Here is a 193002-nt window from a genome sequence, read left to right as displayed (position 1 = left end):
TTGCACCAGAAGTAGCTAGTCTAACCCTCGGGAGGACGGTTACCACGGTGTGATTCATGACTGGGGTGAAGTCGTAACAAGGTAGCCGTAGGGGAACCTGCGGCTGGATCACCTCCTTAATCGACGACATCAGCTGCTCCATAAGTTCCCACACGAATTGCTTGATTCATTGAAGAAGACGATAGAAGCAGCTTTAAGCTCCAAGCTGATAGCTCCAAGCTAACAGTTGCGCGCTCGAAATTGGGTCTGTAGCTCAGTTGGTTAGAGCGCACCCCTGATAAGGGTGAGGTCGGCAGTTCGAATCTGCCCAGACCCACCAATTTTGTTATGGGGCCATAGCTCAGCTGGGAGAGCGCCTGCCTTGCACGCAGGAGGTCAGCGGTTCGATCCCGCTTGGCTCCACCATATAACTGCTTCTGAAAGCTTAGAAATGAGTATTCCATTGAGAATATTGATTTCTAGTCTTTTGATTAGATCGTTCTTTAAAAATTTGGGTATGTGATAGAAAGATAGACTGAACGTTACTTTCACTGGTAACGGATCAGGCTAAGGTAAAATTTGTGAGTTCTCTTAGTTGAGAAATTCGAATTTTCGGCGAATGTCGTCTTCACAGTATAACCAGATTGCTTGGGGTTATATGGTCAAGTGAAGAAGCGCATACGGTGGATGCCTTGGCAGTCAGAGGCGATGAAAGACGTGGTAGCCTGCGAAAAGCTTCGGGGAGTCGGCAAACAGACTTTGATCCGGAGATGTCTGAATGGGGGAACCCAGCCATCATAAGATGGTTATCTTGTACTGAATACATAGGTGCAAGAGGCGAACCAGGGGAACTGAAACATCTAAGTACCCTGAGGAAAAGAAATCAACCGAGATTCCCTTAGTAGTGGCGAGCGAACGGGGACTAGCCCTTAAGTGGCTTTGAGATTAGCGGAACGCTCTGGAAAGTGCGGCCATAGTGGGTGATAGCCCTGTACGCGAAAATCTCTTGGTCATGAAATCGAGTAGGACGGAGCACGAGAAACTTTGTCTGAATATGGGGGGACCATCCTCCAAGGCTAAATACTACTGACTGACCGATAGTGAACTAGTACCGTGAGGGAAAGGCGAAAAGAACCCCGGAGAGGGGAGTGAAATAGATCCTGAAACCGTATGCGTACAAGCAGTGGGAGCAGACTTTGTTCTGTGACTGCGTACCTTTTGTATAATGGGTCAGCGACTTATTTTCAGTGGCGAGCTTAACCGAATAGGGGAGGCGTAGCGAAAGCGAGTCTTAATAGGGCGTCTAGTCGCTGGGAATAGACCCGAAACCGGGCGATCTATCCATGGGCAGGTTGAAGGTTGGGTAACACTAACTGGAGGACCGAACCGACTACCGTTGAAAAGTTAGCGGATGACCTGTGGATCGGAGTGAAAGGCTAATCAAGCTCGGAGATAGCTGGTTCTCCTCGAAAGCTATTTAGGTAGCGCCTCATGTATCACTGTAGGGGGTAGAGCACTGTTTCGGCTAGGGGGTCATCCCGACTTACCAAACCGATGCAAACTCCGAATACCTACAAGTGCCGAGCATGGGAGACACACGGCGGGTGCTAACGTCCGTCGTGAAAAGGGAAACAACCCAGACCGTCAGCTAAGGTCCCAAAGTTATGGTTAAGTGGGAAACGATGTGGGAAGGCTTAGACAGCTAGGAGGTTGGCTTAGAAGCAGCCACCCTTTAAAGAAAGCGTAATAGCTCACTAGTCGAGTCGGCCTGCGCGGAAGATGTAACGGGGCTCAAACCATACACCGAAGCTACGGGTATCATCTTCGGATGATGCGGTAGAGGAGCGTTCTGTAAGCCTGTGAAGGTGAGTTGAGAAGCTTGCTGGAGGTATCAGAAGTGCGAATGCTGACATGAGTAACGACAATGGGTGTGAAAAACACCCACGCCGAAAGACCAAGGTTTCCTGCGCAACGTTAATCGACGCAGGGTTAGTCGGTCCCTAAGGCGAGGCTGAAAAGCGTAGTCGATGGAAAACAGGTTAATATTCCTGTACTTCTGGTTATTGCGATGGAGGGACGGAGAAGGCTAGGCCAGCTTGGCGTTGGTTGTCCAAGTTTAAGGTGGTAGGCTGAGATCTTAGGTAAATCCGGGATCTTAAGGCCGAGAGCTGATGACGAGTGTTCTTTTAGAACACGAAGTGGTTGATGCCATGCTTCCAAGAAAAGCTTCTAAGCTTCAGGTAACCAGGAACCGTACCCCAAACCGACACAGGTGGTTGGGTAGAGAATACCAAGGCGCTTGAGAGAACTCGGGTGAAGGAACTAGGCAAAATGGCACCGTAACTTCGGGAGAAGGTGCGCCGGTGAGGGTGAAGGACTTGCTCCGTAAGCTCATGCCGGTCGAAGATACCAGGCCGCTGCGACTGTTTATTAAAAACACAGCACTCTGCAAACACGAAAGTGGACGTATAGGGTGTGACGCCTGCCCGGTGCCGGAAGGTTAATTGATGGGGTTAGCTAACGCGAAGCTCTTGATCGAAGCCCCGGTAAACGGCGGCCGTAACTATAACGGTCCTAAGGTAGCGAAATTCCTTGTCGGGTAAGTTCCGACCTGCACGAATGGCGTAACGATGGCGGCGCTGTCTCCACCCGAGACTCAGTGAAATTGAAATCGCTGTGAAGATGCAGTGTATCCGCGGCTAGACGGAAAGACCCCGTGAACCTTTACTATAGCTTTGCACTGGACTTTGAATTTGCTTGTGTAGGATAGGTGGGAGGCTTTGAAGCGTGGACGCCAGTTCGCGTGGAGCCATCCTTGAAATACCACCCTGGCAACTTTGAGGTTCTAACTCAGGTCCGTTATCCGGATCGAGGACAGTGTATGGTGGGTAGTTTGACTGGGGCGGTCTCCTCCTAAAGAGTAACGGAGGAGTACGAAGGTGCGCTCAGACCGGTCGGAAATCGGTCGTAGAGTATAAAGGCAAAAGCGCGCTTGACTGCGAGACAGACACGTCGAGCAGGTACGAAAGTAGGTCTTAGTGATCCGGTGGTTCTGTATGGAAGGGCCATCGCTCAACGGATAAAAGGTACTCCGGGGATAACAGGCTGATACCGCCCAAGAGTTCATATCGACGGCGGTGTTTGGCACCTCGATGTCGGCTCATCACATCCTGGGGCTGAAGCCGGTCCCAAGGGTATGGCTGTTCGCCATTTAAAGTGGTACGCGAGCTGGGTTTAGAACGTCGTGAGACAGTTCGGTCCCTATCTGCCGTGGACGTTTGAGATTTGAGAGGGGCTGCTCCTAGTACGAGAGGACCGGAGTGGACGAACCTCTGGTGTTCCGGTTGTCACGCCAGTGGCATTGCCGGGTAGCTATGTTCGGGAAAGATAACCGCTGAAAGCATCTAAGCGGGAAACTTGCCTCAAGATGAGATCTCACTGGAACCTTGAGTTCCCTGAAGGGCCGTCGAAGACTACGACGTTGATAGGTTGGGTGTGTAAGCGCTGTGAGGCGTTGAGCTAACCAATACTAATTGCCCGTGAGGCTTGACCATATAACACCCAAGCAATTTGCATGCTTCAAGCTGAAAAGCGAGAGAGCACCAGATTGCGGTGTGTGAAGACGAAACGAACCGAAAGTTCGAAAGACTCACAAAGCACCAGCTGTCACATACCCAATTTGCTGAAGCGAGGCCATCTGGCCACGACTCGGTACCCGAATTTCTTGACGACCATAGAGCGTTGGAACCACCTGATCCCATCCCGAACTCAGCAGTGAAACGATGCATCGCCGATGGTAGTGTGGGGTTTCCCCATGTGAGAGTAGGTCATCGTCAAGATTAAATTCCGAAACCCCAATTGCGAAAGCAGTTGGGGTTTTGTTTTGCCTGTAGAAAAGTTTTTACTCGCGACAGCGAACAAATTTGCACAGTTATTTTCGAATCAGAACACTAGAATAGCCCCACCTTATTCGGAGCCAGAGCCTTTATGTCAGAGTCGGTTGACGCCCCCGGGCTGTCAGATTTACCGCTGGAAGACTTGGTGGCCTGTCACGAGTGCGATCTGCTGATGCGCAAGCCCACGCTTGCCCATGGCGAGAAAGCGCTCTGCCCACGCTGCGGTTACGAGTTGTATGCCCACCGCCATAACGTGGTGCAGCGCAGCCTTGCCTTGGTGATTGCAGCATTGCTGCTGTACATCCCGGCAAACTTTTTACCCATCATGCAACTCAATATCCTCGGACAGTCTTCGCAGGATACGGTCTGGAGTGGCGTGCTCGGCTTGTTCAATACGGATATGCAGGGCGTTTCCATCGTCGTATTCCTGTGCAGCATGGCCATTCCGCTGTTGAAGTTGCTGTGCCAGTTGTTCGTCTTGCTAACGATCCGCTTCGATATCGGTCGCAGTTACGGTTTGCTGCTTTACCGTATTTATCACCACCTCAAAGACTGGGGAATGCTCGAGGTCTACCTCATGGGCGTATTGGTAGCGATCGTCAAATTGGCGGACATGGCTGCTATCACCGTTGGCCTTGGCCTAGTGTGTTTCATCGGTTTGTTGTTGGTCCAAGTGTGGCTGGAAGTGGTGATGTCACCGCATCAGATCTGGCAGGCGTTATCAGGGGAAGATGCTCATGCGGGCGATTGATGCGGGCATTCTGGTCTGTACCGAATGTCATGAGTTGAACAGACAGGAAGCGGACGCCGACGAGCAAACCTGCACCCGCTGTGGTGCATGGGTCCATGCTCGCAGGCCGAACAGCCTCACCCGCACCTGGGCACTGCTGATCACGGCAGCGATTATCTATATTCCGGCTAATGTCTTGCCGATCATGACTGTCAGTTCTTTGGGGCAGGGGGATCCGAGCACCATCATGTCCGGCGTGATCCAGTTGGTGCAGCACGGCATGATTCCGATTGCTGCGGTGGTGTTTATCGCCAGTATTCTGGTGCCGACCTTCAAACTGGTCGGTATCGCGTTGCTACTGTTTTCAGTGCAACGACGTCAGCCGTTATCCGCTCGTCAGCGTATCTGGATGTACCGTTTCATCGAGTTCATTGGCCGCTGGTCGATGCTCGATATTTTCGTGATCGCCATTCTGGTGGCGGTCGTCAACTTCGGCCGGCTTGCCAGTGTCGAAGCCAATCTTGGCGCCATCGCCTTCGCCAGTGTGGTGATTCTGACGATGCTCGCCGCAGTAACTTTCGATCCCCGACTGATTTGGGATAACACGGAGTCGGACGACGACCATGACTGATTTGCCCGTAGCGAAAACCCGACCGGCTTCGAACTGGTCTGCCATTTGGGTACTGCCTCTGATCGCGCTGATCATCGGCGGCTGGCTCGGCTGGCGTGCATACTCCGAAACCGGGATCGAAATTCAGATCCGCTTCGAGAGTGGCGAAGGTATTCAGGCCAACAAGACCGAAGTCATGTACAAGGGCATGTCGGTCGGTAAGGTCAAGACGCTCAAGCTCGACGATGAGGGCAACTCCAAAGGCGTCATCGCCACCGTCGAGATGAATAAAGACGTTGAGCAATACCTCAAGACCAGCACGCGCTTCTGGCTGGTCAAACCGAGCGTGACGCTAGCCGGTATCACCGGCCTGGAAACCCTGGTTTCGGGTAACTACGTGGCCATCAGCCCCGGCGAAGGCGAGCCGACGCGCAAGTTCAAGGCGCTGGCCGAAGAGCCGCCGCTGTCTGATGCCAAGCCCGGTCTGCACCTGACCATCAAGGCGGATCGTCTCGGTTCTCTGGATCGTGGCAGCCCGGTGTTCTACAAACAGATCAAGGTTGGCCAGATCAAAAGCTACGTGCTTTCGGAAGATCAAAGCACCGTTGAGCTGAAAGTCTTCATTGAGCCGACCTACGCCAAACTGGTGCGCAAACACACGCGTTTCTGGAATGCCAGCGGCATCAGCATCGACGCCAACCTGTCCGGCGTGAAAGTGCGCAGCGAATCGCTGGCCAGCATCGTCGCCGGAGGTATCGCTTTCGCTACACCAGAGAATCGCAAAGACAGCCCGCCGACTGATCCGAGCCTGCCGTTCCGTCTGTATGAGGACTTCGACGCTGCCGCTGCCGGGATCCGCGTAAAGGTCAAACTCAGCGACTTCGAAGGACTGCAGGCCGGCCGCACACCGGTGATGTACAAAGGCATTCAAGTCGGCAACATGAAGGCGCTGAAGGTTGATCCTGACCTGAACAGTGCCACAGCCGAGCTCACTCTCGATCCATTGGCTGAGGACTATCTGGTCGATGGCACGCAGTTCTGGGTAGTTAAACCATCGATTTCTCTGGCTGGGATCACCGGTCTGGAAGCCTTGGTGAAAGGTAACTACATCGCCGTACGCCCGGGCGATAAAGGTGCGGCACCGAAACGCGAATTCGAGGCCCGGCCAAAGGCGCCGCCGCTGGATCTGCGCTCACCGGGCTTGCACCTGGTGCTGTTCACCGATGTCCTCGGCTCGATCGATGTCGGCAGTCCAATTCTGTACAAACAGGTCAAGGTCGGTTCGGTGCAGAGCTATCAGTTCTCCAAGACCAAGAAGCAATTGGTCATTGGCGTGCACATCGATAAGGAATACGAAAACCTGGTCAACGCCTCGACGCGCTTTTGGAATGTCAGTGGCATCACGTTGACCGGCGGACTGACCGGTGGCATTCAGGTCAAGAGTGAGTCGCTGCAGACCCTGATGGCCGGTGGTATCGCCTTCGAGACACCGCAAGCGAAGGCGCCGCTGCAGAAACGTATTCCGCGTTTCCGTCTGTTCGCCAACCATGATGAGGCAAATCAGAAAGGCGCGGTGGTTACGATCAAAGTCGATCGCGCTGATGGTCTGCGTAGTGGCACCCCGGTGCGCTTCAAGGGGCTGGATGTCGGCAAGATCGAAAGTGTCGACCTGACCGATGACTTGCAATCGGTCATCCTCACGGCTCGCATCACTGAAGTGTCGGACAAGATCGCGCGGGTTGGCAGCCAATTCTGGGTGGTAAAACCGGAGTTGGGCCTGATCAAGACCGAGAATCTGGAAACCCTGGTGACCGGGAAGTACATCGAAGTGCAACCGGCGGCGAAGAACCTCGGCCCGCAGAAGAACTTTGTGGCGCTAGCGAATGCGCCGGAGGTGACCAAACAAGAAGCCGGGCTGAGTCTGGTATTGAGCGCGGCCCGTCGTGGTTCGCTGAAGCCGGGCGTGCCGGTGACTTACCGTGAAATTACTGTGGGTAAAGTCACCGGTTATGAACTGGGGCAGACCGCTGATCGGGTGTTGGTACATATTCTGATCGAGCCTAAATATGCGCCGTTGGTGCGCAGCGGTAGCCGGTTCTGGAATACCAGCGGCGTCGGGTTTGATATCGGTTTGTTCAACGGGCTGACGGTGCGCACCGAGTCGCTGGAGACGGCGATTCAGGGCGGGATTGCTTTCGCCACGCCGGATGGTGAGCGCATGGGCAACCCGGCGCGGCCTGAGCAGACGTTCCCGTTGTTCGACAAGTTTGAGGATGAGTGGCTGACGTGGGCGCCGAAGATTTCGCTCGGTAAATAACCTGAAGTTGATGTGGCGTCTACAAAGACGCCTTCGCGAGCAAGTCGAATCGTCGCACCGTCGCTCCCACATTTGGAATGCGTTTCAATGTGGGAGCGAGCTTGCTCGCGAAGAGGCCTCAAAGCCCAGCACAAATCCCCAGCCATAAAAAAGGGCCGCGATCCAAACAGATCGCGGCCCTTTTTATTGCCTTCAGTTAACGCCGATCAAACCGCATCCAGCTCCGGCTCATCCGCTTCAACATTCAGCGTGGCCTTGACCACATCATGGCGACGGATGTACTTCCAGTCCGCCTCATCGATGTAGATCCCCGCCGGGCCGCTACCGCCTTCCAGGTCGATCGCGACACTGGCGCAGACCTGCGGCTTCACACTCGCCAGAATCGGCACGAAGCCCAGTTGCAGACTGGTTTCCAACAACGCGGCCTGGTTCTTCTCGTCGATGTCCGCCGCCTCGTCGAGGTAGTACGGCAGACGCACGCGACCGGCCTGGTCGCGATCCATCAAGTGCAGCAACAAGTACATGTTGGTCAGCGCCTTGATGGTCATGGTCGTACCGTTGGACGCCGCACCATCGATGTCGGTGTGAATCACCGGCTGGCCATTGACCTTGGTGATCTCGAACGCCAGTTCGAACAAGTCCTTGAGGCCGAGCTGGTTGTGGTTGGCCGCCACCAGCCGTGCCAGGTATTCCTTGGCCTCTTCGTTCTTGTTGTCCTGCTCGGCGCTCTGGCTCAGATCGAACACCGACAGGGTTTCGCCTTCTTCGTACTGACCGGCGCTGTGGATGATCTGGTCGATGTGCTTGAGGGCTTCCTTGTTCGGCGCGAGGACGATGCGGAAGCTCTGCAGGTTGGAGACCTGACGCTTGTTGATCTCGCGGTTGAACAGCGCCAGTTGATGCTCGAGGCTGTCGTAGTCGCTACGGATATTGCGCAGGGTCCGGGCGATGTCGGTGACTGCCGCACGACGGGCCTTGCCCAGCGTCAGCGCTTCATCGGTACGGTGCGCGTACGCGTTGATCAGCAACGACAGGCGGCGCTCCATGTCGTCTTCGCTGTCGAACTTGGCCACGCCTTTGAGGCGCACTTGCGCATACAGCGCTTCGATCTGGCCGTCAGCGCGGAGCAAGCCTTGCCAGCTGTCCTGATAGTCGTTGAGCAGCGGCAGCAGGTTGTCCATCGAATCGTCGACCGGATCCATGAACGGCGTACCGAACGGCAGATCCGCCGGCAGCAACTGACGACGACGCAGTGCATCGTCGAGGGTGCGTTGCTTGGCTTCCATGTCGGCGATCTGGCGGCCGACCAGTTGCAGCTTGGCCGACAGTTGCTGGACGCGCTCGGTGAAGGCATCGCTGGAACGCTTGAGTTCGTCCTGTGCACCTTCCATCTGCGCCAGTTGTTCGAGCTTGTCGCCTTCTTCTGCGCTCAGGGTCTGGGTGCGGCGGAAATCTTCCAAGGCTTTCTGTGCATCCAGTACTTGCTGGTACAACGCTTCGGTCTGGGTCTTGCTCGCAGCGCGGTCGGCGGCTACGGCTTGCTGGGTTTTCAGTTGCTTGAGTTCTTTTTCCAGACGCTCCTTCTGATCGCGCAAGGCTGCGCGGTCAGCCAAGGCTTGCAGCGCCGGTGGCTCGATGTGCGAGATGTCGATGGACAGGCCCGGCACTTCGAAGCGCTCGCCTTTGAAGCCATCAAGAATCAGCTCAACGGATTTGACCCACTCGCCATCGTCGTCGAGGGTAATGCCGTGTTCGCCCAGCGGCAGGCTGAACAGTGCGCTGTTGAACAGGCGCATCAGACGCTCTACGTCCTGTTGCGAGAATTCCTCGCGCAGACGGGCGTAGCTGTTGTTGTCGGCATGATCGAGTTGTTGCTTCACCGACTTCAGGCGTTTTTCCAGATCGCGCACGCGCTCTTCCAGATCTTCGGCGCTGAACTGACGGGATTGCGCCAAGGCGCCGGCCAATTCGTCGTGAGCGTCTTTGGCCGCGAGCAATTGTTGCTCGAGCACTTTGACGTCATCGACCAGCGCGAAGCGATTCTTCAGTACCGACAATTCGCCGAGCCAGCGCTGGATGCCGGAAATTTCCCGCTCCAGGCGCATCAGTTCCTGAGTGCCGCCGCGCTGATCGTTTTGCAGACTGTCCTGCTCGCCACGGTAGTGATCGGCCTGGATGGTCAGCTCTTCTTTGCGCGCACTGGCGTAGTCCGACCAGGTGCCGAGCAACGAGTCGAGCAGCGGCGACAGGCGATGCAGTTTGCCGCGCAGTATGTCGCGCTGTTTCACGCCGTTGGCCAAGGCCTCAACCAGCGGGCCGGCCGCGACCAGCGAGTTGTAGTCCTGTTCCATGCGCCGCACATCGCGGAAGGCTTCTTCACACGCGGCGATGTAATCGACGCTACCGGAACGCAGGCTGTGTTCGAAGGCATCGAGGAACAACTGCTTGAGCTTGGCCGCGGTGATTTCGCGCATGTGCAGCAGGTTGATAAACAACGCGCGGAAAGTCTTCAGGCTCTGTTCGCTGGTGGAGCGCAGCGGGATCAACGTCAGGTCGAGCGGGATCGACGTGTGACCGCCAACCAGCAAGCGACGCAGTTCGTCCGGCTTGAGTTCGTAGGCTTTCAGGCCTTCTTTCTCAAGGTTGCTGAACAGTTCTTTCTGACGCAGGCAGGTGTCGTTCTTCTGGTAATGCGCCAGATCGAGCTTGCCGGCGTAAGCAAAGAACTGGTGACCGAAACCACCGCCCGGGCCGCGCCCGACCACGCCGATCACGTGCGGGCCATGGGGCAGATTCACTTCGACGAGGATGTAACTGGTGTCGGACGCGAAGTAGAAGCGCCGCGATTGTTCGAGGCTGTACTTGCCGAAACTCATGTCCGACATGCGCGCCAGAATCGGGAACTGCAAGGCGTTGATCGACGCCGATTTACCGAGGTTGTTCGCGCCGTAAACCGACAACGGTTCTTCCAGCGGGAACAGGCCGAGGCTGTAACCGGCGGTGTTCAAAAGGGCAAAGCGGCGGATGCCGTAGCGTTCCTGGCTCATGCGTCGGACTCCTGTTCTTCGGCAATGGCGCGGGCCAGTGCGTCTTCTTCGCTCTCTTCTTCAAACTCTGAAAGATCGAGCGGGTCGTCGGTTTCGAGGAATTTGGCTTCTGCCGCTTCGTCGATCAGCACCGGGGCTGGCAGCGGCAATACGCTGTGCACGCTGGCCGCCAGATCGCGGTCCTGCTGCACCGACAGGCACACGTCGAGGAAACGGTGCATCGGCGGCAGGAAGCGATAAACGCCGTTTTCTTCGCTGGCAAAACCGAGTTGAGTCATGCGGCGCATGATCTTCTCTTCGAGTTCTTCAACGGTCTGCACTTCGGCCTGAATAAACAGGTCGCGGTATTTCTCCAGTAGCGATGGCAACTCTTCGCGGCCGAGGCTGCCGCCATCGAGCACGGCAATCGGGTCACGGCCCTGATCGGCCAGGTGTTCGACGAGGATGAAGGTGAACAGCGCCAGACGTTGCGCGGTCTTGTTCACCGCTGCGGCGGCCATGTCCGGCACGAAGTAGTAGAAACCACGGGTGTCGCAGACCAGTTCAAAGCCCAGCGCCTTGAACAGCGTGCGGTATTGATCCTGGAAGTTCGACAGTTGCGCGTACAGCTCCGGGTCGCGGCGGCTGACGTGGTAACCCTTGAACAGCTCGCGGAAGATCGGCGCGAGTTGCGACAGTTCGGAAAGATCAAGATGCATTGGGGATGCTCGCAGAATTCTCGGCGGCGTTATCGCTGGCCGAGAGCAGGGCGAAGGAGCGCAGGCTGACCTGATGCTCGTGAGTGTGGTATTCGCGGCGTTCCAGACGCTCGCGTTTGAAGCGTTTTTCCCGCGACAGGCGCGAGAACCAGTAGAGCAATTCGTCGGTGGCGCCGTCCGGTTCCTGCTCCAGCAGCCAGGTCATCAGATCCGGCATCGGCAGGGCTTCTTCGCAGCGGTCGACCATCTCGCGCACAGTGCGTGGCGCGCGTGGCGCTTCGCCTTTCTGCGTTTTGTGCGCCTTGGGGAAGCGCGCCGGTTTCGGCTCGAATCGCGCCAAGGCATACACGTAGGCTTCGACCTGACTGGCGCTGCCGAGAAAGGTGCTTTGCGGGCGGGTGAACAGCGGCATCGCCGCTTGCGGCACGGCGTCGATGCCTTTGCGCCGAATCGCTGCCAAGGCCAACGCGGCGCCACGGGTCACGGCGTTGTGCCGACGCGCTTCTTCACGCAGCGGCAGCAGCAGTTCGCGGGCATGACGCAAGGTCAGTTGCGCGCTGGTCTGCATTTCGAGGATGCGTGCGTGGGTGCGCAGCAGCATGTCGTCATCGACCAGATGGCCGAGGCGCTGCTGTTCGCTGAGCATTTTCAGCAGCACGGTTTCGACCTTGCGCACACCTTGTTCGAAGGCGCCGTCGGCGTTCACCAGATCGATCATCGGCTCGACGTATTCGTCCCACGTCGCCAGTACTTCAGCGTACCGCTGACGCAATGGAATCTGCCGATCGCTGGTCTTCGCGCGCTCGGCGACGGCGACCAGGGCCTGTTCGTCATTGTCGAGCTTCTTCAGCACGTCGCGTACACGCATGTCGAGCAGGCGCAGCTGGCGGGCGAGGTCGTGGCCATCGCGGACTTCGAACGCGTCCTGGATGTAACCGGCCAGACGTTCGAGGTGACGCAGATAGGCTTCGATTTCCAGGCACAGGCCCAAGCGGTGTTCACGGCGCAAGTAAGCGAGGAAATCGTGAATCTGCGCATTCAACTCGAAACGGTTCGGGCTTTTCGCCACGGGAATCAGGATATCGAGGCGAATCCACACGTCGAGCAGGCTGGTGATGTCCTGCGGTGTGCTGTCGAGTTGTTGGGCGGCCAGTTGCGCGCGCAGTTCGTTGAGGCTCAAAGTGCCTTGGTCGAAGTGCTCACACAGTGGCTCAAGCAGTGCCCAGTGTTCAGCGAGGGCGCGCAAGACGCGCTTGGGTTCGATCATCGGAATGCCCGGCTGGTTGGCAATGAAAAGCGGCGATTGTACTGCATCACGAAGGATGCGATTCACTCTCGGGACGGGCTGTCGCATTCTTTGTATAAAGAGCGTGGGTAAAGCGCCTCGTGAAAGAGTATCGATCTACAACGGGCGATCTTGAACGAAGGGCGGTAGAATCAGCGCACTTCAGTTATCCACAAGTGGCCGACCCTTGCTAATCGAGTCCCGCCGCCGCGCCTATTTGAACGCCATGCAGGTGGTCAACTGGCTGCCGCGCACCGAATTGCCTTTTGCCGCGCCTTCACGGCCCGAGCTGCTGGACATGCCCGAGCCCGAGGTAGAGGCGCCGGTGATGCTTGCGCCTGCGGTCGAAACGCCCGCGCAGCCTGCCGTTCGTCCGGCCGAACGGCCGAAGATCGAAGTGCCGCGTCCTTCGTTGGCCAGCACCCGGACCAACGCCAAACCGGTGGAAGAGGCCGACGACACGCCGGTTGTCGCCAAACCGGCGCCAGTGCCACCGCCACGTTTCGCCCTGCAATTACTTCGCGCCGGGCGCTGCCTGCTGCTGGTCGAGTTACCCACAGGCGAACCGTTCCAGAGCCGTGATCCGGCTTATTTGTTGCTCAAAGACATGCTGCGCGCCGCCGGTCTGCCGGATGCGCCGCAGATCGTCGGCGAGCCGGTGCGCTGGCCGTGGCTCAATCGCGGCACCATGGATCAGGGCCCGGACGCGGCGCGCGACTTCGTTCAAGGTTTCCTTTCGGTGCAAATGGAAGCCGCCCCGTGCGCCTGCCTGTGGCTGATCGGCCTGCCGGCGGTGCGTTTTGCCGGTGAAGCGGATGCCGAAGCATTCAATCGTGAATTGCAGATCGAAGGTCTTGGCTCGGCCTGGGCCATTCCCGGTCTGGAATTGTTAATGGAAGAGCCACAGCGCAAGGCCGCTGTGTGGCAAGCCATGCGTCGGCTGATGGCGCGCTGGAAAGAATCGAATGAGTGACGCTGTATCGTTTCGCCCGATGACCGAGGCGGATCTGGAAACCGTGCTGAAAATCGAGTACGCCGCGTACAGTCATCCGTGGACTCGCGGGATCTTTCTTGATGGGCTGGGCAAGTATCAGATCTGGCTGATGTTCGAGGGTGAGCAGCAGGTTGGCCACGGGGTGGTGCAGATCATTCTGGATGAGGCGCATCTGCTCAACATTACCGTCAAACCTGAGAATCAGGGGCGTGGGCTGGGCTTGACGTTGCTCGAGCACCTGATGTCGCGGGCGTATGCGGCTTCTGCGCGAGAATGTTTTCTGGAAGTGCGTGACAGCAATACGGGCGCGTTCAAGTTGTATGAACGTTATGGCTTCAATGAGATTGGCCGGCGCCGGGATTATTATCCGGCGGTGGGAGGGCGTGAAGACGCCGTGGTGATGGCCTGCACCCTGGTTGACTGATCGCCTTTAAAAGCTTCGCGAGCAGGCTCGCTCCCACAGTGGATTGGATTCGCACACAAATTCTGTGATCAAACCAAAAACCTGTGGGAGCGAGCTTGCTCGCGAAGGCGTCCTCTAAGGCACTGATGATCAGCGGTTACCATCCAGCGGATCGCGCCGCGCCAGTTCCTCCTCATCCAACCCATTGCCACCGCCAATGTCATCCTCATCGACAATGCTCAAATCCCAATCCGCCTGATTGCCTTCACCAGCTTCATCGGCATCCCGCGCGCCGTTTTCGTGAATCAGCGTTTCCGGGCTCATGTCATCGTCAGTTGGCTCATGATCGGCAACCGAAGCGCCAGTCATCCCCGCCTCACGCACGCGCTCATTGGGCATCAACTGCTCGCGTTCACGTTCGGGAATCTCATCACCGATTTTCGCGCTCGGTTCGTCTTCATCGAAATCCAGCTCATGCACCGAACCCATGCGGTCTTCGTTATCATCGATGGGCTCCGGTTGCACGGCATCGTAAGGGCGTCGTGAATCAGTCATGGCAATTCCTCATACTGTGGGCCTTACTAAGGTGGACTCACCGGGCACACGAGAATTCCAATGAAATCACTTGCGCTGGCGGCGTGACCCCGACGGGCGGTCGTCTGTCATACCAGCGCATCTTTCTTGAGGCCTTACAGCATGCACGACTTACAAGACCTGATTGATAACAACGAGCGTTGGGCTGACGCGATCACCAAGGAAGACCCGGATTTCTTCGCCAAGCTGGCGCGCCAGCAAACACCGGAATATCTGTGGATCGGCTGTTCGGATGCGCGCGTGCCGGCCAACGAAATCGTCGGCATGCTGCCGGGCGATCTATTCGTACACCGCAACGTCGCCAACGTCGTGCTGCACACCGACCTCAACTGCCTGTCGGTGATCCAGTACGCGGTCGACGTGCTCAAGGTCAAACACATCCTCGTCACTGGCCACTACGGCTGTGGCGGCGTACGCGCCTCGATGCAGGACCGCCAGTTCGGCCTGATCGATGGCTGGCTGCGTTCGATCCGCGATCTGTATTACGAAAAACGCGAAGAACTGGCCAAGTTGCCAACCGAAGAGGAGCAGGTTGATCGCATGTGCGAACTCAACGTGATCCAGCAAGTGGCCAACGTCGCCCACACGAGCATCATCCAGAACGCCTGGCATCGCGGGCAGAGCCTGTCGATCCACGGTTGCATCTACGGCATCAAGGACGGCCGCTGGAAAAGTCTGAACACCACCATCAGTGGCTTCGAACAACTGCCGCCGCAGTATCGTCTGCGTCCGGTCGGCGCGTTGTAATCCCCTTTCAGCGCACTTTTCAGCGCAATCCGGAACGCCGCCAGGACTGTAGAAAGTGCTGGCCTTCGAGGCTGGGTGGTTCGTCGTAACCGGTGATCCAGCCTCGGCAACGTACAGATCCGCAACCGCAGATGAACTGGTGCAGCAGTTTGTCTTCGGTGGCGGCGTAGTCCATGGTCAGCCGTTCCCCCCTGTGGATATCTTTCAGCGCCCACAGCCATAACTCGCTCATGTCGAGAAATACGTTGGGGTCGCAGGCGTGTTCGATCAAACCGCAAAAGCGCGGATCGTAGATATGGATGCCCGTCAGCAATTGTCGGGTCTGGCGGCAGCGATAAGGCAGCAATTGTCCGGAGACCCGGCACATCCGATGGGTGTGTATGAACTCGCGCCGCGCCGCAACCGCCATCGGGGCGCCGTACTCGTCATGGATGATTTGGAAATCGGCACTGGCGGGAAACCCCAGGCGCACGGGCAGGCCGGCAAAGGGATAGATGCCTTCAGTATCGCGTGATGCAGATTGCGCCATGGCATGGATATTCATAACGGTCCTTGTCGCAAGGCTTTTGCGACTTGCTTGGGTTGACGTCCTGTCAGTACAACAACGCTGCTTGGATCCAATCGTGTCCTATTAGGTATAGTTGGTCTACTGTCAGATCTGACAGGCGATTTAGACGCTTTCCCGCGTCAGCATTGGCTGACACGGGAATGTCTCAAGCAATTACAGGTGTGGCGCGGGAATGGCGGTGGCCGGCAGCGGCGCCTGCAGTTGCTTCAGTTGGGCCTTGATCGGGGTGGTCGCGCATTTGGCGACGGCTTGTTCCGGGGGCAGGTTGCGGATCGAGGTATAGAACAGCTCGCAAGTTTTGACTTTCTGCGTGACCTGCCATGTCTGCGTGCAACCGGTGAGGGTGGTCTGAGGATTGCTGCTCGGTTTGCTGCCCATCCCGGCCTGCCAGCAGGCGGCACTCAAATCCTGGCCCATGACTTTCAGGCCTGCGGCATCAGCCTTGGCCTGGGCATCGTCGCCGGTGTAGCTCTTCGGATCAGCGGCGTACCAGATGTAACTCGGGTGGTTCGAACCCAGCACCGGTACGTTCACGCCTTCGCTCGGGCTGATGGTCGCCAGCCCCAAGACATTCACGGTTGGCCCGTATTGCTGCTTGATCCAGTTACGCACCGGTGCGCCAAATGCAACCATCGGCAACGTCGTGCCGCTGGCGGTCTGGCTGAACTGTTTGACCAGTGTGGTCTGATAATCCTTGAAGTAGTCATACACGCCTTCCAGATCACTGCCGGCATTGGAGGGCGCGGCGATCGGGGCGATATCGATGATGGTCTGGAACGCTGGCGTCTGAGCGGCGGGAATGCCGTTATCGGTCAGCAGCGTGGCCCAGCGATCGGTGGTGTTCGAACGCAGATAATCTTGTGCCTGGGTTAGCGAGTAATCCGGCGGGAAGTGCAGCAACTCGACACTTTTACGGTTTTCCAGGGCCATGCCCAGTGGCAGGAACAAATACCAGCTATAGGCCCATTTGCCGTCGGCGTTGAGCTTGCTGGCACCGATGTAGGCCAGGTCCCCCGCATCCAGTAGCGCCGACAGCGGTTTGTCATAGTCCTTCGGTACGCCGGTGATTTCAGCGTAAAGCTGGCCGTTATCGGTTTTCACCAGCACCTTGGCATCGGCATAACCATCGCGTTGCACGCTCTGCGACAGGTAATGGGCGACGGTCTGTTCCAGCGTCCAGTTGCGGAAACAGATCACGTTGCAGTTGTTGGGGTAAGCGAAGAGGCGGGTGACGCGCTCCGTGCTGCCCAGTTTCAGATCGACATCGGCGTGGGCGGCCGCGCTCAGTGTGAGCGCGGCGAGCGTGAGTCCTGCGAGTTTGAACATGCTCAGATCCTTTTCAGCGTGAGTTCCCGGGGTGTCGGGGGCGGCTCATATTGGATCAGCTGTGTTGCACAGAAAAGCCGTCATTTGCAGTTTTTTGCAGCACGCCGCAGGACGCCCGTTCAGACCTGAAAATGCAGGGCGTTGGTCAGATCGCCCATGGTTTTTTGGCCCCGGGCAATCATCGCCTCGTCACGTTGTTTGAGGCCGTCGAGGGTCTCCAGCTGGAAGACGCGGGTGATCAGCCGCAGGATCGACGCCGTGTCGTAGATCGTGTGATCCACCGTGCCCTTGCGCGCAAACGGCGACACCACCAACGCCGGCACGCGTGACCCCGGGCCCCAGCGGTCACCCTTGGGCGGTGCGACGTGATCCCACCAGCCGCCGTTCTCGTCGACCGTGACGATCACCACCATGTTTTTCCACTGGGGACTCTCGCGTAGCACTTTCAACGCGCGCACGATGTGCCGATCCCCGGAGGCCACGTCGGCATAACCGGCGTGCATGTTCAGATTGCCCTGGGGTTTGTAGAAGCTCACCGCCGGCAACGTGCCTGCCTCGGCATCGGCGAAAAATTTGTTGCTGCTCGATTCATCACCCAGGCCGGCATCGCGCAGGCGCTTGTTACGCTCTTCGGGATTCTCCGGGCCTTGCTGTTTGAAGTAGTTGAACGGCTGATGGTGGTACTGAAAATTGGGGATTTTCGGGATACCGGCGGAATCCTTGTACTGCTCCAGCGTTGCCTGCCACGCACCGGCATACCACGCCCAATCGATGTTCTTTTTCGACAACTTGTCGCCGATATGCTCGTGGGTCTGCGGCACCATGACGTTGGGCAGATCCGCTTTCGAATACGCCGGGCGTTCCGGATCACGAATCCAGGTGGGCCAGTAGGGCGGGGCGAGGGTGTTGACGCCGAAGCCGTCCGGGGTCAGCGCACTCGGGCCAAACTGCGGCGGGCCACTCATGGCGCTGGCCGGCGATTGCGCCAGCGGCTTGAGGCGCGGATCGGCCGGATCATCGCTTTGCAGCGCGGCGATCTGCGACTTGGCCACCGAATTGGCGGCGTCCGGATAGAACGGCGCGGTGGCGCTGATCAGGTACTGGTGGTTGAGGAACGAGCCACCGAAGGCGCCCTGGAAGAAGTTGTCACACAGCACGAATTCCTGAGCGACGTCCCATAGACGCAGAGAATAACGGCTCTGCGCGTAGTGACCCATGGTCAAACCACCGGAGTCGGCCCAAGCAACGAAGCCGTCGTTCTTGCCGCCATTGATCTGCATCTGGTTTTGATAGAACACATGCCACAAATCGCGGGTCACCAGGCCGAATGGCAAGTCTTCAGCGTTCGGGCCTTTGAGGGCGAAGGGCGCGTTGGGCAGGTTTTCCTGAAACTGCGTGGCGCTGGGGTAGGTCACGCCATCGAGGGTTTGCGGTCCGATCTGCAGGACGCCACCCCAGACGGGCGGCAGGGTTTGCAGCAGCGCGCCGTCGCGGTCACGTTGTTGATAGTCGGTGGGCTTGAGCGCTGACAGAGGCTTTTCGACACCGGGGAAATCGCCGAACAGGTTATTGAAGCTGCGGTTCTCGGCGTAGATCACCACCACGGTTTTCACCTGATCGCGCAGGGCCTTGTCCAGCTCGGCGGGCGTCAGCGGGCGCTCGGCCGGTTTGCCCGGTTGATCACTGGCGCTGCCACAGCCGGCCAGTGTGGCACCGACACCGAGCACCGCGACGCCGCCAAGGAAGCGGCGGCGGCTGGTGTCGGTAGGTTGATTGGATTCAGGTGCGTCAGTGCCGTCTGTTTCGTCTTTCATCTGTCAGCCCGTTTTTGCTTAATTGTTTCAGTATGTTTCGGGCGGACGCTAACAAGGGAGTATGACGGTTGGGTGACAGAACGACTTGTCGTTGCGTTTTTAACCGGGCATGAGTTGGGTGAGCGAACAGCCGAGTTTGCTGGCCGCAGTTATGGCGGTCATGACCACCAGAAACAGCAATTGCAGCGGACTGAAGTGCGCCCAGTGCAGCGCGGTCAACCAAGGGTGGCGGGTGCTCAGATCCGGGTCGAGCGAACCGATACGGCGTTTGTGCACCAGGCCGATCAGGAGCGTGCCGATATAAGTGAGCGCCCCCAGCGGCCCAAGCATCAGCGAAAACAGCAGCACCATCACCCCTTGCGGTACGCCGTGGCGTATCACCAGCCAGCGCGTGTCAGGGTTCCATTTGCGCGGAATCAGCCCCTCGGTGAGCCACAGATCCGGCACGATCACGTGGGCCGTGAGCACCACCCACCAACTCAATGCAAAGCGAAAAAACCATACCGGTACGCAGGCAAAGATCATCGGAATGAAGATGAGATTGGCGGCATCCCTTTTCTCAATGCCCAGATAGAACAGGCACAGCGCCAAGGCAATGGCCGCCCATACCCGCACCCAGGTCTCGGCGGCGATGGGCCGCGGAAAGAACCGCCGCCAGTAAAAAACGTCGGCATAGGGCAAACGTGCGAGCAGCTCCGGGAAGCGCCATTTGAGGTTTTCCGACAGGTCGTGGCAGGCCTGCCATTCGTTCTGACCAAAACCGTCGATGATCTTCTTTTGCTGCATGGGCTTGAGCGGATTGATCAACAGATGCGCGGCCTGAACGTCGGCCGCCCACGTCCGGTCGCTTTCAGCCTTGGCCCGCAGGTTGTCGTAGAAGCTTTCCTGATTGCAGCGTTCGATCAACGTTTCCCAGAGCCAGTCCGGCTGCGGGTGCAGGCCTTTGTTGTGATCCCAGCCGAACAATTGGCCGATGCGGTCGAACAGCGGCACGCTCCACTCGCTGTCATTGAGCAAGTGCAGCAGGGTTTGCTGCCATTGTTCGCGGCGATCGAATACCTGCAGCCACGGTTGGGCGCTGTAGCGTGTGAGCAAGTTGAGGAATTCGCGCTCGCTGTGGCTTTCGAGTAGCGCTTGCAGGGCGTTTTGATAATCGGCCATCAGGCTTTCGGCGAGCAGGTCGCGCTGGTGATCACTCATCGGCAATTCTTGCCAAGGGCCCAGCCATCCCAGTTGCTCGACGGCCCAGTACAGCACCGGGCCACGCAGTTGCTGCTGTTCAACACATAGTTGCAGCAACAGCCTTTCGAACACTTCGGCGCAGCCTTGCTGTTGCGCCTGCTCCCAACGCTCGCCGAGATTTTCTGGCGACAGCCCCTCAAGCAGTTGCCGTGCTGCCTGCGCTTCAAGCGCATACGCCTCTGTGTCCGGGGCCGCCGTCAGTGGCTCTACAGGCAAAACATCATCCTGCGCTGGCGGCGCAAAAGGCTCGGGGGCTGCCGGGTTGACGGGCGGAAAGTCGAGATCGGCAAAACCCCACGCGGTGTTTTGCGGCTGGCTATGTTTGTTTGCCAGCGCAGCATCGAGTGCCAGTGCGGCAAAGGCGCTGGAAGCCGTGGCCACGGCGACATCTTCTTCGTCCGCAGGCTCGGCGTTTTCAAGGCGCCACCGGGCAATCGCCAGCGCTTGTTCGTAGGCTTCGCGCAAGCGCTGGAAACCTTCGGCATCCTCATCGGGGCGGAAGGTTTTCAGCAGCCGCGCATAGGCGCGCTTGATGTCGCGGGCTTCAGCGTCATCGTGCAGGTGCAGCACCGACCAGCAATCCATGGCCAAGCTCCTTATTGCCACGGGGTGCGATCAAGTTCGCTCAGGCGTCGGCTCAAGTCGGTGCGCACTTCGCGGATCTGGCGCTCGTCCTGGGAATCGAGCGCGATCTGGAATTGCTTGGCCCAATCGCCCATCAGATCACGCAGATCGCCCAGGCTTTCCTGATAGAGGCGCTCCAGACGTGCACTGAGCAGCGTGTTGACCTGCTGCTCGCGCGGATGAATCTTCAACTGTGCCAGGTTCGCCAGGCGTTGCTGGATTTCCTCGGGTGACAGCACGCCCGGGTTGTTCTCGATGACCAGCGAATGCTGTTGCCCGGTCAGGGGGATTTTCACCTGAGCTTCGAGCAGACCGTTGTTGTCGTAGGTGAAACGCACGTCGAGGGCAACTTCGCCGGCCTTGCGTTTCGGCACCTTGATGTCCAGCTCGCCGAGTGCCACGTTGTCTTTGACCAGACGGCTTTCGCCCTGAAAGATCCGCACGACCACGTGTTCCTGGTTGTCGTGCAGCGTGTACACGGTTTTCACCCGACTGACCGGCACGATGCTGTTGCGCTCGATGATCGGCAGGTAGTGGCCGCTCTCGTAGTTGCGACCGACCTGAGTGGAGGTCTCGATCCCCAGCGTGTAAGAGCAGACATCGGTCAACACCACTTCTTCCAGCGCTGCGGCGCGGGCCTTGAGTGCCGCTTGAATGGCCGCACCCTGGGCCACGACCTGATCCGGGTCGAGGGTGATCGACGGGAAGCGGCCAAACAGCCCGGCCGCGAGTTTGCGTACCAGCGGCATGCGCGTGGTGCCGCCGACCAACAGAATCTCGTCGAGGTCGCTGACGCGGATGCGCGCATCGCGCAGCGCCCGCTCAATCGGCGCGCGCAGGCGCTCGAGCAGCGGCGTGTATAGCGTCGCCAACTGTTGCTGGGTGATGGTTTGCGTCCACTGCCGCTCACCGAGTTGCAAGCGGAATTCGGCGCTGTCGTCCTGCCCCAGCGCCTTGCGCACACGCTCGGCCTCGCGACGCAGGGGCTGGATGACGCTACTGCGCTCGGGGAAGTCTGCGGCCGAACGGTGCTGGCTGATGAAGTGCTCAAGCAGCACCGTGTCGAAGTCTTCGCCGCCGAGAAAGTTGTCACCGGCGCTGGCGCGGACTTCCATCACGCCTTCGAACAGCTCCAGAATCGACACGTCAAACGTGCCGCCACCGAGGTCGAAAACCAGGAACGAAGTTTCCTTGTCCCGTTGGTGCAGTCCATAGGCGAGGGCGGCAGCGGTCGGTTCGTTGATCAGTTTCTCGACTTTCAACCCGGCCAGTTCGCCGGCAATCCTTGTGGCCTTGCGCTGGGCGTCACTGAAGTAGGCCGGGACGCTGATCACGGCTTCGGTGACGGTTTCGCCAAAAGCCCGTTCGACGTCTTCTTTCAGACTTTTGAGTACCAGCGCGGACAGCTCTTCCGGGCGGAACGCCTTGTCAGCCAGGTACGTTTGCGTGGCGCTGCCCATGTGGCGCTTGAACAGCGAAGCCGTCAGACGCGGGTGCGTGTGCAGACGCTCGCGCGCCGCCTGGCCGACCAGAATCCGGCCTTGATCATCGAGGCCGACAACGCTCGGTGTCAGGAACTGACCCAGGGCATTGGGCACCAACTCGGTGGCATCGCCACGCCAGACGGCAACAAGGCTGTTGGTGGTTCCCAGGTCAATCCCTACGATCATTGCAACGAACTCCCTTTGCGCTTGGTAAAAAAATGAAACATTTATGGGCGCGCAGAATATTACCGAGGGCGGGATGCGGTAAAGCAGGATGATGGCTCTGAGCCATTATTTGCGACAGGCAGCCCGACACGCGGCTGTTTCAGGAGCAAAGTGTGGGGCGCGGCCATCATGACTGCGCCCCGCTTGGGTTAAGGCATCACTGGCGGCGTATACGCCAGCGTCGTCCCCAACGCCCACAGCAACAGCAGCACCAGCGGCGTGTGCACCAGCAGTTGCACAAAGGAGAATCCGATCAGGTCCCGGGCTTTCAGCCCGAGCACGCCCAGCAACGGCAGCATGTAGAACGGGTTGATCAGATTCGGCAACGCTTCCGCCGCGTTGTAGATCTGCACCGCCCAGCCGAGGTGATATTGCAGGTCATTGGCAACTTGCATCACATACGGCGCCTCGATGATCCACTTGCCGCCACCGGACGGTATGAAGAAGCCGAGAATCGCCGAGTACACGCCCATCAACAGCGCATAGGTGTCGTGGGAGGCAATGCTGACGAAAAACGTCGAGATGTGGTGCGCCAGGGTTTGCGCATCCGCGCCTTTGACCGTGGTCATCAGCGCGGCAATCGAGCCGTACAGCGGGAACTGGATCAACACGCCGGTGGTGGTCGGCACCGCACGGGCCACGGCATCGAGGAAACTGCGCGGACGCCAGTGCAGCAATGCGCCGAGCATGATGAACAGAAAGTTGTAGGTGTTCAGTCCGGAAATCGCCGTGATCGGCGGTTTGGTCGAAAACTCATGGAACAGCCAGCCCGCCGCCAACAGCACCAGCACGATGATCAGCAGCGGACTGTGCTCCAGCCATTCCCCCGGTCGCGTGCGCGGTTGCAGCGGTGGCAGGTTGAAGGCCGGGTCGATGCCGCAGGCCTTGGCATCGCGCGCCGAGTTCGGCCCGGGGGCGGTGGCGTAGGCGATGATGATCGAGATCACGATCAACGCCAGCAGCATCACACCGGACTGCCAGAGGAAAATCGTTTCGGTGAACGGAATCACCCCGGTGATCGACAGGATCGACGGCGGCAGGCTGCCGGGGTTGGCTTGCAACTGCGCGGCCGACGACGACAGGCCCAATGCCCATACCGCGCCAAGGCCCAGATACGCCGCAGCACCGGCGGCGCGGTAATCCATTTTCAGATCGGTGCGGCGGGCGAGGGCGCGCACCAGCAGACCGCCGAATACCAGCGACAGGCCCCAGTTGAGCAGGGATGCGACCATCGATATCAATGCGACCCAGGCCACAGCGGATCGGCCGTTTTTCGGAATACGTGCCAACCGGTCAATCAATTTCACGGCGGGCGGCGAGCTGGCGACGACGTAACCGCCGATCACCACGAAGGCCATCTGCATGGTGAACGGAATCAGGCTCCAGAACCCGTCACCGAACGCCATCGCCGCAGCGGTGGGTTTGGCGCCCATGGCCAGTGTGGCCAGGGCGACGATGATCACGGCCAGTGCGGCGAATACCCAGGAATCGGGAAACCAGCGTTCGGCAAAGCTTGAACAGCGCAGGGCAAAGCGTGCGGAGCGGCTATCTTCGATATCAACGGCCACAGGGAGTACCTCGGATTTTTTATGGTTATTGTGGTCCGCGGGAACGCTCGCCGATCTCGACAACACAGAGATCCCTGTGGGAGCGAGCCTGCTCGCGAAGAGGTCGGCACATTCAACATTGAAGTTGGCTGGGCTGGCGCTTTCGCGAGCAGGCTCGCTCCCACATGGGGTTTACGGCGGTTGGCCGGGGTTGGCGTGGTCCCGCTGGACAGGCATTAACAGTAATTCAACTGCCGATGCTTTGTGAGCAGCTTTTGCAAAACCGGGACTATGGTCTAACGGGTTGTCCATCCGCCCATTTGCGTAGACCATGGGCGCCTTGGTTTTTGCCTGATCCAGAGTTCTTTGCCATGACTGCCCAATCCACGGCCAAACCTGCGCCGTTCAGCCGTTCCGACTACAAGACCTTAGGCCTTGCGGCCCTTGGCGGGGCGCTGGAAATCTACGATTTCATCATTTTCGTATTCTTCGCCCTGACCCTCAGCCAGTTGTTCTTCCCACCGGAAATGCCCGAGTGGCTGCGTCTGCTGCAAAGCTTCGGGATTTTCGTCACCGGTTATCTGGCGCGGCCCTTGGGCGGTATTCTGATGGCGCATTTCGCCGACAAACTCGGACGCAAGAAAGTCTTCAGCCTGAGCATCCTGATGATGGCGCTGCCGTGCCTGCTGATTGGGATCATGCCGACCTACGCGCAGATCGGTTACTTTGCACCGCTGCTGTTGCTGGCGCTGCGCATCCTGCAAGGTGCGGCGGTGGGCGGTGAGGTACCGAGCGCCTGGGTGTTCGTCGCCGAGCACGCGCCGACCGGCCATCGCGGTTACGCCCTGGGCTTTTTGCAGGCCGGGCTGACTTTCGGTTACCTGATTGGCGCGTTGACTGCGACGTTTCTCGCGCAACTGTTCACCCCGGCGGAAATCCTCGATTACGCCTGGCGCTATCCGTTCCTGCTCGGTGGCGTTTTCGGCGTGATCGGCGTGTACCTGCGTCGCTGGTTGAGCGAAACCCCGGTGTTCATGGCGATGGAAGCGCAGCGTGAGGCGCGGGTCGAACTGCCGTTGCGCACGGTACTGCGTGAGCATCGGTTGGCGATGCTGCCGGCAATGTTGCTGACCTGCGTGCTGACTTCGGCGGTGGTGGTGTTCGTCGTCATCACCCCGACCATGATGCAGAAAACCTTCGGCATGACCGCCAGCCATACCTTCGCTCTCAGTGCCTTGGGTATCGTGTTTCTCAATATCGGCTGCGTGATCGCCGGGTTGCTGGTCGACCGTCTCGGCGCCTGGCGCACCGTCATGCTGTATAGCCTGCTGCTGCCACTGGGCATCGGCGTGCTGTATGGCTGCCTGATCATGGGCGGTAACTGGGTAGGCCTGGCTTACGCGGTAGCCGGTCTGGCTTGCGGTGTTGTCGGCGCGGTGCCGTCGGTGATGGTCGGGTTGTTCCCGGCACGTATTCGCGTGTCAGGCATTTCCTTTACCTACAACATTGCCTACGCCATTTGGGCCAGTATCACACCGCTGTTGCTGATCGGTCTGATGCCGTGGAGCCCGTGGATCTGTGTGATGTTCTGCGCGGTGATGGGCGTGGTGGGCCTTCTGACGGCGGCGTATTTCGGTGCGCGGATGCCGCGTTCGGGACAGTGTCAGGTGGCCGGAACTGCGTGACTTTACCGTTCAGAACTATTTTTGACTGACGAGTCGCCAGCGCTCTTCAGAAAAGATTTTCAAGGCCGATGGTTAGGCTGCATCCCGCTTTCTATCCTGCCCATCGGTACTTCCCCATGTTCAACAAACGCCTGAAGCAAGAGCTGGCCGCTCTTCGTGAAGAACTCTCCAGCCTCGTGCAGGTGAAGGAAAGCCTGGAAAGCGAGATGCTGGTATTGAACCTTGAGCCTGACGGGCGCATTCAATCGGTCAATCAGAACTTCCTGGGCGAGATGCGCTACAAGAGTCAGGACCTGATCGGTCGGGCGATTGAAGACATCGTCCCGGCGCATGTGAAGACTGATGAATTCCACCAGCGCTTCAAAAACGCCATGACCCGTGGCGAGCATTTCGCCGGTGCCGTACGCCTGTTGCGTGGCAATGGTGAAGAAGCGTGGCTGCGTTCGATCGTGCAACCGGTGCGTTCTTCGGATGGGCGGATCAAGCACATTTCGCTGTTCGCCAGCGACCTGACCCGCACCATTGAAGCTTCCCGTGAGCATGAAAACCTGATCGGAGCACTGGTGCGTTCGACTGCGGTGATCGAGTTTGACCTCAACGGCAATGTGCTCAACGCCAACGATCGCTTCCTCAGCGGCATGGGTTACAGCCTGGCGCAGATCAAGGGCAAACATCACCGCTTGTTCTGCACTCCGGAGGAATACAACAGCGCCGAGTACCAGAACTTCTGGCGACGTTTGAACAACGGCGAGTTCGTCGCTGACCGCTTCAAGCGTGTCGACAGCCATGGTCGTACGGTGTGGCTGGAGGCGTCGTACAACCCTGTGGTCGATGCCAACGACAAACTCTACAAAGTGGTGAAGTTCGCCACGGTAATCACCGATCAGGTCAACCGCGAACAAGCAGTGGCCGACGCGGCGAGCATTGCCTACAGCACTTCGCAGCAAACCGACAGCACCGCGCAACGTGGCACCACCGTGGTCACCGAAGCGGTGAATGTGATGCGTGAACTGTCGCGGCACATGCAGGCTGCCGGTGAGGGCATCGAGGCATTGAACGAGCAGTCGCAGGTGATCGGCACCATCGTCAAAACCATCAGCGGCATTGCCGAACAGACCAACCTGCTGGCGCTCAATGCTGCCATTGAGGCGGCGCGCGCCGGTGAGCAGGGCCGTGGTTTTGCGGTGGTGGCCGACGAGGTGCGACAACTGGCCTCGCGCACCAGCCAGGCGACCGAAGAGATCGTCACCGTGGTGCGGCAGAACCAGGAAATGGCGCGCAACGCCGTGGCCCTGATGACCGACGGCAAGCTTCAGGCTGAACAAGGCCTGGCGCTGGCGGCAGAGGCGGGCACGGTGATTGTCGAGATTCAGGATGGTGCGCAGAAAGTCGTCAACGCAGTGGGCCAGTTCGCCAATCAACTCTCCCACTAATCTCCACTGATCCATTGTGGGAGCGAGCCTGCTCGCGAAGGCGTCAGTTCACTCAGCAGTGCTGTTGACTGACACACCGCTTTCGCGAGCAGGCTCGCTCCCACCGAATCTGTGTTTCTTCAGTGGCAGCGCTACAATCGGCTCCTTTTCCCCCGGAGCAGATCCCATGAGCGATTCCCACCGCCGCCCGGTGCCCCTGAACAAAGCCTACCGTTTGCTCAACCACGGGCCGACCGTTCTGGTCAGCGCCGCCTACGACGGCCAGCGCAATATCATGGCCGCCGCTTGGGCCATGCCGCTGGATTTCGAGCCGCCGAAAGTCGCCGTCGTCCTCGATAAATCCACCTGGACCCGCCAGTTGCTCGAAGCGTCCGGCACTTTCGTGCTCAACGTCCCGTGCGTCAATCAGGCTGACATCGTGCAAACCGTCGGCAATACGTCGGGTCTGGAAATCAGCCAGACCCTAGGGCAAGACAAGTTTCAGGCTTACGGCCTGCAAACCTTCGCCGGCGAACAAGTCGAAGCCCCGTTGCTCGACGGCTGCGTCGCCTGGTTGGAATGCCGTTTGCTCCCGGAGCCGCGCAACCACGAACAGTACGACCTGTTCCTCGCCGAAGTCATCGCCGCCCATGCCGATGAACGCGTGTTCAGCGACGGACGCTGGCATTTCGAAGGACACGATGGTTTGCGCACCTTGCACCACGTGGCGGGCGGGCATTTCCTGAAGATTGGTGATGCGGTGGATGGCAAGACGTTAGCGGTGTGAATGACGGCTGATGGCAAAATATTGCCGGATGTTGCAAGGTAGAAGGCATCGTCGAACCCAATCAGGCGCATACCCCCATGGATTTTTCCCTTTCGAGTTATCTGGCGCCGTTGCTGTCGTTGGCCCTGTTGTGGACCGTGGCGGTGGTCACCCCCGGCCCGAACTTCTTCAACATCGCGCAACTGGCGGTTAGCCGTTCCCGCCGCCACGGTGTCGTCGCGGCGCTCGGCGTGGCCAGCGGAACCGTGTTGTGGGGGCTGGCGGGTGGCCTGGGCATTCAGTCGCTGTTCAGCGCCGCACCAGCGCTGTACTTGAGCTTCAAGATTGCCGGCGGCTGCTACCTGATCTACCTCGGGCTCAAGCAGTTCAAGCGCAAGGCGCCGATCGTCGCGGGTACGCTGGATGGTTCGGAGCAGACGTTGCTCGGTGCTTATGGCCGCGGCTTTCTGGGCAACATGACCAATCCCAAGTCGGCACTGTTTGTCGCGACCATTTTCGCCACCGCCATGCCGGCTCACATCCCGCCACTGTTACTGGCGCTGGCGGTGCTGACCATGGCGACGTTGTCGTTCAGCTGGTATTGCTGCGTGGCGCTGTTCTTTGCCAGTCGGCGGATTGCCGGTGTATATGAGCGTTCGCGGCAATGGCTGGATCGCTTGGCCGGTGGTTGTTATTTGCTGTTTGGAACGCATCTGGTGGCGAATCGTTGAGCCATAGATCTGGGATGTGAAAGCTGTTTGGCCTGGTAGGCTTCGAAGGAAAACCAAGTTTATTCAGGGCAACGCCAGCAATTAAGAATCCGATGCCTTCACGGCATCGGATTTTTTATGCATTGCGAAAACTACGTGACCGGCTGAACGTTATCCAGCGCCTGATTCACCGCCAGCTCACTCAGCATGACGATTTGCGCGATGCCTAGCGCGGTCTTGCGGTGCGAGGTATCGAGCATGGCGGCGAAGTTGTTGAGCATCTCGGTGACCGAACCCAGGGTTTCGCTGGCATTTGCCAGCAGGGATTCGGTGTCGTACACCGGGTTGGCGAGGTACATGGGTTCAGCCACGCGGGCGGACGCCATGATGTGAGCGGCCGGCTTGAGGTAATGATCAAGGGCGCGGTCGGCGGCTTCGTGGAGCTTTTTGCTGTCGATGGAGGCGTAAGGAGAGGTTGGGTCGGTGTCTGTTTCGGGGGGGTTGGGTGTTGGTTTTTTCATGATGATTACCCTGTGTGACGGTTGTAGCTGGTCCATTCGATTTCCAGGCGAATGGGTGGCAGCTGTACGCAGGCTGGAAATCCGGGACAGAGTAACCCGGCAGACCCGAAGGTCTCCCGCGCACAGCCGCCATAACAGAGTGCACACCACAAGGGCGCGCAAGGATACGTTATGAATGGCGCTGGTGCGCACAACTGTCGTCGGATTTCCAGGCCCGGTCACTGAATTGGCAGCGACGTGCACAGCCTAGAGAGCGGACGTCCGACGGACAACCTGAAAACCTTGTGGGACGGTTCTGTATTTTCACGGCATTTTTAAACATTGAAACCTTGGTCGCCGAACAAACTACGCCCCTTACTTACTCGTTGTTCGCCCAATAAAAAGGCCTACCTCCCGGTAGGCCTTTTTATTCACTTCGTAGCCTCAATCCCCCAACGCTTCCCCTTCACGCCGTGGATCCGCGCCACCCTCCAACGACGCCTTCCCCTGCGCATCCTTGACCCGCACGATGGCCTGGGTGCCGCTGGTCATGTCGATTTCATTCACCGCATGCCCTTTGTCTTTCAGTACCTGAATCAGCGCCGGGCTGAACTGGCCTTGTTCCAGTTCGGTCGGGCCGTTGCGGCTGCCGAAGTTGGGCAGGCTGATGGCGCTTTGCGGGTCGAGGTTCCAGTCGAGCAGGCCGACGGTGGTTTTTGCCACGTATTCGATGATTTGCGAACCGCCGGGTGAGCCGACCGTGGCGACGAATTCGCCGCTGTTACGATCGAAGATCAGCGTTGGCGCCATCGACGAGCGCGGGCGTTTTAAGGGCTCAACGCGGTTGGCGACTTTTTGTCCGTTTTCTTCGGGGATGAACGAGAAGTCGGTCATCTGGTTGTTCAGCAAGAAGCCCTGAACCATCAAGTGCGAGCCGAACGCGGCCTCGATGGTGGTGGTCATCGACACGGCGCCGCCGAGGTCATCCACCGCGACCACTTGCGAGGTGGAGATGCGCAGCGGCGAGCGGTCCGGGGCGTAGGCCACTTGTACGCCCGGCGGTGTGCCCGGTTTGGCGCTGCCCATGCTGCGCTCGCCGATCAGGCTGGCGCGGCTGGCCAGATAGCCCGGATCGACCAGGCCTTTGACCGGCACTGGCACGAAGTCGGTGTCGGCGACGTATTGCGCGCGGTCGGCGTAGGCCAGACGTTCGGCTTCGGCGATCAGATGCACGGCTTGCGGTGCCGGTTCGATACCGGCGGGTTTGTCGGTCCTCACCGGTTTGAGCGGCGTCAGTGACAAGCGTGGATCGCGGGTTTCCAGCGCCTGCAATGTGCCGAGAATCTGCGCCACGGCGATCCCGCCCGACGACGGTGGCGGCATGCCGCAGACCTGCCAGCGCTTGTAATCGGTGCACAGCGGCGCACGTTCCTTGGCCTGATAGCGCTGCAGATCACTGAGCGACAGGCTGCCGGGGTTGGCGTGGCCCTGCACCTTGGCGACGATTTCTTCAGCAATCGGGCCTTTATACAACGCGTCCGCACCTTCGTTGGCGATGCGTTTTAGCACTGCGGCCAGCGCCGGGTTTTGCAGGCGCGTGCCGACGGCTTTGACGCTGCCATCAGCATTGAGGAAGTACTTGGCCATGTCCGGCGACTGGTGGATGACCGGATCTGATTCCAGCAGCGAGTGCAAACGCGCAGAGATCGCAAAGCCTTGCTCGGACAGTTTGATCGCCGGTTCAAACAGCTTCGCCCATGGCAGGCGACCGTGTTGTTTATGTGCCATCTCCAGTGCGCGCAACACGCCCGGCGTACCGACCGAACGACCGCCGATCTGCGCCTGCGGGAACGACATCGGTTGGCCATCGGCGCGCAAGAACAGCTTTTCGGTGGCACCGGCCGGTGCGGTTTCGCGACCGTCGTAGGTGCGCACCTGTTTACCGTCCCACAACACGATCATCGCACCGCCGCCGATCCCGGACGACTGCGGCTCCACCAGGGTCAACACCGCTTGCATCGCAATCGCCGCATCAATCGCCGAACCGCCCTGACGCAGCATCTCGCGCCCGGCTTCAGCGGCCAGTGGATTGGCAGCGGCGGCCATGTGCTTGCTGGCGTGACGGGTTTGCAGATCAGTGCGGTAACCGGAAGCGGCTTCCGGTGCCAGCGGCAAGGTCGAGGAGGGCGGGGCGTTGCAGGCGGTGAGGGTCAGGGCGCTAATGATCAGCGTCAGGGCAGGCAGGCGAAAGCGGCTCAAGGGCAAGGCTGAAAACACGCGGGCTCTCCGTCCGTGGATTAAAAGTCTCAGGGACTTTATCGACCGCCCGGTCGCGACGCAAACCGATGGGCATTTTTGTCTTTCTTTTCAGGGCGGATGTTCGCTAGGGTCAACCGCAAATCCGTTGAGCTGCACTGAGCACCTGTGGGAGCGAGCTTGCTCGCGAATGCGCAGTGTCAGTCGGCAGAAATGTTGAATGTACAACCGCTTTCGCGAGCAGGCTCGCTCCCACAATTACAAGATCAACAAGAGACCGATATGCACAGCGAGTTCCCCACCGAATCCAGCTACCGCGACCAACGCGAACGGTTCATCGCCGCCGCCAATGCCGCCGGCGCCACGCTCACCTCTTACGCACATCCACGCTGCGGGCCATTCGGCGAACCACTGAGCACCGACGTCGCCGTGCTCGGCGATCCGCAGGCCAAGCGTCGGCTGGTGGCGCTCAGCGGTACGCACGGCGTCGAGGGCTATTACGGCTCCGACAGTCAGATCGCATGGCTGAAAACCTTCGAACCCGGCTCACTGCCCAAGGATGTCGCGGTGGTGATGGTGCACCTGATCAACCCATGGGGCACGGCGTGGTTGCGCCGGGTCAACGAAGACAATATCGACCTCAACCGCAATCACCTCGATTTCACCGGGCCGCTACCGGATAACCGCGCGTACGCCGCACTGCATGAAGTCTACGCATGCGCCGATTTGCACGGCCCCGAGCGCCAACGCGCCGATGCCATACTCGATGCGCAAATCAACGAACACGGCTGGGCGGCAGTGATGTCGATTGTCGAGGGCGGTCAGCACAGCCATCCCGACGGACTGTTCTACGGCGGTCGTGCGCCGAGTTGGTCGAATCGCACGTTGCATCAGATCATCGACGCGCATCTGGCTGGCGCTGAAACCGTGATGTGTTTTGACCTGCACACCGGCGCTGGCGAATACGGCCATCCGATGTTGCTAACCATCACCCAGGCGCCTTACCCGGCACTTGCGCAGGCCCAAGCAATTTATGGCCCATGGCTTTACACCCTGCACACCGGCGCCGACACCTTGAGCGAAACCGGAGTGGCAGCGACCGCCACCGGCTACACCTCGCAGGCGTTGCTCAATGCTTTACCGGACGTGCAGTTGATGCCGTTCGTGATCGAGTGCGGGACGTATCCGGGGCCGGATGTGCATCGGCATTTGCGTGATGACCATTGGCTGCATCTGCATGGTGATCCGCTGGACGCGACGGGGCGGGGGATCAAAGTGAATCTGCTCGAGCAGTTCTATCCCGCTGATCCGGATTGGCGGGCGATGGTCGGGTTGCGCACTCGGCAGATCTGGGCGAAAGGGTTGTCGGCGCTGACAGGCTGAAAACCAGATGAGGGGAGAAATCCCCCATCACGAAATCGCACTTTTCTCGAGGCATAAAAAAACGGCCTACCTTTCGGTAAGCCGTTTTTAGTACTTGGTGGCTACACAGGGACTTGAACCCCGGACCCCAGCATTATGAATGCTATGCTCTAACCAACTGAGCTATGTAGCCAAGTGGCGCGCATTATTCCCCTGAAATGGAAAAGCGTCAAGCGTAAATTTAAAATATTTCTTCTTATTTTCAACCGCTTATCCTCCAGCCCGGAAAATCCGGGCCGGGCAGGGCATCAACGCAGCTGAAATCTCGCGGTATTGGCGCTCAAGGCATGGCTGCCCTGACTCAGGGTATCCGCCGCAAGGTTCACCGCGCGTGCACCTTCGAGCAGACGCACGGCCGCCTGATCGACCTGCTGGATATTGCCGCTGACTTCGTCGGCGGTACTCGCCTGTTCCTCAACCGCCGTGGCGATCTGCGCCAGGGTGTCGGTGACGCTTTGCACGGCGCTGGCGATTTCGCCCAAACGTTCACCGAGACCGGTGACCGACTCGGCATCGGCTTGCGCCTGGCCGCAAGCGGCTTCCATCAAACTCACGGCTTCGTTGACCGTCGCGCGCAGGCTGTCTACGGTGCCGGCGATCTGCGCGGTGGACGACTGTGTACGTTGCGACAGGCTGCGCACCTCATCGGCGACCACGGCAAAGCCGCGACCTTGTTCACCGGCGCGTGCGGCTTCAATAGCCGCGTTGAGCGCGAGCAGATTGGTCTGTTCGGCGACGCCGCGAATGGTGTCGACGACCAATTGAATCTGCTGACCTTGCTCGCTGACCCGACCGAGTGCCGCTGCGGTGTCGTTCAAGCGCTGATTGAGCTGCTGAATACTCGCCGTAGTGCGTTGGCTATCGCGGCTGCTGTCAGCGGCAATGCGCCGGGTGTGCTGAGCGCTGCCGGAGGCCTGTTCGCAACTTTGCGCCACGCCTTGCGATGTCGCGGCCAGTTGCGTGGCGGCTGCGGCGATCTGGCTGATCTGCAATTGCTGCGCCTCGACTTCGCTGAGGGCGCCACTGGAATGCTCGTTGAGGCTGCGCACCGCGCTGCTCAATTGCGAGGTCTCATGATCGACACCGAGCATGCTTGTGCGCAATTGCACCACGGCGACGTTGAGCGCGGTGCTGATCGCGGCCAGTTCATCACGGCCCACCACCGGCACTTGCAGGCTGAGGTTGCCATCGCGCAGGGCTTCGGCGAGCAGGGTGATACCGCTGGCGCTGCGGCGGATCGAGGCTTGCAGGCAGACGAACAAATACAGCGCCGCGAGCAGCAGGCAGCCGAAGATTGCTGCGACGATGATGAACTGACGGATCGCCGAGCTGTGGTAAGCGTCGAGTCGTTGATCAAGCGACACCAGCGATTGCTGACGCAGGGCGGCGAGGTTTCTCAGCAAGGCGTCGAGGCTGCGTTCGAAGTCCTCTGGTTTGAGATTGATGCTGCCGCCGAACACGCCGTCATCAAGGACCTTCAAGCCGCTGTCGAGGTGCTTGAGGCTGTCGTGGTATTGGCTGGCCCAGTTCTGCTGGTCTTTCGGTAAACGCGCCTCGAGCAGCGTGGCGGTTTTCACCAGTTGCTCGCGGGCATCGCCGATACGGCTGCGCAGGTCACGCAACTGCAAACGGCTTTGCAGAGTGAATTGGCCGGAGACGACCGAGGCTTGCCCGACGGCGGCGAGTCGGCCGACCCGTTCGATCAGATCCGGCGCGTGTTGCGTGGAAATTTGCGTCAGCAGATAGGTTTCCAGCCACGGTGCGAGGGTCAGGCGATTGTCCATGACGATCTGCTCGCGTAACGCTTGCAGGGCGCTGAGGGCGTTGGTGAAACGGTCGTAACCGTCCGGCCACCAACCGACTCCGCTGAGGCTTTTCGAATCCAGGCCGTTCAGTGCCGTTTGCAGCGCCTGATAGCGGGCAAGTGTTTCGCCCTCGGCGCCTTCGTTCTTTAGCGCATTGCCCAAATCCGTGGTGGCTTGCTGCACGGCCGGTTGTACCGCGTCAAATGCACCCATGGCGGCGAGGGTGGCCGGCGTCGGTTGCCGATTGGTTTCCGTGGCGCGCCAACGGGCGGCGCGGTCGCGTTGCGCGGCGAGCAGGTTGTCCAGCGCATCCAGCGCGAGCAACTGGCGCACGCCGGCACGTTCGCCGGAGATCAGATTGAGCTTGTCGCGATAGTCCTGGCCGATCATCAACAGGCTGCCGGCCAACGGCAGAATGAACAGCAGAAACAACAATTGGAATTTACCTGCGAAGCCAAACCGCCCCAGCAATTTGATCCCCGGTGAAAGGAAAGCCTGCATGCCCCGTGACTCCTCTGGACACCACGCACCAATGGCGTGCATGCGGTCGTTCGACGTTGATGTTGTGCCCTGCTAAAAGGCCTCGAAAGTTCACTCTCGCCCGCTCTGTAGGCCGGCTCTGTAGCGAAACTTCCCATTGTCGGTGCCCTTTGTAAGGGCGCCGTGTTCAAGGGATAGAGCAAGGCAAGATTCAGACCATGGCGTTGCGCTATCACCTTGCTGTCGACGACCAGTCAGTTAGTTAGCTGGCTAAGGGGATGGCGCTGGCGCACCGAAAAATGGCACATTGACGCACCTGCCTGCGTGCACCCATCTGCTGTCCGGAAACTTCCATGGCTATCAGCAACGTTCAGACCGCCGCTGCCTCGGCGCCCGCTGCTCCGCAAAGCAGCCCATTGGTGATGCGTATCATTGGCGCGGTGGCGCTGGCGCATTTGATCAACGACCTGATTCAGTCGGTCTTGCCGTCGATCTACCCGATGCTCAAGGCCAACTATGGGTTGAGCTTTACCCAGGTCGGGTTGATCACTTTGACCTTCCAGTTGACCGCCTCGCTGTTGCAGCCGTGGGTCGGTTATCACACCGACCGTCATCCGAAACCGTGGCTATTGCCGGCCGGTTCGATCTGCACGCTGATTGGCATCGTGATGATGTCGATGGTCGGCAGTTTTCCGTTGATTCTGCTGGCGGCGGCGCTGATCGGTATCGGTTCCTCGACGTTTCATCCCGAGGCCTCCCGGATTGCGCGGCTGGCTTCCGGTGGACGCTTTGGTCTGGCGCAATCGACCTTCCAGGTCGGCGGTAACGCCGGTTCGGCGTTTGGCCCGTTGCTGGCGGCAGCGATCATCATTCCGTTCGGCCAAGGCAACGTCGCGTGGTTCGGCTTGTTCGCGGTGTTTGCGTTGTTCGTGCTGTACCGCATCAGTCGCTGGTACGCCCATCACCTCAATCTGTTCAAGCTCAAGGCCGGCCAGGCAGCGACCCATGGACTGTCGAAGGGCAGGGTGACCAGTGCGTTGGTGGTGCTGGGGCTGTTGGTGTTCTCCAAGTATTTCTACATGGCCAGCCTGACCAGTTACTTCACCTTTTACCTGATCGAGAAGTTCGACTTGTCGGTGGCCAGTTCGCAACTGCACCTGTTCCTGTTTTTGGGCGCGGTGGCGGCGGGCACATTCTTCGGCGGGCCGATTGGCGACAAGATCGGCCGTAAGGCGGTGATCTGGTTCTCGATCCTTGGTGTGGCGCCGTTCACGCTGCTCATGCCTCACGTTGATCTGTTCTGGACCAGTGTTCTTAGCGTGGTGATTGGCTTCATTCTGGCGTCGGCGTTTTCGGCAATTGTGGTGTACGCGCAGGAACTGGTGCCGGGCAACGTCGGGATGATTGCCGGAATCTTTTTCGGGTTGATGTTCGGTTTCGGCGGGATTGGTGCGGCGTTGCTGGGGCATCTGGCGGATGTGCACGGGATTGAGTACGTGTATTTCCTGTGTTCGTTCCTGCCGTTGTTTGGCGTGTTGGCGATTTTCCTGCCGCGCACCAAAAAGGCCTGACGCCACACCATTCCCAATTGTGGGAGCGAGCCTGCTCGCGAATGCGGTGTGTTATCCGCAGAGATATGGCTGACACTCCCTCTTCGCGAGCAGGCTCGCTCCCACAGGGGAAATAGGTTCAGCAGTAAATTTCAGGCATAAAAAAGCCGCGTATCAAACGCGGCTTTTTCTTCGGTGTAACGCTTACACGTTGAAGCGGAAGTGCATCACGTCGCCATCTTTGACGATGTAATCCTTGCCTTCCAGACGCCATTTACCGGCTTCTTTGGTGCCGGCTTCGCCCTTGTACTGGATGAAGTCGTTGTAGGCGATCACTTCGGCGCGAATGAAGCCCTTCTCGAAGTCGGTGTGGATCACGCCAGCAGCCTGAGGTGCGGTGGCACCGACTTTGACGGTCCAGGCGCGGACTTCTTCGACACCGGCGGTGAAGTAGGTCTGCAGGTGCAGCATTTCGTAGCCGGCGCGGATCACTCGGTTCAGGCCAGGCTCTTCCAGGCCCAAGGCCTCGAGGAACATGTCTTTCTCTTCGCCGTCATCGAGCTCGGCGATTTCCGCTTCGATCTTGTTGCAGACCGGAACGACCATCGCGCCTTCTTCTTCGGCGATTGCGCGAACCACGTCCAGGTGCGGGTTGTTCTCGAAACCGTCTTCAGCGACGTTGGCGATGTACATGACCGGTTTGGTGGTCAGCAGGTGGAAGCCCTTGATCACTGCCTTTTCGTCAGCGCTCATGTTCTTCATCAGGCTGCGCGCAGGCTTGGCTTCGGTGAAGTGCGCGATCAGTTGCTCAAGCAGAGCCTTCTGAACCACAGCGTCCTTGTCACCACCCTTGGCGTTACGCGCAACTTTCTGCAGTTGCTTCTCGCAGCTGTCGAGGTCGGCGAAGATCAGTTCCAGGTCGATGATTTCGATGTCGCGTTTCGGGTCAACGCTGTTGGAAACGTGGATCACGTTTTCGTCTTCGAAGCAGCGCACCACGTGAGCGATCGCGTCGGTTTCGCGGATGTTGGCGAGGAACTTGTTGCCCAGGCCTTCACCTTTCGAGGCGCCGGCCACCAGGCCTGCGATGTCGACGAATTCCATGGTGGTCGGCAGGATGCGCTTCGGATTGACGATGGCCGCCAGGGCGTCCAGACGCGGATCCGGCATCGGCACGATGCCGCTGTTCGGCTCGATGGTGCAGAAGGGGAAGTTCTCGGCCGCGATACCGGATTTGGTCAGGGCGTTGAACAGGGTGGACTTGCCGACGTTAGGCAGGCCGACGATGCCGCAATTGAATCCCATGGTGTTTCCCCTCGGAGTAGAGTCAGGCCTTCTGGCTGTGCAGGTTTTTCATCGCGCGGTTCCATTCACCGGCGAGGATATCCGGCAGCACGCCGAGGGCAAAGTCGATGCTGGCATCGAGTTTTTCCTGTTCGGCGCGTGGCGCACGACCCAGGACGAAATTTGAAACCATACTGGCGACGCCCGGGTGGCCAATGCCAAGCCGCAGGCGGTAGAACGTATTCTGATTGCCCAGTTGCGCAATGATGTCGCGCAACCCGTTGTGACCGCCATGGCCGCCGCCCTGCTTGAGCTTGGCAACGCCCGGAGGCAAGTCGAGTTCGTCGTGCGCCACGAGGATTTCTTCAGGCTTGATGCGGAAGAAACCGGCGAGTGCCGCTACGGCCTGGCCGCTGCGGTTCATGTAGGTGGTGGGAATCAGCAGACGAACATCCTGACCCTGATGCGAATAGCGCCCGGTCAGGCCGAAATATTTGCGATCGGCCACAAGATTCACATTCTGTGCGTGGGCGATGCGCTCAACAAAAAGGGCCCCTGCGTTATGCCGGGTCTGGTCGTATTCGGCGCCTGGATTTCCCAGGCCAACGATCAGTTTGATGGCAGTCACGATAGGGGCCCTTCCTTAGAGTGGTGGGTAACATCGCCGTGATCAGGCAAAGCGGCGAAAGTGGACGAAAAATGCTCATTTACCATGGATGTAAACTCCGCGTTCTCGCCCGCTTTCTCGCTACGTTCCAGTCCGCGATGTTACTTGCTCACTCAGGCATGACAGAGTGAATTACTCTGCTGCGCCTTCTTCAGCTTCTGGAGCAACGCGTGGAGCGTGTACGTTTGCAACAGCTTTGTCGTCACCGTGAGCCAGTGCAACGAACTCAACGCCTTTAGGAGCTTTGAGATCGGACAGGTGGACGATTGCGCCGATTTCCAGAGCCGACAGGTCGACTTCGATGAACTCAGGCAGATCTTTCGGCAGGCAAGTTACTTCGATTTCGTTCAGGACGTGCGAGATCTCGCCGCCTTTCTTGGTCGGAGCTTCTTCACCAACAAAGTGCACAGGCACGATAGCGGTCAGTTTCTGGCCGGCTACGACGCGTACGAAGTCAGCGTGCATAACGTGACCCTTGGACGGGTGACGTTGCAGAGCTTTGATGATGACGTTCTGCTTTTTGCCGCCAACGTTCAGTTCGATAACGTGGCTGTAGGCAGCTTCGTTTTCGAGCAGTTTGGCAACTTCTTTAGCCAGCATGCTGATGGATTCAGGGGCTTTTTCGCCACCGTAAACTACAGCTGGAACCAGGCTAGCGATACGACGCAGGCGGCGGCTCGCACCTTTCCCCAGGTCGGAACGCACTTCAGCATTCAGAGTAAAATCGTTCATTTTGTATCTCCAAAATAGCCATGACCGAGTGGCGTTTGCGACCAGCGCCGAACACGGTATGGGCAAAAAAGCCCCGCCCCGGCAGGAATGCCGGGGCGGGGCGCTTTTCGTCAACGAGACATTTCGCGAAGGGCAGGGCCCTTAACGGAACATCGCGCTGATCGATTCTTCATTGCTGATGCGGCGAACCGCTTCGGCAACAACCGGTGCGATATCCAGTTGACGGATACGTGCACAGGCTTGTGCTGCAGCGGACAGCGGTATGGTGTTGGTCACCACCAGCTCGTCCAGCACGGAATTTTCGATATTCTCGATGGCCCGACCCGACAGCACAGGGTGTGTGCAGTAGGCAAAGACCTTGGCTGCGCCATGCTCTTTCAGGGCCTTGGCCGCGTGGCACAGAGTGCCGGCGGTATCGACCATGTCATCGACCAGAATGCAGGTACGCCCTTCGACATCACCGATGATATGCATCACTTCAGAGTGATTGGCTTTCTCACGGCGTTTGTCGATGATCCCGAGATCCACGCCCAGGGATTTGGCAACGGCACGTGCACGCACGACGCCACCAATGTCCGGGGACACGATCATCAGGTTTTCGAAGCGCTGATCTTCAATGTCATCCACCAGAACCGGGGAGCCGTAGATGTTATCTACCGGAATATCGAAGAAACCCTGAATCTGGTCAGCATGCAGATCAACCGTGAGAACACGGTCGATGCCGACTACGGTAAGCATGTCAGCGACGACTTTCGCGCTGATAGCCACACGTGCGGAACGCGGACGGCGATCCTGACGGGCATAACCAAAATAAGGAATAACAGCAGTGATACGAGTAGCCGAGGAGCGGCGGAAGGCATCAGCCATCACTACCAGTTCCATCAGGTTATCGTTGGTCGGAGCGCAAGTCGGCTGAATAATGAAAACGTCTTTACCGCGAACGTTTTCATTGATCTCGGCTGTAATTTCACCGTCGGAAAACTTGCCGACAGAGATGTCACCGAGAGGGATATGCAGCTGACGTACGACACGCCGAGCCAGATCGGGGTTAGCATTCCCCGTAAAGACCATCATCTTGGACACGCGCAGTACCTAGAGGCTGAGGGTAACCTGGATGAGTATAGAAAATGGCAGGGGCGGCTGGATTCGAACCAACGCATGGCAGGATCAAAACCTGCTGCCTTACCGCTTGGCGACGCCCCTGTATCTGTTGCATCAGGTGCCGAGCACCTGGTTCCTTTAGAGCAGACTTTGCAGCTTGCGGTGCAACATCGAAACGTTGCTGCCTTTGGCTACAAACCCTGTAAGGGTCTCTGTCAGAAGGGCCGAGACTTTATCAGCTTCAGCTTTGCTTGGGAAGCCCCCAAACACACAACTTCCAGTTCCGGTGAGCTTTGCTTCGGTAAATTTACCTAACAAATCCAATGCGTTACGTACTTCTGGATAACGCCTTGCAACCACCGGCAAGCAGTCATTTCGACTGTTTCCCTCGGGAACGGGGCGCACTTTAATGGGCGGCGTGTTACGTGTCAACAAAGGATCGGAAAAAATTTCTGCCGTACTAACAGAGACTTGCGGCACGAGCACCAGATACCACGGTTCTTCGGGATCGACCGGGGTGAGTTTCTCGCCCACGCCTTCGGCAAAAGCCGCGTGGCCACGGACGAAAACCGGTACGTCGGCACCCAGCGAAAGACCCAGTGCGGCCAGGCGATCTTCATCCCAATCCAACTGCCATAAATAATTCAGGCCGAGCAAAGTCGTCGCCGCATTCGAGCTGCCGCCACCGATACCGCCGCCCATGGGCAGGACTTTATCAATCCAGATATCGATGCCGAGCGAACAGCCGGACTGTTGCTGGAGCATTTTTGCCGCACGCACGATCAGGTTGCTGTCATGCGGCACGCCAGTGAACTCGGTATGCAGTTGAATCACACCGTCATCACGCACGGCAAAAGTGATTTCATCGCCGTAATCGACAAACTGAAACAGCGTCTGCAATTCGTGGTAACCGTCTTCACGACGCCCGAGAATGTGCAGCATCAGATTGAGTTTGGCCGGCGAGGGCAGGGTCAGGCGTGCAGCGGTCATGCGTTATTGCCCCAACTTGCGCGGTTGCCAGGTCTTGATCACCAGCGTTACGTCGAGGTCGGTGCCGTGCAGCTTGATGCGCTCAGGCAACCAGTAACCGTTTTGTTCGGTGTACGCGGTGTATTCGACTTTCCAGCCATCCTGTTCCAGGTTGGCCAGGCGGCTGTCAGCATCCAGGTTCAGGCGACTTTTGCTATCAGGCGCCGGCAGGCCACGCACCCACCAGGCCAGATTCGACACCGGCAGTTTCCAGCCAAGCTGTTCTTCGAGCAGGGCTTCCGGGGACTGCGATTCGTAGCGACCCTGGTTGGCTACTTCCAGCGAGACCTTGCCCGGACGCCCGGTCAGTCGCGCGGCGCCACGGCCCAGCGGGCCGGACAGACGAATGTCGTAATAGTCCTGACGCTGCAGCCAGAACAGCGTGCCGCTACCGGAATCTTTCGGTGCGCGGATGCCGATCTTGCCGTCGATCTGCCAGCCGTCGAGGCCGGTCAGTTGCTGTTTGTTCGCGGCCCATTGAGCCGGGCTGCCGTGGCCCTCGACCGATTCGCGAGTGCCAAAGCCCGAGCAGCCGGCGAGCAGGGCGATGAAGCTGAAAACAATAACGTGGCGCAAAAACATGAGTTAAAGAGTCTCGGATCCGGTCAGGCGCTTGATGGTGCTGCGCAGAATGGTGCTGTCGGGCTGATCCTTGAGGAATTTGCCCCAGATTTGTTTGGCTTCACGCTGGTTGCCCTTGGTCCACAACACTTCGCCCAGGTGCGCGGCGACTTCGTGATCAGGAAAGCGCTCCAGCGCCTGACGCAGATATTTCTCGGCGTCGTCCAGATTGCCCAGGCGGTAATTCACCCAGCCTAGGCTGTCGAGTACGGCCGGGTCTTCCGGGTTGATCTGGTGTGCCTGCTCGATCAGCGCTTTGGCTTCAGCATAGCGAGTGGTGCGATCGGACAGGGTGTAGCCCAAAGCGTTGAGCGCCATGGCGTTGTCCGGATCACGCTTGATGATCAAGCGCAGGTCTTTTTCCATTTGCGCCAGGTCATTGCGTTTTTCCGCGAGCATGGCCCGGGTGTACAGCAAATTCAGATCATCCGGGTATTGCTGCAAGGCTTGCTGCAAGACTTTCCAGGCCTTGTCGTCCTGTTTATTGGCCGACAGGGTTTCCGATTCGATCAGGTACAACTGAATCGCGTAGTCCGGTTGTTCGTCGCGCTGGGCGGCAAGTTTGCTTTGCGCTTCAGCGGTCTTGCCGTTGTTCATCAGGATATCGGCCTGACGCAATTGCGCTGGCAGATAGTCATTGCCCGGCCCGACCTGGGCGTATTCGATAAGGGCGCCTTGCGGGTCGTTGCGTTCTTCAGCGATACGACCGAGGTTCAGGTGCGCCGAATCGACGTGGCTTTCCCTGGCGATCAAGTCTTCCAGATAACCCTTGGCCTCGTCCCAGGCTTTGGCTTCCAGGCAGACCAATGCCAGCGAGTAACGCAGTTCGTCGTCTTCCGGGTATTGCTGCACAAGGCTGGAGAACTCCGCTTTGGCGTCGTCCATCCGGTCCTGTTCGACCAGCATGCGCGCGTAAGTCAGGCGCAGGCGCTTGTCGTCCGGGTACTTCTTGATGCTTTTTTGCAGGAGCGGCAGTGCTTCGTCGCCACGGTTGAGAATTTGCAGCAGGCGTGCGCGCAGCAGAATCGGCGCGATCTCGCCGTCATCCGGCGGATTGTCTTCGAGCAGGGCAAGTGCGGCTTTGTTGTCACCGTCCTGCTGCAAAAGCAGGGCTTTGCCGAAAATCAGCTGGCTGTTGTTCGGATGACGCTGCAACAACCGGTCAAAACTTTTCATCAGACCGTTGCGGGTTTCCTGATCGGTATCCGCTGCCGACAGCGCGAGGAAGTCGAAATGGGTATCGCCCTTGCCCTGCAGGACCTTCTCCATATAAACCATAGAGTCGTCGTAACGCCCGGCGCGGGCCAGTTGCACGGCGGCAGCGCGTTGCGCTTCGAGGTCGTCCGGGGCGTTTTTCGCCCAGATCAGCGCGGTATCAAGGGCCGGTTGATCGGCGCCCAGATATTCGGCGATACGGAATGCGCGCTCGGAGACGCCCGGATCCTGGGTGTTGATGGCCTGGGTCACGTAGTTATCCAGGGCAATGTCGAAACGATTGCGCTGGCCGGCGAGTTCGGCGCTCAACAGGCTGAAAACGGTTTCCTCGCTGAACGAGCTGTAAACCTTGGGCTTTTCAGGCGCGGGCGTGGTGTCTTCAACCGACGGCGTACCGTCCGGCGAAACGGGAGCCAAGGCCTGGCAGCCGCTGAGGAAGACAAAAGCGAGGAGCAACGCGGAAGATCTATTCATATAGGAAGAGGACGACTAACCTGCGGTCGGATCATCATGACACAAGCCTTCGGTCAAACATAACCGAGACTCAATTGTGCCCATTATAGGGACTGACGATTGGGACAATAGTCAGCGGTAGTTGTTCTGAATCTTTCGAAGTAGGACAATTGCCGGCTTCACGTCACCATCAGCGACCTTGAATGGCCTTCCTTGCACTCGGTATCAACCACAAGACTGCTTCAGTAGACGTCCGCGAGCGCGTGGCTTTTACTCCTGAACAGCTGGTGGAGGCCTTGCAGCAGCTCTGCCGACTGACCGACAGCCGCGAAGCCGCGATCCTCTCCACCTGCAATCGCAGTGAGCTTTATATAGAACAGGATCAGCTTTCTGCCGATATCGTGCTGCGCTGGCTGGCCGACTATCACCATTTAAGCCTCGATGAGCTGCGCGCGAGTGCTTATGTGCATGAAGATGATGCGGCAGTTCGTCACATGATGCGCGTCGCCTCCGGGCTCGACTCGCTGGTGCTCGGCGAACCACAGATTCTCGGTCAGATGAAGTCGGCTTACGCCGTGGCCCGCGAGGCCGGCACCATCGGCCCGCTGTTGGGGCGACTGTTTCAGGCAACGTTCAATGCCGCCAAACAGGTGCGCACCGACACCGCCATCGGTGAAAACCCGGTGTCCGTGGCGTTTGCCGCGGTCAGTCTGGCGAAACAGATTTTCAGTGATTTGCAGCGCAGTCAGGCACTGTTGATCGGCGCCGGTGAGACCATTACCTTGGTCGCCCGCCATTTGCACGAGTTGGGCGTCAAGCGCATCGTCGTCGCCAACCGCACGCTGGAACGCGCCAGTCTGCTGGCCGAGCAGTTCGGCGCCCACGCGGTGTTGCTCTCGGACATCCCGGCAGAACTGGTGCGCAGCGACATCGTGATCAGTTCGACCGCCAGTCAGTTGCCGATTCTTGGTAAGGGCGCGGTGGAAAGCGCGTTGAAGCTGCGCAAGCACAAGCCGATCTTCATGGTCGACATCGCCGTTCCCCGGGATATCGAGCCGGAAGTCGGCGAGTTGGACGACGTTTACCTCTACAGCGTCGACGATCTCCACGAAGTGGTCGCCGAGAACCTCAAGAGCCGTCAGGGTGCAGCCCAGGCAGCGGAAGAGATGGTCTCGGTCGGCGCCGATGATTTCATGGTGCGTCTGCGTGAGCTGGCGGCGGTCGATGTGCTCAAGGCCTATCGTCAACAGAGCGAACGCTTGCGTGACGAGGAGCTGCAAAAAGCCCTGCGCATGCTGGCCAATGGCGGCAACGCCGAAGACGTACTCGGGCAACTGGCCCGTGGTCTGACCAATAAACTGTTGCATGCCCCGAGCGTGCAACTGAAAAAGCTTTCTGCCGAAGGCCGCCTCGATGCGCTGGCCATGGCCCAGGAACTCTTTGCCCTCGAGGGCTCACCGGATAGCTTTTCGGATAAAAAACCGCAATGAAAGCGTCACTGCTCAATAAGCTGGATGTCCTCCAGGACCGTTTCGAAGAACTGACCGCGCTGCTCGGCGACGGCGAAGTCATTGCCGATCAGAGCAAATTCCGCGCCTATTCCAAGGAATACGCCGAACTCGAGCCGGTGGTACAAGGCTATAAAAAGCTGCTCAGCGTACAAAGCGATCTTGAAGGCGCGCAGGCGCTGCTCAAGGACAGCGACCCGGACATGCGGGAAATGGCCGTGGAAGAAGTCCGCGAAGCCAAGGAGTTGCTGATCACCCTGGAATCCGACCTGCAACGCATGTTGCTGCCCAAGGATCCGAATGACGGGCGTAACGTCTTTCTCGAGATCCGTGCCGGCACCGGTGGCGACGAGGCGGCAATCTTCTCCGGCGACCTGTTCCGCATGTACTCGCGTTATGCCGAGCGCCGTGGCTGGCGTGTCGAGATCCTTTCGGAAAACGAAGGCGAACACGGTGGCTATAAAGAAGTCATCGCCCGCATCGAAGGCGACAACGTTTACGGCAAGCTGAAATTCGAATCCGGCGCGCACCGCGTACAGCGTGTACCCGCCACCGAATCCCAGGGCCGAATCCACACCTCGGCCTGCACCGTGGCGGTGCTGCCCGAGCCGGACGAGCGCGAAGCCATCGAGATCAACCCGGCGGATTTGCGCGTCGACACCTTCCGCTCCTCCGGGGCCGGTGGTCAGCACGTCAACACCACCGACTCGGCGATCCGCATTACGCACATACCGACCGGCACCGTCGTCGAGTGTCAGGAAGAACGTTCGCAGCACAAGAACCGTGCCCGGGCGATGGCCTGGTTGTCGGCCAAGCTCAACGATCAGCAAACCGCTGCGGCGGCCAATGCGATCGCCAGCGAGCGTAAATTGCTGGTGGGTTCCGGTGACCGTTCCGAGCGGATTCGCACTTATAACTTTGCTCAGGGCCGGGTCACTGACCATCGCGTCAACCTGACCTTGTACTCGCTGGATGAAATCCTCGCCGGTGGCGTTGAAGCGGTGATCGAGCCGTTGCTGGCCGAATATCAGGCTGACCAACTCGCCGCGATAGGTGAATAAATGACCATCATTGCCAGCCTGTTGCGCGCCGCCGAACTGCCGGATTCACCCACGGCGCGTCTGGACGCCGAATTGCTTCTTGCTGCCGCGCTGGGCAAGTCGCGCAGTTTTCTGCATACGTGGCCCGAGCGCATCGTGCCGAGTGAAGCGGCGCTGACCTTTGCCGAATACCTGCAACGGCGTCGTGGTGGTGAGCCAGTGGCCTACATTCTCGGCCAACAGGGTTTCTGGAAACTCGATCTGGAAGTCGCGCCGCACACGCTGATCCCGCGTCCGGACACTGAATTGCTGGTGGAAGTGGCGCTGGAATTGCTCCCCGCGACGCCGGCCAAAGTGCTCGACCTCGGCACTGGCAGCGGTGCGATTGCATTGGCCTTGGCCAGCGAACGTCCAGCGTGGAAAGTCACCGCCGTGGATCGCGTACTCGAAGCCGTGGCCTTGGCTGAACGCAATCGTCAGCGTCTGCATTTGAACAACGCCACGGTGCTGAGCAGTCATTGGTTCAGCGCCCTGGCAGGTCAGCGTTTCCAGTTGATCATCAGCAATCCGCCGTACATCGCTGCGGCCGATCCGCATCTGGTCGAGGGCGATGTGCGTTTCGAACCGGCCAGTGCGCTGGTCGCCGGTGAGGACGGTCTCGATGATCTGCGCTTGATCGTTGCGCAGGCCCCGGAGCATCTGGAGGCCGCTGGCTGGTTGATGCTCGAACACGGCTATGATCAAGCCGAAGCCGTGCGCGATCTGCTGCTGACGCGCGGTTTCGAAGAAGTCCACAGCCGCACCGATCTGGGCGGTCATCAACGCATCAGTCTGGGGCGCCTGCCGTGCTGAATGATCAGGAATTGCTGCGCTACAGCCGGCAGATTCTGCTGCAACACATCGACATCGACGGGCAGTTGAAGCTCAAGGCCAGTCGCGTGCTGATTGTCGGCCTCGGCGGTCTCGGCGCGCCGGTTGCGCTGTATCTGGCAGCGGCCGGTGTCGGTGAATTGCATCTGGCGGATTTCGACACGGTCGATCTGACCAACCTGCAACGCCAGATCATTCATGACACCGACAGCGTCGGTATGAGCAAGGTCGACTCGGCCCTCAAGCGTCTGAGCGCGATCAATCCCGAGATTCAATTGATCGGCCATCGCCAGGCACTGGATGAGGATTCCCTCGCGGCTGCCGTGGCAGCGGTGGATCTGGTGCTTGACTGCTCCGATAATTTTTCCACCCGCGAAGCGGTCAACGCTGCGTGTGTGGCTGCATGCAAACCTTTGGTCAGCGGCGCGGCGATTCGGCTGGAAGGGCAGTTGTCGGTATTCGACCCGCGTCGCGCCGAGAGCCCTTGCTATCACTGTTTATACGGGCACGGCAGCGAAGCCGAACTGACCTGCAGCGAGGCCGGTGTGGTCGGGCCGCTGGTAGGTCTGGTGGGCAGCCTGCAAGCGCTCGAGGCTTTGAAAGTGCTGGTCGGTTTCGGCGAACCGCTGGTGGGTCGTTTGCTGTTGATCGATGCCCTCGGTTCGCGTTTCCGCGAGTTGCGCGTCAAGCGTGATCCGGGTTGCAGCGTCTGTGGTTCGCGCCATGCGTGAAGCGCCGATCGGCGTGTTCGACTCCGGCGTCGGCGGCTTGTCGGTACTCGCGGAAATCCAGCGTTTGCTGCCCAGTGAATCGCTGCTCTATGTCGCCGATTGCGGTCACATTCCTTACGGCGAGAAAACTCCGGAATTCATTCGCCAGCGTTGCAGCGTGATGGCCGGGTTTTTCCGCGAGCAGGGTGCCAAAGCGTTGGTGCTGGCCTGCAATACCGCGACGGTCGCGGGCGTTGCCGACTTGCGACGTGATTTTCCCGATTGGCCGATTGTCGGCATGGAGCCTGCGGTCAAACCTGCCGCCGCCGCAACCCGCAGCGGTGTGGTCGGCGTGCTCGCCACCACCGGCACATTGCAGAGCGCCAAGTTCGCCGCGTTGCTGGATCGCTTTGCCGCTGACGTGCGCGTGATCACCCAGCCATGCCCCGGCCTGGTCGAGCTGATTGAAAGCGGCGATCTGCACAGCGCCGAGTTGCGCCAGTTGCTGCAAGGTTATGTCGAACCGCTGCTGGCCAGCGGTTGCGACACGATCATTCTGGGCTGCACCCACTATCCCTTTCTCAAGCCGATGCTCAAGTCGATGATCCCTGCGGACATCAGCCTGATCGATACCGGTGCTGCCGTAGCGCGGCAACTTCAGCGGCTTTTGGCGGAGCGCGATTTGCTCGCTGTCGGCCCGAACCAGCCGGTCAGATTCTGGACCAGCGCCGATCCTGAGTACTTTAAAAACATCCTGCCACTGCTCGGACAAAACGCTGGCGAAGTGCAAAACTTTGACTTGTAAAAAAATTGTGAAATAACTAAAAAATCAGCTGAACTTCTGAGCAGGCGCTAGCTTCTATAGCGAAGAGTTATCTAGAAAACCAAACGATCGTTCCGGAAAAGGAAGTTTCAACGTGAAGCGACTATTCTGCTTGGCCGCGATTGCGGCCGCACTGATGGGGCAAAGTTTTACTGCACAAGCGGCAGGTGTCGAGTTTGCGGTGGGGGCCACCAGCGACTCGACCATGACGTACCGCCTGGGCATGAATTTCGACTGGGACAAGAGCTGGCTGCAGAGCGACGTCGGTCGCCTGACCGGTTACTGGAGCGGCGCCTACACCTACTGGGAAGGCGACAAGACGTCCAGCAACAACAGCCTTTCGTTCTCGCCGGTGTTTGTTTACGAGTTTGCCGGTCAGTCGGTCAAACCGTATATCGAGGCGGGGATTGGCGTCGCGGCGTTCTCCAATACCAAGTACGAGTCCAATAACCTTGGCGGCTCGTTCCAGTTCGAAGACCGTATCGGTTTTGGTCTGCGCTTCAATGGCGGGCATGAAGTCGGGATTCGTGCGACGCACTATTCCAACGCTGGTCTTGCCAGTGACAACGACGGTGTAGAAAGTTACTCGCTGCATTACACGTTGCCGTTGTAACAGATACACGCCTCACCCCTGTGGGAGCGAGCTTGCTCGCGAAAGCTATTTCATATTCAACGATGATGTTGAATGAAAGACCGCCTTCGCGAGCAAGCTCGCTCCCACAGTTGTTTTCAGTGAACTCAAAAATCAGCGGTAGGCGGTCGTGATGCCTTTGCGTTCTTCAATGCACTCCGGCGCGCCCATCTCGAACTCGCGGCAAATCAGCGGACGCTTTTCGTAAATCGTGCACATCATCGTGTCGCGATCCAGCGCCGCACACCAACCGTCGTCCAGACGCAACATCACCTCGCCACCCCATTCATCGGTATCGATAAAGCGATCAGGCACGCCAGTGTCGGTGATCAGCATCACTTCGAGCTGACAGCAGCAGGCTGCGCAGGTCGAGCAGGTGACGGCAGGCTCGGTGATTTGCTGGTGGGGAATGGTTTTCATGGCGGCAGTGTAAGGCAGTCGCTGCTGTGCGTGTGAAAGGTCTGACAGACGCTCAGTGCGCCAGCCGCCGCGCCATCGCATGAAGCAGCGGAAACAACAGCGCCCAGAGCAGGCCGATGCCGATCAGCGTCGATAACTCGCCATAGGGAAATTGCACCCCGGCCAGGCGTCCACCCGCGTAGTACGACAACGCGCCGCCGATGGCACCCAGCACACTGGCCAGCCACCACGGCCGGGCGCTCCATGCCAGGCAATGGCGCAATGTGGTGGCCAGCAGCGCCCAGAGCAGCATCAGCCACAGCGGAATCAGTGGTGACTGATCCTGAAACTCGAACACCCCTACACCACGCAACACACTGTCCACCGCCGTGCCGACAATTACCACGCTCAAAATCAAACGGCCTTCAGCCGCCCAACTGCTGATCCAGCGCAGATGAATCACCAGCACCGCCAACGCCAGCAACAACCACAAGCTGTTGCCGCCGAGTACGCAGGTCAGCCAGCCGATCTGGAACAGCACGGCATTGGCGACACGCTCAAGCATCGAAGCGTCCGAGCAACGGAGCGGTCATCGCTGCCGGTTTGGCTAGCAGCAATTGCGCGGTGCCGATGGTGCGTTCGAGGAAGCCGCCCTCGCAGTAGCACAGGTAGAACTCCCACAGCCGCAGGAAGTAGTCGTCATAACCCAGCTCGGTCAAACGGCCATGGGCGCGGCGGAAGTTCTCGTGCCACAGGCGTAGGGTTTTTGCGTAATGCAGGCCAAAATCTTCCATGTGCAGCAGGTTCATGTCGGTGTCGCGGCTGACCACTTCGAGCATTTTCTGCACGCAGGGCAGGGCGCCGCCGGGGAAGATGTAACGCTGGATAAAGTCGACGCCGCGCTTGGCTTGTTCGTAGCGTTGTTCGCGAATGGTGATCGCCTGGATCAGCATCAGGCCGTTGCTCTTGAGCAGGTGGGCGCATTGTTTGAAATAGGTCGGCAGGAAGCGGTGACCGACCGCTTCGATCATTTCGATCGACACCAGTTTGTCGTATTCGCCGGTGAGGTCGCGGTAGTCCTTGAGCAGCAGCGTGACCCGATCCTGCAAGCCCAGCTGTTCGATGCGTTGCGCGGTAAACGCGTACTGTTCTTTCGACAGTGTTGTGGTGGTTACACGGCAACCGTAATTTTGAGCAGCATAGAGCGCCATACTGCCCCAACCGGTGCCGATCTCCAGTAAGTGGTCGCCGGGTTTGAGCGCGAGCTTCTGGCAGATTCGCTCCAGCTTGTTCAATTGAGCCTGCTCCAGACTGTCTTCGGGCGTAAGGAACTGCGCCGCGGAATACATCATGGTCGGATCAAGAAACTGCTCGAACAGGTCATTGCCCAGATCGTAGTGCGCGGCGATGTTTTTCTGCGAGCCCTTGCGCGTATTGCGGTTGAGCCAGTGCAAGCCTTGCACCAACGGCCGGCCGAGGCGCGCCAGGCCGCCCTCCATGGCATCGAGCACGTCGAGGTTGCTGACGAACACGCGCACCACCGCTGTCAGGTCCGGCGAACTCCAATAGCCGTGAATAAACGCCTCGCCAGCACCGATCGAACCATTGCCGGCGACCATGCCCCAGACTGCCGGGTCGAGCACATGGATTTCCCCGAGCAAGGCACTGCCGGGCGTACCGAACATCAGCCGTTCGCCATCCTCGACTACCAGCAATTGCCCGTGTTTGAGTTGCGCCAATTGGCGTAACACGCCACGGCGCAGCAGCGATCCGGTCACACCGTTGGTGCTGAACCGACCGACCGACAGACTAGAGGATTTCATGGTGGTGCTCCTTGGGAGGCACAGTGGCGGTTTGAAAGCTGCCGTCGGCAGTCTGATGAGCAAAGATCGGTGCGCGTTTGAGCAGCAGTCGCAGCGCTTGCCAGTAAATCGCCAACGCGGTTTTTGCGGTCATCCACGGAAAGCGCCGCAAGTGACGGTGCAGGCTGTGGCGATCAAGGCTTTCGCGTTGCAGATTGAGCGTCGCGTCGAACAGTTTTTGCTCGCCCTGCCAGTCGGCCATGTGCACGCCGAGGGTTTGCGCGGCGGGGCTGAAGCTCATGCGGTATTCGAGGTCGCGTGGCAGGAACGGCGAAACATGAAAGGCTTTGGCCACGGCGAAGTGTTGATGGAAATCCTGCAGATTGACCGGCGGGCGCGCCGGCAACACATAGTGATAACGCTCGCGCCACGGCGTGTTGGTCACTTCGCAGACAATCGCCGCCAGTTGCCCGTCGGCTTCATGGCAATAAAAGAAACTCACCGGGTTGAACGACAACCCCCAACTGCGCGCCTGGGTCAGCAGGCAGATCGCGCCTTGCGGTTCGTGGCCGATGGCGATGCCGACCTGCTGACGCACGGCATCGATCAGGCGTATGCCACGGCCGGTAAAGGTCTTCAGGTAGTCAGTCTCGCGAAATGAAAACGGCGCAAAACGGCTGCGTCCGGCCAGTGGCGACAGTGCAAGCACCGCGTCCTGTTCGCTGAGATCGAGGTAGAGCAGACCGATCTGGTAGCGGAATTCATGGCGGCGCGGCGAGAAACGCCGATGGCCGATCCATCCGCTGTACAGGGCGCTGTTCATAAGGTTTCCCCGAATGCAGCGGCCACGCGCAAGGCGCTGACCACTCCGTCCTCATGAAAACCATTGGCCCAGTAGGCGCCGCAATAATGTGTGTGCTGCGCACCATCCAGTTCGCCCCAGCGATTCTGTGCTGCCACCGCCGCGAGGCTGAATTGCGGATGGGCGTAGGTGTAACGGGCAAGCACTTTGTCCGGGCTGATGCCGGCGCTCTGATTGAGGCTGACGCAGAACGTGGTGTCGCTCTGAATACCCTGCAGAATGTTCATGTCGTAGGTGACGGCGGCGTGAGTATGGCCGGCGCCGCTGAGCCGGTAGTTCCAGCTCGCCCAAGCCAGTTTGCGCGTCGGCAGCAAACGCGTGTCGGTGTGCAGCACCACTTCATTGTCGGCATAGGGCAGCGCACCGAGGATCGCGCGTTCGGCATTGCTGGGGACTGCCAGCAGTTTCAGCGCCTGGTCGCTGTGGCAGGCGAACACCACCCGATCGAAATGCTCAAGGCCTGCCGGGCTGTGGATAACTACGCCATGCACATCGCGATCAACCCGGGTTACCGGGCAATTGAGGCGAATCCGCTCCTTGAACGCGGCCGTCAGCGGCGCGATATAGGCGCTGGAACCGCCTTCGATGACTTGCCATTGCGGCCGCTCACTGACCGACAACAGCCCATGGTTCTTGAAAAAACGCACAAAAAATTGCAGCGGGAAGTTGAGCATTTCCGCCATCGGCATCGACCAGATCGCCGAGCCCATCGGCACGATGTAATGCAGGATGAAACGCTCGCCGTAACCGCCGGCCTTGAGGTATTCGTCGAGTGTGGTGTCGGCGGCGATGCGCAGTTCAACCAGGTCGCGCTGGGCTTCTTTATTGAAGCGCAGAATATCGCGCAACATGCCCCAGAACCCCGGCGACAACAGATTGCTGCGCTGGGCGAAGAGGCTGTTGAGGTTGTTGCCGTTGTATTCCAGGCCGGTGTCCGGGTCGGTCACCGAGAAACTCATTTCCGTCGGTTTGAACGCTACGCCGAGCTGGCCGAGCAGACGGATGAAGTTCGGGTAGGTCCAGTCGTTGAACACTATGAAACCGGTGTCCACCGCATATTGGCGGCCATCGACGGTCACCGGCACCGTGTGCGTGTGGCCACCGACCCAGTCGCCAGCCTCGAACACCGTGACTTCATGGCGGCGATTGAGCAGGTAGGCGCAGGTCAGCCCGGCGATCCCGCTGCCGACGATGGCGATTTTCATGTCGGATCCGTCAGCGGAGGCGACTTGCGCACCATGCGCTTGCCGATCGCCAGTTGCACGCGTGCCGGCAGTTTCGACAGCGGCCACAACGCGGCCATGAACAGCGCCGGAAAGGCGATCTCCAGCGGCCGGTCCTTTAGCTTGGCGAAGATGTGCCGTGCGGCTTTATCCACAGGCCAGCTCAAGGGCATGGGGAAATCATTCTTGGCGGTCAGCGGTGTTTCGACAAAACCGGGGCTGACCACGGTGACTTCAATGCCTTCGTCGGCCAGATCGATGCGCAGCGATTCGAACAGATAACGCAGACCGGCCTTCGACGCGCCATAGGCTTCGGCCCGTGGTAACGGCAGGTAGGTGACCGAACTGGCCACACCGACCAGATGCGGCGCGGTGCCTTTGCGCAGCAGCGGCAGCGCGGCTTCGATGCAGTAACTGCTGGCGAGCAGATTGGTGCGCACCACATGCTCGATGATCGAGGAATCGAACTGCTTGGCATCGACATATTCGCAGGTGCCGGCGTTGAGAATCACCGAGTCCAGCGAACCCCAGTCTGCGGCGATCTGCTCGCCGATTTCGCGCACAGTCTGGCTGTTGGTCAGATCCCCCGGCACCACCAGAACCTGCCCGGGATAGCGTTGCGACAAGACCTTGAGCGGGGCGATCTGGCGGGAACTGACCGCCAGATGCGCACCGGTTTTCAGAATCTCTTCAGCCAGCGCCGCACCGATGCCACTGCTGGCCCCGGTCAACCAATAACGCCGTGGAGGTGTACGACTCATCCCATTCTCCTTTTCAGCCAGGCAATCACCCGGCCCAATACTGGCAAGTGTTCATACAGCAGCGCCCCGGCATCGAAGTAATCCCGGTGGCGATAAACCTTGTCGCGCCAGAGCAGGTGCGAGCAGCCGCTGACGCGAATCACGCGGCCATTCGCCAAGCGCGGATGGCGATAGCTCATGACCCAGCGCAAATAGCCTTCGCAGTCGCTGATCTGGTCGAAACCATGAAAGTCGAAACGCAGTTCGCTGACGTTGGCGTACAGCTCGCCAAAGTAGTCGCGCAGCTGCGCCAGCCCCTGCACCTCGTGCAACGGGTCAGTAAAGTGAATGTCATCGCTGTACAGCTCGCCCAGGGTATGCAGGTTGTCTTTGTTCAACGCTGAAAATTGCCGGGCGAAACGGCGCAGGAATTCACTCATCATCACCTCCTGAAGACGTACGCGAAGGCAGATTCTTGAAGGCTGCCAGCGCCCGTTGGCGCGAGGTGCTGAGGTTGACGATCGGCGACGGATAGTCCGCCGCGCCGAACAAACCACCGACGTCGGCCGGGTTGTGCACTTGTTTCTTGTTGAGGGAGGCCAGTTCCGGCAACCAGTGCTTGATGAACAGGCCTTCGCTGTCGAACTTTTCCGACTGGCTCAGCGGGTTGAAGATGCGGAAGTACGGCGCCGAATCGGTTCCCGTCGACGAACTCCATTGCCAGCCGCCGTTGTTCGCCGCCAGATCCCCATCGATGAGGTGACGCATGAAAAAGCGTTCGCCTTCGCGCCAGTCGATCAGCAGGTTTTTGGTCAGGAACATCGCCACGATCATGCGCAGGCGATTGTGCATCCAGCCGGTTTCGAGAAGTTGGCGCATCGCGGCGTCGATGATCGGCAGACCGGTGCGCGCCTCTTGCCACGCGGCGAGATCCTCCGGCGCATCACGCCAGGCCAGCGCTTCGGTTTCCGGGCGAAAGGCGCGGTGCCGCGAGACTCGCGGATAGCCCACCAGGATGTGCTTGTAGAACTCGCGCCACAGCAGCTCATTGATCCAGGTGACCGCGCCGACCTTGCCGCTTTCGAACTCGCCCTGATTGCTTCGCAGGGCGGCATGCAAGCATTGGCGTGGCGAGATCACCCCAGCGGCGAGATACGCCGAGAGCTGACTGGTGCCGGGCTTTGCCGGGAAGTCGCGTTCGCTCTGGTAGTAGTCGATCTGCGCGTCGGTGAAGGTGTCGAGGCGGCGCCGGGCTTCCTTTTCGCCGGCGGGCCACAGATCACGCAGGGATTGGCTCGGTGTGGCGAAGCCTTTGACGGAATCAGGAACCGGATCGCTGTCGATGTTCAAAGCGCTTTGTTTGCCGGGAGCCTTTATCAGGGCAGGCATCGAGCGATGCAGGCGTTCGTAACAGACTTTGCGGAACTGGCTGAACACCTTGAAGTAGCTGTCGGTCTTGGTCAGCACCGTGCCGGGCTTGAACAACAATTGATCAAGATGGCTGTGGAAATCGATGCCCTCGGCCTTCAGCGCCTCGGCGACGGCTGCATCGCGACGGCTTTCATGGACGCCATATTCTTCATTGACGTGAACTGCCGCTATCTTCAGCTGCCGGCAGAGTTTAAGCAGCTCCGCCGGGGCCTGATCCCAGTGCGCTGCGGTGCGGATCAACAACGGAATGTTCAGTGCGGCGAGGCTATTGCTCAGCTCACTGAGGTTGCGCAGCCAGAAATCGACCTTGCACGGCGCATCGTCATGTTCCAGCCACTGCTGCGGGCTCAACAGGTACACGGCGACCGTCGGGCCGCGCGCTGCGGCGGCCGCGAGTGCAGTGTTGTCATGTTGGCGCAGGTCGCTGCGCAGCCAGATCAATTGCATGTCGGAACTCACTGCGTCCATTAGATCAGCCCACGCTGAACGAGTACCTGGTGCGCCAGCAGCGCGTCTTCAGCCAGGGACACATCAGTCATCTCGGAAGTTGTTGCGGACAACTCGGCGTGGTGGATGCATACCGTTGGTCCGACCAGCATTTTCGGGCAACTGACTCCGTTCAGTAGTTTGGGCAACTGCGCAAGGTTCATGGCTTTGCTGGAATACAGCAGTACGCCACGGGCTTGCAGATGTTCGACCGCCAGCGCCAGTTCGGCGGCCGGCAGCGGCCAGTCAAACACTTGCACCGGACAATCAGCGCCACTGATCAGCCACGCGCACAGCCACAGATGAGGTTCCAGTGGCAAGTCGGAATGATTGATCAACAGCAGCGGGGCGCCATGCAACTGACGATTGTTATGGTAGATGCGTGTGCCGAATTTGCTGCGTAACCACGAATAAAAGAACACCCGTTCCATCTGCGCGCCGAACTGGCCCTGCCAGCGCTGCTCCAGTTCCGCCAGCAGCGGCATGAGCAATTGCTCGCACAAGGTGCGTGGCGGGTAGAGCGCCATGGCCTGATTGACGCTGTCGTCGAGGCTGCGTTCATTGAGCTGCGTGACGGCTGCAAGCAGGGTTTGGCGCAAGCGCTGCCAGTCGTTTTCCACCGATTCGCTGAACGCCTGCGGTGCGTCGAGCAGCGGTTTGACCTGACTGACGGCAACACCACGGTTGAGCCAGGTGAGGATGGTCAGAATCTGTTGCACGTGTTCGGCCGAATACAGTCGGTGGCCTTTGGGGGTGCGTTGCGGCACGACCAGCCCGTAGCGGCGTTCCCACGCGCGCAAAGTGATCGCGTTGACGCCGGTCTGCCGGGCGACTTCGCGAATCGGCAGCCAGCCTTCATCGAGGGCTTTTTTAAAGTCCGCGCCAAGGTCTTCCTGGGCGCTGGTATCCATTTTGTCATTCATTAGATTGCGTTTCGCAGGCTGAGGTTTTCCGGGTGCGGTTGCAGGTAAACCTGTTGCGCGATGTACGAATCCGGATGGAGGCGAAAGTGATGCTTGAGCAGCGTCAACGGCACCACCAGCGGCACGATGCCCTGGCGGTACTGGCCGATGACGTGTTGCATTTCCTGTTTGTCTTCGGCGCTGATTACCTGTTTCAGATAACCGCTGATGTGCAGCAGCACGTTGCAGTGGGTGCCACGGGTGGCGCATTTTTTCAGCGCCGCCATCAGTTCGCTGAAGTAGCGTGGGCCGAGTTCGGTGGGATCGCTGTGGGCCATGTTGCCCAAAAGTTTGCCCAGTGCTTTGTATTGCAGTGGGTTGTGCGCCATCAGCAAGTACTTGTAGCGCGAATGGAATTCGGTGAGGGCGCGGCGGCTCAGACCTTTCGCGAGGACTTGCTGCCATTCGCTGTAGGCGAACACACGGGTGATGAAGTTTTCGCGCAGCACCGGGTCGTTGAGACGCCCGGCTTCTTCCACGGGCAGATCCGGATGCCGTGCGCAGAACGCCTGGGCGTAAATGCCGCGTCCGCCGCCGTTCACCGGGGCACCGTTGGCGTGGTAGACCTTGACCCGCTCCAAACCGCAGGACGGCGACTGCTGCATGAAGATGTAGCCGCAGATGTCATCGAGTTCGGCGGCCATTTTTTCGCCATACTCGGCCAGTGGTTGGGTGACGTTGATCGCCCGGTTCACCGTGCCGAGCGCTTGCGGATGCTCGGCATCGCCGACGAGGCGGATCGGTTCGCGGGGAATGCCCAGGCCGATTGCGACCTCGGGACACACCGGAAAAAAATCGAAATGCTCGGTGAGGGTACGGCTGCACAGTCGCGATTCCTTGTGTCCACCGTTGTAGCGCACCTCGGCACCCAGCAGGCAGGCGCTGATGGCGATTTTTGGTTTGGCTACGCAAGGATCGGACATGGGCACCTCGAATCTATACCTGTACAGAGGTAGATCTCTGTACAACTTTGCTCAGCATAGATTCGTGGATGTACAAGTCAAATTATTTGTATAACTTTTTGGATTAAACGCCGTTCACTGTGGGAGCGAGCTTGCTCGCGAATACGGTCTGTCAGTCAATGCATCTGTTGAATGTTAATCCGCATTCGCGAGCAAGCTCGCTCCCACAATGGTCGGTGGCTATTTCCAACCCTGTAGCCATTCAGCGTTGTTTTGTAGCGTCTGCCAGTCGAGCCGTTCAGCACGCTTGGTCAACACTGCCTGCAACTCGACTTCCAGCACCGTGCCTTCCTCGTCGCGAAACAGTTCAGTCACCAGAAAGTGTTTTTCACGATTCTGCGGGTGGGCTGCTGTCCATTTCGACAGCAGCAATTTACGCGGATTGATGCGGTTCATTGCAGGTGTTCGTGCAAGCGTCGCGCAGCTTCCTGGCCACTGAGCCAAGCGCCCTCGACACGCCCGGACAGGCACCAGTCGCCGCAGGCGTACAGGCCCAGATCGGCATCGGCCAGCGTGCCCCACTCGTGGCCTGTCGCGGGACGTGCGTAGAGCCAGCGGTGGGCGAGGCTGAAGCTCGGCGCGGGCATGGCGCTGTGCAGCAACTCGGCAAAGGCGCCGTGCAGTTGCTCGATCACCGCTTCCTTGGACAGGTCGATGTGTTGCCGGCTCCACGCGCTGGTGGCGTGTAGCACCCAAGTGTCGAGAGTGTTGTCGCGCCCCGGTTTACTGCGGTTTCGCGCCAGCCAGTCGAGCGGGCTGTCCTGCACGAAACAACCTTCGATGGGCGTATCCAGCGGTGTGTCGAAGGCGAGGGCGACGGCCCAGGTCGGCTCCATTTTCACCCCGGCAGCCGCCCCGGCGAGCTTCGGTGCAGCGGCCAGCAGTGCAGTCGCTTGCGGCGCTGGCGTGGCGATCACGACGTGGCTGAACGGGCCGTGTGTAAAGCCCTCGGCGTCCTGCAGATGCCAGTGTTCCTCGCCGCGATAGACCTCGGTGATCCGGCAGGCGAAATGCACCTCCAGGCCATCGAGCAAGCCACGGGTGATGGCGCTCATGCGCGGCGCACCGACCCAGCGGGTCTGCTCGTCCGGCGACAGATTCAGTTGCCCGCCCTGATACGTGTAGAGCTGCGGTGTCCACTCGGCGACCCAGCCCAGGCTTTGCCAGCGCTGCACTTCGGTGACGAAGCGGCGATCACGCGCAGTGAAATATTGCGCGCCCATGTCCAGCGAGCCAGCGTCACTGCGCTTGCTCGACATGCGCCCGCCGCTGCCGCGACTTTTATCGAACAATTGCACGGTGTGCCCGCTCTCTGTCAGAGCCTGGGCGGCGGAGAGTCCGGCAATGCCGGTGCCGATGATTGCGATAGGTACAGTCATAGGGGCCTCGTTTACCTTTCTGTACAGACTACGCTGTGGATGAAACCTGTACAATTTTGTTTTTTGGTATAACTTCTAGCGTTCTCGTTCTGACAGCTTGGCCTATGGTTAAACAATAGAGCCTGCCCGATAGAAAAGATCCCTGCTTATAAAAATAGACTAGTGATCCGGGTTAAACGCCACGCGAGGAAGATGTCATGCACATATTGCTGACCGGCGGTACTGGTTTGATAGGACGTCAGCTCTGCCGACACTGGTCGCAGCAGGGGCACCGCCTGACGGTGTGGAGTCGCAAGCCGGAAAAAGTCGCGAAGATCTGCGGCGCGCAGGTGCGTGGCATCGCGCGCCTGGAAGACCTCGGCGAGGAGCCTGTGGACGCGATCATCAATCTGGCAGGCGCGCCGATTGCCGATCGGCCGTGGACCCATCGTCGCAAGGCGTTGTTGTGGAGCAGCCGCATCACGCTGACGGAAACGCTGTTGGCGTGGCTCGAAACCCGCGCGCAGAAACCGGCATTGCTGATTTCCGGTTCGGCGATCGGCTGGTACGGCGATGGCGGCGAGCGCGAACTGACCGAAGATTCGCCGCCGGTGATCGACGATTTCGCCAGTCAGTTGTGCATTGCCTGGGAGGAAACCGCGCAACGTGCCGAGTCTCAGGGCATCCGCGTGGTGCTGGTACGAACCGGTCTGGTGCTGTCGGCCGAGGGCGGCTTTTTGTCGCGCTTGTTGTTGCCGTTCAAACTCGCGCTGGGCGGGCCGTTGGGCAATGGTCGGCAGTGGATGCCGTGGATTCATATCAACGATCAAATCGCCCTGATTGATTTTCTTCTGCACCGCGATCAGGCCAGCGGTCCTTATAATGCGTGCGCGCCGAAACCTGTGCGCAATCGCGAATTTGCCAAGACGCTGGGCAGCGTTTTACACCGCCCGGCGTTCATGCCGATGCCGACGCTGGCGCTGAAGGTCGGCCTCGGCGAGATGTCTTTGTTGTTGCTCGGCGGCCAGAAGGCCGTGCCGGCACGCTTGCTGGAAGCGGGCTTCACTTTCCAGTTCACGGATTTACGCGCGGCTTTGGATGATCTCTCCAGCCGCCTCTGAAATAGGACATTGCATGACCGATCACGCTTTGCTTCTGGTCAACCTGGGTTCCCCGGCCTCCACCTCGGTGGCCGATGTGCGCAGCTACCTCAATCAATTCCTGATGGACCCGTACGTGATCGACCTGCCATGGCCGGTGCGGCGTCTGCTGGTGTCGCTGATCCTGATCAAACGCCCCGAGCAATCGGCCCACGCCTACGCCTCGATCTGGTGGGAGGAGGGCTCGCCGCTGGTGGTGCTCAGCCGGCGCCTACAACAGCAGATGACGGCGCAATGGAAGCAGGGGCCGGTGGAGCTGGCGATGCGTTACGGCGAGCCATCGATTGAAACCTGCTTGCTCAAACTGGTGGCGGCGGGGCACAGGCGCATCACGCTGGCGCCGCTGTATCCACAGTTCGCCGACAGCACCACGACCACCGTGATCGAAGAAGCCAAGCGGGTGATCCGCGAAAAGAAACTCGACGTGCAACTGTCGGTGCTGCAACCGTTCTACGATCAGCCGGAATACCTCGATGCGCTGGTTGAAAGCGCCAGGCCGCATCTGCAGCAGGATTACGATCACTTGCTGCTGAGCTTCCACGGTTTGCCCGAGCGGCATCTGACCAAACTCGATCCGACCGGCAATCATTGTTTCAAGAATGACGACTGCTGCAAGAATGCTTCGCCTGCGGTATTGGCGACCTGTTATCGCGCGCAATGCCTGCGCACAGCGGCGTTGTTCGCTCAGCGCATGGGCCTGCCGGATGGCAAATGGTCGGTGTCGTTTCAGTCGCGTCTGGGCCGGGCCAAGTGGATCGAACCGTACACCGAAGCGCGGCTGGATGAACTGGCGAAAAGCGGCGTGAAGAAGATTCTGGTGATGTGCCCGGCGTTTGTTGCCGATTGCATCGAGACGCTGGAAGAGATTGGCGACCGCGGCAAGGAACAGTTCCGCGAAGCGGGGGGCGAAGAGTTGGTGCTGGTGCCGTGCCTGAATGACGACCCGCAATGGGCGAAGGCGTTGGCAACCCTTTGCGAACGAGCGCCGCTGGCCCTGTGATGATCGTTCCCACGCTCTGCGTGGGAATGCAGCCCGTGACGCTCCGCGTCACTGGACGCAGAGCGTCCCTAGAGGCATTCCCACGCAGAGCGTGGGAACGATCAGATCTAAAGGTTTAGATCAGCGGCTCATCCGCCTTCTTGTTCTTCCAGCCATCATTGCCCGGCAGAATCAGGTTCAGCGCAATCGCCACCACCGCGCACAGCGCGATGCCTTTGAGGCCGAAGTCGTCGGGACCTGTGCCAGTGCCGACCAGCACACCGCCAATCCCGAACACCAATGTCACCGAGACAATCACCAGATTGCGCGCCTCGCCCAGATCGATCTTGTGACGGATCAGGGTGTTCATGCCCACCGCCGCGATCGAACCGAACAGCAAGCACAGAATCCCGCCCATCACCGGCACCGGAATGCTTTGCAGCAGCGCGCCGAACTTGCCGATGAACGCCAGGCTGATGGCGAAGATCGCCGCCCAGGTCATGATTTTCGGGTTGTAGTTCTTGGTCAGCATCACCGCGCCCGTCACTTCGGCATAGGTGGTGTTTGGTGGGCCGCCGAACAGCCCGGCTGCGGTGGTGGCAATGCCGTCACCGAGCAGGGTGCGATGCAGGCCAGGCTTCTTCAGATAGTCGCGACCGGTCACGCTGCCGACCGCAATCACGCCACCGATGTGCTCAATGGCCGGGGCCAACGCCACCGGAACAATGAACAGAATCGCCTGCCAGTTGAATTCCGGCGCGGTGAAGTGCGGAATCGCAAACCATGGCGCTGCGGCAATCTTCGCGGTATCAACGACACCGAAATAGAACGCCATGGCAAAACCGACCAGCACACCGGAAATGATCGGCACCAGACGGAAGATACCTTTACCGAACACCGCCACGATCAACGTGGTGAGCAATGCCGGCATCGAGATCATCATCGCGGTCTGGTAATGGATCAGTTCAGAACCATCGCCAGCCTTGCCCATCGCCATGTTCGCGGCAATCGGCGCCATGGCCAGGCCGATGGAAATGATCACCGGACCAATCACCACCGGTGGCAGCAAGCGGTCAATGAAGCCCGTGCCTTTGATCTTCACGGCCAGGCCGAGGAAGGTGTAGACGAAACCGGCCGCCATCACACCGCCCATGGTCGCGGCGAGGCCGAACTGGCCCTTGGCGAGAATGATCGGGGTGATGAAGGCGAAGCTCGACGCCAGAAACACCGGCACCTGACGCCCGGTGACGATCTGGAACAGGATCGTCCCAAGACCTGCGGTAAACAGTGCCACGTTCGGGTCCAGGCCCGTGATCAGCGGCATCAGCACCAGGGCGCCGAAAGCCACGAACAGCATCTGGGCGCCGGACAGCACCGTGCGCCAGAGCGGATCGTTGAACTCGTGCTGCATGGTTACGCGTCCTTCTGCTTGGTGCCGAAGATCTTGTCACCGGCGTCGCCAAGTCCAGGGATGATGTAACCGTGCTCGTTCAAGCGCTCATCGATGGACGCGGTGTAGATGGTCACGTCCGGGTGAGCCTTTTCTACGGCAGCAATGCCTTCCGGCGCGGCGACCAGCACCATGGCGCGGATGTCCTTGCAGCCGGCTTTCTTCAGCAGATCAATGGTCGCAACCATCGAGCTGCCGGTGGCGAGCATCGGGTCGATGATCATCGCCAGCCGTTCGTTGATTTCCGGAACCAGTTTTTCCAGATAGGTGTGCGCTTGCAGGGTTTCTTCGTTGCGGGCAACGCCCACAGCGGAAACCTTGGCACCCGGGATCAGGCTCAGCACGCCTTCAAGCATGCCGATGCCGGCGCGCAGGATCGGCACGACAGTGATCTTCTTGCCGGCGATCTTCTCGACCGACACGGTGCCGCACCAGCCTGCAATATCGTAGGACTCCAGCGGCAAATCTTTTGTAGCTTCATAGGTCAACAGGGCGCCGACTTCCTGAGCGAGCTCACGGAAATTCTTGGTGCTGATGTCAGCGCGGCGCATCAGGCCGAGTTTATGGCGGATCAGCGGATGGCGGATCTCGAGGATGGGCATGGAAAAACTCCGGCGGCGGGCAAAAAAACCGGCCTAGATTAATCTATCCGAGGGTGATGTCCTATAGGACATTCTGTACGTTAGTCCATAAAGGCTTGATTCGGCCTCGATGGATGCGTACCTTTGCCCGCTTTTCCAATTCCGCCAACCCCTGGAGAGCGCCATGTCCGCTGATCTCGAGCATATCCGTCAAATCATGCGAGAGGCTGACTGCCTGTACACCGAATCTGAAGTCGAGGCCGCCATTGCCCGCGTCGGTGCACAAATCAACGAACAACTGGCCGACAGCAACCCGGTGGTGTTCTGCGTGATGAACGGCGGGCTGATTTTCTCCGGCAAGCTGCTGACTCATCTGCAGTTCCCGCTGGAAGCGTCCTACCTGCACGCGACTCGTTATCGCAACGAAACCAGCGGCGGCGACCTGTTCTGGAAAGCCAAGCCGGAAGTTTCGTTCATCGACCGTGACGTGCTGATCATCGACGACATCCTCGACGAAGGTCACACCCTCGGCGCGATCATCGACTTCTGCAAACACGCCGGCGCGCGCAAAGTGCACACCGCCGTGCTGATCGACAAGGACCACGACCGCAAGGCGCGTCCTGACCTGAAGGCTGATTTCGTCGGCCTGCCATGCATCGACCGCTACATCTTCGGTTATGGCATGGACTACAAAGGCTACTGGCGCAACGCCAACGGGATCTTTGCCGTTAAAGGCATGTAATCCGCGCCTCGGTCTAAATGTGGGAGCGAGCCTGCTCGCGAAGGCGTCGTGTCAGTAGCATCATTGAAAACTGACACACCGCTTTCGCGAGCAGGCTCGCTCCCACAGTTGTTTTGTGTATGCAGATCCATCCGCGTTCCCCATGCTAGAGTGCTCGGCCCCGCCCTCCGGAGCCCGTCATGAGCCTCTCGATCCGCAGCCTCGCCGCGCTTTTCCTGATCTTCAGCCTGCCTCTTTCCGCCGCGCCGATGCACAGCCAGTTCCTGCCGCCGGACGATCTGACCGTGCGCGATGCCGAGCCCGAGCAGCAGCAACTCATGCAGGTCACTGACTATGCCGTGGTTGTGGGCGCGCAACGCCAGTCCAATCAACAACCGATTCCGGTTACCTCGCCACTAATGATCCGCCTCAAGGGCAAGTCCTTGAACAAGGGCGCGACCTTCACCCAAGTGCTGGTCAATTTCGACGGCGAAAGCAAAAGCCTGAAAAAACCGGTCTACGACGACAAGGGCAAAACCCTGACGTTGTTTTATCCACAGGCCCAATACCGCGTGATCATCGATCTGCTGCGCAACGACACCGTGTATGTGCAGTTCCTCAGTTACGCCAACGGCCATATCTGGGCCGATTTGCACACCGGGGCGGTGCGATCGCGTTGAGCCGGGCGGCCGGGCAGGGGTAAACTGCCCGCCCCGTGTCATGTCTGCGAGCTGGAGTCGGCAATGCGTAAAGATAAGAAACAAGTGATTGGTGACGAGATCGGCGATGAGCAGATCAAGCTGTTCCTCGATTTTGAGCCGGTCGACGCCACTTCGCCGTCGCTGCACAAACTGATCAAGGCTTACCGTGGCTTGCGTATCGATGACTTCGAGCGCTTCCTCGGCTTCTTCGTCGCGGCGGGCTATGACGTTGATGGCAAAGATGAGCAGGGCAAGACCTTTGTTGACCTGATCGCCGATCAGCGCAACGCCCCGGAATACATCGAGCTGATCGAAAAGTCCCGCGGTTAAGGGCAAAAGACAAGATCAAAAGATCGCAGCCTTCGGCAGCTCCTACAGGATAAATACACATTCCATGTAGGAGCTGCCGCAGGCTGCGATCTTTTGATTCTGGCGTCCATAAAAAACGCCCCGATCGGGGCGTTTTTTATGCGGCGTGATCAAGCGTAGCTTGGCGTCTCGCTGCTTTCTTCAACCAGTTCCAGGGCGATGTTGTTCTGCGTGTTGATCTTGCGATACAGCGCAGCATCGGTTTCCAGCACCTTTTCACGGGCCGGGAAGATTTCCGCCAGTTTGCCAGCCCACTCACCCTTGGCCTTGGCCGGGAAGCACTTCTCGATCAGCTCGAGCATGATCGAAACGGTCACCGATGCACCTGGCGAGGCGCCGAGCAGGGCGGCGAGGGAACCGTCCTTGGCCGACACCAGTTCGGTACCGAACTGCAGGATGCCGCCCTTTTTCGGGTCTTTCTTGATGATCTGCACCCGTTGGCCGGCCACTTCCAGGCGCCAGTCTTCGGCTTTCGCCTCCGGGTAGAAACGGCGCAGGGATTCCAGACGCTGTTCCATCGATTGCATCACTTCGCTGACCAGGTACTTGGTCAGGTCCATGTTGTTTTTTGCCACGGCCAGCATCGGCCCGATATTGCCGGCGCGAACCGACAGCGGCAGGTCCATGAAGGAGCCGTGCTTGAGGAACTTGGTGGTGAAACCGGCGTACGGTCCGAACAGGAGGGATTTCTTGCCGTCGACCACGCGGGTGTCCAGGTGCGGCACCGACATCGGTGGCGAACCCACAGCGGCCTGGCTGTAAACCTTGGCCTGGTGATGCTTGACCACTTCCGGGTTGTCGCAACGCAGCCACTGGCCGCTGATCGGGAAGCCGCCGAAGCCTTTGCTTTCTTCGATGCCCGAAGCCTGCAGCAACGGCAACGCCGCGCCGCCTGCGCCGAGGAAGACGAACTTGGCGTCGACTTCACGGGTATTGCCGTTGTTGACGTCCTTGATGCTGACGGTCCAGCCGGCGCCGTTACGCTTGAGGCCAGTGACGCGCTTGCAGTATTTGACTTGAGTGTCCGGAGCGCTGGTCAGATGCTTGAGCAGCTGATTGGTCAGGGCGCCGAAGTTGACGTCGGTGCCATTCATCACGCGGGTGGCAGCGAGGACTTCGTCCGGCGAGCGGCCCGGCATCATCAGCGGCATCCACTCGGCCATCTTGGCCTTGTCTTCGGTGTACTCCATGTCGGCGAAAGCGTGGTGCTTGCTCAACACGTCGAAACGCGACTTGAGGAAAGACACGCCGCTGTCGCCCTGGACGAAACTCAGGTGCGGCACCGGGCTGATGAAGGATTTGCACGAGCCGAAGGTGCCTTTCCTGGTCAGGTACGACCAGAACTGCTTCGACACCTCGAACTGGGTATTGATGTGCACGGCTTTCTTGATGTCGACGGTGCCATCAGCGGCTTGCGGCGTGTAGTTCAGCTCGCACAGGCCGGCGTGGCCGGTACCGGCGTTGTTCCAAGGGTTGGAACTCTCCGCAGCACCGGAATCCATCAGCTCGACGACTTCCAGCTTGATCGCGGGGTCGAGCTCTTTGAGCAGCACGGCCAGGGTGGCACTCATGATGCCCGCCCCAACCAGAACTACGTCGACTGCTTCGTTATGCGCCATTTAACGCGTCTCCAAAATCTGCAGCACCAAATTGTCGGCATGGCTGCCAGGCGTTCCGGGACAGGTCAATGATGTCCGGGCTATCCGTGGTCAGGTCGCCATGTCCGAATCTTCGCAATTTTTCGCAACTTCGACGGATGTATGCGGCTTGGCTTTCAAGAGCTCCATGAACTCATTTCAGCACACGGCTGGCAATTCGACTTATGGTCGAGACATCCGTTTTTGTGCAACCAAATCCGTAGCGGACAGGCTTCAGGCTCCGATATTCGAGGTATACCCGGTCCTGTGTCGTTGGGCTGTTTCAGACGCTAATGGTGCATGTTCAGACGCAAAACTTTTCATTTGCTCGCCACACTCTTGTGAAGTTGTGAAAACCCGTTTTTTTCACGCTCTTTTGAAGACGTGAACCTCAAAAAGGGCTGTCCAGGCCTGGCACCTTGCCCGCAAAGGCAAAACAACGCGGTGGCCGAGCGTCATGACAGCTCTGCAGATTCGCGAAAAGCGGGGTTTTTGCCGGAAGAACAGGCAAGCGCGCCAACTTCACTCGATCTGTGTGGGCGGCTCTCTGTGGGCGATTTTGATGTCAAATGCATGCGCATTGACGCTGTTGCGGGGCCCGATCAGGAGACGTCCTTATAATCGGGGGGAGATTGTATCGAAGAAATGCGGGCAGTTGCTCGTGTTTAATGACTTTTATTAGGCATCCGGTCAGATGCTCAACATCGCTTGCACCCGTGCACGGGGCTGCGACGCTATGACGCGGGCGCTGGCGGGCAGTGGCTGGTGCAACCAGTTGAGGCGGATTTCTTCGATTTCCACCCAACCGTCGCCCATCGGTTGCAGGCTGCACTGCTTGAATGCCTGGCAATGGCCGTTGCGGTCGAGCAGGGCGAAGCTGCGATGCAGTGGACGTGGGGCGAACAACGAGATCAGATAACGCATGATTGAGTACCTTGTGGGGGACTGATTGCAAGGTTGCCAAGGCGCCGTGACGTCAACGTGTATGCCGGGTGAATAATCTGTGACAGGAACCGCTTTCCCAAGGGTTTGTCAGACATTTCAGTATTCGCTGCCGGGCGCTGGTTACCCGCAGTGGCCCACCGCTATACTGCCGGCCTGTTTGTGCCTGATTCTGGAGAGAAGAGCATGTTGCAACGCCTGTTGTTCGGTTTGATCACTGTGGCCGGTTTGACCCTGGCCGGCTGCGCCCACAGCCCGCAACAACTGAACCCGGAGCCGAAGCTGACCACCCAGCTGCCAGCGGTCGGCCGTGGCCAGCCAGTCGTCGTGCGTGTGGTTGACGGTCGTCCGTCGCCAACCCTCGGTACCCGTGGCGGCCTGTACCCGGAAACCAGCGCCATCACCGTGCAGCGCGAGCAGATCCTGCCGAAGCTGCAGGCTCAGGCTGAAGCTGCCGTGCGTCTGTTGGGTTTCACCCCGACCAACAACGCACCGAATGCTCCGCAGTTGACCGTGACCCTGGCCGAGCTGAAATACCAGTCGCCAAAAGAAGGCATGTACGTGACCGAAGCGACCATCGGCGCGACCTTCCGCTCCGATGTGCAAAACGCTAACCGCCGTTACAGCGGCCGTTACGGGGCTTCGCTGGACCAGCGTTTCGGCATGGCGCCGAACCAGGAAACCAACACCAAACTGGTCAGCGACGTGTTGAGCGATGCGCTGACGCGTCTGTTCAAGGATCCGACCGTGGGTCAGGTTCTGGCTGAGTAGTTTTCGGCGGATGTGAAAAAGCCCGGGGCCAGTGATGGTTTCGGGCTTTTTTGTGGGGCCTGAAATCGTACCCCCTCACCCCAGCCCTCTCCCCCAGGGGGGCGAGGGGGAAAGGGAGCCGATCGGGGGCTTTTCAGAACCGGAGTTCAACTCGAGTTTTTCAGGTGATGTATCTCGAAAAAACAACTCGGTCAGTCCCCTCTCCCTCTGGGAGAGGGCTAGGGTGAGGGTGCTTTTGCTTTTAGGCAGCCTGGGAATAGAAGTCGAGCACGCTCACGCCCGTCAACAAATCCGTCTCCGGCAAATCCGCATGCTGATGCCCGCCCAGCGCGCAATACACCAGCCAATGGCGATCCTGAACGTTGAAAGCGAGACTGCCGACGAGACTCTGTTGTTCTTCATAAGGCGTGATGAGGTACAGACGATCCTGGTTTTCAGCGTGAAGCATGTCGCGTTCCATGTGCGTTTCGAGGCGCGCATCTTGGTGTATCCACATGACGAAGCCGTGACACAGGACAGCCATCGGTCGATTGTCAGGTTATTTGTCGCAAAGACTGGGGTTGAACCGGCAGGTTTGGTTAGAATCCGCGCCGCAGTCGTCGATCTGGCGACTGCCGTACCGGTTCAGATAGAGGTCTGTGATGTCGCTGCATTTGATGACGCTGTTTACCGCCCATCCCGCCAAGTTGATCAACTTGCTGGCGCTGCTGTTGGCGTTTCCGGGCAGTTGGCTGCTGCACGCCACCCGCCGCCGTGAACAGCGCGCGATGGCCAGCATTGCCGCCCAGCGTCAGGCGCAGCCGAATGCCGAGCCGATCCTGGACTGGGCGACCTTGCGCATGAACCGGTTTTTCTATCGTTTTGGTTTTGCCTGCTTGGGCCTGGCCCTGATCGTTTCCTGGATCAGCACGCGCTTCTAAAAGCTTCAGGCATAAAAAACGGCGCCCGAAGGCGCCGTTTTTGCGTCAGGTGGAAACCGCTTACAGCGGCAACCCAGCCTTGACCCGATACTGATTACGCACTGGCGTCGCATATTGCAGCACCAGATATGGACGATGCTCCTCAGGGCAAGCGTCCAGCCGGCTCTGCCATTCTTCCTGTGCCTTGGCCAGTTCATCGGCCGGGAACACCTCGGCAGCTTTCGGCACATTCAACTGCGGATCGGCATCGGCCCACTGCGCATACGCCAGGTAATGCACCGGGAATAACCGGTAACCGCCAAGAATCTGCTTGTCCATCTCGACCGCCAATTGCTTGGTGTCTTCAAACAGTTCGGTGATCGGCGCCGCGAAGTTCACGTGCACCCGCCCCTTGTAGCCAGTGATGCCCTTGGCGATGCTCACGTCATCCTCGCCCGGCGCTTTCGCGTAGGTGCCGGTGGTGGCGCGGATGAACAGCTCGCGGGCCTTGGCCTGATCGCACGGGTCGTATTCGTAGCTGATCGACACCGGGGTGACGTTCAGCGAGCGGATGACTTCGCCGAACGGTTCGTCCTTGCGGCTCATGTGGAACATCTTGAGGATCGCCGACTCGGTGCGGTCATCGCCATCCTTCGCCCGACCTTCAGCCTGAGCGATCCAGATCGAGGCGCAATCGTTGCGGATCGAATGGTTGATGTACGCCGACAGCAGTTGATACGCGGCCATTTTCTCGCGACGACCGGTGATCGAGCGATGGACGATGAAGCTCTTGTTCAGGCGCATCAGGTCGCTGACAAACGGCTTTTGCAGCAGGTTGTCGCCAATCGCAATGCGCGGCGTCGGCAGGCCGGCGTGGTACACGGCATAGTTGACGAAGGCCGGGTCCATCACGATATCGCGATGGTTGGCGATGAACAGATAGGCACTGCCGGACTTGAATTGCTCGACACCGGTGTAGGTCACGCCGTCGGTAGCGCGCTCAATGGTGTGGTCGACGTAGGACTCGACCTTGTCCTGCAACGTCGCCACTGACGTCACGTCGGCGAACTCACGACGCAGCCGATGGGCTATAAGTGGTTTGAGCATCCAGCCGAAGGCACCGGCAAAGCGCGGGAAGCGGAAGTGGGTGAGGATATCTAGAAACGCCTTGTCGCCGAGCAGTCTTGCCAGTACCACAGGTACTTCGCTGTCGTCGTAAGGTCGGATGGCATCGAATTCGCCCATCATGCTCTCTTGTTGGAAACGGCTAGGGTAAGTAAAGGTTTTGATCGAAAACCCGCGGGGCACGGTCTGAAAAAGTAGCCAGACAAAAATAGCCCTGCAAATAGACCGGCGATTATACGCACAAGTCACTTGGGAGACCGCGATGCTGGAGAGCGCACTGTACGAATGTCCGTATTGTGGTGAGCAAGTCGAAACGACGCTGGACCTGTCCGGCGGTGATCAGACGTACATTGAGGACTGTCAGGTGTGTTGTCGGCCGATCACGTTTGTATTGCAGGTTCATGGAGAGGAATGGCATCTGGAAGTCTTCAGCGAAAACGAGTGAGGCGCGCCCATGCAGCGAATCTACGAGCCGGAAAACCTGATGGAAGGCGAAATGCTCAAGGGCATGCTCGCCAGCGAAGGGATAGAGGCGCACTTGATCGGCCGTGATTTGCTTGGTGGTACGGGTGAATTGCCGATTTTCGGTCTGCTGGGACTGTCCGTCGATAACGACCAGGCCGAATACGCCCGCGAGCTGATCACCGCGTACAATGCCGCGCTGCCGCTGCCCGGCGATGAACCGGAGAGCTTCCCCGGGACGCTGGTCTGTTAGGCTGAGCTTCGTTTTACTTCAGAGTCGTGTTGCCCCATGTGTGGACGTTATGCCCTGTTTCGCTGGAACCGCGATTTCGCGGCCCTGCCAGGTTTTCCCGCCGATCAGCAGGCGCAGTGGAACATTTCCCCCAATGATTCGGTGTTGATGCTGCGTGCCGGTGAAGATGGCCAGCGCACGTTGGCCCGCGCCCGCTGGGGCCTGACACCGCCATGGCTGACCGATCTGTCGAAAACCCCGGCGCATGCCCGGGCGGAAACCGTGGCTGAGCAGCCGATGTTTCGTGAGGCGCTGCGCCAGCGTCGTTGCCTGCTACCGGCGAATGGTTTTTACGAATGGCGCGGGACCCAGCGCAAGCGGCCGTTCTGGTTGACGCCGGGGGAGGGCTCTTCGCTGTTTTTTGCGGCGATCTGGGAGGCGTATCCGGTGCAGGAGCAGGTGTGGTTGAGTACGGCGGTGATTACTCAGCCGGCGTCGAGTCAGCGGCGGCCGTTGATCCTTGATGAAGCAGGGCAGGCGGCGTGGCTCGATCCCGAAACGCCATTGCATGTGTTGCAAGGGTTGCTGGCCAGTGAACCGGCGGCGCTGCGCGAGCGGGTGTTGGCGAATCTGATCAATGATCCGAAGCTCAATGGGCCGGAGTGTTTGACCCCGGGTTAAAGCCTGTAGATCAAAAGCCCCTCACCCTAGCCCTCTCCCAGAGGGAGAGGGGACTGACCGCGGGATATTGACGAAACACACCGACTTGAAAGCTCTTCACCGAATCCATAATCGCCACGATTTTTCAGGTCGATGTATGACGGGAGACAACTCGGTCGGCCCCCTCTCCCTCCGGGAGAGGGCTGGGGTGAGGGTGCTTTTCGCTTTTTAGACCTTGAACTGATTGATCAACCGCCGCTGCTGTTCCGCCAACTTGGTCAAATCCGCGCTAGCCGAACTCGACTCATCCGCACCACCCGCCACTTCATTCGCCACTTGCCCGATATTGATCACATTGCGGTTAATGTCATCCGCCACCGCGCTCTGCTCTTCCGCCGCGCTGGCAATCTGCGTGTTCATGTCGTTGATCACCGACACCGCCTGGGTAATCGTCTCCAGCGCCTCGGCCGCTTTCGCCGCGTGCTGAACGCTTTCATCAGTGCGGTTCTGGCTGTCCTCCATGACCCGCACCACATCGCGAGTGCCCTGCTGCAGTTGCTGAATCATGCTCTGGATTTCTTCAGTGGCTTTCTGGGTTTTCTGCGCCAGATTGCGCACCTCGTCTGCCACCACCGCAAAACCACGACCCTGTTCACCGGCACGCGCCGCTTCAATCGCCGCGTTCAGCGCCAGCAGATTGGTCTGCTCGGCAATCCCGCGAATCGCCGTGAGAATCGCGTTGATGTTTTCGCTGTCCTTGGCCAGCGTCTGCACCACGTCTACCGCCTTACCGATTTCCACCGCCAGCACACCAATCGAGTTCGAGGTGTCACGGACAATCTGCATGCCCTGGCTGGCCGCTTGATCAGCATGGCTGGCCGCTTGTGCCGCCTGCGTTGCGTTACGTGCGACGTCCTGCGCGGTGGCGGTCATTTCCTGCACTGCCGTGGCGACTTGATCGATCTCGGCCATTTGTTTCTGGATGCCGATGTTGGTGCGAATGGCGATGTCGGCGGTGTGTTCCGAAGAATCGCTGACGCTCTGCACCGACGTCACCACTTGCGTGATCATCGCCTGCAACTTGGCCAGGAAGGTGTTGAAGCCCTTGGCGATCGAGCCGAGCTCATCGCTGCGATCACTGCTCAAGCGTCGGGTCAGATCACCTTCACCCTGAGCAATGTCATTGAGCATGGCGACCATTTGCTTCAGCGGTCGGGCGATGCCGTGGCCGACCAGCCAGATCACCAGGAGGCCAATGCCGGCGATGAGCAGACCGACCATGGCCATGCCGAACGTGTCGGACTTGCGTTGAGCATCAAGGTCGGCCTGCAGTTTTTGCAGATCCGCCATCACCGCGTTGAGCGGCAATTGCAGCATCAATGTCCAGCGCGCGTCGGTCTGGCCGATGCCGAACGGCAGGTACAACTCGATGCGGCCCTTGTCCTTGTTGACGGAGTAAGTTACTTCGCCGCGTTTGAGATTGGCCAGGTTGCCGATCTGCTCGGCGTCGAGGATATCGCTGACTTTTTCGCCGAATTTGCTCGGGTCCTTGGTGTAGGCAACGATCCGGCCGTTGCCGCCGATCAGGGCCATCTGCCCGGCACCGCTGTACAGCTTCTGGTTGGCGCCGAGGAGCATTTCCTGAATGAAGTTCACCGACAGGTCAGCACCGACGATGCCCTGGAAGGCGCCGTTGAGCATGATCGGTTCAATAAAAGAGGCGAGCATGACGATCTTGTCGCCGACCTTGTACGGCGCCGGATCGATCACGCAGGCTTTCTTCGTTTCTTTCGAGCACAGGTAGTACTCGCTGGCGCGCACGCCGGTGGACAGGGTTTTCTGGTCGTCGACGTCGACCAGTTTGTCCAGGCCGAGGGTGCCGTCGTCATTGCGGAACCACCACGGCAGGAAGCGCCCGTTGGCGGCGTCGATACCGACCACGCTGGTGCCGACGTAGGCTGCGTCGTTGTGGTCGAGGGCATTTTTTTCCCAGCCGATGTAAGTGCCGAGAATCTTCGGGTTCTGTTCGACGTTCTCTTTGATCAGACTGATCAGTTGCTCACGGCTGACGGTCAGGCGTGGCTGGCCATCGGCGCCCGGCGTACCGAGCAAGGCGTTGACCCGCACCAGACCGCCGGCAATCAGCAGCGGCGCTTCGAGTTCGCGCTGGATCTGGCTGACTTGGGTTTGTGCCAGCGAAGTCAGGCGCTGTTCGATGACTTGCTCGAACTGAGCCTGGGTGCGCTGTTGCACCATTTCCTGCGTGCGCGCACCGGAGAACAGCGCGTACAGCACCAGCGCAGCCACTACGCTAAGTACGATGGCGCCAGCCAGGGCTGCAACGGAAAACTGGATCGACTTGAACTTCATGGGAGCTCCGCACGCAAGAGGACGTCTGCGCTGATGTATCGGCAGGCGGCATGGGGCCATGAGTGAGGCAGGGCGGAATTGAATGCGCGTGTCGCAAATGGATCAGTGCGCGACGCAGTTGCACAGGGCCTGGCGGTCGCTGTGAATTTTTTACGACAGGTCAGGTGGGAAACAGCTGAAAGTCGCTGCAATACGTCCGTTGTATCTGGCGTCGATACAATTACCCGCCTAGGATACGCGACAGGTTTTCAGGGAGCTTTTGAATGAACAAGACATTGGTTGTAAGTGCACTGAGCGCAGCGCTGTTGCTGGCCGGTTGTCAGTCGGTCAACACCACCAGCGGCGGCGCCGTGGGCGTGGAACGCAAACAGTACATGTTCAGCATGCTGTCCTCGCAAGAGGTCGACCAGATGTATGCCCAGTCGTATCAGAAGACCGTCGGCGAGGCCTCCAGCAAAGGTGTGCTGGACAAGACCAGCCCCGAGGCCAAGCGGGTTCAGGCGATTGCCAACCGCCTGATCGCCCAGGCGCCGAAATTCCGTCCGGATGCGGCGCAATGGCAGTGGGAAGTCAATCTGATCAAGAGCGATGAACTCAACGCCAACTGCGGGCCTGGCGGCAAGATCATTTTCTACACCGGGCTGATCGACAGCCTGAAACTCACCGACGATGAAATCGCCGCGGTCATGGGCCATGAAATCGCCCACGCCTTGCGCGAGCACGGTCGTGAAGCGATGTCCAAGGCGTACGGCATTGAAATGGCCAAACAAGGCGCGGGTGCGCTGCTCGGTCTGGGTCAGGACAGTCTGGCGCTGGCCGACACCGTGGCCAACTACGGCATGACCCTGCCGAACAGCCGTGCCAACGAAAACGAAGCCGACCTGATTGGTCTGGAGCTGGCCGCACGCGCCGGTTACAACCCGAACGCCGCGATCACTTTGTGGAACAAGATGAGCAAGGCGTCGGAGGGTTCGCCGCCGGAGTTCATGAGCACTCACCCGGCTTCTACCAGCCGGATCGCCTCGTTGCAGGCGGCGATTCCGAAGGTTATGCCGCTGTACGAACAGGCCCCGAAATCCTGAGTCGATGATCGTTCCCACGCTCTGCGTGGGAACGATCCTTCTTTCAGGGTTAAACCCAGCCACTGCTCTGCATCGCCTTGTACACCGCGACGATGGCCAGAATCATGAACGCCGAAGCCGCGAGGCGACGGATCAAGGTCAGCGGCAATTTGTCCGCAGCAAAATTACCCGCCAGCACCACCGGCACGTTGGCAATCAACATGCCCGCTGTCGTACCGATAATCACCAGCCACAGATCCGGGTATTGTGCCGCGAGCATCACCGTAGCGACCTGAGTCTTGTCGCCCATTTCCGCCAGGAAGAACGCTATCAGCGTGGTCAGGAACGGCCCGAACTTGCGTGCGGTGCTGGTTTCATCGTCATCCATTTTGTCCGGAACCAGCGTCCACAGCGCCGTGGCCGTAAAGCTTGCGGCGAGAATCCAGTGCAGCGTCGCATTCGAGAAGAAACTGCCGAACCAGGCGCCGACCGCACCGGCTGCTGCGTGGTTGGCCAGAGTCGCGGCGACAATCCCGGCAATGATCGGCCAGGGTTTGCGGAAGCGAGCGGCGAGAATCAGCGCGAGCAGTTGCGTCTTGTCGCCGATTTCGGCCAAGGCAACGATTGCGGTGGGAACGAGTAACGAGTCCAGCATCAGGATTTCCTAAGGGGCGGGTCGACACGGCTATGACACGTACAGCCTTCCCGCCCCGGGTAAGGTGTGCGTGTCATAGGTCTTGTCAAACCCTGCGATCCGTCTGCTGCGGACGCTTGGGTCGCATACGCCATGATCTGAGGATCAAGTATGTTGACGTATGCCGGACGAGCTTGGCGCTCGTGGGAGACTACTCCCCTAGGACGGAGCGGATTCTGCCTAGGCAAATCCGATTGAGCAAGAACAAATTTTCAGCCGCGCTTGGCCCGGTAAATCCGGAAACCATTGCCTTCGGCCTTGATCGCACAGATGCCCAGATGCTCTTCGATCAGTGGTTGATACTTGAGGAAGCTGTTCGCCACCAAACGCAGTTCCCCGCCGTTTTTCAGATGTTTCGCCGCTTTTCGCAGCAAGTTCTCCGTGGCGAAGTAATCGGTGTGCACGCCGACATGAAACGGTGGATTGCTTAGAATCGCGCTCAAACCCATTGGCGCGGCATCGATACCGTCCCCGGTCAGCACTTCAGCTTCCAGACCGTTGGCCGCCAATGTCAGACGACTGCTGGCGGCGGCGAACGCATCCACATCCAGCAACGTGACCTGATTGTGCGGGTAGCGACGTTTTACCGCAGCCCCCAACACGCCCGCGCCGCAACCGAAGTCGAGCAGATGGCCGCTCGGCAATTTGTCCAGATGCTCCAGCAGCAGGGCGCTGCCGCGATCCAGGCGACCGTGGCTGAATACGCCCGGCAGGCTGATGACTTTCAGCGGACCCTCGGCCAAAGGCAATTCATAGGTCTGCGCCAGACTTTCCAGCGACTTGGCTTGAGGGGCGTTGGCCACCGTGACTTGCCAGAGCTGGCAATGCCGCGCGCTGTCGAGCTTGCGCGGTTTGCCGAACGGGTTGAGCTGCTTGGACGCGCCTTCGATGCCGCTGCGTTTTTCCCCGACCAGAAACACTTCGCGCCCGGCCAGACGCGAGGCCACGGCGTTGAGGATGTAATCGGTCAGGTCCTTGGACTTGGGCAGAAACACCACGGCGCTGTCGAATTCCCGCTCCGGGATGTTCACGCCGAAATGGCTGCGACCTTCGAAGCGAGCGTCCAGCGCGGTTTGATCGCCAGCATGCCAGCACCAGCCGAATGCGTTGGGCAGGCGCCCGAGCAAATCGTCGGCGGGCAAACCGGCCAACAACAACGAACCTTGAAACAACTCGGGCTGACGAAGCAGTACTTCACTGCGCGGATCCATAACTGCTCCTGAAAAAAAAAGTGCCGCAGTTTATCAACTGACGACCCGCAGCGCCTTAGCGCTGAAGAACGCCTGAGCGTTTTCGGTCAATTGGCCGACGATGCGTTGGCGTGCCTCGCGACTGCCCCAAGCGTTGTGCGGCGTAACGATGAGGCGCGGAATATCTGCCGCGAGCAAGGGATTGCCCTGAGTCGGCGGCTCGACGCTCAACACATCCGTCGCGGCGCCACCGAGGTGGCCGTTGCGCAAGGCATCGGCCAGCGCCTGTTCATCGATAAGACCGCCACGGGCGGTGTTGACCACGAACGCACCGGGCTTCATCGACGCCAACTCGCGAGCACCGATGAAGTGGCGGGTGTGCTCATTGAGCGGGCAGTGCAGGGTGAGGGCATCGATTTGCGGCAGCAGTTCATCCAGCGGCAGGCGATCCGGGCGAGCAGGGCGCCCGGGAATCTGCCCGAGCAACACGCGCATGCCAAAGGCTTCAGCCAACCGCGCCACGGCGCCGCCGAGCTCGCCATGACCGAGCAGGCCAAGGGTTTTGCCTTCCAGCTCGACAATCGGATAGTCGAGCAAACAGAACTGTTTTGCCTGCTGCCAGCGACCTTCGCCGACGGCTTTCTGGTAATCGGCCAGACGCGTAGCGAGATTGAGCAGCAGCATGATCGTGTGCTGCGCCACCGACGGCGTGCCGTACCCCTGGCAGTTGCACACGGTGATGCCTTGAGCACGAGCGGCGGCGAGATCGACATTGTTGGTGCCGGTGGCGGTGATCAGGATCAGTTTCAGGTCGGGGTTGGCGGCCATGGCGGCAGCGTCGATCAGGATCTTGTTAGTGATCGCCACCGTCGCCCCTTGCAGGCGCTCGGCAACCTGCTCGGGCGAGGTCTGGGCGAACAGCTGCAGATCGCTGAAACACGCGCGCAGCGGACTGAGGTCGAGGTCGCCGAGATCCAGCGAGGGGTGATCAAGGAATACCGCGCGGCGCGTGTTCGTCATCAACTGTACCTTTTGTGCTGTGAGCGTTGGGCGTAATCTGCCGAGCCTACCAGATGAAACAATTGGTTACTCAGTGCCAGAGGTACTCGCAAGTCCTGTGGGAGCGAGCTTGCTCGCGAAGAGGGCGGATCAAGCGAATTGTGGTTGTCTGACACACCGCCTTCGCGAGCAGGCTCGCTCCCACAGGGAAATCATCTGCGCCTTGAGTCCGACTTGACCGATCAACTCCAGAGGAGCCCCCATGTACTGGACCGAGTTCTTGACCGTTGCACTGATCCACTTGCTGGCCGTCGCCAGCCCCGGCCCGGACTTTGCCGTGGTGGTGCGCGAGAGCGTGACCCATGGTCGCCGTGCCGGCACCTGGACCGCCCTGGGCGTGGGTACGGCGATTTTTCTCCACGTCGGTTATTCGCTACTGGGTATCGGCCTGATCGTGTCGCAATCGATCGTGCTGTTCAACGCGTTGAAGTGGGCGGCCGCCGCTTACCTGCTGTACATCGGCTTCAAGGCGCTGCGGGCGCAACCGGCGAAAGTCGTGGCCGATGATCTGCACAAAGAGGCTGGTGTACGCACGGCGCGCGGCGCGTTCACCTCGGGCTTCGTGACCAATGGCTTGAACCCGAAAGCCACGCTGTTCTTCCTGTCGCTGTTCACCGTGGTGATCAATCCGCACACGCCACTGGCCGTGCAGGCCGGTTACGGGATTTACCTGGCCGTTGCGACCGCCATCTGGTTCTGCCTGGTGGCGATGCTGTTCAGCCAGCAACGTGTACGCGCCGGTTTCGCCCGCATGGGCCACTGGTTCGATCGCACCATGGGCGCGGTACTGATCGCTCTCGGCGTGAAGATCGCGTTCACCGAGATGCATTGAGAAAACACTGCGAACAACCTGTGGGAGCGAGCCTGCTCGCGAAGGCGACGGATCAGTCGAAATCACAAGTGACTGGAAGATTGCTTTCGCGAGCAGGCTCGCTCCCACAGGGGGTTGGGTAATTCCTACACAAGTTGGCTGAGCTTGCTCAGGTTGTTCAGGTATTCGCGGGGATTTTCCCCAAGCAAACGGCGAAACATCGCGCTGAACGCCCGCGCGCTGCCGTAACCCAGATCCCGCGCCACACGCTGCACGCTGTCCCCGGCGAGCAGGCGCGGCAGGGCTTCCATCAGGCGCAGTTGCTGGCGCCAGGCGTTGAAACTCATCTGCAATTGTTGCTGAAACAGCCGCGCCAACGTGCGTGAGCTGGCACCGACCTGCTGCGCCCAGTCTTCCAGCGTATTGGCGTGATCCGGGGTGTGCAGGAGTGCCAGACAGATGTTTTGCAGACGCCGGTCGGTTGGCATCGGAATGTGCAGCGGCAGGTTTTCCAGACCGGCAAGTTCTTCCAGCATCAACTGCTGAATCAGCGGATTGTCGGCATGCGGCGGCCCTTGCACGGCACGCAGAATCAGCTCGCGCAGCAACGGCGTCACCGCCAATACGCAGCACTGTTGCAGGCTGGCGGGTGATAGTTCTGGGGCGATGAACAGCGAGCGCATCTGCACATCGCCGCTCATGAAAATCTCGTGCGCCATCTCGGGCGGAATCCACACCGCGCGGCTCGGCGGAATCACCCACGCACCCGATTGCGTGACCACGCGCATGATCCCGCTGGCGGCATACAGCAACTGCGCCTCGCGATGCAGGTGCAGCGGCTGGTGGGCGCCGTCCAGATAATCCCTGGGGTAGGCGCTCACCGGGCCGTGTTCGAAGTGGCTGATCAACATGTCTGATTCGATGACTTGCTTGGCAGGAATGCGCTTTGCGGCCAACCTAGCATAAACGGCACACAACAACGTAAAGCGTGCCGCCATGAATCAATCCCGTAATGTCATTCGCTACATCAACGCCGCGCATGTGATCGATCACATGTTCATGCTGATTTTTCCCGCCGCCGTGCTCGGCATGACTCAAGCGTTCGGTCTCGATTACGCTACGCTGATCGGCCTGTCGCTGGGTGGTTTCATTGCTTTTGGCGCCTGCTCGCTACCCGCTGGCTGGCTGGGCGATCACTGGAGCCGGCGGCAGATGATGCTGGTGTTTTTCTTCGGTATTGGCGCTTCGGCGATTTTTACCGGCCTGAGTAACAGTCCGACGATGCTGGTGATCGGCCTGACCCTGATCGGTATTTTCGCGGCGATTTATCACCCGGTCGGCACGGCAATGCTGGTTGCTTACGCGCAGAACCGTGGTCGCGAAATTGGCATCAACGGCATGTGGGGTAATCTGGGCGTGGCGTTTTCGGCGCTGATCACCGGTTTGCTGGTGGCGCAGTTCGGCTGGCGCTCGGCGTTTCTGATACCGGGCGCAATGGCGATTGTGCTGGGTTTTGGCTTCGCCTTGCAGGTGCGTGAAGAACCGATTCCGAAGCGTGCGCACACACCACTCAAGGGTGCCACCGGTCAGCGTATTTCGATGGTCATGGTGTTCGGCGTGCTGGCGTTGGCCACGGCCACCGGCGGCGTGGTGTTCAACGCCACCACCATGACCTATCCAAAGCTGTTTCAGGAGCGTTTGCATGAGCTGTTCGCTTCGCCGCAAACCCTCGGTGTGGTGGTCAGTCTGGCGTATGCCTTTGGTGCGGTTGCGCAATTGAGCATTGGTCGTGTATTGCATCGGCTCAGCCTGAAATGGCCGTTCATTGTCCTGACGTTGTGCCAGGCACCGCTGCTGCTTGCGCTGGCCTATGCCGACGGATGGGCGGTAATCGCCCTCGGTGCAGCGTTCATGTTCGTGGTGTTCGGGCAGGTAACAGTCAATGATGCGATGGTCGCCAACTTCGTCGCCCCGCAATGGCAATCACGGGTGTTCGCCCTGCGTTATTGTTTATCGTTCGGCGCCAGTGCGACGGCGATTCCGCTGATTTCCTATGTTGAACCGCGCCATGGTTTTGTAGGCCTGTACTTGATTCTCGCAGGTTTCGGCGCGTTGACCTTCCTTGCCGCAGTCGTATTCCCACGGACTCCTTCTGAGGCAGCTGTAGGACAAACGGCCTGATCGATGACGAAAATCGGCAAATGCTGGCGCAAAGCTAGCATTTGTACGGCTTTGCAAATCATTCCTTTGGCTGATTTGGCTGGCGTATAAGGGTTCTAGAGTACCGATCTCTACGCCAACACCGTGCAGTCAGAAAAGGGATTCTTATGTTGCAGACTCGCGTCATTCCCCCGGCCGATGGGGCCTACCAGTATCCATTGCTGATCAAGCGGCTGCTGATGTCCGGCGCCCGTTACGAGAAAACCCGCGAGATCATTTACCGCGACCAGATTCGCTATAGCTACCCGACCCTGATCGAGCGCGTGGCGCGGTTGGCCAACGTGCTGACGGCGGCCGGCGTGAAGGCTGGTGACACTGTGGCGGTGATGGACTGGGACAGCCATCGTTATCTGGAGTGCATGTTTGCCATTCCGATGATTGGCGCGGTGATCCACACCATCAACGTACGTCTGTCGCCTGAGCAGATCCTCTACACCATGAACCACGCCGAGGACCGCTTTGTACTGGTCAACAGCGAGTTTGTCGGCCTGTACCAAGCGATCGCGCCGCACCTGACCACAGTCGAGAAAACCCTGCTGCTGACCGATCTGCCGGAGAAAACCGCCGAGCTGCCGAATCTGGTCGGCGAGTACGAGCAACTGCTAGAGGCCGCTAGCCCGCAGTACGATTTCCAGGACTTCGACGAAAACTCGGTCGCCACCACGTTCTACACCACCGGCACCACCGGCAACCCGAAAGGTGTGTACTTCACCCATCGGCAACTGGTGCTGCACACCATGGGCGTGTCGACGATCATGGGCTCCATCGACAGCGTGCGCCTGCTTGGCACCAACGATGTGTACATGCCGATCACGCCGATGTTCCACGTTCACGCCTGGGGTCTGCCGTATGTGGCAACCATGTTGGGTCTGAAACAGGTTTATCCGGGACGTTACGATCCGGAGTTTCTGGTGGATTTGTGGCGCAAGGAAAATGTCACCTTCTCCCACTGCGTGCCAACCATTTTGCAAATGCTGCTTAACGCCAAGGGCGCACAAGGCACCGATTTCGGCGGCTGGAAAATCGTCATTGGCGGCAGTGCGCTCAATCGCACCCTGTACGAAACCGCCAAGGCGCGCGGCATTCAGCTGACCGCCGCGTACGGCATGTCGGAAACCGGGCCGTTGGTGTCCTGCGCGCACCTCAATGATGAGTTGATGGCGGGCAGCGAAGACGAGCGCACCACCTATCGGATCAAGGCCGGCGTACCGGGGCCGCTGGTGGAAGCGGCGATTGTCGACGGCGAGGGTAACTTTCTCCCGGCCGACGGCGAAACCCAAGGCGAATTGGTATTGCGTGCGCCATGGCTCACCGAAGGTTACTTCAACGAGCCGCAGAAGGGCGCCGAGTTATGGGCCGGCGGCTGGCTGCACACCGGCGATGTCGCCACGCTCGACAGCATGGGCGTGATCGACATCCGCGACCGCATCAAGGATGTGATCAAGACCGGCGGCGAGTGGATCTCCTCGCTGGACCTCGAAGACCTGATCAGTCGTCACGTCGCGGTACGCGAAGTAGCAGTGGTGGGCATCGCCGATCCGCAGTGGGGCGAGCGTCCGTTTGCCTTGCTGGTGATCCGCGAAGGGCATGTGATCGGGGCGCGCGAGCTCAAGGAACACCTCAAGCCGTTCGTGGAATTGGGCCACCTGAGCAAGTGGGCGATTCCGAGTCAGATCGCCCTTGTTACCGAAATTCCCAAGACCAGTGTCGGCAAGCTCGACAAGAAGCGCATCCGCCTCGATATCACCGAATGGCAGGCCAACAACAGTACCTTCCTCTCGACACTTTGAGTGTCTGCTGGCGCGCCGAAAACGGCGCGCCAGACCCACCAAGCAAGCGCTTGGCTTGTGAAATCGAAAAAATCAGCCATCCTTGCCGTGCCGACATGCGTCGGACTGGCGAAAGGACTGTTCCAGAGTGGCCGGCAGCTGCAAATCACACTTTAGAGGGATCAAGCAGTACCACCTGCTGGCTATAGTCCGCTCAAGGATTTTTAAGAACGGGGCACACGCACAAATCGGGGCGATGCATCTTTGGAGTGACTTCGGGCTGTCTCTGGCACCCGGTCCTTCGGACGTTTTTAAAAGTACTCACTGCCATAACAATAATGCACATGGAGTAGCGTCGATGACCTCAGTAAACCAGTTCTGGCGCCGGGCGAAACTGCCTCTGGCAGTCAGTCTTGCCTCTTCGCTCGCCGGGCCCGCATTCGGCGTCAGTTTCAACGTCGGTGAAATCGAAGGCCAGTTCGACTCGTCCCTGTCGATCGGTGCCAGTTGGTCTACTCAGAGCCCGAACAAGAACCTGATCGGCGTCAACAACGGCGGCCACGGCCTGTCGCAGACGTCCGATGACGGTCACGCCAACTTCAAGAGCGGTGAAACCTTTTCGAAGATCTTCAAGGGCATCCATGACCTTGAACTGAAATACGGCGACACCGGCGTGTTCGTCCGTGGCAAATACTGGTACGACTTCGAACTCAAGGATGAAAGCCGCGAGTTCAAGGACATCAGCGATTCGGGCCGCAAAGAGGGCGCCAAGTCGGCCGGCGGGCAGATCCTCGACGCCTTCGTCTACCACAACTACGCAATCGCCGATCAGCCGGGTTCCGTACGTCTGGGCAAGCAGGTGGTGAGCTGGGGTGAAAGTACCTTCATCGGCGGCGGCATCAACTCGATCAACCCGATCGACGTTTCCGCGTTCCGTCGTCCAGGCGCCGAGATCAAGGAAGGCCTGATCCCGGTCAACATGTTCTACGTGTCCCAGAGCCTGACCGAAAACCTCTCGGCCGAAGCGTTCTATCAACTGGAATGGGACCAGACCGTCGTCGATAACTGCGGCACGTTCTTCTCGCAGCCGGACATCGTGGCCGACGGTTGCAACGACAACCTGCGCGTGTTGAACAAGCGTTCGCAAATCCCGGCCATCGCTTTGGGGCCATTGGCCGCCAACGGTGTCAATGTCAACGAAGAAGGCGTTCTGGTGCGCCGTGGTCCGGACCGCGATGCCCGTGACAGCGGTCAGTGGGGCGCGTCCTTCAAGTACATGTACGAGCCGCTCGACACCGAGTTCGGCGCCTACTTCATGAACTACCACAGCCGTGCGCCGATCTTCAGCGCCACCGGTGCACCGCAATCGGTCTACAACACCGCGCGCGCGTTGCCGGGGCCGTTTGCCGCACTCGCTCCGCTGTTGGTCGCGGGTAACTCGAATTACTTCATCGAGTACCCAGAAGACATTCGCCTCTACGGTCTGAGCTTCTCCACCACTCTGCCTACCGGTACGGCGTGGAGCGGTGAGATCAGCTACCGTCCGAACGCGCCGGTACAACTGAACTCCACCGACATCCTGTTCGCCGGTGTGCGTCCGATCGGCGGTGCACTGACCAACGCTTCGATACTCAATGGTGTGCCGGGTCAGGATCTGCACGGTTACGAGCGCAAGGAAATCACCCAGATCCAGACGACGTTCACGCACTTCTTCGATCAGGTCATGGGCGCCAGCCGTCTGACCCTCGTTGGCGAAGTCGGCGCGACCTACGTCGGCGGGCTGGAAAGCCGTTCCGAGAAGCGTTATGGCCGCGATCCGGTGTATGGCCCGGGTGAGTTGCCGGCCACTGGCGGTGTGAATACCTGCGCGAACATTCTCAACGCCAGCACCATCAATGGTGCCGGGCCGGGTTCGCCGCAGAACAACCGCAGCCGCAATTGCGACAACGACGGCTTCACCACCTCGATGTCGTGGGGCTACCGTGGCCGCGCGATCTGGGAATACAACGACGTCTTCGCCGGTGTGAACCTCAAGCCGAACGTGGCCTGGTCTCACGACGTCAGCGGTTACTCGCCAGGCCCTGGCGGCAACTTCGAGGAAGGTCGCAAAGCGGTCAGCCTGGGTGTCGATGCCGAATACCAGAACACCTACACCGCGAGCCTTGCTTACACCAACTTCTTTGACGGCAAGTACACCACTGTGGATGACCGCGACTTTGTTGCGCTCAGCTTCGGCGTGAACTTCTAAGCACTGCATTCAGGACGAACGAATTTATGAAAATAACAAAGAGTCTGTTCCACGCCGGTGTTCTGGGCCTGTCGCTGCTGGCGACAGGTGTCATGGCGGCGGTTCCCGCTGCCGAAGCGGACAAGCTGGGTAAAAGCCTGACCCCGATGGGCGCGGAAATGGCCGGCAACGCCGACAATTCGATCCCGGCGTGGAAGCCGCTGCCAAAAAACGCCGGCAGCGTCGATGCGCGGGGCTTCCTGTCCAACCCTTACGCGAGTGAACAACCGCTGTTCACCATCACCGCCAAGGATGTCGACAAGTACAAGGACAAGCTGGCGCCGGGTCAATACGCGATGTTCAAGCGTTACCCGGAGACCTTCAAAATGCCGGTTTATCCGTCCCACCGCGGCGCAACCGTGCCGGATGACGTGTTTGCCGCCATCAAGAAAAACGCCACCACCACCAACCTGGTGTCCGGCGGCAACGGTCTGGAGAACTTCGACACGGCAGTGCCGTTCCCGATTCCGAAAAGCGGTGTGGAAGTGATCTGGAACCACATCACCCGCTATCGCGGCGGCAGCGTGACCCGTCTGGTGACCCAGGCCACGCCGCAACCGAACGGCTCGTACAGCCTGGTGTACTTCCAGGATCAGTTCGTGTTCCGTGACAAGATGAAGGACTACGATCCGGCGAACCCGGGCAACATCCTGTTTTACTTCAAGCAGAAAGTGACCGCGCCGGCGCGTCTGGCCGGTGGTGTACTGTTGGTGCACGAAACCCTCGATCAGGTGAAGGAGCCACGTTCGGCGTGGGTCTACAACGCCGGCCAGCGTCGTGTGCGTCGTGCGCCACAAGTGTCCTACGACGGCCCGGGTACTGCGGCGGATGGCCTGCGTACCTCTGACAACCTCGACATGTTCAACGGTGCGCCGGATCGTTACGACTGGAAGCTCGAAGGCAAGAAAGAGATGTACATCGCCTCCGACAGCTACAAGCTCGACGATCCGAAGCTGAAGTACGCCGACATCATCAAGGCCGGCCACATCAACCAGGACCTGGCGCGTTACGAGCTGCGTCGCGTCTGGCATGTGGTAGCAACCCTGAAGGAAGGTCAGCGTCACATCTACGCCAAGCGTGACTTCTACATCGACGAAGACACCTGGCAAGCAGCGGTGATCGATCACTACGACGGTCGTGGCCAACTGTGGCGCGTCGCTGAAGCACACGCGGAGAACTACTACGACAAGCAAGTGCCGTGGTATGCCCTGGAAACTCTCTACGACCTGCAGTCCGGCCGCTATCTGGCACTGGGCATGAAGAACGAAGAGAAGAGTGCGTATGACTTCGGCTTCACTGCCACCACCAGCGATTTCACCCCGGCCGCACTGCGTCAGGATGGCGTTCGCTAACCCGCTGTAACCCGAGGCCGCATCCTCGTGAAAACGCCCCGACCGGTTCGGGGCGTTTTTTTGCCTGTAGCCTTTTTGTAGCCATTTGTAGCAGCAACCTTCATAACCGGTTCGTTTAAGGCTAGTCTGCGGACATCTGCAACGCCGCCAACAGCAATTCGAACAAGAGCCGGCCATGACTGATCTGTCCCCACTTCCGGGTCCCGCAAGCGTTTCCGTCGCGGCACTGGACGGGCGTTTTTTTCGCCCGCCATTACCTGACGGCTACGTCTTGCGACCACGCCTTTGCGAGCGCCTGCAGGCCGGGCTCGGTGGACGGCTGTTGCTGGTCAGCGCCCCTGCCGGGTTCGGCAAGAGTTCGCTGGCAGTGGAGTTTTGTCAGAGTCTGCCGGCGCACTGGCAAAGCCTCTGGCTGGGGCTGAGCCCTCGCGACAGCGACCCCGGACGCTTTCTTGAACGTTTGCTTGAAGGCTTGCAGGACTACTTTCCGCAACTGGGCAGTCGCGCGCTCGGCCTGCTGAAAATGCGCCAACGCCATCAGCCGTTTGCCTTCGAAGAATGGCTCGACGGCTTGCTTGATGAGCTGACGTTGCACCTCGATCCCGGCGCACCACTGCTACTGGTGCTCGACGATTACCATCTCGCGCAAGGCCCGGTGCTTGACCGTTGTCTGCAGTTCTTCCTCAATCATTTGCCTGATGGCTTGCTGGTGATGGTCACCAGTCGCCAGCGCCCGGACTGGCATCTGGCGCGTTTGCGTCTGTCCCGGCAGTTGCTGGAGCTGCACGAGCAGGATCTGCGCCTGACCCACGACGAAGCCCTGACCTTGCTCGATCGCCACAGCAGCTCACTGCGCGGTGAAGCGCTGGAAAACCTGATCCAGCGCAGTGAGGGCTGGGTCGCCGGTTTGCGCTTCTGGCTGCTGGCGGTTTCCGAAGCGGGCAGTGATGCGGCGCTGCCACAAGCGTTGAACGGCGGGGAAGGGCTGATCCGCGATTATCTGCTGGAAGAAGTCATCGATTGCCTGCCCGCCGAAGTACAGGCCTTTCTCTACGACACCGCACCGCAAGAGCGTTTTTGCAGCGAACTGTGCGATGCCGTGCGTGAAGCTCATGACAGCGCCGAGATCCTGCGTTTCCTGCTGGCCCATCAGGTGTTTCTGGTGCCGCTGGACGAGCACGGTCACTGGTATCGCTATCACCACCTGTTCTCGGATCTGCTGCGCAGCCGACCGATCGCGCAAGCGATGGTGCCGACGGCCACGCTGCACCTGCGTGCCTGTCGCTGGTTCAATGCCCAGGGCTTGCTTGACGAGGCAGTAGAGCAGGCGTTACGCGCAGGCCACCTCGATGTGGCGGCAAATCTGGTGCAAAACCTTTCCGAAGAACAACTACTGGCCGAGCAGAACGTCGGCATGCTGCTGCGCTGGAAAATGGATTTGCCCGACAGCCTGCTGATCAGCACGCCGCGTTTGATCGTTCTCTACAGTTGGGCGCTGGGGCTGGCCTGCCAGCTCGATGCCGCCGAAGAGTTGTCCAGCCACCTGAGCCGTTTCCTGCCGGCGCCATCGGCCACGGCGCAAAAGTCGATGCTGGCGCAATGGCTGGCGTTGAGCGGGATCATCGCTCGAGGGCGTGGGCATCGGGAGTTGACGATCAGATATTGCACCGAGGCCCTGGAAAGCCTGCCGGCCAAACGTTATGGCCAGCGGCTGATGTGTTTATCGACTCTGTCCAATCTGGCCATCGCCGATGGCGATCTGTGGCGCGCACGCGGTCTTAACCGTGAATCCCTGGAACTGGCGCAACGGGTCGGCAATCCGCTGTTCGAAGCTTTGGCCCATTACGACCGTGCACGGGTGTTGCAATCGCGTGGTGAAATTCTGCGCGCACTCGATGAAGTCCATCAGGGCCTGGAGCGCTTGCGCGGCTTGTCACCACAACGCCTGTATGCGGTGCGCGCACGGTTGACGTTGTATGAGGGTTTTCTGTTGGCCATGCGCTTGCAGCCTCAGGCGGCACGCGTGCGGTTGTTGGCCGGAATTGGCGAGGCACGCGCCTGTCGCGATATCAGCGTGTTGATCGGCCACTGCGTGATCGCCCGCCTGGACGGCGCCACTGGCGAGTTCGCCAAGGCCTTTGCCGAACTCGCTGAAGCCGAACGCCTGATGCACATCTGGGACGTGCCGCCCATTTACTACCTGGCGATGATCACACTGGTCAAATGCGAGCTGTGGCTGGCGCAGGGCCGCACCGATCTGGCCGAGGCGTGGCTGGCGCGATTGGGCCAGACGTACACGGGCGAACGCGCTGCCGCACCACCAGAGTTTCATCCACAGCTGCCGTTGCATGTGGAACTGCAACAAGCGCTGCTCGACCTGATTCAGGGGCAACCGATGCTCGCCGAAGGGCGGTTGAACGTGTTGCATGAAAACGGCCAGCAAACCGGGCGACAGTTGCTCAGTGTGATGGCGTTGACGCAGAAGGTGGCGTTGCTGCTCGCGGGGGGGCGTGAGCCGGAGGCCAGAAAAACCCTGAGTCAGGCACTGGAGGCGGCCACCGGCGGCGTGGCGCAGCCATTCGATCTGCTGGTGAAGGCGCATGGCGACTGGTTGCGCGGGCAATTGGTAGCGATCGCTTCGACAGCCGTCAGCCAGCAATTGCTGGAGCACCTGCCTGTTCCCGCTGCGCGTCCCGTCGCGGAGGTTTCAGTGGCCGAACAGCTCAGCAGTCGAGAACTGGCCGTTCTGCGCCTGATTGCTCAAGGCTGCTCGAATCAGGAGATCAGCGAGCAATTGTTCATTTCCCTGCACACCGTGAAAACCCACGCCAGCCATATCAACAGCAAGTTGGGGGTCGAGCGGCGCACGCAGGCGGTGGCGCGGGCCAAAGAGCTGGGGTTAATGATTTAGCGACGGTAAAATCCCGGTTTGTCCGGTTCCAACCGTTGTTGACTATTTTTCCAGGATTACCCTCCATGACCGTTCCAGGCTCAGCGCTGATCCGTGAAACCTTCCCCGTCGGCCCGCTCCAGTGCAACTGCACGATCATCGGCGATCCAATCACCAAGAAAGCCATCGTCGTCGACCCGGGGGGCAACCCCGACCTGATCATGGCGCGTCTCGATGCGCATGGCCTGAAAGTCGTCAGCATCATTCACACCCATGCGCATCTCGATCACTTCCTCGCTTCCGGGCAGATGAAGGAAAAAACCGGCGCGACCCTGCATTTGCACAAGGAAGACCAGTTTCTTTGGGACAACCTCGAAATGCAGTGCCAGATGTTCGGTGTGCCATACACTCCGGTGCCATCGCCAGATCGCTGGTTGAGCGACGATGAAGAACTGGCCTGCGGTTGCGGCGTTGCCCTGCATACGCCGGGACATACACCCGGTTCCATGAGCTTTTGGTTTTCCGAAGCTAAGCTGTTGATTGCCGGCGACACGTTGTTTCGTCGCGGCGTAGGGCGCACGGATTTGTGGGGCGGCGATCAGGCGACCATCGTGCGTTCGATCAAGCAGCGGCTATATACGCTGGACGAGGATGCGACCGTGGTGACCGGTCACGGGCCGGACACGCGTCTGGGTGATGAAATGCGCGAGAACCCGTTTGTGCGCGCCTGAATATTTTGTCACGAGTGCTCCGTGGAATTTTTGTGCATTGTCATGATCCAACGCCCGCACAGGTCCATTACTCAGTGGCCGCTGCACCACAGAATGCAAAAAAAGTAGGAGCTCTCCATGTTCACCACGCGTCGTTTGATTATTGTCGCTACTGCCGTGGCCTTGCTGTCCGGCTGCGCCTCGCCCAACCCGTATGACAATCAAGGGCAGGCCGACGGTGGCTCGCAAGGCATGAGCAAAACCGCCAAGTACGGCGGCCTCGGTGCTCTGGCCGGCGCGCTCGCCGGTGCCGCGATCGACCACAACAACCGTGGCAAGGGTGCCTTGATCGGTGCTGCCGTCGTCGGTGCGTCCGCTGCCGGTTACGGCTATTACGCCGACCAGCAGGAAAAGAAACTGCGCGCGAGCATGGCCAACACCGGGGTTGAGGTGCAGCGTCAGGGCGATCAGATCAAACTGATTATGCCGGGCAACATCACCTTCGCTACCGATTCGGCGAACATCGCCTCCAGCTTCTATCAGCCGCTGAACAACCTTGCGGGTTCGTTGAAAGAGTTCAGCCAGAACCAGATCGAAATCGTTGGCTACACCGACAGCACGGGCAGCCGCCAGCACAACATGGACCTGTCCCAGCGTCGTGCGCAGAGCGTGGCGACCTACCTGACCTCGCAAGGTGTCAGCGGTGCCAACCTGTCGGCCCGTGGCGCCGGTCCGGATAACCCGATTGCCAGCAACGGCGACGTCAATGGCCGGGCGCAGAACCGTCGGGTTGAAGTCAACCTGAAGGCGATTCCGGGTCAGCAGTATGGTGGTCAGCAGCAACAGCAGCCGGGTACGGTGCAACAGTATCCGTAAGCGCTTGCCCGAATGAAGAAATGCCCGGTCCTGTGATCGGGCATTTTTTTGTCTGGCCTGTGCCGGCCCCTTCGCGAGCAGGCTCGCTTCCACATTTGAATGCATTCCCCTGCGGCAGCGAGCCTGCTCGCGAAGGGGCCGCTACAAACACCGAAGATTACAGACACAAAAAAGCCCCTGGACACATCACTGTCCGGGGGCTTTTTGTTTGTCAGCGAAGACGGATTACTTCTTCAGACCATAATGCTCATCGAGCATGCCCGGTGAGTTCGGGGTCTTCGGTGCGTAGTCACGTGGCGGCTCCTGATCGCGCGGTGGCGTCAGGCGTTCACGTGGCGCGACTGCCGCGTCAGCATGCAGGGCAGCGATCAGGCGCTGGCGGGTCTGCTCGTCCAGGGCCAGACGATTGGCGCCCTCGGCGAGATGATCCTGTACTTCCTGATAGCTCTGGGTCAGCTTCTTGACCAGCATCGCAGTGCTGTTGAAGTGGGTGACCACCTCGTTTTGATAACTGTCGAAACGCTCCTGGATATCATCCAGTTGACGCTGCGTACGGCTCGGCGCGGCGTTCGGCGCAACGCGCGCGATCAGGAATCCAATGGCGACACCCACAACCAGGGCAAGAGTCGGTAACAACCAAACTAAGAGCGAGTGTTCCACGAGTCCTTCCTCTATAAACGGCTTTGCTTTACGTTAACGGCTCGAACCTGCGCTGTATACCGCGATTCACTCGCAATAGATTGGCACAGACAATTTGCTAGACGAGTCGACCCGATTCGAGGTCACGGAGTTCCTTCCTTGCTGATGCGTGAAACCCCTGTAGTGATTGACGGCCCGGTGGGTCAACTTGAGTCTCTGTACCTGGATAACGAGCAGCCAATCGGCATCGCGCTGATCTGTCATCCGAACCCGGTGCAGGGCGGCACCATGCTCAACAAGGTCGTCTCGACCCTGCAGCGCACCGCGCGCGACGCAGGTCTGATCACCTTGCGCTTCAACTATCGCGGCGTCGGCGCCAGCGAAGGGGCGCACGACATGGGCACCGGTGAAGTCGACGATGCCCAGGCTGCCGCCAAGTGGCTGCGCGAGAAACACCCGGATCTGCCGCTGACCCTGTTCGGTTTCTCCTTCGGCGGATTTGTTGCAGCAAGTCTCGGCGGTCGTCTCGAAGCCCAGGGCGTGCAGCTCAAGCACCTGTTCATGGTCGCGCCAGCAGTAATGCGCCTGGGCGAGCAGGATCAACTGCCGCAGCAGGGCGAGCTCACTGTGATCCAGCCGGAAACCGACGAAGTCATCGATCCGCAACTGGTTTACGACTGGTCTGACCAACTCCAGCGCCCCCATGAGCTGCTGAAAGTGGCAGAATGCGGACACTTTTTTCATGGCAAGCTGACCGATCTCAAGGATCTGATCCTGCCGCGTCTCTCGAATTGATTGCAGTCTGACAAGCGATTACCCATGACGAACCGTACCCGAATCCTCACCGGCATCACCACCACCGGCACGCCGCACCTGGGCAACTACGCCGGCGCCATCCGCCCGGCGATCCTCGCCAGCCGCGACAGCAATGCCGATTCGTTCTACTTCCTGGCCGACTACCACGCCCTGATCAAATGCGATGACCCGCTGCGCATCCAGCGCTCGCGTCTGGAAATCGCTGCGACCTGGCTGGCCGGTGGCCTAGATGTCGACCGCGTGACCTTCTACCGCCAGTCCGATATCCCGGAAATCCCTGAACTGACCTGGCTGCTGACCTGCGTGGCCGCCAAGGGCCTGCTCAACCGTGCTCACGCCTACAAGGCCTCGGTGGACAAGAACGTCGAGACCGGTGAAGACCCGGACGCTGGCATCACCATGGGCCTCTACAGCTATCCGGTACTGATGGCGGCGGACATCCTGATGTTCAACGCGCACAAGGTTCCGGTCGGTCGCGACCAGATCCAGCACGTGGAAATGGCCCGTGACATAGGCCAGCGTTTCAACCACTTGTTCGGTCAGGGCAAAGAATTCTTCACCATGCCCGAGGCGTTGATCGAAGAAAGCGTGGCGACGTTGCCGGGCCTCGACGGTCGCAAGATGTCGAAGAGCTACGACAACACCATCCCGTTGTTCTCCAGCGCCAAAGAAATGAAGGACGCGATCTCGCGGATCGTCACCGACTCCAAAGCGCCAGGCGAAGCCAAAGATCCGGATAACTCGCACCTGTTCACCCTGTTCCAGGCCTTCGCCACGCCAGCGCAGGCTGACGAGTTCCGTAGCGAACTGCTCGGCGGTTTGGGTTGGGGCGAAGCGAAGAACCGTCTGTTCCAGCTGCTCGACAACGATCTCGGCGAAGCGCGCGACAAATATCACCAGTTGATCGAGCGCCCGGCGGATCTGGAAGACATCCTGCAGATCGGCGCCAGGAAGGCCCGTGCCGTGGCAACGCCGTTCCTCAACGAACTGCGCGAAGCCGTTGGCCTGCGCTCCTTCGTCAATCAGGTTCAGGTTGCCGCGACGACCAAGAAGAAAGCCGCAAAAGCCGCACGTTTCGTCAGCTTCCGCGAAGACGACGGCAGCTTCCGCTTCCGTCTGCTGGCGGCCGATGGCGAGCAACTGCTGCTGTCGCGCAACTTCGCCGACGGCAAAACCGCAGGCCAGGTAACCAAGCAACTGCAATCCGGCCAGCCACTGGACGTGCGCAGCGAAGACCTGAGCTTCAGCGTCTGGCTCGAAGGTGAGTGTGTCGGCGACAGCCCGGCGTTCGCCGACGCTGCTGCGCGGGACGCGGCCATCGAGGCTTTGCGCGTCGCGCTGACCCCGGTTCAGGACTAATCGGCGGCACGGTCCGACCAAGGGCCGATTGCCATTCCCACGGGCCGTCGCTACAGTGACGGCCCGTTTTTGTTGCCTTGCTAACGAATTATGACGCCCCTAGAACGATACCAAGCTGATCTGAAACGCCCGGACTTCTTCCATGACGCCGCGCAGGAAACTGCTGTGCGTCATTTGCAGCGTCTGTACGAGGATCTGATCGCCGCCGATCAGAACAAGCCGGGTCTGCTGAGCAAACTGTTCGGCAAAAAGGATCAGACGCCGGTCAAGGGCCTGTATTTCTGGGGCGGCGTAGGTCGCGGCAAAACATACCTGGTCGACACCTTCTTCGAAGCGCTGCCGTTCAAGGAAAAGACCCGCACCCACTTCCACCGCTTCATGAAGCGCGTGCACGAAGAAATGAAAACCCTCGGCGGCGAAAAGAACCCGCTGACCATTATCGCCAAGCGCTTCGCGACCGAGTCGCGGGTGATCTGCTTCGATGAATTCTTCGTCTCCGACATCACCGACGCGATGATCCTCGGCACGCTGATGGAAGAGCTGTTCAAGAATGGCGTGACCCTGGTCGCCACCTCGAACATCGTGCCGGACGGTCTGTACAAGGACGGTCTGCAACGTGCGCGCTTCCTGCCGGCCATCGCCCTGATCAAGCAGAACACCGAGATCGTCAACGTCGACAGCGGTGTCGATTACCGTCTGCGTCACCTCGAACAAGCGGAGCTGTTCCACTATCCGCTCGACGAAGCCGCTCACGAAAGCCTGCGCAAGAGCTTCAAGGCACTGACGCCAGAGTGCACTGCCGCGGTCGAGAACGATGTACTGATGATCGAAAATCGCGAAATCCGTGCATTGCGTACCTGCGATGATGTGGCCTGGTTCGACTTCCGCGAACTGTGCGACGGCCCGCGTAGCCAGAACGACTACATTGAACTGGGCAAGATCTTCCACGCCGTGTTGCTTAGCGGTGTCGAGCAGATGAGCGTCACCACCGACGACATCGCCCGCCGCTTTATCAACATGGTCGACGAGTTCTACGACCGCAACGTGAAGTTGATCATTTCGGCTGAAGTCGAGCTGAAGGATCTGTACACCGGCGGCCGTCTGAACTTCGAGTTCCAGCGCACGCTGAGCCGTTTGCTCGAGATGCAATCGCACGAATTCCTGTCGCGGGCGCACAAGCCTTAAACAGCTTTCGGCAAAGAAAAAGGGCCTGCAAATGCAGGCCCTTTTTTGTATCTGAAATTCACCCCGAACTCTGTGGGAGCGAGCTTGCTCGCGAAAGCGGTGTGTCAGCAATACAAGCACTGGCTGACACTACGCCTTCGCGAGCAAGCTCGCTCCCACAGGAGTCTTTGAGTCGTTCAAAAGCTATGCAGCCTGTTGAAACTGCTGCCGATACTGGTTCGGCGACAGTTCAGTGTGCTGGCGGAACAACCGCGCAAAGAAACTCGCATCGTCGTAACCGACCTCATAACTAATGGTCTTGATGCTCTTGCGGCTGCCGGACAGTAAACCCTTGGCGGTCTCGATACGCAGACGTTGCAGGTAATGCAGCGGCTTGTCGCCGGTGGCGGTCTGGAAGCGCCGCATGAAATTGCGGATGCTCATGCCATGCTCGCGGGCGACGTCTTCGAAGCGGAATTTGTCGGCGAAATGCTCTTCGAGCCAGTGCTGGATCTGCAGGATGATCACGTCCTGGTGCAGCTTCTGCCCACCGAAGCCGATACGTCCCGGCGCATAGCTGCGCTGCACTTCGTAGAGAATGTCACGGGCCACGGCTTGCGCGACGTTGGCCCCGCAGAAACGCTCGATCAAGTAGATGTAAAGGTCGCACGCCGAGGTGGTGCCGCCGGCGCAATACAAGTTGTCGGCATCGGTCAGGTGCTTGTCCTGATTGAGATAGACCTTCGGAAAACGCTCGGCAAAGGCATTGAAGAAGCGCCAGTAGGTGGTCGCTTCCTTGCCGTTGAGCAGGCCTGCCTCGGCCAGCCAGAACACCCCGGTGGCTTCGCCGCATAACACTGCACCGCGGGCATGCTGTTCACGCAGCCAGGGCAACACTTGCGGATAACGGCCGCACAGCGTGTCGAAATCGTCCCAGAACGCCGGGAGGATAATGACGTCGGCGTTTTCCAGGCCACCATCGACCGGCATCACGACGTCACTGAAGCTGTTCACCGGTTTGCCGTCGGGGCTGACCAGGCGCGTTTCGAACGCCGGTGTCAGGCCGTGGCCCAGCTGTTTGCCATAACGCAGGCTGGCCAGATGGAAGAAATCCTTGGCTTGCATGAGAGTGGAAGCGAAAACCCGGTCGATTGCCAGGATGCTGACGCGCCGCAAGGGCGTGGAGACTTGCTTGGACATAATTCAACTTTTGTTTTGTTTTTATAAGGGAAAGTGGTCACCAGACGGCTGGATCGTCTTATTTTTTGTCGGATGTGTCCAGTGTCCCGTGTCAGAAGGGAGGCTTAGTCTCTGAAGGTCATCTCCCTCCAACAAGAAAGAAAGGTGCCGCATGATCCCCAGAACCTTGTTTAGCTCCGAGCACGAATTGTTTCGCGACAGCGTACGAACCTTCCTCGAAAAAGAGGCGGTGCCGTTCCATGCGCAATGGGAGAAGCAAGGCCACATCGACCGCAAACTCTGGAACAAGGCAGGGGAGGCGGGGATGCTCTGCTCGCACCTGCCGGAAGAGTACGGCGGGCTGGGGGCGGATTTTCTCTACAGCGCGGTAGTGATCGAAGAGGTCGGCCGGCTGGGTTTGACCGGCATCGGCTTCTCGCTGCATTCGGACATCGTCGCGCCGTACATCCTGCATTACGGCAGTGAGGCGCTGAAGCACAAGTATCTGCCGAAACTGGTCTCCGGCGAGATGGTCACGGCAATCGCCATGACCGAGCCGGGTGCCGGTTCCGACCTGCAAGGCGTGAAGACCACCGCCGTGCTGGACGGTGACGAATATGTCATCAACGGCTCGAAAACCTTCATTACCAACGGTTTTCTCGCGGACCTGGTGATCGTGGTCGCCAAGACCGACCCGAAGGCCGGGGCCAAGGGCACCAGCCTGTTTCTGGTCGAAGCGAATACGCCGGGCTTCGAAAAAGGCAAGCGCCTGGAGAAGGTCGGCATGAAGGCGCAGGACACCTCGGAGCTGTTCTTCCAGGATGTGCGTGTGCCGAAGGAAAACCTGCTGGGGCAGGCTGGGGCTGGGTTCGCTTATCTGATGCAGGAGCTGCCGCAGGAGCGTCTGACGGTGGCGATCGGTGGTCTCGCCTCAGCCGAAGCAGCGTTGCAGTGGACGCTTGATTACACCCGTGATCGCAAGGCGTTCGGCAAGGCGATTGCTGACTTCCAGAACACGCGCTTCAAGTTGGCGGAAATGGCCACGGAGATTCAGATCGGCCGGGTGTTCGTCGATAAATGTCTGGAGCTGCACCTGCAAGGCAAGCTGGATGTGCCAACAGCGGCGATGGCGAAATACTGGGGCACCGACCTGCAATGCAAGGTGCTCGACGAATGCGTGCAGTTGCATGGCGGCTACGGTTTCATGTGGGAATACCCGGTGGCCCGGGCCTGGGCGGATGCGCGGGTGCAGCGAATTTATGCCGGCACCAATGAAATCATGAAGGAGATCATTGCGCGCTCGCTTTGAATTTTGCAGTGTTTTGACGGGCCCTTTCGCGAGCAGGCTCGCTCCCACAGGGGATCACCGTACCTGTGGGAGCGAGCCTGCTCGCGAAGCTTTTAGCGTTCGGTCACGGCGCAGGATTCGGATGATCCTTGTGAATCGCCTCAATCCCTGCCAGCACCTCATCGGAAAGCTTCAGATCGAAGCTGGCAATGTTGCTGTCCAGTTGCTCAAGCGTGGTCGCACCAATGATATTGCTGGTGACAAACGGCTGCTGCGTCACGAACGCCAGTGCCATCTGCGCCGGGTCCAGGCCGTGTTCACGGGCCAGCGCCACATAACGGCTGCAAGCTGCTTCCGACTGCGCATTGAAATAGCGGCTGAAGCGGCTATAGAGGCTCAGGCGGCCTTTCGGAGGGCGCGCGCCACCTTCGTATTTGCCTGAGAGGAAACCGAACGCCAGCGGCGAATAGGCGAGCAGGCCGCACTGTTCGCGGATGGCGATTTCCGCCAGGCCCACTTCAAAACTGCGGTTGAGCAGGTTGTAGGGGTTCTGGATTGATACTGCACGCGGCCAGCCACGCGCTTCGGCTAAGGCCAGAAAACGCATGGTGCCCCACGGGGTTTCGTTGGACAGACCAATGTGGCGGATCTTGCCGGCCTTCACTTGCTCGTCGAGTGCTTCGAGGGTGTCTTCGAGCGGCGTCAGGTTGGCTTCGATCTTGTGTTTGTAGCCCAGCTGTCCGAAAAAGTTGGTACTGCGTTCCGGCCAGTGCAGTTGATACAGATCGATGTAGTCGGTCTGCAAACGCTCGAGGCTGGCGTCCACCGCTGCGGTGATGTGCTGGCGGTTGTGGCGCAGGTTTTTGTCGCGAATGTAATCGATGGTGTTGCCGGGACCGGCAATCTTGCTGGCGAGGATCCAGTCGGCCCGGTCGCCGCGATTTTTGAAGTAATTGCCGATGTAGCGCTCGGTGGTGGCGTAGGTTTCGGCTTTCGGCGGCACCGGGTACATCTCGGCGGTGTCGATGAAATTGATCCCGGCTTCCTTGGCCCGTTCGATCTGGGCGAAGGCTTCAGCTTCGGTGTTTTGCTCGCCCCAGGTCATGGTGCCGAGGCAGATTGCACTCACGTTCAGGTCGGTACGGCCTAGCTGGCGATAGTCCATCGGGTGCTCCTTGGGCAAAACAATCATAAAAGCAGGTTGAAATATTTTTCGCAATCTGCATAATTGCCGACCTCTTTCTGCAGTGGAAGTGATGCGCCGCCGCCGAAGAATCTTGCCGTTGAACGGACGCGCCGACCCGAGCCCCCGAAAGCGTCTGTATCCGGCTGCCTTTGACTTGTCAAAGTACGCACTATTCAGTAAGATCCGCCGTCTAATTTACAGGGCGGCCCCTGAGGCTATAAAGAATGAAAACTTTTACTGCTAAACCGGAAACAGTAAAGCGCGACTGGTTTGTCGTCGACGCTGCTGGTCAGACCCTGGGTCGTCTGGCCACCGAAATCGCGAGCCGTCTGCGTGGCAAGCACAAGCCTGAGTACACTCCTCACGTTGACACCGGCGACTACATCGTCGTAATCAACGCTGAGCAGATTCGTGTTACCGGTGCTAAAACCACTGACAAAATGTACTACTCCCACTCCGGTTTCCCGGGCGGCATCAAGTCGATCAACTTTGAAAAGCTGATCGCTAAAGCCCCTGAGCGCGTGATCGAGACCGCGGTTAAAGGCATGCTGCCTAAAAACCCACTGGGTCGCGACATGTACCGTAAGCTGAAAGTCTATGCGGGCGCTGCACACCCACATACTGCTCAGCAGCCCCAAGAACTGAAGTTTTAACGGAATAGTACATTATGTCGGCGACTCAAAATTACGGCACTGGCCGTCGCAAGACCGCAACCGCACGCGTTTTCCTGCGTCCGGGTACTGGTAACATCTCCATCAACAACCGTTCGCTGGAAAACTTCTTCGGCCGTGAAACTGCCCGCATGGTAGTTCGCCAGCCGCTGGAGCTGACTGAGACTGTCGAGAAGTTCGACATCTACGTCACCGTGATCGGCGGTGGTGTAAGTGGTCAAGCTGGCGCAATCCGCCACGGCATCACTCGCGCTCTGATGGACTACGACGAAACCCTGCGTGGCGCTCTGCGCAAAGCTGGCTTCGTTACTCGCGACGCCCGTGAAGTTGAACGTAAGAAAGTTGGTCTGCGTAAAGCGCGTAAGCGTCCGCAGTACTCGAAGCGTTAATTCCGCTTCCGCGTTCAAAAAGAACGCCCGCCTCCTCACGGAAGCGGGCGTTTTTTTATGCCTGCGATTTATCAAAGAATTGCGCTGCGACAACTTGCCACTTCCGTAGACCCCCTATACTGCAAGGCTTGAGGGTATGAGCTCCGGGTAATTCCCTTGTCAGAATTGGGGCTTTTCATTACCATTCGGCAAAATTTTTATAAGTAGCATTTGATTTATTTAGTAGATGCCTGATTTAACAGGCCACAAAAGCTGATGGGAGAGGACTGAATGAGCAATGACGGCGTGAATGCAGGCCGGCGTCGCTTCTTGGTAGCAGCCACATCCGTGGTGGGTGCTGCAGGAGCGGTGGGGGCTGCGGTCCCGTTCGTGGGGTCATGGTTTCCCAGTGCCAAGGCGAAAGCCGCCGGTGCACCGGTGAAAGTGAATGTCAGCAAAATCGAGCCAGGACAGCAGATGATTGCTGAGTGGCGCGGCCAGCCGGTATTCATTGTCCGCCGTACCGAGGAAATCCTGGGGAATCTCAAAAAGATCGAGGGCCAACTCTCCGATCCGACCTCCAAAAACTCCACGCAACCGACCTATGTCGACCCTGAAGTGCGCTCGATCAAGCCGGAAATTCTACTGCTGATCGGGATCTGCACGCACCTGGGTTGCTCGCCAACTTTCCGTCCCGAAGTGGCACCTGCGGATCTGGGCAAAGACTGGGTCGGTGGCTATTTCTGCCCTTGCCACGGTTCCCACTACGATCTGGCTGGCCGCGTCTACAAGTCGCAACCTGCGCCTTTGAACCTGCCAGTTCCCCCGCATTCCTATGAGACCGATGACCTGATTGTCATTGGCGTCGATACGGAGAAAGCGTGATGAGCAAGTTCATGGATTGGGTTGATGCGCGCTTTCCTGCGACCAAAATGTGGGAAGACCATCTCAGCAAGTATTACGCTCCAAAAAACTTCAACTTCTTCTATTTTTTCGGCTCTCTGGCGCTGCTGGTGCTGGTCAATCAGATCGTCACCGGTGTCTGGCTGACGATGAGTTACACGCCGTCGGCGGAAGAAGCCTTCGCCTCCGTTGAATACATCATGCGCGACGTCGAGTACGGCTCGATCCTGCGTCTGCTGCACTCGACCGGCGCTTCGGCATTCTTCATCGTGGTTTATCTGCACATGTTCCGTGGTCTGCTCTACGGCTCGTACCAGAAACCGCGTGAGCTGGTCTGGGTTTTCGGCATGCTGATTTACCTGGCGCTGATGGCCGAAGCCTTCATGGGTTATCTGCTGCCATGGGGCCAGATGTCGTACTGGGGTGCCCAGGTGATCATCTCGCTGTTCGGTGCGATTCCGGTCATCGGTAATGACCTGACCCAGTGGATTCGTGGTGACTATCTGATCTCAGGAATCACCCTGAACCGCTTCTTCGCCTTGCACGTTGTCGCGCTGCCGATCGTGATTCTCGGTCTGGTGGTTCTGCACATTCTGGCTTTGCACGAAGTCGGTTCGAACAACCCTGACGGCGTCGATATCAAAAAGCACAAAGACGAAAACGGCATTCCGCTGGATGGCATTGCTTTCCATCCCTACTACACCGTGAAGGACATTGTCGGTGTTGTGGTGTTCCTGTTTATCTTCTGCTTCATTGTGTTCTTCTTCCCGGAAATGGGCGGCTACTTCCTCGAAAAGCCAAACTTCGAGCAGGCTAACCCGTTCAAGACACCAGAGCATATTGCGCCGGTTTGGTACTTCACACCGTTCTACGCAATCTTGCGTGCGATCCCGGACAAGCTCATGGGCGTTATCGCTATGGGGGCGGCGATTGCGGTGTTGTTCGTGCTGCCGTGGCTCGATCGCAGTCCGGTCAAGTCGATGCGCTATAAAGGCTGGATGAGCAAAATCTGGCTGCTGGTGTTCTGCATTTCGTTCGTGATTCTGGGCATTCTCGGTGTGCTTGCGCCGACGCCGGAGCGAACCTTGCTGTCGCAGGTCTGCACCTTCCTGTACTTCGCCTACTTCATCCTGATGCCGTTCTACACCAGGCTCGAGAAGACCAAACCGGTTCCGGAAAGGGTGACTGGCTGATGAAAAAGTTATTTTTTGCTCTGATTTTTGCTGCTCTGCCTGTCCTGTCTTTCGCCGCTGAACACGGTGGTCCGGAGCTGGAAAAAGTCGACATCGACGTTTCCGACAACGCTGCGCTGCAGGATGGCGCACGTACCTTTGCCAACTATTGCATGGGTTGCCACAGTGCCAAGTTCCAGCGTTACGAGCGGGTTGCCGATGACCTCGGTGTGCCGCACGAACTGATGCTGGAGAAGCTGGTGTTCACCGGGGCCAAGATCGGCGATCACATGAACATTGGTATGCAACCGGCCGATGCCAAGACCTGGTTCGGCGCAGCGCCGCCGGATCTGACCCTGGTGGCTCGTGTGCGCGGCACTGACTGGCTTTATGGTTACCTGAAGTCGTTCTACGAAGATCCGGCACGTCCGTGGGGCGTGAACAACAAGGTCTTCCCGAACGTCGGCATGCCTAACGTGCTGGTCGGCCTGCAAGGTCGCCAGGTTGTTGGTTGCAAGCAGGTGCAGATCGTCGAGGACGGCAAGAAGCAATATGATCCGCTGACCGGTACGCCTCTGACTCATGAGGCGTGCGATCAACTGACCATCGTGCCGAAATCCGGTGCTCTGAACGAAGAGCAGTTCGATGAGAAGGTCAAGAATCTGGTAACCTTCCTGGCTTACTCGGCTAACCCGGTTAAGCTGCAACATCAGCGCATCGGTACTTACGTTTTGCTGTACCTGGCGTTCTTCTTTGTGTTCGCCTACCTGCTCAAGCGTGAATACTGGAAAGACGTGCACTGATACGCTTCAAGCATTGCTGTTAATCGCGCGCGCCCAAGGGCGCCTCCGATAACGCAACGTCTGGTCTGCCAGAGGTTGCGGGAGGCGCCCTCTGGGCGCGCGCGTTTTTCCGGTTCCGATAATTTCAACAAGCGAGGAGGATCGCCATGGGCGTGACCAATCGGTTGGCCTGTTACTCCGACCCCGCCGACCACTATTCCCACCGAGTGCGCATTGTGCTTGCAGAGAAGGGTGTCAGCGCCGAGATCATTTATGTGGAAGCTGGTCGCCAGCCGCCTAAACTGATTGAGGTAAACCCTTACGGCAGTCTGCCGACGCTGGTCGATCGTGACCTGGCGTTGTGGGAGTCGACCGTGGTGATGGAATATCTGGATGAGCGTTACCCGCACCCGCCGTTGATGCCGGTTTACCCGGTGGCGCGTGCCAACAGCCGCCTGCTGATTCATCGTATTCAGCGCGACTGGTGTGGTCTGGTGGATCTGATTCTGGATCCCAAGTCCAAGGAAGCCGCGCGTGTCGTGGCGCGCAAGGAATTGCGTGAAAGCCTGACCGGCGTGTCGCCGCTGTTTGCCGACAAGCCGTTTTTCCTCAGTGAGGAACAAAGTCTGGTGGATTGCTGCCTATTGCCAATACTCTGGCGTTTGCCGATTCTGGGTATTGAACTGCCGCGGCCAGCCAAGCCGCTGCTTGATTATATGGAGCGCTCGTTTGCGCGTGAGGCTTTCCAGGCGAGTCTGTCTGGTGTCGAACGCGATATGCGCTAAGGCTTAAGGAGCCGCTATGAACTCCAGTCGACCTTATCTGGTCCGCGCGCTCTACGAGTGGATTGTTGATAACGATTGCACCCCGCACATGCTGGTCAATTCCGAGTATCCGGCAGTGCAAGTGCCACAGGGTTTTGCCAGTGACGGGCAGATTGTCCTGAACATCTCGCCAAGTGCCGTGCGTCATCTGCACATGGACAACGATGTGGTGACCTTCGAGGGTCGCTTCGGTGGTGTCCCGCACAGCTTGTACGTGCCGATCAGCGCGATTCTGGGGATCTATGCCCGGGAGAACGGTCAGGGCATGGTGTTCGATCTCGAGTCGCCGATGGATGACGAAGAAGAGATCGAGTCGGATGACGACTTGCCGCCACCGGACAGCGAGCCGCCGCGCCCTAGCGGCCGGCCTAGTTTGAAAGTGGTGAAGTAATAAAAAAGGCGATCCGGATGGATCGCCTTTTTTATTACGTAGGAGCTGCCGAAGGCTGCGACCTTTTGATCCTGATCTTTTAAAGCAAGATCAAAGGATCGTCCGATCGCGGCCCGAGCCTTCGGCAGCTCCTACAGAGATCGTGTATCAGTCAATGTATTCAAACAGCTTGACGATTTTCTGTACGCCGGAAACACCCTGAACCAGATTGGTTGCCTGAGTGGCTTCCTGTTTGGTCAGCAGGCCCAGCAGATAGACGATACCGTTTTCGGTGATCACCTTGATGCGCGAGCCAGGAATGCTCGCGTCAGTGAGCATCTGCGTCTTGATTTTGGTGGTCAGCCACGCGTCGTTCTGGCGAGCCAGCAGCGACGACGGTTGCAGTACCTGCAGTTCGTTGTGCACCTTCTTCACGCGTTGCACGTTGGCGGCGGCCTGTTCGGCCTTGGCCTTGAGGTCTTCGCGTGGGGTCTGGCCGGCGAGCAGTACGACACCGTTGAAGCTGGTGACGACGATGTGCGAATCGTTGTCCAGAGCCGGATCGGCTTTGGCCACGTTCACGCCCACTTTGGTTTCGATCAGCGAGTCGTCGATCTTGCTGCCGAAAGTGCGCGTGCCACGGTCATCTTCGATCGGCGCTTCACGGCTGGCGTTCACCACCGAGGTGCAGCCGCTGATGCCGAGGCACAGGGTCAAGGCCAGAAGGCCAAGGCGATTAGGGGTCATTCTTCACTCCCGAACAGTTGGCTGTCGATCAGATCGCAAAGGCAATGGATCGCCAGCAAGTGGACTTCTTGAATACGTGCAGTGACATTGGCCGGTACGCGAATCTCGACGTCCTCGGGCAACAGCAGCGACGCCATGCCGCCGCCATCGCGTCCGGTCATAGCTACGACAATCATTTCGCGATCATGTGCGGCCTGGATCGCTTGAATAATGTTCGCCGAGTTGCCGCTGGTCGAAATCGCCAGCAAGACATCGCCTGGCTGACCGAGCGCACGGATCTGTTTGGAGAACACTTCGTTGTAGCTGTAATCGTTGGCGATCGAAGTGATCGTCGAGGTGTCGGTGGTCAGGGCGATGGCTGGCAGGCTCGGACGCTCGCGTTCGAAGCGGTTGAGCAGCTCCGAAGAGAAGTGCTGGGCGTCACCGGCCGAGCCGCCGTTGCCGCACGAAAGCATTTTGCCTTCGTTGAGCAGGGCGTTGACCATGATCTGGCTGGCTTGCTCGATGTGCGGTGCAAGTACGTCCATCGCCTGTTGCTTGGTGTCGATACTGGCCTGGAAAAGCTGGCGAATTCGGGATTGCATGTCCATCTGTGTGACCTTAAGTAGCGCGGCTGTCCGGCACATGAATGTGCAGCCCGCAAAGCAAAGAGCAAAATTTGTCGGTGGGATTGTCCGGGTCGCAACGCCGACGATCAACTGTCGAAAGCATTCTGCAACCAGTTCAGCTGATCCGGATGGCTGTCGATGGCCACCACGTCGAAGCGGCAAGGGGAATTGGCCCAACGCGACTCGCGCTGAAGAAAATACTGTGCAGCGAAAATCAGTTTCTGCTGCTTGCGCCCATCGATGCTAGCGAGCGCGCCACCCCATTGAGTGTTTTTTCTGTAGCGAACTTCAACGAATACTACTGTATCGCCATCAAGCATGACCAGATCAAGCTCGCCGCGTTTACACAACCAGTTCTGCGCCAGCAGGCGCAGACCATGTTGTTGCAGATGCTCGAGCGCCTGGCGCTCGGCATCCTTGCCGCTTTGCGAGCGTGACCTGTCGGGCATCAGCGCGGGGTGTCCGGCAGGCGCTGCACCTGGCCGCTGACGAACTGTGCCCAAGGCAATTGACGCACGACGCGTTGGGTCTGGGTCATGCCGAGGCTGCCCGACTCACCATCGATGCGGCTGTCCGGCAGCGCTTTGAGTTGACCCAGGCGCGGTGCCAGGCGATAGGCATCCACACCCATCGCGTACAGGCGACCGAGGCTGCCGGCGGCTTGCGGCCACTGCGCAACCACTTGCTGACGCAGTGGATCGCTGGAGTCCAGCAGCCATGGGGTTTCGCAGAAGCGAATGCCGTTCATGTCGTTGTACTGGTTGACGTCACCGCTGGCGCTGTAAACGTGCGAAGTCGCGTACACCGGAACGTCACCGGCGTACTGGAAGTTCAGGGTCGGCTTGATCTGCTGTGCCTGTTGCGGCGTGGCAGCAAGGAAGATGAACTCGATGTCCTGACGACGCGACGGCTGCGCGGCTACGTTGGTGCCGGCGGCATTCTGCAGGCTCTTGGCGCGGGCTTCGCTTTGGCGCAGCTGGAACATGTCGGCGATCTGCTGGGCCAGTTGTACTGGCTGATCAACACGTTCGGTGGCGACGATACTGCCACCATTAGCCTGCCAGTCCTGACTGAACGCACGCAGTACGCGATCACCCCATTCGCCTTTCGGCACCATGATCGCAGCGCGATGCAGGCCATCGGCACGGGCGCGGCGCGAAACTTCGCGGGCTTCGTCTTCAGCAGCCAAGCCAAACTGGAACAGTTGCGCCGGACCTTGATCGCCTTCGCTGTAGTTCAGCGCGAGGGTGGTGATCGGCAGTTGCGGGCGGGTGCTCAATTGTTTGACCAGCGGTTTTTCCAGCGGCCCGACGACCAGTTGCACGCCTTCAGCCTGAGCCTTGCGATAAAACTCGTCCATCGAGGTCAGTTTCGAGCTGTCATAGAACTCGATCGCGGGCGGCTTCTGCCCGGCCTGTTGAGCCTGGTAGTGCGCAGCCATGAAACCTTCACGCAGTGCCTTGCCGACGGCGGCCAATTGACCGTCCTGCGGCAGCAGCAGGGCGATTTTGCTCAGCGGCTGGCTGGCCAGTTCCTTGAGTTTGGTTAGCGGCAGCGGCAGGTTGATTGCGGCCGGGTGCTTTGGATTCTGCGCGCGCCAGGTGTCGATCGCGGCTTGCTGTTGTTCCAGGGTGCCGGCGGATTTTACTGCCAGTGCCAGACCCATCCAGCCGCCGAGGTCGTCGGTGGTGTTGGGCTGCAGTTGATCAGTTGGCAGCGAGCCGATCAGGGTCCAGATCGCTTCATGGTTCTTGCTCGCGGCTTCGCCTTGCAGCATCGGTGCGATGAACACGCGCTCGCGGGCGGCAGCCAAAGTCTGGCCATCGGCTTCAAGGGCGCGGGCATGCACGGTGCCGGTGCGCACTTGCTGCTCTTCAGGCATCTCGCCCAAATGTTGCAGGCTTGGATGGCTCAGGGCAGTCAGCGCGGCTTTCGGCTGATTGCGGGTCATGGCCAGCTCGGCATTCAGTGTGCTGGCAAAAATCTGCTGGCCGGGCTTCAGCTGCTCCATCGGCACTTGTTGCAGGATCTGCGCAGACTGACCGGCATTGCCTTGGCGATAAGCCAGGTCTGCAGCACTCAGGCGCAACAGGGCGGCTTTTTCCGGGGTTTTCGCCTGGGTAGCCTGTTCGAGCAGTTGCTCGATGCTGGCATCCGGAGTCCGTGGAAGTTCGCCAAGGCTGGAGGAAGGGGAGCTGGCGCACGCCGCCAACAGGGCAGCGAGGCAGAGGGCAGTGAACAGCCGCAGGCAAGCGATCATGTAAGTGTTCCTGATACTCGATCAAATTAGCGTCGAATTGTACCCAAGCACTGGCCGGGGCGCGATGTTACTGGCGTGAATCGGACGATTTAGCTGGAGTAAATGTTGCGGCGGCGCACAACTGCGTGCAAAACCGGGCTCGGCTTGAGCGCATCGCAAGCCTCGTGACGCGCTACAATGGCCGCTTTTACCGATCACGAGGTGTGCGCTTTGACTGCTCCAGGTTCCCTGAATTCCGCTGCTGGCTCGCTTTATGTGGTGGCGACGCCCATCGGCAACCTGGACGACATCAGCGCCCGGGCCCTGAAGATCCTCCGCGAAGTGGCATTGATCGCTGCCGAAGACACCCGTCACTCGGCGCGCCTGATGCAGCACTTCGGGATCGGCACGCCGTTGGCCGCGTGTCACGAACACAATGAACGAGATGAAGGTAGCCGCTTTATTACCCGCTTGCTGGCCGGTGACAACGTGGCGCTGATTTCCGATGCCGGTACGCCGCTGATTTCCGATCCGGGTTATCACCTGGTGCGTCAGGCTCGCGCGGCCGGGATCAATGTAGTCCCGGTGCCCGGCGCCTGTGCACTTGTCGCGGCGTTGTCGGCGGCGGGTCTGCCGTCTGACCGCTTCATCTTTGAAGGCTTCCTTCCAGCCAAATCGGTTGGGCGCAAGGCGCGTCTGGAAGCCGTTAAAGAAGAGCCGCGCACGCTGATCTTTTACGAAGCTCCGCACCGCATTCTTGAATGTCTGCAGGATATGGAAGCAGTGTTTGGTGGAGAGCGTCAGGCATTGCTCGCTCGTGAAATCACCAAAACCTTTGAAACGCTAAAAGGTCTGCCATTGGCTGAGTTGCGTGCGTTCGTCGAATCCGACAGCAATCAGCAACGCGGCGAATGCGTGGTGTTGGTGGCTGGCTGGACGGCGCCGGAGTCCGAAGACGCCGTCAGCAGCGAAGCGATGCGCATCCTTGATCTGTTGCTTGAAGAGATGCCGCTCAAGCGTGCCGCCGCGTTGGCCGCGCAGATCACCGGTGAACGTAAAAACGTGCTGTATCAGGTCGCGCTGGATAAACAGAAAGGCGTGTAAGCCGTCGCCCATAGCGGTCTTGAGGCTTTTAGCGCTTGTTCTTCGGGCGCTCTGCCGTTAACCTTCGCGGTGGAGAGTCGATCGGACAGTCGCTGCCCTCTATGAAAATTAGGGGGGGGAGGAAAGTCCGGGCTCCATAGGGCGAAGTGCCAGGTAATGCCTGGGAGGCGTGAGCCTACGGAAAGTGCCACAGAAAATAACCGCCTAAGCGCTTCGGCGCCGGTAAGGGTGAAAAGGTGCGGTAAGAGCGCACCGCACGTCTGGCAACAGTTCGTGGCTAGGTAAACCCCACTTGGAGCAAGACCAAATAGGGTCCCAAGGCGTGGCCCGCGCTGGGACCGGGTAGGTTGCTAAAGATGTCCAGTGATGGCCATCGTAGACGAATGACTGTTCAAGACAGAACCCGGCTTACAGATCGACTCTCCACCTTTTCTTTCCCTGCTTGAATCATTGGCAACAGGGCTGTGTAATATCAGCAGGCCTGGGCTGAAAGTCCGGCAGCGGCAAACGCAGTAATAGCCATTTCCCACCTTGCTTCAATCAACAGCAGAAGCGCATTTGTAATACCGAAAAAATCTTACTCTTAACAAATTACTTTAACTTTCGAGCGCAGCTATCAGTGCTGCATCAAGTTATGGGTCGAAAGTCTGCGCCAGATTGTCGTTACTCCTCCTTTTATGCTCCTAAATCTCCGTTCTGTAAGGGTTTTCCTTTAATCCGCGCCTTGACGGTGTGGTGGGCGCATTCCTATAGTGTGCGCAAGTGGCGGAAAGTGGCATGAAGTGGGTTTTTTGAGCTCAAAACGATAAAAATTGGAGAAACGCAGACGTGTTTCGCGGAGCTAACGCTATCAGTCTCGACGCAAAGGGCCGTCTCGCTATGCCGAGCCGGTACCGTGACGAGCTCGATTCGCGCAGTTCCGGTCAATTGATCGTGACCATTGATGCCGTTGATCCGTGTTTGTGTGTCTATCCGCTCGACGAGTGGGAAATTATTGAAACCAAGTTGCGTGCGCTTCCTTCGCTTCGCGAAGAGAACCGTCGCCTGCAACGTTTGCTGATTGGTAATGCCGTCGACCTCGAACTCGATGGCAGTGGTCGTTTTCTGGTTCCACCGCGTCTGCGCGAATACGCCAAGCTCGATAAGCGCGCGATGCTGGTAGGCCAACTGAACAAGTTCCAATTGTGGGACGAGGATGCATGGAACGCGGTATCTGCCGCTGACCTTGCTGCTATTCAACAACCGGGCGCGATGCCTGATGAACTGCGTGATTTGATCCTGTGACTATTGATAGCGGCTTTAACCACATCACCGTACTGCTTGACGAAGCCGTCGAGGCTCTCGCCGTACGTCCTGATGGCTGCTATCTGGACGGCACGTTCGGGCGCGGCGGACACAGCCGGCTGATCCTCAGCCAGCTCGGCACGGACGGTCGGCTCATCGGATTCGACAAAGATCCACAAGCGATTGCCACCGGGCAAACGCTAGCGGCCGAAGACGGCCGCTTTGTCGTTGTGCAGCGCAGCTTTGCCGAGCTCGGCTCGGTGGTTGCCGAGCAAGGTCTGAGCGGCAAGGTCAGCGGTATTCTGCTCGACCTCGGCGTGTCTTCGCCGCAGCTCGACGACGCTGAGCGCGGCTTCAGTTTCCTCAACGATGGCCCGCTCGACATGCGCATGGACCCGTCCCGTGGCATCAGCGCGGCCGAATTCGTCAACACCGCGCCGGCTGAAGAGATCGCCCGGGTGTTCAAGGAATACGGCGAAGAACGTTTCTCCGGTCGTATGGCTCGCGCAGTCGCCGAACGCCGTGACATCAAGCCGTTCGAGCGCACCGCCGACCTGGCTGAAGTGTTGAAAGTCGCCAACCCGGCATGGGAAAAGGGCAAGAACCCGGCCACCCGTGCCTTCCAGGGTTTGCGCATTCACGTCAACAATGAACTGGGTGATCTGGAAGCCGGTCTCGAGGCCGCGCTGGACGCTCTGGAAGTTGGCGGACGTCTGGTGGTGATCAGCTTCCACTCGCTGGAAGACCGCATCGTCAAATTGTTCATGCGCAAGCTGGTGAAAGGCGAAGCCGACAACCTGCCGCGCAACCTGCCGGTTCGCCACGTCGCGTTCGAACCGAAAATCAAAGTCCATGGCAAAGCGCAGACGGCCTCCGACGCCGAACTCAAAGCCAACCCACGTTCCCGTAGCGCCGTCATGCGCGTCGCGGAGAAGTTGCGGTGAGCAAGCTTTTCGCCAAGCCACTGCCCGGCGGCAGCTTTCTGATGCTGCTGCTGTTTATCGGCGTGCTCGTGTCGGCCATCGCCGTGTCGTACAGCGCGCACTGGAACCGGCAGTTGCTCAACACCCTTTATAATGAACTCAGCGTGCGCGACAAGGCGCAGGCCGAGTGGGGGCGTTTGATTCTCGAACAAAGCACCTGGACCGCGCACAGCCGCATCGAAGTGCTGGCCACCGAACAATTGAAAATGCACATCCCCGGCGCGGCTGACGTGAAGATGGTGGCGCCATGATGAAACTCGAAGGCGCACTGTTCCCATGGCGCTTCCGCCTGATGGTGGCGCTGCTCGGCGTGATGGTCGCAGCGATCTGCTGGCGCATCATCGACCTGCAAGTGGTTGACCGTGACTTCCTCAAAGGTCAGGGCGATGCGCGCAGTCTGCGCCACATTCCAATTCCGGCTCACCGTGGTCTGATCACAGACCGTAACGGCGAGCCTTTGGCCGTGAGTACGCCGGTGACCACGCTGTGGGCCAACGCCAAGGAAATGCAAACGGCGAAAGAGAAGTGGCCGGCACTCGCCGCCGCGCTGGGTCAGGATCCGAAAGCCCTGACCGAACGCCTCGAAGCCCAGGCCAACAAAGAATTCATTTATCTGGTGCGCGGGCTGACCCCCGAGCAGGGCCAGGCTGTGCTCGACCTGAAAGTGCCGGGCGTCTACGGCATCGAAGAATTCCGCCGGTTCTACCCAGCCGGTGAAGTCACCGCGCACATGGTCGGGTTTACCGACATCGACGATCACGGTCGCGAAGGTGTCGAACTGGCCTATGACGAATGGCTCGCCGGGGTGCCGGGCAAACGACAGGTCATCAAGGATCGGCGCGGTCGGCTGATCAAGGATGTCCAGGTCACCAAAAACGCCAAGGCCGGCAAGCCCTTGGCGTTGTCCATTGACCTGCGTCTGCAATATCTGGCGAACCGCGAGCTGCGCAACGCGATCATCGAGAACGGCGCCAAGGCTGGCAGCCTGGTGATCATGGACGTCAAGACCGGCGAGATCCTCGCCATGGTCAACCAGCCGACCTACAACCCGAATAACCGCCGCAACCTGCAACCGGCGATGATGCGTAACCGCGCGATGATCGACGTGTTCGAACCGGGTTCGACCATGAAAGCCATCTCGATGGCTGCCGCAATCGAAACCGGCCGCTGGAAACCGAGCGACACCGTTGAGGTGTATCCGGGCTCCCTGCAGATTGGCAAATACACGATCAAGGACGTCTCCAAGAGTGAAGGCCCGGTGCTCGACCTGACCGGCATCCTGATCAATTCCAGTAACGTCGGCATGAGTAAGGTCGCCTTCGATATCGGCGGCGAAACGATTTTCCGCCTCGCGCAGAAAGTCGGCCTCGGCCAGGACACCGGCCTTGGCTTCCCGGGCGAACGTGTCGGCAACCTGCCGAACTACCGCGATTGGCGCAAGGCTGAAACCGCGACCTTGTCCTATGGCTACGGTATTTCCGTGACTGCGATTCAGTTGGTGCACGCGTTCTCGGCATTGGCCAACAACGGTCGTCTCGCGCCGCTGACCCTGATCAAAACCGACAAGCCGCCGCAGACCACGCAAGTGCTGCCGGAAGCTGTGGCGAAAACCCTGCAAGGCATGCTCACCCAGGTGATCGAAGCACCGCGCGGCGTGTTCCGTGCGCAGGTGCCGGCGTATCACGTAGCGGGCAAGTCCGGTACTGCGCGTAAGACCTCGGTGGGCACCAAGGGCTACGCGGAAAACTCTTACCGCTCGCTGTTCGCCGGTTTCGGCCCGATGAGCGATCCGCGCTACGCGATTGTTGTGGTGATCGATGAGCCAAGCAAGGCCGGTTACTTCGGTGGTCTGGTTTCCGCGCCGGTGTTCAGCCGTGTGATGTCCGGCACCCTGCGCCTGATGAACGTGACGCCGGACAATCTGCCGACGACGCAACAAGCCAACGCCACCCCGGTCATTCCGCTGAAAGCCAATGGAGGGCGCGGCTGATGTCATTAAGTCTGAACAAGATATTCCCCCACGCCGGCCACGATCTGTTGATCCGTGAACTGGCGCTGGACAGCCGCAACGTACGCGCAGGCGATCTGTTCCTCGCTGTGCCCGGCGGCAAATTCGACGGCCGTGCGCACATTGCCGATGCTCTGGCGCGCGGCGCTGCCGCTGTGGCCTATGAAGTGGAAGGCGCCACGGTGCTGCCGATCACTGACGTCCCGCTGATTCCGGTCAAAGGTCTGGCCGCGCAGTTGTCGGACATTGCCGGGCGTTTTTACGGCGAGCCGAGTCATCATCTGAACCTGATTGGCGTGACCGGCACCAACGGCAAGACCAGCGTGACCCAACTGGTGGCGCAGGCGCTGGACCTGCTCGGTCAGCATTGCGGCATCGTCGGCACCTTGGGTTCCGGCTTCTATGGCGCGCTGCAAAGCGGTCTGCACACCACGCCGAATCCGATCGCCGTGCAAGCGACTCTGGGCGACCTGAAAAAGGCCGGCGCCAAAGCCGTGGCCATGGAAGTCTCGTCCCACGGTCTGGATCAGGGCCGCGTCACGGCGCTGGCGTTCGACGTCGCGGTGATGACCAACCTGTCCCGCGATCATCTGGATTATCACGGCAGCATGGAGGCGTACGCCGAGGCCAAGGCCAAGCTGTTCGCCTGGAATGATCTGAAGTGCCGCGTGGTCAACCTCGACGACGATTTCGGCCGGCAATTGGCCGCGGAAAAGCGTGAGTCGCGTTTGATCACCTACAGCCTGCTCGACAGCAGTGCTTATCTGTTCTGCCGTGAAGCGCAGTTCGACGACCATGGCGTGCGCGCCACACTGGTCACGCCGCAGGGCGAACATCATCTGCGCAGCACCTTGCTCGGTCGTTTCAATCTGAGCAACGTATTGGCGGCGGTCGGCGCCTTGCTCGGTCTGGATTACGCGCTCGACGAAATTCTCAAAGTACTGCCGAAACTCGAAGGCCCCGCCGGACGCATGCAGCGTCTCGGTGGTGGCACTCAGCCGTTGGTGGTGGTCGATTACGCCCACACCCCGGATGCACTGGAAAAAGTCCTGAGCGCATTGCGCCCGCACGTCAAAGGTCAACTGCTGTGCCTGTTCGGCTGCGGCGGTGACCGTGATCGCGGCAAACGTCCGTTGATGGCCGAAGTGGTCGAGCGTCTGGCCGATCAGGTGCTGGTCACCGACGACAACCCGCGTACTGAAGATCCGGCAGTGATTTTCGATGACATCCGCGCCGGTTTCACGGCTGTGGATAAAGTCACCTTCGTCGCCGGCCGTGGTCAGGCGATTGCACAACTGATTGCCGGCGCTTCAGCCGATGACGTGATTGTCCTCGCCGGTAAAGGTCATGAGGACTATCAGGAAATCAACGGCGAGCGCCACGCTTTCTCCGATCTGGTCGAGGCCGATCACGCCCTGACCGCTTGGGAGGTGGCCCATGCTTAAGGCCCTGAAACTCAGCGAACTGACCAACGCGCTCGATGCCCGTTTGATCGCTGGTGATGCCAGTTTCGACGGCGTCAGCATCGACAGTCGCGCGATCCAGCCCGGCCAACTGTTTATTGCCCTGACCGGCCCGCGTTTCGACGGTCATGACTATTTGAATGACGTCGCCGCCAAAGGCGCCGTGGCTGCGCTGGTCGAGCGTGAAGTCGCCGACAGTACGCTGCCGCAACTGCTGGTCAAAGACACCCGTCAGGCCCTCGGCCAGTTGGGTGCCTTGAACCGTGCCGCGTTCACTCAGCCAGTCGCTGCCATCACTGGCTCCAGCGGCAAGACCACGGTCAAGGAAATGCTCGCGAGCATCCTGCGCACGCGCGGTCCGGTACTCGCCACCCGTGGCAATCTGAACAACGACCTCGGCGCGCCGCTGACCCTGCTCGAACTGGCCCCGGAACACACCTCGGCGGTCATCGAACTGGGCGCCTCGCGTCTGGGTGAAATCGCTTACACCGTCGGGCTGACCAAGCCACACGTGGCGATCCTCAACAATGCCGGTACCGCGCACGTCGGTGAGTTTGGCGGCCCGGAAAAAATCGTCGAAGCCAAAGGCGAAATCATCGACGGGCTGGCGGCCGACGGCGTCGCCGTGCTCAACCTCGATGACAAAGCCTTCGATATCTGGAAGACCCGTGCCGGCTCGCGCAAAGTGCTGACTTTCGCCCTGAGCAACACTCAGGCGGATTTCTACGCCAGCGATCTGACCACTGATGCCCGTGGTTGCCCGGCCTTCAATCTGCACACACCTGAAGGTGTCGAGCGCGTTCAACTGAACCTGCTCGGCACGCATAACGTCGCCAATTCCATGGCTGCCGCCGCTGCCGCTCACGCCTTGGGCGTGTCGCTGTTCGGCATCGCCACCGGGCTTGGCGCCGTGCAACCGGTCAAGGGTCGCACCGTCGCGCAACTGGCGAAAAACGGCATGCGCGTGATCGATGACACTTACAACGCAAACCCCACCTCCATGTGCGCGGCCGTTGATATACTCGCCGGCTTTTCCGGCCGCACCGTCCTGGTGCTCGGAGATATCGGCGAGTTGGGCGATTGGGCGGAGCAGGGGCACCGCGACGTGGGCGAGTACGCCCGGGGCAAGGTTTCCGCGCTTTATGCCGTTGGGCCAAACATGGTTCACGCCGTAAACGCTTTCGGTGAACAGGCGCATCACTTCGGCACGCAAGCCGAACTGATTCAGGCCCTCGACGCCGAGCAGGACACAAACACCACCATTTTGATCAAGGGTTCGCGCAGTGCAGCGATGGAAAACATCGTTGCGGCTCTGTGCGGGTCCAGTCTGGAGAAACATTAATGCTGCTGCTGCTAGCGGAGTATCTGCAACAGTTCTACAAAGGCTTCGCGGTCTTTCAGTACCTGACCCTGCGCGGGATTCTCGGTGTGCTGACCGCGCTGGTTTTGTCGCTGTGCTATGGCCCGTGGATGATCCGCACCCTGCAGAACCGTCAGATCGGTCAGTCCGTTCGTAACGACGGTCCGCAATCGCACCTGTCCAAGTCGGGCACTCCGACCATGGGCGGCGCTCTGATTCTGTCGTCTATTGGCGTCAGCACCTTGCTTTGGGCTGACCTGAGCAACCGCTACGTCTGGACTGTTTTGCTGGTGACCCTGCTGTTCGGCGCCATCGGCTGGGTTGACGATTACCGCAAAGTCATCGAGAAGAACTCCCGTGGCTTGCCGAGCCGCTGGAAGTATTTCTGGCAGTCGGTGTTCGGCCTCGGCGCAGCGATCTTCCTTTATATGACCGCATCCACTCCGGTGGAAACCACGCTGATCCTGCCGATGCTCAAGGACTACAGCATTCCGCTGGGCCTGGGCTTCATCGTGCTGACTTACTTTGTGATCGTCGGTTCGAGCAACGCGGTCAACCTGACTGACGGCCTCGACGGTCTGGCGATCATGCCGACGGTGATGGTTGGCGGTGGCCTCGGCATTTTCTGCTACCTGTCGGGTAACGTGAAATTCGCCGAATACCTGCTGATTCCTTATGTGCCGGGCGCGGGCGAACTGATCGTGTTCTGCGGCGCGCTGATTGGTGCCGGCCTGGGCTTCCTGTGGTTCAACACCTATCCGGCGCAAGTGTTCATGGGCGACGTCGGTGCACTGGCACTCGGCGCGGCACTGGGCACCATCGCGGTGATCGTCCGTCAGGAAATCGTCCTGTTCATCATGGGCGGCGTGTTCGTGATGGAAACCCTGTCAGTCGTCATTCAGGTTGCGTCCTTTAAGCTGACCGGTCGCCGTGTGTTCCGCATGGCACCGATCCACCACCATTTTGAACTCAAGGGCTGGCCCGAGCCGCGCGTGATCGTCCGTTTCTGGATCATCACCGTGATTCTCGTGCTGATCGGCCTTGCCACCCTGAAGCTGAGGTAGAACGAGTGTCTCTGATCGCTTCTGACCACTTCCGCATCGTTGTCGGCCTCGGCAAGAGCGGCATGTCCCTGGTTCGCTTTCTGGCGAACCGGGGCACGTCGTTTGCCGTGGCCGACACGCGGGAAAATCCACCGGAACTGGCCACGCTCAAGCGTGACTATCCGCACGTGGAAGTGCGTTGTGGCGAGCTGGACGTCGAATTCCTGTGCCGTGCCGACGAGCTCTACGTGAGCCCCGGTCTGGCGCTGGCGACCCCGGCCCTGCAAGCCGCCGCGGCCCGTGGCGTGAAACTGTCCGGCGACATCGAGCTGTTCGCGCGTAATGCGCGGGCGCCGATCGTGGCCATCAGCGGTTCCAACGCGAAGAGCACCGTGACCACCCTGGTTGGCGAGATGGCGGCTGCGGCCGGCAAACGTGTCGCCGTCGGCGGCAACCTCGGCACCCCGGCGCTGGATCTGCTCAGCGACGACGTCGAGCTGTACGTCATGGAGCTGTCGAGTTTCCAGCTGGAAACCACCGACCAGCTCAATGCTGAAGTGGCCACCGTGCTGAACATCAGCGAAGACCACATGGATCGCTACAGCGGTCTGCCGGCGTACCACCTGGCCAAGCACCGGATCTTCCGTGGCGCGAAGCAGTTTGTGGTCAACCGTCAGGACGCGTTGACTCGTCCGTTGATGGGCGAGGGCCAGCCGTGCTGGACCTTCGGCCTGAGCAAACCAGACTTCAAGGCATTTGGTATCAGTGAAGAAGACGGCGAGAAATATCTGGCCTTCGAATTCCAGAACCTGATGCCGGTGCGTGAACTGAAGATTCGTGGCGCACACAACCAGTCCAACGCCCTCGCGGCATTGGCGCTTGGGCATGCCGTGGGCTTGCCGTTCGACGCCATGCTCTCGGCCTTGCGCACCTTCGCCGGCCTCGAACATCGCTGCCAGTGGGTGCGTGATCTCGACGGCGTGGCGTACTACAACGATTCGAAAGCGACCAACGTTGGCGCCGCACTGGCTGCCATTGAAGGCCTCGGCGCGGACATCGACGGCAAGGTCATCCTGATCGCCGGTGGTGACGGCAAGGGTGCCGAATTCAACGATCTGCGTGATCCGGTCGCGGCCAACTGCCGCGCGGTGATCCTGATGGGCCGCGACTCCGACAAAATCGGCGCAGCCATTGGCGACGCTGTGCCATTGATTCGCGCGACCTCACTGGTTGACGCCGTTGCACAATGCCGCGCCGCCGCGCAACCGGGTGACGTCGTGCTGCTGTCGCCGGCCTGCGCCAGTTTCGACATGTTCAAGAATTACGAAGATCGTGGTCACCAGTTCGTCCGCGCTGTGGAGGATCTGGCATGAGTCTGTTCAATATCATCAAGCCGTACCCGTCGCCGATCATCACCGGGCGCGGCATCGACCTCGATTTCCCGATGCTCGCCGGTTGCCTGGCGCTGCTCGGTCTCGGTTTGATTATGATCGCTTCGGCGTCCACTGAAGTCGCCGCCGCGCAGTCGGGCAGTCCGCTGTATTACATGATTCGCCACCTTATTTATGTGGTGCTCGGACTGGGCGCGTGCATCGTCACCATGATGATTCCGATCGCCACCTGGCAACGTCTCGGCTGGCTGATGCTGATCGGTGCGTTCGGTTTGCTGGTGATGGTGATCATTCCCGGTATCGGGCGCGAGGTGAACGGCTCGATGCGCTGGATCGGTTTCAGCTTTTTCAACGTGCAGCCGTCGGAAATCGCCAAAGTATTCGTAGTGATCTACCTCGCCGGTTATCTGGTGCGGCGTCAGAAGGAAGTGCGCGAGAGCTGGATGGGCTTCTTCAAGCCGTTCATCGTGCTGCTGCCGATGGCAGGTCTGTTGCTGATGGAGCCGGACTTCGGTGCGACCGTAGTAATGATGGGCGCTGCGGCGGCCATGCTGTTCCTCGGCGGGGTCGGGCTGTTCCGCTTCTCGCTGATGGTGGTGTTGGCGGTCGGGGCCGTGGTCTTGCTGATCCAGATGCAGCCGTACCGTATGGCGCGTCTGACCAACTTCGCTGACCCGTGGGCTGACCAGTTCGGCGCCGGCTATCAGTTGTCGCAAGCCTTGATCGCGTTCGGTCGCGGTGAATGGCTCGGCGTCGGTCTGGGCAACAGCGTGCAGAAGCAGTTCTATCTGCCGGAAGCGCACACCGACTTCGTGTTCTCGGTATTGGCCGAAGAACTCGGCGCGGTGGGTTCGCTGTGCACCGTCGCGCTGTTCGTGTTCGTGTGTATTCGCGGCATGTACATCGGCTTGTGGGCAGAGAAAGCCAAACAGTTCTTCGCCGCGTATGTGGCTTACGGTTTGTCGTTCCTGTGGATTGGTCAGTTCCTGATCAACATCGGCGTGAACGTCGGCTTGTTGCCAACCAAGGGTCTGACCTTGCCGTTCCTCAGTTATGGCGGCAGTTCGTTGGTGATCTGCTGTGCCTGTCTCGGCTTGTTATTGAGGATCGAGTGGGAGAGTCGAACCCACCTGGGCAGTGAAGAGATGGAATTCCATGAGAGCGACTTCGCCGAGGAGCCGAATCATGGGCGCTAACGTATTGATCATGGCCGGCGGAACCGGCGGCCACGTGTTCCCGGCGCTGGCTTGTGCCCGCGAGTTTCAGGCGCGAGGCTACACCGTGCACTGGCTCGGCACGCCACGCGGCATCGAAAACGAACTGGTGCCGGCGGCAGGTCTTGAACTGCACCGCATCAACGCTACCGGCCTGCGCGGCAAGGGCAAGCTGTCGCTGCTCAAGGCGCCGTTCATGCTGTTGAAATCGGTGTGGCAAGCACGGGCGATCATTCGTCGCTTGAAGCCAGTGTGTGTGGTCGGCTTCGGTGGTTATGTGACCGGCCCCGGTGGTCTAGCCGCGAAACTGGCCGGCGTGCCGGTGATCGTTCACGAGCAGAATGCCGTGGCCGGCACCGCCAATCGGTTGCTGGTGCCGTTCGCCGCCCGGGTGTGTGAAGCGTTCCCCGACACCTTTACTCTGTCGGACACTCGCCGTACCACCGGAAACCCGGTGCGCAGCGAGCTGTTCCTCGACACATCGCGACCTGCGCTGGCCGGTCGCAAAGCGCGTTTGCTGATCCTTGGCGGAAGCCTGGGCGCAGAACCGTTGAACAAGTTGCTGCCTGAAGCCCTGGCCCAAGTCGCTGCCGATTTGCGCCCGGAAGTGTTTCATCAGGCCGGCAAAAACCACGATGAAGTGACTGCAGAGCGCTACCGCGCCGCCGGCGTCGATGCGCAGGTGCAGCCGTTCATCAAAGACATGGCCCAAGCCTATGGCTGGGCTGACCTGGTGGTGTGCCGCGCAGGCGCGTTGACCATCAGTGAGCTGGCTGCCGCCGGTCTGCCCTCGATGCTGGTGCCTTTGCCCCACGCGATCGACGATCACCAGACCCGCAACGCCGATTATTTGGCCCGTGAAGGCGCTGCCTTCCTGATGCCGCAAAGAACGACTGGTGCCGCGGACCTTGCCGCGCGCCTGACAGAGGTCTTGATGCAACCGCAACGACTCGAAGATATGGCCCAAGCGGCCCGCCGTCTGGCGAAACCCGATGCCACCCGTAGCGTGGTCGATACCTGTCTGGAGGTGGCCCATGGTTGAGAATCAGAAAGCCATGCCGCAACCGGAAATGCGCCGCATCCGTCGCATCCACTTCGTCGGCATCGGCGGCGTGGGCATGTGCGGCATCGCCGAAGTGTTGTTGAACCTGGGCTACCAAGTGTCCGGTTCTGACCTGAAAGCTTCGCCGGTGACCGAGCGTCTGGAATCGTTCGGCGCGCAGATTTTCATCGGTCACCGTGCCGAGAACGCCGCTGCCGCCGACGTGCTGGTGGTGTCGAGCGCTGTGAACACCTCCAACCCGGAAGTCGCGACTGCGCTTGAGCGCCGCATTCCGGTTGTACCGCGTGCCGAGATGCTTGCCGAGCTGATGCGCTATCGCCACGGCATCGCCGTCGCCGGTACACACGGCAAAACCACCACCACCAGCCTGATCGCTTCGGTGTTCGCCGCGGGTGGTCTGGACCCGACGTTCGTCATCGGTGGTCGTCTGAATGCCGCGGGCACCAATGCCCAGCTCGGCACCAGCCGTTACCTGATCGCCGAAGCCGATGAAAGCGATGCGAGTTTCCTGCATCTGCAACCGCTGGTGGCCGTGGTCACCAACATCGATGCCGACCACATGGCGACCTACGACGGTGACTTCAACAAACTGAAGAAAACCTTCGTCGAGTTCCTGCACAACCTGCCGTTCTACGGTTTGGCAGTGATGTGCCTGGATGATCCGGTGGTGCGTGAAATCCTGCCGCTGGTGAAACGTCCGACCGTGACCTACGGCTTCAGCGAAGACGCTGACGTCCGCGCAATCAATATTCGCCAGCAAGGCATGCAGACCTTCTTCACCGTGTTGCGCCCGGATCGCGAGCCGCTGGACGTATCGGTGAACATGCCCGGCAACCACAACGTCCTCAACTCGCTGGCGACCATTTGCATCGCCACCGATGAAGGCGTCAGCGATGAAGCCATCGTTCAGGGGCTGTCGGGTTTCCAGGGCGTTGGTCGACGCTTCCAGGTCTACGGCGAACTGCCGGTGGACGGCGGCAACGTGATGCTGGTCGACGACTACGGTCACCACCCGACCGAAGTCGCCGCCGTGATCAAAGCCGTGCGCGGTGGCTGGCCGGAGCGCCGTCTGGTGATGGTGTATCAACCGCACCGTTACAGCCGCACCCGCGACCTGTACGACGACTTCGTCAATGTACTGGCTGACGCCAACGTGCTGCTGCTGATGGAAGTCTATCCGGCCGGCGAAGAGCCGATCCCGGGTGCCGACAGCCGCAAGCTGTGCAACAGCATCCGCCAGCGCGGTCAGCTCGACCCGATATACATCGAGCGTGGCATCGATCTGGCGCCGCTGGTCAAGCCGCTGCTGCGTGCCGGCGACATCCTGCTGTGTCAGGGCGCTGGTGATATCGGCGGTCTCGCGCCGAAGCTGTTGAAAAGTGAATTGTTCGCTGGCGCCGTGGCGGCGCCGGTCGAGGGGAAGTTGAAATGACTGCTGCCTACGCCAAGCTGTTCTCCACTATTGCGCCGAAAGACTTCGGCCGCGTCGCCGTGCTCTTCGGCGGGCTGAGTGCCGAGCGTGAGGTTTCGCTGAAATCCGGTAACGCCGTACTTGAAGCGCTGCAAAGTGCTGGTGTGGACGCGTTCGGCATCGACGTTGGCGACGACATTCTGCAACGTCTGCTCAGCGAAAAGATCGACCGCGCCTTCATCATTCTTCACGGCCGTGGCGGTGAAGACGGCTCCATGCAGGGCCTGCTCGAAGTGGCGGGCATTCCGTACACCGGCAGCGGCATTCTGGCTTCGGCACTGGCGATGGACAAACTGCGCACCAAGCAGGTCTGGCACAGCCTCGGGATTCCGACGCCACGTCACGCCGTGCTGTGCAGCGAAGCCGATTGTATTTCGGCGGCGACGGAACTGGGCTTCCCTTTGATCGTCAAACCGGCGCATGAAGGTTCAAGTATCGGGATGGCCAAAGTGAGTTCTGCGTCCGAGTTGATCGACGCATGGAAAGCGGCCAGTACCTACGATTCGCAAGTCTTGGTTGAGCAATGGATTCAAGGTCCGGAGTTCACCATCGCCACCCTGCGTGACCAGGTGTTGCCTCCTATCGCCCTGGGTACACCGCACACGTTCTACGACTACGACGCCAAGTACATCGCCAACGATACCCAGTACCGCATTCCGTGCGGGCTGGATGCCGCCAAGGAGCAAGAACTCATGGATCTCACGGCCAAGGCCAGTGAGGCGCTGGGGATTGCCGGTTGGGGCAGGGCGGACGTGATGCAGGACGCCGACGGGCAGTTCTGGTTCCTGGAAGTGAACACCGCACCGGGCATGACCGATCACAGTCTGGTACCGATGGCGGCCCGCGCGGCCGGCCTGGATTTCCAGCAACTGGTCCTGGCCATTCTGGCCGCCAGTGTTGAAGACGCTCGAGGTTAAGACGATGCAAGGCGCTCAGCTCCGACATCAGCCTCCCGCACCCGGCCGCAAGCCGGTGCCACGGGGTGCCAGCCGCATGGTGGCGAAAGAGCCGATGTCCGCGCGCCTGCCGAAAGCCAATTTTGGTTTTCTGAGAAGTCTGTTCTGGCCGGTGCTGCTGGTCGCGCTGGGCTTTGGTACTTACGAAGGCGCAACGCGTTTGCTGCCGTACGCAGACCGGCCGATCACCAAGATCGCCGTGCAGGGCGACCTGAGCTACATCAGCCAGCAAGCGGTGCAGCAGCGAATCGCCCCGTATGTGGCGTCGAGCTTCTTCACCATCGACCTGGCCGGTATGCGCACCGAGCTTGAGCAGATGCCTTGGATCGCCCACGCCGAAGTCCGTCGCGTGTGGCCGGACCAGGTGGTGATCCGCCTCGAAGAGCAACTGCCAGTGGCGCGTTGGGGCGACGAGTCGTTACTGAACAACCAAGGCCAGGCGTTTACGCCAAAGGAGCTGGCGAACTACGAACACCTGCCACAGCTGTTCGGCCCACAACGGGCCCAGCAGCAAGTGATGCAGCAGTATCAGGTGCTGAGCCAGATGCTGCGGCCGTTGGGCTTCTCGATTGCACGCCTGGAACTGCGTGAACGCGGAAGCTGGTTCCTGACCACCGGTGCCGGCAGTTCTGGCCCCGGCATCGAGTTGTTGCTGGGACGCGGCAACCTGGTGGAAAAGATGCGCCGCTTCATCGCCATCTATGACAAGACGCTTAAAGACCAGATTACGAACATTGCGCGCATCGATCTGCGCTATGCCAACGGCCTCGCTGTTGGCTGGCGGGAACCAGTAGCGCCGACGACAGCCCAACCCGCTGTCGCAAAGAATTAAGAAGAGGCAGGACCCATGGCAAACGTGCAAAGCGGCAAAATGATCGTCGGTCTCGATATCGGCACCTCCAAGGTGGTGGCGCTGGTCGGCGAGGTCTCCGACGACGGCTCGCTGGAAATCGTCGGGATCGGTACCCATCCGTCCCGTGGCCTGAAGAAGGGCGTGGTGGTCAACATCGAGTCCACCGTGCAATCGATCCAGCGCGCGATCGAAGAAGCCCAACTGATGGCGGGCTGCCGCATTCACTCGGCGTTCGTCGGCGTGGCGGGCAATCACATCCGCAGTCTGAACTCCCACGGCATCGTCGCGATCCGCGATCGTGAAGTCAGCTCGGCCGACCTTGAGCGCGTGCTCGACGCCGCTCAGGCCGTGGCGATCCCGGCTGACCAGCGCGTGCTGCACACTCTGCCGCAGGATTACGTGATCGATAACCAGGAAGGCGTACGCGAACCACTGGGCATGTCCGGCGTACGCCTGGAAGCCAAGGTTCATGTGGTCACCTGCGCCGTCAACGCTGCACAGAACATTGAAAAATGCGTGCGTCGCTGCGGTCTGGAAATCGACGACATCATTCTCGAGCAACTGGCTTCGGCCTATTCGGTCCTGACCGACGACGAGAAGGAACTGGGCGTGTGCCTGGTCGACATCGGCGGCGGCACCACTGACATCGCGATCTTCACCGAAGGCGCGATCCGTCACACCGCGGTGATCCCGATTGCCGGTGATCAGGTGACCAACGACATCGCCATGGCGTTGCGCACTCCGACCCAGTACGCCGAAGAAATCAAGATTCGCTACGCCTGCGCCCTGGCGAAACTGGCCGGTGCCGGTGAAACCATCAAGGTGCCAAGCGTCGGCGACCGTCCACCGCGCGAACTGTCGCGTCAGGCCTTGGCCGAAGTGGTCGAGCCGCGTTACGACGAACTGTTCACGCTGATCCAGGCCGAGCTGCGTCGCAGCGGCTACGAAGACCTGATCCCGGCCGGCATCGTCCTGACCGGCGGTACGTCGAAGATGGAAGGCGCCACTGAACTGGCCGAAGAAATCTTCCACATGCCGGTCCGTCTCGGCGTGCCGCATGGCGTCAAGGGCCTGGATGACGTGGTGCGCAACCCGATTTATTCCACTGGCGTTGGCTTGTTGATGTACGGCCTGCAAAAGCAGTCCGACGGAGTTTCGTTCTCCGGCATCGGCAGCCGCGACAGCTACAGCAACGAAGAGCCACAGGCGCCGTTGCTGGACCGATTGAAGAAGTGGGTTCAAGGCAACTTCTAAAGCTTTACCGCAACACCGCAACAAAAATGCAGTAGGCGAAAAAACTAGAGAATGTAAGGAGAGGGAAAATGTTCGAACTCGTAGACAACATCCCCGCAAGCCCGGTAATCAAAGTTATCGGTGTTGGCGGTGGCGGCGGCAACGCTGTCAATCACATGGTCAAGAGCAACATCGAAGGCGTTGAATTCATCTGCGCCAACACTGATGCTCAAGCGCTGAAAAACATCGGCGCGCGCACCATTCTGCAACTGGGCACCGGCGTGACCAAAGGTCTGGGCGCTGGCGCCAACCCTGAAGTAGGTCGTCAGGCCGCTCTCGAAGACCGTGAGCGCATTGCCGAAGTCCTGCAGGGCACCAACATGGTGTTCATCACCACTGGCATGGGCGGCGGCACCGGTACCGGTGCTGCGCCGATCATCGCCGAAGTGGCCAAGGAAATGGGCATTCTGACCGTTGCTGTCGTAACGCGTCCGTTCCCGTTCGAAGGCCGCAAGCGTATGCAGATCGCCGACGAAGGCATCCGCATGCTCTCGGAAAGCGTCGACTCGTTGATCACCATTCCTAACGAGAAGCTGCTGACCATCCTCGGTAAAGACGCCAGCCTGTTGTCGGCTTTCGCCAAGGCAGACGATGTACTGGCCGGTGCCGTTCGCGGTATCTCCGACATCATCAAGCGTCCGGGCATGATCAACGTCGACTTCGCCGACGTACGTACCGTGATGAGCGAAATGGGCATGGCGATGATGGGCACTGGCTGCGCCAGCGGTCCGAACCGTGCACGTGAAGCCACTGAAGCGGCGATCCGCAACCCGTTGCTGGAAGACGTGAACCTGCAAGGCGCACGCGGCATCCTGGTGAACATCACCGCCGGTCCTGACCTGTCCCTGGGTGAGTACTCCGACGTGGGTAGCATCATCGAGGCCTTCGCTTCCGAGCACGCCATGGTCAAGGTCGGTACCGTTATCGATCCGGACATGCGTGACGAACTGCACGTGACCGTGGTTGCCACTGGTCTGGGCGCGAAAATCGAGAAGCCTGTCAAGGTCATCGACAACACCGTTCACACCTCCATGGCTTCCGCCCAGGTGCAACAACCAGCTCCCGCCCGTCAGGAAGCGCCAGCGGTGAACTACCGTGATCTGGACCGTCCGACCGTCATGCGCAACCAGGCTCAGGCCGGTGCTGCGGCTGCCGCGAAGATGAATCCGCAAGATGATCTGGACTACCTGGACATCCCGGCTTTCCTGCGTCGTCAGGCCGATTGATGGAATGTATCAGGGCTATGAAGGTGATTGGTGTTCAGCAAAGGCATGGTCTGCTATCATCGCCAGCCTTTGTTGATACCAGTTCGCAATTTGCGCTGAAGCGGCCCAAGCCATGATTAAACAACGCACACTGAAAAATATTATCCGTGCCACAGGTGTAGGCCTGCACTCCGGTGAGAAGGTCTATCTGACCCTCAAGCCTGCGCCTGTCGACACTGGCATTGTGTTTTGTCGCGCTGACCTCGACCCTGTGGTGCAGATTCCTGCCCGCGCGGAAAACGTCGGTGAAACCACTATGTCGACGACGCTGATTAACGGCGACGTGAAAGTGGACACGGTAGAGCACTTGCTCTCGGCCATGGCTGGCCTGGGCATCGATAACGCCTACGTCGAGCTCTCCGCGTCCGAAGTCCCGATCATGGATGGCAGCGCTGGACCCTTCGTATTCCTGATTCAATCGGCAGGCCTGGAAGAACAGGACGCCGCCAAGAAATTCATCCGCATCCTGCGTGAAGTGACAGTGGAAGACGGCGACAAGCGCGCCACTTTCGTCCCTTTCGAAGGGTTCAAGGTGAGCTTCGAGATCGATTTCGATCACCCGGTATTCCGGGACCGCACCCAAAGTGCAAGCGTGGATTTTTCCAGCACTTCGTTCGTAAAAGAAGTCAGCCGCGCCCGTACCTTTGGTTTCATGAGTGATATCGAGTACCTGCGCAAGCACAACCTCGCACTCGGCGGCAGCGTTGAAAACGCAATCGTGGTCGATGCCGATGGCGTGTTGAACGAAGACGGCCTTCGCTATGAAGACGAATTCGTGAAGCACAAGATCCTCGATGCGATTGGCGACCTGTATCTGCTGGGTAACAGCCTGATTGGTGAGTTCAAGGGCTTCAAGTCCGGTCATGCACTGAACAACCAGCTGCTGCGCAAATTGATTGAGCAGACAGACGCTTGGGAAGTGGTGACGTTCGAAGACGCCAGCACCGCACCAATCTCTTACATGCGCCCGGTTGCGGCAGTGTAAGTAAAAAACCTCTCTAGTTTTTTGAAGGCCATCCTCGGATGGCCTTTTTTTATGCCTGCAATTTCTCTAGTGCATGATCCGGCTTCTTCGATAGCAAGCTCGCTCCCACAGGGGAATGCATTTCAAATGTGGGAGCGAGCTTGCTCGCGAAGGCGCCGGTGCAATCGCCACAGACCTGTCAGGCAGCCACCACCACCCGATTACGCCCACCTTCCTTGGCCTGATACAACGCCTTGTCCGCCGCAAACAACAACTGTTCCAGGGTCATCTCACTCGCCGCCGTCCACGTCGCAATGCCAACACTCACCGTCATCGGCCGCTCAGCCCCGTCAACCAACGGCAACTGCTCTACCGCCTGACGAATGTGCTCGGCAATCTGCTGCGCGCCATGTCCATCGGTCTCGGCGAGAATCACCGAAAACTCCTCCCCGCCATAACGCGCAACCAGATCCGCCGGACGCCGGACACTTTCACTGATGACCCTGGCCAGCGTCTTTAACGCCTGGTCTCCGGCCGGATGCCCATGCCGGTCATTGAAGGCCTTGAAGTGATCGGCGTCGATCATCATCACCGACATGGGTTTGCCCGAGCGCTGGGCGCGGAACCACTCGTGACGCAGTGCCTGATCGAGCATTCGCCGATTGGCCACACCGGTCAGTGCATCGGTGGCGGCCAATTGCGCCAGTTCGTGCTCGGCGCGCTGACGTCGGCGCAACTCCCGGGCCAGCAGCCAGGTCAGCCATAACAAACCCACGCACAGTACGCCGGTGGCCCCACTGATCAACAGCGCGGTGCGGCGCCAGGTGCCGAACACTTCATCGCTGGATAGCGCAACCATCACCGTCAACGGCAAATTGCCAACCCGCGAATAGGTATAGAGGCGCTGTTGATGATCCATGCTTGAGGTGCTGGTAAAACTGCCATTGCCATCCTTGTCCCCGAGGATCCGCACGACATTCGGTCGGTTGCCGAAGCTCTTTCCGATGGAATCGCTTTGCAGATAGGGCTTCTGCGCGAGCAGGACGCCGTCACTGTTGATGATGTTCAGCGTGCTGTCTTTACCAATGTCGAGGCTGTTGAACAACTGATCGAAGTAGTCGAGTTTCATCGACGCCACGGCCACGCCGGCGAATTCACCGGTGTCCGAGGAAATCCGCCGGCTGAAGCTGATTCGCCACTGATTGGCCTCGTCGCAGTCGCAGCGGGTCTTGAACGGGCGGCTGATAAACATGCCGACATCGCGATTGAAGGCGTGGGCGAGGAAGTAATCGCGGTCGGCAAAATTACCCGGTTTCGGCTCGATTCGCGAAGAGTCGGCAATCACATTCCCATGTTTGTCGAGCAACAGAATATCGCCCTTGAAGCGTGCCGTGGTCGAGCGGTCGAACAGCGCCAGATGGCGGATCTGCGGTGAGACGTCTTGCAAGTCGTCGCGCTGGGCAGCGGCGATCAGGCCTTGCAGGGTCAAGTCATACAACTCGACGGTGCGCAGCACATCGGCGTCGATCAGTTGCGCGATGGTGGTAGCGCTGCGGGTGGCTGATTCTTGAGCATTGGCGTGCTCGCGGATCAGCAGGAACGTGACGATGCACAGAATCGCGATCACGGTCAGCAAACTGCCGCAGATCAGCAGCAACTCGGGGCGTCCGGTCTTGCCCGTAACGGGTGGGGTACGGCTCGCGATCATGATTGGGCTGTCGGTTGGGGGAAGTCTTATAAGCGTAGTTGCACAACACCACCGAAGCGCCTGACGCAAATACCTGTGGGAGCGAGCTTGCTCGCGAATGCGTTGTGTCAGCCAACATCAATGTTGCTGAAAGATCGCCTTCGCGAGCAAGCTCGCTCCCACAGGGTTGGTAATTGCTTGAGCTATCGGAGTCAGTCTGCAGTCAGCTTAGCGCCGATCTTAGAAGACGTTGATCGGGTAGTCGATGATGACGCGGTATTCATCTGTATCCGAATCAATCACGCCGTAACCGTTGCCACCGCGGTTGGTCGCCCATTGCAGGTGCACCGCCAGATCCTTGGCCTGACCGCTTTGCACCACGTACTGCAAGTCGAGATCGCGTTCCCAATGCTTGGCGTTGCGGCCATCGGCGCTGTACCAGTTGGAATAGCCTTTGCTGTCGGGATCAACTTTGGTCAGGTCGACAGTGCCGCGCGAGTAGGACACAGACGAGGTCAGACCCGGCACGCCGACACCGGCGAAGTCGTAGGCATATTTGAGCTTCCACGAGCGCTCGTTCGGGCCGTTGAAGTCGGAATACTGCTGGGAGTTGTCGAGGTAAACGCTGTCGCCCTGGCTGATGCAGTCGAACGGCGTGTTGCCGTTGACCCGCTGATACGCGGCAGTAACGCTGTGATTACCGACGCCAACGGTGAAATGCAGGCTGTAGGTATTGTTGTCGATGTTGCCGAGCAGCGCATCGCCGGTGTCTTGCGTGTGATAGAAATGCAGGCCCGGGTTGAGGCTGACCAGATCGTTCAACTGCCACGTGTAGTCGAGGTCGTAGTAGTACTGGTTCCAGATGTCCTTCAGCTCGGAGGCGTAGAGGCTGCTGGTCAGACCTTCGACGCCGCTCCACGCCACACCGGCCCAGTTCAGGTGCTGGCTCTCATCGCCATCGGCCAATGTTCCGTAGGAAGTGCCGATGCGCGTGTGACCGCTCTGGTTGTAAGGCTTGGTGAAACTGGCCTGGCCGCCTTCGATCAACCAACCGTCGAAGCTGTGGTTGGTCAGGCTCACACCTCGAAAGGTCTGCGGCAGCATGCGCGTTTCACCGCCGGCAATGACCGGGTTGGTAAGGAACAGGTCACCGGCCTTCAATTCGGTATCGAACGCACGCATTTTCAACGTGCCGCCCGCCGTTGAGAACGACCCCGGTGCTTTGCCGCCGTTCTCTCTGACCGGCAGGATGCTCGAGCCGTCCGTGCCGCCACCGCCGTCGAGCTTCAACCCGAGCATGGCGTGGGCATCAATGCCGAAACCGACCGTGCCTTCGGTGTAACCCGACTTGAGGACCCCGAGAAAGCCTTGGCCCCACTCGATGTTGTCGTCCGCTTTCTGCAAGCGGTTGCGATTCATGTAGTAGTTGCGGGCGTTGAGGTTGAGGCTCGAGCCTTCGACAAAGCCTTCTTTGGCAGGTTCTTCAGCGTGAGCGACGGGGGCAATAGTTGCGGCAATTGCAATGAACAACGGAGTGAAACGGACTGGGTAACGCACGTGCAATGGAGCTCCTTGGGTCAACTGGCGCCTCTATATCTTGAGGCGCTCGATGTTTCTTGTTGTTACAGACGAACCAAACGGCTTTCAGACCACAACGAAAAAAGGCCGCTGAAAGGCAGCGGCCTGGAATGACGACGGTTGAACGGGAAGAGCCAAACAACCGCGTCGAGGGAAACGTTGGCGCGGTGCGTGACTCAGCTGTCTGTCTCGCTTGCTTGAGTCTGGGAAGTGGCAGCCTGCGGTGCTTGCGAGGCGTCCTGAGCCTTGGCCATCACTTCGGCCTGATGCTGATCGAATGCCTGAGCGCGAGCGACGTTTTGCGCCACGAACGACTGCGATTCTTCAGCCAACGCCATCGGCGACAGGATCAATGAGGACAAAACGAAAGCGCTGGCAATACCCATACTGTTGGACATCTTGAAAACCTTCTCGCTTGGCGAGTGCTGTTTGGTGCGGGCAAAGATAAGGTTGCCGGGCGTTGGGAAACAGCGTGATTTTCATAAATGACTATTGCGCAGGAGGTAAAAGTCGAATATTGCGGTGCAGCCAAGAGCAACCCCCTCACCCCAGCCCTCTCCCCCAAGAGGGCGAGGGGGAAAGGGAGCAGATCTCCTTGCTTTTCAAACCTAGAGTTCGACTGGATATTTCAGGTCGGTGTACCTTGAAAGAACTACGCGGTCAGTCCCCTCTCCCTCTGGGAGAGGGTTAGGGTGAGGGGCTTTTCAGACCGGCAAATAAATCCCGAACGTATTCATCCCCCGATCACTGCGCACAAACACATCCCCGCCATGCATCAGCGCAATCGCCTTGACGATCGCCAGCCCCAAGCCATGGTTATTGCCACTGTTACTGCGCGACGCATCGACCCGATAAAAACGCTCGAACAGCCGTGGCAAATGCTCACTGGCAATCGGCGAACCGGGGTTGGCCACACCAATACTCACCTGATGCGCTTCAACCTCAATCCGCACCTCGATCACCTGACCCGCTCCGGTGTGCTGCACCGCGTTGCTCAACAGGTTGATCAACGCCCGACGCAAATGCGCAACCTCGATCTGCACCAGCGCATCACCGCTGACCTGCACCTGAACCTGCGCATCTTCAAGGATGAAATCCAGATACTCCAGCGTCGTCGCCACCTCATCCGCCAGCGACGTCGAGGTGAGTTTGGTCGCCTTGTTGCCCTGATCGGCACTGGCCAGAAACAACATGTCGTTGATGATCGAGCGCAGCCGTTCCAGCTCTTCCAGATTCGATTGCAGCACTTCGAAGTAATGCTCGGCGGAGCGTCCGCGAGTCAGCGCCACTTGCGTCTGGCCAATCAAATTGGTCAGCGGTGAACGCAGTTCATGGGCGACGTCAGCGTTGAACGACTCAAGTCTTGAATAGGCCTGCTCGACCCGTTCCAGCGTCGAGTTGAATGAGTCGACAAACTGCTCCAGCTCCGGTGGCAGCGGCGACAGACGCAAGCGCCCGGCGCGTAGTGGTGGCGCCAAGCGCTGAGCCTCGTGGGACAGTTTGATCAACGGCTTGAGGCCAATCCGCGCGACCCAATACCCCAGCGCCGACGCCATCAGCACACCGACAATCGCCAGCCCGATCAGCGCGATCAGCAAATTGTGCTGAGTCTCATGAAACGTCTCGGTATCGATGCCGATCATGAACCGTAGCGGCGGGCGCTGATCCTTGGCCGGCAACTCGGTCAGCAACACTTTCAGCGGATAAGGCTGGCCGGGTAACTGCAGGTCATGCATGCCCAGCGGCCCTTGGGCGAACGCGCGAATCGCTGTATCGGGCTGACCGTATTCGTAACCCGGATCGCCGCTCACCACCCAGAAACGAATGCGTTTGTCCTCTTCGCCGAGCAGCTTCAACTTGGCGTTGATCTTCACCCAGTGCTCGGGCGTGCCGAAGCGATTGAGCGCCGATTCGAGCACGCTGTAACGCGCATCCAGCTCGGCTTCTGGCAGTAATCCCAGGCCTTTGTCGACCTGTTGATACAGCGCGCCGCCGATCAACAGAAACACCAGCAGCGCCACCAGCGTGAACATGCCGCTGAGGCGCAGGGCAATCGAGTTACTGGACACCACGGCTCTCCAGCACATAACCCATGCCGCGAATGGTGTGCAGCAGTTTCTCGTCGAACGGCCCGTCGAGCTTGGCGCGCAGGCGTTTGATTGCGACTTCGACGACGTTGGCATCGCTGTCGAAGTTGATGTCCCAGACCATCTCGGCAATCGCGGTTTTCGAAAGGATTTCACCTTGCCGGCGGGCCAACACGCTCAACAGCGAGAACTCTTTGGCGGTCAGATCCAGTCGGGTGCCGGCACGGGTGGCCTTGCGGCTGATCAGATCTATCCACAGGTCGGCGATGCTCACTTGCACCGGTTCATGGCCGCCGCTGCGCCGGGTCAGCGCTTGCAGGCGCGCGACCAGTTCGAGGAAGGAAAACGGTTTGCCGAGGTAATCGTCGGCCCCGTCGCGCAGGCCTTTGATGCGGTCTTCGACGCGCTCGCGGGCGGTGAGCATGATCACCGGGGTCTGCTTGCGTGCACGCAACGCGCGCAAAACGCCGAAGCCATCGAGGCCCGGCAACATGACGTCGAGGACGATCACCGCGTAGTCGCTTTCCAGCGCCAGATGCAGGCCCTCGACGCCGTCGCGGGCCAGATCCACGGTGTAACCCTGTTCCGTCAGACCGCGGTGCAAATAGTCCGCGGTTTTTTCCTCGTCTTCGATAATCAGAACGCGCATGACCCTGCCTCAGTCTGTGGTCGCCAGTGCCGGTGCGGGCGATGGGGCTGGTGGGTGTGAGTGCCGGTGGAACAGCCGCTCGAGCCACAAGTATATGACCGGAGTGGTAAACAACGTCAGCATCTGGCTGACCAGCAAACCGCCGACCACGGCGATGCCCAACGGTTGGCGCAGTTCGGCGCCGGTGCCGTAACCGAGCATCAGCGGCAGCGCGCCAAGCAGGGCGGCGAGGGTGGTCATGATGATCGGCCGGAACCGCGTGATGCATGCCTCGAAAATCGCATCCTGCGGCGACAAGCCTCGGTGGCGCTGCGCCTCCAGGGCAAAGTCGATCATCAGGATGCCGTTCTTCTTGACGATACCGATCAGCAACACCAGGCCGATCAACGCCATGATCGAAAAGTCCTGACCGCAGATCCACAGCATGATCACTGCGCCCAAACCTGCCGCCGGCAATGTCGAAATGATCGTCAGCGGGTGCACGAAGCTTTCATAAAGCACACCGAGAATGATGTACACCGCCACCAGCGCCGCGAGAATCAGCCACGGCTGACTGGCCAGCGAACTCTGGAACGCCTGCGCCGCACCCTGGAAATTGCCGCTGATCGCCGTCGGCATGCCGATCTCGGCCTTGGCCTGATTGAGCAGAATCACCGCATCACCCAACGCCACGCCGGGCGCGAGGTTGAACGACAGGTTGGCGGCGGGGAACATGCCGTCATGGGCGATCGACAGTGGGCCAATGGTTGGCGCATCGAATTTGGCCAGCGCTGACAGCGGCACCATTTCTCCGCTCAGTGGCGAGCGCAGGTAGAAATAGTTGAGGCTTTCGGCCTTGCCGCGTTGCTTGGTGTCCAGCTCCAGAATCACGTTGTACTGATTGACCTGAGTCTGGAATTCGTTGATCTGCCGTTGCCCGAAAGCATCGTACAGCGCCTCGTCGACGTCGCTGGCGGTCAGGCCGAAACGGGCGGCGGCGCTGCGGTCGATGCTGATGTGGGTGATGCTTCCGCCGAGTTGCAGGTCGTTGGAAATGTCGCGGAACGCCGGGTTGCTGCGCAGTTTTTCGGTCAGGCGTTGTGTCCACGTCGCGAGAGTCGCGCCGTCGTTACTCTTCAGCACGTATTGGTACTGCGCGCGGCTCGGGCCAGAGCTGAGGTTGATGTCCTGGCCGGCGCGCAGGTAGAGGACGATGCCGGGGACTTTCATCAGTTGCGGGCGAATGCGGTCGATGAACTGACTGGCTGAAACATCACGGTCGCCGCGTTTTTTCAGGGCAATCCAGAAGCGTCCGTTGGCGATGGTCTGGTTGCTGCCGGACACGCCGACCGAGTGGGAAAACGCCTGCACGGCCGGATCGGCGGCGACGATTTCGGCCATCGCCAGGTGTTTTTTCACCATGTCGCCGTAGGAAATATCTGCAGCGGCTTCGGTGGTGCCGAGGACAAAACCGGTGTCCTGCACCGGGAAGAATCCTTTGGGGATAAAGATGTAACCGCCGATGGCCAGCGCCAGCGACAGACCGAACACGCCGATCATCAATTTCTGATGGGCGAGGGCGCGGCGCAGGCCTCGTTCGTACCAGCCGAGCAAGCGTTCGCTGAAGCCCGGTTTGGCGTGGGCGTGGTGTAACGGTTTGCGCATGAACAGTGCGGCCAGCGTCGGCGCCAGGGTCAGCGAGACCACCACGGAGATCATGATCGTCGAGGTCGCGGTCAGGGCGAATTCCTTGAACAGTCGCCCGACCACACCGCCCATGAACAGCAGCGGAATAAACGCCGCCACCAGCGAGAAACTGATCGAGACCACGGTGAAACCAATCTCGCCGGCGCCCTTGATCGCCGCTTCGCGCATATCGTCGCCGGCCTCCAGATGCCGGTGGATGTTTTCCACCACCACGATCGCATCGTCGACGACGAAGCCGACCGCGACGACGATCGCCACCAGCGTCAGGTTATTCAGGCTGAAACCGAGGATGTACATCAGGGCGAAACTGGCGATCAGCGACACGCCAAGCACTGCCGAAACAATTAGGGTCGCCGACAACTGACGCAGGAACAGCGCCATCACCGCGACCACCAGCAGGATCGCGATCAACAGGGTGATTTCGACTTCATGCAGCGAGGCGCGAATGGTCTGGGTGCGGTCGATCAGGGTTTTCACCTGCACCGAGGCTGGCAACATCGCCTCGAGGCCGGGCAGGGCGGCTTGAATGCGGTCAACGGTTTCTACGATGTTCGCACCGGGCTGGCGCGAGATCACCAGGTTCACACCGGGTTGATCACCGGCCCACGCTTGCACGTAGGCATCTTCCGAACCGTTGACGACTTTGGCGACATCACGCAGGTGAACCGGGGCGCCATCCTTGTAGGAAACGATGAGCTGGCTGTAGTCCTCGGGGTGGAACAACTGGTCGTTGGTCGACAGCGTCGAGATGCTTGATTCGCCGTACAGCGCCCCTTTGGCGAGGTTGAGGCTGGTCTGCTGAATCGCCAGTCGGATGTCGGCGAGGGTCAGGCCGATCGCCGCCAGTTTGTCCGCCGAGGCTTGTACGCGAATCGCCGGACGTTGCTGACCGGTGATGTTGATTTGGCCTACACCGTCGATCTGACTGATCTGACGCGAGAGCAGGGTTTCCACCAGGTCGCTGAGTTCGGTGCCGGGCATTTGCGTCGAGCTGACGCTGAGGATCAGCACAGGGCTGTCGGCCGGGTTGACCTTCTTCCAGGTCGGCAGCGTCGGCATGTCCTTGGGCAGTTTACCGGCGGCGGTGTTGATCGCCGCCTGGACTTCCTGGGCGGCGGTGTCGATGCTTTTATCGAGGGTGAATTGCAGGGTCAACAGGCTCGAGCCCAGCGCACTGCTCGAGGTCATCTGGGTCATGCCGGGGATAGCGCTGAATTGCACCTCCAGCGGCGTGGCCACGGACGAGGCCATGGTGTCGGGACTGGCGCCGGGCAACTGCGCTGAGACCTGAATCGTCGGAAATTCCGCTTCCGGCAGCGGGGCAATCGGTAAACGCGGGAAGGCAATCAAACCGACCAGCACCAAAGCGATGGTCAGCAGAATAGTTGCGACCGGGTGATCGATACACCACGTAGAGACGCCTTTGTGCGCCTTCATGGTTTCGGCTCCGCTTGCACCACCTGCGCCGGCTCGCTCATGACTTGCACCGTTGAACCGGGTTTGAGCCGCGACTGGCCATCGCTGACCAGCACGTCACCGGCCTTCACGCCTTTGATGATGTCCTGACCGCTGCCTTGATAAACCATCTGTACTTGCACGGCTTCGACCTTGTCGCCGTTGACCCGGTAAACGAAGTGTTGGTCGAGGCCACGTTGTACGACGGTGGGCGGGACGACCAGCGCATCTTTGTCGAGGGCTGTCTGAATTTTTACCGTGACCAGCAGGCCGGGCCAGAGCTTCTGGCTGGCGTTGACGAATTCGGCTTTGGCGCGGATGGTGCCGGTGTTGGCGTTGATCTGGTTGTCGATCAGGGTCAGGTGACCTTCGCCAAGCAGGTTGCCGGTTTCGCCATCGGTGTCGGCGCCGATGTAGGCCTTGACCGGTGCGCGTTGTGGATCGTTGATCAGGCCTTGCAGGGTCGGCAGCATTTGCTGGGGCAGGGAGAATTCGACGGCAATCGGGTCGATCTGGGTAACGGTGAACAGGCCGGCGGTGTCGGTCATGCGCAGGAAGTTGCCTTCGTCGACTGTGCGAATACCGACGCGGCCGGTGACCGGGGAGCGGATCTGTGTGTAGGACAGTTGCACTTGCGCGGCGTCGATGGAGGCTTGGTTGCCTTGGGCGGTGGCTTTCAGTTGGTTGACCAGCGCTTGTTGCTGGTCGAAGGTTTGTTTCGAGATGCCGTCGTCGACGGTGAGCAGTTTGTAGCGTTTGAGGTTGACCAGGGCGACTTGCAGTTGCGCCTGGCTTTCGCCCAGTTGGGCGCGGGCCTGGTCGAGGCTGGCGCGGATGGAGCGGTCGTCGATGGTGGCCAGCAGGTCGCCTGCTTTGACGAGTTGGCCTTCTTTGACGAGGATTTTGGTGAGGATGCCGTCTATTTGTGGGCGCACTACGACGCTGTGTAATGAGAGTACGGAGCCGATGCCGCTGGTGTAGCGGGGGACGTCTTTTGCGCTGACCGCTATGACTCGCACGGGGATGGCGGTGGGGGTGGCGAGTTTGGTCGGGGCGGGTTTCAGGGCGTACCACAGACCTGCGCCTGCGAGGACGATCAATAGAGTGGCGAGCAGGGCTTTGTTCTTTTGGATTCGCATGCGGGGTGGGCGCCGGACGGAGTTGGGCAGGGTTAGGGTCTTTATAAACTTGTTTGGGGGTCAGGAGGGTGACGGCTAGCTGTCGGCGCTGTCAGTTTCGTTGTGTACATATCCGTTGCTGCGAGTGTGGCTGATTACGGTTCCGCCCTTACGGCGGGTCACTTTTTCCAGACGCCGAAAAAGTAACCAAAAAGGCTTGCTCCTACGTACGGCCCGCTCGCTGGGGCTCGGGGTTCCTTCGCTGCGGGATCGATCCGGGCGCAGCGTCTCCGGTTTGCTTCGCTGCACCTCCTCTCGCTGTGTTTGGCTGCGCCAAACGGTCGCTGCGCTCCCACGCCCGGATCAATCCCTACACTCAGCCTTCCGACGTCGCCCGTGGATCAAGATCAAGAGCAGGCGAGCTGACACTCGGCCTATTGAGTGGTGAAGAGCACGGCGCGCACGGCTTTGGTTTTTGTGGTGCTCTTGCCCCTCACCCCAGCCCTCTCCCGAGGGAGAGGGAGCCGATTTGTGAGCTTTTCAGAATCTGAGTTCAACGCGCTATCGCACGTCGGCGTAGCTCTCCCAAACACCTCGGTCAGTCCCCTCTCCCTCCGGGCGGTCCGACGTTTCGGGAGGGCTAGGGTGAGGGGCTTTTGATCTGTTTCAGAATCTGAGTTCGACACGGCAATCGCACGTCGGCGTAGCTCTCCCAAACACCTCGGTCAGTCCCCTCTCCCTCCGGGAGAGGGCTAGGGTGAGGGGCTTTTGATTTGTTTCAGAATCTGAATTCGGCTCGGTATTTCACGTCGGCGTACCTCTCCCAAACACCACGGTCAGTTCCCTCTCCCTTTGGGAGAGGGCTAGGGTGAGGGTTGGCTTTTGGCTGTTTAAATTTGTGTCAAATAACCAGAACCTTCCCACAAGGTTTTCAGGTTGTCCGTCGGACGTGCGCTCTCTAGTCTTTGGTTGTCGCCGAAAACTCGGCGATCGGGTGTGAGAACCCGGGCTAAGTATTATTCCAATACCAGTACCGTCATAATCGGCGCCAGCTGATTGCTGCCTGCATTTTTATGGCGGCTATGTACGGGCGGACTTCGGTCCGGCCGGAGGTTGTACTGGTCCTTGCCCGGTTTCTCACCCCGTACGTAGCTGCCACCCAATTCGCCGCGTGAGAAACGGTAATTGTTGGCTCCAATCAGTGAGGACTGAGTAAATGACTAAGCCCGTACCCGATCCACCCATCGATCCCACCACCCCACTCGAAGACGCCATCCGCGCCGACGACCAGCTCAAAACCCGCGAAGCCATCAAGCGCGCTCTCGATTTCTACCTTTGCCCCGAACCGGTCAAACCGCGTCAGCCCAGTACGATGTTCCTCATCCACCCGAACATCGACACCGAAAGCCTGCTGGCCCACGCCTGCGAATCGCTGGCTTCAGCCAATGTCATGGCCGGTGATCTGGCTGATCAGCTCAGTCGCCCGCAGCGCAGTACGGCGCTGGCGATCCAGCAGATCGTCATGCTCGCCGAACTTGCGGTAAACCGGGCGCTGGATCGGGTTGATCCGCAAACGTAATCCGTCTGAACACCGCGTCATCGTTCTTCGCGAGCAAACTCGCTCCTACAAGGGGATCGCAATCCAGATGTAGGTGTGAGCCTGTTTGCGATGGCGATTGTTCTGTGGGCAGTCTCTGGAAATATTCGCAAGGTTGATAAGTCCCAAAAAGGGACCTATCGTTCCCTTTTTGGGACTCTTTGGCCTTCACAGTGGAAACTATCTCTCTAAGCGAAGCGCTGTTTACCACCACTCAACAAAAAGTGTTGGGTCTGCTGTTCGGTAAGCCTGACCAGACTTTCTATGCCAACGAGATCGTGCGCTGGGCGTGTGTTGGCAAAGGCAGTCTCATGCGTGAACTCGACCGTCTGCAGCGAGCCGGTGTGTTGCGCATGACGAGGGTGGGCAATCAGAACCATTACCAGGCCAATCCCACCTGTCCCATCTATGCCGAACTGCTGGGCATCGCTCGCAAGACGTTTGCCATCGCCGAGCCTCTGCGTCAGGCATTGCAGCAGTTTACCGAGCAGATCACTTGGGCGTTTGTCTATGGTTCCATCGCCAAAGACACAGCAAACACACTCAGTGACATTGATCTCATGCTGATCGGCGAAGGCCTGCACTACAGTGAAGTCATGGAACGGCTCATGCCCATGGAGGAGCAATTGGGTCGTCCCATCAATCCGACGCTTTACACCCCGCAAGACTGGGCGGCGAAACTGGCTGCGCAAAACAGCTTTGTCGTGCGGGTGGTGCAGCAGGAAAAAATCGATCTGTTAGGGGCAAACCCTTTGGAGTCCAAGGATGGGCAGCAACGAGAGTCTGGAGAATCTTCTACGTAGCGGTGGGCTGAAAGCGGAGCCGCCGGATCGCAAGGAGTGTGAGGGCTTGATGCGCTCGGCCGTGGATCGGCTCAAGGATGCGCAAACTTCAACGTTGTCTTTTTCCAGCCGTTTCGACTTGGCTTATAACGCAGCGCACGCGTTGGCGCTGACGGCGCTCCGATTGAGTGGCTATCGATCGGATAAACGCTATCTGGTCTTTCAGTGTCTGGTGCATACGGCGCATATCAGCAAGGTTCAGGTGCGATTGTTCGCGTTGTGTCATGAGCGGCGCAATCTCGCGGAATACGAAGGGTATATGAATGAGGATGACGCGCTTCTGGCGCAGTTGTTGGAAAGCGCCTCGCAATTGTTGAGTAACGTCCAGCAACGAATGAACTGACATTCGGCACGGCTTGCGATCCTGACTAATCTCTTAAAGATCCGCCTCTATGAGCGGATACAGCTTGTATGGCTCAGGCCGCGCACGGCGCATATCTCTCTGGGCCGCTCACCCCGGGAGTGTCTTGAAATGAAGCTGAAAACCGCTCTGCCATCTGTGCTTCTCTTGCTTCCACTCACTACGTTTGCAGCGCCTGCCAGTCAATCCGGCGAGATTCGCTTTACCGGACAAATCGTCGATTCGGGCTGTCAGGTCGGACCAGTCGGGGCGTTGGCGTCTCGTGAGTCTCGCCAGATCGAAATCAAGCCCGGTGTGAAAGTCGATGTCGACACTGATCGCAATGCCTGCAGCCGTCAGGCGCTGCCGATTTCCATGCGCTACGAAGCACTCAAGACCTCGACCGATAAAGGCATCGTCATCATCAGTTACCTGTAAACCGTTCGGCGTGCGCTGCAAATCTTCAGGTGCCGAGCGATGGCGCACAGGTATACTGCGCGCCTTCGCGGCTCAATGATCGGGCCCGACTTTTTGCTTTCCGGAGCTTTTATGACTTCCCCGACCCTGCCGCCGGTTGACGACGCTGTGAGCGATGTCCCGGCTGAACTGGCCGACACCAGCGAAACCAAAGCCGAAATCCCGGCGTTCAAATTTCCGTTCAAGCCGGGCGAGCTGGCCTCAGCCAAAGGCTCGAACCAGCCCTGGTACAAGAACGGCGCCAAGAATGGCCACACCAAGACCCCGGGCATGGCGCCGCCGGGTACCCGTCGTTCGATGGGCAAGCGCTGAGTTTTAATCCCGCCTGCGGCCATCGCTGTGATTTTTCATCACAGTGATGGCTAAGTGCTCAGTTCCTGAGCCAGATCAACGTTTCACCATTTGGTGCGCTTAGAGTCAGCAGCCCTGCCGACTCTTTCCAATAAAACGAGCGCGCTATCCCATGAAGATCAATCTCCCGGTGACCGGTCGCAATGTCGATGTGGCGCTGGACGCGAACATTCTCTCGACCACCGATCTGACCAGCGCGATTACCTACGCCAACGACGACTTCATCAAGATCAGCGGTTACAGCCGTGACGAATTGCTTGGAACCCCGCATAACCTGCTGCGTCATCCGGACATGCCGGCGCAGGCGTTTGCGCATATGTGGCAGACGCTCAAATGTGGGCGGTCGTGGATGGGGCTGGTGAAGAATCGTTGCAAAAATGGTGATCACTACTGGGTCAGTGCCTACGTCACACCGGTGACGCAGAACGGCGTGGCGGTGGAGTATCAGTCGGTGCGCACGCGGCCGGATGTGCGGTTGGTCGCAGCGGCAGAGCTGGCGTATGCGCAGTTGCGTGGTGAGCGAAGGGCGCGGTGGTCGGGGCCAAACATCAGTGTGCGGACGAAGATTACGGCGTTGGCCAGTGCATTGCTTGGCGTTGTGTTGGGCGCCGAGGCTTGGGTGCGGCCGGAGTCTGCGTGGCTGGACGGTGTGGCATTTGTCGTCGGCAGTGGGCTCTGTGCCGTGGCCGTGCGCTGGATTCTGCGACCGCTGGAACAACTGACCGAGCGTGCGCGCAAGGTCGCGGACAATCCCTTGAGCCAGGCTATCTACACCGGACGGCGCGACGCGTTCGGGCAGATCGAGTTTGCCTTGCAGATGCTTGAGGCGCAGGTCGGCGCGGTCGTCGGGCGCATCGGCGATGCCTCGCAACAATTGGCCGGGCATGCCGCGCAACTGGTCGATCATCTGCACAGCAGTCACACCAGTTCACTCGCGCAGCAGGCGGAAACCGATCAGGTCGCGGCAGCGATTCATCAAATGGCGGCCAGCGTCGCGCAGGTGGCCAGTCATGCCCAGCAGGCTTCCGTAGCGGCGGACATGGCCGGGACCGAAACTCGCGAAGGGCATTTGCTGGTGGGCGAAAGTCGCAGTGCGGTGTTGCGTCTGGCCGAGGAGTTGCGCCGGGCGACTGAGGTGATTCATCAGCTTGAAGGACACAGCAGCGAGATTTCCGGTGTGCTCGAGGTGATCCGCAGTATCGCCGAGCAGACCAATCTGCTGGCGCTCAATGCGGCGATTGAAGCGGCGCGTGCCGGCGATGCCGGGCGCGGTTTTGCGGTAGTCGCTGATGAGGTGCGCGGCTTGGCGCAACGCACGCAGCAATCGACCAACGAGATTCAGCGGATGATCAGCACCCTGCAAAACGGTGCGCGCGATGCGGTGATGGTTATGCAGCAAAGCAGCGAGCATGTGGATAACAGCGTCGAGCAGGCGCAACGCGCGGCACGGGCGCTGAGCGGGATCAGCGAGCGGGTCGAGCAGATCACCGAGATGAGCCTGCAGATTGCTGCAGCGGTGGAGCAGCAGAGTGCGGTGAGCGAGGACATCAATCGCAACATCGTCAGCATTCGCACGGCGTGCGAGGTGACGGTGGATGAGGGGCGGCAGAGTCAGCGCAACTCCGAGGATGTGGCGGGATTGGCGGGGGATTTGCGGTTGTTGGCGCGGGAGTTCTGGGGGCGGCGGCAGGTTCGGGACTGAGGTTGTTCTGGCTGACGTCTTCGCGAGCAGGCTCGCTCCCACAGTTGAAATGCGATCCCCTGTGGGAGCGAGCCTGCTCGCGAAAGGGCCATCAGCCGCTATGCAGCATCTGGATCAAGCCGCCCGCAGCGAGATAAACGCATACGTCTGCGCCGGTTCAGTCACCACCTGCGCCCCGGCCGCCAGCACTTGCCCGGCCACATCATCCCCGGACAAATGAAACACCCACTCACTCGGCACGGTCGTTAACGGTTGTGCAGTTACCTGATCAATCACCGAGGCAAACACCCCCATATTCGGCAAATACGCCGTAAACCCGTCACCCTTCAGTGCCGTGGTGCGAATCCCGAGCATCGCGCAAATCGCGTCCTTGATGCCGATGTCATCCCGATCCGCCTGGCGCGAGCGCTGAATCAACTCCACCAGTTCCTGATCCACCAACTCACCGCCGGCAATCAACACCGGCCCCTGTTGCCAGGACTCCGGCGGACAATCCTTGGCGGCGGGGTTGAGCGGGATATGCGGGTTGATTTCCGCCGGATAAATGCGGCACACCAACGGGCGCCGCTCGTAGATCCGGCACAGCTTGTCTTCGTCAAGATTCCGACAGGGGCCAACGTTGTACGCGGCAAAGGTGATCGCCACATGGGCGTCCGTTGCGCCGCTGCGAACGACCACTGAGCGACGTTCGGCATGTTCACGCTGCTGCGCCGGCAAACCCAGGCCATTACCAAGAAAGGCCTCGACCAACACGATCACCTGACCGCCATCCGCCGCCCACATGCGGGCTTCGGCCAGGGTTAGCGGGACATGGTGATCGGTGCAGCATTTGCCGCAGCCTACGCAGGAAAATGTCGTGTTCATTGAGCGATCTGTCTTCAATCAGGGCGTGAAGCGGTGGCGAAAAACCACCGCACAGGCCTGGATCGAAGCAAATTATGCGCCATTCACTGGGTTTTGCCGGTCGGACGGATCGAGTCCCACTCGGTGACGAATGCGGTTTTCGAGGTTTTGTTGTACAGGCACAGCTCGGTGCCTTGCTGGCCTTTCATGTGTTTTTGCGGGTATTGGCCTTGCAGCAGAACGGCGGTGTAGCCGACACGGTCGTCGAATTGTGCGGGCGTACCGACGGGCTTGGCGTTTTTCAGGCCGCTGGCTTTGCTGCAACTGGCGAGCACGGTTTTGTCGTAGGCCGCCCAAGCGTCGGGGCTGGAGGCGTGGGCCTGGGAGGTGAGGGCGGTGAGGCAGAGCAGGCTTAAGGTGATGGCTTTCATGGGGGGCATCCTTGGTCGTGGGTGGCCAAGGTTGGAGTCTGCCTAAAGAGTTTTGTTGCCTGGAACACCGCTAAAAGATCGCAGCCTTCGGCAGCTCCTACAGGGAACCGCATATCCATGTAGGAGCTGCCGAAGGCTGCGATCTTTTGACTTTAATCAGTCCGGCACCAGCTCGCGGCGGACCACATACATCCCGGCACTTTCATACAAGCGCTGCGCCCGCCAGTTGTCTTCCAGCACTTTCAGATCAACAAACCCTTCACGGCGTTGCTGAAACACCTTGAATGCATTGAGCAGCAGCGCCCGGCCCAATCCGCGCCCCTGCATGCGCGGATGCACCACCAGATTCTTGATATAGGCGCTGGTCCAGCATTGCGCCACGCCGACCACGCCTTCGGCATCGTGGGCAATAAAGCACAGCGATGGATCATATTCAGGATCGGTCTCGAATTGCTGCTGCCAAGTGTCCAGCGCCGGCACCCGGCCGCCGCCTTCGCGGTAGCCCAGTTGCATCAAATGATGCACGTCCGCCGCCAGTTCGACGGAGTACGTGCCCAGTTCAATCCCTTGAGGCCAAAGCGCGTCCGGCGCGCCCTTGGCAAGATCGCGCCGCATCAAAAAACAATACGTCTCGGCCAAGACTCAGTGCCCGTGGGCGGCGACGTGTTTGGCCGCTTCGATCAGGCAGTGGGTCAGTTCCGGCGAGGAGAACTTGGTCAGCACGCCATTCGCCCCGGCCAGCCGCGCTTTTTCGCTGTTCATCGCGCTGTCGAGCGAGGTGTGCAGCAGCACGTACAAATGGGCGAAGTCCGGGGTTTCACGCAGGGTGCGGGTGAAAGCGTAGCCGTCCATCTCGGACATTTCTATGTCGGAGACGATCAGGTTGATCTGCTGCGCGGTGCCTTGCAGGTCGAGCAGGCAGTCGATGGCTTCTTTTGCGCTACGCGCGGTGTGGCATTGCAGGCCGAGGTTGCGCAGGGTGTGCACTGATTGCTGCAGCGCCACCTGGCTGTCATCGACCACCAGAATGCGCGCATTGCCGAGCACATCAGCGTCTTCCATGCTCAGGTCGGTCGGGGCCATTTCGATCTGCGCCGGGGCGATGCTGTGGATAACCTTTTCGATGTCGAGAACTTGTACAAGCGTGCCGTCCACCGAGGTCACGCCGGTGATGTAGGCGCGCGAACCGCCGGAACCGAACGGCGGCGGCTTGATGTCGGTGGTCAGGCAGTGAACGATTTTGCTGACTGCCTGCACGTGCAGGCCCTGCTTCGAGCGGCTGACGTCGGTAACGATCAGGCAACCGCCGTTCGGGTCTTCCAGCGGGCGTTCGCCGATGGCGCGGCTGAGGTCGATGACCGACAGCGAGGCACCGCGCAAGGTGGCGATGCCTTTCACGTGCGGGTGCGACTCCGGCAGTTTGGTCAGCGGCGGGCAGGGAATGATTTCACTGACTTTTAGCAGGTTGATCGCCATCAGCTTGCCGCTGCGCAAGGTAAACAGCAGAAGCGAAAGTGAGTCTGCGCGGGCTTTGGTGGAGGACATATGAACCTTCTGTGGAAAGGTGGTGGGCGAGGGTGGAAATCGCCAGAAACTATTGATGCCGGGTTATCGGCGTTAAAGGGGTGGGCTTTAGGTTAGTTGTCGGGTGGGGTTCAGATCAAAAGCCAAAGCCAAAGCTCCTCACCCCAGCCCTCTCCCGGAGGGAGAGGGGGCCGATTGGGGGATATTGTAGTAATTCACCGACCTGAACCTGCTCTGCCGAATCCATAATCGACTCGATGTTTCAGGTCGGCGTATGGCGCAAGACACCTCGGTCAGTCCCCTCTCCCTCCGGGAGAGGGCTAGGGTGAGGGTGTGCTTTTAGCTCTTCATCCCCAACCGCTTGGCCATCCGCCCAAGATTCGCCCGATCCAGCCCCAACTCCCGCGCCGCACTCGCCCAGTTATCCTGATTGCGTTCCAGCGCCGCACTGATCAACCTCCGCTGATACTGCTCGGTCGCACTGCGCAAATCCCCACTGATCAACGGCATTTCAGCCACCACACCGGCAACAGCCTCAACCGAGTTATCCACAACCTCACGCGGCAAATCCAGATCCGCCGCGCTCAAACTGAGGATCTTCGGTCGCACTTTGCAGTTGCCCAGCGCCTTCAACGCACTGCGCCCGATCAAGTGCTCGAGCTCGCGCACGTTGCCCGGCCAAGTGTAGGCGAGCAGCGCTTCCTGGGCGTCGCTGTTCAGGCGCAGGCTGTTGAGGCCCATGCGCGAGCGATTCTGTTCGAGGAAGAAACCGCTGAGCAGCAACACATCGCGGCCGCGATCACGCAGCGCCGGCACGCGCAGCGGGTACACACTGAGACGATGATAGAAGTCGGCACGATAGCGACCGCTGCGCACCTCTTCAGCCAGGTCGCGGTTGGTCGCGGCAATCAGACGCACATCGACCTGATGTTCCTCGTCCGAGCCCAACCGCTGCAACTGACCGCTCTGCAAGACGCGCAGCAATTTCGCCTGCACAGTCAGCGACAACTCACCGACTTCATCGAGAAACAGTGTGCCGCCATTGGCCAGTTCGAACTTGCCGCGACGGTCACTGGTGGCGCCGGTGAAGGCGCCGCGCACGTGGCCGAACAATTCGCTTTCTACCAGCGTATCCGGCAGCGCGGCGCAGTTGAGGCTGATGATCGGTTTGTCGGCGCGCGGTGAAGCGGCGTGGATCGCTTGGGCGACCAGTTCTTTGCCGACCCCGGTTTCGCCGGTGATCAACACGGTCAGATCGCTGCCGCCGACCAGATTGATCTCTTCCACTAACTTCTTCAGCGCCTTGCTCTGGCCGATCATCTCGCGGTTCTGCTGGCCGCTGGCCTGACGATAAACTTCGGCGCGCTGGTGTTCGTCTTCCGCGCGATTGGCCAAGCGTTGAATGCGTTCGGCAGCGTTGACCGTGGCCGAGGCGAGGCTGGCGAAGGCTTGCAGGGCGTCGAGTTCGATCGGTTCGAAACGCTCGGGATCAAGGGCATCGAGGGTGATCAGGCCCCAGAGTTTTTCATCGACAAATAAAGGACAGCCGAGGCAATCATGGACTTCGAGGTGATCGTCGAGGCCGTCGACCAGACCGTCATAAGGATCGGGCAAGTCGCTGTCGGCGGCGAATCGCGTGGGTCCGGCACCGCTCAGTAGAATTTCGAAACGCGGATGTTCGCTGACTTTGAAGCGTCGGCCGAGGGTGTCGGTGCTTAAACCGTCCACCGCCAGCGGCACCAGTGCTTCGCCGTCGAGGCGCAACAATGCGGCGGCATCGCAGGGCAGCAGGGCGCGCATGGCTTCGAGCAAGCGTCGATAGCGCTCGCCCTCGGGCAGTTCGCGGGACAAATCGGAGACGAGAGGCAGTAGCGCAGTGAGCAGGGATTTGGCGGTCATGGTCTTGTAGTCAAAGAGACAAGATGTAGTCGGGATGACTATAAGGCGCTTTGAGTCTTTATGACTACGTTATTTTCAACCTGTTGATTTATATGGATAAATAAGTTGGCACGAAACCTGATAACCCTAAGGTAACTTTTCAAGAAAGCTCAGGAGTCATTCTTATGCTTAGCGTCCAGGATCGTGCCATCGTCAAATCCACCGTGCCTCTGTTGGAAAGCGGCGGTGAAGCGTTGATCACGCACTTCTATCGCATGATGCTCTCTGAATACCCGGAAGTTCGCCCGCTGTTCAACCAGGCGCACCAGGCCAGCGGTGACCAGCCACGGGCCTTGGCTAACGGCGTATTGATGTATGCGCGGCACATCGATCAGCTCGACCAGTTGGGCGATCTGGTGGCGAAGATCATCAACAAGCACGTCGCCCTGCAGATCCTCCCGGAGCACTACCCGATTGTCGGTGCCTGTTTGCTGCGCGCCATCTCCGAAGTGCTCGGCGAAGAGATCGCTACGCCCGAAGTGATGAGCGCCTGGGGCGCGGCGTACGGGCAACTGGCTGACATCCTGATCGGCGCCGAAACCGCCATCTACGACCAAAAAGAACAAGCCGTCGGCGGCTGGCGCGGGGCGCGTGAGTTCATTGTTGCGGCGAAAGTCGAGGAGAGCGCGGAAATCATTTCGTTCTACTTCGAACCAGCAGACAAAGGCCCGATTCTGGCCGCCGATCCGGGTCAGTACATCGGCATGAAGCTGATCCTCGACGGTGAAGAAATTCGCCGCAATTATTCGTTGTCGGCACTGGCCAACAACGGTCAGTACCGCATCAGCGTTAAACGCGAACCAGGTGGCCGGGCGTCCAACCACTTGCACGATCAACTGCATGTTGGTGCGAGCATTCAGCTGTTCCCGCCATCGGGCGAGTTCACCTTGACTGCGAGCGACAAGCCACTGGTGCTGATCAGCGGCGGCGTCGGCATCACACCGACCCTGGCGATGCTTGAAGCGGCGCTGGAAACCGAGCGGCCGGTGCACTTTATCCACTGCGCGCGCAATGGCAGCGTGCATGCGTTCCGTGACTGGATTGATGAGCTGGCGGCGCGTCATCCGCAATTCAAGCGTTTTTACTGCTACGCCGAAGATGACGGTGTGAGTCCTGCGGCGGACAAGGTCGGGATGCTGGATCAGGCGCTGCTGGGCGAGTGGTTACCCCAGGAGCGTGATGTCGACGCTTACTTCCTCGGGCCGAAGGGTTTCATGGGCGCGATCAAGCGGCATTTGAAAGCGTTGGGTGTGCCGGAGCAGCAAAGCCGTTATGAATTCTTTGGGCCGGCAGCGGCTTTGGAGTGATCTGAAACCGGGTTGTCGTCATTCGCGAGCAAGCTCGCTCCCACAGGGGATTTGTGTTCGACGCAGATCCAATGTGGGAGCGAGCTTGCTCGCGAAGGCCGTTATGCGGTCTCGATTCTTGAATTCTGTTTAAAGGTTAATCGTTTCTTAACCGCTTTATCGTTTATTGCCCCGGTGTAGACTTGCGACAACTTTCAGCCGCGAGTCAGCTGAACCATGGACATATAAAGGAAACGCGATGAGCGAGGAAACGATTCGACTGGGACGTGAGCGGCGCTTTCTGGTGCTGCTGGGCATCATCTGCCTGGCACTGATCGGCGGTGCCCTGTACATGCAGATCGTGCTCGGTGAAGCACCGTGCCCACTGTGCATCTTGCAGCGCTACGCGTTGCTGCTGATCGCGCTGTTCGCGTTCATCGGCGCGGCCATGCGCACGCGTCGTAGCATCACCGTATTCGAGGTGCTGGTGGTGCTTTGCGCGATTGCCGGGGCCGGTGTGGCCGGGCATCACGTGTACACCCAGTTCTATCCGGCGGTGAGCTGCGGCATCGATGTGCTGCAGCCGATTGTCGATGATCTGCCGCTGGCAAAGATCTTCCCGCTGGGCTTCCAGGTCGACGGTTTCTGCTCGACGCCGTATCCGCCGATCCTCGGTCTGTCGCTCGCGCAATGGGCGCTCGTGGCGTTCGTGCTGGTGGTCATTCTGGTGCCGCTGCTGACCTCGCGTAACCGAAAAGCACTGCGCTGAATCAACTAATCGGCTATCTGGCCGATACAGAAAACGCCCCGATTTGCGGATCAGCCAATCGGGGCGTTTTGCCTTTCAGAGTGTTTGTGAAAACACCGTGACGGACGGCAAGGCGGGGTGCGGCAGGTGTGCGACATGTTGTCACACACGCGGTGTCGCAGGCCGCTTTAGTGACGCGGAATCGGCCGTTGTTACAAAAAAGGATTGGCCCGTTTCAGCGGTTTTCGGCTTTAGCACGCGAGTGCCAGAGCAGGCAGTTTTAACAAGCGCTGGCATATGGCCAAAAGCCTTGGGTTATCGGGGCTTGCGCTGTTCCAGCGTTCGGAAAAAGCCTTCAGAGCTGTCTGAACTGACGCGGGTACACCTACATTTTTTGGTGTTTTTGTTGAGAAATGTTTTCGATAACATGCGGAACTTTTGCAAAAATGGCGATGGATTGTTGCTCGAATCGATAAAAATTATTTCGGGATAAGACATGGTGTATAGGGCGCTACCTATCTACAATCGCCCGCACTGAATTCCCGGCACTGTTCAGCCTTTATTAAGGAACACTTTATTAAGGCGCTGCGCAGAAAGTCGGGTGTCGAGTGAGTCGCAAGGCTTCCAAGACACCCAGGTGTCGGTGCCTTCCAACTTTCCGCACCAAATGGAATTGGTCTGTAACAAGGCCTTTGACCACGAATTCGAATAAGAACTGACCGCTGTCCCAGGTTTTGTCGAGCGTCTGACGCGCGACGGGCGGCCCTTATTCAATCCAAAGAAAATGCCAACCCTTGGCAGGGTGAAGTGTTGGCGATCAAAACCCAACTGCATTGCGCAAGCTGCTTTAGAGGTCGTGAGATGAGTAAAAACAGGTACCCCAGATTACTAGGCCTAGTGCCGCTGCTCGGCACGTTGTTGCTGGGAGGCTGCAACATGACCTTGCTCAATCCAACGGGCCAGGTTGGCCTGGAACAGCGAAACCTGATCATCACCGCGACCCTGCTGATGCTGTTGGTCGTCGTGCCGGTTATCGTCATGACCTTCCTGTTCGCCTGGAAGTACCGCGCGTCGAACAAGAACGCCGTCTACACCCCGAAATGGTCGCACTCGACCAAGATCGAAGTGGCAGTCTGGACCATCCCGGTCCTGATCATCATTGCCCTGGGTTACATCACCTACATTTCGACCCACGAACTGGACCCGTATCGTCCGATCCAGTCCGACGTCAAGCCTGTGACCATCGAAGTGGTCGCGCTGGACTGGAAGTGGCTGTTCATCTACCCGGAACAAGGCATTGCCACGGTCAACAAGATCGTGTTCCCGGCGCACACGCCAATCAACTTCAAGATCACCTCTGACGCTGTGATGAACTCGTTCTTCATCCCGGGTCTGGGCGGCCAGATCTACGCGATGGCGGGCATGCAGACCAAACTGCACCTGATCGCTGACCGTAACGCTGAAATGGACGGTATCTCCGCCAACTACAGCGGCGCGGGTTTCACCGGCATGAAGTTCAAAGCTATCTCCACCACTCAGGAAGATTTCGACGCCTGGGTAAGTGAAGTCAAGAAGTCACCTAAACAGCTTGATCAAGCTGAATACGCGGCACTTGCCAAACCGAGCCAGAACAACCCAGTCGAGCTCTACTCCTCGGTCACGCCGAACCAGTTCCAGATCATCGTCGACAAGTACGAAGGTATGAAGCCGGGCAAGCCGCTGAAGCACGAGAAGAAAGAGAAAGAAGTCGCGGCCACGGAAATTGACTCGAGTTCGCATTCAGCTGCCGGGGCAGAGGAGTAAACGATGTTTGGTAAATTAAGTTGGGAAGCAGTCCCATTCCACGAGCCGATCGTGATGGTGACCATCGCCATGATCGCCCTCGGTGGTCTGGCGCTGTTCGCTGCAATCACCTACTTCAAGAAGTGGACCTACTTGTGGACCGAGTGGTTGACCTCGGTCGACCACAAGAAAATCGGCGTGATGTACATCATCGTCGCCATGGTCATGCTGCTGCGCGGTTTTGCCGACGCCATCATGATGCGTACCCAGTTGGCCATGGCCACCGAGGGTTCGCCTGGCTACCTGCCACCTGAACACTATGACCAGATCTTCACCGCTCACGGTGTGATCATGATCATCTTCATGGCGATGCCATTCTTCACCGGCCTGATGAACCTTGCAGTGCCGCTGCAGATCGGCGCGCGTGACGTTGCGTTCCCGTTCCTGAACTCCCTGAGCTTCTGGCTGCTGGTATCCGGCGTAGTACTGATCAACCTGTCCCTGGGCGTCGGCGAATTCGCCAAGACCGGTTGGGTTGCCTATCCACCATTGTCGGGTCTGCAGTACAGCCCTGGCGTGGGTATGGACTACTACATCTGGGCGCTACAGTTATCCGGGTTAGGTACGACGCTAACGGGGGTTAACTTCCTCGCGACCGTACTGAAAATGCGTACCCCTGGCATGAAACTGATGGACATGCCGATCTTCACCTGGACCTGCACCTGGGCAAACGTTCTGATCGTGGCTTCGTTCCCGATCCTGACCGCTACCCTGGCACTGCTGACCCTTGACCGTTACATGGATTTCCACATTTTCACCAATGAACTTGGTGGCAATCCAATGATGTACGTCAACCTGTTCTGGGCGTGGGGCCACCCTGAGGTTTACATCCTGATCCTGCCGGCATTCGGCATCTTCTCGGAAGTGATCTCGGCGTTCACCGGCAAGAAACTGTTCGGCCACCACTCGATGATCTACGCCTCGGGCGCGATCTCGGTACTGGGCTTCATGGTTTGGCTGCACCACTTCTTCACCATGGGTTCGGGTGCCAGCGTCAACGCCTTCTTCGGTCTGGCGACGATGCTGATTTCCATCCCGACGGGTGTGAAGCTGTTCAACTGGCTGTTCACCATCTACCAGGGCCGTCTGCGCTTCACCAGCCAGGTGATGTGGACGCTGGGCTTCATGGTGACCTTCGCCATCGGCGGCATGACCGGCGTACTGCTGGCCATCCCGGGTGCTGACTTCGTGCTGCACAACAGCCTGTTCGTGATCGCGCACTTCCACAACGTGATCATCGGCGGTGCGGTATTCGGTTACATCGCAGGTTTCGCGTTCTACTTCCCGAAAGCGTTCGGCTTCAAGCTGCACGAAGGCTGGGGTAAAGCAGCGTTCTGGTTCTGGATCTCGGGCTTCTTCGTCGCGTTCATGCCGCTCTATGCACTGGGCTTCATGGGCATGACCCGTCGTCTGAATGCCACCACCAACCCTGAGTGGGTACCGTACCTGTACGTTGCCATGTTCGGTGCGGTGATGATCGCTGTGGGTATTGCCTGCCAGCTGATCCAGCTCTATGTGAGCGTGCGTGACCGTAACAAGCCAGAGAACGTTTGCGATCACGGTGACCCGTGGAATGCACACACCCTGGAATGGTCGACCTCGTCGCCACCTCCGTTCTACAACTTTGCTGTGCTGCCAAAGGCTGACTGCATCGACCCGTTCACTGAAGCCAAGGAAAACGGTACTGCGTACCAGCGTCCGGCCAAGTACGAGCCGATCCACATGCCGAACAACACCGCCACTGGCGTGGTGATGGGCGCACTGTTGACCGTCTTCGGTTTCGCGATGATCTGGCACATCTGGTGGTTGGCGATCGCCAGCCTGGCCGGCACCGTCATCTACTTCGTGATCCACGCTGCACGTGACGACCAGGGCTATATGGTTCCGGTTGAAACGATCGAGCGTATCGAAGCCGAGCAGCACAAGCGTCTGGTTGCGGCAGGGAAAATCCCGGCCGGTGCCACCCGTGTTGAAACCTCGTTGGAACAGGCTTAAACCATGTCGAACTTAGTGACCAATGTTGGACACGCCCATGGTGACCATGGGCACGATGACCATCACCACGACTCGGGCGAGATGACCGTATACGGTTTCTGGCTCTATCTGATGACCGACTGCATTCTGTTTGCGTCGATCTTCGCGGTGTACGCAGTACTGGTAAACAACGTTGCCGGTGGCCCGTCGGGCCACGACATCTTCGAACTGCCATACGTGCTGGGCGAAACCGCTCTGCTGTTGTTCAGTTCGATCACCTACGGCTTCGCCATGCTGGCGTTGTACAAAGGCAAGAAGCAGGCGGTCCTGGGTTGGTTGTTCATGACCTTCCTGCTCGGCGCAGGCTTTATCGCCATGGAGATCAACGAGTTCCACCTGCTGATCTCCGAGGGTTTCGGTCCTAGCCGTTCGGGCTTCCTGTCCGCGTTCTTCACCCTGGTCGGTACCCACGGTCTGCACGTTTCGGCGGGTCTGATCTGGATGGGCATCATGATGTACCAGGTCAACAAGCATGGCCTGACGGCGACCAACAAGACCCGTCTGAGCTGCCTGAGCCTGTTCTGGCACTTCCTGGACGTGGTGTGGATCTGCGTATTCACCGTTGTTTACCTGATGGGGACTCTGTAATGGCTAATGCACACTCCCATGACAGCCATGATGCTGGCCACGGCAGCGTAAAGTCGTACGCCATTGGCTTCATCCTGTCGGTGATCCTGACCGTGATTCCATTCGGTCTGGTGATGTACCCGAGCCTGCCGAAGGCCACCACGCTGGCAATCGTTCTGCTGTTCGCAGTAATCCAGGTGATTGTTCACCTGTATTACTTCCTGCACCTGGACCGTTCCATTGCTCAGCGTAACAACGTGATTGCATTCGTCTTTACGGCGATCGTGATCGTGCTGCTGGTTGGCCTGTCGTTGTGGATCATGTTCAGCATCCACACCTACATGATGGCGAAGTGAGGTAAGACCCGATGTCGCTCAAGCACTTTATCCAAATCACCAAACCGGGGATCATTTTCGGTAACGTGCTTTCTGTGGCAGGCGGGTTTTTCCTGGCCTCGAAAGGGCATGTGGATCTGGCGGTGTTTCTGGCTGCCATGATCGGTACATCCCTGGTTGTTGCCTCCGGTTGCGTGTTCAACAACTGCATCGACCGCGACATCGACCTGAAGATGGAACGCACCAAGAACCGGGTGCTGGTGCAGGGCTTGATCTCCCTGAAACTGGCCCTGGTCTACGCGACCATCCTTGGTGTTCTCGGCGTTGCGTTGTTGTACAAGGTGGCCAACCCGTTGGCCGCTTTGTTCGCGGTAATCGGCTTCATCATCTACGTCGGCTTCTACAGCCTGTACCTCAAGCGCAAGTCGGTTCACGGCACGCTGGTGGGCAGTCTGTCGGGCGCCATGCCGCCAGTGATCGGTTACGTTGCCGTAACCAACAGCTTCGACATGGCCGCGCTGACGTTGCTGGTGATGTTCAGCCTGTGGCAGATGCCGCATTCCTACGCCATCGCGATCTTCCGCTTCAACGATTACCTGGCCGCATCGATTCCGGTGCTGCCAGTGAAGCGCGGGATTCAAGTGGCCAAGAAGCACATCCTGCTCTACATCCTGGCGTTCCTCGTAGCGACCTTGATGCTGACCTTCAGCGGTTACGCCGGCATGAGCTACCTCGCCGTCGCCGCAGCCATGGGCATGTACTGGTTGTACATGGCCTGGACCGGCTACAAAGCGGTGGATGACACGGTCTGGGCACGCAAGCTGTTCGTGTTCTCGATCTTCACCATCACTGCGTTGAGCGTCATGATGTCCCTGGACTTCAAGGTGCCCGCAGAGCTGCTGCTGACGTACGCGCCGTAAGGCTCGATGCTTGAAGAAAAACCCCGCACATTGCGGGGTTTTTTGTTTATCTGGAGCCGGATTTGTTGATAGTCTGTCTGTAGGCGATTTGCCTATAGTTTGCACATGCGAACCGTATTCTTTGAAACAACGATATTTACCACAAGCGTTGGTCAGTACCTGACAGACGATGAGTACCGAGAACTGCAGGCTTATATGCAAGGCAATCCGTTGGCAGGCGATGTGATGCCCCGAACGGGTGGATTCAGAAAACTACGCTGGGCTGATGCTCGACGTGGCAAGGGCCGACGAGGCGGCTTGCGGGTCATCTATTATTGGCTTATGAATGATGGTCAGTTCTGGATGTTTGCAATTTACGACAAAGATGAGCTTGAGAATCTGACTGCCGAGCAAGAAAAGGCGCTCAAAAAAGCCATAGATAAAGAGTTGAAAACACGAGGTACCCCATGAAAAAACGCGACCTGTTTGCAGAGTTGATACAGGGCGTTGATGAGATGGCGGCTCAACGCGAAGGAAAAATTACCCTGCGCAATACAGTGCTTGAGGACAAACCAGTCCCCGAAGTCGGAGCCCAAGAAATCGTGGCTTTGAGAGAAAAGTTACATATGTCTCAAGCCGTCTTTGCCAAGCGAATCAGGGCGAGTCCCAGCACTCTGAGAAACTGGGAGCAGGAAAAGTCAAAGCCAAATGCTCAAGCTGCTTTGTTGATCCGTTTGGTTGAAAAATTCCCTGACATGGTTGACCGCCTGAGCGCCGTTTAACGACAAAGTCATTTAATTTAAAGCCCCATTACTTCGAAAGAGGTGTGGGGCTTTTGTTTTCCGTGACTGCGGGTTGCGGCGCAGTAACAAACCCCCTAGATTTGGATCCAACCATGACAGTGATAGCTCCTTGCCATTTGCGGTTGCCCATCTGTCTTAACCTGCGGTTCTGCATGTACTGATCATAAGGCTGGGCGAAATGACTGAGAGGATGACCTGCGACGAGCGTTTTATTGCCCTGGCCCAAGAGCTGAACTACGACATTTATGGTGAGAACACCGCCGGCGGCAATTACGCGCCGCTGATCCGACATCATGATGAGCTGTATATCAGCGGCATGGTGCCGCGGACCCACGGCAAGATTCAGTATCCCGGTCGGGTTGGGCTGGAGTTGACCCTCAAGGATGCCCAGGCCGCCGCCAGCATCAGTGCAATGCGTTGTCTGGCGTTGATCGTCGATGCGGTGGGTTCGCTGGACAAGATCAAGGCGTTGTTGCGGGTCACTGTTTATGTGAAGTCGACGCCGGACTTCGTTGACCTGAGCGAAGTGGCCAACGGTGCGTCGGATGTGTTCAGTCATGTGCTCGGCGATGCCGGCCGGCACACGCGCACCACGGTCGGTGTGTATCAGTTGCCAAAGAACGCAGCGATTGAAGTCGACATGATCGTGGCGTTGCATCCTTCGGCTTGAGGGTGGTTTAGCGGCTTTCCCTCACCCTAGCCCTCCCGAAACGTCGGACCGCCCAGAGGGAGAGGGGACTGACCGAGGCGTCTTGCGCTATACGTCGACCTGAGAGGTCGAGGCGACAGTGGATTCCGCACAGCCCTTTCATTTCGGCGTACTTCTACAATATCCCCAAATCGGCTCCCTCTCCCGTGGGAGAGGGGACTCACCGATGTGTCTTGCGCTGTACATCGACGTGAGAGGTCGAGGCGACAGTGGATTCCGCACAGCCCTTTCATTTCGGCGTACTTCTACAATATCCCCAAATCGGCTCCCTCTCCCTTGGGAGAGGGCTGGGGTGAGGGGCATCGGTTTAGGCCATCTCACCCAACCCCAGCCGAAAACCAAAAAGCCCCGCACTGAATCCCAGCGCGGGGCTTTTTCGTACAGCGGCTGCGCTATTACTGCGCGGCGATGCTATAGCCATCAAACGCAGTCTGCTGTTGCAGCGCAGTGATGATGTTCTTGCGGTTTACCGCCTGCTCGGTACCCGCGTTGTCGACGAAGACTTCGCTTTCCAGCTCCGCTTCTTCGCCTTCACCAACGAAGGTGAAGCCGAGGAACTCCAGCGCTGCACGGTCAACGTTCAGGCGCGAGCGTGGCGTGCGCAGAGGCAGGGTCACGCTGATGCCGTCCTTGCTGATGGTGAAGATTTCGACTTCTTTCTTCTTCGCCGCTTTGCTCTTGCCGCCGCTCGGGTTACTGATCGCCTGATGGGTCTGGTTCAGCACTTTGAGGGCCAGGCCATAAACGATTTCCTGGAACGCCGGATCGTCCTTGAAGCTGGACAGGATGCGGCCGATCGAGAACTTGCTGCTGAGGTCTTCAAGGGCGGCGAGGTCGGCGGCTTCGGCGTCTTTCAGTGCCTTGAGTTCGCCCATCAGCTCGTAGGCCTTGTCGTCATCGAAGCTGTCGTGAGCCTGACGGATCGCCGCGCGCAGCTCGCGGATCTGGTCGCTTTCGCGGGTCGACTGGAATGCGTCCAGGACCATCTCGCTGATGATTTTGGCTTGTGGCAGGTGTTGTGAAAGATTGATGGAGTTTTCGTATTCCGCTTTGGACGATTCGGTGACTACGGATTCAGCGGTGTTGAAATCGGACATTGAAATTTCACTACTTTTAACTTGAGTGGAGATGAGAAAACCGAGGGCTTTTTCAGGCCGACTAATTTAGGGGAGCGCGGCGGCGTTGTCACGGAGCAACGGTCTGCCGGTCGAGTTTTTTCCTGCATCGGGCTATTTCAGGCGTGGCCGTTCCATGGCAATCACTGAGGTTTCAAAACCCAGGCTGGCAAAAAAAGCCTCTGCGTTCTCGCGTCCGGCGCGCAGCACCCAGGTAATATCGGGGTTGTCGCCCATGATGTGCCCAACCAGTGCGCGGCCAATCCCTGCACGCCGATGCTGGTCGTCGACCACCACCATCGACAGGTAACCGTTGGACAAACCATCGGTGATCCCACGGGCGAAGCCGATGATCTGATCACCCTGGACGGCGACGGCGGTGCGCTGAGAGTTCTTGATCAGCAGGGCGAAGTGTTCAGCTGAGCCGGTGCGATGGCCCCAGCCATGCTGCCCGAGAAACTGCCGCACCGATTCCGTTTCGGTGGACAGCAAATCGCGTACGTTGAGAGTGTTGTTCATCTGCTGTTCGAGTCCTTGTCAGCGATTTTTCATGGAAGGGGAGCGTAGGCAGCGTCAGGATTTCCCCCACGTCTGCATCGCAAACTCCACGAACCGGCGCAATTTCGGCAAACGATAACGATCCGGCGCGTAGAGCAGATGCATCGGTCTGCTGGGTGGCTGGAAATCGGCAACGACCTTTACCAGTCGGCCTTCGCGCAGATCCTGTTCCACCAGCGCATCCGGCAGCATCACGATGCCCATGCCGGTGCGGGCAGCCTGATGCAAGCCGGCGGAGCTGTTGATCAGCATAGGCCCGCTGACGTCGACCATGATTTCCCCGTCGGGCCCGCCGAGGCGCCAGCGCTTTTCCACTGATTGCCAGTCGTCACCGGCGGGATAGGCGAACGACAGGCAGTCGTGTTGTTGCAAGTCTTCCGGCGTTTTCGGCATGCCGCGCCGGGCAACATAATGCGGCGAGGCGCACACGGTCAGGGTGTAGTCGATCAAGGGCCGGGCGATCAGGTTGGACTGGTCGAAATTGCCCAAGCGAAACGCCACATCCAGGCCACTCTCCAGTAGATCGGGACGGCTGTTGGTCAGCACCACATCGAGTTTGACCTGCGGGTACAGCAAGGAAAACTCACTGAGCGCCGGGGCCAGCCGTTCGACGCCGAACGTCAGCGGCGCGGTGAGGCGCAGCATGCCTCGGGGTTGATCGAGGGTCTGCTCGGCGAGGCGTTCGGAATCGGCGACCAACCCCAATACTTCCAGACAACGCTGGTAGTAAACGCTGCCGAATTCGGTGAGCCGCTGACGGCGGGTCGTGCGTTGCAGCAGTTGCACGCCGAGCCGTTGCTCCAGCGCACGCAGATGATTGCCGACCATGGTCGTCGACAGGTCGCACTGCAGCGCGGCCGCCGTCATGCTCCCGGCTTCGACGACTTTGACGTACACGCTCATCGACTGGAACAGGTCCATTATCAAGCTCGGCTTTTAAATGAATGAAGTTTTGCCGAGTTTATCCAGTTTCGCTGGCTAACCATACTGCCAGCACACCGACCTGCACTGGAGTTTGAAGTCATGACCGCCGCCCTGATGAACACCTACCAACCACTGGCCTTGAGCTTCACCAAAGGCCTCGGCACTCGCCTGTGGGATCAGGCCGGTCGCGAATATCTGGATGCGGTTGCCGGTGTGGCGGTGACCAATGTCGGCCACTCGCACCCGCGGATCGTTACGGCGATCAGCGAGCAGGCGGGTTTGCTGCTGCACACGTCGAATCTATACAGCATCGACTGGCAGCAACAACTGGCGAAACGGCTGACGGAACTGTCGGGGATGGAGCGGGCGTTCTTCAATAATTCGGGGGCCGAAGCCAATGAAACGGCGTTGAAACTCGCGCGGTTGTACGGCTGGCGCAAAGGTATCGAACAGCCGCTGGTGGTGGTCATGGCCAACGCGTTCCATGGCCGCACACTCGGCACCCTGTCGGCGAGCGATGGCCCGGCGGTGCGTCTGGGTTTCAACGAGTTGCCGGGGGATTTCCTCAAAGTGCCGTTCGGTGATCTCGCAGCGCTGGAGCAGGTGCAGCAAAAGCACGGCGAGCGCATCGTCGCGATTCTGGTCGAGCCGATTCAGGGCGAAAGCGGTGTGCAGATCGCGCCGCCCGGTTACCTGAAAGCCCTGCGTGAACTGTGCAATCGCCACGCTTGGCTATTGATACTCGATGAAATCCAGACTGGTATTGGCCGCACCGGGCGTTGGTTCGCGTTTCAACATGAAGGCATCGTCCCGGACGTCATGACCCTGGCAAAAGGACTGGGCAACGGCGTGCCGATCGGCGCTTGCCTGGCGCGGGGCAGGGCGGCGGATCTGTTTACGCCCGGGAGCCATGGCAGCACCTTCGGCGGCAATCCGCTGGCGTGTCGGGTCGGTTGCACGGTGCTGGACATCATCGAAGAACAGGGCCTGCTGGAAAACGCCCGGATTCAGGGTGAACGCCTGTTGACTCGCTTGCGTGCAGAGTTGGCAGACAATCCCAATGTGCTGGCGATCCGTGGTCAGGGCTTGATGATCGGGATCGAGCTGAAACAACCGGTGCGTGATCTGACCCTGATCGCGGCGCGGGATCATGGACTGTTGATCAACGTCACGCGTGGCAAGACGATACGGCTGCTGCCACCGTTGACGATTGATGAGCGTGAGGTGGAGATGATTGTCAGAGGTGTGGGGCATATCATCAGTAGTGATATTTGCAGCTAATAACGCAAATCTCACCACCTTCAATGCTGTAGACCAAACGATGCTCACCCGATACTCGTCTGGACCAAAAGCCGCTCATGTTGTGTTTAAGCGGCTCAGGTTTGCCGATACCTTCAAACGGTTCGCGCTGGATTGCTTTGATCAACAGATTGATACGTTTGAGTCCGGCCTTATCGTTCTGTTGAAACCACAAATAGTCTTCCCAGCCTGATGGCGTGAACTCGATTTTCATTCTTCGATCAATTGCCTGACTTTGGCTTTGCCGGCACGCATTTCGCCAATCGATTTGATCAACCGCTCGGCATTGGCCGGAGAGCGCAGCAGGTAGGCTGTTTCTTCGAGTGCGTTGTACTCAGCCAGAGACATCATCACGACGGGCTCGCCTTTTTGGCGTGTGACCAGAAGGGGGGCACGGTCCTCGTTAACGCGGTCCATCGTTTCGGCCAAATGCGCACGGGCGGTGGTGTAGTTGATGGTTTGCATGAAGTAGTCCTCGCTAGTAGCAAAGAACGTACAGAAATGAGTACAGGATGACAAGGTGACACCTACTAGTGGTTGTTTCGCAGAAGGGTTGCTGCGAGCACGTTCAGTATCACTTAAGGACTCTGGAGACGTTTCTGAGAAGGTTGTAATCCTTCTCCGCTGTCTCGGGCAGCGAGAAACCGCCGTGTTGTCGGCATCCGGCATTCCTTGTGTAGGAAAAAACTATGGCTAGTCCGGATAATCCGCCAGATCCGGCGCCAGCATCCGCGTCTTCGCCTTGCCATTCGAATTGTGCTGAATGATCTCGCGCGGCTGCCCCTGTTCATTGAAAAACACCTGGCCGATCCCCGCCGAATTCCATAAGCGTTCGCCAGCCTCAGCATGTTCCGGCGTGTACGGCACGATGCGCATGCGGCGGCGTTTGGTGAACCAGTTCAGCGGTGACCGTGGCGAGTAGAGCCAGCGGTTGAGGCGGTCGAACCATTCCAGCAGGTTTTTTGGAAACTCATTCTTGATCCCGCTGCTGGTGATCTGCCAGATTCGCGGCCCGGCCTTGCGGTGTCGGATAAGTACTTCGTAGACGAAGGAATAATGCACGTCGCCGGACAGCACCACGTAGTTCCCGGGTGTGCGCGAGTGGCGGAAAATATTCAGGATCACCTGCGCCGCACCGCGATGAGCCATCCAGTTTTCCGCGTCGACCAGCAGCGGGTAACCGCACCAACTGAAGACCTTCTGCACGGTTTCAATCAGCTTCACGCCGAAGATCGGCGCCGGAGAAACGATGATCGCTGAAGGATGATCGAGCAGTTCCTGTTGCAGTTCGCTCAGCGCCTCCCAATCGAGCAGGCCCGACGGTTGCTTGAGCGCCATCTCACTGCGCCAGCGTCGGGTGCGCGTGTCGATGACTACCAGTGCCGGGCTGGTTGGCAGTACGAAATGCCAATGCTGAAAGCGCAGCAGGTCATCGATCAAATCGTCCTGCACCGGGCTGTCGAGATACCGGTCATCACCGCTGGCGCTCAGCCCCAGGGTTTTCTCCAATACCTCTTTGAACGCATCGGGATTATTGCCCCAGCCCTGACACAACATATAAGCGATCAGCGCGTTGCCGATGATGCGTTTGGAGAACGGATGGCCGTAGGCCGTTTCCTCCCATTGCGCGGACAGGTTCCAGTCGTCGGTGATGTCGTGATCGTCGAAAATCATCAGGCTCGGCAGATGCGCCAGCGCGCGGGCGACCTTGTCCAATCCAGCCTTGAAGGCATCGATGCGAGTCTGTTCGAGGGTGTAGCGCTTGAAGCGTTCTGGCGTCAGTTCGGGCGCTTGCGGATCGATCAGCGACCAGGCGGTCGGCGACCACACCAGCACGTACATCGCCATGACTTCGGCGAAGGTCACCAGATGATTGTCAGCGCTGCTGCTGGTGAAAATCGGCTTACGCGCACCGCCGAAAAATCGCTCGCGCAATGTCTCGTTGCTCTCCAGCGCCGGTAACAAATCCGCACGGTGGTAGTAACTGGCAGGGTGTTGGTAGAGCTTCGCGCTGTCGCTGACCACGGCGCCTTCGAGGTGTTCGTCGAACAGGCCGAGACGTTCGATCAAGGCATGAATCGCCCGCAACATCGGGCCGGCGACATCGTCGGCGTAGACTTGATCGCCGCTCATCATCAACAGCGCCGGGCGTTGTTGCGGATCGGTTTCCGTCGCCAGCAATTGGTCGACGCACAGCAAGCCATCCGTCGCCGGGTGATGCGGCTTGCGGCAAGAGCCGTGCAGCAGTTGATCGATCCGCGAGCGCAGGACGAAGTTCGGACTGGTTGCATCGCCGTACAGCAGATGCGCTGCCCAGTCGGCGATTCCCTCTGCGTTGTCGATCAGCAGGTCATAGTCGATACGCGTGTCGCAGGGCAGGGCGTTGTCGAGAGAAACATCGATGAGATGAACAAACGCCTGACGACCTACGGGAATGACGGTGCATTTCCCGGCGTCGAGAGGAATGTCTCCTACGCCTTGCAGGCGCAAGGTCAGCGCCAGTGGCCGCGTGCCGACCAGCCACATGACCACGCGCGTTGGTTCCAGCCGTCGCAGCAGCGGGCCGGCCAGGACAGGAGGCAGCGGGATCAGGTCAGCGGGGGTCGAAGACATCGAGGGCAAAGCTCAAGGCGCACAGGCCGGCGATGATAGCGCAGGCGGCGCCTTGAACCCTTAAATCAGCCTTAAGAGTCGGCTTTTTGTACTTTCAGCGCCAACAAACGCCATTGCGCAGGCAGTGCGTCCACTCGCGGCTGCTCTTGCACGGAGCAATCGAAACGGTAGGTGACATCGTCGCCGTTCATGTTGCGCGCGGTGACGGTGTTGTTGAAGGTGTAGACCTGATCCTTGAAGCGGTGGCTGACCAGCGCCTTGCTGTCAGCAAACCGCGCCGAGGCGGGAAAGCGCAACGTGCTGGTCACAAACGGGCTGCACATGACATACGCAATCATCGACTTGTCGGCCTGGGCGTCGCCGCGCAATTTCTTGTTCAGCGCTGCCAGGGCCATGCGCCCCTGATAGTCGCTTTGATCGAGCACGGTCTGTAACCCGATTGATTTCGGCGCCCGGCTGGCGTAGTTCGGCAACAGTGCGGAGTCGGCGGGAGACGGCTTGTCGTCCGGCTCGATGGCAGCAAAAGCCGGCGCATCCTTCAGTTCGGCAGCGGGTGTGACTGCCTCGGCTTCAGGCAATAGGGAGGTCGGCTCGATGACCTGCGTGTTTTCAGCCTGCGCCGCTTCGTAATCATGCGACGAAGGAAACAACGACAACGTGATCGAAAGCACCACCATCGCGACAATGAAGCCGCCCGCTGCGCCGACGATGTTGCCGTAGACAATATTCCAGCTGCCACGGTTCTTGACCACCCAGCGCCACATGAACCCCCACACCGCGACAAACGCCAGAAAACGCAGAAACTCCATTTGATCCTTTCCTTAAACCTTCCAAACCTGAAATCAACGCACGCCCAAGGTGAACGCTGACGATGGCCGGCAAGATAACAAAACAGACGTGTAATGCCAGTGACGATAGCGGCGCTCAGTGAAAATTAAGCGCGAAAAACGCCAGAGTCGTCACACCAGCAGCCAGCCCACAGATACCGGCGAAAAGTTGCCGGGCCAACGGATGCTCTGGCCGAGGACGTCTGACCAGCCACATCCAGACACCCGCCAGCACACCGAACGTGGTGATTATTTGCAACACGCTACTGGCCAGGTTCTCAGTTGCAGGAGGCACGTGCGCCGGGAAAAGTCCTGCACAGACCACCGAAAAAATCATTGCGACGATGAAGCCGCTGGCGGCACCCGCCAGGTTGGCAAGGATCAGGTTCCAGGCACCACGGGTCTGCACGACCCAAGCCCAAACGGCTGCCCAGACGAAAAAGTACAACACGGCCATCAAAGTGTTTCTCCCTCTGAAAATCGATTCCATCGAGGCGCTGGCGACCTCGTTACTGGCAGTGGACGGCACGATAGCAAAATAGTAGCGTCGCGCCACTGCCCATCTCCGTAACGGACTACCTATGCTTGTCAGTACCCATGCTCCGCGCCTGCTCTGCGCGATCACGTTCGCCTTTGCAATGACCCCGGCAGTCGCCGCCTGGCAAGAACACCCGGAAAACAGCTGGAAGTATTACGCCGGCAACTGCCAGCGAGTGCAGGAAAAAATAGCCGATGTGCAGAGCGGTCGTACCACCGCCTACGACGTGATGTTTGCCCTGGAAAGCAACCTGCAGACCATGAATGAACAGCGCTCGAACCTGACACCCAATCACCTCGGCTCCCGGGAATTTGCACAATGCGAAAACGTAGCGGGCCAAGCTGAAGCGATGATCGCCCAAGGCAAAGCCGAGTTCGCCGCGAAAATGCAAGGTGCTGCCGAGGAAGGCCGCATCGCCCATCAAAACTCCCCCGCCTACCAACGCGCCCGCGCCCTCGGCTACAGCGACGTCGGTGATATATCTTTCCTGAAACTGCACGAAGATACCGACGGCGAAGCACGCCTGAAAACCATGCTGATCACCGTCGACGAAATATGCGGCCAATACTTCCGCGCTACGCAATACGTGAAGCCGTATGTGATCTATACGGTTCGGCCTTCTGATGGCGGTTGTGGCGAAGTCAAACGCGTCGCGGTGGTTGGCGGTCGATCCGTGGAGAAGGGCGATTACATTGATGAGAAGGGCGAGTTTCAGTATCTGGGCTGGAAAAAACTTGTCGGTGCCGACGGGTTCCCAACCGACATCCGCGTGTTGAAAGCCCGTCGTTGAACCAAAGAAATACCGGGATGTTTTCTTGAAGATGAGGATGGACAGATGATCGACTTCAACAACAAAGGCTTCTTCAAACTCAAGCAGAACGATGAATACGCCGAACGCGTAAGCGCGCTGTTGCTCGACGGCGAGGAAGTGATCGACTCTTACAAGGCCATGCGTGATGGCGTGGTGTTTACCAACAAGCGCATCATCGCAGTCAACGTTCAGGGCATTACCGGCAGCAAGAAGGATTTCACTTCCTTGCCGTACAAGAACATCGTCGCCTACTCCGTGGAAACCTCGGGCACGTTCGATCTGGATTCGGAGCTGGAGATTTACTTCTCGTCACTGGGGAAGGTGAAGTTCGAATTCACCGGGAAGACGTCGATGGTGGAGATTTCGAAAGTGATCTCTCAGCACGTACATTGAATTAGAGCTGAATGCGGATGATCTGGCGTGCCTAATATGGTGGGGGGAGAGCTTTTTTGACGGGGCTGCTGCGCCTTAAGATCGCTGGCCATAGCAGTGCGATGTGGATGTTTCAATGTTTGTTCGGTAAAGATTTAGGGTGGACGGGACGATGGCAAAATAGTAGCTTCGGTACAAAGACCTCCATTCAAGCGAGGTTCGGAGTTTTTTGCATCTCGTTAAAGGAAGACGTAATGCTATCTATTCCCCCTTCTCGTGGCTCGCATACACCCCATGCTAAATCATTGAGCCAATACCTCGGGTTTTTACTATTGTCAGCGAGTAGTGCCGACGTGCGTGGCTGTAATTTGCTATTGCGATTGATGGGTTTCTGTGTCGAATTTAATTCTTTTGTTTTTATGATACTTACTAAGAAATTTAAGGCTATGTTTTCTTGTGTGCTGGTTTGTAATATTCATATTAACTTGAGTGTTCGCGTATGAAACATCCGGACAAATTTTTAAGTGTCGTTTTTCATGAGTCTGGGGGTATTGGTGATGACCTTGCTCTATGTGCTGGCTTTGAGCGCGGTAAGTGGCGAAATGATCAGTTTGCAGATCATATAATAGAGTGGTTGCCAGAGTTTGCGCTAAGTTACTCTGAGATAAATGAAATTGGCCACCATAATGCACTGCGGATTATAAAGCGTGCAGCAAAAATTGTTTACGATACGGAAAAGTACGGATTGCGAGGCGAGTTTGGTGAGATATTGCTTCATATAGCCATTAGGCAAGTATATAAAACGCTTCCCGCTATAAATAAGATTTATTACAAGAGCTCAGTTAACGAGACGGTGAAAGGGTTCGACGCTGTTCATGTAGTGAAGAAAGACGACGGGCTTGAACTCTGGGTAGGGGAAACCAAATTTTATAATAAGGTTTCTAGGGCGATCTACGATGTGGTCAAGGAGATAGTTGACCATTTGGAAACTGACTACCTTAAGTCGGAATTTATTCTGATAAGAAATAAAATAGACCCGGAGTGGCCCGAGGCGGAAGAGCTAAGGGAATTACTTCACGAAAATACATCTTTGGATAAAGTGTTTCGGCAAGCTTGCATACCTGTTTTACTAACTTACGATAGTGAGGTGGTGAAAGGTGGTGCGATAGATAAAGAGTACGAGAGTAATATCAGGGATGAAATTATTGATGCGTATTCTAGTTTTCGAAATAAGTTAAATGATCAGTATTTAGAGAGGTTTTTTACAGTTCTGCCAATAACCGTTCATGTGATTTTGATCCCGCTACATGAGAAAAAAGAGTTAATTGCCGCTTTGGATAAACGCCTAAAGGCTCTTCAGATATGATAGATCATCAGGCTGTGCGAAAAGAATTGAGAGGGAGTGAGTGGGTAAATACACCCTTCAAAATGCTCTCGGTAGTATCTGCTATATGTTCTAGCAATTTAGAGGTTGGGCGGGAGTTTGTAATTAGGACACTCGCAAAGCGTGATGGGCTTGATGTTCTATATCGAAATATAGTTGATGAGTTGGCTATGCAGGTTGGATTGTATCCATATGCGTCGGATCTCGAGAGCTTATCACTTCGAAGCGCATTTACACATGCGAGTAACCGAGCGGAAAAAGAGATGGAGAATTATGTCCTCCATAGCTCGCAGACTAGGATTCTGAGAAAACTGATGGCTGGTGAGTCGGTTATTTTAAGCGCTCCCACATCTTTTGGTAAAAGCTTGTTAATTGATGTGATTATATCTGAAAAAAACTTTTCGAATATTGTATTGATTTTGCCAACGCTGGCGTTGGTAGAAGAGACTCGTCGTAGAATGTCAAGGTTCGTTGGGCGTTATAATATTTTAACTACGGGAGGACAGGAGCAGAGTGAACGCAATATTTTTGTACTGACACAAGAGCGCTTTTTGGCAATGGAGACTGAAATTCCAGATGTCGACTTTTTTGCTATTGACGAATTTTATAAGCTTTCAATTTCTGGTGAAGGTGATAGGGCAACACTTCTCAATCAAGCACTCATAAAGCTAGTTAAGACGGGCGCTCAGTTTTATCTGCTTGGTCCTTCAATCAAATCTATACCCGAGATCGTAACAGACCGCTTGAAGTGTAGTTTTTATATCGAAGACTTTCAAACGGTCGCAATTGAACTGCACGTTCTTAGCAAAAAACCAACTAGAGAGGAGGCGTTCGCAAACTTGCTAGACGGGCTGGAAGGGCAGACGTTGGTGTATTGCCAGTCTCCGGCGAGTACTCGAAAGCTTCTTAAAAATTATCTGGCAATAAGGGATGTGCCGCTTTCTGAAGATGAAGAGTTGATCGAGGCCGCTCAATGGACCTCTCGGCACTATCATGATGAATGGTTGGTTTCTGTTGCATTAATGCATGGTGTCGGTATTCACCATGGTAGGTTACCAAGATCTCTAGGCCGATTCATGATTCGAGCTTTTGAAGAAGGGAAACTGAATATCCTTCTCTGTACATCGACCTTGATTGAAGGAGTGAATACAGCGGCAAAAAATGTCGTCGTATATGACGGATCGCTGAATAAAAAACCTCTAGATTTTTTTACATTTAATAATATAAGAGGAAGATCAGGTAGGATGTTTAAGCACTTTGTTGGAAGTGTTTACTGTTTTGATGCTCCTCCAGAAGAAAATCTTCCCTTCGTGGATATACCGTCATTCAATCCTACAGAAACAACTCCAAGCAGTATTCTTATAAATCTACCCGAAGGTTTAGTTCCAGTGGGGCTCCAGGGCAAAGTGGATCTGTTAACTAAACAAGATTTGCTGCCTGTAGAGGTTCTGAGGAAGTTGTCGGGGATAGAGCCGGAGTATCTGTTAGATACTGCAAGATATTTGTATGGCTTGGATGTTCGTGAACTGCAAAAGCTAGTTTGGTCAAGCCGCCCTCGGTATGAAGACATAAAAGCTACATCTGAAATTATATGGAAACAGCTCGGAGGTGCTGGAACTGCCCGGCAGAGTTCTATGCGGACGTCATCCATGATGACATTGTATGTTTGGAGGTTGTACGCGTTAAGAAGCGTTCCAAGGTTCAGGCGGGAAATGATAAAAAGTCAAATTGACTTTGGTACTTCACCTGATGACTCAGTTGAAAACGTACTTGCTTTTCTAAGGGGATGGGCATCTTTCAATTATCCGAAATATTTGATTTCGCTTAATGAGGTGTTGAATGTTGTGCTTGTGAAGCGAGGATTGAAAGGTGCAAATTATATAGCGTTTGCCGCATCTATTGAGCATTTATTTCAACCTTCGTCCTTCTCAACTCTCGAGGAGTACGGGCTTCCAACGGAAATTTCGGAAAAACTTATGGCCGGTCAAGTTTTCTCAAAAGATGATGGTTTAGAGTATGTGGTGAATAAGCTGAAGGAAAAAGAGTTAGGGGCGTTTGCAGATGGCGTCTTTGAAAGGCGCGTCATAGAGGATTTTCAAGAGGGTATTGGATCGAAGGTTGGAGCGACAAAAAAGAAATGAAAAAGTTTTTTGAATAAGCAGCGGGAAAAAGTGTTTTATTATCTGTCGTATTGATGTGGGTTGGTTTTGTTGGCGGTATCAATATGGAAAGGTCTAACTTGGTTTGGTAAATATTGGGGTGAGTGATGGGTGTTTCAAAGCCAGTAGTATTGCCTAGTATCAAATTTGATAAGCAAGGTGAAGCTGACGAATTTTTTAAAGGTATTTTGGATCGTTATGAAGATGATGAGTATCTAGATGCGGTAGATGAAGAATTTGTTTATGAGTTGCTTCAGAGGCATCCAGACGCTGACTCAAAGATTGGAAGTGGTGTTGTAGGCATTTATCGGGGCAGATCAACTGACCATCCATCGAGTTGTTTTCATGTGCACAGAAATGATGGGTCGAAGACAGATTTCTCTTACAAAACATGCGTTAGGGGAACTTCTCCTAGTTTGAAAGCCTGCTTCTATCAAGCTTGCCAGAGATCAGTTGCTAATTCTGTTTCTGATAGAAAGAAACGTTTATTTGAGATCGCTGGGGGCGAAATTGCTTGCCGCAAGACCGGGGTTCTTACTACATTTACTACGTCTGATTATCGACATACGACTCCCCGCTTTAGGGAGATTGTAGAGGGGTTTATTGAATTCCATAATATTACAGTATCAGAACGTTTGATTTCGAGAGGGGCTGACATGCAATATTCTGCCGTTTTTTCTGATCCTAGTATGGCGGATAATTTTTTAAGTTATCATCTTAAAGTTGCGAGCCTTGAGATTTTTAAGCGTTACGAAATTCCGAGTCGTTCTTAGTGTGGTGGGTTGTTATTTATGCTTGGTATTTGTATTTTTAGTTATGTGAGGCTGAGTTTTAGGTGCGTTTTTCGGGCGCTGAAGGATTTACAGTGGGGTTCTATATATATTAGTTGGCTCAAGTAATACCTATAGTATCTCTTTTAAATAGCCCTTGAGCGCAAGGAGCGGCTGATCCAGCTGCTCCAGCGAACGCGCCCCGCTGAACTCAGCTGACAACTTCTGCAACTCCCGCCCTAGTGGTTTCTCAACACCACCCAAGGCATCCATCGCCAAGCTCAGGCATTCGTTCATCTTGAACTGAATGGTCTCGACATCCCCGCGCCGTACCAACAGTTCGAACACGTCTTTCTGGTAATCACCCATGACCATGTCGTCCCGCAGAATCGGGCTCAGGCCTTCTTCCTCGTAAGCGAGCTTGAGGGAGAAAAGGGCGACTGTTTCCAGTGACGTTTCCATGGGGTGGGTCCTTGGGTTTTCGGTTGACCAAGAAGCGGTGGATCAAAGATCGCAGCCTGCGGCAGCTCCTACAACAGCAGCCACTTTCCGGCAGGCGAAAAAAAAGGCCTTGCTAAGCAAGACCTTTCTTAATTTTGGTGCCCCGAGGGAGACTCGAACTCCCACTCCTTTCGAAAACGGATTTTGAATCCGCCGCGTCTACCAATTCCGCCATCAGGGCTCAATGGCGGCGAAGTATAGAGATGAGATTACCGTCGGTCAATCAGGTACATAGAGAATTTTCGATATTTCCGCTAGACTTTCCGGCCCTGCTAGACGAACCCCATCATGCGCGTTGCTGACTTTACTTTCGAGCTCCCTGATTCGCTGATCGCCCGCCACCCTTTGGCCGAGCGTCGCGGTAGTCGCCTGCTGACCCTTGACGGGCCGAGCGGCGCCCTCGCACACCGTCAATTCACTGATTTGCTCGAGCATTTGCGCCCGGGCGATTTGATGGTGTTCAACAATACCCGGGTGATTCCGGCGCGGCTGTTCGGGCAGAAAGCGTCCGGCGGCAAGCTGGAAATCCTCGTTGAGCGGGTGCTCGATACGCACCGCGTGCTGGCCCATGTGCGTTCCAGCAAGTCGCCGAAGCCGGGTTCGAAGATCCTTATCGACGGTGGTGGCGAGGCAGAAATGCTTGCGCGTCACGATGCGTTGTTCGAGTTGGGCTTCGCTGAAGAAGTGTTGCCGCTGCTCGATCGCGTCGGGCACATGCCGTTGCCTCCTTATATAGATCGCCCGGACGAAGGCTCGGATCGCGAGCGTTATCAGACCGTGTACGCCGAGAAACTCGGCGCGGTGGCGGCGCCGACGGCCGGGCTGCATTTCGATCAGTCGCTGATGGAAGCGATTGCCGCCAAGGGCGTCGAGACTACTTTCGTCACGCTGCACGTGGGCGCGGGGACGTTCCAGCCGGTGCGCGTCGAGAAGCTTGAAGATCACCACATGCACACCGAGTGGCTGGAAGTCGGCCAGGACGTGGTCGATGCAGTCGCGGCGTGCCGTGCACGCGGTGGTCGGGTGATTGCGGTCGGCACCACCAGTGTGCGTTCGCTGGAAAGTGCCGCGCGCGATGGCGTGCTCAAGCCGTTCAGTGGCGACACCGATATCTTTATCTTCCCGGGCCGGCCGTTCCATGTGGTCGATGCCCTGGTGACCAATTTCCATTTGCCGGAATCGACGCTGTTGATGCTGGTTTCGGCATTTGCCGGTTATCCCGAGACCATGGCCGCCTACAAGGCCGCCGTCGACAACGGTTACCGCTTTTTCAGCTACGGTGATGCGATGTTCATCACCCGTAATCCCGCACCTACTGCCCCTAAAGAAACCGGCCCAGAGGAAACAGAATGAGTCGCGAATGTCGCATGTCCTTTGAACTTCTGGCCACCGATGGCAAGGCCCGGCGTGGTCGCCTGACCTTCCCGCGTGGCACCGTCGAGACCCCGGCGTTCATGCCGGTGGGCACTTACGGCACGGTCAAGGGCATGTTGCCGCGTGACATCGTTGCCACCGGCGCAGAAATCATTCTGGGCAACACCTTCCACCTGTGGCTGCGCCCTGGCACCCAAGTGATCAAGGAACACGGCGACCTGCACGATTTCATGCAGTGGAAAGGCCCGATCCTCACCGACTCCGGTGGCTTCCAGGTGTTCAGCCTCGGCGCGATGCGCAAGATCAAGGAGGAGGGCGTGACCTTCGCCTCCCCGGTCGACGGCGCCAAAGTGTTCATGGGCCCGGAAGAATCGATGCAGGTGCAGCGCGATCTCGGCTCCGACATCGTGATGATCTTCGACGAATGCACGCCGTACCCGGCTGACGAAGACGTCGCTCGCGTTTCGATGGAGTTGTCGCTGCGCTGGGCTCAGCGCTCGAAAAATGCCCACGGTGACAACACCGCGGCATTGTTCGGCATCGTGCAGGGCGGCATGCACCAGGATCTACGCATGCGCTCGCTCGAAGGCCTCGACAAGATCGGCTTCGATGGCCTGGCCATTGGCGGTCTGTCGGTGGGCGAGCCGAAGCACGAGATGATCAAAGTGCTGGATTATCTGCCGGGCATGATGCCGGCTGACAAACCTCGTTACCTTATGGGCGTTGGCAAACCGGAAGATCTGGTTGAGGGTGTGCGCCGCGGTGTGGACATGTTCGATTGCGTGATGCCAACCCGTAATGCCCGCAATGGGCATCTGTTCATTGATACCGGCGTGCTGAAGATCCGTAACGCGTTCCATCGCCATGATGAATCGCCGCTGGATCCGACCTGCGATTGCTATACCTGCCAGAACTTCTCCCGCGCTTATCTGCATCACCTGGACAAGTGCGGCGAAATGCTGGGAAGCATGCTCAATACCATCCATAACTTGCGCCATTATCAGGTGCTGATGGCTGGTTTGCGCGAGGCTATTCAACAGGGTACATTGGCCGCCTTTGTCGATGCCTTCTACGCCAAACGCGGGCTCCCCGTTCCGCCTTTGGACTGAGTTTTCTGACCCCAAGATTCAACATTTGCAACTGGAGTGCTAAATGAGCTTTTTTATCTCTAACGCCATGGCTGACGCGGCTGCACCGGCTGCTGCCGGCCCAATGGGCGGCGGTTTCGAGTGGATTTTCCTGGTCGGCTTCCTGGTCATCTTCTACCTGATGATCTGGCGTCCACAGGCCAAGCGCGCCAAAGAGCAGAAGAACCTGCTGAGCAGTCTGCAAAAAGGTGACGAAGTTGTGACCACTGGCGGCATCGCCGGCAAGATCACCAAAGTGGCCGATGACTTCGTGGTTCTGGAAGTTTCCGACACCGTGGAAATGAAGTTCCAGAAAGGCGCCATCGCCGCCACGCTGCCAAAAGGCACGCTGAAAGCGATCTGAAGCAACAACTTCTACTCAATCGACGGGGCGCGCAAGGCGCCCCGCGTTCATAACGGGCGGCGTGATGCTGAACAAATATCCTCTGTGGAAATACATTCTGATCCTGGCGGTGCTGGCGATCGGTCTGATTTATTCCGCTCCGAATCTATACCCCGATGACCCGGCCATTCAGGTCAGTGGTGCAAGCACTGCGCTGCAAGTCAATCAGGCTGATCTGGATCGTGTGAGCACTGCGCTCAAGGAGTCCGGGATCAACGTCAAGGCAGCCACGCTGGCCGCCAACGGCAAGGGCGGCCTGATCCGCCTGAGCAAGGCTGAAGACCAGCTGCCGGCCAAAGACGTTGTGCGCAAGGCGTTGGGTGATGACTACGTGGTCGCGCTGAACCTCGCACAGACCACCCCGCAATGGCTGCGCAATCTGGGCGCGCACCCGATGAAGCTGGGTCTGGACTTGTCCGGTGGTGTGCACTTCCTGCTGGAAGTGGACATGGACAAAGCCCTCGATGCACGCCTGAAAGTCTACGAAGGCGACGTCAAGAGCCTGCTGCGCAAAGAGAAGCTGCGCTATCGCAGTCTGCCGCAACTGGGCGGTGCCATTCAGTTGGGCTTCAGCGATGAAGACTCCCGCGAACAGGCCCGTGCACTGATCCGCAAGAACTTCAACGATTTCGACATTGTTCCGGCCGACCTCAACGGTCAACCGGTGCTGCGTCTGGCGATGACCCCGGCCAAGCTGGCGGAAATCCGTGAATACTCCATCAAGCAGAACTTGACCACGGTACGTAACCGCGTCAACGAGCTGGGTGTTGCCGAACCGATCGTTCAGCGTCAGGGCGCCAACCGCATCGTGGTTGAGCTGCCGGGCGTGCAGGACACTGCCGAAGCCAAGCGTATTCTCGGCAAGACGGCCAACCTTGAGTTCCGTCTGGCTGCAGAGCCGGGTGCTTCGAAAGCCACCTCCGAAACCTTCGAGTTCCGTGAAGGCAATCGTCCGCCAGCACAGATCGAGCGTGGTCTGATCATTACTGGTGACCAGGTTACCGATGCCAAGGCTGGTTTTGGCGAACACGGCACACCAGAAGTGAACATCCGTCTGGATGGTCACGGTGGCGAGCTGATGAGTCGCGCTACTCGTTCGAACGTCGGTCGCAGCATGGCGGTGATCTTCATCGAACAGCGTCCGATCACCACTTACACCAAGCAAGTGGTCGATGGCGTCGAGAAAGACGTTGCCGTTCAAACGTTCAAAGAAGAGAAGAAGATCATCAGCCTGGCGACCATTCAGTCGCCGCTGGGTGCTCAGTTCCGCATCACTGGCCTGAACGGTCAGGGCGAATCGTCCGAACTGGCGCTGCTGCTGCGTGCCGGTGGTCTGGCTGCACCGATGTACTTCGCTGAAGAGCGCACCATCGGCCCGAGCCTGGGTGCTGACAACATCACCAAAGGTATCGATGCGTCGCTGTGGGGCATGCTGTTCGTGTCGCTGTTCATCATCGCCATCTACCGCTTCTTCGGCATCATCGCCACTGTCGCGCTGGCAGTGAACATGGTGTTGCTGCTGGCCCTGATGTCGCTGCTGGGTGCAACGCTGACCCTGCCGGGCATCGCCGGTATCGTGCTGACCATGGGTATGGCGGTCGACGCCAACGTGCTGATCTTCTCGCGGATTCGTGAAGAGATCGCCGCCGGCATGACCGTGCAGCGTGCAATCAACGAAGGCTTCGGCCGGGCATTCACCGCGATTCTCGACGCCAACCTGACTACCTTGTTGGTCGGCGGGATTCTCTTTGCCATGGGCACCGGCCCGGTCAAAGGTTTCGCAGTGACCATGTCCCTCGGGATCTTTACCTCGATGTTCACGGCCATCATGGTGACCCGCGCAATGGTCAACCTGATCTTCGGCGGACGTGACTTCAAGAAGTTGTGGATTTAAGGGGCTGCCATGTTACGTACAATCAACTTCATGGGCGTTCGCAACTTCGCGTTCGGCGTCACAGTGTTTCTCACGTTGCTGGCTATGTTCAGTGTCGTGACCAAGGGTATGAACTGGGGCCTGGACTTCACCGGCGGTACGCTCATCGAGCTGACCTACGAGCGTCCGGCCGACGTTACCAAGGTGCGTGAGCAGCTGGCGACGTCGGGTTACCACGAAGCAATCGTGCAGAGCTTCGGTGCGACTACCGATCTGCTGGTGCGCATGCCGGGGGAAGACCCGCAACTGGGCCATCAGGTCGCGGAAGCGCTGCTGAAGGTCGGCGGCGACAACCCGGCAACGGTCAAGCGTGTCGAGTTCGTCGGCCCGCAGGTCGGTGAAGAGCTGCGCGATCAGGGCGGCCTCGGCATGCTGCTGGCGCTCGGCGGCATCCTGATCTACCTGGCTTTCCGCTTTCAGTGGAAGTTCGCGGTCGGCGCCATCGTTTCGCTGATTCACGACGTGATCGTGACCATCGGCATCCTGTCGTACTTCCAGATCACTTTCGATCTGACCGTGCTGGCAGCGGTATTGGCGATCATCGGCTACTCGCTGAACGACACCATCGTGGTATTCGACCGGGTTCGTGAGAACTTCCGTGTCCTGCGCAAGGCAACGCTGATCGAGAACATCAACATCTCGACCACGCAAACCCTGCTGCGCACCATGGCAACGTCGATCTCGACCTTGCTGGCGATCGCGGCACTGCTGTTCTTCGGCGGTGACAACCTGTTCGGCTTCTCGATCGCGCTGTTTATCGGTGTTCTGGCGGGTACCTACTCGTCGATCTACATCGCTAACGTGGTACTGATCTGGCTGAACCTGACCACCGAGGATCTGATTCCTCCGGCGAACACCGAGAAGGAAGTCGACGACCGTCCATAACGGCCATCGTTTTCCCGGCTGTCAGCCCAAGAAAGGCGCGAGTTGAACTCGCGCCTTTTTTTATGCTCCAAGGCTGGGAGAAGCGCGGGCGCGTCCCGCATGTGATGGTCAGGAGGTTCATGTGAACAAGTCGTTGCTGGTTGGTGCGGTATTGGGTGCTGTCGGTGTGACTGCCGGGGGTGCTGTTGCCACCTACAGCCTGGTTAAAAGCGGCCCTGAGTATGCGCAAGTATTGGCCGTTGAACCGGTTAAAACACAGATCAAGACTCCACGTGAAGTGTGCAAGGACGTGACAGTGACTCGTCAGGCACCGGTAAAAGATCAACACCAGATTGCCGGTACCGTCGTCGGTGCGCTGGCAGGTGGTTTGCTGGGTAATCAGATTGGCGGCGGCACCGGCAAGAAAATTGCCACGGTAGCCGGTGCGGTCGGTGGCGGTTATGCGGGTAACAAGGTGCAGGAAGGCATGCAAGAGCGTGACACCTACACCACCACGCAAACCCGCTGCAACACGGTCAATGACATCAGCGACAAGGTCGTCGGTTACGACGTGCGTTACTCGCTCGATGGCAAGGAAGGCAAGGTGCGGATGGATCGCGATCCGGGTAACCAGATTCCGGTCGACAAGGAAGGCAAGCTGATTCTGTCGCAGAATGAGCCGGCTCAGTAAGAGCCGGCTATTTTAAAGAAAAGCACCCTGCAGGGTGCTTTTTTTGTGCCCGGAATTTTCGGCTAACCCCGGATCTCTTGTGGGAGCGAGCTTGCTCGCGAATGCGGTCTGGCATTCAACATCTATGCAGCCTGATCCACCGCTTTCGCGAGCAAGCTCGCTCCCACAAGGATTTGTGTTGGTCTGAATGCAAGCATAAAAAAAGCACCCCGAAGGGTGCTTTTCTCGTTTCGCGGGAAGCTTAGCGCTTCAGCGAAGCCGGCAGGTGCGGCTGGATCGCCGTCAGAACTGCCTTGAAGCATTTGGTGTTACCGGCAACGATGTGGCCTTTTTCAAGGAAGTCGTGACCGCCAGTGAAGTCGCTCACCAGGCCGCCAGCTTCTTGAATCAGCAGGGCGCCTGCAGCCATGTCCCACTCGGACAGGCCCGACTCCCAGAACGCATCGAAACGACCGGCAGCGACATAGGCCAGGTCCAGGCTCGCCGAGCCCGCGCGGCGGATACCGGCAGTCTGGCCAACCAGAGCGCGGAACATGCCCAGATAGTTGTCGAGGTTGTCCATCTGGTCGTCACGGAACGGGAAACCGGTACCGAGCAGAGCGCCGTCGAGGCTGGTGCGACCGCTGACGCGCAGGCGACGACCGTTCAGTTGAGCGCCGCGACCACGGCTGGCGGTGAATTCTTCCTGACGAACCGGGTCCAGAACCACTGCGTGTTCCAGGCGGCCGCGGTATTTGCAGGCGATGCTGACAGCGAAGTGGGGAATGCCGCGCAGGAAGTTGGTGGTGCCGTCCAGTGGATCGATGATCCACAGGTATTCTTCGCCTTCGATGCCGGTGCCGGCGTGCAGGCCAGTCTCTTCACCCTGGATCGAGTGATTCGGGTAAGCCTTGCGCAGGGCATCGATGATTTTCTGTTCAGCGGCGCGATCGACCTCGGATACATAATCCTTGGCGTCTTTTTCGTCGACCTTGATGGTATCCAGGCGCTCGATGGAGCGGAAGATCAGTTCACTGGCGCTGCGGGCGGCGCGCAGCGCGATATTCAGCATGGGCTGCATGGATGTGTCACCTAAGGTTGTTAAAGAAAGCCGCGCATTCTATCAGAACTTTTCTTCAGGTGAAGGACGCTGTTCGCTTTCATAGCTTAACGGTAGGCTGTTCTGTAAGATTTGCACCCCTTTCCTGTGTCCGAGAGCGCCTCCCTTGCTGCAGAACATTCGTGTCGTCCTGGTCAATACCAGCCACCCCGGCAACATCGGCGGGGCCGCGCGCGCCATGAAAAACATGGGTCTGTCGCGATTGGTACTGGTCGAACCGCGGGTCTTCCCGCACCACGAAGCCGACGCCCGTGCTTCCGGTGCCGGTGACATCCTTGAAAATGCGCAGGTCGTCGCCACTTTGGAAGACGCCTTGGTCGGCTGCAATCTGGTGCTTGGCACCAGCGCCCGTGACCGCCGGATTCCCTGGCCGCTGCTGGATCCGCGCGAATGCGGTACCAAAGTGGTCGAGGAAGCCGGGCAGGGCGCTGAAATCGCTCTGGTCTTCGGTCGTGAAGATTCCGGTCTGACCAACGAAGAGCTGCAGCGATGTCACTTTCACGTGCATATCCCCTCCGACCCTGAGTTCAGTTCGCTGAACCTCGGCGCGGCGGTGCAGGTGTTGAGCTACGAAGTGCGTATGGCCTGGCTGGCCGCACAAGGTCAGCCCAGCAAGATCGAGAAAGAAGAAGTGGCTTCGGTGAAAAGCGCCGAGCTGGCGACCATGGATGAGCTGGAGCGCTTTTATGAGCATCTGGAGCAGACGCTGGTCGTCATCGAATTCCTCGATCCGGAAAAACCGCGGCATTTGATGGCGCGCCTGCGCCGGTTGTACGGACGCAGCTCGGTCAGCCGGGCGGAAATGAATATTTTGCGTGGCATCCTCACGGAAACCCAGAAAGCGGCCCGTGGTGAGCTTCTTAAGCGGAAGGACTAAATGATGTTTGAGCGTTTGCGTGAAGATATCCAGAGCGTATTCCATCGAGACCCGGCGGCGCGTAACGCTTTTGAAGTCCTGACCTGCTACCCCGGCATGCATGCGATCTGGATCCATCGATTGGCCGGCATGCTCTGGCGCAACGAGCTGAAATGGCTGGCGCGGCTGGTGTCGAACTTCGGTCGCTGGCTCACCGGGATCGAGATTCATCCGGGCGCCAAAGTCGGCCGTCGCTTCTTTATTGACCACGGTATGGGCATCGTTATTGGTGAAACCGCCGAGATTGGCGATGACGTGACCATCTATCAGGGCGTGACCCTGGGTGGCACCAGTTGGAACAAAGGCAAGCGCCACCCGACGCTGGGCGATGGTGTGGTTGTCGGGGCGGGCGCGAAAGTGCTCGGTCCGTTCACGGTCGGCGCTGGTGCCAAGGTCGGTTCCAATGCCGTGGTGACCAAGGAAGTACCGCCGGGCGCCACTGTTGTGGGCATTCCGGGTCGGATCATCGTTAAGTCCGACGAAGAGCAGGATGCCAAGCGCAAGGCCATGGCCGAGAAGATCGGTTTCGATGCCTATGGCGTCAGCGAAGACATGCCCGACCCGGTGGCGCGCGCCATCGGTCAGTTGCTCGATCACCTGCAAGCGGTGGACGGACGGCTGGAAGGGATGTGTGGTGCGCTGAAGGATCTTGGCAGCAATTACTGTGCGAAAGATCTGCCTGAGCTGCGTGAAGAAGACTTCGCCTGCGTGAAGGATAAGGATCAGAGTCAGGCCAGCTAAACAGCGGCGCTTCCTTCGCGAGCAGGCTCGCTCCCACAGAGGATTGCATTCCAATGTGGGAGCGAGCCTGCTCGCGAAGAACGATCACGCGGTACCGCTGGCTGCATGCCGCCAGCCTTTGCTATGATGCGCGCGCTCTTTTGCGGGTAATCCTGACTAAAGTACTAGGTCTTAAAGTTGACTTAAATACTCGGGAATTGCATACTCGCCCCATTCTGAACTCCGTGGTAACTGTCCATGCGACTGACTACAAAAGGCCGATACGCCGTGACCGCCATGCTTGACCTGGCGTTGCACGCGCAGCACGGGCCCGTGTCCCTGGCCGATATCTCCGAGCGCCAAGGCATCTCCCTGTCCTACCTCGAACAGCTGTTCGCCAAGCTGCGCCGCAGCAACCTGGTTTCCAGTGTTCGCGGCCCGGGTGGTGGCTACCAGTTGTCCCGCGACATGCAGGGCATCCAGGTCGCCCAGGTGATCGATGCCGTAAACGAATCGGTTGATGCCACCAAGTGCCAGGGCCAGGGCGATTGCCATTCCGGCGACACGTGCCTGACCCACCATCTGTGGTGCGATTTGAGCCTGCAGATTCACGAATTTCTAAGTGGTATCAGCTTGGCTGACCTTGTGACTCGCCGTGAGGTGCAAGAAGTAGCCCAGCGTCAGGACCAGCGCCGTTGCAACAGCAAGGCGCCACGCCTGGACAAGATTGAAGCGTCCGCCGTCGAATGACAGCCAGAGAGCTAGCGGCACGCCAGCCCTGATTTAGGAGATAGTCCATGAAATTGCCGATTTACCTTGATTACTCTGCGACCACCCCGGTCGATCCGCGCGTTGCGCAAAAAATGAGTGAATGCCTGCTGGTTGACGGAAACTTCGGTAACCCGGCGTCCCGTTCCCACGTATTCGGCTGGAAAGCTGAAGAGTCCGTCGAAAACGCCCGTCGTCAGGTGGCCGATCTGGTCAACGCCGATCCGCGCGAAATCGTCTGGACCTCCGGTGCCACCGAGTCCGACAACCTGGCAATCAAGGGTGCGGCGCATTTCTACGGCTCCAAGGGCAAGCACCTGATCACCTCCAAGATCGAGCACAAGGCTGTCCTTGACACCATGCGCCAACTGGAGCGTGAAGGTTTCGAGGTCACTTACCTCGAGCCGACCGAAGACGGTCTGATCACCCCGGCCATGATTGAAGCTGCACTGCGTGAAGACACCATTCTGGTCTCCGTAATGCACGTGAATAACGAAATCGGCACCGTCAACGACATCGCCGCGATAGGCGAAATGCTCCGCGCCAAGGGCATTCTGTTCCACGTCGACGCCGCTCAGTCCACTGGCAAGGTCGAGATCGACCTGCAGAAGCTGAAAGTCGACATGATGTCGTTCTCTGCTCACAAGACCTACGGCCCTAAAGGCATCGGCGCGCTGTACGTCAGCCGCAAGCCGCGTGTGCGCATCGAAGCGACCATGCACGGCGGCGGTCACGAGCGTGGCATGCGTTCCGGCACCCTGGCGACCCACCAGATCGTCGGTATGGGCGAAGCGTTCCGTGTGGCCAAAGAAGACATGGCGGCTGAAAACGTCCGTATCAAAGCCTTGAGCGACCGTTTCTACAAGCAGGTCGAGCATCTGGAAGAGCTGTACGTCAACGGCAGCCTGACCGCCCGCGTTCCGCACAACCTGAACCTGAGCTTCAACTACGTTGAAGGCGAGTCGCTGATCATGGCGCTCAAGGATCTGGCGGTATCGTCCGGTTCGGCGTGCACCTCGGCGTCGCTGGAGCCTTCGTACGTACTGCGCGCCCTGGGCCGCAACGACGAACTGGCACACAGCTCGATCCGCTTCACCTTCGGCCGTTTCACCACCGAAGAAGAAATCGACTACGCCGCGCAGAAAGTCTGCGAGGCCGTTACCAAGCTGCGCGCTTTGTCGCCGCTGTGGGACATGTACAAAGACGGCGTCGATATCTCGAAAATCGAGTGGGCGGCACACTAAATATAGAAGCCGCCGGATACAGACCCTGTAGCGACGCGGCGGTTTACGCAGCGCAGTTGCAGGGTCTCAAGAGCGGCCCTGATGAGTGAGGATTAGAATCATGGCTTACAGCGAAAAGGTCATCGACCACTACGAAAACCCGCGCAACGTCGGCAAGATGAACGCGGAAGATCCTGATGTCGGCACCGGCATGGTCGGCGCTCCGGCGTGCGGCGACGTGATGCGTCTGCAAATCAAGGTCAACGACGCTGGCATCATCGAAGATGCCAAGTTCAAGACCTACGGCTGCGGTTCGGCTATCGCTTCCAGCTCCCTCGCCACCGAGTGGATGAAGGGCAAGACCCTGGACGAAGCAGAAACCATCAAGAACACTCAGCTGGCCGAAGAACTGGCCCTGCCGCCAGTGAAAATTCACTGCTCGGTACTGGCTGAAGACGCTATCAAGGCGGCTGTTCGCGATTACAAGCAGAAGAAAGGCTTGATCTGACTTTCTGGATTTGGCGACGAGTAAGGAGTCACCGATGGCTATCAGCATGACAGAAGCGGCTGCTCGACACGTGCGGCGCTCCCTCGACGGGCGCGGCAAAGGTGAAGGGATTCGTCTGGGTGTTCGCACCACAGGCTGTTCCGGCCTTGCCTACGTGCTGGAGTTTGTCGACGAGGTGGTTGCAGAGGATCAGGTGTTCGAGAGTCACGGCGAAAAAGTGATCATCGACCCGAAAAGTCTCGCCTACCTGGACGGCACCGAGCTCGATTTCGTCAAGGAAGGGTTGAACGAAGGCTTCAAGTTCAACAACCCCAACGTACGCGGTGAATGTGGCTGCGGCGAAAGCTTCAACATCTGAGGCTTGTCGTGGGTATTCCTTGTCATTTCGCTTTATTCGAGCTGCAACCGGGTTTCCGTCTGGATCTCGAGCAGTTGGCCACGCGCTATCGTGAGTTGGCGCGCGGCGTTCATCCTGATCGCTTTGCCGACGCTTCCGAGCGTGAGCAGCGGTCGGCACTCGAGCAGTCTGCACGGCTCAACGACGCCTATCAGACGCTCAAGAGTCCGGCCCAGCGCGCACGCTACCTGCTGACCATCAGCGGGCATGAAGTGCCGATGGAAGTCACTGTCCATGATCCCGAGTTTCTTCTGCAGCAGATGCAATGGCGAGAAGAGCTTGAAGACCTTCAGGACAGTGCCGACCTCGACGGTGTCGCGGTGTTCAAACGGCGCTTGAAAGTGGCTCAGGAAGAACTCAATGAAAGCTTCGCAGCCTGTTGGGATGATGCGGCGCAACGCGAACAGGCCGAACGCCTGATGCGGCGCATGCAGTTCCTCGACAAGCTCACCTACGAAGTGCGCCAGTTAGAAGAGCGCCTCGACGATTAACCCAGTGCCGCTCCGGTCGCACGCCTGATATACAGATAAGTCCTGATCACGATGGCCCTACTGCAGATCGCCGAACCCGGCCAAAGTCCTCAACCGCACCAGCGTCGTCTGGCTGTGGGGATCGACTTGGGCACTACCAATTCGCTGGTCGCTGCGTTGCGCAGTGGTCTTTCCGAGCCGTTGGCTGACGCAAACGGGCAGGTCATCCTGCCGTCCGCTGTGCGTTACCACGCCGATCGCGTCGAAGTCGGCGAGTCGGCCAAGCTGGCTGCCGCTTCCGACCCTTTGAACACCGTGCTGTCGGTCAAGCGCTTGATGGGTCGTGGTCTGTCCGACGTCAAGCAATTGGGCGAGCAACTGCCATACCGCTTTGTCGGTGGCGAATCGCACATGCCGTTCATCGACACCGTGCAGGGCCCAAAAAGCCCGGTCGAAGTCTCCGCCGATATCCTCAAGGTGCTGCGTCAGCGCGCTGAAGCGACGTTGGGTGGCGAACTGGTGGGTGCGGTGATTACCGTTCCGGCGTATTTCGATGATGCCCAGCGTCAAGCGACCAAAGATGCGGCCAAATTGGCCGGTCTGAACGTGTTGCGTTTGCTAAACGAGCCGACCGCAGCCGCTGTGGCGTACGGTCTGGATCAACACGCTGAAGGCCTGGTCGCTATTTATGACCTGGGCGGCGGGACCTTTGATATTTCGATTCTGCGTCTGACCGGCGGTGTTTTTGAAGTTCTGGCTACTGGCGGCGACAGTGCGCTGGGCGGCGATGATTTCGACCACGCGATTGCTGGCTGGATCATCGAGAGTGCCGGCCTGTCCGCCGATCTCGATCCGGGCGCGCAGCGCAATCTGCTGCAAACCGCTTGTGCGGCCAAAGAAGCCCTGACCGATGCGGCCAGCGTTGAAGTGGTCTATGGCGACTGGAAAGCGCCGCTGACCCGCGAAGCCTTTGATGCGCTGATCGAGCCAATGGTCGCGCGCAGCCTGAAAGCCTGCCGTCGCGCCGTTCGCGACTCCGGCATCGAGCTGGAAGACGTGCACGCCGTGGTCATGGTCGGCGGTTCGACTCGCGTTCCTCGTGTCCGTGAAGCCGTTGCCGAAGCTTTCGGTCGTCAGCCTCTGACCGAAATCGATCCGGATCAAGTGGTGGCCATCGGTGCCGCGATTCAGGCCGATACCCTGGCTGGCAACAAGCGCGATGGCGGCGAACTGCTGCTGCTCGACGTGATTCCTCTGTCCCTGGGGCTGGAAACCATGGGCGGCCTGATGGAGAAGGTGATTCCGCGCAACACCACCATCCCCGTCGCGCGCGCTCAGGATTTCACTACTTATAAAGACGGCCAGTCGGCCATGGCGATCCATGTGCTGCAAGGTGAGCGCGAGCTGATCAGTGACTGCCGTTCGCTGGCGCGCTTCGAATTGCGTGGTATCCCGGCGATGGTCGCCGGTGCAGCGAAGATTCGCGTGACCTTCCAGGTCGATGCCGACGGTCTGCTCAGCGTTTCCGCCCGTGAATTGGGTTCAGGTGTTGAGGCGAGCATTCAGGTCAAGCCGTCCTACGGTCTGACCGACGGCGAAGTCGCCAAAATGCTCAAGGATTCGTTCCAGCACGCCAATGACGACAAGGTCGCCCGCGTCCTGCGTGAGCAGCAAGTCGATGCCCAGCGCCTGATCGAAGCGGTGCAGGGCGCTCTGGAGGCTGATGGCGAGCGTTTGCTCGACGCCGAAGAGCGCATGGTCATCGATCTGCAGTTGCAGGAACTGGCCGAACTGATGAAAGGCACCGATGGTTACGCCATCGAGCAGCAGACCAAGCGTCTGTCGCAAGTGACCGATGCTTTTGCTGCCCGCCGCATGGATCTGACGGTGAAAGCCGCTCTGTCGGGGCGCAATCTGAATGAAATCGAGGATATCTGATGCCGCAGGTCATTTTTCTGCCCCACGAGAAGTTCTGCCCGGAAGGCATGGTGGTCGAGGCTGCGCCCGGCACCTCGATTCTCGAACTGGCCCACGAACACCACATCGAGATGGAAAGCGCCTGTGGCGGCGTCTGCGCCTGCACCACCTGCCACTGCATCATCCGTGAGGGTTTCGACTCGCTGGAAGAGGCTGACGAGCTGGAAGAAGACTTCCTCGATCGTGCCTGGGGCCTGGAAGCGCAATCGCGTCTGGCTTGCCAGGCGATCGTCGGTGAAGAAGACCTTACCGTCGAAATTCCGAAATATTCGCTTAACCATGCGGCCGAAGCGCCGCACTGACTGGTAAGACTGTCATGAGCTACGGTTGGAATGATGTTCAACGTATTGCAGAGGAATTGGCCGAGGCCCACGCCGGCGTCGATCCGTACTCTGTAGGTTTTGTCCGTCTGCAGCAGATGATCCTGGATCTGCCTGACTTCGATAGCACTTCTGGCCGTGTCGGCGAGAAGGTGCTGGAAGCGGTTCAGGAGCTCTGGGCCAAAGAATTGGACTGATCGTCTCGCAGGTTAGGCAATACCCAAGAACCCGCGTATAATTCGCGGGTTTAATTTTTCGCAAATTACCGTTTCTGGAGTTACACCATGGCTGTTCAACGCACTTTCTCCATCATCAAGCCTGACGCTGTTGCAAAAAACGTCATCGGCGAAATCACCACTCGTTTCGAAAAAGCCGGCCTGCGCGTTGTAGCTTCGAAACTGAAGCAACTGTCCAAAGCTGAAGCTGAAGGCTTCTACGCTGAGCACAGCGCTCGTGGTTTCTTCGGCGACCTGGTTGCTTTCATGATCTCCGGTCCTGTTGTTGTTCAGGTTCTGGAAGGCGAAAACGCTATCGCTCTGAACCGTGAGCTGATGGGCGCTACCAACCCTAAAGAAGCTGCTGCCGGCACCATCCGCGCTGACTTCGCTGATTCCATCGACGCCAACGCTGTTCACGGTTCGGACTCCGAAGCCGCAGCTGCTCGTGAAATCTCGTACTTCTTCGCAGCTACTGAAGTAACCACTCGCTAAGCATTGGCTTAAGAGTGAAGGTGAATCCATGACTACATCGACTGTAAAAACCAACCTGCTGGGTCTGACTCAACAGGAAATGGAAAAATTCTTCGACTCAATCGGGGAGAAGCGTTTCCGTGCCGGTCAGGTAATGAAATGGATTCACCACTTTGGTGTCGATGATTTCGACGCCATGACGAACGTCAGCAAGGCCTTGCGCGATAAGCTCAAGGCTATTGCCGAGGTCCGTGGTCCGGAAGTGGTCAGCGAGGACATCTCCAGCGACGGCACCCGTAAGTGGGTGGTGCGCGTGGCGTCCGGCAGCTGCGTCGAGACCGTGTACATTCCCCAGGGCAAACGCGGCACTCTGTGCGTTTCGTCCCAGGCAGGCTGTGCCCTGGATTGCAGTTTCTGCTCCACCGGCAAGCAAGGCTTCAACAGCAACCTCACCGCCGCCGAAGTCATCGGTCAGGTTTGGATTGCCAACAAATCTTTCGGCAGTGTCCCGGCTACCGTCGACCGTGCCATCACCAACGTGGTGATGATGGGCATGGGTGAGCCACTGCTGAACTTCGACAACGTCGTCGCCGCCATGCATCTGATGATGGATGACCTCGGCTACGGGATCTCCAAGCGTCGCGTAACCCTGTCCACCTCGGGCGTGGTGCCGATGATCGATGAGCTGGCCAAGCACATCGACGTCTCCCTGGCGTTGTCCCTGCACGCACCGAATGACGCATTGCGTAACCAATTGGTGCCGATCAACAAGAAATATCCGCTTAAGATGCTGCTCGAGTCGTGCCAGCGCTACATGTCGTCCCTGGGCGAAAAACGTGTGCTGACCATCGAGTACACCTTGCTCAAGGACATCAACGACAAGGTCGAGCACGCGGTGGAGATGATCGCGCTGCTGAAAGATATCCCGTGCAAGATCAACCTGATTCCGTTCAACCCGTTCCCGCATTCCGGGTACGAACGGCCAAGCAACAACGCGATTCGTCGTTTCCAGGATCAGTTGCATCAGGCCGGTTTCAACGTCACTGTGCGCACCACCCGTGGTGAAGACATCGACGCTGCATGTGGTCAATTGGTAGGGCAGGTGCTGGATCGCACCCGTCGCAGCGAACGTTACATCGCCGTGCGCGAGTTGAGCGCCGACAGCGATCTGGCACAGAACGCCGCGAATACTAACTAAGAGAGGATCTCTATGTCCCTGCGCTTTGCGCTGCTGTTGCTGTTGGCCAGCCTGTGTGCTGGTTGTGTCCTGTCAGGTGACTACAACCCGATGAAGACCAGCAAGGGCCGCGATGAAGCGCGGGCTGCCTACGTGCAGTTGGGATTGGGTTACTTGCAGCAAGGCATGAGCGAGCGGGCCAAGGTGCCGCTGAAGAAGGCGCTGGAAATCGACGGTTCCGATCCTGACGCCAATGCTGCCCTCGGGCTGGTGTTTCAGTCCGAAATGGAGCCTGAACTGGCCGACGAACACTTCCGCAAGGCTTTGTCCTCCCGTCCCGCCGATGCGCGTATCCTCAACAATTACGGCAGTTTTCTCTACGAACAACAGCGTTATAAAGAAGCCTACGAGCGTTTTGAGCAGGCCGCCGCCGATACCCTGTATCCTGAGCGTTCGCGTGTGTTCGAGAACCTCGGTATGACGGCGGCGAAGCTTGGCCAGCGTGATCTGGCGCAGCAGCAGCTGGAAAAGGCACTGCGTTTGAACCGCCAACAACCGCGCGCATTGCTGGAAATGGCTGAGTTGTCCTTCGAAGACAGGCATTATGTGCCCGCGCGTGACTATTACGACCGATTCAGCCTGCTGACCGAACAAAATGCACGTAGTCTATTGCTCGGCGTTCGGCTGGCAAAAGTGTTTGAAGATCGCGACAAGGCCGCCAGTTATGGCCTGCAATTAAAACGACTCTATCCCGGTACGCCGGAATATCAGCAATACCTGTCGGAGCAATGATGAAAGCGGCGCATCCCGAAGTTGTAGCAGCGAATCGCGTTAACCCCGGTGAGACCCTGCGCCAGGCCCGCGAAAGCAATGGCTGGTCGCTGGCCGAAGTGGCCCTCAAGCTCAACCTCACCGTGACTTCCCTGAGCAATCTTGAAGCCGGTGCTTTCGACAAGCTGCCGGGGCATACCTTCGCTCGCGGTTACATTCGTGCCTATGCCAAATTGCTCGGCATGGACCAGACCGTGCTGGTTCAGCAATTCGACCAGTCCACCGGTACCGACTCCCAGGGCAGCAATGTTCACGCCCTTGGTCGTATCGAAGAGCCGGTGCGGGTTTCCCACACCATTTTGCGTATTGTCAGCCTGCTGTTGCTGATCGCGGTCATCGGCGGCGGTTTCGTCTGGTGGCAGGATCAGACGTCGCTGCGCACCAAGGACCTGACGTCTCTGGCGCCTGAGCACGTTGAAGTCGAAGGTGCTGACGGGACCACCCAGATTCACCCGATCGACGAGCCGGAAGACCAGGCTGTCGCGGAAAACCAGACCGAGGGCTCGACCGCTCTGGCATTGCCGCAAGCCGAAACCACGGCTGAATCGACGGGTGCCGAGCCTGCCGTTCCAGCCACCGAGTCTGCGCCTGCTGCACCAGTTGCTCCGGCAGCGCCAGCCGCTCCCGCTCATACGCCTGCCCCCGTGGTTGCCGCGCCCGCCACCCCGGCGCCTGCCGTGCCGAGCACGCCCGCTCCGACCGTGGCAGCCCCGGTGGCACCGGCCGCGCCTGCTGCAGCCCCGGTTGCCGGCCAAGGCCAGGTATCGGTGCAATTTGTCGCTGACTGCTGGACGCAAGTCTCCGATGGCAGCGGTAAAGTATTGTTCAGTGGTCTCAAGCGCAAAGGCGACAGCCTGGCCGTTGCCGGCAAGCCGCCTTTTGCCGTACGCCTGGGCTATGCCCGTGGCGCGCAGGTCAGCTACAACGGCCAGCCGGTCGATGTTGCTCCGTTCACCAGTGGCGAGACTGCTCGCCTGAAGTTGGGTCAATAAGTCATGCACGGCGAATCTCCAATCAAACGTCGCGTTTCGCGCAAGATCTGGGTCGGCAACGTACCGGTGGGCGGCGACGCGCCGATCGCGGTACAGAGCATGACCAACAGCGACACCAATGACGTCGCCGCCACTGTTGCGCAAATCAACCGTCTGGAAGCTGCTGGCGTCGACATCGTTCGCGTTTCGGTACCGGACATGGACGCCGCCGAGGCGTTCGGCAAGATCAAGCAATTGGTCAAGGTGCCGCTGGTTGCCGACATCCACTTCGACTACAAGATCGCCTTGCGCGTCGCCGAACTGGGTGTCGATTGCCTGCGTATCAACCCGGGCAACATCGGTCGTGAAGACCGTGTTCGCGCCGTGGTCGATGCGGCCCGTGATCGCGGCATTCCGATCCGCATCGGCGTCAACGCCGGTTCGCTGGAAAAAGACCTGCAAAAGAAATACGGCGAGCCGACCCCGGCCGCATTGGTCGAATCTGCTCTGCGCCACGTTGAGCACCTCGAACGCCTGAATTTCCAGGACTTCAAGGTCAGCGTGAAGGCCTCCGACGTGTTCATGGCCGTCGAAGCCTACCGCTTGCTGGCGAAAGAAATCGTTCAGCCTCTGCACTTGGGCATCACCGAAGCCGGTGGATTGCGTTCGGGCACAGTGAAATCCGCCGTAGGCCTAGGTATGCTGCTCGCCGAGGGGATTGGCGATACTATCCGCATCTCGCTGGCGGCAGACCCGGTCGAGGAAGTGAAGGTCGGTTACGACATCCTCAAGTCTTTGCATCTGCGTTCCCGTGGCATCAACTTCATCGCCTGCCCGAGCTGCTCGCGGCAGAACTTCGATGTGGTGAAAACCATGAACGAGCTGGAAGGGCGCCTTGAAGACCTGCTGGTGCCGCTGGATGTCGCGGTGATCGGCTGTGTGGTCAACGGTCCCGGCGAAGCCAAGGAAGCCCATATCGGCTTGACTGGCGGCACGCCAAACCTGATTTACATCGACGGCAAGCCGTCGCAGAAACTGACGAATGACAATCTGGTGGACGAGCTGGAAAAGCTGATCCGCCAGAAAGCGGCCGAAAAGGTCGAAGCTGACGCTGCGGTTATCGCGCGCGGCTGAGCCTGACTGAACGCCGAACGAATTTAAGGATTTAAAGTGAGCAAGTCTCTGCAAGCCATTCGTGGCATGAACGACATCCTGCCCGAACAGACCCCGCTGTGGCGTTATTTCGAGGGCACCGTTGCGCGTCTGTTGGATAACTACGGTTACAAGCAGATTCGCATGCCGATCGTTGAATTCACCGAGCTGTTCAAACGCTCGATCGGTGAAGTGACCGACATCGTCGAAAAAGAGATGTACACCTTCGAAGACCGCAACGGCGACTCCCTGACCCTGCGTCCGGAAGGCACCGCGGCGTGCGTGCGTGCCGTGCTTGAACACGGCATCACCGGCGGTGGCCAGGTGCAGAAACTCTGGTACATCGGCCCGATGTTCCGCCACGAGCGTCCGCAGAAGGGCCGTTATCGCCAGTTCCACCAGATCGGTCTGGAGGTGTTCAACCTCGACGGTCCGGACATCGACGCCGAGCTGATCACCATGACCTGGCGCCTGTGGGGCGAGCTGGGCATTCGTGATGCGGTCAAACTCGAACTCAACAGCCTGGGCACCAGCGAGTCTCGTGGTCGCTACCGTGAAGCGCTGGTCGAGTACCTCTCGGCGCACCACGACAAGCTCGACGAAGACAGCCAGCGTCGCCTGAAAACCAACCCGCTGCGCGTGCTCGACACGAAAAATGCCGACACTCAAGCGGTGCTGGTCGATGCGCCGAAGATGGCCGACTACCTCGATGACGAGTCGCGTGCGCACTTCGAAGGTTTGAAGGCGCGTCTGGATGCCGTCGGCATTCCTTACGTGCTCAACCCGAAACTGGTTCGCGGCCTCGATTACTACAGCAAAACCGTATTCGAATGGGTCACCGACAAGCTCGGCGCTCAGGGCACTGTTTGCGCCGGCGGCCGTTACGACGGTCTGGTCGAGCAGATGGGCGGCAAGCCGACCACAGGCGTTGGTTTCGCCATGGGCATCGAGCGTCTGGTTTTGATGCTCGAAACCCTGGAGCAGATCCCGGAAGAAATCTCCCGTCAGGTTGATGTCTATCTGTGCGCCTTCGGTGAAGAAGCCGAGCTGGCCGGTCTGGCTCTGGCTGAACGTGTTCGTGATCAACTTCCAAACCTGCGTCTGCAAGTCAATGCCGGCGCCGGCAGCTTCAAAAGCCAGTTCAAGAAGGCCGACAAGAGCGGTGCGCTGTACGCACTGATCCTCGGTGACGACGAAATGGCCCAGCAAGTGGTAGGTTTCAAACCCCTGCGTGGCCAGGGCGAACAACAAAGCATTGCCTGGGATGCGCTCGCCGCTCACCTGGCCACCTGCGTCGTGCAGGGTTGAAGCTGTCCAAACAGCCGATTTAGCGATTAAGGAGTATTGGGGTGTCGAGTACCGAAGACGAACAGTTGGCGGATTTGAAGGACTGGTGGACACGCAACGGCAAACCTCTGGTCACTGGCGGCCTGTTGGCGCTGGTCATCGTGTTCGGCTGGCAGGCTTATCACAAGTATCAGAGCAACCAGTCGCAAGGCGCCTCGGTGCTCTATCAGCAATTGCTGGAAACCACGCTGACGCCTGACGGCAAGCCTGATGCGGCCCGCGTTGCGGATCTGGCCGGCAAGCTCAACAGCGAATTCGGCGGTTCTGCCTACGCGCAGTACGGCAGCCTGTTCGTCGCCAAAGTGGCAGTCGACAGCGGTAAGCTGGATGACGCTGCGACCGAGCTGAAAGCCATCGTCGACAAACCGGCGAACCCGGCGCTGGGCGAAATCGCCCGTCAGCGTCTGGCGCAGGTACTCGGCGCGCAGAACAAGGCCGATGACGCCCTGAAACTGCTCGACGGCGATGCCGACAAAGCGTTCCTGGCCACTCGCGAAGAACTCAAGGGCGACCTGCTGGTACAGCTGGGCCGTACCGATGACGCGAACAAGGCGTATCAAAAAGCCAAGGCGGCACTGTCGGATGAAGCGGCGGTCGGTGGCCTTCAAATCAAGCTCGACGACCTGGCCAAAGGGGATGCGTGACGTGATCCGTTGGAAGCATGCAGCATTGCTGGCTCTGGCCCTTCTGGCCGCGGGTTGCAGCAGCAACAGCAAGAAAGAATTGCCACCGGCTGAACTGACCGACTTCAAAGAGGAAGTGGTTCTGCACAAGCAGTGGAGTCGTTCGATCGGTGACGGTCAGGGCGAAACCTACAACATGCTGGTGCCGGCGATCGACGGTGACACCATCTACGCGGCCGATGTGACCGGCGTGGTGATGGCCATGGATCGCGGCATTGGCGATGTGAAGTGGAAGCAGGATCTTGAGCTGCCTGTCTCCGGCGCCGTGGGCGTGGGTTACGGTCTGGTTCTGATTGGTACACTGCGCGGCGAAGTCGTTGCTCTGGACAC

Annotated in this window: 183 protein-coding genes, 5 tRNA genes, 3 rRNA genes, 1 other RNA gene, 2 pseudogenes and 1 riboswitch (2 of these 195 only partly in view); of the genes and pseudogenes, 119 read left to right on the top strand and 75 right to left on the bottom strand. The window is 58.8% G+C overall.

The annotated features are described in order from the left end of the window. The 8 genes from ACRRSD_RS10680 to ACRRSD_RS10645 form a co-directional block, all read left to right on the top strand. Positions 1-119, top strand: a 16S ribosomal RNA gene (locus ACRRSD_RS10680) (it extends 1418 nt beyond the left edge of the window). 123 nt (positions 120-242) lie between these two features. Beyond that, positions 243-319 (top strand) — tRNA-Ile (locus ACRRSD_RS10675). Between the two features lie 10 nt (positions 320-329). Beyond that, positions 330-405 (top strand) — tRNA-Ala (locus tag ACRRSD_RS10670). A gap of 234 nt (positions 406-639) precedes the next feature. Next, positions 640-3533: ribosomal RNA gene (locus ACRRSD_RS10665) — 23S ribosomal RNA — on the top strand. A 169-nt stretch (positions 3534-3702) separates the two neighbouring features. Beyond that, positions 3703-3818: ribosomal RNA gene (rrf, locus tag ACRRSD_RS10660) — 5S ribosomal RNA — on the top strand. The 16S, 23S and 5S rRNA genes sit together here with 2 tRNA genes alongside, the layout of an rRNA operon. A 148-nt stretch (positions 3819-3966) precedes the next feature. Then, positions 3967-4626, top strand: coding sequence for a paraquat-inducible protein A (locus ACRRSD_RS10655; protein ID WP_093441556.1), 660 nt, complete (start codon positions 3967-3969; stop codon positions 4624-4626). Then, positions 4613-5236: a paraquat-inducible protein A gene (locus ACRRSD_RS10650; protein WP_435038032.1), complete on the top strand. Its 624-nt coding sequence runs from the start codon at positions 4613-4615 to the stop codon at positions 5234-5236. Before ACRRSD_RS10655 ends, ACRRSD_RS10650 begins: the two co-directional genes overlap by 14 nt. Further along, a complete protein-coding gene (locus tag ACRRSD_RS10645) occupies positions 5229-7532 on the top strand; it encodes an MlaD family protein (RefSeq protein ID WP_435038031.1) in 2304 nt (767 codons plus the stop codon). Before ACRRSD_RS10650 ends, ACRRSD_RS10645 begins: the two co-directional genes overlap by 8 nt. Before the next feature lie 206 nt (positions 7533-7738). Here the strand turns inward: ACRRSD_RS10645 and mksF are convergent, their stop codons facing one another. The 3 genes from mksF to mksB are packed head-to-tail and all read right to left on the bottom strand — an operon-like array spanning position 7739 to position 12544. Next, positions 7739-10579, bottom strand: coding sequence for an Mks condensin complex protein MksF (gene mksF, locus ACRRSD_RS10640; RefSeq protein WP_095050586.1), 2841 nt, complete (start codon positions 10577-10579; stop codon positions 7739-7741). Next, positions 10576-11277 (bottom strand): Mks condensin complex protein MksE, encoded by a 702-nt coding sequence (gene mksE, locus ACRRSD_RS10635; protein ID WP_007912968.1) that lies wholly within the window; start codon positions 11275-11277, stop codon positions 10576-10578. The genes mksF and mksE overlap by 4 nt, the downstream gene beginning before the upstream one ends. Then, entirely contained in the window at positions 11267-12544 is a 1278-nt protein-coding gene (gene mksB / locus ACRRSD_RS10630) for an Mks condensin complex protein MksB (RefSeq protein ID WP_435038030.1), read from the bottom strand. Before mksB ends, mksE begins: the two co-directional genes overlap by 11 nt. 244 nt (positions 12545-12788) lie before the next feature. Here mksB and ACRRSD_RS10625 point away from each other — a divergent pair, with 244 nt between their 5' ends. Further along, on the top strand, positions 12789-13535 hold the full coding sequence (locus ACRRSD_RS10625) for a hypothetical protein (protein WP_038360866.1): 747 nt from the start codon (positions 12789-12791) through the stop codon (positions 13533-13535). Then, positions 13528-13980 (top strand): ribosomal protein S18-alanine N-acetyltransferase, encoded by a 453-nt coding sequence (gene rimI, locus ACRRSD_RS10620; protein ID WP_007912963.1) that lies wholly within the window; start codon positions 13528-13530, stop codon positions 13978-13980. The genes ACRRSD_RS10625 and rimI overlap by 8 nt, the downstream gene beginning before the upstream one ends. A 129-nt stretch (positions 13981-14109) precedes the next feature. Here rimI and ACRRSD_RS10615 read toward each other — a convergent pair whose 3' ends face one another. After that, positions 14110-14514, bottom strand: coding sequence for a serine kinase/phosphatase (locus ACRRSD_RS10615; RefSeq protein ID WP_435038029.1), 405 nt, complete (start codon positions 14512-14514; stop codon positions 14110-14112). A gap of 141 nt (positions 14515-14655) precedes the next feature. On the opposite strand from ACRRSD_RS10615, the gene can reads away from it, so the two are divergent. Then, positions 14656-15300, top strand: a complete 645-nt coding sequence (gene can / locus ACRRSD_RS10610; RefSeq protein WP_007912954.1) for a carbonate dehydratase — start codon at positions 14656-14658, stop codon at positions 15298-15300. Between the two features lie 19 nt (positions 15301-15319). On the opposite strand, the gene ACRRSD_RS10605 is transcribed toward can, so the two are convergent. The 6 genes from ACRRSD_RS10605 to ACRRSD_RS10580 all read right to left on the bottom strand — a co-directional run bounded on the left by ACRRSD_RS10605 (position 15320) and on the right by ACRRSD_RS10580 (position 24151). Further along, complete coding sequence (locus ACRRSD_RS10605) at positions 15320-15844, bottom strand: SET domain-containing protein-lysine N-methyltransferase (RefSeq protein WP_435038028.1); 525 nt, start codon at positions 15842-15844, stop codon at positions 15320-15322. A gap of 177 nt (positions 15845-16021) precedes the next feature. Beyond that, entirely contained in the window at positions 16022-17194 is a 1173-nt protein-coding gene (locus ACRRSD_RS10600) for a hypothetical protein (RefSeq protein WP_435038027.1), read from the bottom strand. Between the two features lie 119 nt (positions 17195-17313). Then, positions 17314-19008, bottom strand: a complete 1695-nt coding sequence (gene acpA, locus ACRRSD_RS10595) for an acid phosphatase (protein ID WP_435038026.1) — start codon at positions 19006-19008, stop codon at positions 17314-17316. Positions 19009-19107: 99 nt separating this feature from the next. Beyond that, the gene (locus ACRRSD_RS10590; protein WP_435038025.1) at positions 19108-20835 is read right to left on the bottom strand and encodes a J domain-containing protein; all 1728 of its coding nucleotides are present in this window, start codon (positions 20833-20835) and stop codon (positions 19108-19110) included. A gap of 11 nt (positions 20836-20846) precedes the next feature. Next, entirely contained in the window at positions 20847-22544 is a 1698-nt protein-coding gene (locus ACRRSD_RS10585) for a molecular chaperone HscC (protein ID WP_435038024.1), read from the bottom strand. Between the two features lie 188 nt (positions 22545-22732). Next, positions 22733-24151 (bottom strand): short-chain fatty acid transporter, encoded by a 1419-nt coding sequence (locus tag ACRRSD_RS10580; protein ID WP_435038023.1) that lies wholly within the window; start codon positions 24149-24151, stop codon positions 22733-22735. Positions 24152-24501: 350 nt separating this feature from the next. Between ACRRSD_RS10580 and ACRRSD_RS10575 the strand changes: the two genes are divergently transcribed. The 5 genes and pseudogenes from ACRRSD_RS10575 to ACRRSD_RS10555 all read left to right on the top strand — a co-directional run bounded on the left by ACRRSD_RS10575 (position 24502) and on the right by ACRRSD_RS10555 (position 28724). Continuing rightward, a complete protein-coding gene (locus ACRRSD_RS10575; protein ID WP_435038022.1) occupies positions 24502-25815 on the top strand; it encodes an MFS transporter in 1314 nt (437 codons plus the stop codon). Positions 25816-25883: 68 nt separating this feature from the next. Further along, positions 25884-26708, top strand: a pseudogene (locus ACRRSD_RS10570) (PAS domain-containing protein); the annotation flags it as partial. 12 nt (positions 26709-26720) lie between these two features. Next, positions 26721-27248 carry a methyl-accepting chemotaxis protein gene (locus tag ACRRSD_RS10565; protein ID WP_435038497.1) on the top strand — a complete coding sequence of 176 codons (528 nt, stop codon included), beginning with the start codon at positions 26721-26723 and terminating at the stop codon, positions 27246-27248. 166 nt (positions 27249-27414) lie between these two features. After that, on the top strand, positions 27415-28014 hold the full coding sequence (locus ACRRSD_RS10560) for a flavin reductase family protein (RefSeq protein WP_435038021.1): 600 nt from the start codon (positions 27415-27417) through the stop codon (positions 28012-28014). Between the two features lie 77 nt (positions 28015-28091). Then, positions 28092-28724: a LysE family translocator gene (locus ACRRSD_RS10555; RefSeq protein WP_435038020.1), complete on the top strand. Its 633-nt coding sequence runs from the start codon at positions 28092-28094 to the stop codon at positions 28722-28724. Between the two features lie 131 nt (positions 28725-28855). On the opposite strand, the gene ACRRSD_RS10550 is transcribed toward ACRRSD_RS10555, so the two are convergent. Together ACRRSD_RS10550 and ggt are read right to left on the bottom strand one after the other, a co-directional pair. Then, positions 28856-29224, bottom strand: coding sequence for a DUF6124 family protein (locus tag ACRRSD_RS10550; RefSeq protein ID WP_435038019.1), 369 nt, complete (start codon positions 29222-29224; stop codon positions 28856-28858). A 423-nt stretch (positions 29225-29647) separates the two neighbouring features. Then, positions 29648-31480: a gamma-glutamyltransferase gene (gene ggt / locus ACRRSD_RS10545; RefSeq protein ID WP_435038018.1), complete on the bottom strand. Its 1833-nt coding sequence runs from the start codon at positions 31478-31480 to the stop codon at positions 29648-29650. 261 nt (positions 31481-31741) lie between these two features. On the opposite strand from ggt, the gene ACRRSD_RS10540 reads away from it, so the two are divergent. Next, positions 31742-32842 (top strand): DUF2817 domain-containing protein, encoded by a 1101-nt coding sequence (locus ACRRSD_RS10540; protein WP_435038017.1) that lies wholly within the window; start codon positions 31742-31744, stop codon positions 32840-32842. Between the two features lie 95 nt (positions 32843-32937). Here ACRRSD_RS10540 and ACRRSD_RS10535 read toward each other — a convergent pair. After that, positions 32938-33014 (bottom strand) — tRNA-Met (locus tag ACRRSD_RS10535). A gap of 115 nt (positions 33015-33129) precedes the next feature. Continuing rightward, positions 33130-35187 carry a methyl-accepting chemotaxis protein gene (locus tag ACRRSD_RS10530; RefSeq protein WP_435038016.1) on the bottom strand — a complete coding sequence of 686 codons (2058 nt, stop codon included), beginning with the start codon at positions 35185-35187 and terminating at the stop codon, positions 33130-33132. Positions 35188-35519: 332 nt separating this feature from the next. Between ACRRSD_RS10530 and ACRRSD_RS10525 the strand changes: the two genes are divergently transcribed. Next, on the top strand, positions 35520-36737 hold the full coding sequence (locus tag ACRRSD_RS10525) for an MFS transporter (RefSeq protein WP_435038015.1): 1218 nt from the start codon (positions 35520-35522) through the stop codon (positions 36735-36737). 183 nt (positions 36738-36920) lie between these two features. Here ACRRSD_RS10525 and ychF read toward each other — a convergent pair whose 3' ends face one another. From ychF to ACRRSD_RS10485, 8 genes are all read right to left on the bottom strand, one after another. Then, positions 36921-38021 carry a redox-regulated ATPase YchF gene (ychF, locus tag ACRRSD_RS10520; protein WP_016987222.1) on the bottom strand — a complete coding sequence of 367 codons (1101 nt, stop codon included), beginning with the start codon at positions 38019-38021 and terminating at the stop codon, positions 36921-36923. A gap of 22 nt (positions 38022-38043) precedes the next feature. Next, positions 38044-38628: an aminoacyl-tRNA hydrolase gene (gene pth / locus ACRRSD_RS10515; RefSeq protein WP_008079560.1), complete on the bottom strand. Its 585-nt coding sequence runs from the start codon at positions 38626-38628 to the stop codon at positions 38044-38046. A 171-nt stretch (positions 38629-38799) separates the two neighbouring features. Next, a complete protein-coding gene (locus ACRRSD_RS10510) occupies positions 38800-39399 on the bottom strand; it encodes a 50S ribosomal protein L25/general stress protein Ctc (protein ID WP_435038014.1) in 600 nt (199 codons plus the stop codon). Between the two features lie 141 nt (positions 39400-39540). Continuing rightward, a complete protein-coding gene (locus ACRRSD_RS10505) occupies positions 39541-40482 on the bottom strand; it encodes a ribose-phosphate pyrophosphokinase (RefSeq protein ID WP_003171603.1) in 942 nt (313 codons plus the stop codon). 45 nt (positions 40483-40527) lie between these two features. Next, positions 40528-40602, bottom strand: a tRNA-Gln gene (locus tag ACRRSD_RS10500). Positions 40603-40638: 36 nt separating this feature from the next. Continuing rightward, positions 40639-41490: a 4-(cytidine 5'-diphospho)-2-C-methyl-D-erythritol kinase gene (ispE, locus tag ACRRSD_RS10495; protein ID WP_435038013.1), complete on the bottom strand. Its 852-nt coding sequence runs from the start codon at positions 41488-41490 to the stop codon at positions 40639-40641. A 3-nt stretch (positions 41491-41493) separates the two neighbouring features. Then, entirely contained in the window at positions 41494-42111 is a 618-nt protein-coding gene (lolB, locus tag ACRRSD_RS10490) for a lipoprotein insertase outer membrane protein LolB (RefSeq protein ID WP_016987219.1), read from the bottom strand. A gap of 3 nt (positions 42112-42114) precedes the next feature. Then, positions 42115-43839, bottom strand: a complete 1725-nt coding sequence (locus ACRRSD_RS10485) for a tetratricopeptide repeat protein (RefSeq protein WP_435038012.1) — start codon at positions 43837-43839, stop codon at positions 42115-42117. A 182-nt stretch (positions 43840-44021) separates the two neighbouring features. Here ACRRSD_RS10485 and hemA point away from each other — a divergent pair, with 182 nt between their 5' ends. The 6 genes from hemA (at position 44022) to ACRRSD_RS10455 (ending at position 49382) form a co-directional block, all read left to right on the top strand. Then, positions 44022-45308 (top strand): glutamyl-tRNA reductase, encoded by a 1287-nt coding sequence (gene hemA, locus ACRRSD_RS10480; RefSeq protein ID WP_435038011.1) that lies wholly within the window; start codon positions 44022-44024, stop codon positions 45306-45308. Continuing rightward, positions 45305-46387: a peptide chain release factor 1 gene (gene prfA, locus ACRRSD_RS10475; protein ID WP_435038010.1), complete on the top strand. Its 1083-nt coding sequence runs from the start codon at positions 45305-45307 to the stop codon at positions 46385-46387. Before hemA ends, prfA begins: the two co-directional genes overlap by 4 nt. After that, complete coding sequence (gene prmC, locus ACRRSD_RS10470) at positions 46388-47218, top strand: peptide chain release factor N(5)-glutamine methyltransferase (protein WP_435038009.1); 831 nt, start codon at positions 46388-46390, stop codon at positions 47216-47218. It begins immediately after the preceding gene. Continuing rightward, positions 47212-47967 carry a molybdopterin-synthase adenylyltransferase MoeB gene (locus tag ACRRSD_RS10465; protein ID WP_435038008.1) on the top strand — a complete coding sequence of 252 codons (756 nt, stop codon included), beginning with the start codon at positions 47212-47214 and terminating at the stop codon, positions 47965-47967. Before prmC ends, ACRRSD_RS10465 begins: the two co-directional genes overlap by 7 nt. After that, on the top strand, positions 47960-48751 hold the full coding sequence (gene murI, locus ACRRSD_RS10460; RefSeq protein ID WP_435038007.1) for a glutamate racemase: 792 nt from the start codon (positions 47960-47962) through the stop codon (positions 48749-48751). The genes ACRRSD_RS10465 and murI overlap by 8 nt, the downstream gene beginning before the upstream one ends. 112 nt (positions 48752-48863) lie before the next feature. After that, positions 48864-49382: an acyloxyacyl hydrolase gene (locus ACRRSD_RS10455; protein ID WP_435038006.1), complete on the top strand. Its 519-nt coding sequence runs from the start codon at positions 48864-48866 to the stop codon at positions 49380-49382. A gap of 132 nt (positions 49383-49514) precedes the next feature. Here the strand turns inward: ACRRSD_RS10455 and ACRRSD_RS10450 are convergent, their stop codons facing one another. The 12 genes from ACRRSD_RS10450 to ACRRSD_RS10395 all read right to left on the bottom strand — a co-directional run bounded on the left by ACRRSD_RS10450 (position 49515) and on the right by ACRRSD_RS10395 (position 59646). Continuing rightward, positions 49515-49820, bottom strand: a complete 306-nt coding sequence (locus ACRRSD_RS10450; protein WP_077574517.1) for a YkgJ family cysteine cluster protein — start codon at positions 49818-49820, stop codon at positions 49515-49517. Between the two features lie 52 nt (positions 49821-49872). Further along, positions 49873-50364, bottom strand: coding sequence for a DUF2878 domain-containing protein (locus ACRRSD_RS10445; protein WP_435038005.1), 492 nt, complete (start codon positions 50362-50364; stop codon positions 49873-49875). Then, positions 50357-51622: a class I SAM-dependent methyltransferase gene (locus tag ACRRSD_RS10440; RefSeq protein WP_435038004.1), complete on the bottom strand. Its 1266-nt coding sequence runs from the start codon at positions 51620-51622 to the stop codon at positions 50357-50359. The genes ACRRSD_RS10445 and ACRRSD_RS10440 overlap by 8 nt, the downstream gene beginning before the upstream one ends. Further along, positions 51609-52424, bottom strand: coding sequence for a DUF1365 domain-containing protein (locus tag ACRRSD_RS10435; RefSeq protein ID WP_435038003.1), 816 nt, complete (start codon positions 52422-52424; stop codon positions 51609-51611). The genes ACRRSD_RS10440 and ACRRSD_RS10435 overlap by 14 nt, the downstream gene beginning before the upstream one ends. Further along, complete coding sequence (locus ACRRSD_RS10430; protein ID WP_435038002.1) at positions 52421-53668, bottom strand: NAD(P)/FAD-dependent oxidoreductase; 1248 nt, start codon at positions 53666-53668, stop codon at positions 52421-52423. The genes ACRRSD_RS10435 and ACRRSD_RS10430 overlap by 4 nt, the downstream gene beginning before the upstream one ends. Then, positions 53665-54447 carry an SDR family NAD(P)-dependent oxidoreductase gene (locus ACRRSD_RS10425; protein WP_435038001.1) on the bottom strand — a complete coding sequence of 261 codons (783 nt, stop codon included), beginning with the start codon at positions 54445-54447 and terminating at the stop codon, positions 53665-53667. Before ACRRSD_RS10425 ends, ACRRSD_RS10430 begins: the two co-directional genes overlap by 4 nt. Next, the gene (locus ACRRSD_RS10420) at positions 54444-54866 is read right to left on the bottom strand and encodes a nuclear transport factor 2 family protein (RefSeq protein ID WP_435038000.1); all 423 of its coding nucleotides are present in this window, start codon (positions 54864-54866) and stop codon (positions 54444-54446) included. The genes ACRRSD_RS10425 and ACRRSD_RS10420 overlap by 4 nt, the downstream gene beginning before the upstream one ends. Further along, positions 54859-56304 (bottom strand): deoxyribodipyrimidine photo-lyase, encoded by a 1446-nt coding sequence (phrB, locus tag ACRRSD_RS10415; RefSeq protein ID WP_435037999.1) that lies wholly within the window; start codon positions 56302-56304, stop codon positions 54859-54861. Before phrB ends, ACRRSD_RS10420 begins: the two co-directional genes overlap by 8 nt. 20 nt (positions 56305-56324) lie before the next feature. Further along, entirely contained in the window at positions 56325-57266 is a 942-nt protein-coding gene (locus ACRRSD_RS10410) for a MerR family transcriptional regulator (protein WP_435037998.1), read from the bottom strand. Continuing rightward, a complete protein-coding gene (locus tag ACRRSD_RS10405; RefSeq protein ID WP_435037997.1) occupies positions 57266-58228 on the bottom strand; it encodes a 2-thiouracil desulfurase family protein in 963 nt (320 codons plus the stop codon). The genes ACRRSD_RS10410 and ACRRSD_RS10405 overlap by 1 nt, the downstream gene beginning before the upstream one ends. Before the next feature lie 219 nt (positions 58229-58447). Beyond that, positions 58448-58663 (bottom strand): TIGR02450 family Trp-rich protein, encoded by a 216-nt coding sequence (locus ACRRSD_RS10400; protein ID WP_435037996.1) that lies wholly within the window; start codon positions 58661-58663, stop codon positions 58448-58450. Further along, complete coding sequence (locus ACRRSD_RS10395) at positions 58660-59646, bottom strand: NAD(P)/FAD-dependent oxidoreductase (protein WP_405122881.1); 987 nt, start codon at positions 59644-59646, stop codon at positions 58660-58662. The genes ACRRSD_RS10400 and ACRRSD_RS10395 overlap by 4 nt, the downstream gene beginning before the upstream one ends. A gap of 197 nt (positions 59647-59843) precedes the next feature. Here ACRRSD_RS10395 and ACRRSD_RS10390 point away from each other — a divergent pair, with 197 nt between their 5' ends. Then, the gene (locus ACRRSD_RS10390) at positions 59844-60746 is read left to right on the top strand and encodes a TIGR01777 family oxidoreductase (protein WP_435037995.1); all 903 of its coding nucleotides are present in this window, start codon (positions 59844-59846) and stop codon (positions 60744-60746) included. A 13-nt stretch (positions 60747-60759) separates the two neighbouring features. Further along, positions 60760-61785 carry a ferrochelatase gene (gene hemH / locus ACRRSD_RS10385; RefSeq protein WP_435037994.1) on the top strand — a complete coding sequence of 342 codons (1026 nt, stop codon included), beginning with the start codon at positions 60760-60762 and terminating at the stop codon, positions 61783-61785. 115 nt (positions 61786-61900) lie between these two features. Here the strand turns inward: hemH and ACRRSD_RS10380 are convergent, their stop codons facing one another. Beyond that, positions 61901-63175 (bottom strand): uracil-xanthine permease family protein, encoded by a 1275-nt coding sequence (locus tag ACRRSD_RS10380; RefSeq protein ID WP_435037993.1) that lies wholly within the window; start codon positions 63173-63175, stop codon positions 61901-61903. 2 nt (positions 63176-63177) lie between these two features. Then, positions 63178-63816, bottom strand: coding sequence for a uracil phosphoribosyltransferase (upp, locus tag ACRRSD_RS10375; RefSeq protein ID WP_102359089.1), 639 nt, complete (start codon positions 63814-63816; stop codon positions 63178-63180). Positions 63817-63979: 163 nt separating this feature from the next. Here upp and ACRRSD_RS10370 point away from each other — a divergent pair, with 163 nt between their 5' ends. The 3 genes from ACRRSD_RS10370 (at position 63980) to ACRRSD_RS10360 (ending at position 65547) form a co-directional block, all read left to right on the top strand. Next, complete coding sequence (locus ACRRSD_RS10370; RefSeq protein ID WP_016987197.1) at positions 63980-64537, top strand: hypoxanthine-guanine phosphoribosyltransferase; 558 nt, start codon at positions 63980-63982, stop codon at positions 64535-64537. Between the two features lie 179 nt (positions 64538-64716). After that, entirely contained in the window at positions 64717-65196 is a 480-nt protein-coding gene (locus ACRRSD_RS10365; protein ID WP_435037992.1) for a hypothetical protein, read from the top strand. A gap of 63 nt (positions 65197-65259) precedes the next feature. Further along, positions 65260-65547: a PA4642 family protein gene (locus ACRRSD_RS10360; RefSeq protein ID WP_150652030.1), complete on the top strand. Its 288-nt coding sequence runs from the start codon at positions 65260-65262 to the stop codon at positions 65545-65547. A gap of 149 nt (positions 65548-65696) precedes the next feature. Here ACRRSD_RS10360 and mqo read toward each other — a convergent pair whose 3' ends face one another. Both mqo and ACRRSD_RS10350 read right to left on the bottom strand, forming a co-directional pair. Further along, positions 65697-67205 carry a malate dehydrogenase (quinone) gene (gene mqo / locus ACRRSD_RS10355; protein WP_435037991.1) on the bottom strand — a complete coding sequence of 503 codons (1509 nt, stop codon included), beginning with the start codon at positions 67203-67205 and terminating at the stop codon, positions 65697-65699. Between the two features lie 708 nt (positions 67206-67913). Then, complete coding sequence (locus ACRRSD_RS10350; RefSeq protein WP_007912834.1) at positions 67914-68147, bottom strand: hypothetical protein; 234 nt, start codon at positions 68145-68147, stop codon at positions 67914-67916. A gap of 204 nt (positions 68148-68351) precedes the next feature. Between ACRRSD_RS10350 and ACRRSD_RS10345 the strand changes: the two genes are divergently transcribed. Then, positions 68352-68936, top strand: a complete 585-nt coding sequence (locus ACRRSD_RS10345; protein WP_008086137.1) for a YajG family lipoprotein — start codon at positions 68352-68354, stop codon at positions 68934-68936. Between the two features lie 241 nt (positions 68937-69177). On the opposite strand, the gene ACRRSD_RS10340 is transcribed toward ACRRSD_RS10345, so the two are convergent. Next, positions 69178-69384, bottom strand: a complete 207-nt coding sequence (locus ACRRSD_RS10340) for a hypothetical protein (protein WP_108226064.1) — start codon at positions 69382-69384, stop codon at positions 69178-69180. 193 nt (positions 69385-69577) lie between these two features. Here ACRRSD_RS10340 and ACRRSD_RS10335 point away from each other — a divergent pair, with 193 nt between their 5' ends. Next, positions 69578-69856, top strand: a complete 279-nt coding sequence (locus ACRRSD_RS10335; RefSeq protein WP_016985168.1) for a hypothetical protein — start codon at positions 69578-69580, stop codon at positions 69854-69856. A gap of 60 nt (positions 69857-69916) precedes the next feature. Here ACRRSD_RS10335 and ACRRSD_RS10330 read toward each other — a convergent pair whose 3' ends face one another. Continuing rightward, positions 69917-71080: a 1-acyl-sn-glycerol-3-phosphate acyltransferase gene (locus ACRRSD_RS10330; protein ID WP_007912824.1), complete on the bottom strand. Its 1164-nt coding sequence runs from the start codon at positions 71078-71080 to the stop codon at positions 69917-69919. Between the two features lie 142 nt (positions 71081-71222). Between ACRRSD_RS10330 and ACRRSD_RS10325 the strand changes: the two genes are divergently transcribed. Genes ACRRSD_RS10325 through ACRRSD_RS10315 form a run of 3 tightly spaced genes read left to right on the top strand, consistent with a single transcriptional unit; the run spans position 71223 to position 72335 of the window. Beyond that, positions 71223-71405 (top strand): CPXCG motif-containing cysteine-rich protein, encoded by a 183-nt coding sequence (locus tag ACRRSD_RS10325; protein ID WP_038360988.1) that lies wholly within the window; start codon positions 71223-71225, stop codon positions 71403-71405. A 9-nt stretch (positions 71406-71414) separates the two neighbouring features. Continuing rightward, positions 71415-71675 carry a putative signal transducing protein gene (locus ACRRSD_RS10320; RefSeq protein ID WP_007912819.1) on the top strand — a complete coding sequence of 87 codons (261 nt, stop codon included), beginning with the start codon at positions 71415-71417 and terminating at the stop codon, positions 71673-71675. A 36-nt stretch (positions 71676-71711) separates the two neighbouring features. Further along, on the top strand, positions 71712-72335 hold the full coding sequence (locus ACRRSD_RS10315) for an SOS response-associated peptidase (RefSeq protein WP_150693150.1): 624 nt from the start codon (positions 71712-71714) through the stop codon (positions 72333-72335). A gap of 207 nt (positions 72336-72542) precedes the next feature. Here the strand turns inward: ACRRSD_RS10315 and ACRRSD_RS10310 are convergent, their stop codons facing one another. Continuing rightward, positions 72543-74684, bottom strand: coding sequence for a methyl-accepting chemotaxis protein (locus ACRRSD_RS10310; protein WP_435037990.1), 2142 nt, complete (start codon positions 74682-74684; stop codon positions 72543-72545). 263 nt (positions 74685-74947) lie between these two features. Here ACRRSD_RS10310 and ACRRSD_RS10305 point away from each other — a divergent pair, with 263 nt between their 5' ends. Continuing rightward, positions 74948-75766 carry a M48 family metallopeptidase gene (locus ACRRSD_RS10305; RefSeq protein WP_435037989.1) on the top strand — a complete coding sequence of 273 codons (819 nt, stop codon included), beginning with the start codon at positions 74948-74950 and terminating at the stop codon, positions 75764-75766. A gap of 49 nt (positions 75767-75815) precedes the next feature. On the opposite strand, the gene ACRRSD_RS10300 is transcribed toward ACRRSD_RS10305, so the two are convergent. The 3 genes from ACRRSD_RS10300 to ACRRSD_RS10290 form a co-directional block, all read right to left on the bottom strand. Then, the gene (locus tag ACRRSD_RS10300) at positions 75816-76400 is read right to left on the bottom strand and encodes a TMEM165/GDT1 family protein (protein ID WP_007912813.1); all 585 of its coding nucleotides are present in this window, start codon (positions 76398-76400) and stop codon (positions 75816-75818) included. A gap of 87 nt (positions 76401-76487) precedes the next feature. Then, positions 76488-76612, bottom strand: a riboswitch (yybP-ykoY riboswitch). Between the two features lie 39 nt (positions 76613-76651). Further along, complete coding sequence (locus ACRRSD_RS10295) at positions 76652-77650, bottom strand: methyltransferase (protein ID WP_435037988.1); 999 nt, start codon at positions 77648-77650, stop codon at positions 76652-76654. A 33-nt stretch (positions 77651-77683) separates the two neighbouring features. Next, positions 77684-78649, bottom strand: a complete 966-nt coding sequence (locus tag ACRRSD_RS10290; RefSeq protein ID WP_435037987.1) for a 2-hydroxyacid dehydrogenase — start codon at positions 78647-78649, stop codon at positions 77684-77686. A gap of 241 nt (positions 78650-78890) precedes the next feature. On the opposite strand from ACRRSD_RS10290, the gene ACRRSD_RS10285 reads away from it, so the two are divergent. After that, a complete protein-coding gene (locus tag ACRRSD_RS10285; protein ID WP_108226027.1) occupies positions 78891-79520 on the top strand; it encodes a LysE family translocator in 630 nt (209 codons plus the stop codon). Between the two features lie 125 nt (positions 79521-79645). Here ACRRSD_RS10285 and ACRRSD_RS10280 read toward each other — a convergent pair whose 3' ends face one another. Then, positions 79646-80410 (bottom strand): AraC family transcriptional regulator, encoded by a 765-nt coding sequence (locus ACRRSD_RS10280; protein ID WP_435037986.1) that lies wholly within the window; start codon positions 80408-80410, stop codon positions 79646-79648. Positions 80411-80495: 85 nt separating this feature from the next. Here ACRRSD_RS10280 and ACRRSD_RS10275 point away from each other — a divergent pair, with 85 nt between their 5' ends. From ACRRSD_RS10275 to ACRRSD_RS10245, 7 genes are all read left to right on the top strand, one after another. Next, on the top strand, positions 80496-81680 hold the full coding sequence (locus ACRRSD_RS10275) for an MFS transporter (RefSeq protein ID WP_435037985.1): 1185 nt from the start codon (positions 80496-80498) through the stop codon (positions 81678-81680). Between the two features lie 146 nt (positions 81681-81826). Then, positions 81827-83509, top strand: a complete 1683-nt coding sequence (locus tag ACRRSD_RS10270) for a fatty acid--CoA ligase (RefSeq protein WP_435037984.1) — start codon at positions 81827-81829, stop codon at positions 83507-83509. 337 nt (positions 83510-83846) lie between these two features. Continuing rightward, positions 83847-85736, top strand: coding sequence for a DUF1302 domain-containing protein (locus ACRRSD_RS10265; protein WP_435037983.1), 1890 nt, complete (start codon positions 83847-83849; stop codon positions 85734-85736). A gap of 26 nt (positions 85737-85762) precedes the next feature. Next, positions 85763-87127 (top strand): DUF1329 domain-containing protein, encoded by a 1365-nt coding sequence (locus ACRRSD_RS10260; RefSeq protein WP_038361026.1) that lies wholly within the window; start codon positions 85763-85765, stop codon positions 87125-87127. 175 nt (positions 87128-87302) lie between these two features. Beyond that, positions 87303-90038 carry a LuxR C-terminal-related transcriptional regulator gene (locus ACRRSD_RS10255; RefSeq protein WP_435037982.1) on the top strand — a complete coding sequence of 912 codons (2736 nt, stop codon included), beginning with the start codon at positions 87303-87305 and terminating at the stop codon, positions 90036-90038. Positions 90039-90103: 65 nt separating this feature from the next. After that, entirely contained in the window at positions 90104-90748 is a 645-nt protein-coding gene (locus tag ACRRSD_RS10250) for an MBL fold metallo-hydrolase (protein WP_273916959.1), read from the top strand. A gap of 117 nt (positions 90749-90865) precedes the next feature. Continuing rightward, positions 90866-91603 (top strand): OmpA family protein, encoded by a 738-nt coding sequence (locus tag ACRRSD_RS10245; protein ID WP_435037981.1) that lies wholly within the window; start codon positions 90866-90868, stop codon positions 91601-91603. 225 nt (positions 91604-91828) lie between these two features. Here the strand turns inward: ACRRSD_RS10245 and ACRRSD_RS10240 are convergent, their stop codons facing one another. Further along, the gene (locus ACRRSD_RS10240) at positions 91829-92263 is read right to left on the bottom strand and encodes a YhcB family protein (RefSeq protein ID WP_007917055.1); all 435 of its coding nucleotides are present in this window, start codon (positions 92261-92263) and stop codon (positions 91829-91831) included. A gap of 144 nt (positions 92264-92407) precedes the next feature. Here ACRRSD_RS10240 and ACRRSD_RS10235 point away from each other — a divergent pair, with 144 nt between their 5' ends. The 3 genes from ACRRSD_RS10235 (at position 92408) to zapE (ending at position 95602) form a co-directional block, all read left to right on the top strand. Next, a complete protein-coding gene (locus ACRRSD_RS10235) occupies positions 92408-93037 on the top strand; it encodes an alpha/beta hydrolase (RefSeq protein WP_435038496.1) in 630 nt (209 codons plus the stop codon). A gap of 24 nt (positions 93038-93061) precedes the next feature. After that, positions 93062-94417, top strand: a complete 1356-nt coding sequence (locus ACRRSD_RS10230; protein WP_435037980.1) for a tryptophan--tRNA ligase — start codon at positions 93062-93064, stop codon at positions 94415-94417. Between the two features lie 90 nt (positions 94418-94507). Continuing rightward, positions 94508-95602, top strand: a complete 1095-nt coding sequence (gene zapE, locus ACRRSD_RS10225; RefSeq protein ID WP_034156483.1) for a cell division protein ZapE — start codon at positions 94508-94510, stop codon at positions 95600-95602. Between the two features lie 183 nt (positions 95603-95785). Here zapE and ACRRSD_RS10220 read toward each other — a convergent pair whose 3' ends face one another. Next, a complete protein-coding gene (locus ACRRSD_RS10220) occupies positions 95786-96682 on the bottom strand; it encodes a GlxA family transcriptional regulator (RefSeq protein WP_175555647.1) in 897 nt (298 codons plus the stop codon). Positions 96683-96932: 250 nt separating this feature from the next. Between ACRRSD_RS10220 and ACRRSD_RS10215 the strand changes: the two genes are divergently transcribed. Continuing rightward, positions 96933-98069 carry an acyl-CoA dehydrogenase family protein gene (locus ACRRSD_RS10215; RefSeq protein ID WP_064120486.1) on the top strand — a complete coding sequence of 379 codons (1137 nt, stop codon included), beginning with the start codon at positions 96933-96935 and terminating at the stop codon, positions 98067-98069. A 103-nt stretch (positions 98070-98172) separates the two neighbouring features. Here the strand turns inward: ACRRSD_RS10215 and ACRRSD_RS10210 are convergent, their stop codons facing one another. Next, positions 98173-99213 carry an NADP(H)-dependent aldo-keto reductase gene (locus ACRRSD_RS10210; protein ID WP_435037979.1) on the bottom strand — a complete coding sequence of 347 codons (1041 nt, stop codon included), beginning with the start codon at positions 99211-99213 and terminating at the stop codon, positions 98173-98175. A 245-nt stretch (positions 99214-99458) separates the two neighbouring features. On the opposite strand from ACRRSD_RS10210, the gene rplM reads away from it, so the two are divergent. The 7 genes from rplM to ACRRSD_RS10175 all read left to right on the top strand — a co-directional run bounded on the left by rplM (position 99459) and on the right by ACRRSD_RS10175 (position 104345). Beyond that, positions 99459-99887: a 50S ribosomal protein L13 gene (gene rplM / locus ACRRSD_RS10205; protein ID WP_007917032.1), complete on the top strand. Its 429-nt coding sequence runs from the start codon at positions 99459-99461 to the stop codon at positions 99885-99887. A 14-nt stretch (positions 99888-99901) separates the two neighbouring features. Beyond that, positions 99902-100294 (top strand): 30S ribosomal protein S9, encoded by a 393-nt coding sequence (gene rpsI, locus ACRRSD_RS10200; RefSeq protein ID WP_008080273.1) that lies wholly within the window; start codon positions 99902-99904, stop codon positions 100292-100294. Positions 100295-100564: 270 nt separating this feature from the next. Beyond that, positions 100565-101158: a ubiquinol-cytochrome c reductase iron-sulfur subunit gene (gene petA / locus ACRRSD_RS10195; RefSeq protein WP_007917031.1), complete on the top strand. Its 594-nt coding sequence runs from the start codon at positions 100565-100567 to the stop codon at positions 101156-101158. Next, complete coding sequence (locus tag ACRRSD_RS10190) at positions 101158-102369, top strand: cytochrome b (RefSeq protein WP_007917029.1); 1212 nt, start codon at positions 101158-101160, stop codon at positions 102367-102369. The genes petA and ACRRSD_RS10190 overlap by 1 nt, the downstream gene beginning before the upstream one ends. Then, positions 102369-103151 carry a cytochrome c1 gene (locus ACRRSD_RS10185; protein WP_150707679.1) on the top strand — a complete coding sequence of 261 codons (783 nt, stop codon included), beginning with the start codon at positions 102369-102371 and terminating at the stop codon, positions 103149-103151. The genes ACRRSD_RS10190 and ACRRSD_RS10185 overlap by 1 nt, the downstream gene beginning before the upstream one ends. A 146-nt stretch (positions 103152-103297) precedes the next feature. Beyond that, positions 103298-103915, top strand: coding sequence for a glutathione S-transferase N-terminal domain-containing protein (locus ACRRSD_RS10180; RefSeq protein WP_007917025.1), 618 nt, complete (start codon positions 103298-103300; stop codon positions 103913-103915). 16 nt (positions 103916-103931) lie between these two features. After that, a complete protein-coding gene (locus tag ACRRSD_RS10175) occupies positions 103932-104345 on the top strand; it encodes a ClpXP protease specificity-enhancing factor (protein ID WP_007917024.1) in 414 nt (137 codons plus the stop codon). A gap of 147 nt (positions 104346-104492) precedes the next feature. On the opposite strand, the gene ACRRSD_RS10170 is transcribed toward ACRRSD_RS10175, so the two are convergent. From ACRRSD_RS10170 to ACRRSD_RS10155, 4 genes are all read right to left on the bottom strand, one after another. Further along, positions 104493-105071 (bottom strand): BON domain-containing protein, encoded by a 579-nt coding sequence (locus tag ACRRSD_RS10170; protein ID WP_203419433.1) that lies wholly within the window; start codon positions 105069-105071, stop codon positions 104493-104495. Next, entirely contained in the window at positions 105068-105661 is a 594-nt protein-coding gene (locus ACRRSD_RS10165) for a phosphoheptose isomerase (protein WP_007917022.1), read from the bottom strand. The genes ACRRSD_RS10170 and ACRRSD_RS10165 overlap by 4 nt, the downstream gene beginning before the upstream one ends. 104 nt (positions 105662-105765) lie before the next feature. Beyond that, on the bottom strand, positions 105766-106128 hold the full coding sequence (locus ACRRSD_RS10160; protein WP_007917019.1) for a YraN family protein: 363 nt from the start codon (positions 106126-106128) through the stop codon (positions 105766-105768). After that, positions 106128-107939 (bottom strand): penicillin-binding protein activator, encoded by a 1812-nt coding sequence (locus tag ACRRSD_RS10155; protein ID WP_435037978.1) that lies wholly within the window; start codon positions 107937-107939, stop codon positions 106128-106130. The genes ACRRSD_RS10160 and ACRRSD_RS10155 overlap by 1 nt, the downstream gene beginning before the upstream one ends. A 177-nt stretch (positions 107940-108116) precedes the next feature. On the opposite strand from ACRRSD_RS10155, the gene rsmI reads away from it, so the two are divergent. From rsmI to lpxC, 18 genes are all read left to right on the top strand, one after another. After that, on the top strand, positions 108117-109022 hold the full coding sequence (gene rsmI, locus ACRRSD_RS10150; RefSeq protein ID WP_223026968.1) for a 16S rRNA (cytidine(1402)-2'-O)-methyltransferase: 906 nt from the start codon (positions 108117-108119) through the stop codon (positions 109020-109022). A gap of 73 nt (positions 109023-109095) precedes the next feature. Continuing rightward, positions 109096-109449: RNase P RNA component class A (rnpB, locus tag ACRRSD_RS10145), an RNA gene on the top strand. Between the two features lie 401 nt (positions 109450-109850). Further along, positions 109851-110306, top strand: coding sequence for a division/cell wall cluster transcriptional repressor MraZ (gene mraZ, locus ACRRSD_RS10140; protein ID WP_007917012.1), 456 nt, complete (start codon positions 109851-109853; stop codon positions 110304-110306). After that, positions 110303-111250: a 16S rRNA (cytosine(1402)-N(4))-methyltransferase RsmH gene (rsmH, locus tag ACRRSD_RS10135; protein WP_007917010.1), complete on the top strand. Its 948-nt coding sequence runs from the start codon at positions 110303-110305 to the stop codon at positions 111248-111250. The genes mraZ and rsmH overlap by 4 nt, the downstream gene beginning before the upstream one ends. Then, positions 111247-111540 carry a cell division protein FtsL gene (gene ftsL, locus ACRRSD_RS10130; RefSeq protein ID WP_007917008.1) on the top strand — a complete coding sequence of 98 codons (294 nt, stop codon included), beginning with the start codon at positions 111247-111249 and terminating at the stop codon, positions 111538-111540. The genes rsmH and ftsL overlap by 4 nt, the downstream gene beginning before the upstream one ends. Next, positions 111540-113279, top strand: coding sequence for a peptidoglycan D,D-transpeptidase FtsI family protein (locus ACRRSD_RS10125; RefSeq protein WP_175559568.1), 1740 nt, complete (start codon positions 111540-111542; stop codon positions 113277-113279). The genes ftsL and ACRRSD_RS10125 overlap by 1 nt, the downstream gene beginning before the upstream one ends. Then, positions 113279-114742: a UDP-N-acetylmuramoyl-L-alanyl-D-glutamate--2,6-diaminopimelate ligase gene (locus ACRRSD_RS10120; protein ID WP_038361079.1), complete on the top strand. Its 1464-nt coding sequence runs from the start codon at positions 113279-113281 to the stop codon at positions 114740-114742. Before ACRRSD_RS10125 ends, ACRRSD_RS10120 begins: the two co-directional genes overlap by 1 nt. Beyond that, positions 114735-116102 carry a UDP-N-acetylmuramoyl-tripeptide--D-alanyl-D-alanine ligase gene (locus ACRRSD_RS10115; RefSeq protein ID WP_435037977.1) on the top strand — a complete coding sequence of 456 codons (1368 nt, stop codon included), beginning with the start codon at positions 114735-114737 and terminating at the stop codon, positions 116100-116102. The genes ACRRSD_RS10120 and ACRRSD_RS10115 overlap by 8 nt, the downstream gene beginning before the upstream one ends. Further along, positions 116102-117184 (top strand): phospho-N-acetylmuramoyl-pentapeptide-transferase, encoded by a 1083-nt coding sequence (gene mraY, locus ACRRSD_RS10110; RefSeq protein WP_007917000.1) that lies wholly within the window; start codon positions 116102-116104, stop codon positions 117182-117184. The genes ACRRSD_RS10115 and mraY overlap by 1 nt, the downstream gene beginning before the upstream one ends. A 5-nt stretch (positions 117185-117189) precedes the next feature. Next, positions 117190-118536: a UDP-N-acetylmuramoyl-L-alanine--D-glutamate ligase gene (murD, locus tag ACRRSD_RS10105; RefSeq protein WP_435037976.1), complete on the top strand. Its 1347-nt coding sequence runs from the start codon at positions 117190-117192 to the stop codon at positions 118534-118536. Beyond that, positions 118533-119750 carry a putative lipid II flippase FtsW gene (gene ftsW, locus ACRRSD_RS10100; RefSeq protein ID WP_016987575.1) on the top strand — a complete coding sequence of 406 codons (1218 nt, stop codon included), beginning with the start codon at positions 118533-118535 and terminating at the stop codon, positions 119748-119750. Before murD ends, ftsW begins: the two co-directional genes overlap by 4 nt. After that, positions 119740-120810, top strand: coding sequence for an undecaprenyldiphospho-muramoylpentapeptide beta-N-acetylglucosaminyltransferase (murG, locus tag ACRRSD_RS10095; RefSeq protein ID WP_064392864.1), 1071 nt, complete (start codon positions 119740-119742; stop codon positions 120808-120810). Before ftsW ends, murG begins: the two co-directional genes overlap by 11 nt. Beyond that, positions 120803-122263, top strand: coding sequence for a UDP-N-acetylmuramate--L-alanine ligase (gene murC / locus ACRRSD_RS10090; RefSeq protein ID WP_435037975.1), 1461 nt, complete (start codon positions 120803-120805; stop codon positions 122261-122263). Before murG ends, murC begins: the two co-directional genes overlap by 8 nt. Then, on the top strand, positions 122260-123219 hold the full coding sequence (locus ACRRSD_RS10085; protein ID WP_435037974.1) for a D-alanine--D-alanine ligase: 960 nt from the start codon (positions 122260-122262) through the stop codon (positions 123217-123219). Before murC ends, ACRRSD_RS10085 begins: the two co-directional genes overlap by 4 nt. 4 nt (positions 123220-123223) lie before the next feature. Then, positions 123224-124090, top strand: coding sequence for a cell division protein FtsQ/DivIB (locus ACRRSD_RS10080; protein WP_322844743.1), 867 nt, complete (start codon positions 123224-123226; stop codon positions 124088-124090). 15 nt (positions 124091-124105) lie between these two features. Next, a complete protein-coding gene (gene ftsA / locus ACRRSD_RS10075) occupies positions 124106-125365 on the top strand; it encodes a cell division protein FtsA (protein ID WP_007916987.1) in 1260 nt (419 codons plus the stop codon). Positions 125366-125433: 68 nt separating this feature from the next. Continuing rightward, positions 125434-126630, top strand: coding sequence for a cell division protein FtsZ (ftsZ, locus tag ACRRSD_RS10070; protein WP_016986475.1), 1197 nt, complete (start codon positions 125434-125436; stop codon positions 126628-126630). Between the two features lie 112 nt (positions 126631-126742). Next, positions 126743-127654, top strand: a complete 912-nt coding sequence (gene lpxC, locus ACRRSD_RS10065; RefSeq protein WP_007916984.1) for a UDP-3-O-acyl-N-acetylglucosamine deacetylase — start codon at positions 126743-126745, stop codon at positions 127652-127654. Between the two features lie 178 nt (positions 127655-127832). On the opposite strand, the gene ACRRSD_RS10060 is transcribed toward lpxC, so the two are convergent. The 7 genes from ACRRSD_RS10060 to ACRRSD_RS10030 all read right to left on the bottom strand — a co-directional run bounded on the left by ACRRSD_RS10060 (position 127833) and on the right by ACRRSD_RS10030 (position 137914). Then, the gene (locus ACRRSD_RS10060) at positions 127833-129341 is read right to left on the bottom strand and encodes a sensor domain-containing diguanylate cyclase (protein ID WP_435037973.1); all 1509 of its coding nucleotides are present in this window, start codon (positions 129339-129341) and stop codon (positions 127833-127835) included. Between the two features lie 219 nt (positions 129342-129560). Next, positions 129561-130877, bottom strand: a complete 1317-nt coding sequence (locus tag ACRRSD_RS10055; RefSeq protein ID WP_435037972.1) for an OprD family porin — start codon at positions 130875-130877, stop codon at positions 129561-129563. Positions 130878-131074: 197 nt separating this feature from the next. Then, positions 131075-131296: a hypothetical protein gene (locus tag ACRRSD_RS10050; protein WP_435037971.1), complete on the bottom strand. Its 222-nt coding sequence runs from the start codon at positions 131294-131296 to the stop codon at positions 131075-131077. Positions 131297-131602: 306 nt separating this feature from the next. Beyond that, positions 131603-132967, bottom strand: a complete 1365-nt coding sequence (locus tag ACRRSD_RS10045) for a heavy metal sensor histidine kinase (protein WP_435037970.1) — start codon at positions 132965-132967, stop codon at positions 131603-131605. After that, positions 132957-133634 carry a heavy metal response regulator transcription factor gene (locus ACRRSD_RS10040; protein ID WP_007916978.1) on the bottom strand — a complete coding sequence of 226 codons (678 nt, stop codon included), beginning with the start codon at positions 133632-133634 and terminating at the stop codon, positions 132957-132959. Before ACRRSD_RS10040 ends, ACRRSD_RS10045 begins: the two co-directional genes overlap by 11 nt. A gap of 9 nt (positions 133635-133643) precedes the next feature. Beyond that, entirely contained in the window at positions 133644-136757 is a 3114-nt protein-coding gene (locus ACRRSD_RS10035) for a multidrug efflux RND transporter permease subunit (RefSeq protein ID WP_435037969.1), read from the bottom strand. Continuing rightward, the gene (locus tag ACRRSD_RS10030) at positions 136754-137914 is read right to left on the bottom strand and encodes an efflux RND transporter periplasmic adaptor subunit (protein ID WP_435037968.1); all 1161 of its coding nucleotides are present in this window, start codon (positions 137912-137914) and stop codon (positions 136754-136756) included. The genes ACRRSD_RS10035 and ACRRSD_RS10030 overlap by 4 nt, the downstream gene beginning before the upstream one ends. Before the next feature lie 1195 nt (positions 137915-139109). Here ACRRSD_RS10030 and ACRRSD_RS10025 point away from each other — a divergent pair. The 7 genes and pseudogenes from ACRRSD_RS10025 to ACRRSD_RS09995 all read left to right on the top strand — a co-directional run bounded on the left by ACRRSD_RS10025 (position 139110) and on the right by ACRRSD_RS09995 (position 143202). After that, positions 139110-139472, top strand: a complete 363-nt coding sequence (locus ACRRSD_RS10025; protein ID WP_038362862.1) for a DUF6124 family protein — start codon at positions 139110-139112, stop codon at positions 139470-139472. Between the two features lie 191 nt (positions 139473-139663). Beyond that, positions 139664-140293, top strand: coding sequence for a nucleotidyltransferase domain-containing protein (locus tag ACRRSD_RS10020; RefSeq protein WP_435037967.1), 630 nt, complete (start codon positions 139664-139666; stop codon positions 140291-140293). Next, positions 140256-140675, top strand: a complete 420-nt coding sequence (locus ACRRSD_RS10015) for a hypothetical protein (protein WP_435037966.1) — start codon at positions 140256-140258, stop codon at positions 140673-140675. Before ACRRSD_RS10020 ends, ACRRSD_RS10015 begins: the two co-directional genes overlap by 38 nt. 129 nt (positions 140676-140804) lie before the next feature. Next, entirely contained in the window at positions 140805-141110 is a 306-nt protein-coding gene (locus tag ACRRSD_RS10010; protein WP_435037965.1) for a type 1 fimbrial protein, read from the top strand. Between the two features lie 111 nt (positions 141111-141221). Further along, entirely contained in the window at positions 141222-141461 is a 240-nt protein-coding gene (locus ACRRSD_RS10005; protein WP_095050660.1) for a hypothetical protein, read from the top strand. A gap of 151 nt (positions 141462-141612) precedes the next feature. Further along, positions 141613-141894: pseudogene (locus tag ACRRSD_RS10000) on the top strand (PAS domain-containing protein); the annotation flags it as partial. A 225-nt stretch (positions 141895-142119) separates the two neighbouring features. Continuing rightward, the gene (locus tag ACRRSD_RS09995; protein WP_435038495.1) at positions 142120-143202 is read left to right on the top strand and encodes a methyl-accepting chemotaxis protein; all 1083 of its coding nucleotides are present in this window, start codon (positions 142120-142122) and stop codon (positions 143200-143202) included. A gap of 114 nt (positions 143203-143316) precedes the next feature. On the opposite strand, the gene ACRRSD_RS09990 is transcribed toward ACRRSD_RS09995, so the two are convergent. The 5 genes from ACRRSD_RS09990 to norR all read right to left on the bottom strand — a co-directional run bounded on the left by ACRRSD_RS09990 (position 143317) and on the right by norR (position 147899). Further along, positions 143317-144066 carry a YkgJ family cysteine cluster protein gene (locus tag ACRRSD_RS09990; RefSeq protein ID WP_435037964.1) on the bottom strand — a complete coding sequence of 250 codons (750 nt, stop codon included), beginning with the start codon at positions 144064-144066 and terminating at the stop codon, positions 143317-143319. An 83-nt stretch (positions 144067-144149) separates the two neighbouring features. After that, complete coding sequence (locus ACRRSD_RS09985) at positions 144150-144476, bottom strand: hypothetical protein (RefSeq protein ID WP_435037963.1); 327 nt, start codon at positions 144474-144476, stop codon at positions 144150-144152. Positions 144477-144632: 156 nt separating this feature from the next. After that, positions 144633-145091: a GNAT family N-acetyltransferase gene (locus ACRRSD_RS09980; protein WP_435037962.1), complete on the bottom strand. Its 459-nt coding sequence runs from the start codon at positions 145089-145091 to the stop codon at positions 144633-144635. A gap of 27 nt (positions 145092-145118) precedes the next feature. Continuing rightward, a complete protein-coding gene (locus tag ACRRSD_RS09975) occupies positions 145119-146021 on the bottom strand; it encodes a chemotaxis protein CheV (RefSeq protein WP_007916955.1) in 903 nt (300 codons plus the stop codon). A gap of 318 nt (positions 146022-146339) precedes the next feature. Beyond that, entirely contained in the window at positions 146340-147899 is a 1560-nt protein-coding gene (gene norR / locus ACRRSD_RS09970) for a nitric oxide reductase transcriptional regulator NorR (protein WP_435037961.1), read from the bottom strand. A gap of 164 nt (positions 147900-148063) precedes the next feature. On the opposite strand from norR, the gene hmpA reads away from it, so the two are divergent. From hmpA to ACRRSD_RS09920, 10 genes are all read left to right on the top strand, one after another. Beyond that, the gene (gene hmpA / locus ACRRSD_RS09965) at positions 148064-149245 is read left to right on the top strand and encodes an NO-inducible flavohemoprotein (RefSeq protein WP_435037960.1); all 1182 of its coding nucleotides are present in this window, start codon (positions 148064-148066) and stop codon (positions 149243-149245) included. A 238-nt stretch (positions 149246-149483) separates the two neighbouring features. Beyond that, positions 149484-149993 carry a disulfide bond formation protein B gene (locus tag ACRRSD_RS09960; RefSeq protein WP_223028089.1) on the top strand — a complete coding sequence of 170 codons (510 nt, stop codon included), beginning with the start codon at positions 149484-149486 and terminating at the stop codon, positions 149991-149993. 840 nt (positions 149994-150833) lie between these two features. Then, positions 150834-151775: a ubiquinol oxidase subunit II gene (cyoA, locus tag ACRRSD_RS09955; protein WP_007916947.1), complete on the top strand. Its 942-nt coding sequence runs from the start codon at positions 150834-150836 to the stop codon at positions 151773-151775. 3 nt (positions 151776-151778) lie between these two features. Next, the gene (gene cyoB, locus ACRRSD_RS09950) at positions 151779-153809 is read left to right on the top strand and encodes a cytochrome o ubiquinol oxidase subunit I (protein ID WP_103304511.1); all 2031 of its coding nucleotides are present in this window, start codon (positions 151779-151781) and stop codon (positions 153807-153809) included. A gap of 3 nt (positions 153810-153812) precedes the next feature. Further along, positions 153813-154436, top strand: coding sequence for a cytochrome o ubiquinol oxidase subunit III (gene cyoC, locus ACRRSD_RS09945; protein ID WP_007916943.1), 624 nt, complete (start codon positions 153813-153815; stop codon positions 154434-154436). Next, positions 154436-154771, top strand: a complete 336-nt coding sequence (cyoD, locus tag ACRRSD_RS09940; RefSeq protein WP_007916940.1) for a cytochrome o ubiquinol oxidase subunit IV — start codon at positions 154436-154438, stop codon at positions 154769-154771. The genes cyoC and cyoD overlap by 1 nt, the downstream gene beginning before the upstream one ends. Positions 154772-154782: 11 nt before the next feature. Further along, a complete protein-coding gene (gene cyoE / locus ACRRSD_RS09935) occupies positions 154783-155670 on the top strand; it encodes a heme o synthase (RefSeq protein WP_007916939.1) in 888 nt (295 codons plus the stop codon). A 105-nt stretch (positions 155671-155775) separates the two neighbouring features. Further along, positions 155776-156120: a toxin gene (locus tag ACRRSD_RS09930; RefSeq protein ID WP_127929688.1), complete on the top strand. Its 345-nt coding sequence runs from the start codon at positions 155776-155778 to the stop codon at positions 156118-156120. Then, positions 156117-156431 (top strand): helix-turn-helix domain-containing protein, encoded by a 315-nt coding sequence (locus ACRRSD_RS09925; RefSeq protein WP_194936341.1) that lies wholly within the window; start codon positions 156117-156119, stop codon positions 156429-156431. Before ACRRSD_RS09930 ends, ACRRSD_RS09925 begins: the two co-directional genes overlap by 4 nt. Positions 156432-156630: 199 nt before the next feature. Beyond that, positions 156631-157122 (top strand): RidA family protein, encoded by a 492-nt coding sequence (locus ACRRSD_RS09920; RefSeq protein WP_034156086.1) that lies wholly within the window; start codon positions 156631-156633, stop codon positions 157120-157122. A 434-nt stretch (positions 157123-157556) separates the two neighbouring features. Here the strand turns inward: ACRRSD_RS09920 and ACRRSD_RS09915 are convergent, their stop codons facing one another. The 3 genes from ACRRSD_RS09915 to ACRRSD_RS09905 form a co-directional block, all read right to left on the bottom strand. Then, a complete protein-coding gene (locus ACRRSD_RS09915) occupies positions 157557-158258 on the bottom strand; it encodes a hypothetical protein (protein WP_007949995.1) in 702 nt (233 codons plus the stop codon). A gap of 132 nt (positions 158259-158390) precedes the next feature. Beyond that, complete coding sequence (locus ACRRSD_RS09910) at positions 158391-158795, bottom strand: GNAT family N-acetyltransferase (protein WP_435037959.1); 405 nt, start codon at positions 158793-158795, stop codon at positions 158391-158393. A gap of 54 nt (positions 158796-158849) precedes the next feature. After that, positions 158850-159755, bottom strand: a complete 906-nt coding sequence (locus ACRRSD_RS09905) for a LysR family transcriptional regulator (protein ID WP_435037958.1) — start codon at positions 159753-159755, stop codon at positions 158850-158852. 102 nt (positions 159756-159857) lie between these two features. Between ACRRSD_RS09905 and ACRRSD_RS09900 the strand changes: the two genes are divergently transcribed. Beyond that, complete coding sequence (locus tag ACRRSD_RS09900; protein WP_435037957.1) at positions 159858-161039, top strand: aspartate aminotransferase family protein; 1182 nt, start codon at positions 159858-159860, stop codon at positions 161037-161039. Here the strand turns inward: ACRRSD_RS09900 and ACRRSD_RS09895 are convergent. The 5 genes from ACRRSD_RS09895 to ACRRSD_RS09875 form a co-directional block, all read right to left on the bottom strand. Next, complete coding sequence (locus ACRRSD_RS09895) at positions 161017-161271, bottom strand: Txe/YoeB family addiction module toxin (protein ID WP_108226058.1); 255 nt, start codon at positions 161269-161271, stop codon at positions 161017-161019. The genes ACRRSD_RS09900 and ACRRSD_RS09895 overlap by 23 nt on opposite strands. Beyond that, on the bottom strand, positions 161268-161522 hold the full coding sequence (locus tag ACRRSD_RS09890) for a type II toxin-antitoxin system prevent-host-death family antitoxin (RefSeq protein WP_086791676.1): 255 nt from the start codon (positions 161520-161522) through the stop codon (positions 161268-161270). The genes ACRRSD_RS09895 and ACRRSD_RS09890 overlap by 4 nt, the downstream gene beginning before the upstream one ends. A gap of 228 nt (positions 161523-161750) precedes the next feature. Then, positions 161751-163670 (bottom strand): alkaline phosphatase D family protein, encoded by a 1920-nt coding sequence (locus tag ACRRSD_RS09885; RefSeq protein ID WP_435037956.1) that lies wholly within the window; start codon positions 163668-163670, stop codon positions 161751-161753. A 71-nt stretch (positions 163671-163741) separates the two neighbouring features. After that, positions 163742-164479 carry a hypothetical protein gene (locus ACRRSD_RS09880; RefSeq protein ID WP_435037955.1) on the bottom strand — a complete coding sequence of 246 codons (738 nt, stop codon included), beginning with the start codon at positions 164477-164479 and terminating at the stop codon, positions 163742-163744. Between the two features lie 115 nt (positions 164480-164594). Then, complete coding sequence (locus tag ACRRSD_RS09875) at positions 164595-165053, bottom strand: hypothetical protein (RefSeq protein WP_435037954.1); 459 nt, start codon at positions 165051-165053, stop codon at positions 164595-164597. Positions 165054-165078: 25 nt separating this feature from the next. Between ACRRSD_RS09875 and ACRRSD_RS09870 the strand changes: the two genes are divergently transcribed. The 5 genes from ACRRSD_RS09870 to ACRRSD_RS09850 all read left to right on the top strand — a co-directional run bounded on the left by ACRRSD_RS09870 (position 165079) and on the right by ACRRSD_RS09850 (position 170534). Continuing rightward, on the top strand, positions 165079-165825 hold the full coding sequence (locus ACRRSD_RS09870) for a hypothetical protein (RefSeq protein WP_435037953.1): 747 nt from the start codon (positions 165079-165081) through the stop codon (positions 165823-165825). A 45-nt stretch (positions 165826-165870) separates the two neighbouring features. Beyond that, positions 165871-166239 carry a PH domain-containing protein gene (locus ACRRSD_RS09865; RefSeq protein ID WP_122599085.1) on the top strand — a complete coding sequence of 123 codons (369 nt, stop codon included), beginning with the start codon at positions 165871-165873 and terminating at the stop codon, positions 166237-166239. 478 nt (positions 166240-166717) lie between these two features. Next, positions 166718-167584, top strand: coding sequence for a HamA C-terminal domain-containing protein (locus ACRRSD_RS09860; protein ID WP_435037952.1), 867 nt, complete (start codon positions 166718-166720; stop codon positions 167582-167584). Continuing rightward, complete coding sequence (locus ACRRSD_RS09855; RefSeq protein ID WP_122599083.1) at positions 167581-169743, top strand: DEAD/DEAH box helicase; 2163 nt, start codon at positions 167581-167583, stop codon at positions 169741-169743. Before ACRRSD_RS09860 ends, ACRRSD_RS09855 begins: the two co-directional genes overlap by 4 nt. 125 nt (positions 169744-169868) lie before the next feature. Continuing rightward, on the top strand, positions 169869-170534 hold the full coding sequence (locus ACRRSD_RS09850) for a DCL family protein (RefSeq protein ID WP_435037951.1): 666 nt from the start codon (positions 169869-169871) through the stop codon (positions 170532-170534). Between the two features lie 129 nt (positions 170535-170663). Here ACRRSD_RS09850 and ACRRSD_RS09845 read toward each other — a convergent pair whose 3' ends face one another. Both ACRRSD_RS09845 and ACRRSD_RS09840 read right to left on the bottom strand, forming a co-directional pair. Beyond that, on the bottom strand, positions 170664-170993 hold the full coding sequence (locus ACRRSD_RS09845) for a hypothetical protein (RefSeq protein WP_435037950.1): 330 nt from the start codon (positions 170991-170993) through the stop codon (positions 170664-170666). A gap of 135 nt (positions 170994-171128) precedes the next feature. After that, positions 171129-171213, bottom strand: a tRNA-Leu gene (locus ACRRSD_RS09840). A 107-nt stretch (positions 171214-171320) separates the two neighbouring features. Between ACRRSD_RS09840 and queA the strand changes: the two genes are divergently transcribed. The 6 genes from queA (at position 171321) to ACRRSD_RS09810 (ending at position 177424) form a co-directional block, all read left to right on the top strand. Then, positions 171321-172385: a tRNA preQ1(34) S-adenosylmethionine ribosyltransferase-isomerase QueA gene (gene queA, locus ACRRSD_RS09835; protein ID WP_007916915.1), complete on the top strand. Its 1065-nt coding sequence runs from the start codon at positions 171321-171323 to the stop codon at positions 172383-172385. A 14-nt stretch (positions 172386-172399) separates the two neighbouring features. Next, positions 172400-173515: a tRNA guanosine(34) transglycosylase Tgt gene (gene tgt, locus ACRRSD_RS09830; protein ID WP_162130185.1), complete on the top strand. Its 1116-nt coding sequence runs from the start codon at positions 172400-172402 to the stop codon at positions 173513-173515. A 43-nt stretch (positions 173516-173558) separates the two neighbouring features. Continuing rightward, positions 173559-173897 (top strand): preprotein translocase subunit YajC, encoded by a 339-nt coding sequence (gene yajC, locus ACRRSD_RS09825; protein WP_007916913.1) that lies wholly within the window; start codon positions 173559-173561, stop codon positions 173895-173897. Positions 173898-173961: 64 nt separating this feature from the next. Then, entirely contained in the window at positions 173962-175830 is a 1869-nt protein-coding gene (gene secD, locus ACRRSD_RS09820; RefSeq protein WP_077574432.1) for a protein translocase subunit SecD, read from the top strand. Between the two features lie 9 nt (positions 175831-175839). Beyond that, on the top strand, positions 175840-176754 hold the full coding sequence (gene secF, locus ACRRSD_RS09815) for a protein translocase subunit SecF (protein WP_095123431.1): 915 nt from the start codon (positions 175840-175842) through the stop codon (positions 176752-176754). A gap of 121 nt (positions 176755-176875) precedes the next feature. Next, complete coding sequence (locus ACRRSD_RS09810; RefSeq protein ID WP_007916907.1) at positions 176876-177424, top strand: glycine zipper 2TM domain-containing protein; 549 nt, start codon at positions 176876-176878, stop codon at positions 177422-177424. Between the two features lie 241 nt (positions 177425-177665). Here the strand turns inward: ACRRSD_RS09810 and suhB are convergent, their stop codons facing one another. Next, a complete protein-coding gene (suhB, locus tag ACRRSD_RS09805; RefSeq protein WP_016773320.1) occupies positions 177666-178484 on the bottom strand; it encodes a type III secretion system regulator SuhB in 819 nt (272 codons plus the stop codon). A gap of 145 nt (positions 178485-178629) precedes the next feature. On the opposite strand from suhB, the gene trmJ reads away from it, so the two are divergent. From trmJ to bamB, 18 genes are all read left to right on the top strand, one after another. Then, positions 178630-179400 (top strand): tRNA (cytosine(32)/uridine(32)-2'-O)-methyltransferase TrmJ, encoded by a 771-nt coding sequence (gene trmJ / locus ACRRSD_RS09800; RefSeq protein ID WP_435037949.1) that lies wholly within the window; start codon positions 178630-178632, stop codon positions 179398-179400. Between the two features lie 3 nt (positions 179401-179403). After that, positions 179404-180180, top strand: coding sequence for a serine O-acetyltransferase (gene cysE, locus ACRRSD_RS09795; protein ID WP_026000547.1), 777 nt, complete (start codon positions 179404-179406; stop codon positions 180178-180180). A gap of 237 nt (positions 180181-180417) precedes the next feature. Then, complete coding sequence (gene iscR / locus ACRRSD_RS09790) at positions 180418-180909, top strand: Fe-S cluster assembly transcriptional regulator IscR (protein ID WP_003227911.1); 492 nt, start codon at positions 180418-180420, stop codon at positions 180907-180909. 47 nt (positions 180910-180956) lie between these two features. Next, positions 180957-182171: an IscS subfamily cysteine desulfurase gene (locus ACRRSD_RS09785; RefSeq protein ID WP_008084662.1), complete on the top strand. Its 1215-nt coding sequence runs from the start codon at positions 180957-180959 to the stop codon at positions 182169-182171. 100 nt (positions 182172-182271) lie between these two features. Beyond that, complete coding sequence (gene iscU / locus ACRRSD_RS09780) at positions 182272-182658, top strand: Fe-S cluster assembly scaffold IscU (protein WP_007916892.1); 387 nt, start codon at positions 182272-182274, stop codon at positions 182656-182658. Between the two features lie 34 nt (positions 182659-182692). After that, a complete protein-coding gene (gene iscA / locus ACRRSD_RS09775) occupies positions 182693-183016 on the top strand; it encodes an iron-sulfur cluster assembly protein IscA (protein WP_003227904.1) in 324 nt (107 codons plus the stop codon). Positions 183017-183024: 8 nt separating this feature from the next. Next, positions 183025-183546, top strand: a complete 522-nt coding sequence (gene hscB, locus ACRRSD_RS09770) for a co-chaperone HscB (RefSeq protein WP_007916889.1) — start codon at positions 183025-183027, stop codon at positions 183544-183546. A 51-nt stretch (positions 183547-183597) separates the two neighbouring features. Continuing rightward, positions 183598-185463 carry a Fe-S protein assembly chaperone HscA gene (hscA, locus tag ACRRSD_RS09765; protein ID WP_435037948.1) on the top strand — a complete coding sequence of 622 codons (1866 nt, stop codon included), beginning with the start codon at positions 183598-183600 and terminating at the stop codon, positions 185461-185463. Then, positions 185463-185804: an ISC system 2Fe-2S type ferredoxin gene (gene fdx / locus ACRRSD_RS09760; protein ID WP_016773327.1), complete on the top strand. Its 342-nt coding sequence runs from the start codon at positions 185463-185465 to the stop codon at positions 185802-185804. The genes hscA and fdx overlap by 1 nt, the downstream gene beginning before the upstream one ends. A gap of 14 nt (positions 185805-185818) precedes the next feature. Then, positions 185819-186019: a Fe-S cluster assembly protein IscX gene (gene iscX, locus ACRRSD_RS09755; RefSeq protein ID WP_077574428.1), complete on the top strand. Its 201-nt coding sequence runs from the start codon at positions 185819-185821 to the stop codon at positions 186017-186019. Between the two features lie 87 nt (positions 186020-186106). Beyond that, positions 186107-186532, top strand: coding sequence for a nucleoside-diphosphate kinase (gene ndk, locus ACRRSD_RS09750; RefSeq protein ID WP_007916882.1), 426 nt, complete (start codon positions 186107-186109; stop codon positions 186530-186532). A 28-nt stretch (positions 186533-186560) separates the two neighbouring features. Then, positions 186561-187709, top strand: a complete 1149-nt coding sequence (gene rlmN, locus ACRRSD_RS09745) for a 23S rRNA (adenine(2503)-C(2))-methyltransferase RlmN (protein WP_414917020.1) — start codon at positions 186561-186563, stop codon at positions 187707-187709. A gap of 12 nt (positions 187710-187721) precedes the next feature. After that, complete coding sequence (pilW, locus tag ACRRSD_RS09740) at positions 187722-188480, top strand: type IV pilus biogenesis/stability protein PilW (protein ID WP_016984372.1); 759 nt, start codon at positions 187722-187724, stop codon at positions 188478-188480. Beyond that, positions 188480-189511, top strand: coding sequence for a RodZ domain-containing protein (locus ACRRSD_RS09735; RefSeq protein ID WP_435037947.1), 1032 nt, complete (start codon positions 188480-188482; stop codon positions 189509-189511). The genes pilW and ACRRSD_RS09735 overlap by 1 nt, the downstream gene beginning before the upstream one ends. Positions 189512-189514: 3 nt before the next feature. After that, positions 189515-190624: a flavodoxin-dependent (E)-4-hydroxy-3-methylbut-2-enyl-diphosphate synthase gene (ispG, locus tag ACRRSD_RS09730; protein WP_003227888.1), complete on the top strand. Its 1110-nt coding sequence runs from the start codon at positions 189515-189517 to the stop codon at positions 190622-190624. A gap of 36 nt (positions 190625-190660) precedes the next feature. Further along, positions 190661-191950 (top strand): histidine--tRNA ligase, encoded by a 1290-nt coding sequence (gene hisS / locus ACRRSD_RS09725; RefSeq protein ID WP_016984369.1) that lies wholly within the window; start codon positions 190661-190663, stop codon positions 191948-191950. Positions 191951-191991: 41 nt separating this feature from the next. Beyond that, complete coding sequence (locus ACRRSD_RS09720; protein ID WP_122599078.1) at positions 191992-192633, top strand: YfgM family protein; 642 nt, start codon at positions 191992-191994, stop codon at positions 192631-192633. Then, positions 192626-193002: the 5' portion of an outer membrane protein assembly factor BamB gene (gene bamB / locus ACRRSD_RS09715; protein ID WP_435037946.1), read on the top strand. 775 nt of this gene lie beyond the right edge of the window; 377 of the gene's 1152 nt are visible here — the first part of the coding sequence; the start codon lies at positions 192626-192628; its stop codon lies off the right edge, out of view. The genes ACRRSD_RS09720 and bamB overlap by 8 nt, the downstream gene beginning before the upstream one ends.

Source organism: Pseudomonas neuropathica (assembly GCF_051174785.1).
GTDB lineage: Bacteria > Pseudomonadota > Gammaproteobacteria > Pseudomonadales > Pseudomonadaceae > Aquipseudomonas > Aquipseudomonas neuropathica_A.
The sequence above is the reverse complement of the archived record's forward strand: the minus strand, read 5'-3'. Positions and strand labels throughout refer to the sequence as shown.

Bases quoted from the DNA above. Each gene is read 5' to 3' on its own strand.
- ACRRSD_RS10245 (WP_435037981.1), top strand. From the start codon at position 90,866: ATGTTCACCACGCGTCGTTTGATTATTGTCGCTACTGCCGTGGCCTTG.
- ACRRSD_RS10155 (WP_435037978.1), bottom strand. From the start codon at position 107,939: ATGATCGCTTGCCTGCGGCTGTTCACTGCCCTCTGCCTCGCTGCCCTG.
- prmC (WP_435038009.1), top strand. From the start codon at position 46,388: ATGACCATCATTGCCAGCCTGTTGCGCGCCGCCGAACTGCCGGATTCA.
- upp (WP_102359089.1), bottom strand. From the start codon at position 63,816: ATGCCCATCCTCGAGATCCGCCATCCGCTGATCCGCCATAAACTCGGC.
- ACRRSD_RS10605 (WP_435038028.1), bottom strand. From the start codon at position 15,844: ATGAATATCCATGCCATGGCGCAATCTGCATCACGCGATACTGAAGGC.
- ACRRSD_RS10115 (WP_435037977.1), top strand. From the start codon at position 114,735: ATGCTTAAGGCCCTGAAACTCAGCGAACTGACCAACGCGCTCGATGCC.
- ftsW (WP_016987575.1), top strand. From the start codon at position 118,533: ATGAGTCTGTTCAATATCATCAAGCCGTACCCGTCGCCGATCATCACC.
- ACRRSD_RS10625 (WP_038360866.1), top strand. From the start codon at position 12,789: ATGCAGGTGGTCAACTGGCTGCCGCGCACCGAATTGCCTTTTGCCGCG.
- petA (WP_007917031.1), top strand. From the start codon at position 100,565: ATGAGCAATGACGGCGTGAATGCAGGCCGGCGTCGCTTCTTGGTAGCA.
- ACRRSD_RS10440 (WP_435038004.1), bottom strand. From the start codon at position 51,622: ATGAAATCCTCTAGTCTGTCGGTCGGTCGGTTCAGCACCAACGGTGTG.
- ACRRSD_RS09900 (WP_435037957.1), top strand. From the start codon at position 159,858: ATGACCGCCGCCCTGATGAACACCTACCAACCACTGGCCTTGAGCTTC.
- ACRRSD_RS10125 (WP_175559568.1), top strand. From the start codon at position 111,540: ATGAAACTCGAAGGCGCACTGTTCCCATGGCGCTTCCGCCTGATGGTG.
- ACRRSD_RS10340 (WP_108226064.1), bottom strand. From the start codon at position 69,384: ATGCTTCACGCTGAAAACCAGGATCGTCTGTACCTCATCACGCCTTAT.
- ACRRSD_RS10380 (WP_435037993.1), bottom strand. From the start codon at position 63,175: ATGCAGCACGAGTTCAACGATCCGCTCTGGCGCACGGTGCTGTCCGGC.
- ACRRSD_RS10120 (WP_038361079.1), top strand. From the start codon at position 113,279: ATGTCATTAAGTCTGAACAAGATATTCCCCCACGCCGGCCACGATCTG.
- iscU (WP_007916892.1), top strand. From the start codon at position 182,272: ATGGCTTACAGCGAAAAGGTCATCGACCACTACGAAAACCCGCGCAAC.
- tgt (WP_162130185.1), top strand. From the start codon at position 172,400: ATGTCCTTTGAACTTCTGGCCACCGATGGCAAGGCCCGGCGTGGTCGC.
- ACRRSD_RS09895 (WP_108226058.1), bottom strand. From the start codon at position 161,271: ATGAAAATCGAGTTCACGCCATCAGGCTGGGAAGACTATTTGTGGTTT.
- ACRRSD_RS10320 (WP_007912819.1), top strand. From the start codon at position 71,415: ATGCAGCGAATCTACGAGCCGGAAAACCTGATGGAAGGCGAAATGCTC.
- ACRRSD_RS10015 (WP_435037966.1), top strand. From the start codon at position 140,256: ATGGGCAGCAACGAGAGTCTGGAGAATCTTCTACGTAGCGGTGGGCTG.
- ychF (WP_016987222.1), bottom strand. From the start codon at position 38,021: ATGGGATTCAATTGCGGCATCGTCGGCCTGCCTAACGTCGGCAAGTCC.
- ACRRSD_RS10300 (WP_007912813.1), bottom strand. From the start codon at position 76,400: ATGCTGGACTCGTTACTCGTTCCCACCGCAATCGTTGCCTTGGCCGAA.
- ACRRSD_RS10530 (WP_435038016.1), bottom strand. From the start codon at position 35,187: ATGCAGGCTTTCCTTTCACCGGGGATCAAATTGCTGGGGCGGTTTGGC.
- ACRRSD_RS10405 (WP_435037997.1), bottom strand. From the start codon at position 58,228: ATGTCCGATCCTTGCGTAGCCAAACCAAAAATCGCCATCAGCGCCTGC.
- ACRRSD_RS10270 (WP_435037984.1), top strand. From the start codon at position 81,827: ATGTTGCAGACTCGCGTCATTCCCCCGGCCGATGGGGCCTACCAGTAT.
- ACRRSD_RS10600 (WP_435038027.1), bottom strand. From the start codon at position 17,194: ATGTTCAAACTCGCAGGACTCACGCTCGCCGCGCTCACACTGAGCGCG.
- rplM (WP_007917032.1), top strand. From the start codon at position 99,459: ATGAAAACTTTTACTGCTAAACCGGAAACAGTAAAGCGCGACTGGTTT.
- ACRRSD_RS09990 (WP_435037964.1), bottom strand. From the start codon at position 144,066: ATGAACACGACATTTTCCTGCGTAGGCTGCGGCAAATGCTGCACCGAT.
- ACRRSD_RS10550 (WP_435038019.1), bottom strand. From the start codon at position 29,224: ATGAAAAAACCAACACCCAACCCCCCCGAAACAGACACCGACCCAACC.
- ACRRSD_RS10540 (WP_435038017.1), top strand. From the start codon at position 31,742: ATGCACAGCGAGTTCCCCACCGAATCCAGCTACCGCGACCAACGCGAA.
- ACRRSD_RS10060 (WP_435037973.1), bottom strand. From the start codon at position 129,341: ATGATCGCGAGCCGTACCCCACCCGTTACGGGCAAGACCGGACGCCCC.
- ACRRSD_RS10335 (WP_016985168.1), top strand. From the start codon at position 69,578: ATGTCGCTGCATTTGATGACGCTGTTTACCGCCCATCCCGCCAAGTTG.
- ACRRSD_RS10165 (WP_007917022.1), bottom strand. From the start codon at position 105,661: ATGGACATGCAATCCCGAATTCGCCAGCTTTTCCAGGCCAGTATCGAC.
- iscA (WP_003227904.1), top strand. From the start codon at position 182,693: ATGGCTATCAGCATGACAGAAGCGGCTGCTCGACACGTGCGGCGCTCC.
- ACRRSD_RS10485 (WP_435038012.1), bottom strand. From the start codon at position 43,839: ATGAATAGATCTTCCGCGTTGCTCCTCGCTTTTGTCTTCCTCAGCGGC.
- hmpA (WP_435037960.1), top strand. From the start codon at position 148,064: ATGCTTAGCGTCCAGGATCGTGCCATCGTCAAATCCACCGTGCCTCTG.
- ACRRSD_RS10260 (WP_038361026.1), top strand. From the start codon at position 85,763: ATGAAAATAACAAAGAGTCTGTTCCACGCCGGTGTTCTGGGCCTGTCG.
- ACRRSD_RS10235 (WP_435038496.1), top strand. From the start codon at position 92,408: ATGCGTGAAACCCCTGTAGTGATTGACGGCCCGGTGGGTCAACTTGAG.
- ACRRSD_RS10035 (WP_435037969.1), bottom strand. From the start codon at position 136,757: ATGAAGGCGCACAAAGGCGTCTCTACGTGGTGTATCGATCACCCGGTC.
- murG (WP_064392864.1), top strand. From the start codon at position 119,740: ATGGGCGCTAACGTATTGATCATGGCCGGCGGAACCGGCGGCCACGTG.
- ACRRSD_RS10305 (WP_435037989.1), top strand. From the start codon at position 74,948: ATGAACAAGACATTGGTTGTAAGTGCACTGAGCGCAGCGCTGTTGCTG.
- ACRRSD_RS10425 (WP_435038001.1), bottom strand. From the start codon at position 54,447: ATGAGTCGTACACCTCCACGGCGTTATTGGTTGACCGGGGCCAGCAGT.
- ACRRSD_RS10420 (WP_435038000.1), bottom strand. From the start codon at position 54,866: ATGAGTGAATTCCTGCGCCGTTTCGCCCGGCAATTTTCAGCGTTGAAC.
- ACRRSD_RS10345 (WP_008086137.1), top strand. From the start codon at position 68,352: ATGTTGCAACGCCTGTTGTTCGGTTTGATCACTGTGGCCGGTTTGACC.
- ACRRSD_RS10330 (WP_007912824.1), bottom strand. From the start codon at position 71,080: ATGGGCGAATTCGATGCCATCCGACCTTACGACGACAGCGAAGTACCT.
- ACRRSD_RS09850 (WP_435037951.1), top strand. From the start codon at position 169,869: ATGGGTGTTTCAAAGCCAGTAGTATTGCCTAGTATCAAATTTGATAAG.
- zapE (WP_034156483.1), top strand. From the start codon at position 94,508: ATGACGCCCCTAGAACGATACCAAGCTGATCTGAAACGCCCGGACTTC.
- ACRRSD_RS10410 (WP_435037998.1), bottom strand. From the start codon at position 57,266: ATGAATGACAAAATGGATACCAGCGCCCAGGAAGACCTTGGCGCGGAC.
- ACRRSD_RS10365 (WP_435037992.1), top strand. From the start codon at position 64,717: ATGAGCCTCTCGATCCGCAGCCTCGCCGCGCTTTTCCTGATCTTCAGC.
- norR (WP_435037961.1), bottom strand. From the start codon at position 147,899: ATGACCGCCAAATCCCTGCTCACTGCGCTACTGCCTCTCGTCTCCGAT.
- prfA (WP_435038010.1), top strand. From the start codon at position 45,305: ATGAAAGCGTCACTGCTCAATAAGCTGGATGTCCTCCAGGACCGTTTC.
- rsmI (WP_223026968.1), top strand. From the start codon at position 108,117: ATGGCCGCTTTTACCGATCACGAGGTGTGCGCTTTGACTGCTCCAGGT.
- ACRRSD_RS09975 (WP_007916955.1), bottom strand. From the start codon at position 146,021: ATGTCCTCCACCAAAGCCCGCGCAGACTCACTTTCGCTTCTGCTGTTT.
- ACRRSD_RS10325 (WP_038360988.1), top strand. From the start codon at position 71,223: ATGCTGGAGAGCGCACTGTACGAATGTCCGTATTGTGGTGAGCAAGTC.
- rimI (WP_007912963.1), top strand. From the start codon at position 13,528: ATGAGTGACGCTGTATCGTTTCGCCCGATGACCGAGGCGGATCTGGAA.
- iscR (WP_003227911.1), top strand. From the start codon at position 180,418: ATGCGACTGACTACAAAAGGCCGATACGCCGTGACCGCCATGCTTGAC.
- ACRRSD_RS10435 (WP_435038003.1), bottom strand. From the start codon at position 52,424: ATGAACAGCGCCCTGTACAGCGGATGGATCGGCCATCGGCGTTTCTCG.
- ACRRSD_RS09980 (WP_435037962.1), bottom strand. From the start codon at position 145,091: ATGCGGCGCGATCTTGCCAAGGGCGCGCCGGACGCGCTTTGGCCTCAA.
- mqo (WP_435037991.1), bottom strand. From the start codon at position 67,205: ATGGCGCATAACGAAGCAGTCGACGTAGTTCTGGTTGGGGCGGGCATC.
- ACRRSD_RS09905 (WP_435037958.1), bottom strand. From the start codon at position 159,755: ATGGACCTGTTCCAGTCGATGAGCGTGTACGTCAAAGTCGTCGAAGCC.
- hemA (WP_435038011.1), top strand. From the start codon at position 44,022: ATGGCCTTCCTTGCACTCGGTATCAACCACAAGACTGCTTCAGTAGAC.
- ACRRSD_RS10395 (WP_405122881.1), bottom strand. From the start codon at position 59,646: ATGACTGTACCTATCGCAATCATCGGCACCGGCATTGCCGGACTCTCC.
- ACRRSD_RS10170 (WP_203419433.1), bottom strand. From the start codon at position 105,071: ATGACCCCTAATCGCCTTGGCCTTCTGGCCTTGACCCTGTGCCTCGGC.
- ACRRSD_RS09845 (WP_435037950.1), bottom strand. From the start codon at position 170,993: ATGGAAACGTCACTGGAAACAGTCGCCCTTTTCTCCCTCAAGCTCGCT.
- ACRRSD_RS09915 (WP_007949995.1), bottom strand. From the start codon at position 158,258: ATGTCCGATTTCAACACCGCTGAATCCGTAGTCACCGAATCGTCCAAA.
- ACRRSD_RS10430 (WP_435038002.1), bottom strand. From the start codon at position 53,668: ATGAAAATCGCCATCGTCGGCAGCGGGATCGCCGGGCTGACCTGCGCC.
- ftsZ (WP_016986475.1), top strand. From the start codon at position 125,434: ATGTTCGAACTCGTAGACAACATCCCCGCAAGCCCGGTAATCAAAGTT.
- ACRRSD_RS10450 (WP_077574517.1), bottom strand. From the start codon at position 49,820: ATGAAAACCATTCCCCACCAGCAAATCACCGAGCCTGCCGTCACCTGC.
- ACRRSD_RS10010 (WP_435037965.1), top strand. From the start codon at position 140,805: ATGAAGCTGAAAACCGCTCTGCCATCTGTGCTTCTCTTGCTTCCACTC.
- ACRRSD_RS10005 (WP_095050660.1), top strand. From the start codon at position 141,222: ATGACTTCCCCGACCCTGCCGCCGGTTGACGACGCTGTGAGCGATGTC.
- murI (WP_435038007.1), top strand. From the start codon at position 47,960: ATGCGTGAAGCGCCGATCGGCGTGTTCGACTCCGGCGTCGGCGGCTTG.
- ACRRSD_RS10285 (WP_108226027.1), top strand. From the start codon at position 78,891: ATGTACTGGACCGAGTTCTTGACCGTTGCACTGATCCACTTGCTGGCC.
- ACRRSD_RS10525 (WP_435038015.1), top strand. From the start codon at position 35,520: ATGGCTATCAGCAACGTTCAGACCGCCGCTGCCTCGGCGCCCGCTGCT.
- cyoD (WP_007916940.1), top strand. From the start codon at position 154,436: ATGGCTAATGCACACTCCCATGACAGCCATGATGCTGGCCACGGCAGC.
- cysE (WP_026000547.1), top strand. From the start codon at position 179,404: ATGTTTGAGCGTTTGCGTGAAGATATCCAGAGCGTATTCCATCGAGAC.
- ACRRSD_RS10390 (WP_435037995.1), top strand. From the start codon at position 59,844: ATGCACATATTGCTGACCGGCGGTACTGGTTTGATAGGACGTCAGCTC.
- secF (WP_095123431.1), top strand. From the start codon at position 175,840: ATGTTACGTACAATCAACTTCATGGGCGTTCGCAACTTCGCGTTCGGC.
- cyoA (WP_007916947.1), top strand. From the start codon at position 150,834: ATGAGTAAAAACAGGTACCCCAGATTACTAGGCCTAGTGCCGCTGCTC.
- ACRRSD_RS10250 (WP_273916959.1), top strand. From the start codon at position 90,104: ATGACCGTTCCAGGCTCAGCGCTGATCCGTGAAACCTTCCCCGTCGGC.
- ACRRSD_RS10360 (WP_150652030.1), top strand. From the start codon at position 65,260: ATGCGTAAAGATAAGAAACAAGTGATTGGTGACGAGATCGGCGATGAG.
- ndk (WP_007916882.1), top strand. From the start codon at position 186,107: ATGGCTGTTCAACGCACTTTCTCCATCATCAAGCCTGACGCTGTTGCA.
- ACRRSD_RS10510 (WP_435038014.1), bottom strand. From the start codon at position 39,399: ATGAACGATTTTACTCTGAATGCTGAAGTGCGTTCCGACCTGGGGAAA.
- ACRRSD_RS10585 (WP_435038024.1), bottom strand. From the start codon at position 22,544: ATGATCGTAGGGATTGACCTGGGAACCACCAACAGCCTTGTTGCCGTC.
- ACRRSD_RS09960 (WP_223028089.1), top strand. From the start codon at position 149,484: ATGAGCGAGGAAACGATTCGACTGGGACGTGAGCGGCGCTTTCTGGTG.
- rpsI (WP_008080273.1), top strand. From the start codon at position 99,902: ATGTCGGCGACTCAAAATTACGGCACTGGCCGTCGCAAGACCGCAACC.
- cyoB (WP_103304511.1), top strand. From the start codon at position 151,779: ATGTTTGGTAAATTAAGTTGGGAAGCAGTCCCATTCCACGAGCCGATC.
- ACRRSD_RS09880 (WP_435037955.1), bottom strand. From the start codon at position 164,479: ATGGAGTTTCTGCGTTTTCTGGCGTTTGTCGCGGTGTGGGGGTTCATG.
- ACRRSD_RS10085 (WP_435037974.1), top strand. From the start codon at position 122,260: ATGACTGCTGCCTACGCCAAGCTGTTCTCCACTATTGCGCCGAAAGAC.
- ACRRSD_RS10160 (WP_007917019.1), bottom strand. From the start codon at position 106,128: ATGCCCGACAGGTCACGCTCGCAAAGCGGCAAGGATGCCGAGCGCCAG.
- ispE (WP_435038013.1), bottom strand. From the start codon at position 41,490: ATGACCGCTGCACGCCTGACCCTGCCCTCGCCGGCCAAACTCAATCTG.
- ACRRSD_RS10180 (WP_007917025.1), top strand. From the start codon at position 103,298: ATGGGCGTGACCAATCGGTTGGCCTGTTACTCCGACCCCGCCGACCAC.
- ACRRSD_RS10370 (WP_016987197.1), top strand. From the start codon at position 63,980: ATGTCCGCTGATCTCGAGCATATCCGTCAAATCATGCGAGAGGCTGAC.
- ACRRSD_RS09910 (WP_435037959.1), bottom strand. From the start codon at position 158,795: ATGAACAACACTCTCAACGTACGCGATTTGCTGTCCACCGAAACGGAA.
- ACRRSD_RS10315 (WP_150693150.1), top strand. From the start codon at position 71,712: ATGTGTGGACGTTATGCCCTGTTTCGCTGGAACCGCGATTTCGCGGCC.
- ACRRSD_RS10215 (WP_064120486.1), top strand. From the start codon at position 96,933: ATGATCCCCAGAACCTTGTTTAGCTCCGAGCACGAATTGTTTCGCGAC.
- ACRRSD_RS10275 (WP_435037985.1), top strand. From the start codon at position 80,496: ATGAATCAATCCCGTAATGTCATTCGCTACATCAACGCCGCGCATGTG.
- phrB (WP_435037999.1), bottom strand. From the start codon at position 56,304: ATGCAATTGATCTGGCTGCGCAGCGACCTGCGCCAACATGACAACACT.
- ACRRSD_RS10400 (WP_435037996.1), bottom strand. From the start codon at position 58,663: ATGAACCGCATCAATCCGCGTAAATTGCTGCTGTCGAAATGGACAGCA.
- ACRRSD_RS10190 (WP_007917029.1), top strand. From the start codon at position 101,158: ATGAGCAAGTTCATGGATTGGGTTGATGCGCGCTTTCCTGCGACCAAA.
- ACRRSD_RS09930 (WP_127929688.1), top strand. From the start codon at position 155,776: ATGCGAACCGTATTCTTTGAAACAACGATATTTACCACAAGCGTTGGT.
- hemH (WP_435037994.1), top strand. From the start codon at position 60,760: ATGACCGATCACGCTTTGCTTCTGGTCAACCTGGGTTCCCCGGCCTCC.
- iscX (WP_077574428.1), top strand. From the start codon at position 185,819: ATGAGCTACGGTTGGAATGATGTTCAACGTATTGCAGAGGAATTGGCC.
- mraY (WP_007917000.1), top strand. From the start codon at position 116,102: ATGCTGCTGCTGCTAGCGGAGTATCTGCAACAGTTCTACAAAGGCTTC.
- ACRRSD_RS10350 (WP_007912834.1), bottom strand. From the start codon at position 68,147: ATGCGTTATCTGATCTCGTTGTTCGCCCCACGTCCACTGCATCGCAGC.
- ACRRSD_RS10555 (WP_435038020.1), top strand. From the start codon at position 28,092: ATGGATTTTTCCCTTTCGAGTTATCTGGCGCCGTTGCTGTCGTTGGCC.
- ACRRSD_RS09885 (WP_435037956.1), bottom strand. From the start codon at position 163,670: ATGTCTTCGACCCCCGCTGACCTGATCCCGCTGCCTCCTGTCCTGGCC.
- ACRRSD_RS09890 (WP_086791676.1), bottom strand. From the start codon at position 161,522: ATGCAAACCATCAACTACACCACCGCCCGTGCGCATTTGGCCGAAACG.
- ACRRSD_RS10655 (WP_093441556.1), top strand. From the start codon at position 3,967: ATGTCAGAGTCGGTTGACGCCCCCGGGCTGTCAGATTTACCGCTGGAA.
- ACRRSD_RS10290 (WP_435037987.1), bottom strand. From the start codon at position 78,649: ATGACGAACACGCGCCGCGCGGTATTCCTTGATCACCCCTCGCTGGAT.
- ACRRSD_RS09855 (WP_122599083.1), top strand. From the start codon at position 167,581: ATGATAGATCATCAGGCTGTGCGAAAAGAATTGAGAGGGAGTGAGTGG.
- rlmN (WP_414917020.1), top strand. From the start codon at position 186,561: ATGACTACATCGACTGTAAAAACCAACCTGCTGGGTCTGACTCAACAG.
- ACRRSD_RS10265 (WP_435037983.1), top strand. From the start codon at position 83,847: ATGACCTCAGTAAACCAGTTCTGGCGCCGGGCGAAACTGCCTCTGGCA.
- ACRRSD_RS10615 (WP_435038029.1), bottom strand. From the start codon at position 14,514: ATGACTGATTCACGACGCCCTTACGATGCCGTGCAACCGGAGCCCATC.
- ACRRSD_RS10445 (WP_435038005.1), bottom strand. From the start codon at position 50,364: ATGCTTGAGCGTGTCGCCAATGCCGTGCTGTTCCAGATCGGCTGGCTG.
- ACRRSD_RS09920 (WP_034156086.1), top strand. From the start codon at position 156,631: ATGACTGAGAGGATGACCTGCGACGAGCGTTTTATTGCCCTGGCCCAA.
- suhB (WP_016773320.1), bottom strand. From the start codon at position 178,484: ATGCAGCCCATGCTGAATATCGCGCTGCGCGCCGCCCGCAGCGCCAGT.
- fdx (WP_016773327.1), top strand. From the start codon at position 185,463: ATGCCGCAGGTCATTTTTCTGCCCCACGAGAAGTTCTGCCCGGAAGGC.
- ACRRSD_RS09985 (WP_435037963.1), bottom strand. From the start codon at position 144,476: ATGAAAGCCATCACCTTAAGCCTGCTCTGCCTCACCGCCCTCACCTCC.
- ACRRSD_RS10255 (WP_435037982.1), top strand. From the start codon at position 87,303: ATGACTGATCTGTCCCCACTTCCGGGTCCCGCAAGCGTTTCCGTCGCG.
- yajC (WP_007916913.1), top strand. From the start codon at position 173,559: ATGAGCTTTTTTATCTCTAACGCCATGGCTGACGCGGCTGCACCGGCT.
- mksE (WP_007912968.1), bottom strand. From the start codon at position 11,277: ATGCATCTTGATCTTTCCGAACTGTCGCAACTCGCGCCGATCTTCCGC.
- cyoC (WP_007916943.1), top strand. From the start codon at position 153,813: ATGTCGAACTTAGTGACCAATGTTGGACACGCCCATGGTGACCATGGG.
- ACRRSD_RS09735 (WP_435037947.1), top strand. From the start codon at position 188,480: ATGAAAGCGGCGCATCCCGAAGTTGTAGCAGCGAATCGCGTTAACCCC.
- ACRRSD_RS10185 (WP_150707679.1), top strand. From the start codon at position 102,369: ATGAAAAAGTTATTTTTTGCTCTGATTTTTGCTGCTCTGCCTGTCCTG.
- can (WP_007912954.1), top strand. From the start codon at position 14,656: ATGCACGACTTACAAGACCTGATTGATAACAACGAGCGTTGGGCTGAC.
- cyoE (WP_007916939.1), top strand. From the start codon at position 154,783: ATGTCGCTCAAGCACTTTATCCAAATCACCAAACCGGGGATCATTTTC.
- ACRRSD_RS10080 (WP_322844743.1), top strand. From the start codon at position 123,224: ATGCAAGGCGCTCAGCTCCGACATCAGCCTCCCGCACCCGGCCGCAAG.
- ACRRSD_RS09925 (WP_194936341.1), top strand. From the start codon at position 156,117: ATGAAAAAACGCGACCTGTTTGCAGAGTTGATACAGGGCGTTGATGAG.
- lolB (WP_016987219.1), bottom strand. From the start codon at position 42,111: ATGTTTTTGCGCCACGTTATTGTTTTCAGCTTCATCGCCCTGCTCGCC.
- ACRRSD_RS10210 (WP_435037979.1), bottom strand. From the start codon at position 99,213: ATGGACTATCGCCAGCTAGGCCGTACCGACCTGAACGTGAGTGCAATC.
- ACRRSD_RS10590 (WP_435038025.1), bottom strand. From the start codon at position 20,835: ATGGATTGCTGGTCGGTGCTGCACCTGCACGATGACGCTGAAGCCCGC.
- ACRRSD_RS09860 (WP_435037952.1), top strand. From the start codon at position 166,718: ATGAAACATCCGGACAAATTTTTAAGTGTCGTTTTTCATGAGTCTGGG.
- ACRRSD_RS10575 (WP_435038022.1), top strand. From the start codon at position 24,502: ATGACTGCCCAATCCACGGCCAAACCTGCGCCGTTCAGCCGTTCCGAC.
- ACRRSD_RS10175 (WP_007917024.1), top strand. From the start codon at position 103,932: ATGAACTCCAGTCGACCTTATCTGGTCCGCGCGCTCTACGAGTGGATT.
- ACRRSD_RS09870 (WP_435037953.1), top strand. From the start codon at position 165,079: ATGCTTGTCAGTACCCATGCTCCGCGCCTGCTCTGCGCGATCACGTTC.
- hscA (WP_435037948.1), top strand. From the start codon at position 183,598: ATGGCCCTACTGCAGATCGCCGAACCCGGCCAAAGTCCTCAACCGCAC.
- ftsA (WP_007916987.1), top strand. From the start codon at position 124,106: ATGGCAAACGTGCAAAGCGGCAAAATGATCGTCGGTCTCGATATCGGC.
- ACRRSD_RS10645 (WP_435038031.1), top strand. From the start codon at position 5,229: ATGACTGATTTGCCCGTAGCGAAAACCCGACCGGCTTCGAACTGGTCT.
- ACRRSD_RS10295 (WP_435037988.1), bottom strand. From the start codon at position 77,650: ATGGATCCGCGCAGTGAAGTACTGCTTCGTCAGCCCGAGTTGTTTCAA.
- secD (WP_077574432.1), top strand. From the start codon at position 173,962: ATGCTGAACAAATATCCTCTGTGGAAATACATTCTGATCCTGGCGGTG.
- acpA (WP_435038026.1), bottom strand. From the start codon at position 19,008: ATGAAAGACGAAACAGACGGCACTGACGCACCTGAATCCAATCAACCT.
- ACRRSD_RS09865 (WP_122599085.1), top strand. From the start codon at position 165,871: ATGATCGACTTCAACAACAAAGGCTTCTTCAAACTCAAGCAGAACGAT.
- ACRRSD_RS10040 (WP_007916978.1), bottom strand. From the start codon at position 133,634: ATGCGCGTTCTGATTATCGAAGACGAGGAAAAAACCGCGGACTATTTG.
- ACRRSD_RS10050 (WP_435037971.1), bottom strand. From the start codon at position 131,296: ATGTCCAACAGTATGGGTATTGCCAGCGCTTTCGTTTTGTCCTCATTG.
- ACRRSD_RS10310 (WP_435037990.1), bottom strand. From the start codon at position 74,684: ATGAAGTTCAAGTCGATCCAGTTTTCCGTTGCAGCCCTGGCTGGCGCC.
- ACRRSD_RS10280 (WP_435037986.1), bottom strand. From the start codon at position 80,410: ATGTTGATCAGCCACTTCGAACACGGCCCGGTGAGCGCCTACCCCAGG.
- pilW (WP_016984372.1), top strand. From the start codon at position 187,722: ATGTCCCTGCGCTTTGCGCTGCTGTTGCTGTTGGCCAGCCTGTGTGCT.
- ispG (WP_003227888.1), top strand. From the start codon at position 189,515: ATGCACGGCGAATCTCCAATCAAACGTCGCGTTTCGCGCAAGATCTGG.
- ACRRSD_RS09785 (WP_008084662.1), top strand. From the start codon at position 180,957: ATGAAATTGCCGATTTACCTTGATTACTCTGCGACCACCCCGGTCGAT.
- mksF (WP_095050586.1), bottom strand. From the start codon at position 10,579: ATGAGCCAGGAACGCTACGGCATCCGCCGCTTTGCCCTTTTGAACACC.
- ACRRSD_RS10025 (WP_038362862.1), top strand. From the start codon at position 139,110: ATGACTAAGCCCGTACCCGATCCACCCATCGATCCCACCACCCCACTC.
- murC (WP_435037975.1), top strand. From the start codon at position 120,803: ATGGTTGAGAATCAGAAAGCCATGCCGCAACCGGAAATGCGCCGCATC.
- ACRRSD_RS10560 (WP_435038021.1), top strand. From the start codon at position 27,415: ATGAGCGATTCCCACCGCCGCCCGGTGCCCCTGAACAAAGCCTACCGT.
- lpxC (WP_007916984.1), top strand. From the start codon at position 126,743: ATGATTAAACAACGCACACTGAAAAATATTATCCGTGCCACAGGTGTA.
- ACRRSD_RS10030 (WP_435037968.1), bottom strand. From the start codon at position 137,914: ATGCGAATCCAAAAGAACAAAGCCCTGCTCGCCACTCTATTGATCGTC.
- ACRRSD_RS10650 (WP_435038032.1), top strand. From the start codon at position 4,613: ATGCGGGCGATTGATGCGGGCATTCTGGTCTGTACCGAATGTCATGAG.
- mksB (WP_435038030.1), bottom strand. From the start codon at position 12,544: ATGATCGAACCCAAGCGCGTCTTGCGCGCCCTCGCTGAACACTGGGCA.
- ACRRSD_RS10230 (WP_435037980.1), top strand. From the start codon at position 93,062: ATGACGAACCGTACCCGAATCCTCACCGGCATCACCACCACCGGCACG.
- queA (WP_007916915.1), top strand. From the start codon at position 171,321: ATGCGCGTTGCTGACTTTACTTTCGAGCTCCCTGATTCGCTGATCGCC.